The organism is Streptomyces sp. ID05-26A (assembly GCF_033794685.1).
Taxonomy (GTDB): domain Bacteria; phylum Actinomycetota; class Actinomycetes; order Mycobacteriales; family Pseudonocardiaceae; genus Lentzea.
In genome coordinates, this window is the sequence record NZ_JARAYZ010000001.1 from 2,344,680 (window position 1) to 2,573,756 (window position 229,077).

A 229,077-nucleotide genomic window follows, 5' to 3' on the forward strand; every position below is an offset into this window, starting at 1 on the left:
GCGTATGGCGGGCGCGGGTCGTCCGGGTCGAGTGCCACCTCTTGCTCCTCTTCTTGTGGGCGTTCCGTTTGAGGTATCGCCAAACAGAACGCCTTCAGAGTAGGGCAACTTGTCTAGCCCGCCTAGGAAGCTAGCTCACCTGCGAAAACGTCGGCGTGCTTGACCTGGCTAGACAACCTAGCTAGCTTGTAACTTGTCTAGGTCGTACAGACGGCCTAGCAGGGCTAGGGAGGTTGCAGTCATGGCAGTTCCATACGGCACTCGCTTCGAAGCGGCGTTTGACCAGGTCTTTCCGCAGGGCGCGCTGATGGTTGGCGTGGTCGCCCCGGACATGGAGTACATGAGCAACGAGGACAAGGCACGCGGTAAGCAGGCCAAGCAGAAGGTGGACGAGCGGTCCGGCAAGCGTCAGTGGAAGGTCGTCGTCACCGACCCGTCGGCTGAGAAGGAGCGGGACGCGTCGGTCACGATCACCGTGCTCGCGGACGTTCAGCCCGTCCCTCCTCAGGCCGTGCAGGTCATGCCCGGCGTCGAGGTTCGGCCGGTCGCGTTCGAGGGACTGACGGTCGAGCCGCGCGTCATGGGGGACCGGTTCAAGTACCAGGGCTTCACGATCCGGGCCACGGGTATCAGCGCTCCTCAGGTCGGGGCTCCGCCCAAGCGTGAGAACAAGCCTGCTGGTCAGCAGGGTCAGACCGATCAGAAGTCGGCGGCCTAACAGTGGCGCGGCCGTCGCGTGAGGCGGTCGCCCGGTGGAACACCGCGTATGCGGAGCAGACGGCGGCCCTGTTTGCGGCGTCCCGTACGGGCGACAAGCAGGCACTTCTTCGTCTGGCTCTGGGCTACTCCGCGGTGGCGGAGGCGTGGCGGATCTTGGCCGCTGATCTGGCGGTGCCGCTGTGGGCTCGTCACGCCTGCTCCATTGCCGCTGAGGAGTTCGAGCGTCGCGCGCGGCTTGAACAGTCCCGTTCTGGGGAGGAGTCGTGATGTTGAAGCTCATGATCTCGCCTGGTCCTGCGGCGTCGGCAGACATCGTTGCGTGGCCCGACTCGGCTGCTGCGGAACATTGCCTGCGGCTGAACCTCGACCCGGCGCAGATCGCTATCCACGTGCCGGACGGGCCTGATGGTCGGGAGCAGTTGGCGGCGTTCCTGCGGACGCTGTCGCAGCACGCCGGCCTGTTGGCTGCGGTGCTCGAACCGTCCAAGGGTGCTGGCTGGGTTGGCAACACGCCTGGGCCACTGACTGAGTGGGGTTAGCCATGCTCGACGAACTTCAGCTGTCTGACGCGGTGCTCGGTGAGTTCGCGGACGACGTGCAGGTTCAGCTGATGCTGGTGGCCCTGCTCGACGATCCGTGGAGCTTGTGGACCGTGCCGAAGCTTGCCGAGTTTCTTCGGCAACCGCTGTGGACCGTCTACCGGCGGATGGAGCGGTTGCGCCGCTGTGGATTGGTGCAACGGGTTCCGTTCTGGCCGGAGCAGGAACGGCCGTGGCGGTACTGGGTCTCGCCGGACGGGCTGCGGTCGTCGCGGTGGCTGATCCGGGCGAACTTCGAGGTGCTGCACGTGATGGCGGTGCCGCTCGGGTTGTCGGTGCGCAAGGCGTTGGGTTTCGGCCCGGTCCTCGACGCCTGCCGGTGTGACTGTGGCCGGTGCTGTTGCGGGCTTCCGCACATCTAGCCGCGTTAGGCGGTGGTGCCGGTGAGGCCTCGCCTGCTGGCTCGGTTGATGTACCGCATGAACCTGACCGCGAAGCACCCGGTGACCGGGCGGGTTCGGATGGAGTACCGGAACTGCTCGCGCTGTCTGGGTGGCGGGTGGTTCCGCAAGACGGAGAAACGGCCGCTCTGCTCCTGGTGCAGGGCGCTCGCGAAGAAGCTCGGTCAGAGCTGATCCACAACTGAACAAACAGCGTTGGTGTGTGTCGCGCGGAAACAGTCCAAAGTCTTGGCGGGCCTTGACTGTTCCCGGCGACGTACACCGACTCGAACGACCCTGAAATCGTTGGGACACAAGGAGATTCGAGTCATGCATAGGGTATCTGTGCGCACCTGGGGTGCGTCAAGTCGACAGGATCGGTTCGCCGCGATGGTGGAGCGTTTGCAGACCGTCGACACCTACACGGTGATGATTGATGGCGGTGGGCTGGTCAGCCTCGAACTCACTCAGGCTCAGGCTGAAGGGTTCGAGTGCCTGACGTGCAAGCGCCTGTGCGGCAACGGATTGAGCGCATTCAAGCCCGTGGGGTTCATCCCGAGTACCGGCATGGTGTTCCGCTGCGTCTCGTGCTTGGACGGTGCGGCATGAGCGGGACGAAGTGGGTCGATCCGGCTCCGTTCGAGGGTGCACGGCCGCGTTTCCCTTGGTGGATCTGGCTTCCTCGGTGGGCGAAGGTTGTTGCGGCACCGTTCGTGCTGGCGGGGTTCGCCGCGTGGCTCGGCGTCCGCCTGGTGCTCATCGTCGTGCGGTACCCGGTCGTGGCCGGCCTGGCCGTCGCCGGGCTCGCGACCTATCGGAAGTTCGGGCTCTCGCCGCTCGTGCTGGCGCTGCTTACGCTCGTCGCTGCGCTGCTGATCTGGTTCGGGCTTCATCGGCCGTCGTTTCTGCGGTACTGCTGGTACCGCACGGTCACTGAGTGGCGGCGGGCCACGGTCTATGTGCCGAAGTGGCGCACGGTCATGCGGCTGGCCGACCTCGCCAAGGAACACCGGCGCAAGGAGTACCTGCCTGAGCTGCGGCGAGTTCGGGCTGAGGGCTGGCGGGACAAGGTCCGGGTACGGATGATCCCCGCGCAGTCTCCAGAGCAGTGGGAAGCGCGTCGGGACAACTTGGCGCACTCGTTCAACGCTCGGTCCTGCCGCGTGCGGGTGCTGAAGCCTCGGTTGCTGGAACTCGATTTCATCCACGCTGATCCGCTGGCTCGGCCTGTGGCGGTTCCGCCGCTGGGGGATTCCGCGGAGGTCGACCTGAAGAAGCTGGTCGTTGGGAGGACGGAGACCGGTAAGCCGTGGCGGTTGAAGCTGCTCGGCTCTCAGATCCTCGTCGTCGGTGTCCCTGGCGCGGGTAAGGGCTCGGTGCTCTGGTCGATCGTCTGGCAGCTCGCCCCCGCGATTCGCGCCGGCCTGGTGAGGCTCGTGGGCATCGATCCCAAGGGCGGGATGGAACTCGGCCAGTGTCCGGATGCCTTTGACAAGGTCGTCTACGACAACGGGCCGGAAGCCGTTGAGCTGCTGGAAGAGATCGCTGAGGAGGTCAAGGCGCGCGCTTCGCGGTACCGGGGCGTTCGTCGGCTCTGGACTCGGAACGCTGGTGAACCGTTCACGGTCCTGGTGGTCGACGAGCTGGCGGACCTTGTTGCCTACCAGCAGGACAAGCAACTCCGGGAACGCGCTGGGCGTGCTGTCCAGACGATCAGCTCGCAGGGACGGGCTCCCGGTGTGGCCACGGTGGCGCTGGTGCAGGACCCGCGCAAGGAGGTCGTGAGCTTCCGGCACCTGTTCACCACTCGGGTGGCGCTGCGCCTGGACGAGCCGATTCAGGTGGACATGGTCCTGGGCGATGGCGTTCGGCAGCGTGGCGCGGCTGCTCATGAGATCAGCGAGAGCACGCCTGGTGTCGCCTGGCTCAAGGAAGACGGGCAGCGCGAACCGGAACGCGCGAGGGCCTTCCACGTCACGGACGCGGACCTGGTCGAACTGGGCGTCTATTTCGCCCCGGCCACCGTTCACGACTTCCCGGCAAGCAGCGAGCGGAGGGCAGCATGAGCACGAACGTCACCACGTTTCCCGGCGATGTTGCAGGCCAGTCCCGCGCGGAGCGGATGAGGCAGCCTGCCGCGCTTGACGTCACCAAGGCCGCTGCTGAGCAGCATGGCGTGTGCGTCCGGCCGTTCACGATGGAAGTCGAGGACCACGAGTCCTACGAGGTTCGGTACGTCGCGGTCCCGTGTGGCTCGACGATCGAGAGCGTCTGCAAGCCCTGCGCCAAGAAAGCCAAGGCGTTGCGGATGGCTCAGTGCCGCGAAGGCTGGCACATGGAGGTGGAGCCCGACTTCACGCCGGAACCGCCCACAAAGGACCAGACCGAGCTGTTGGAGTACCGCGCTGACCTCATGAAGGCCTTCAAGGAGGAAGGCAACTCGGCTGAGGCGGACGAGCTGCGGGAGGAGATTCACAGCGTCGACGACGAACTTCGGCAACTCGGCGTCCGTGGTCGCCTGCCTTCGCCGGACGATCCCGGCAAGCGGCCTGTGAAGCGCTCGACGAAGCGTCGGCAGGATGCGCCGGACCTGCCTCGGCGGCGTGTGGAGAAGCGAACGGTTGGACGGGAGTTCGCGGGAGCCTTCCGTCCCTCGATGTTCGTGACGCTCACCCTCGACACCTACGGCAAGGTGCGCGACGACGGCACGCCGGTCGATCCGGACAGCTACGACTACCGCCGTGCCGCAAGGGATGCCGTGCACTTCGCGTCACTCGTTGACCGGTGGTGGCAGAACCTTCGGCGGGTCGCAGGCTGGGACGTCCAGTACTTCGCCACGGTCGAGCCGCAGAAACGCGCTGCTCCGCACCTGCACGCGGCACTCCGCGGTTCGATCCCCCACGAGGTCATTCGCCTGGTCACGGCGGCTACCTACCACCAGGTGTGGTGGCCCAACCACGACGAACGCGTCTACGTGGACCAGCTGCCGGTCTGGGACTTCAACGCCAAGGCGTTCATTGATCCGGACACCAGAAAGGCCTTGACCACCTGGGAAGACGCGGAGGTCGAGGAACCGGCGCACGTCGCGAAGTTCGGTCGCCAGGTGCACTCCAAGGGCATCCTCGGCGGCTCTGAAGAAGCTGGGCGGCACATCGGCTACCTGACGAAATACCTCACGAAGTCCATTGGTGAGGTGGTCGAACAGGACACCGAACGGCAACGCCGGCATGCGGACCGCCTGGCCGACGAGTTGGCTGTCACGCCCTGCTCGGACCGGTGCGCGAACTGGCTCCTGTACGGCGTCCAGCCTCGCGGCGCGAACTCCCGCATAAGCCCAGGACGATGCAAGGGACGGGCTCACCGCAGGACCACGCTCGGACTGCCTGGGCGGCGGGTTCTGGTGTCCCGCAAGTGGTCGGGGAAGACGCTCGCGGACCACAAGGCCGACCGGAAGCGCTTCGTGCTCCAGGCGCTCAAGGCCGTGGGGATCGAGAAGCCGGAGAAGGACCCGACTCGGCTCGTCTGGCACAAGGTCCGGCCCGGTGATCCGAACGTGCCGCCACGGGCTCACCTGCTCATGCACGCCATTGCCCAACGCGTGACGTGGAAGGCCGAGTACGACCGCGCACTGCTCGCGGCTGGGCCTCCAGATCTTTCGGCAACTGCGGCCTGATCAACCAAGGGGGAAGACATGAACGACATCGCGTATCGCGTTGAGGAAGTCGCTCGGGCCCTTCGGGTGGGGCGGACGAAGGTGTTCGACTTGATCAGGGCCGGTGAGCTGGTGTCCGTCAAGATCGGCGGGAGTCGTCGGGTTCCGGCCTCGTCGGTGCAGGCGTACCTGTCTCGGCTGATCGCGGAGGCTGCGTGATGGCCGGGGGCAAGCGGTCCAACGGTGAGGGCTCGGTCTACCAGCGCAAGGACGGGCTGTGGGTCGGCGCGGCCTACGTGCTCACCACGACCGGGCACCGCAAGCGCGTCACTGTTTCGGCAACCACGGAGTCGGAGGCCTGGAAGAAGCTCAGGAAGAAGATCGCCGACTCCGACGCCGGCATCCCGGTAGCTGCGGAGACGTGGACGCTGGAGAGCTATCTCAAGTACTGGCTGTCCACTGTGGCCGCGACGAAGAGGCCTCGGACGGTCGAGGGGTACGGCGTGGTCGTGCGGCGGCACTTGGTGCCCAACCTCGGGACGAAGAAGCTCCATCGGTTGTCGGCGCAGGACGTCCGGACGTTCATCACGCGGCTCCGGAACGACTGCCGGTGCTGCGCGGAGAAGATCGACGCCAACCGGCCGAAGGATGCTCGGCGTTGCTGTGCCAAGGGGAAGTGCTGCAAGACGGTTCTTTCTGACCGGACCATTCAGCAGATCCACGCTGTTCTGAGGAATGCGCTGGCGCACGCAATGCGGGAGGAGGTCGTGCCGCGCAACGTCGCCAGGCTCGTTCAGGTCAGGTCGCCTCGGTACGACGTCAATCGGGGTCTCAACGCCGATCAGGCAAAGGCACTGCTCAAGGCGGCTGAGAACGATCGGTTGAAGGCGCTGTACGTCTTGGCGCTCTACCTCGGAATGCGGCGGGGTGAACTGCTCGGCCTGAGGTGGAAGGACATCGACTGGGACGGATGGGACGAGCCCTGCGCGGAACACGGGGACGACTTCTGTGAGGACTGCGCGGAGCAGTACGCACCCACGTTGCAGATCCGTCAGACGCTTCAGCGGGTTGGCACGAAGCTCGTGTTCGTTCCGCCGAAGACGGGCCGGTCAGAGCGGGTCATGCCACTGCCGCTGCTCGTTGCCTGGGCGCTCGTCGATCACTGGGACCTCCAGGACGACGAAGCGGAGGCTGCGGGGGACAGGTGGGAAGCGGCAGGGCTGATCTTCACGACAATCCTCGGCGGGCCGATCGATCCGACCTACCTCCGGTCGAGCTGGTACCCGATCCGGAAGCGCGCCGGCCTCGATGAGGTGCGCTTCCACGACATCAGGCACTCGTGCGTGACGCTGCTGCTCAGGCTCGGCGTGCCACCGCACATCGTTCGGGACATCGTTGGTCACTCGAACATCGAAGTGACGATGATGATCTACGCTGCCGTCTCCCTGGAGGACAAGCGAGAGGCCCTGCGGAGGCTGACGGAGACTTTGGAGTAGACCACTTCGTCCCGACTTGGTACCTTGGCGATAAGAGGACCAGGCCGATAACCGCGGCCTGGTCCTCTTATCGTTCAGAGCTGACGCAGATCAGCCCTTCGGCGGGTACGGGTCGTTCCCGTAGGTCCACTCGAATTCGATCGTGCCGTTCGCACGACGCACTTGGAGCTGGCTGGGCTGATTGGCGATCGCCACCGAGCGACCTGCCTGAACAGCTGGCTCCTTGGTGTAGTGAGTTGAGAGCACCGTTCCGGCGTGCGTCACCTGCCAGAACGTGCCATTGGGACTTACGACGTACAGATTCCGGCTCATCTTGATCACTTCTCCTTGCGGACGCCCTTGAACGGCGCCCCGTCTGACTTGCCATCCATGAACTGACCGTCCGGACCCCGCTTCACCCACGTACCGGTGCGGGGATTGAGCGTCTGAGATCGCTGTCGAACCGCACCGACCCGCGACCCATGACCCGTGTTCTTCGCCATGATCAACCTCCAGTGTCACCACCACCGACAGCCCCTGGTGGGATGTCAGTGGTGCTGACACTAGGCCGTTCGAGTGGCGGTGTCAACTGCCTCGGCAGAGTGACGCCTGAGCGAGGGTTTACAGGGCAAACGTTAGCCAGTAAAATTAAGTCAAAAACGGAGCCCCACGATGCAAAGTCAAAGCGAGCGCGAGGACGCCTTTTATGCGGACGTCGGAAAGATGATTAAGAAGTATCGGGTGCAAGCTGGATTTACTCAGGCCGAGTTGGCCTCAAGAATTGAAATGACACGGTCTTCTGTTGCCAATATTGAGGCCGGGCGCCAGAGGTTCCCACTGCATGTTCTAGCTCAGCTAAGTGAAATCCTTGAGTCGCAGCCTTCTGTGCTCATTCCTGCGAAGAGTTATTTCACGGCAGATTCAGCATTGAGTAGAGAGACCCATGCGGAGCTCGACGAGATCTCCAGCACGGCACGCCGGTTTGTAGAAAACGCCATCCTCGGTTCCCGCCGCACATAGCCTAAGTGATGGTTTCCGCCATGAACGCAGAAGACCAAGCCGCCGCTATCCTGGAGAAGTTCCAGGTAGAACAGCCTCCTGTACCTATTGATCTCCTGGCGGAGCAGCTAGGAGCGCAGATCTCTTATACTCCGTCAACCGGCCCAGAGTCCGGATTTGCGCTTAGGTCGGCAAGAAATGACGCATGGGTAATTGGCGTAAACAGCAACACGAGTAGACGTAGGCAGCGCTTTACAATCGCGCATGAGGTTGGACATCTACTCATGCACGAGGGGCGAGAGTTGATCGTCGACCAATCGGTTAGGGTGAACTGGAGAGATGATGTCTCTAGCATGGCAACGGACAGAGAAGAAATAGAAGCGAACCGCTTCGCTGCCGCAATATTGATGCCTCGCCGGATGGTCATCGAAGCCATCAAGGAGCGCCCTAAAGCGGGGAGCGAGTCGAGAGACGAACTCATTGCATCATTGGCGCGTGCGTTCGATGTCAGTACCGAGGCGATGGGGTACAGGTTGATCAACCTGGGGATCTTGTCGGCCTAACCTCAAGTTGGACAGTCAGAACGTCCGCCAAGCGGTTGCTACACCCGTTGCTACACCAGAGGGGGTGTGACCAGCCTGAACGGCCGGTCACACCCCCTCTGAACTGCGGAAGCGGAGGGATTTGAACCCCCGGACGGTTGCCCGTCTCCCGCTTTCAAGGCGGGTGCATTCGGCCGCTCTGCCACGCTTCCCAACCCCGAAGGGCGTCGACCCAAAGCCTAGCCGTTCGACTCCCGCAGGTGTGTCATGACCCGGTCGAACACCTTGGCCAGCACCTCACCCTCCTCGGGCGTCAGCAGGTCGACGATGTGCTCGCGCACGCCACGCAGGTGTGTCGGAGCGGCGGCGATCAGCTGTGTCATCCCGGCCGGAGTCAGCTCCGCCAGCACCCCGCGTCCGTCCTCTGTGCACTCCCGGCGGGACACGAGACCCGCCTTCTCCATGCGGGCGACCTGGTGCGAGACGCGTGACTTCGAGGAGGCGACGTCCTCGGCGAGTTGGGTCATGCGCATGCGCTGGTTCGGTTGTTCCGACAGGCGCACCAGGATCTCGTAGTCCGCCAGTGACACTCCGTGGGTGTCCTGGAGCTCTCGGTGCAGACGGTCCATGAGCATGGAGGAACCGTTCACGTAGGTGCGCCATGCGCGCATCTCGCCCTCGTCGAGCCAGTGCGGCTCCTGCTCACTTGGTGTCACGGGAACAAGACTAAGCCTGACCATGACGATCCTGTCGTACCTCTGGAAAACGCGGCCCCAAAAAGGCAGACTCCCGGGCCGTACACGCGCGTTAACCAAGCCTTGAAAGGCTCCATCCATGAGTTCGTTCAGACGGCTTTCCGTTCTGGCGATCACCGCCGCCGCGGCCACTGTCATCAGCGCTACCGGGCCTGCCCAGGCCGATGCCCAGTCACTGCGCGGTCGGGGCACGGTTGACGTGCGCCTGATCGGCATCAACGACCTGCACGGCAACATCGAGCCGCCCAGCGGGTCTTCCGGACGCGTCATCCTGCCGGACGGTACGACCGTCGACGCTGGTGGCGCCGCGTTCAACGCCACGCACATCAAGAACCTCCAGAAGGAGGTCAAGAACTCCGTCATCGTCGGGCAGGGTGACCTGATCGGCGCGTCGCCGATCGTGTCCGCGCTCTTCCACGACGAGCCGACGATCGAGGTGCTCAACAAGGTCGGCATGGATGCGACCGCTGCGGGCAACCACGAGTTCGACGAGGGGTACAAGGAGCTGCTGCGCATGCAGCACGGTGGCTGTCACCCCGTGGACGGGTGCCAGTTCAGCGAGAAGTACAAGGGCGCGAACTTCCCGATCCTCGGTGCCAACGTCACGCAGGCCAAGAACGGGCTGCCGGCTCTGCCGCCGTTCTGGGTCGAGATCCGGGACGGGATCCCGATCGGCTTCATCGGCATGCCGCTCAAGGACGTGCCGATCCTGGTCGACCCGAACGGCATCAAGGAGCTCAAGTTCGGTGACGAGGTGAAGGCGGCCAACAAGTACGCCAACCTCCTCGACGCCATCGGCATCAAGTCGATCGTGCTGCTCGTGCACCAGGGCGACCAGGTCACCTCGACCGGTGGAGGGCCCAACGCGTGCAACGTGGCTCCGCAGAACCCCGGCAGCTACATCGCGGCCAACGTGAGCCCGAAGATCGACGCGGTCTTCTCCGGCCACAGCCACCAGCACTACAACTGCGTGGTCAAGGACCCGGCCGGCAACCCGCGCCCGTTCATCGAGGGCCTGGCCTTCGGTCGTGAGCTCAGCGTCGTCGACCTGAAGATCGACCGCCGGACGCGCGACGTCATCCGCGGCGAGACCAAGGCCGACAACAAGATCGTCACCCGCACGGTCACTCCGGACCCGCAGATCCAGGCGATCATCGACCTCGCCAAGACGAAGTCGGCCCCGATCGCGAACGCTCCGATTGGCACGATCACCGCGGAAATCAACCGCGTGGCGACCGCGGCCGGCGAGACGCCGCTCGGCATCCTGATCGCCGACTCGCAGCTGGAGCAGACCAAGGGCGCCGGTGCCGTGCTCGCCCTGATGAACCCCGGCGGTGTGCGGGCGGACCTCACGTACGCCAACTCGCCCGCGAACGAGGGCGACGGTGTGGTCACCCGCGGTGAGGCGTTCAGCGTTCAGCCGTTCGGCAACATCCTGCAGACGGTGACGCTGACCGGAGCGAACATCAAGAACGCCCTGGAGCAGCAGTTCACCGTGGCCAAGAACACGATCCTGCAGCCCTCTGCCGGCTTCTCCTACAGCTGGTCGACGTCCGCGCCGATCGGCTCGAAGGTCTCCGACATCAGGATCAACGGAACCCCTGTCGACCCGAACGCGAGCTACCGCGTGACGATCAACAGCTTCCTGCAGGGCGGCGGTGACGGCTTCAGCGAGTTCACCAAGGGCACCGCCATCACCGGTGGTGGTATCGACCTGGACATGTTCGCCGCCTATCTGGCAGCGCACCCGAACCAGGCGCCGCCGTCGACCGACCGCATCAAGCTGCTGCCGTAGTCACATCACGCGGCTGAAGGCCGTCTCGGCGACGAAAGTCGCCGAGACGGCCTTTTTCGTGTGCCCCGTTGCTCCATTTGATCTAGGGTGAGGGCCGATGTCGTGGTTGCGTCGGTTCCTCCTGCTCGCCGGTCTGGTGACCGGTGCCTGGCTGCTGGGCGGCTCAGGCCAGGCGAACGCCGACATCCGGGTCGAGATCGACCAGCTCGCGATCGAGGTCGAGCTCCCCGTCGTCGACATCGCCGTCGAGGTCGAGACCGCGCCTCCGTCACGAGAGCAGCCGGTCCCGCCGAAGTCGGAACCGCGCGTCGAGGCACCCGAAGTCGTGCTCCCGGCCCCGCCGGCCCCTGAGGCGGAAGCACCCGCACGGGCCGAGGTGGCCCGCCAGCCGTACGTGCCTCCAGTTCCGGCACCGCTCACGGCCGAGCCTGCGAACCCCGTGCCTCAACAGCCGCAGTCGCAACCGCAGGCCGAGCAGCCGGTCCCCGGCACGCTCCCGCAGAGCGGCGCGGGGTCGAGCACGAGCACCCAGATCCCGGCGGGCACGCTGCCGCACGCGATGCGGCCGCCCACCACCACAGCGTCGGAAATCAGCACCGAGCGACAAGACGTGCCACGCGCCGTGCACGTGGAGGAGCCGACGTTCTCTCCCGACTGATCCACCAGTGCCGCACACAGCACAGGGGATCCGTCACTTTCCAGGGAGAACAGTCATGCGCAAGAACCTCAACCGCACCATGTCCGCCGCTCTGCTCACCGGTGGCCTGATGGTCGCCACCGCCGGCTGGGCACAGGCCGTCCCGGTGCCGCTCAACGTCGACGAGGAGGTCCGCGTCGGCAACCTCGTCAGCGTCCCGGTCAAGGTCTGCGGCAACGCGATCAACGTGCTGGGCAACAGCGACGCCACGTGCGAGGAGAAGCCCGCCGAGCGCGTCCAGGCCGACAAGGCACTCGTCTCCGCGCCCGTCACGGTCTGCGGCAACTCGGTCGGCGTCGCCGGCGGTGGCACCGGCAGCTGCGGCGAGACCAAGCCGGAGCAGCCCAACGGCACCGTCGAGGCCCCCGTGACCGTCTGCGGCACCGCCGCGGGCGTGCTCGGCACCGCGAGCGGCGACTGCGGCAAGACCGAGACCCCCGAGCAGCCGGGTGAGCAGCCGGAGCAGCCGGGCGAGAACCCGGAGCAGCCCGGTGAGAACCCGGAGCAGCCGGGCACCGAGAACCCCGGCAACGAGACCCCGGGCAACCAGAACCCCGGCAACGGCAACCCCGGAGGCGGCGACGACGGGGACGCCGACAACGGCGGTGGCACCACGGGCGACGACTCCGGCGCCGGCACCCCGAAGACCGGCGACAAGGCCTCGCAGCGCGCCTCGGCGGTCATCCCGAACCTCTCGCGGACCGGCGCCGACCCGCTCGAGTTCCTGCTGGTGGGCTTCGGCCTGATGACCGCGGGCGTGATGGCCCGACGCGGTGCACGTCGCGTCACGAAGGCCTGATCAACAAATCCTGATCATTTCTCACAATCGCCCGGCGAGAGATTCTCTCGCCGGGCGATTGCTGTCTGCAGTGTCGATCTCCGCAGGTCACCCGTCCGACTTCACCAATTCAGGTTTGGCGTGAGGTGTTGAGAAATGGGCTGATCAAGCGCATAGTCGATAACGAGCTGGCAACCGGAAGGTGAATGAACTAGACCACCGGAAGCCACGCCCAGAAGGGGTAGGTGGTGCTGTGCAGGTATCTCCTCGCTGTGGCGAAACGCGGTCTGTCGCATCCCCGCGAGCGGATCGGACGTGAACGGTCCGAGCGCGACTGTGTAGCGACGGACACGAGGTTTCGGGTGCCCAGGCGCCGTCAGGCGTCGCTCGGTGCACTTCGACGCTGTTGAGCTCGGCTTCGGTGTCGTCTCATGGCGTCACCGGCTGAGCGCCACGCCAACCTTCGTGGGCCGTAGTCGTCACTTCCAAATGGGAAAGCCTTGGTGCGGTGCCCCGACGTCGGGCTCCGCACCAAGGCATGTTTCGTGCTTTATCGTTTGCGGCACCCATGGGGTCCTTGGCAGGAGGATGCGGTGCAGTTCAACGAAGGCGCGGAACTCGACACTTCTCAGGTTTCGGACCAACGAGGCTCAGGCGGCAGGGTCGCGGGCGTCGGTGGTGGCCTCGGCGTGGTCGGCCTGATCATCTACTTCCTGTTCCAGCAGTTCACCGGCATCCAGCTGCCCGCGGGCGGTCTGGAGGGCCTGGGCACCAACACCCAGGTCGAGTCCGGCCAGCTGCTCGACAAGTGCAAGACGGGCGCCGACGCGAACCGTGACAGCGACTGCCGGGTCCTGGCCACGATCAACTCGATCCAGGGCTTCTGGACCGACCAGTTCGCCCGCTCGGGCAACACCTACCAGGTCACCAAGACCAACTTCTTCCGCAACAGCGTGAGCACCCGCTGCGGCAACGCCTCCTCCGCGGTCGGCCCGTTCTACTGCCCCGCGGACTCCCAGGTGTACATCGACCTGGACTTCTTCAACGAGCTGCGCACCAAGTTCGGCGCGACCGGCGGCCCGTTCGTCGAGGCCTACGTGCTCGCCCACGAGTACGGCCACCACGTGCAGAACCTGCTCGGCACGTCCGACCGAGTGGGTCAGGAGACCGGCCCCACCTCGGGTTCGGTGCGTCTCGAGCTCCAGGCCGACTGCTACGCGGGTGCCTGGAGCAAGGCCGCGACGACGGTTCCGTCTTCCAACGGTCAGCCCCTCATCTCGAACATCACCCAGGAGGACGTCGACGCGGCACTGGACGCGGCGAGTCGCATCGGTGACGACTTCATCCAGCGCGAACTGGGCGGCGGCCGGGTCGACACGACCAAGTTCAGCCACGGCAGCTCGGAGCAGCGCAAGAAGTGGTTCACGACCGGGTTGCAGACGGGCGACCCCGCCCGCTGCAACACGTTCGACACGAACAACCTGGGCTAACGCAGCGATGCCCGTTCCACGCGGGACGGGACGCCGTTCACCCCCTCGGTGGTGATGGCGTACGAGGCGATGACATGGGCCGCAGCGGAAACGTTGCGGCCCATTGCTTCGCGGTTGATGTTGCCGAGGTTGTCGCACGCGCGGTGGTAGCAGGGATCCATCTCCATCCCCGCCGTGCCGCCCCACTTCGCGGCCTGCGCCACGGTCTTGACCTCGCCGCCGCCGGAGATGATGCCGCCCGCCGGGATGCCGAGCGCGGTGAACGAGCCGTAGTCGCTGGCACCCCGCACGTTCAGGCCCTCGGGACCGAGGTTCCGGGCCGTGTAGAAGTCGCTGAACGCCTTCTCGATGTGCGTCGACCCGTACGGCAGGCCGGGGTCGTTGTAGACGAAGTAGCCGGGGTTGGGCGAGCCGACCATGTCGAAGTTCAGGTACAGCGCGATGTCGAGTTGCTGCTCGAACGACAGCCCCGACGCGTAGGCACGCGAGCCGATCAGCCCGGCCTCCTCCGCACCCCACCACGTGAAGCGCACGGCGTTGGGCAGCTTGGGCCGCGAGCCCATCTTCACCGCCACCTCCAGCAGCGCCGCGGATCCCGACCCGTTGTCGTTCAGGCCGGGACCGGTGTCGACGCTGTCGAGGTGCGCGCCGGCCATGACGACGTTGTCGGTACGTCCGGTGCGCGTCTGGGCGACGACGTTGCGGTCGAGGTGGACCTCGTCGTGGTGGCGCAGGTCGAGCGTCACGGTCTGGCCGGCCAGCGCGGCGAGCGCGGTGCCGTCGGCCTTCGAGGTGCTGCCGCCGGGGACCGTGCCGGGGATGCGCAGGTCCAGGTGGCCGTCGACGTTGTTGGAGATGATCACGGCCGCCGCGCCCGCGTTCACCGCGTTGGCGTACTTGGAGACGAACGTGCAGGTACCGCGCCGGATCAGCGCCACGGCACCCTTGAAGTCCTGCCCGGCGAAGTCACTCGCCTCGCAACCGGGCGTGCCGTCCTCCGGCACCGCCCGCAACGGCGCGACGAGACCGCCGTCCGGGGTGTTCGGGGTGTCGCCGAACGGCACGAGCGCGTGCGACGCCCCGCCCACGACGGCCAGGCCCGCGTCGTCGATCTTCCGCCGCACCTCGAACTCCGGTGTGGTCACGTCGAACCCGGCGTCGCGCAGCCGCCCGGCCACGTAGTCGACGCTGGCCGCGTAACCGCCGGTCGTCGCGGCGCGGTTGCCGCCGTGGGTGTCGGCGATGCGCTGGAACGCGATCAGGTGCCGGTGGGCACCTTCCGCACTCACCCGTGCGGCGAGGTCGCGGGCGGGGTCGGTGGCTGCGCTCGCTGTGGAGCCGAGCAGCACCAGGGACGAGGCCAGGGCTGTTACCGCGGTGATGGCACGCATGACCCCGACCTTGGCCCAGGTGGTCGTGAGAGCGCTACCACCCGGGCCAAGTGAGATCAGCGGCGTGCCACGGCGAGCAACCGGTGGCTGCCCACGCGGAAGGCGCTTCCGTCGACGTCGCCGTACAGCGCGACCGAGGAGAACCCGGCGTCGTTCAGCATCCGGGTCAGCTCAGCCGCCGTGTACACGTGCTGGACGCAGGCCGACCGCTGCGTCCGCTCCCCGTCCGAGAACGTGAAGTCGATCAGCAGCCGCCCCGAGGCGACGTCGTAGGTGTTGACGGCGACCATCTCGACGCCGCCCGCCGTCATGCGGATCTCGCCCGGCAGCGAGGGCAGCAAGGACTCAGCCGTGCAGCCGTAGTCGAGGACCAGCACCGGCGCGACCCCGGCCAGCTCCCGCAGGAACCGCTGCGAGCCGGCGTGGTCGAGGTAACCGAAGCTGTTGCCCAGGCACACGGCCAGGTCGGCCGTCACGCCGAACGAGCCCAGCGACGCGACGTCGCCCTGCCGCCAGTCGAGAGAGGGAGCCAGCGCACGGGCGTGCGCGATGGCCTCCTCCGAGATGTCGATGCCCGTGACCTCGTAGCCGCGACGGGCCAGCTCGATGCTGTGCCTGCCGCTGCCGCACGGCGCGTCCAGGACGCGCGGCCCGGTGTCGAGGCCGACGAGGAAGTCGACCTCGACCGAGGTCTGCGAGGGCTGGACCGCACCACGCCAGAAACCGTTGGCGAGATCGGTGAAGAAAGAGGTGTACCAACTCAAGGTGGAGCTCCTGGTGATCGCGAGGAACAGAACGCGAGAGTCACCGGGTACTGCGAAGGCACCCGGTGTGTCCGGGGCTGCCCATGGCATCGACCTTGTCTCTGAAGAACGCTTGGTGGCACCACTGAAGCACGTCGAAGCGAAGGCGCAAAACGGTTTTACGGCTGGGAACGCGGCGTCGAGAAGCGGATCATGTTGCCGGACGGGTCGCGGAACGCGCAGTCGCGCACGCCGTAGAACTGGTCGATCGGCTCCTGCAACACCTCGGCCCCGGCCGCGCGGACCTGCTCGAACTTCGCGTCGACGTCGCCGAGCTCGAAGATGACGCCCTGGAACGATCCCTTGGCCAGCAACGCGTGCAGCGCCTCGTGGTCGGTCGGCGGGATCGGCGGGCCGATGAGGGACAGGCCGATCTCGACGTCGGGCTGCTCGGCCGGACCGACGGTGAGCCAGCGATAACCGTCCTCGATGGTGACGTCCGTGCGCACTTCGAGGCCGACGACGTCGCGATAGAACTTCAGCGCGATGTCCTGGTCGTGGACGAAGAGGAACGTGTGCGAAAGCTTCATGGCCGAAACCCTAGGGACGCTGCGACCGCGTCGCTTCTCGAAACCTGCTCGGTCGCGTCAGCCCCATCAGATGGCATCCCGGCACCGCGGCCAGCGCGTCGTGGGCACGCGCCCGGTAGGCCGACGGCGTCTCGCCGACCAGTTCGGTGAACCGCGCGGAGAACGAGCCGAGCGAGGTGCAGCCGACCTCGACGCACACCTCCGTCACCGACAGCGTGCCCAGCCGCAGCAACGCCTTGGCGCGCTCGATCCGCCGGGTCATCAGGTAGCCGTACGGGGTCTCGCCGTAGGCCGCGCGGAACTGGCGGGCGAAGTGCGACGGCGACATCAGCGCGGCGCGGGCCATCGCGGGCACGTCCAGCGGCCGGGCGTACTCGCGGTCCATCAGGTCACGCGCCCGGCGCAGGTGCGCCAGGTCCTCCGGTGTCACGGAGAACAGCATGCCACCGACTCCAGCGCAGAGAAGTGCCCGCGTTGCTCACGCTTTCCGGGCGCTCTCGGTTGCCCGTTCCGGAGAAAAGATTCGTCCCTTTTTCGCCCTCCTCCCGGCCCTTTCGCGGTGTCTTCGAACTGCGGTACTTTCCGAACGTCCGACGGGTGTGCGCGGGGGCTCTGACATCGGCGGACGGCACCATCACTGCGGGCTCGGGGGGAGCCGTTGTCCGGTAGGAATGTCACTCGGGTGGCACTGAGGATCGGTGTTCTGACCACCGTCACCGCGCTGTTCTTCAGCACGGCGAGCGCCGGCGCTTTCGCGCAGGACGATCCGTCGAGTGCACCGCCGACGACGGCGGCGACCACGACGACGACCACGACACCACCGGCGTCCACGGCGCCACCGAGCAGCGAACCGCCACCACCGCCACCACCGCCGGTCGTGGCACCCGCGGCGGTCACCGGGCACATCGCCGGCGTCGTCTACGTCGACAGGAACGGCAACCGCAAGCAGGACCAGGACGAGGCCGCCTCCGACGTCGGTCTCATGATCACCGGCAACGGCGCCGAGCACCGGACGACCACCGACGCCGACGGCAAGTTCGGCTTCCGGGACCTCGCGCCCGGCGCCTACAAGGCGATGTACTTCCTTGAAGACCAGTGGACCGTGCACGTCGTCAACGTCGACGGTGACCCGATCAAGGTCGAGCCGAACAAGACGGCCCAGGTCGTCGCACGCGGGGAGCGGCCGTACACGGAGCAGTTCTCGGTGAGCGCGACCCTCGACCGCGACAGCTACCGCATGCCGGCGACCGCGACGGTCACCCTGGTCCTCACCAACCACACCGCCAACAAGATCAGCAACATCCGGGCCCGGTGTGACCACCAGAGTTCCCCGAAGGCGCTCGGCAACGGCAAGAACTGGAACGCGCTGACGACCAACGGCGTCTCGCTCGCACCCGGTGAGCGGCGGTCGATCACGGTGGACGAGGAGGTCCCGGAGGGCGCGGGCCGGGCGGGCATCGTCACGCTCGACTGCAAGTTCGCGCCGAACCCGGACCTGAACCTCGGCCCGTGGGCGCGAACCACGGCGAAGGTCACCAGCAGCACCAACTACGCGATGGTCGTCGGCGAGGACAAGAACGCCGACGACCTCATCGGCCCGGACGAGGTCGTCAGCGGCGTCAAGGTCGTGCTGCTGAACGAGCAGACCGGCCTCCGCGCCTCCGAGGGCACGAGCGGCGCGGACGGCAGGATCGAGTTCTTCAACGTCGTGGCGGGCACGTACCGCGCCGTCGTCCTCGGCCCGTGGGGGTTCCGCGACGCCGGCCAGGAACGGGTGGTGGTCACCGAACAGGGGGGCTTCGGCCAGGGCTTCCTGAAGCAGATGAGCCCGGCGGACGTTCGTGTCTCCATCAAGCTCGACAAGCAGCGGTACGAGGCGCACGAGACGGTCGGCGTGGAGCTGACGCTCACGAACGTGGGCGGCCGCGCAGCCGAGCAGGTCGGGTTGTCGAACATGCTCACCGAACTCGACGTTCCCGAAGAGCAGTGGGGCGACTTCGCGCGGCGAGCCGGCATCCGGCTCGCCGCCGGGCAGTCCCGCACGTTCACCGTCTCGGGCCGGATCGAGACCCTGGTGGACGGCAGGCTGGTCCTCGCCGGCAAGGTGAGCTACCTCGGCCGGCCGGACAACGACGACGGCAGTTTCCACGCCGAGGCCGAGGTGGTGGAGACCCGCGGTGACGTGGTCGGCGTGGTCTACACCGACAAGAACGGCAACGGGCAGCAGGACGACGGCGAGGCCGCGCCCGGTGTCCTGGTGGAAGCCAGCGGAGGCACGTCGCACGACTACTACACCGCCACGACGGACGCCAACGGCGGCTTCACCTTCGAGGACGTCTCGTCCGGCGCGTACTGGATCACCTACGAGCTGGCCGACGACTGGATCGTGCACGACGAGGTCAACCCGTCGGCGGTCTGGGTCGAACCGACGGCGCCGACCCGGTTGACGGTGCGCGCGGACCGCCCCTACAGCGAGCTGATCGAAGCGACGATGGTGTTCGGCAAGGACACCTACATGGTCGGCGAGACCGCCGAGGTCGTCATCACGTTGAAGAACGTCACGGCCCGCCGGTTCACCCGAGTCCAGGCGAGGTGCAACCCGCTCGGCCACCAGGACCAGCTCGGCGGCGGCTACCGCAGGGTCACGCCGGAGGGCTGGGGCGACCTCCGCCGGGAGGGTCCCGGTGTGACGCTGGAGCCGGGGGAGTCGAAGACGATCACCGTCACCGAGGCGGTGCCCGCCTACGCGCGCTTCAAGCAACAGGTGGCAGTGGGCTGTTCCTTCGCGCCGAACGCCTACAACGACGGTCCGTGGGCACTCGACATCGCCTCCGTTCTCGTCGGAGTCGGTGCGGTGCAGGGAAGGGTCGCGCACGACCGCAACAAGAACGGCGTCGTCGACCGCGGTGAGGCCCTCACCGGCGTCCGGGTACTGCTGCTCACCGACCGGGAGTACGGGCTGCAGGTCGCGGACACGGTCTCGGGCACCGACGGAACCGTGCGCTTCGACCGGATGCCGACCGGTGAGTTCTGGGCGGGAATCGACGGGGAGTGGAAGTTCGACGGCGAGTCCGGCCGCGTGGAGGTGAAGCTCGACGAGGTCGCGCAACGGGACTTCTTCGTCGTGCCGAACCCGCGTGCCAAGCCGCCGGGCACCGGGAGCACGGGCGGGGCGCTCGCGAAGACGGGTGTCAGCGTGCTCGGGCTCGGCGTGGTCGCCGCGCTCCTCGTGGCGTTCGGCTTCGGCGCTCGTGTCGCCGGCCGTCGCAGGACCTGACCTGCGACCGCGCTTCGGCCGGAACCGTCCAGAGTGGAATGTCAGCCTGAAGAAGTGCCCTTCCCGCACGGCATTTCTTCAGGTATCTTGCCGGGGTCTGCGAGGCGCGTGCGGGGGCTCTGACGCTTCGCGGACCATCACCTTCGGGTTCCTTGGGGGAGTCCTTTGGCGGCGGCATCGTCGTTGAACCGTCTCGGCGTGCTCCCGAACTCCCGACCCGTACCTGCAACTGGGGGATCGATGTCCGACAGACCTGTCAGAAGGGGCCTGCTCAGATTCGCGGCCCTCGGCACCGCCGCCCTGCTGGCGTTCGGCGGCGCCACCACCGGCGCACTCGCGCAGGAGGACCCGAGCACCACCCCGACGACGACGGAGACGGCGGCCCCGCCGACGTCCTCGGACGAGCCGGCGCCGCCCGTGTCGAGCGACCCGTCGGTCCCGCCGCCGGCCGGCGACCCGGCTTCGCCGTCGACCACGACGCCTCCCCAGGAGAACCCGGAGCAGGAGAAGCCGGCCCCGCAGGATCCGGCCCAGCAGGACCCGGACAAGTCGCCCGGCGACACCTCGGCCCCGAGCACGCCAGTGCCCCCGCCCAGCGAGTCCGTGAAGCAGGCCGAGCAGCAGCAGACCGCGCCGGACCTCAAGGTCTCGGTGAAGTTCGACCGCGCCGAGTACTTCCTGGGCGATCCGGTGAGCCTCACGGTGACCGTCCGCAACGAGGGTGACGTGGCGGCGAACCAGATCAGGTTCGCCACCGAGGCCTCTCAGCTGTACCTGACCACGGGCGTCGACGACCTCGTCTCCCGTCCGAGCCTCGCACCCGGCGAGCAGAGGGTGTTCAAGCTCGGCGGCGTGACCCAGTGGACCTTCGGGCGGGCGGCGCTCTCCGTCCGCGCCTGGGTCGAGGGTTCGGTCGACAAGACGCCGAACGACAACACCGCGCTGGCCGAGACGCAGATCGTCAACAACGGCGGCAGGATCAAGGGCGTCCTCTTCGACGACCGCGACGGCGACGGTGTCGCAGACCCCGGCGAGGGCGTCGACGGGTACTCGCTGAGGCTGGTCGGTGGTCCCGCTTCGTACCCCGGCACGTTCTCGGCCTACAACGGCGGCCAGTTCGAGCTGTACAACGTCCCGCCGGCCACCTACCAGGTCCGCTGGAACGCCTATGTCGGCGACCGGGAGCTGACGATCAAGCCGGGCCAGTCCATCACCGTGACGCCGGGCGGGACCACCGAGGTCGCGCTGCAGGTCGCGCCGCCGCTCTCGCGGACGTTGTCGATCACCGGCCACTCGTTCGACAAGACGAAGTACGCCAAGGGCGACCCGATCTCGGTCAGCGTCACGCTGCGCAACAACGGCACGGCGCCGATCACGAACCTCGTCGCCGTCTGCGACCCGGAGAACGACCCGGCGACGCTCGACGGCACCGGCGACGGCTGGGGCGACCTGCGGCCGGACCGCGGCGGCGTCACGATCGTCGCAGGTGAGACGAGGACGTTCACCGTCACCGACACCGTGCCCGACGCCGAGTTCCCGACCGGCAAGGTCTACTTCGCCTGCGCGTTCAGCGCCGACGGCCGCAACACCGACGCGCCCGGCGGCTACCCCGCCTCGAACCCCGGCCTCACCGTCGGCGCGGCCATCGGAGGCATCTACGGCAGCGTGTCCGGGCACCTCCGCGCGAGTGGCTCCGGCATCCCGTCGACCAAGATCGTCGCGTTCGATCCCGCGAACAACAGGATCGTCGGCCAGTCGGTGACCGACTGGACCGGAGCCTGGCGCATCGAGAACCTGCGGCAGGGCAAGGTGGCCTTCCAGGTCATCGGCGCCTACAGGCTGGAGGACGGCAGTGAGCGCCGCCTCGTCGACGTCGTCGCCGAGCAGAACGTCGTCGCCGACCTCACCGTGGTGCAGGGACCCGTCGTGAAGGACCCGACCGTCCACGCGCCGGACCTGAAGGTCGCCGTGTCGTTCGACAAGCCGAGCTACGACATCTCCGACCTGGTGCGGATGACCCTCAAGGTCGAGAACGTCGGCACCGGCGTGGGGCCGGCGCGGAGCTACTGGCACACCAAGTACAACGAGCTCGAGCCGTCCTTCCTCTACCCGGAGCTCCGCAAGTTCCTGGACCCCGAGATCGTGCTGTACCCCGGTGAGTCCAAGCAGATGACCATCAGCGGTCACCTCAAGGACGGTGGCAGCGATCCCGAGAAGCTGCGCAAGACGGTCTACGCGATCGAGGTCGGCTCCTCCGACGCGGACAACAGCAACAACAAGGCCGAGGCGCGGGCGGACGTCACCTGGGGCACCGGCTCGTTCTCGGTCGTCGTCTACGGCGACCGCAACCTGAACGGGCAGCGGGACGCGGGCGAGGAGCTCCCGAACCACAAGCTGTCGATCGGTGGCGGCAAGCCGCACGTGAACAAGACCGGCAGGACCGACGCCTCCGGTCACGCCCGCTTCACCGACCTGCCCGCGGGCACGTTCTGGGCCCAGCAGATCATCGTCGACCCCGAGTCCGATTGGCTCCAGGACGGTCCCCAGAGCGAGCGCACCGGCGTGGTGAACCCCGGTGACGAGGGCACCGCGCAAATGCGGATGGTTCGTCCGCTGTCGGACGAGCTGAAGGCGTCGCTCAAGTTCGACAAGCCGGAGTACCGGGTGGGCGAGCCCGTCGGCGTCTCCGTGTCGATCAAGAACGGCACCACGAAGGCGTTGCAGGTCAAGGCGGACTGCGGTAGCGGCGGCTCCGGCCCGTACCTCGGCAACAGCGGGCCCGAGTGGGGTCAGCTGGCCGCCGATGGTGCCGGCGTGCCGATCGCGGCCGGCCAGACCCTCGACGTCCACGTCACCACCGCGCTGCCCCAGGCGTCGCCGGACCACGGCTACGTCGTCCTCAGCTGCTCGATCGGACCGCAGGGTGGTCTCGGCAACCCGTGGGGGAGCATCAGGAGCAAGGTGCCCGGTGCGACGCACACGTTCACCGGCTTCGTGATGACCGGCGACTGGACGGGCCAGGGTCCGGCTCCGGAGCCGGTGGCGAACACGAAGCTCGTGCTGCTCGACACCGACACCGGCAAGCCCGTCGTCAGCACGGTCACGGACGCCAAGGGCGCGTGGACGTTCCCCGACCTGCCCGTGGGCACCTACGAGCCGCTCGTCGTGGGTCCGTGGAAGGTCGTCGAGTTCGGTGAGGGCCCGCCCTTCGGCAACGTCCGCGGCGAGGAGTGGCCGTCGTACGTCTGGGTCGTGCCCGGTCCTGACGTCGCCGACCCGACCGCCACGTCCGGTGGCGCGGGCGGTGCCGGCCCGTCGGGGATCCTGGCGGCCAAGAACACCGACGCGCTCGCCAACACCGGTGTGGGCGTGCTCGGCCTCGTGCTCTTCGGCGCGTTGCTCGTGATGACGGGTGTGGCGATGAGGCGCAAGGTCGCGTAACCCGAGATCGACGGACGGGCCCGGCACTCACTCCGAGTGCCGGGCCCGTTGTCATGAGCGCCACATCTCGTTGGTCCGAACGGAGTGTTAGCGTCGCGAACCATCGGGTACGGGGGTGACATGTCGGTCTGGGAAATGATCGCGGTGGTGATCGCGGGTGTGTTCGCAGGCGGCATCAACACCGTCGTGGGCAGCGGCACCCTCGTGACGTTCCCGGTGCTGCTCGCCGTCGGCTACCCGCCCGTGGTGGCGAACGTGTCGAACAGCCTCGGCCTCGTGCCCGGCTCGCTGTCCGGCGCATGGGGTTACCGCGAGGAGCTCAAGGGCCAGGCCGACCGGGTCAAGCGGTTGCTGCCCGCGTCCATCCTCGGCGGCATCATCGGTGCGATCCTGCTGGTCACGCTGCCGGACAAGGCGTTCACCGCGATCGTGCCGGTGCTGATCGTGATCGCCCTGGTCCTCGTGGTCATCCAGCCGTGGCTCAACCGCAAGCTCTCGCACCGCCGCAACGAGGACAACGACGGCGGCGTGCTGCTCTGGCTCGGCGTGTTCGGCGCGGGCATCTACGGCGGCTACTTCGGCGCGGCGCAGGGCGTGCTGGTCATGGGCATCATGGGCGTGCTCGTCAGCGAGCACCTGCAGCGGATGAACGCGCTGAAGAACGTGCTCACCGCGTTCGTGAACCTCGTCGCCGGCGTCCTGTTCATCTTCATCGCCGACGTGGCGTGGCTGGTCGTGCTGCTGCTGGCCGTGGGGTCCGTGGTCGGTGGCCAGATCGGCGCGAAGATCGGCCGCAAACTCCCACCCGCCGTCCTGCGCGGCGTCATCGTGGTGGTGGGAGTCGCGGCGATCGTCCAGCTGCTCACCAAGTAGTTCCTAGAGCGTGAAAGCCCTGGCCGCGGCCAGGAACGCGTCGTTCTCGTCCGGCTCGCCGATCGTCACGCGGGCACCCTCGCCCACGAACGCGCGCACCACGACCTTGTGCGCCAGGCAGTGCTCGTTGAACTCCGCCGTGCGCTCGCCCAGCGGCAGCCACACGAAGTTCGCCTGCGTCTCGGGCACGTCGTAGCCCATCGCGAGCAGTTCGCCGCGCACTCGGGTGCGTTCGCCGACGATCGCGCGGCAGCGGACCATCAGCTCGTCCTCGGCGTCCAGCGAGGCCATCGCGGCCACCTGTGCGAGCGCGTTCACCGAGAACGGCACGTAGACCTTGCGCAGCACCTCGGCGACGGCCGGCGGGGCGACCGCGTACCCGATGCGCAGACCCGCGAGGCCGTACGCCTTCGAGAACGTCCGCAGCACGGCGACGTTGTCGTTGCCCGCGGCCCACTGCAGCTTCGCGAGCTCGACGCCGTCCGGGACGTGTGCGTCTTCCACGAACTCCTTGTAGGCCTCGTCGAGCACCACGAGCACGTCGCGCGGCACCTTCGCGATGAACGCCTCGATCTCCTCGGTGCGCAGCGCGGTGCCGGTCGGGTTGTTCGGGTTGCAGACGAAGACCATCCGCGTGTTCGGCGTGATCGCCGCGAGCATCGCGTCCAGGTCGTGGGTGTGCTCCGAGTTCAACGGCACGCGGATCTGCTTCGCGCCCGCCACGTGCGTGACGATCGGGTAGGCCTCGAAGGACCTCCACGCGAACAGCACCTCGTCGTTCTCGCCGCAGGTGGCCTGGACGAGCTGCTGGCACAGGGTCACCGAGCCGCAGCCGATCGCCAGGTGGTCGGCCGGGACGCCGAGCTTGTCTGCCAGCCGTCCGGTGAGTTCGGCAGAGCCCGAGTCGGGGTACCTGTTGATGCCGGTGGCCGCGTCGGCGATCGCTTTGACGACGCTGGGCAGCGGTCCGGCGGACACCTCGTTGCTCGCGAGCTTGATGGCGCCGGGGATGGTCCTGCCGGGCACGTAGGACGGCAGGGACGCCAGGTCAGCACGGGTTCGCACGGTCATGTCACCGATCCTCGCATTGCTCCGTCCGATTGGTCACGTTGACTGGAGTTCACCCCCTCGTGGAAGGGTGGGAAACATGACCACAACCCGCACCGAGACGCTTTCCCTCACCGACGGCCGTGAGCTGCGGGTGACGATCGCCGAACCCGACTCCGCCGTGCGGGGCGGGCTCGTGGTGCTGCACGAGGCCCGGGGCATCACGACGGGCGTCCGCACGCTCGTGAGCAGCCTCGCCGACGAGGGCTGGCTCGCGATAGCGCCGCACCTCTACGACGAGGACCGGGTGCACGGTGCCGACATCAAGGACCAGGTCAGCAAGCTCAACGGCGACCGGCTGCTCGCGGACACGGACGTCGCGTTCGTCTGGCTCGGCCAGCAGGGCGTGAGCGCGGACCAGATGGGCGTCGTCGGGTTCGACATCGGCGGCACCGTCGCCATGGTGGTCGCCGCCAGCCGCTCGATCGGCGCGGCCGTCACCGTCCAGGCGCCCGGCATCCTCGAGCCGCTCTCGGAGGGTCTCCCCGCGCTGGTCGACGTCGCCGCCGACCTCAGCTGCCCGTGGCTCGGCATCTTCGGGGACGACGACTCGGAAGAAGTGAGCAAGCTTCGTGATGCTGTGATCAGCTCCGAAACGGCGTCCGATCTGGTTCGTTTCACCGTTTCGAGTGACGAAGCATGGGTTCGTGCGTTGAACTGGTTCGACGCTCACATGAGGTAAGGGTCTTTCCGGCGGATTGGAACCGAACCGTCCTCCAGGTACATCTAAGGAGTGCTTCGGACGGCTGACTGGGTGTAGCTGCGCGTAACACTCAGTGCTGCGGTGACGAGTTAGCAGTGCAGGGGGTTATGAGGGATGGCTGAAGGCACTGGGACAGGTACCCCGACGACGGGTGCGGCGACGACGGGCACCGTTCCGCCGGCGGAACCACCAGCGGTGACACCGGCGGACACGACGTCGCCCACCGTGACGCTCACGGCTGAGCAGCTGGCGGCGGCGAAACCCGCCCTCCAGCAGCAGATGCTGGTGGACAAGGCGGAGGCGAGCCACGCCGCGGCCAAGCTCGACGAGGCCGCGGACCGGGGCAAGCTGACGCTCGACGTCGAGTCCGCCGACGCGTTGATCAAGGCGGTCGAGACCGCGCGCGACCAGGTGATGGACCTGTGGAAGCGTGCGACCGACCAGCTGGCCACACCGCTGCAGCTGGGGGAGAACCCGGTCGCCAAGGCGATCAGCGCGAGGTTCTCCGACCTGGCCGTCGGCGAGGACTCGGGCGCCGCGAAGGCGTTGCTCGACCTCTTCAAGGTCCTCGACGACATCAGCAACGCACTGCGCCGCAACCGCGACACCATCCGCGACGCCGACGAAGAAGCCGAACAGTCGATGAAGAACGCCGGGGGGTCCTGGTGAGTCAGGGATCGCACGACAACAAGGGCAACGGCGACAAGGACAACAAGTCGTCGCACCACCACAACGACGACAAGTACGACCGCAACGACCTGCACGAGCCGGTCGACTGGATGACGTACAGCCACGAGCAGCTCTACAACATGGTGCACACGGGCGTGAACCTCGCCGGTGCCCAGACCGCCGCCACGAACTGGCAGAAGATCGGCGAGGACATCGCCGGCGTGCGCACGAGCCTGCTCAAGGCCGTCGAGGACTCCTCGGTGGGTTGGGACAGCGAGTCGGCCAGGCTCGCCCGCGGTGGCATCACCGAGGTCACCAACTGGGTCGACGACACCGCGAACTACGCGACGAAGGTCTCGGCCGCGATCACGACCGAGACGAACAACGTCGAGGCCGCACGTGACGCGATGCCGCCGCCTCCCAAGGCCCCCGCACCGCCGGTGCCCACGGACGCGGCACTGCCGCCCAGGCCGGTGCTGCAGGACCGTCTCGCGCAGATCGACCAGGTCGACGGGTTCGCCTCGGCGGGCCTGCGCGACCGCCTGATCGCGCAGAACGGCGGTGAGTTCGCGGGCTTCGAGACCATCGGCACCAGCCCCGTCGACACCCTCGCTGCCAACGACGCCTCGCACCGCCGCGCGGCGGACGTGATGGCGGCGTTCCAGCGCAACTCGGCCGCGGTCGACCAGACCGTGCCCTCGCAGTTCACGCCCCCGGTCAACCCGCTCAACCCCACCCCGACCGGTCCCGACCTCACCAGCCGTACGCCGGGCACGCCCGTGGACGGCACCGCCGGCGGTGGCGCGGGTGCTCCCGTCACGACCGGCACGCAGAACCAGAACCGCGGCACCACGAACGCGTCCTCGCGCTTCGGCGGCGGCGCGGGCGGTGGCCGTGGCGGCGCCGGCGGGTCCGGTGGCTTCGGCGGCGGCATGGCCCGTCCGTTCGGCCCCAACTCCGGCAACCAGGGCGGCGGTGGTGGCGGCGCCGGTGGTGCCCTCACCGGCGGTGGCTCGGCCGGTGTCAGCGAGGGATCACGTGGTGGCGGTGCCGGTGGCGCCGCGGCCGCTGCGTCTGCCGCGCCCGGCAACACGACCAAGGCGTTCCAGAACCCGCTCGCGATGGGTGGCGCGCCGATGGCCGGTGCCCCTGCGGCCGGCGGCGGCCAGAACGACTCCAAGGAACACAAGACGGCGAGCTACCTGGAAGAGGACGACAACGTCTTCGGCCTGGACCGCAAGGCGGCCCCGCCGGTGATCGGTCAGTGAACGAACGCCAGTTCACGGTGAGCTCGCAGGAGTTCTTCCTGCTGTGGCAAGCCGTGCACGGCGAGGACCGCGTCGTGCCGCTCGGCACGCCCCACGTCGGGGCCACCCGAGCGGCGCGGCAGCGTCTCGTCGAGGAGAGCTCGCGAACGTTGCAGGCTCGCCGGCTGGGCACGATCCAGCGGCCGGATCCCGATCTGCGGGCGCTGGTCAGCGGCCTCGGTGAGTTCGACCGCGCACTGGAGATCGCGTACTTCAAGGGCACCGAACTGGCCCGCGGCATCGCCTGCGCGGGCTGGGGCGGTGCCTTCGCCGCTCGGGTGAACGACGACGTGCACCTCTACCCGTTCCACCCGACGTCGCTGGCCTCGGCCACGGTGTCATCGTTGCCAGGCCTCGCGCCGGGCACCGGCCGTGCCGTGAACGTGCGCTGGGACGACTACGTCCGTGCAGGTCAGGCAGGTGAGCAGGAAGGCAAGCAGGCGTTCTTGGACGTGCTGCGCGACGTGGGCATCCGCGAGCCGGAGGCGCACAACCTGATGCGGATCGTCACCTCCCGCATCGGCGGCGGCGAGCTGGGTCTCACGGCCCGCAACCGCGACGGCGTGCCCCGCCCGACCGGACGTTCGGTGTCGTGGCTCGACACCCGCGAGGGCCGCTACCTCCTGCGCAGGCAGGACGGCTGGCTGGTGCTCGCCCCGGCCGACGCCTCCCGCCTGACCAGCGCCGTCGACGAGTTGATCGCGGCGGGATAGTTCCACACCGGCGGGCTACCGCAAGTCCGCCAATCACACATGGACGTGGGGTTGTGCCTCGGTTAGACATGGGGCATGACCGACACCGACGTCGAACTGCTGTGGCGCCCGGACCCCACAAGGGACAACGGGATGACCGCTTTCCGCTCGTGGCTGGCAGACCGCGGGCACGACCTCCCCGACTACGAGTCGCTGTGGGAGTGGTCAGTCTCGGACCTCGAGGGGTTCTGGGGCGCCATTGCTTCGTACTTCGACGTTCGGTTCCACACGCCCTATGAGCGCGTCCTGGGTTCGACGGAGATGCCCGGCGCCGAGTGGTTCCCGGGTTCTTCCCTGAACTACGCCGAGCACGCACTCCGCCGCGGTGACGACGACGACCTCGCCGTGATCTTCCATCGCGAAGACGGCGTCGCCTCTTCTTTGACCTTCGGTGCGCTGCGCACGCGCGTGGCCGCTTTCCGGGCCGCATTGGCCTCTCTGGGCGTCTCGCAGGGCGACCGGGTGGTGGCACTCGTCCCGAACGCCCCCGAGGCCCTCATCGCGTTCCTGGCGGCCGCCTCGCTGGGCGCCACGTGGTCGTCCTGCTCCCCGGACTTCGGCGCCCGCGCCGTGGCCGACCGCTTCACCCAGATCGAGCCCGCGGTGTTCGTCGCGGTCTCCGGCTACGTCTACAACGGACGGTCGTTCGACTGCCGCCCGGTCGTCGAGGAGATCCGCGCGCAACTGCCCGGCCTGCGCGCCACGGTCCTGATCGACTACCTGGACAACGGCTCCTCGCTGCCGGACACCCACTCGTTCGCGGAGTTGGTGAGTTCCTTCGAGGGCGCGGCCCTGGAGTTCACCCCGGTGCCGTTCGACCACCCGCTGTGGGTGCTCTACTCGTCCGGCACCACGGGCCTGCCCAAGGGCATCGTCCAGGGCCACGGCGGCATCGTCCTCGAACACCTCAAGATGCTCGGCCTGCACAGCGACCTCGGCCCGGGCGACCGCTTCTTCTGGTTCACCACCACCGGCTGGATGATGTGGAACTACCTGGTGGGCGCCCTCATGGTCGGCACCACCATCGTCCTGTACGACGGCAGCCCGGCGTACCCGTCGCTGAACACGTTGTGGCACTTGGCCGAACAGCACCGCGTGACCTACTTCGGCACCTCCGCCCCGTACGTCCAGTCGTGCCTCAAGGAAGGCCTCGACCCGTCGTCCCGCCACGACCTGACGGGCCTGCGCGTGGTCGGCTCGACCGGCGCACCCCTGAGCCCGGAAGGCTTCCGCTGGATCGCCTCCGCCGTGGGCAAGGACGTCCAGATCGCCTCGGTCTCCGGCGGCACCGACCTCTGCACCGCCTTCGTGGCAGCCTCCCCGGACCGCCCGGTCTGGCTCGGCGAACTCTCCTGCCGAGCCCTGGGCGCAGCGGTCCACGCTTACGACGAAGCCGGCAACGCTTTGGACGACGCGGTAGGCGAACTGGTCATCACCAAGCCCATGCCGTCCATGCCGGTCTTCTTCTGGGGCGACGAGGACGGCACGAAGCTCCGCGACGCGTACTTCGACACATATCCCGGAATCTGGCGCCACGGCGACTGGATCCGCATCACCCCGAGGGGCTCGGCGGTGATCTACGGCCGCTCCGACTCGACCCTGAACCGAGGCGGCGTCCGCATGGGCACCTCGGAGTTCTACCGCGTCGTCGAGTCCGTAGAGGGCGTCGTCGACTCCCTGGTGATCGACACTTCGGGCGCCACAGAGGGAGAACTCCTCTGCTTCGTGGTGCTCGAAGGGGTTGCTTTGGCCGACGTGGAACCGTTGCTGCGCCGCGAACTGCGAGCCTCACTGTCCCCCCGCCACGTCCCGAACCGCTTCGTCGCCGTCGCCGAGATCCCGCGCACCCTGAACGGCAAGAAGTGCGAGGTCCCGGTCAAGAAGATCCTGGCCGGCATGGACCCGGACCGAGCCGTCAGCAGGGGCGCACTCCGCAATCCCGAGTCCCTGCAACCGTTCCTGGAGATCGCCTCGGAATGATCTAGGTCACTCCGCTCGGCGCGACCAGGCGTTTAACGCCCCTCTCCGGTTGCTGGGACGTGCTCTGACCAGCGCGTTCTGGGGTTTGAGGGGGGCGTTTTGCAACTCGGTTGAGGACGTGTGTAACCTATGTCCCGTGGCCGAGGATGGTCCCGGGAGGCTTCGCCTAGTCTGGTCTATGGCGCCGCACTGCTAATGCGGTTTGGGGTAACCCCCCATCCCGGGTTCAAATCCCGGAGCCTCCGCAAGGCCGAGCCTCTAGGGGATCGGTTATAATTGAATAGCTCGCGCTCGTAGCTCAACGGATAGAGCATCTGACTACGGATCAGAAGGTTGCAGGTTCGAATCCTGCCGAGCGCACAAGCTCAGGGCCCCAGTGGACTTATCCACTGGGGCCCTGATCGCTTTCCGGGCGAGGATGTCCTCCTGGCTCCTTGCTTCGACGTTTACGTCCGGCTGCCGGTCCTGCGCCGCCACGACGCGGAGCACTTCCTCGAAAGCCACGTCGATTCCTGGCACGAGTCGGGCACGTGGCTCTACGCGTCCAAAGGACTTCACCCCGCGGACTGGAGTACGTGATGCTCGCCTTCCCGCGTGACGGCGGGGTCGTGCTGGGAGTGTCGATCGACCACGAGCAGGCCGACGCCATCTTGGAGGCCGAATGGCGGCGTGGAGCAGTGGAAGACCACCTAGCGGATGCTCAGCGCTGTTCGACCGCGTTGAGGCGCAGGAACCCGGCTTCGTGCAGCCGGCGGGTGGCGGCGTCGTCGATGCTGATCCTGCTGAGTGAGCCGACGGCCGCCCCGGCTGCGATGAAGGCGGCGATCAACAAGGGGAACAGCAGGGTGCGCACGATCATGGCCCAGCAGGCCGCGGCGCCGATCCGGCCGCCGTTGTCCACGCGAACGAGGCGGGTTCCCGTGAGCATCGCGCCCAGCGCTCGGCCGTTGCCGAAGAACAGGCCGTAGAAGACCGGCGCGCACGCCAGCAGGCCGAGCATCGTCAGGGTGGTCACGTTGTCGGAGGTCCCGCTGTCGCGGAACGCGAGCACGAACACGACGAAGCCGGTGAACGCGATGAGGAAGTAGGCGACGAAGTCCACGAGCCACGCCAGGAGCCGCTCCAGCACGCCGGCGGTGACGTACAGGGTCCCGTCGTCGAACGTGTCGAGCCGGCTCGCGATCCTCGAGCCGAAGGCGTGTCCCACGTGCTCCTTGGCGACCTCCAGCCGGGTCGGTCGGCTGAAGTCGGTGCCAGTCATGATCCAAAGGTAGCCGACCCGTGCCGTCGGCGATGTGGGTCGATCAACCCGTTGACGTCACCGGAAATCCTGTGCTCGGTGGTGTCGGAAGGTGACGCACGCGGCAGCAAAGGGCAGAGTGGCGGCGTGGAGCAGCGGGAGATCATGCAGCGGGCGCTCGGCGTCCTGACGCTCACCTACGATGGCGCCGGGTCCAACGACTACCTGCGGATGGCGCTCAAGTCGTTGCAGGAGGGCGTGTTCAGCTACGAGGTCAAGGTCGACGGCGAGCTCAACGAGGCTGGTCAGCAGGCCCTCAAGCAGGCCATGGACCAGGTGTTGTCGCAGTTCGGCTGGTTCACGGCGGGGTTGCTCTACGCCTTTCACGGCGTGGCGCAGGCCTACGAGAACGACTACGAGGAAGCCGACGTGCAGGAAGTCCTGCGGCAGCTCGCGATCAGGCTCGCCGACTGACCAGTTCGGCGCGGACGCCGTCGGAGAACGGCGTCCACGCCTCGACCGCCCACGGGCCGAAGCGCAGGTCCGTCAGGGCCACGCAGGCCGCGGAGATCTCCGGGTCGACCCAGAGGAACGTGCCGGACTGCCCGAAGTGACCGAACGTGCGCGCGGAATGGGAAAGGCCCGTCCAGTGCGGTGACTTCGAGTCGCGGATTTCGAAGCCGAGGCCCCAGTCGTTCGGCTTCTGCATTCCGTAACCGGGCAGCACGCCGTTCAAGCCCTCGAAGACGACCGACGTCGCCTCGTTCACCAGCGCGGCCGAGACCAGTCGGGGCGACAGCAGCTCGGCAGCGAAAAGAGCCAGGTCAGCGGCACTGGATTCGGCTCCGGCGCCAGCCGAGCCGGTCAAAGAAGAAGAATTCATCCCCAGAGGTGCGAAAACGGCCTCGTGCAGATAAGTCGCGAACGGCATCTCGCAGGCCTCGCCCACGAAAGCGGCCAGCACGTCGAAACCGGCGTTCGAATAGATCCGCCGCGTGCCGGGGGCGGCCTGCACCTCGGGCTTGTCGAACGCGTACCCGGCGGTGTGCGAGATCAGGTGCCGCACGGTCGAACCGGAAGGACCACAGGGCTGGTCCCACTCGACCGCGCCCTCCTCGACGGCCACCAGCACGGCGTACGAGGTCAGCAGCTTCGTGACGGACGCGAGCGGGAACACGCGCTGCTGATCGCCCAGCGAACCCACGACGGCACCGTCGGCGACTACGGCCACCGCCACGTTCTCGACAGGCCATGACGCCGCTACTTCCACGCTCCGCATAGGACGCACGTTAACGTCAGGGGGTGACAGTCCGGGAACTGATCGTCCTGGGAACGGCCAGCCAGGTCCCGACCCGCCAGCGCAACCACAACGGCTATCTGCTCAGGTGGGACGGCGAGGGCTTGCTGTTCGACCCCGGTGACGGCAGCCAGCGGCAGCTCCTGCGATCGGGTGCCGCTGCGAGCGACATCACCCGGATCTGCATCACCCACTTCCACGGCGACCACTGCCTGGGCGTCCCCGGCATCGTCCAGCGACTCAGCCTGGACCGGGTTCCGCACACCGTCCACGCGCACTACCCGAAGTCGGGCGCCCACTTCTTCGAACGCCTCCGGTACGCGAGCGCCTTCTACGACGCCGCGGACATCAAGGAGGTGCCGGTCACCGGTGACGGCGAGATCGCCAACGGGAAGTTCGGGCGGCTCGAAGCCTTCGAGCTCGACCACGGCATCGACAGCGTCGGCTACCGCCTGACCGAGCCCGACGGCCACCGCATGCTCCCGGAGAAGCTCAAGGAGCACGGCATCCAGGGGCCGCAGGTCCGCGTCCTGCAGACCGAGGGCGAGCTCAACGGCGTGAAGCTGGAGGACGTCAGCGAACCCCGCAAGGGGCAGCGGTTCGCGTTCGTCATGGACACGAGGCTCTGCGACAACGTCTTCGAGCTCGCCGACAACGCCGACATGCTCGTGATCGAGTCGACCTACCTCGCCCGCGACACCAAGCTCGCCGGCGACCACGGCCACCTCACCGCCCAGCAGGCCGCCCGCGTGGCGAAGGACTGCCGGGTCCGCAAGCTCGTGCTGACCCACTTCTCCCAGCGCTACGACGACCCGGCCGAGTTCATGGCCGAGGCCGCCGCCGAGTTCGACGGTGAGATCGTCATCGCGAAGGACCTGGACCGGGTGCCGGTGCCGAAGCGAGCCACTGGTCCCTGACGATCTCCTCCAGCGCCGACGAACGAGGCTCCCAGCCCAGCGCTCGCAGTCGTGAGGCGTCGGCCCGCAGTGATCGAATCTCCCCGGCGTGCGCGGGCTTCCACGTCACGTCGGCGGGCCGGCCGGTCACCTCGGCGACGGCGTCCAGCACGTCCCGGACCGAAGCCGCGGTCGCACCGACGTTGTAGACCGACGACGTGCCCACCTCGCAGGCCTCCAGAGCCACGACGAAGGCCGCGGCGACGTCGCGTACGTGCACGAAGTCGCGCACGGCCGATCCGTCGCCGTAGACCTCCATCCCGGGCACGGTTCCGGCGGCGCACGCCACGGCCCGCGTGATCACCCGACTGGTGTCCGTGTCACCACCTCCAGCGACGTTGAACAAACGGAGAGTGGTCGCCCCGATCCGTCCGGACCGCGCCGTCCACGCCACGAGGTCCTCCGCGGCGACCTTGGAGGCGGCGTAGGGGGAGGAGGGTTCCCGGGCCGACTCCTCGGTCAGCGGAGCGTCCGAAGGCCGGTAGACGGTCCCAGTCGAGGCGAACAGGAATCGTTGCCCCTTAAGAGCATTCAGCAGATTCAGCGTCCCGCCCACGTTGGTCTCGTAGTACGGAAGTGGATCAAGGAACGACTCGCGGACACGGGCCGCGGCGGCCAAGTGGATGACGGCGTCCACATCGGGCGGCTCGAACGGCTCGGAGAGGCGTTGACGGGAAAAAACAGGTTCATGACCATGAACTCGCAGCTCACGCACCACGGCACGGCCTACGTACCCAGTGGCACCGGTCACCATAACTCGCACGAGTTGACCCTAAAGGTCGACGCTCACCGCGCCGATAACACACGAGTGAGTTACCCCCATCGCGCTGTGCACACGAGCATCGCCGGACTTCTGCACGATCACGCCGTGCACGAGTTCAAGCGGCAGGAGTTCCTGCGCAACGTGGCTGAGATCGTGGGAGCCGCGCCCGCAGCCCAGCCCGCCGAGCTGACGGCACCGCTGCCGTCGATCAACCCGAAGCGAAGCTTCCTCAACCGCGTCGACCAGGTCCTCCGGGACGCGGCTCGCTCGCTCTGAGCAGCGAGATCATCGTCTGATCCACTCGCGACCGGGCTTGAGCCGACAGGCCCGTCGCAAGATTCATCCGGCCGTTGCCGGACCGTGCTTCGACACACATACCGGGTGGCTCTACGCTACGCGTCACCCGGCGATCGCCGGTCACGTCCTCCGCTTCTCTTAAGCGAGTTTTCGGCGATGAATCATGTCCTCTCAGCGCTCAACGAGCGCCTCGGCAAGTTGTTCGGTGACCGGCTCGTAGTTCTGGCCGGTGGTACCCGTCTGGCGAAGCGCGCGCATGAGCTCCATGCGCTCGGCGCTCGCCATACGCTCGTGCTCGATACCGACGATCACGCGCCGTTGCATGATTCCCAGATCGCCCGCTGGGTGTCGCTGGGCATCAAGGGCAGCCTCGTCGCCGTCGAGCAGCGCCGTCTCGGCAAGCTGCTGACCAAGCCGGGCGCCGAGGTCAAGGCGATCCTGGGCGAGTTCGACGCGGACCGCGAAGCCGTCGTGATCAGCACGCCCTACAACGAGATCCCCTCGTTCGAGGGCCGTCCGGTGATCAACGCGCGTGAGCACGACTGGGTCGCGCTGGAGAACAAGACCACCATCGACGCGCTCTGGGACGAGCTCAGCGCCCGCCGTGCGCCCGCGATGGTGTTCGACCTCGACTTCGAACGCCTCTGGGGCGCCTCGGAGATCCTGGACCGCGGCGCGGGCGTCGTCTGGTCCGGTGACGGCCCGGCGATCAACGGCGGTGCCAACTTCGTGCGCCGCGTGCGGTCGTACGAGGAGGCCAAGGAAGCGTTCGACGTGCTGGCGCCCAAGTGCGACCAGGTCCGCGTCATGCCGTTCCTCGAAGGCATCCCGGTCAGCGTGCACGGCATCGTCTTCCCGGACGGCACCGCGGTGCTCCGTCCGATCGAGATGGTCGTGCCGCGCCGCCAGGGCCAGGCCAAGTTCCTCTACGCGGGCTGCGCGTCGTTCTACGACCCGCCCGTGTGGATCCGCGACGAGATGCGCAACCTGGCCCGCCGCGTCGGCGAGCACCTGCGTGAGACCGTCGGCTACCGCGGCACGTTCACGCTCGACGGCATCGCGACCGAGGACGGCTTCCTGCCGACCGAGATCAACACCCGCTACGGCGGCGCGATGGTGTGCTTCGAGGACGCCGTCCCGACGCTGCCGCTCGCGCTGGTCCAGGTCGCCCTCGTGGCGGGCTGGGACCTGGACGTCTCCTCGATGGAGTTCGAGGAGCTCGTCCTGCAGGCGGCGGACAACCACCGCGCCGGTGCCGTGGGCGCCAACGTGCGGGCCGTGCAGCCGACCGAGGTCGACGAGCGCCGCGTGATCTTCACCGGCTGGGCCTGCCGCCTCGCGCACACCGACGAGGCCGCGCACGCCACGCTGAGGCTGAGCCCGTCGCCGATCGGCGGCCGGCTGGACCTCGACCTGCACCGCGAGAACATGCCCGTGGGCGCTCCGGTGGCCGCGCTGACGGTCGCCGCGTTCGCGCTGGCGGACCAGGAGTGGGGGACGGGCCTCGGTGCCCTCGAACCCGCCATCGCGGTCGAGGACGAGGTCCAGGTCGAGCAGGCCATCGAAGAGGCCGTGACCGCGTAGGAACGCTTACCAGGCGCCCTCATCGCCGTACGCGGAGATGAGGGCGAACCGGTAGCCCATCAGGGCGGCGGCGACCTCGCGCGGCTGGTGCACCGGCCGCACGAGCCCCTCGCCCAGCACCTTCGGCAGGTCCACGCCCAGTAACTCGGGTGAGTCCTTCAGCAGCGCCACCGCGATTTCGGCGGCGTCCGCGAGCATCTCCTCGCCCGGCAGTTCGATCATGTCGTTGATCAGCCCGCCGACGAACGACGGCAGCTTCTCCGGCACCGCGCAGGCCAGCGCGACCAGGCACGCGACCCGTTCGGACGCGAGCGCCTCGAAGATCTTCGGCGCACCCTGGGCGACGGCGTGCCGGGTCTGCGTCAGCCAGTCCGGAGCGGTCCGCGGCAGCTCCCGGCCGAGGGCGTTCCACCTGCGGTGCGTGCGCCGGCCCTCCTCGGTGAACCCCTTGCCCGCCAACGCCATGGCGGCCAGCAGGAAGATCACCCTGTCCCGCACGTCGCCCGCGACCTTGTAGGACGCTCCCAGTTCCACCAGGAACGGCACGACGCAGAACGAGGCCTCGGACACCGTGTCGTCGGTGAGGACCCGCTCAGCGAGCTGTGAGAGCGCGGCCTGCCGCACGTCCTCGCCGGGGTCCATCAGGGAGCGCAGCAGACGGGGCACGCGACCGGCGCCACCCCGGCCGTCGTAGACCTCGGTCCAGGAAATCCTGTCGAGTCCGCGCAACGGGTCAGGCCGTTGCCAGGCGCGCGGCAGCTCCATAGGCGGGAAAGGTACGGGATGTCAGGGAAAGGTCCTCGGCGCCTCGCCCGTACGATCTCGCCGTGTCCTTCTCGGTGGCCGACATCTTCTCGGGTGCGGGCGGCATGAGCTACGGCTTCCACGCCCACCGCGACTTCCGGGTCGTCGGTGCCGCCGACGCGCAGATCGGCAAGCCGAGCTCGAAGCTGGGTTCGTTGCGCTGCAACGACACCTACCGCGTGAACATCGGCGTCGACCCGCTGGAGGTCGACCTCGGCAAGGTCTCGCCGTCGGCGTTGCGCGAGGTCTGGGGCCTCAAGCGCGGCGAACTCGACGTCCTGCTCGCGTGCCCGCCGTGTTCGGGCTTCAGCCGCATCACCTCGCAGAACCACCTGCGCGACGACCCGCGGAACTCGCTGGTCGGCCGGATCGCGGTGTACGCGCAGGAGCTGCGGCCGAAGGTCGTGCTGATGGAGAACGCCCGCGAGCTCGTCAAGGGCAAGCAGCGCCACCACTTCGACAGCCTCGCCGAGGAACTCACCCGAATCGGGTACTCCGTCTGGGGTGGCACGCACATGCTGTCCCGGTTCGGCCTGCCGCAGCTGCGCGAACGGACGTTGATGGTGGCGGTCGACGGCGGGTTGCCGCTGCTCACGCTGGACGACCTGTGGGCGGGCCGGGTGATCCGCCCGTCCGCGATCACGGTCCGGCGCGCGATCGGCAAGCTGCCCGTCGTCGCGGCCGGCGTCTCGGACCTGGAAGACCCCATTCACGTCTCACCGACCTTTTCCCAGGACCGCAGTCTCGAAAGAATGCGTGCGATTCCCGCGAACGGCGGATCGTGGGCCGACCTGCTCCGGACACCGGAGACCGCCGAGTTGTTGAATCCGGCACAACGCAAGATCGTCGAAGAGCAGAACTGGGGTTCGCACCCCGACGTCTACGGCCGGATGTGGTGGGACGAACCGGCCCGGACGATCAAGCGCGAATGCGGCCACGTCGGCAACGGGCGTTATGCGCACCCCGTCCAGCACCGCCTGTGCACGGTCCGCGAGATGGCACTGCTGCAAGGGTTCCCGCGCCAGTTCCGCTTCGACGTCTCGATCCTCGGAAACGCGTACCGGCACGTGGGCGACGCCGTTCCGCCGCTGATCGCCTACCAGTTGGCCGGGCTGACCAGGTGGATTCTCACCGGTGACCGCCCGGAGGCCAGGGAGATGTGCCTGCGCGGCACCTCACTGCGTCCCGGCGACATTCGTCCGGCAGAAGTTACCGAAATGGTGGCCTAGGTCGCTGAACCGACCGCAGTGATCATCCGTAGCGAAACGTCGCGATTGATAACTGTTCGGCAACAGATTTAACGTCACCTGACGGAATGAATGCATCGCAGGCCTATCCACTGTGGACACCCTGAGTATGTTTCCGCTGCTCACGCACAGTGGGTGATGGGTTCCTTACCTCACTCATACGTGTGTCACCCCATCGGCTAACGTCCCGCTCGCTTCCTGTCGGTTCAGTGTCGATGACGACGTGCCGACCGTCCCGACGGATGACTGACTTTCCCGCCGCGTTCGGGCCTAACTTCAGTGAGCAAGAGGAGACCCATGGCTTCCCGGTTCAGGATCGGCACGGCGCTGCTCGGCGCCTCCGCCATCCTCGCGTTGTCGGCCCTTCCGGCCCACGCTGACATCAAGATCACTCCGGACCGCGGTGGCCAGGAGCAGGGCCACAACGTGTGGCTCAAGGACGGCGACAAGGCCCAGAAGCAGGACACCTGGGTCATCAAGCTCCGCATCGAGGACGACGAGAACCGCACCAACGTCCTCGCGTACTGCGTCGAGCTGCCGACCCCGCTCGAGGACGGCGACGTCCTCAAGGAGGTGCCGTGGGACAAGCACCCCAACCCGAACACCAAGTTCAAGGGTGAGAACCCCGGCAAGGTCCTCTGGATCCTGAACCGGTCCTACCCGAACAAGTCGGTCGACGAGATCAAGAAGACGTTCGGCATCGACAAGCTCGACAAGCAGGACGTCATCGCCGCCACGCAGGCCGCGCTCTGGCACTTCTCCGACGACGCCAAGCTCGACGTCGACAACAAGAAGAACGACGCCGAGGTCGTGGCGCTGTACAAGAAGTTCGTCGCCGAGGCCAAGGTCGAGGAGGCGCCGAAGCCGACGCTGACCATCGACCCGGAGTCGAAGTCGGGCAAGCCGGGCGAGAAGATCGGCCCGTTCAAGGTCACGACCACGGCCAACGAGATCAAGCTGACCGCGAACCTGCCCGAGGGTGTCACCATCGTCGACGCCCAGGGCAACCCGCTCGAGGTCAAGCAGAAGGCTGACGGCATCACCGTCAAGGGCGTCGAGAAGATCTCCGAGTTCTTCGTGAACGTCCCGGCGAACGCGAAGGACGGCCAGGCCGACTTCAAGCTCTCCGCCGAGGCCGAGATCGCGCTGGGCCGCCTGTTCGTCGCCCACAACAAGGACTCGAAGAACGTCGCGCAGTCCCTCGTGATCGCCCAGCCGCAGAAGGCCAAGGTCGAGAAGCTCGGCAAGGCCGACTGGAAGGTCGGCGTCGTGCCGACCACCACGACCACGACGACGACCACCACCACGACGACCACCACGGCGCCGGAGACCACTCCGTCGACCACCTCCTCCACCCCGGCCAACCCGGCTCCGGGTGGCGGCGAGGACGACCTGGCTTCGACCGGTGCGTCCATCCTGTGGCCGCTGCTCGGCGGTCTGGTCCTCGTCGGCGCCGGTGTCGGTGCGCTGTTCGTGGTCCGTCGCAAGAAGGCCGGCGCCTGATCTGAGGTAGCCAGCCCCCAGACGAACGCCCCCTGGTTCCGCGCCGGAGCAGGGGGCGTTTGCCATTTCCGAAGGGTTTACCGGCGGCTCAGACCAGCCACGTAGATGTCCCCGTCGGCGATCGCGACGTCCCGGTTGGACGAGGCACCGGAGAAGATCGCGCGGGCCGGGTCGCGGAAGTTGTCCACGATCTCGACGCGCTGCACCGGCTTGGCCGTCGGGATGACGGTCTCCGGCGACCAGAAACGACCCAGCCGCACCAGGTACGTGTTCACGTTCGGCTTGCCGTCCTCGGTGGCGTAGACGCGCCACGTGAACAGGTCGACCTTCTCGACCTCACGGGTGCGCAGGCCCCGTGCGACCTCCTTGGTCTCCCAGCTGCGACCGTTCCAGACGGACAGGAAGTTGTGCAGCGGGCCACCGGCCTCGTCGCCCATGAACCACAACAGGAACGGCTGCCCGAGGGTCGTGCCCACCTGCTGGATGTAGTCGGGCGACTTCACGTTGTTCGGCAGGGTCAGCGGGGTCTCCGCGACCTTCAGGTGCTTCTCCTGGTCGGCGTCGTCGATCTGGGTGCCCAGGTCCTTGCCGGCCGCCGAGTAGAAGTGCCGGTTCTGCGGGTCGAACCACGTGTAGTAGATGTTGCGGTGGTAGCGGTCGTGCTTGTTGCCCTCGGGACCACCGCCGGCGAGCGTGTAGACGATCCGCACGCGGCCGTTGTCCTCCTGGCGGAGCTGACCGATGTAGATCTCGTTCATGTTGTCCGCGCGGGCGGTCGAGCCGATCGCGAAGCGGTCCCCGGTCAGGTCCGTGGAGGTCTTCCACGTCTTGCCGTTGTCCTTGGACACCACGTAGAGCATCGGGCGCGTGTCCGTCGGCGTCGTGCCGTCGAGGTCACGCGTCGTCTCGCGGTAGAACACGTAGATCGTGCCGTCGCGCGTGACGAACGGCATCGGGTACGTGGCCGCGTTCTTCGAGATCAGCGTTTCTTCCCAGACGCCGTCGGCCGAGTTCGGCTTGGGCGAGCGGGACATGCGCAACTCGATGTTGTGCATGCCGCGGAAGATGAGCAGGTGCCCGTCCTTGGCCTGGACCATGGTCGGGTAGTTGTGCGCGTCCGACGCACCGTCCGCGATCCGGTTGGGTGCGGACCAAGTGGACTTGCGGTGGTCGTACGACTGGACGTAGCTGTCCTCGTACTGGCCGGCCCACGAGATGAACGTCTTGTTCACCTTCTTGTCGTAGACCCCTCCAGCGACCGGACGCCGATCGCTGCGGGCCGCGACGCTCGTGGCCGTGGTCGTCACCGTGAACTTCGCTTTCCCCTGAACGTCGGCCGTGGCGTTGGCCGAGGAGACCGCGACGAGCGGCAACAGCAGTACTGCGGACATAACTCCACGCAGGAGTCGTGTCATCGAGCATCCTCCTGGTTCTGACCGCGAAGGCGGCCGACCAGGCGGCGGTAGCGACATCCTCGTTTCACAGAGCCGACTTGTCCAGGCGCAGTTAGCGTGATCGCGGACTATCACCACGCGGGCCCTACTCGGGTACCCTGCGTCAGGGACGAAGGAGCATCACATGAACTTCGACGAGATCAAGAACAAGGCCCTGGACCTCGCTGAGCAGAACCACGAGAAGGTCGACCAGGGCGTGGACGCCGCGGCGGACTTCATCGCAGGCAAGTTCGGTCACGAACAGCAGGTCGACTCGGTCGCCGAGAAGATCAAGGACATCCTTCCAGGTGGATGAGTGAACTCCTTCAACGCCACTGACGCTGGGCGGGTCACCTCCTCCGGAGAGACCCGCTCTCCTTCTGCCCGCAGGCCGGACATGATCACCTGGCAGGGCATCCACGAGCCGCGGCTGGAGCAGGTCCGCCTGCTCCTGTCGAGCGACCAACGCCTCCGCGCGTCCGGCCGTCTCGTCGCCGCCGGCCCCGACGAGCAGTTCAACGCCTCCTTCGAGGTGTCCGTGGGCGAGAGCGGCCAGGTCAACCGGCTGCTGCTGCGCACGGCCACCGTCCTCGAAGAGCGCCAGTGCTCCCTGTCGAGGACCGAGGACGGCGCCTGGCTGGTGGACCACGGCCAGGGCAGCAAGCGCGAGACGTTCAACGACGCCCTCGACGTCGACGTCCAGTTCGCCGTGCTGTTCAACGCCATCCCGATCCGGCGGTTGGGTTTGCACCGTGAACCGGGCGAGCACGCGCTGCCCGTCGTCCGCGTGTCCCTGCCCGACCTGTCGGTCAAGGCCGTCACCCAGACCTACAAGACCGTCTCGGTCGGCGACGAGGTCTCGGTGGTGCGGTTCAAGAGCGGCGGGTTCGAGCAGAACATCAAGGTCGACCCCAACGGCCTCGTCGTCGAGTACCCGCTGATCTCGAAGCGGATTTAGAAGCGCTCCAAGAAGTACTTCCTTCGTGGCGAGTCGGGGCCGAACGATGGAAGAGCCGGGGCCGGTGGTTCTAGCTTCCGACCATGCCGAAACGATTTTCGAGCGTGGTCGGCCGCTCGTTCGGTGATGGCGTCCGCGACGTCATCCAGTCCACCGGGATGACGCAGCGGCGGATCGCCGAGTTGCTCGACTGGGAAGAGGCCAAGGTCTCCGACCTGGTCAAGGGCAAGGGCGGCGTCACAGAGGTCGAAGTGGCGATGCTCCTCGGCCTCTGCACGGTGAAGCCGGACGAAGCCCGCCGCCTGCTCGCGCTCTTCAGGGAGACCCGCGAGAAGGGATACCTGGAGTTCAACGACGGCGTGCCCAAGCAGCTGACCACGTTGATCGACCAGGAGCGGCTCGCCAACAAGGTCTTCGTGTGGGCGATGGACCTCATCCCAGGCCTCCTCCAACTCGAGCAGTACTGCGCCGAGGTCGTGCGCGCCGTTCCGAAGATCTCGGCCGAACAGGTTGCCGAGATCGTGGCCGCCAAGGCTGGGCGGAAGACGGTCTTCCACCGGAGCCGTGAGTTCGTCTTCTACATCCACGAACAGGCCTTGCGGCTGCAAGTCGGTAGCGCCGAGTTGATGGTCGAGCAGCTGAACGAACTCCTTCGCATGTCCATCCGGCCCTATGTCAGCGTGAGGGTCGTTCCGCTCGCGATCGGCGTACACGCCGGACTCGCAGGTTCGTTCACCAGGCTCGGTTACGAGAAGTTCGAGCCGGTGGTCTACCTGGAAAGCCACAACTCCAACCTGTTTCTCGAGGACAAGGGCTCGATCACCGCCTACGACGAGGTGTTGGAGGCGCTCGCCGCCCAGGCCTTGGATGAGGAACAATCGAGGGAGTTGATCACCAGCTTGCTTGCGTGAGGAGACGGGCACATGACGACCTGGCGGAAGAGCAGCTACAGCGGTACTTCGAGCGACTGCGTCGAGGTCGGTCGTGGTGTCGGCATCCGGGACAGCAAGGCGCCGACCACGCACCTGCCCGTGTCGGACAAGGCGTGGTCGGCGTTTCTGGCCGAGGTGAAAGCCGGCTAGAGCATCTCGCCCAGCACCTCGGGGTCGATCAGGATCGGCGCGGGCCGGTAGGCAGGCGGCTCGACCCCCATCAGCGCGCGCACCAGGAAGTCCCAGGCCTTCGTCCGCACGAACGCCATTCGGTCGAGGAACAGGTGCTCGGACCCCGGCACGATCACCAGCTCGAACTCCTTGCCGGCCGTGATCAACGCGTCCGCGAGCCGCAGCGAGTGGTCCGGGTGCACGGTGTCGTCCAACTCGCCGTGCACCAGCAACAGCTTGCCCTGCAACCGGTCCGCGAGCTCGACGTTCGAGGCGCGCTCCCAGGCTGACGGGTTGTCGGCGCCGTCGACGTTCTCGGCCCAGCCCAGTCCGATGCACCGGGCGTCGTGCGAGCCGGACAGCGCGACGCCTGCCCTGTAGGTCTCCGGGAAGGCGAGCATCGCCCGTCCGGCAGCGAATCCGCCGCCCGAGTGGCCCATGACGCCGACTCGGTCGAGGTCCATCCACGGCCGTGACTCGGCCAACTGGTGCAGTGCGGCAACGTGGTCTTCGAGGTTGCCCGCGTCCGCCAACCGGCCGTACGACGCGTCGAGGAAGGCCTTCGAACGGCCCGGCGTGCCGCGTCCGTCGATCGCCACCACCACGAAACCGAGTGCTGCCAACGGTTCCGCGTCGAGGCCCATGCCGCCGGGGTCGAAGCACGGGTCGACCCTCGTGACCTGCGGTCCGGGGTACACGCTGTCCACCACGGCATAGCTGCCGGACGGGTCGAAGTCGCGCGGCTTGTAGAGCACGCCGTAGATGTCCGTGGTGCCGTCGGCCGCCTTGACGCAAAAGCGTTCCGGAGCGGTCCAGCCCGTGGCGAGCAGGCGGCTGATGTCGGCGGTCTCCAGCGACACCAGCACTTCGCCGTCCCACGAACGCACGGTCGTCACCGGCGGCATGTCCACAGTGGACGCGGAGTCGACGAAGTACGTCCCGTCGGGGGAGGCCGTGACGTCGTGGTCCAGCGAGTCGTCCGTGACGACCTCGAACCCGCTGCCGTCCAGGCCGACCCGGCACACCGTGCGTCGATACGGGTCGTCCGCGACCAGTCCGCTGGCCGTGAACGAGACGAGACGTCTCGTCTCGTCGACGTGCAGCACCTCGCGGACCAGCCAGGAGCCCGAGGTGACCTGGCCGAGCAGTGCGCCGGTGTGCAGGTCGTAGCGGTAGAGGTGGCCCCAGCCGTCGCGCTGTGAGAACCACAGGACCTCGTCGGCGAGCACCCGGACGAGGGGCGTGCCGTACATGAACTGGTTGGGGCCGACGCGGGTGGAGTCCGTCTCGCTCACCACGACGCGGACCTCGCCGGATGAGACGTCCATTCGGTTCAGCACAAGGGTGTGCTGGTCGCGGGGGCGGGACAGGAAGTAGACGGCCGTGCTGTCGTCGGACCACCACGCCCAGCCCGCCGTGATCGGCGAGAACTCCGGCATGAGCAGGGGATCGCAGGCAGCGAACACCGTCGTGCCCGCCTCCACGTCGAACACGACCAGTTCGGCCAGGGGCATGTCCGCGTCGCCGGGGTAGGCGTAGTGCTGGGTGTGCGTGACCGGGGCGCCGCCACCGGCCGGGCGTGACTCGATCAGGTGCGTCCTGCGGACGTTGCGCTGGTCGGTGCGGTGGGCGAGGAGCTTGGACGAGTCCGGGGACCACGCCAGGGCCGGTGGCATGTGCGGGAGGCCGAACTTGCGCATCAGCGTGCCGTAGCTCATGGCGTCCGGGCCGTAGCCGTAACCGTGGCCCTCGACGCCGTCGGACGTGAGCGCCCATTCCTCCTCGCCCGAGCGGGCCCACAGGTCGTGGCCTCGGCGGGACGCGGCGATCTTGCCGTCCGGCGAAGGCACTTCCAGCGGGTTGCCGGGGGTCGGCAGGAACGGCGTCGGGTCGAAGTCCGGGGTGCGGGTGCCCGCGGCCGGGTCGACGACTACGAACTGGCGTTCCGCGCCGTCGCGGATCTGGTACCAGAAGCGGCGGCCGTCCTCGATCCACTGTGGACGGACTTTGTCACCGACGACGAGTTCGCCGGGGGCCGCCGGGCGGCGGAGGAGTTGTTCTGCGGCTTGGTAGTTGGCGTCGGTGATCACGAAAGCTCCCCGGTGAGTGAGTGTGCGGTCAGAGGCTGCGGGCGGTGATGTCGCCGTACGACGTGGTGGCGCGGATGGTGATCGCGGTCGTGCCGTCGTTGCGCAGCGAGTTGGTGACGCGGCCGTGTGCGGTGCCGGCGTCGAGGGCGGCCGAGAGGCCGGAGGCGACGGTGATGTCGCCCTTCTGCGTGGTGATCTCGGCGGAACCGTTGAGGCGGCCGATGGTGACGTCGCCGGCCTGCGTCGAGACGTGGACGTTCGCGGCTTCGTCGATCTTGACGTCGCTCTGCGCGGCCTCGAAGGCGATGTCGCCGAGCCGGCCGACGCCGCGGAACTCGGCGCTGGCGGCCTTCGCCTCGACGCGGGAACCGGCGGGCAACTGGACGGTGATCTCGACCGACCCGGAGGAGCCGAGGATCTTGTTGCCGGTCTCGGTCGTGACGCGCAGGACGCCGTCGGCGAAGGCGACCCGGATCTTCTCGGCGGCCTTCACGTCGCGGCTCTGCGAGGCGTTGGCCGGCAGGACCTCGACGGCGGTGTCGGCGCGGTCGGCGGCGATGAACTGGACTCGGCCGGCGGGGATGTCGAGGACGGCGGCGATGGGGGCGGGGGTGGCGAAGGTCTGCATCTCGGGCTCCTGTGGCTCGTTGTTTCTGATGTGCGAAAAGCTACGTTGCGTTTCCGGATCTCGCCAACAACTTCGTTGCGACGAGAACGCTTTAAAGCAGCTCAGAAGCCCAAGATCGTTGCAACCGGATGTAGAGCTAATGCAACGCGCGTTGCAATGAGATGTCGATGAACGCTATGGTGGGACGCATGCCAGGAGGTCGACTCACCCAGCAGGAACGCCGCCAGATCGCCCTCGGCCTCGCCGACGGCCTCGCGTACGCGGAGATCGCGAGGAGCCTCGACCGGCCGACCTCGACGATCACGCGCGAGGTGCTGCGCAACGGAGGTCCGGCCGGTTACAAGGCCGACATCGCCCAGCTCACCACCGAACGCCGCGCCCAGCGCCGCAAGCAGGCCGCGCCGCGCAGGCAGGTCCCGGAACGGGCCGACGGACGCGACCCGGAGGCGGTGCGGGAGTTCGAGGAGGTGTTCTCGGGGATCTTCATCGGCCAGGGGCTGCCGAAGATGACGGCGAGGGCGCTCGCGAGCCTCTACGCCACCGACTCCGGCAGCCTGACCGCGTCAGAACTGGTGGGACATCTGCAGGTCAGTCCGGCATCGGTCTCGAAAGCCATGGCCTACCTGGAAAGTCAGGGTCTCATCGGCCGCGAGCGCGACGAACGCCGCCGCGAGCGCTACGTCGTCGACGACGGGGACATCTGGTACCAGTCGATGATCGCGAGCGCCGCCGGCACGACGACGCTCGCCGAGGCCGCGCGCCAGGGCGTCAGCAGCCTCGGCCCCGGCACCCCCGCGGCCGTCCGGCTGGAGAACATCGCGCGGTTCCTCGACTTCGTCAGCGAGAGCATCGTGCGCGCGGCCGAGCAGGCGCGCGACATCCTGCACTCCAAGCGTTAGACGCGCACCGCCACGGCCACACCCTGGCCCACACCGACGCACGCCGCCGCGATGCCGACGCCGCCACCCCGAGCCCGCAGGTGGCGGCACAGGTCGACGATCACGCGCGGCATCGAGGCGCCGAGCGGGTGTCCGTAGGCGATCGCGCCGCCGTGGACGTTGACCTTCTCCTTGTCGATGTCGGGAAGGTGGTGCACGACGGACAACGCCATCGCGGCGAAGGCCTCGTTGATCTCCCACAGGTCGACCTGATCGGCCTCGAGGTGCAGGCGCTTCAACAACTTCCGGATCGCCGACACGGGCGCGATCGTGAACCGGTGCGGTTCTTCGCCGGTGGTCGCCGATCCCAGCACCTCACCCAGCGGCTCGACGCCCAACTCCGACGCGATCGCTTCCGTGCCGAGCAACGCGGCGAGAGCGCCGTCGTTCAACGGTGACGCGTTGCCGGCCGTCACCGAGCCGTTCTCCGAGAACGCGGGCTTCAGCTTGGACAGCTTCTCGACGCTGGTGTCCGCGCGGACGTTCTCGTCGCGCCGGATCGCGGTGCCGTCCGGCAGTTGCACGGGGAACGCGAACCCCTCGTGCACGCCCGCGTCCCAGGCCGCCGCGGCCCGCCGGTGCGAGCGCAGCGCGAAGTTGTCCATCTGCTCGCGGGTGATTCCCAGCTCCACGGCCACGTTCTCGGCGGCCAGCCCCAACGGAGTCGTGTAGTGCTTGGGCATGCGCGGGTTCACGAGCCGCCAGCCCAGTGCCGTCGACACGGTCTCCAGGCGGTCCGGGAAGGCCTTGTCCGGACGGGCCGTCACGAACGGCGCCCGCGACATCCCCTCGACACCACCGGCGATGATCAGGTCGGCATCCCCGGTGATCAACGCACGGGCACCCTGGATGATCGACTCGCCGCCGGACGCGCACAGCCGGTTCAGCGTCACGCCCGGCACGGAGACCGGCAGTCCCGCCAGCAACGCGGCCATGCGGGCGACGTTGCGGTTGTCCTCGCCGGCGCCGTTCGCGTCACCCAGCAGCACGTCGTCGATGCGCGCCAGGTCGAGCGACGGGTAGCGGCGCAGCAGGTCGACGATGGGCAGCGCCGCGAGGTCGTCCACCCGGATGCCGGAAAGACCTCCCCGGTACTTCCCGAACGGCGTGCGGGCGGCGTCGATGATCAGTGCGCGGGCCATGAGACCCATCTTGGAGCAATCACGGCTTGAGCAAAAAGGGAACGTAACCCGTTTCGGGATGCACCTCTGAATCGGTGCTGAAGGCCTTCACCTCGACGGCGTGCGGTCCGGCGGTCAGCGCGGCGGTGTTGAGTGAAATCCGCCACCGGCCTGCCGCGGCGGGTCCGTCGGCCGTGGTGGGGACGGTCGCGACGTGGTTGCCGTCGAGCCTGATCTCGAACCCCGCGAGGCCCGCCACGGACGCGTCGAGGGCGTTGATCCGCACCTCCAGGACCACGCGGCCCCGGTTGAAGGCGGCGCCGTTCTCGATGGGCTGGCCACCGGCGTCGAGGACCTCGGGGATCGGGTCGGCGAGGGCCGGCTTCGCGTCCACCAGCGGGTCGGCGGTCTCGCGCTGGGTGATGCTCTTGGGGCCGGTCAGCTCGACGTCGGTGTGGGTGACCTGGACGCGTTCCAGGGTGACCAGCTGGACGTTCAGGTTGTCGGTGAAGGCCTCCCGCGGCAGGTCGGCGACGGCCGGGTACTCCGCACCGGGCTTCCACGGCTCACCCTCGACGGCAGGCCTGAGGGGCACCTGGATGCCGTTGACCTTCACGGCGGTGATGGGTTCGCTCTCGCGCGAGGGGATCATCGCGATGCGCAGCTGACCTGCGGTGACGTCCGCGAGGGGGTGGGCGCTGGTGCTGGCCGGGCCGTCCACGCGCACCTGCGGCGTCGGGCCGGTGCTCGGGGCGTCGGCCTTGGCCGTGCGGTAGCCGATCAGGTCGACGCCGGCGCGGATCCGGTCACCCGCCAGGGCCGCGACGCCCACCAGCGCCGTCGCCTCGCGCCACTGCGGTACGAACGGCGAGGTCGCGAGGACGTCGCCGTCGCGCACGACCTGGACTCCGGCGGCGGTCAGCACGACCTCCCAGCGCACCGTCACGCCCGGCACCGCGGCGGGGACGGGTTTGACCGCGGTGCCGTTCGGGACGAGCTCGAGGATCGAGTTGCCGGCGTTGTCGGTGGAGACCGTGGCGCGGATCGTGTTCGGCGGCACCGGTTCGCCCTGCACGCTGACCGGGCCCGGCACGAGGTCGAGCAGCAGCTTGCCGCCGGTGCTCGGGGCGTCGGTCTCGACCACGAGCCGACTCTCGTCGTCGCCGCGGACGAACGGTGTGCGCGACCTCAGCGTCACCGCGCGCGTGCCGCAGCTGCTGCTGATGATCAGGCGGTCGTGGTCGTCCTCGTCGCCCGAGGTGGCGCGGGCGCAGTCGGTGCGCTTGGAGAGCCTCCACCGCTGCAGGTCGGGCTCGGCGGGGGCGTCGAAGCGGTCGACGAACGTGTACGGCGCGTTGTCGGCGCGTGGGGTCGCCTTGGTCGTGACGGGCTGCGAGCGCTGGCCGAACGAGTCGACGGCGCGGATGTCGATCTGCTGCTCGCGCTCGTTCTCCAGGCCGTTGAGCTGGGTGCCGGGACGCGTGACGAGCCGGACCTTCGCGCCCCAGCGCACCTCGTACGCGGGTGCGTCGCCCGACCAGTTGAGCTGGATCTTGTGGTGGCCGGCGCGCGCGACGATGCCGGTGGGCTTCGCCGGTCGACTCGTCGGGCCCGGCACCAGGAGCTGTTCCGCCGTGTACGCCTTGAGCTTCGTCGGTGGCGGGGGAGCCGTGGGCAGGTCGCTCCCGCCGGTGTCGCGCAGCACGATCACGCCCGCCACCAGCGCGAGTCCCGCGACTACGAGGACGACCCGCTTCATAGCGGTCACGCTAGGGCGTTCACCCCAGCTCGAACACGGTTTCCGCGATAACGGGTTCGCCACCGTCCGCCGGAAGGACGCTGAGCTTGAGCCGAGCGTCCGACCCCGGGGTCAGGTCGCCGGTGTCGAGCCAGAACTCGTGCCTGCCGGGGACGCCGGGCCCCTGCTCGTTGGTGGGCAGCGCGACGATCCGCCTGCCGTCGAGTTCGAGCTCGATGCCGCGGTGGCCGATGTCGTTGAGCTCGGCCGTGACGAGGACGCGTCCCTTGGCGGGCAACGGCTGCGGAGGCTTCGCGCCGTCCTCGTGCATGACGTGCAGCCGGGGGCCGCCGGTCTTGATGCCGCCGGGCCGGTCCGCGAGCCGGGGGAGCGCGCCGGGGCGGCTCTCGGGCTTGCGGACGACCACCAGCCGTGCCTCCTGGGCACGGATCTTCCCGGCGCTGAGCGGCACGTCGGTGATGGTGACCTGGTTGCCCTGTCCGGGTTTGACGAGCTTCACGGCGACGACGTCCTGCGGCAGGTCGACGTCCTGGTCGAGCGGGATGACCTCGGTGGGCACGACGCGTTCCGGCACGCCCCCGACGCCGAACGCGTCCAGGAACCCACCGCCGTCGATGCGGATCCGCGGATGCACCACGCGTTCCCTGATCTCGACGGGCTCGTAGGCGACCACGACGCCGTCCCGCAGCGCGACCACGGCGTCCGGCAGCACCCGCATCTCCCACCGGTGCCGCACACCCGCGACGAGTCCGGTCATGGGCGCGTCGCCGAGGGCGATTTGCTTGCCGGTGCGGGGGAGTTCGGGGTCCGCGATGATCCGCGTGCCCTGCGTCGTGATGTCGAGGCTGACCGCGCCCCTGGGCTGCGCGTCGGTCTCCTTCAGGTACTGCCACGGGTCGGGCAGCAACGTCAGCCGCACGTGACTCGACTCGACCGCGCCCGCGACGCTGATGATCGCCCGGCCGGTCGCGCCGTCGTTCGCGGGCACCCCGAAGCGGATGGGCGTGTTCGACTGGAAGGAGGCCATCGGGCAGTCGACGTCGACGCGCTTGCCCGGTCCGAACGGCCGGAGACCGAGGCAGTCCGCTTCGGCCTCCACCCGCCACTTGCGCGGGTCGAGGGACTCGGGGCCGTCGAACTTGTCCGGCTGGCCGACGAGCTGGTCGTCCCACTTGCCGTTGTAGAGGTCCTTGGGCGTGGCGGCGAGCTTGAGCGGCTCACTGCGCTTGCCGGTGGCGCTGACCGCCCGGATCTCGACCTGCGTCTCCTCGTCGGGGTTCAGCCCCGGCAGTTCGACCTCGGGCGTGGGCACGAGCTGCTCGTTGCCGTTCCAGCGCACCTCGTAGGCGGACGCCGAGCCGTTCCACGCGATCTGCAGCGCGTCCACGTCGAGCGCCTGGGCCCTGGGGTTGGCCGGCTTCGTCGGCTCCTGGAGCGCCACGACCTCGACGCCGTCCGCGATCTCCTTCTTGAGGGTGTCCGGCGCGTCACCGCTGCGGAGCGCCACGACGGCGGCAACGACGAGCGCAAGACCACCGAGCCCACCGGCGAGCGTCCGTCGATCCACCCGGCGACCCTACGACGTTTCCGCCTGGGCGGTGCTGCCGTTCAGCCCAACCACGCGTCCGCCGCGCGACCCCAGGTTGCGCAGCGCGGCGAGTGCTCCCGGCTTGGTCAGGTCGATCGTGACCGCGGTGCGGCCAGGCTGGTTGACCAGCGCGTTCCTGCCCTCGTGACCGGCCTCGATGGTCTTGGCGAGACCTCCGGTGGACGCCAGCGAGCCCCGTGCCGCGCCGAGCCTGCCGAGTGCGTCGTCGACGGCCGTCAGCAGCGCGTCCCGGTTCCCCTCGCACATGGCCCGCACGAGCTCCGGCCGGCTGCCCGCGACCCGCGTCCCGTCACCGAAACTGCCCGCCGCGAGTGCCATGGCCAGCGGGCCGCCGTCGGCACCGACCGCCGCGAGGATCGCCGCCATGATGTGCGGCAGGTGGCTGATCCGCGCCACGGCCTCGTCGTGCTCCTCGGGCGTCGTCGGCACCACGTGCGCGCCGAGGTCGAGCGCGAGTCGCATGACGTCGTTGAGGTGGTCGTCGGCCTCCTCGGGCGTGACGACCCAGGCGGCGTTCTCGAAGAGGGTCGCCGTGCCCGCGTCCCAGCCGCTCCTGCTAGTGCCGGCCATCGGGTGCCCGCCGACGAACCGCACGTGCGGCGCGTACCTGTGCACCGCGTCGTGCACGGGCCCCTTGACGCTCGTGACGTCCGTGAGTCTCGTGCCCGCGGGGATCTTGCGCAGCAGGTCAGGCAGCGCGGGCATGGGCACGGCGAGGACGACCAGTGCCTCGGGGCTCCGGCTGAGGGCTTCCTCCACGGACGTGATGTCGAAGCCCTCAGCGCGTGCCTTGTCCGCGTCCTCTTTGCTCGCCGTCGCACCCCACACCGTGCGACCGGCAGCCTTGGCGGCTCGCAGCACGGAGCCGCCGATCAGTCCCAGTCCGATCACGCACACGTCTCGCACGGCGCCCATCATTCCGTGTGACGCGTACCTGCAACTACCGGAGGGCGTCCAGCGCGAACGCCGCGTACATCGCGACCCCGTGCTCCATGGCGGCCTCGTCGAACAGCACCCGGTTCGAGTGGTTCGGCGCGGCCTCCTCCAGATCGACCCCGCGAGGGCAGGCTCCGAGGAACGCCAGCGCGCCGGGAACCCGTTGCAGCACGTACGAGAAGTCCTCCGCGCCCATCAGCGGGTCCTGCATGGGCTCGCTCCACGAGGCGCCCATCGCCGTCGCGGCCAGGTCCACCACGTGCTGCCCGACGACGTCGTCGTTCACCGTCACCGGGTAGCCCGGCACGATGCTGACCTCGGCATGGCACCCGTAGGCGGCGGCCGTGTGCTTCACGGCCTGCTTGAGCTCCTTGTGCACGAGCGCGCGCGTCTCCTCGGACAACGTCCGGATCGTCCCGTCGAGCGTGGCCACCTCGGGGATGATGTTCGTCGTCGTACCGGCGTTGATCTGCGCGACGGTGACCACCGCGGGCTGGTGCACGCTGATCCGCCGCCCGAGCATCGTCTGGATGGCCCCCACCATCGCCGCGGCCGCCGGCACCGGGTCCAGCGCGTTGTGCGGCATCGCGCCGTGCCCGCCGCGGCCCTTCACGTGCACGTGGAACGTGTCCGCGGACGCCATCATCGCGCCCGGCCGGCACGTCACCACGCCGGACTTCATCGTCGACGTGATGTGCAGCGCGAACGCCTTCTCCACGCCGTCGTCGAGCAGCCCCTCCTCGATCATGTACCGGGCGCCGTGGTGGCCCTCCTCGCCCGGCTGGAACATGAACAGCACGCGACCCTTGAGCGAGTCGCGCCGGTCGGCCAGCAGACGGGCGGACGAGGCGAGCATCGCCACGTGCGTGTCGTGACCGCAGGCGTGCATGTTGCCGTCCACTTCGGACGCGAACGGCAGGCCTGTCTCCTCCTGGAGCGGCAGGCCGTCCATGTCGCCGCGCAACAGCACCGTCGGCCCCGGCTGGTCGCCCTCGAGCACCGCCACGACCGACGTCGTCGACTCACCCTTCGTGACCTTGACCGGCAACCCCTCCAACGCGTGCAGGATCGCCGCCTGAGTCCTGGGGTTCTGAAGCCCCTGCTCAGGGTGTTTGTGGATCTGACGGCGCAGCGCCACCGTGCGGGGCTGCAGTGAGCGCGCCCCTTCGAGCAGTCCGGCGAGACGGGGGTCCGGCGTAGTTGTGCTCATCTACCGATGGTGCCACCACCTCGGCTACCGGGAAGGTCGTCTGGGCCCTACGGTGTGCACATGACACAGCAGGAGCCGGTCAACGGCTTCGCGGTCGCGGTAGTCCGGGAGGACGGCCGCTGGCGGTGCAACAGGATGGACAGCTCCGCGCTGTCGGAGCTGGACGCGGCGATCACGGAGCTGCGCCAACTGAGGTCGACCGGAGCCGTCTTCGGGCTTCTCGCCGTCGACGACGAGTTCTTCATCGTTCTCCGCCCCGTGCCAGGCGGAGTCGCGCTGCTGCTGTCGGACGCGGCCGCCGCCCTCGACTACGACATCGCGGCCGACGTGCTGGACCTCCTGCGAGTCGACCCTCCGGACGAGGAGGACAACGAACTCTGGCCCGAGGGCGACCTGGGCGTCCTGTCCGACCTCGGCATGCCCTCGCACGAACTCCAGATCATCGTCGACGAGGTCGACCTCTACCCGGACGAGCAGCTCCAGATGATCGCCCAGCGCATCGGCTTCATCGACGAGCTCACGAAGCTGCTCGACACGATCCAAGCGTGATCTCCTCGGAGGACATGGTCCGAGCCGCTCTCGTCGCGGCCGCGGACGCGGGCACGGACGTCCCGATCGGCGCCGTCGTCTTCGCCCCGGACGGTTCCGTGCTCGCGTCAGCCTGCAACGCCCGCGAGGCGTTGGGCGACCCGACAGCGCACGCCGAGATCCTGGCGCTGCGTGCTGCTGCCGCTCGGTACGGCGACGGCTGGCGGCTCGACGGCTGCACCCTCGCGGTGACGCTGGAACCGTGCACGATGTGTGCCGGCGCTCTTGTGCTCGCCCGTGTCTCACGCCTCGTCTTCGGTGCCTGGGAGCCCAAGACCGGTGCGGTGGCCTCGTTGTGGGACGTCGTGCGCGACCGGCGGCTCAACCATCGGCCCGAGGTGCAGGGCGGTGTGCTGGAGGCGGAGTGCGCTGAGCTGCTGGAACGGTTCTTCCGGACCCAGCGTTAAAGCGGCTGCGGCGGCTGTGTATTGTTCTTATCGGTGGCGTGTCCGAGCGGCCGAAGGAGCACGCCTCGAAAGCGTGTGAGGTGAAAGCCTCCGTGGGTTCAAATCCCACCGCCACCGCTGTTGAAGGGCCCCGGAGTGATCCGGGGCCCTTCTTGCGTTCCCGGAACTCCTCTCAAATGTTGATCCTTCAACTTCCTTCGGGTACTGGTTGAGGTGGGCGCAGATCTACCTACCTCGAAGGAGCGAAGGATGCGCAACGCGTTGACCCGCACCGCGATCGGTCTCGTCTCGGCCGCGGCGCTCGCCGGAGCGATGGCCGGCCCCGCAACGGCCGCCCCCGCGGACCCTGAGACCGGGCTCTCGTTCTACGCCCACAAGGAGTTCAAGCTCATCAAGAACTTCCCCCAGCCGGACGGCGGGTGCCACCTGGTGCCGGCCGGTGCTGACCTCCTGGTCGGCTGGAGCGGCCTGACGAACGTCCTCGCCTACTCCACGCCGGACTGCACGGGTCAGGCGACGTCGCTGGGCACTCTGCGCAGTGTCGACTCCGGCGACGTGTCCTTCCGCACCGAGTAAGCGGTTCAGGGGCCCCGGTTGCCGATCATGGCAACCGGGGCTCTGGCTTTTGGTATCAATCGCACCCATGCAGACACAGGTGTGGGTCGCGGTCCTCTCCCTGACCGGCGTGCTGCTCGGTGGCGGCCTGTCCTCCCTGGTGCAGAGCAGCGTGGCGCGGCGGGTGGAACGCAACGACGTGCGCCGCCAGACCGCCGAACGTGCCGCCGCTCGCCGCTCCGAACAGCTCGACCTGCTGCGGGAGTTCATCCGGGTCGCCCAACGCGCGGAACGCGTTGCGGAAGACCGCGACGGCACGCCTGTCTGGAAGACGTCGGCCCTGGACGTGGTCGACGAGATCTGGGTGTGCGAACGGATGATCCACGTGCTGTTCGCCGCGCGCCTGCACGAACTGGCTCGCGCCTACGTGACGGCCCTCGACCACGTCGTCTGGCAGGAGCCCGCCGAGGGCACGTTGTGGGAGCACCTCCGCGGGCCGAAGGTCGCGTTCCTCGACGCGGCGCGTGACGAGCTGAGCCGTTAGTTGACCGCGTAGAGGAACTCGCGCAGCAGCGCCTTGTCGCCGGTCACCTCGCTGCGAGCGGGCACGCGTCGCCCGTTGAGCGTCAGCACCAGGTCGGCGACCGGCGCACGGACGTAGACGGTGCACCTCTCCTTGGCGTCGCGTTTGACCACGGGTGTCGACCCCGTCAGGTCGACGGTCCACCGGTTCGACGCCGTGTCGTAGTCGCTGGCGAAGAACCGCAGCTTGTGGCCGTGCCCGAGCAGTTCGGTGACGGCGGGCCGCTCTGCGTGGAGCGGGAAGGACGAGTTCATCCACTCCCACAGCCCGTCCCACGCCACGTCCGGTTCGACGGCGAACGGGAGCCCGAGCGCCTCGAACGCGGTGAAGCGGTGCATCCACGTCTCGTGCGCCATCCGTCGTGACCAGAAAGCGGGTCCCAGCGGCTCGTCCAGCGGCGCCTCGCGCAAGGTCTTGCCGAAGAGCGCGGCACCCTCCGTCAGCCACGGCGCCAGTTGTGCGGGCGTCTCGCCCGCGTAGCCCTCGACGGCGTGCGCCGCGCCGATCGACCTGTGTGCGAAGCCGAGGTGCCGCAACAGCTGGTTCAGCGTCCAGCCGGGACGAGAGCGCACCGCGACGCTCAGGTCAGCGCCGTCCAGCGCTGAAACCAGAAGCGATGTCTCGGTGACGACGGTTGCGAGTCGTCGGCCGTAGCTCAGCATCCCCATGGTCAAAAACGAACGCGCTCCAGCATCAGCTCCAGCAGCGCGCGGTCCCCGAACACCTCCAGCCCTTCCAGCGACCGCCGCCGGTACACGGCCAGCACCAGATCGACGACAGGCCCGCGCAACGCCACGGAAGCCTTCGCGTGCCCCTCCGAGACCACCGGCCGCGGCCCCGTGAGATCGATCACGAACTCCGCCTCGGTGTCCGTCGCGTGCATGTGCACGGTCCCGGACCCGGCGAGCGGTGCGGTCTCCTCAGGCCACCGCGAGAACGCGTACGGCAGCGCGAGATCGGTCCACTCGCGCAGTGTGTCCTGAGCGATCTCGGGGTCCAGCGAGAACGGCACGCCCAGGGCGTCGCACGCGTCCCACCTGTGGATCACCGTCTCGTGCGTCATCCGGCGCGACCACACGCGCGGGCCCGGATGGCCGTCCATCGGCGCGATCATCTCGTTCGGGTCGACCTCCCGCAGGACCTCCGCGAGAGAGGCGGCACCCTCGCGCAGCCACGGGATGAGCACGGACGACGACTCACCCACATACGACGACAGGAGTTGCGCGCCGTTGCGGGAGAAGTCGATCTCCGGGAGTCTGTCGCGGAGCATCGAGTCGGCCCAGCGGTGAGCGTGGCCGACGTGGCGCAGCAGTTGGTTGAGAGTCCAGTCTGGCGTCGACGGCACCTGAATGCCCAGGTCAGCGTCGTCCAGGGCGGTGACCAGCAGTTCGGTCTGGTTGATGATCTCGGCGCAGCGGCGCTCGTAGCTCGGTATCCCCACGAGCCAAATGTAGGGACGCCGGCCGGTGCCTGGGAGGGGCCCACTGGCCGGCGTTCCGAAACTGAGCCTACACCATGATCGAACACTTGTTCGAGTGATCATTGATGGGCCAACCGGTTAACCGTTAGTAACAACGGCTACCAAAGCTCACCCGATCGAGGAAAGATGCGGCGATCCGCCGCATCCCCTGGAGGAAGTTTTGAGACCCACCCTGCCCGTCGTCGGGACAGCGGTGGCGGCACTCGTGCTCGCCGCCGTTCCCGCCGTCGCCGCACCCAGCACAGACGCGCTGATCTCCGAGGTCTACGGGGGCGGCGGCAACTCCGGCGCCACGCTGACCCAGGACTTCGTCGAGCTCGCCAACAAGAGCGCTGCGGCCGTCGCACTCGACGGTTTCAGCGTCCAGTACATCTCCGCGAGCCCCGGCGCGAGCACGCAGTGGGGCGTCACCCCGCTCGCCGGGTCGATCGCTCCCGGCAAGACGTACCTCGTCGCCGAGGCCAAGGGCACCGGTGGCACCGTCGAGCTGCCTGCTCCGGACGCCACCGGCACCATCGCCATGAGCGCCACCAACGGCACCATCGCGCTGGTCAGCGGCACCGCGCCGCTCACCTGCAAGACGGCCGCGGACTGCGCCGCCGACACGCGGGTCAAGGACCTCGTCGGCTACGGCTCCGCCGTCGTGCGCGAGGGCACCGCGACGGCCGCCCTGAGCAACACCACCTCGGTCGCGCGCCCCACCGGTCTCGCGGACACCGACAACAACTCCGCCGACTTCGCGGCCGGCGACCCCACCCCGACCAACTCCAAGGGCGAGACCCCGGGCGGCGGCGACCCGGATCCCGACCCCGACCCCGATCCCACCCCCGGCGACAAGCGCATCCACGACATCCAGGGCGTCACGCGCATCTCGCCGCTCAACGGCCAGAAGGTCACCAACGTCCCCGGTGTCGTCACCGGCACGCGCGCCTCGGGTGACCGCGGCTTCTGGATCCAGGACACGACGAGCCCGGACAGCGACCCGCGCACCAGCGAGGGCGTCTTCGTCTACACCGCGGGCAGCGCGCCGACCGTCGCGGTGGGCGACAGCGTGCTGGTCAGCGGCACGATCGCGGAGTACCGGCCGGGCGGTGAGACGGGTTCCAACCAGACCCTCACCGAGATCACCGCGCCCACCACGATCACGGTCTCCAAGGGCAACCCCGTCCCGGCGCCGGTCGTCGTGAAGAACGTCCCGGCCGGCTACCTGCCCGCGCCCGGCGGCAGCATCGAGCAGCTCCCGCTGGAGCCCGCGAAGTACGGCCTCGACTACTTCGAGTCGCTCGAAGGCACGCTCGTGCAGGTCGACGACGCCCGCGTCGTGGGTCCGAGCAACACGTTCGGCGAGGTCTGGGTGACGGTCAACCCCGAGCAGAACAAGAACCTGCGCGGCGGCACCACGTACCCGAGCTACGACCAGCAGAACAGCGGCCGCCTGAAGATCAAGACCACCGGTACGCTGCCCGCCGCCAACGTCGGTGACGTCTTCTCCGGCGCGACCGTGGGTGCCATCGAGTACACGAACTTCGGCGGCTACACGCTGGCGGCGCTCGCGCTCGGCACGCACACGTCGTCCAACCTGCAGCGCGAGATCACGGCGCAGCAGAAGGAGTCCGAGCTCTCGGTCGCGACCTACAACGTCGAGAACCTCGACCCGTCCGACCCGCAGGACAAGTTCGACCGGCTCGCCGACGGTGTCACGACCAACCTGCGCAGCCCTGATGTCGTTGTGCTGGAGGAGATCCAGGACAACAACGGCGCGACCAACGACGGTGTCGTCGCGGCGGACCAGACGCTGCAGAAGTTCTCCGACGCGATCGTCGCCAAGGGCGGCCCGCGCTACCAGTGGCGTCAGATCGACCCGGAGAACCTCAAGGACGGCGGCGAGCCCGGCGGCAACATCCGCGTCGGCTTCTTCTTCAACCCGCAGCGGGTGTCCTTCGTGGACCGTCCGGGCGGCGACTTCAAGACGCCCGTCCAGGTCGTGAAGAAGAACGGCCGTGCGGCGCTTTCCGTGTCACCGGGCCGGATCGACCCGCTCAACGACGCGTGGGCCAGCAGCCGCAAGCCGCTCGCCGGTGAGTTCAAGTTCCGCGGCCGCACGGTCTTCGTCGTCGCGAACCACTTCAACTCCAAGGGCGGCGACGAGGCCATCCACGGCCGCAACCAGCCGCCGAACCGCACGTCCGAGGTGCAGCGCGGCAAGCAGGCCGCGTCGCTGAAGGCGTTCACGGAGCAGCTCCGCGCGGTCGACAAGGGCGCCAACGTGGTGCTCGCGGGCGACCTGAACGACTACCAGTTCTCGCCCGCGCTCAAGACGCTGACCGGTGACGGCAACCTCAAGGCGCTGATCGAGTCGCTGCCCGTCAACGAGCGGTACAGCTACGTCTTCGAGGGCAACTCGCAGACGCTCGACCACCTCGTGCTGAGCAAGAACATCACGCGCTTCAGCTACGACGTCGTCCACATCAACGCCGAGTTCGCCGACCAGGCGAGCGACCACGACCCGCAGATCGTCCGCGCCCGCCCGTCCACGGGTGACGCGAACGTCGACCGGATCGTGTTCGCGCTCGAGGATCTCATCGACTGCCTGAAGAAGTAACCGCTCCACCCGCAGCCGTCGCCGTGTCAGCTTGACGCGGCGGCGGCAGCGGCGGCTGTGGCGGCGGCCACCCCGGCCTGGATCGCCTCGAGGGCCCTGCGCACGGCGTCGCCCGCCCAGTTGCCGGCCGCGATGTCCTTGGCCCGCTGGGTCATGGCGCGCTTGTCGCCGTCGAACACCTTGTGCACGGCCTTCACCGCGTGCAGCAGCGTGATCAACGACCCCGTGCGCGCGTCGGCGCCCCGGTACCCGAACGCGACCTCACCGACGGTCTTCCGCACCTCGTCGGCCACGGATTCCTTCGTGATCACGTAGCTCTTCGCGGGGAAGATTCCGAGCACCTTCCGCGATTCCACGCGCACGATTCCACGGGCTTCGAGCTGTGCGGCGACGTTGTCGCGCACGTTCTTCCGCAGGCGTTCCACGGCTCGTTGCGGCTTCATCGGCTTGTCGAACCTGCCGATCGCCTCCTGCAGGACCGGGTCCCTCAACGGCGTCGGGTCGACGATCTGGAGCTTCTTGCCGTTGGGTTCGAACGCGATGCGGCCCGAGTTGACCAGCTCGATGAGCACGGCGCCGGCCAGCGCGTTCTCCGCCGACGAACCGTCGACGCGCAGCTTGTTGTTGTCCTGGTTGATGAGCAGCACCATCAGGTCTTCGGGCAGCATCATGCAACCGTAACGCCAGAAGGGCGCCGAACGGTGAAGTTCGGCGCCCTTCTGGACAAGAGAGCGGAGGATACGGGATTTGAACCCGTGAGGGGGTGAACCCAACACGATTTCCAGTCGTGCGCACTAGGCCGCTATGCGAATCCTCCGTGGAGAACCTTACCGGACGGGTGTTCCGGGGCCCAAAACGGGGGTCGCCCATGTGGCCGCTGACCGCGTCCGAGGAACAGGCCTAGCCTGATGGGACCACGTGGAGGGGAGTACTCCCGAAGCAGCGGTGTCGTCAATACGAAGTCCAGTGTGGGGCTTCCGGCGCCGTTGGCCGATGAGATCGTTCATCGGCGGAGGAGACCTCAGGGTTTAGCTGCTGTGCGCTAAAACCGGAGGCTCCAAGTGCTCGCCGTCATCGACGTTCTCAACGACGTCGCGGGAATCCTCAGCGCTCTCGTCGCCGTCCCCGCCGCGATCGTCACCCTCGTCCACGCCCGGCGTGCCCGGCGGGCCCTCCCGCCTGCGCCAGAGCCCGGCTCCGACGCGACGCCGGAAAAATCTTGAAGCGCCGTGTCGATCTGGCGGGGGCCCGCTCGTCGTGATCCCGTAGGACCGGACCGAGGAGGACGAACGTGAAGTACATGCTGTTGATCTACGCGGCCTCTGACCAGCAGGCGAGCTGCACCGTCGAGGACTGGATCGCGTACGAGAAGGAGATGAAGGACGCGGGCGTGCTGGTTTCCGGGCACTCGCTGGCCGACCTCGTCACCGCGACCACCGTCCAGGTCGGACAGGACGGCAGGCGCACCGTCACCGACGGGCCGTTCGCCGAGACCCGGGAGGTGCTGGGCGGGTACGACATCATCGACGTGCCCGACCTCGACGCGGCGCTGGAGTGGGCCGCGAAGTGTCCCGGCTCGCGCGACGGTGGTGCCGTCGTCGTCAGGCCGATCGCCGAGTTCTGAGCCGATGAACGTCGAGCAGGTGTTCCGGGAGGAGCGCGGCAGGCTGCTCGCGACGCTGGTCAAGCGCTTCGGCGACCTCGACCTGGCCGAGGAGGTCACCTCCGACGCGATCGAGGCGGCGCTGAAGCACTGGCCGGTGGACGGGGTGCCGGACCGGCCCGGCGCGTGGTTGCTCACGACCGCGCGCCGCAAGGCCGTCGACCGGCTGCGTCGCGACCAGGTCCACGCGGCCCGGCTGGCGGTGCTGCAGGTGGAGGTCGACCGGGCGGATCCGCCGGCCGCGGACGGGTTGCCGGACGAGCGGCTGGAGCTGTTCTTCACGTGCGCGCACCCGGCGCTGGCCGAGGAGGACCGGGGTGCGCTGACGTTGCGCTGCCTGGCCGGGTTCACGACGCCCGAGGTCGCGCGGGCCTACCTGGTGCCGGTCACGACCATGCAGCAGCGGATCGTGCGCGCGAAGAAGAAGATCAAGGAAGCGCGCATCCCGTTCCGCGTCCCCGACGTCCACGAGCTCCCGGAACGCCTGCCCGGCGTGTTGCAGGCCGTCTACTCGATCTTCACCGAGGGCTATGCGGCCCAGCGCACCGAACTGGCCGACGAGGCCGTCCGGCTGGCGCGGATCCTGCGGAACCTGTTGCCCGACCGCGAGGTCACCGGGCTGCTGGCGTTGATGCTGCTGATCCACGCCCGCCGTGACGCCCGCGCCGAACTGCTGGAGGACCAGGACCGCACGCTCTGGGACCGCGACATGATCGACGAGGGCAGCGCTCTGGCCGAGCGCGCGCTCACGGGTGGATACGGCCCGTACGGCGTGCAGGCGGCCATCAACGCGTTGCACGACGAGGCGCCGGACTTCGACAGCACCGACTGGCCGCAGATCGTGGCGCTCTACGACGTGCTGACCAAGCTCACGCCGTCGCCCGTCGTCGCACTGAACAGGGCCGCCGCGGTTGCCATGCGCGACGGAGCCGCGGCAGGCCTGGAGTTGCTCGACGCGCTGGCCGGCGAACCCCGGCTGCGCGACTACCACCCGTACCGGGCGGCCCGCGCGGACCTGCTGCACCGCCTGGGGCGCGACGCCGAGGCCGCCCAGGCCTACCGCGAGGCCATCGCGCTCGCGGGCACCGAATCCGAACAGGACTTCCTGCGCCGCAGGCTGACCGCCATCGACGGGCAATCATGATCATGAAGTGGCTGGAGGCCGAACGCCTGGGCGTCGCCGACCTTCTCGAAGACCTCACCGACGACGAGTGGCAGCGCGACACGCTCTGCGCCGGCTGGACCATGCAGACGATGGCCGCCCACCTGACCACGTCGACGCGCACGGGCTGGCGTGACGTGTTGACCGGCGTCGTGAGGGCGCGCTTCGACTGGGAGCGCATGGAGGACGAGAAAGCCCGCACGATCGCGGCGAGGTTCACCCGGTCGGAGTTGATCGCGCAGATCCGCGAGACCGCTGCCTCCCCGAAGCGCGCGCCGATGGCCGCCCCGATCGACCCGCTGGTCGACTTCCTCGTCCACGGCCAGGACATCGCCCGCCCGCTGGGCCGCGTCCGCGAGATGCCGCTCGAACCGGCCGAGGCGGCCCTCGCACATGTGATGAAGAGCCCGTTCTGGGGCGCTCGCAAGCGTTTCCGGGACACCGGAATTCCCGATCTTCCTGCCCCTGACCTGCTGATGCTCGCCACGGGCCGGAAGTTGTCCACACCTGGGGACAACTCTGTGGGCAACTCGAACACACGTTCGATCTAGATCGTTCGCTACACTTGCGTCGGACCTCGTGCGGCACACATCTCGCGAACCTCCCCAGGGCCGGAAGGCAGCAAGGATAAGCGGGCTCTGGTGGGTGCACGGGGTCCCCTTTTTGTGTCGGGGTCCACCGGTACTGTCTGCGGCGTGGCGCTCGCTCTGTATCGCAAGTACCGTCCGGCCACGTTCTCCGAGGTCGTTGGCCAGGAGCACGTGACCGATCCGCTGCGCGTCGCTTTGTCGGCAGGCCGGGTGAACCACGCCTATCTGTTCAGCGGCCCGCGCGGCTGCGGCAAGACGTCGTCGGCTCGCATCCTGGCCCGCTCGCTGAACTGCGCGAAGGGCCCGACGCCCGACCCGTGCGGCGAGTGCAACAGCTGCATCGGCCTGGCTCCCAACGGCACCGGCAGCGTCGACGTCGTCGAACTCGACGCGGCCTCGCACGGTGGTGTCGAAGACGCCCGCGAACTCCGCGACAAGGCTTTCTACGCTCCGGCCGAGGCGAAGTACCGCGTCTTCATCATCGACGAGGCGCACATGGTCACCACGCAGGGCTTCAACGCCCTGCTGAAGATCGTCGAAGAGCCGCCGGACCACCTGATCTTCATCTTCGCCACCACCGAGCCGGACAAGGTCCTCCCGACCATCCGCTCCCGCACGCACCACTACCCGTTCCGCCTGATCCCGCCCGGCCAGATGCGCGCCCTGCTGGAACGCAACTGCGCGGCGGAGGGCGTGGCGGTGGAGCCGGCGGTCTTCCCGCTGGTCATCCGGGCGGGCGGTGGCTCGGCCCGCGACACCCAGTCCGTCATGGACCAGCTCCTGTCCGGCGCGGGCCCGGACGGCGTGAAGTACGAGCGGGCCATCACGCTCCTGGGCGTCACCGACTCGGCCCTGATCAACGACGTGGTGGACGGCCTCTCCACGGGTGACGGCGCGGCCGTCTACAGCACCATCGACCGCCTGGTGGACGCGGGCCACGACCCCCGCCGCTTCGCCTCGGACCTGCTGGACCGCCTCCGCGACCTGGTGCTGCTCTGCGCGGTGCCGGACGCGGCGGACCGCAACCTGGTCAACGTCCCGGAAGACGAACTGGCCACCATGGCAGCCCAGGCGGAACGCATCGGCCCGGCCGCCCTCACCCGCTACGCCGAGATCGTCCACCAGGGCCTGGTCGACATGCGGGGAGCCACCGCGGCCCGCCTGCTGCTGGAACTGCTCGTCTCCCGGATGCTGCTCCCGTCGGCGAGCCAGTCGGAAGCGGCGCTGCTCCAACGCCTGGAACGGCTGGAACGCCGCCCTCCGGCCGCCGTCGCACCCGCGTCGGGCGACCAGCCGGCGGCTCCACAGGCCGCCGGCGGACCGGTCTTCACCAGGAGGTCCCAGCAGCCGGCGGAACCCGCGGCGGTCACACCGGAACCGCCCCGCGCGGCACCGGTCGCGGCCCCGGTGGCGGCAGCCCCACAGCCCGTCGCCACTCCGGCACCGACCCCGGCACCGGTCCAGCCGGAGCCGGTGGCACCGGCGGTCGCCCCGCCCGCCGCAACGCCCCAGCCCGCTCCGGCCCCGGTGGCGGCCTCGGGTGCGATGGACGCGACGGCGGTCCGGCGGATCTGGTCGGAACTGCTGGCAGCGGTCCGGGCGACGAGCCGCAGCACCGAGGCGATGCTGACCAACGCCACGGTCGGCGAGGTGGACGGCAACGTGGTGACGATCACCCACACCTCGGCCCCGCTGGCCCGCCGCCTGGCCGAGTCCCGCAACACCGAGGCCATCGCCACCGCGCTGGCCGCGGTCCTGGGCGGCACGTGGCAGGTCCGCTGCACCCACGGCACGCCTGGCGCCACCGCGCAGGCGTCCACTCCGGCCAAGGCGGCCCGCCCGGCTCCGACGCGCCCGAGCCAGGCCACGAGCGCCCGCCAGCCGGAACCCCAGCAACGTCCGGCCCCACGGCCACCGGTGGACGACGTCCCACCCCCGCCGGAACCGCCCGAGCCCGACGACCCCCTGCCGCCGGAGCCGGACGACGAGGAGACGATGCTGGCCGAGGCCGCCCGCCCGGCAGACCAGGACAGCACCCTCGCGGCGCGAGACCCGGAAACGGTGATCCTGAAACTGCTGGCGGACGAGCTGGGTGCCCGTCCGCTGAAGAAAGCCTGACGCGGCAAAGCCGGTTGCGTGACCGCATGGACACGCACTGTTCTGTTTGGGCTGAACGAGATCACGAATGTGTTGCACCGATCGTGGATCGGGATGGCTTTTCGCGGTCGGGCCAGCCGGTTCGAATCTTCGTGGCTGACCGGAAATGCGAGATCCAGGCCGTGCGGGACGCCTGCTGAAGGCCTGGGAGAACGTGATCGGTGTCGCACGCGAGAGGTTTGCTTAATTAGGTTAGCCTTGCTTGACTTGGCGCGCTCTTGACCGCGTCACCGAAAGGGTGTTGCCATGTCCAGCAGGGTTCGTTCGTCCGGCAGAGTTCTGGGGGGCCTCCTCCTCGCAGCGGTACTGGGCGTTGGTGTGGCCGCGTGCGGCCAGGTGCAGGACACGTCCACCCAGTCGTCGAGCCCCGCGAGCTCTGACCCGTCGGCGTTCCCGGTGAAGATCACGCACAAGTTCGGCACCGCGGAGATCACCAAGGCGCCGTCGCGCGTGGTCGTGGTCGGCACCGCCACCGACGACCTCGACGCCGCGCTGGCGTTGGGCGTGACCCCCGTCGCGTTCTTCAACAAGTCCGGCTCGGACGCCGTGCCCAGCTGGCTCAAGGGCAAGCTCGACCCCGCCAAGACGAAGATCGTCAACGCTGCCGCGGGTGTGAACGCGGAGGACGTCGGTGCGCTCACGCCCGACCTGATCCTCGCCACGTCCAGCTACGGACTCGAGCAGGAGTACCCGAACCTCGCCAAGATCGCGCCCACCGTCGGCTACGCCAGCGACTGGGGCAAGCAGACCTGGCAGGAGCACGTCCAGGTCGTCGCGCAGGCGCTCGGCAAGACCGCTGACGCGAAGAAGGTCATCGAGACCACCGAGTCCGCGATCACCAAGTTCAAGAGCGACAACCCGAAGGCCGCCGGCAAGACCTTCACCGCCTCGGTCGGCAACACCGCGGGCAAGATGTTCTCGCTGGTGTCCAAGGAGGACTTCGCGGTCAAGCTGATCGAGCAGGCCGGCCTCACGCTCAGCCCCACCGTCGCCGACGCGACCAAGAACGAGTCCGGCAGCCCGACCGGCACGCTCACCCCCGAGCAGTACGACAAGCTCAAGGCCGACCTGGTGGTCGTCGCGTTCACGACGCCGGACCTGCAGGCCGCGTTCGAGGCCAACCAGCTCGCCGCCGGCCTCAAGAGCGGCAACTACCTGCTCGTCGACATGGAGACCATCTCGGCGCTGCGCTACCCGACGGCGCTCGACATCCCGTGGGTGCTCGAGAAGCTGAAGCCGGGCGTGTCCAAGCTCGCCTGACACACCAACGAAAAAGGGCGTGCATCCCGCGGGATGCACGCCCTTTTCGGTGTTACAGCGCCAGTTCTTCCTCGGTCATCGCGTCGATCTCCAGGTAGATCTCCGCGACCTGACCCAACCGGCCGGGCACCGGCTCGTCGGCCTGCATCCTGGCCGCCATCGCGCCCACGGTCAGCGTCGCGAACAGCGTCCGCACCGTCACCTCCGACGTGTCGAGCGCCTCCCGCAGGCGGCCGACGATCATCGTCGCCAGCACCGAGTCGCCGCCCAGTGCGAAGAACGCGTCGTCGAGACCGACCCGTTCGACGCCGAGCACCTCGGCCCAGATCTTCGCCAGCACCTGCTCCAGCGCGGAGACCGGCGCGACGTAGGTGTCCGCCTCGCTCGCCCAGTGCGCGGCGACGGCCTTGCGGTCGACCTTTCCGTTGGCGGTCAACGGCATCGCGTCCAGCACGACCACCCGCGTCGGGACCATGTGCGGTGGCAGCAGGGTGCGCACGAACTCGCGGACCTCCTCGCCGTCCACCTCACCGGCCACGGCGGAGACGAGCTGCGTGCCCGCCACGCCCGCCACTCCGCGCCGGACGCCGGAGAACTCGGCCAGTGCGGCCTCGACCTCACCCAGTTCGATGCGCATGCCACGCACCTTCACCTGGTGGTCGCGGCGGCCCAGGAACTCCAGCGTGCCGTCTGGCCAGTACCGCGCCAGGTCGCCCGTGCGGTACCAGCGACGGTCCTCGTGCGTGACGAACCTGTCCGCGGTGCGCTCCGGATCAGCGCGGTAGCCGTGGGCCACGCCGTCGCCGCCGATCCACAGTTCGCCGGTGACCCAGTCCGGGCAGTCGCGGCCGCGCACGTCCACCACCCGGCACGCGACGTTGCGCAGCGGCGTGCCGTAGGGCACCGAACGCCACGACGGCTCCACCTCCCGCACCTCGCACACGGTCGAGTGGATCGCCGTCTCGGTGGTGCCGCCGAGGCCCGCGAACCGGCAGGACGGCGCCTGCTCGAACACCCGGCCGGGCAGGTCCGTGCCCACCCAGTCGCCGCCCAGCAGCACGGTGCGCAGACCGGAGAGTTCACCGGGCCGGGCGGTCACGAGCAGCATGTCGAGCAGCGCCGGCACGCAGTTCACCAGCGTCACGCCACGGGTGGCGGCCAGCTCGACCCACTGGCGGGCGTCCTTGCGGTCGTCTTCCTCGACCAGAACGACCGCGCCACCGGCGGAAAGCAGACCGAACACGTCGTAGACGGAGAGGTCGAACTCCAGTGCCGACACGGCGAGGCAGCGGTCGGACGGGCCGATGCCGAAGCGTTCGTTCAGGTCGTCGATGGTGTTCATCGCGGCCCGGTGCGGGACCTCGACACCCTTCGGCTCACCGGTGGAGCCGGAGGTGAACAGCACGTACGCGATGTTCTCCTCGGGCACGCTCACGGGCGAAGCCAGCGGTTCGGCCGAGGTCTCCCACGACGTCAGCACGTGCTCGACACCCGCGATGCGCCGGATCCGCTCGGCTCGTGCGGCAGGCTGGTCGACGCCGATCGGCACGTACCCGGCACCCGCGGCCAGCACGCCGATGGCGCTCGCGACCTGCTCGGGACCCTTGCGCTGGCTCACGCCGACGAGGTCGCCCGGCTGAACCCCTTGAGCCACCAGCGATCCCGCGATGCGCAGGGCCTTGTCGGCCAGTTCGCCGTAGGTCAGCACGCCGTCACGGCCCCACAGCAACGCCGGCGCGTCCGGCGTCTCCCGAGCCAAGGCGAAGAACCCGTCGTGCAGCAACGAACCACTGCGTGGGCCCTCGGTCGCGTTGGCGGCGGTACGGACCTCCGACTGGGACGACGGCAGCGCGCCCCCGGCCGGACGCTCCCACACGTCGTCGCGCTGACCCAGACTCGTGACGAGGTCGCGGAACGCCGCGAACATCGCGTCGATCACGCCCTCGGGGAACGCGTGCTCGCGCACGTCCCAGTTGATCAGCAGACCTTCGTTGACCTCGGTGATCTGCGCGTCCAGCAGCACCTGCGGGCCCTGCGAGACGATCCACACCGCCTCGCCGAAGCACCGGCGGACGCGGGCGTCGAACAGTTCGCCGAGGTTCAGCGCGCTGGTGAACACGATCGGCGCCAGCACCTGTTCGCCGTGGTGCCGCGAAAGGTCGCGCAGCACCTCGACACCCGAGTAGGCCGCGTGCGACGCGTCCTCGTGCATCCGCGCCTGCAACGCCCGTGCGTGCGTCACGAACGGCGCTTCCTCGCTCAGGTCGACCTCCAGCAGCACGGAGCTGGTGAAGTCGCCGACGAGCTTGTCCACGTCGGGGTGGTCGCTCTGGCGGTCGAACATCGGCAGGTTCATGAGGAACCGCGGCTGCGCGCTCCACGCCGACAGCGTCTCGGCGAACGCGGCCGCCACGACCATCGCCGGGGTGAGGCCGTGCTCGTGGGCGCGGGCGGCGAGGCGCTTGCGGTCCTCCGGCGCGAGCCAGTGGTGGCGCCGGGTCACACGAGAGGCGTCCGCGCGTTCGGACTCGGGCACCAGCGGCAGGTCCGGCGCGGTCGGCAGCTCGGAAACCCGGTGCTGCCACCAGTCCCGCGCGGCCTCCTGCTCGGCCTTGCGGCTCAGCTCGCGCTCGGCGAGGTAGCGCGGGTAGCTGTAGTCGATCGGCGCGGGCACGTGGTCCGGCTCGTCGTAGAACCGCGCCAGGTCGGCGAGCAGCACGCGGTAGCTCAGCGCGTCCGCGGCCAGCATGTCGACGTCGACGTGCAGCCGCGCCTTGCCGCCGGGCAGCCGGCTCAGCGCCACGTGGAAGACCTCGCCGTGCGCCACGTCCAGGCGTGCGTGCGAAGAGGCGTCCCGCAGTTCCTCGAGCCGTTGCGCCACCGCGGCTTCGTCCAGAGAACGAAGGTCGTGGACGATCAACGGGTCCTGGCGCCGGTCGGGCAGGATCCGCTGCTTGCCGTTGTCACCGAACTCCGCGCGCAGCATGCCGTGCCGGGCGACGAGCTTGCGCACCGCCGTCGTGAGCCGCGTCGGGTCCAGGTCGGGCCCGTCGAACTCGACGTAGAGGTGCGCGGCGACCGAGCCGAGCGTGGCCTCCTCGTCGCGGCCGATCCAGTACGCGTGCTGCATCAACGCGAGCGGGAACGGCGCGCTCTCGTCGACCTGGACCCGCACCTCGGGCTCGGGCGCCACCCCGGCGGCGTCGGCGAGGATCTGCCGCCAGCCCGCGAGCGTCGGGTTCTTGGCCAGCAACGCGAACGGCACCTTCACGCCGCCCCGCCGCCACTTGTTCGCGACCTGCATGAGCTGGATGGAGTCGAGGCCCCACTCGATCAGGCTGTCGTCCTCCGACAGCCCGGCCGCCTCCGGCCCCAACAGGTCGGTGACCTCGCGCAGGAGTTCCCCCGCTGTCGGCTGCTGACTCACCACGTGCCCAGCTCCACTTCGAACTCGTCGATGTCTTCCGCTGAAACGTCCACGAAGGACGTGTCGATCGTCGTCGGCGCGCTGCCCGCCAGTTCCGTGCGGAACTTCCCGACCAGCCCCGGCTCGTCCGGGCCCGTCACCTCGACGCGCAGCGTGTTGCCGACGGCGACGGCGTTCACCTCCAACGCCCAATGAGGTGTCTTCGGCGGTACCCGCAACACGGGTGCCTCCGGCGCCACGGTCCACGGCGCGCCGGATCCCTCTCGCAGCCGGCCGTGGTAGTTGACGACGATCGTGGGTTCGCGCAGCCCCGCGAACGGCCGGACCAGGCCGTAGCCGAGCCCGTGGTCGGGGAGCGCGTCCAGCTGCTCGGTGATGTCGCGCAACCGGATGCCCGGCCGCAACCGCACCGGGTGGATCGTCGTGAACCAGCCGACCGTGGCGGACAGGTCGGCGCCGGGAGCGATCTGCTCCTCCCGGCCGTGGCCCTCGACCGCCACCACGACGTCGCCACTGCGGCCGCGCCACGTCTCCAACGCCCGGGCCAGCGCGGCCAGCAGCAGTTCCCGCACACCGCCCGTGTCGGGCAACGGCACCGTGAACTCGGTGAGGAGCTGCTCTCCTCCCAGCGGCAGCACGGTGTCCGCGCCGTCGAGCACGTCACGCCACATGCCGGTCTCGCCGCCGCGCTGCTGGTCGGCGAGCAGCTGCGACCAGCGTCGGAACGACGTGCCGGTGCGGGTGAGCTCGCGTCCCGCCCACGCCTCGGCGAGGTCGTCCATCAGGATCCGCCACGACACACCGTCGACGACCAGGTGGTCGGCGACGATCATCACGCGGTCGTCGAACCACACGACCTGGACCATCCGGTCGGCGGTGAGACGTGCGCGGGCCGCGGCCAGTTCGGTGTCCAGGTCGCCTTCGGCTCGGCGGACGACCTCGGCCGCGTCGAACGACTTCGCCGGCACGTCGAGAGTCGTTCCGTCCCAACGGGAACGCAACACGTCGTGCCGGTCCAGCACGGCCTGCACGGTCCGCACCAGCGCGTCGTGCGTCAGGCCTTCCGGCGCGACCAGCAGCATCGCCTGCGCGAGACCGCCGCGGGTCCAGCGCATGATCGGTGTCGGCTCGACCAGGCCCACCGGCTCGTCGTCGACCGTGAGCGCGGGTGCGGAGATCACCGTGGCCAGCGCGGCCGGGGTGCGCTGCTCGAACACCTGCCTCGGCGTGATCACGACACCTGCCTTGCGGGCGCGGCTGACCAGCTGGACGGACAGGATGCTGTCGCCGCCGAGCGTGAAGAAGCTGTCCTGCGCGCCGACCTCCGGCAGTCCGAGCACCTCGGCGAACAGCCCGCAGAGCACGGCCTCCCGCTCGTCGGCGGGCTTGGCGTCCCCGGTGAGCGCGGCGAAGTCCGGCGCGGGCAACGCGTTGCGGTCGAGCTTGCCGCTCGGCGTGAGCGGCAGCTCGGTCAGCGGCACCAGCGCGGCCGGGACCATGTGGTCGGGCAGCTCACGGGCCAGTTCGGTGCGGATCGCGTCCGGTGCCGCGTCGCCGACGACGTAGCCGACGAGCCGGTCGTCCCGCACCACCACGGCGGCCTGCCGCACACCGGCGACCTTCGCGACCGCCACCTCGATCTCGCCGAGCTCGACGCGGAAGCCGCGGATCTTGACCTGGTCGTCGGTGCGGCCCAGGTACTCCAGCGCGTCTCCGGTCCACTTCACCAGGTCGCCGGTGCGGTAGAGGCGTCCCGCGCCGAACGGGCTGGCGACGAACCGCGAGGCGGTCAGCGCGGGCCGGTTCAGGTAGCCCTCGGCGAGCTGCACGCCCGCGAGGTAGAGCTCTCCGGGGACGCCGGGCGGAACGAGGCGCAGGTGCTGGTCGAGCACGTACACCTGCGTGTTCCAGACGGGCCTGCCGATGAGCACGGTGCCGTCGCCGACGCCTTCCGTCGTGTCCCAGGAGGTGACGTCGACGGCTGCTTCCGTTGGGCCGTAGAGGTTGTGCACGTGCGGCAGCGCGCGTCCGAGGTCGGACGGCAGTGCTTCGCCGCTGCAGATCACGCGCTTCAGCGACTCCGGCCGTGCGCCCGATTCGACGAACGCGCGGAGCATCGACGGTACGAAGTGGACGGTGGTGATGCTCTCGCGGTCGATGAGTTCCGCGAGGTAGGCGGGGTCCTTGTGGCCGTCGGGCTTGGCGACCACCAGGGTGGCGCCGGTGATGAGTGGCCAGAAGAACTCCCACACCGAGACGTCGAACGATGACGGCGTTTTCTGTAGAACGCGGTCGTCAGCGGTCAGGCCGTACTCGTCCTGCATCCACAGCAGCCGGTTGACGATCGCCCGGTGGGACACGACGACGCCCTTGGGACGACCGGTGGATCCGGACGTGTAGATCACGTACGCCGCGTCGCCCGGCGCAGGTGCCACGACATCGGCAGTGGGACCGTCGAGCAGGCCTGGTTCGAGCACCACGACGGGCTGGGCGTCCTCGATCATCATCGCGAGGCGGTCAGCGGGGTAGGACGGGTCGAGCGGCAGATAGGCCGCGCCGGCACGTTGGATCGCGTACAGCGCGACGATCAGGTCGAGCGAGCGGTCCAGGTGCACGCCGACGATCGAGCCGGGCCGAACTCCCAGCGCCGCCAAGCGTCCGGCCAGCTCGGAAACCCGGGCATCCAGCTCGGCATAGGTCAGCGAAGAATCCTCGAACACCACCGCGGTTGCGTCTGGCGTCCGGGAAGCCTGCTGCGAGAACAGCTCCACCAGCGTCGTGTCCGGCACGTCGTGGTCGGTGGTGCGGCCGAGCAACGCCTCGCGCTCACCGGACGTGAGCACGGACGCCCTCGACAGCGGCCGGTCCGGGTTCGCGACGAGGTGGTCGACCAGTTGCACGAACCGCGCCACCAGGACGTCCGCGGTGGACCGGTCGAACCTGTCCTCGCTGTAGACCAGCCAGCCGTCGAGCCCACCGTCGCCGGAGCGCTCGAACAGGTGGAACGACAGGTCGAGCCGCGCGGTGTAGAAGTCGACGTGCTCCTCGCGCAGGGAGGCCGCGCCGAACGGCACGGGTCCGCCGGATGCGCGCTGGAACGCGAGCATCACCTGGAACAGCGGGTGCCTGCCGAACTGCCGTGCCGGGTTGAGCGCCTCCACGATCCGTTCGAACGGCAGGTCCTGGTGCGCGTACGCCTCCAGGTCCGTGCGCCGCACCCGGTCCAGCACCTGCCGGAACGTCGGGTCGCCGCTGAGGTCCGTGCGCAGCACCAGGTTGTTCACGAAGAACCCGGCGAGACCGTCGAGTGCGCTGTCCGTCCGGCCTGCCACGGGCACGCCGAGCGGGATGTCGTCTCCGGCGCCGACCAGGCCGAGCAGTGCCGCGACGGCCGCCTGCACGGCCATGAACACCGTGCCGCCGGAGTGCTTGACGAGGTTCGCCAGTGCGCGATGGGTCTCCGGGTCGATGCGGAACGCGACCGCGTCACCCGCGTACGTCGCCTCGACCGGACGGGGCCGGTCCGCAGGAAGGCTGATCTCCTCCGGCAGTTCGGCGAGCTGCTTCGTCCAGTAGGCGAGCTGTTCGGTCGCGAGGGTGCCGAGCAGATCCCGTTGCCACAGCGCGTAGTCCGCGTACTGCACGGGCAGCGGTGCCCACGTGGGCGTGCGGCCGCGCGACCGTTCGTGGTAGGCCGTGGTCAGGTCCGCGACCAGACGCTCGGACGACCAGCCGTCACTCGCGATGTGGTGCGTCAGCAGGGAAAGCACGTGGGCGTTGTCGCCCACCCGGTGCAGCGTGGCCTCGAACGGCGGTTCGCGGTCGAGTTCGAACGCCCTGGCGGCCGCGTCGCGAGGCGCGCCCTCGCCGTGCTTCAGCGACGGCAGGACGTCGAGCACCTGCTGGTAAGGCTTGCCCTCGAACTCGGGGTAGATGGTGCGCAGCACCTCGTGCCGCCGCACCACGTCCGCGAGTGCGAGGTTCAGCGCGTCGGTGTCCAGCGGGCCGTCGATGCGCACCGCGAACGGCACGTTGTATGTCGCGCTCGGCCCCTCCAGCCGGTACAGGAACCACAACCGTTGCTGCGCCGACGACAGCGGGATCCGCCGCGGCCTCGGCATCGGGGTGAGCACGGGGCGCCTGCGGCCGGTGGAGTCCAGCAGGCCGGCGAGTCCCGCGACCGTCGGGGCCTCGAAGACCTCACCGATCGTGATCTCCGCGCCCAGGCCGGCACGCACCCGGCCGACGAGCCGGGTGGCGAGCAGCGAATGCCCGCCGAGTGCGAAGAAGTCGTCGAGCCGGCCGACCCGTTCGACACCGAGCAGTTCGGCGAAGAGCGCGGCGACGGCTTGTTCCCGTGGCGTGGCGGGCTCTTCGGACAGGACGGTGAGCTCGGGTTCCGGCAGTGCCCGGCGGTCGAGCTTGCCGCTGGGCGACAACGGAAGCTCGTCGATCTCGACGATCACCGACGGCACCAGGTGCTCGGGCATCCCGGCGGCGAGCTTCTGCCGGATCTCGGACACGTCCGCGCCGTCGCGCAGCACGACGTAGCCGACGAGCTGCTGGCGGTCGGTCCGTGCCACCACACCCGCGCTCACGACCTCGGGCAACGCCGTCAGCGCCGCCTCGATCTCGCCGAGTTCGACGCGGAAGCCGCGGATCTTGACCTGGTCGTCGGTGCGGCCCAGGTACTCCAGCGCGTGCCCGGTCCACCTGACCAGGTCGCCGGTGCGGTAGAGGCGACCCGCACCGAACGGGTTCGCGACGAACCGCGAGGCGGTGAGGCCGGGCCGGTTCAGGTAGCCCTCGGCCAGCTGCACGCCGCCGAGGTAGAGCTCGCCCGCGACACCGGGCGCGACCGGCTTGAGGAACCGGTCGAGCACGTAGGTCTGCGTGTTCCAGACCGGGAGGCCGATCGGCACTGTGCCGGTGCCGACACCGGCGGCCGCAGGCCAGTACGTGACGTCGACGGCTGCTTCGGTGGGGCCGTAGAGGTTGTGGACGTGGGGGAGCGCGTGGCCGAGGTCGGAGGGCAGTGCCTCGCCGCTGCAGATGACCCGCTTCAGGGACTTCGGCCGGGCACCGGACTCGACGAACGCGCGGAGCATCGACGGTACGAAGTGGACGGTCGTGACGTTCTCGCGGTCGACGAGCTCCGCGAGGTAGGCGGGGTCCTTGTGGCCTTCCGGCTTGGCGACCACCAGAGTCGCGCCGGTGATGAGCGGCCAGAAGAACTCCCACACCGAGACGTCGAACGACGAGGGTGTCTTCTGCAGCACGCGGTCTTCTGCGGTGAGCTGGTACTCGTCCTGCATCCACAGCAGCCGGTTGACGATCGCCCGGTGGGACACGACGACGCCCTTGGGGCGGCCGGTGGACCCGGACGTGTAGATCACGTACGCCGCGTCGCCCGGCGCAGGCGCCACGACATCGGCAGTGGGACCGCCGAGCAGACCGGGCTCCAGCACCACGACGGGCTGGGCGTCCTCGATCATCATCGCCAGCCGGTCGGCCGGGTAGGACGGGTCGAGCGGCAGGTAGGCGCCACCCGCGCGCTGGATCGCGTACAGCGCGACGATCAGCTCCAGCGACCGGTCCAGGTGCACACCGACGATCGAGCCGGGACGAACTCCCTGCGCGGCAAGACGTCCGGCCAGTTCAGCGACCCGTGCGTCCAACTCGGCATAGGTCAGCGACGAGCCCTCGAACACCACGGCGGTGGCGTCCGGCGTCCGGGAAACCTGCTGGGAGAACAGCTCCACCAGCGTCGTGTCCGGTACCGAGACCTCGGCGCCGAGCAGCTGCGAGCGTTCGTCCGCAGCGAGGAAGTCCAGGGCGCTCAGGCGGGCCGACGGGTCGGCGAGTGCCGCGGTGAGCAGGTTCTCCAGGTGCGCGAGGAACCTGTCGATCGTCGCGTGGGCGAACAGCTCGGTGGAGAACGTGGCCTCGACGCGCATCTGCCCGCCGGTGACGAACGCCTCCAGCGCGAGGTCGAACTGGGTCGTGTCGTTGTGCACGGTCTCCCAGCTGGCTTGCACACCAGGCAGGTCGAAGCCCTGCAAGCCCTGCGCCAAGAACAGCAGCATCACGTCGAACAGCACCGAACGGCCGGGCACACGCGGCGGCCGGAGGCGTTCGACGAGCAGGTCGAACGGCAGGTCCTGGTGCGCGTACCCCTCGGTGCACACCTTCTGCACGCGCTGCACCAGCTCGGCGAACGTCGGGTCGCCGGTCAGGTCGGCGCGCAGCACCAGGGTGTTGCCGAAGTTGCCGATCAGCTTCTCGACCTCGCCCGCGTCCCGGTTCATCGACGCCGAGCCGATCGGTACGTCGGTCGCGCCGGTGTACCGGCCGAGCAGGCTCGCGTAGGCCGCGAACACCACCATGAACGGCGTGACGCCACGGGTCTGCGCGAACTCGCCGACCAGTTCGGTGACGCGCGGAGCGAACGTGCGGAACCGCCGGTCACCGCGGTCGGACCGTGCCGCGGGCCGCGGCAGGTCCGTGGGCAGCGGCAGGTTCTCCGGCATCGGGTCCAGCGCGCGCCGCCAGTGCTCCACCTCGCGGGTGATCTTCGCGTCGTCCAGCGTCCTGCGCTGCCACACCGCGAAGTCCGCGTACTGGACGGGCAACGGGTCGAGCGCGGCCGGACGGCCCGTCGTGTCCTCCCGGTACAGCGCCGAGAGGTCGCGGGAGAGCGTGTTGAACGTGAAGCCGTCCCAGGCGATGTGGTGCACGGTCAGCACGAGCACGTTGTCGTTCTCGCCGCGCCGCAGCAGCCGCAGCCGCAACGGGTGGTCGCGGCGCAGGTCGAAGACGTACCCGGACTCCTCGCGGGCGATCCGCGCGACCGCGCCGTCCCGCTCCGGGGCGTCCAGCCCGCGCAGGTCGGACTCCGGCATGGTCACCACGGCGAACTTGTCCACCACCTGGCGAGGAGCGCCGTCGGTGCCCTCGGTGTAGCGGGTGCGCAGGATCTCGTGCCGTTCCACCAGTCGCTGGAACGACCGGTGCAGCGCCGCCGTGTCGAGCGGGCCGCGCAGGTCGATCGCGAGGCACACGTTGTAGGCGGGGCTGTTCGGGGCGATCTGCTGCAGGAACCACATGCGCGACTGCGCGTACGACAACGGCAGGTCGTCGTCGCTGTCCCGCTTGGGGATCTGCGCCGTGTTCGCGAGACCGGCCTCAGCCAGCCTGCGGCGCAGCAGCTCACGCTTGCGGGCGGCCAGGTCACTCACCGGGGGTCTCCTCAGCGATCAGCGTCAACGCGGCGAACCACTCACGCGACAGCTCACGGATGCGGTCTTCGGTGAACAGGGCGGCGGGCCACTGCCAGTCGGCCTCCAGGACCGACCCGCGCACCAGCACGTTGAGCACCAGGCAGTACGGGGCGGGTGCGGCGTCGTCGACCCCGCCACCCATCGCGCCCACCTCGGGGGCGCCGGTCCACGACTCGCCGTCGCGTTCGCCGATGGTCAACCGGCCGAGGTAGTTGAACTCGAGCTGCGGCTCGGGCAGTCGCGCCAGCTCGGCCGCGGTGTCCGGGTTGAGGTAGCGCAACAGGCCGTGGCCGATGCCCTTGTCCGGCACCGCGAGCTGCTCGTTGACCCGGCGCAGTCCCTTGGGGACGTCCGCGGCGAGGTCGCCGGGATCGACGCGGACCGGGTAGACGCTGGTGAACCAGCCGACCGTGCCGGACAGGTCGGCGCCGGGCACGACCTGTTCCTCACGCCCGTGGCCTTCCAGCGCCAGCAGCAGCGAGGTGTCGGACGCGTCGCGCCAGCGGGAGACCGCGTGCGCCAGACCGGACAGCAGCACGTCGTCGACCGTGACGCCGTGCCGTGCGGGCACACGCGTCAGCAACGCCTCGGTGGTCTCCTCGTCGAGCGACGTGCGGGTGGCGCGCATCGTCGCGCGGGTGTCCACCGCCGGGTCGAGCCGGCGAGTGCCGAGCAACGGGTCCGGGCCTGCGAGGACTTCCCGCCACAACGGCAGTTCCGGCGCCTTCGCCCGTGCGGCTTCCTGGAGACCGGTGGCCCACTCGCGGAACGACGTGCCGACCGGTGGCAGCTCCCGGCCGTCCCACAGGTCCGCCAGTTCCGGCACCAGCACGCCCCACGAAGCGCCGTCGACGACGAGGTGGTGCAGCAGCACGAGCAGCCGACCTTGACGGTCGCCGGTGTCGAACCACACGAACCGCGTCATGTCACCGGACGCGGGCCGCAGTTCGGCCAGCTCCTCTTCCATCACCGACGGCAGCAGTTCCGTGATGTCCTGGTAGGACAAGGCGGTCGCGTCGATCCGGCGCACGGCAGGGGCCACGGTGCCTTGTGGCGGCACGGTGAAGGTGCCGTCGAACCGCGCCCGCAGCACGTCGTGCCGGTCGAGCAACGCCCGCACCAGGTCCACCAGCCGTTGCTCGGTCAGCTCGGCCGGAGTGCAGAGCAGACGGGCCTGGCTGAGCCGGTCGTACGGCGCGTTGTCGTTCAGCCAGTGCAACATCGGGGTGAGCGGAACCTCGCCGACGCCGTCTGACGGTCCGGACTGGACGGCGGAACGGACGACGGCGGCCAGCGCGGCCACGGTCCGCTGCTCGAACACGTCTCGCGGGCTGAACGAGAGCCCGGCACCCCTTGCCTTGCTCACCAGCCGCATCGACACGATGGAATCGCCGCCGAGCGCGAAGAAGCTGTCGTCGGCCCCGACCGCGGGCAGGCCCAGCACCTCGGCGAAGAGCTCCGCGATCTGCTTCTCCCGCACGGTGGCGGGCGGCCGGGACGAGGTCGCCGTCCAGTCCGGCGCGGGCAGCGCCTTCACGTCGAGCTTGTCGTTGCGGGTCAACGGGAACGAGTCGACGCGCACGATCGCCGCCGGCACCATGTGCTCGGGCAGCGCCGCGGCGCAGTGGTCGCGCAGGCCCTCCGTGCCGCTCGCCACGACGTACGCCACGAGCCGCTTCACCCCCGGCACGTCCTCGCGGGCGATGACCACCGCGCGCCGGACGCGTTCGTCGCGCAGCAGCACGGCCTCGATCTCACCGGGCTCGATGCGGAACCCGCGGATCTTCACCTGGTCGTCGACGCGACCCAGCAGTTCGATCAGGCCCTCGGCGTTCCAGCGCGCCACGTCACCGGTGCGGTACATGCGGGTGCCGGGTGCGCCGAACGGGTTCGCGACGAACCGTTCGGCGGTGGTGCCGGGACGGTCGAGGTAGCCGCGGGCGAGGCCCGCGCCCGCGATGTACAGCTCGCCCTCGACCCCTTGCGGGCACGGTCGCAGGCTCCGGTCGAGCACGTAGGCGTGCGCGTTGCCGACCGGTGATCCGATGCACGGGTTCTCGGTGCGGTCGAAGTCGCAGGCCGCCGAGTCGACGGTGCATTCCGTTGGGCCGTAGAGGTTGTAGATCGCGAGGTCAGGTTCCGCGCGCAGCGAGCGCCACAACGGCAGCGGCACCGCCTCACCGCCGACGCCGAGCACCTTCAGCGCACCGCGCCAGCCCGGTTCGGACGCGACCTGCGCGAGCAGCGACGGCGACAGTTCGACGAACTCGATCTCGTTGTCGGCGAGGAACTTCCGCAGCAGGTCGGCGTCGCGCCGGGTGTCGGCGGGCACCAGGTGCAGCTCGTGTCCGGCGAACATCCACAGCATCGGTTGCCAGGAGGCGTCGAACGCCATCGGCCACGCGTGCGCCACCCGCAGCGGCCGCCCGACTCGCTCCTGAGCGGGGTCGAACAGGTCGGTGCGGTGGCTGACCAGCAGGTTGGCGATCGCCCGGTGCGGCACCACGACCGCCTTGGGCGTGCCGGTGGACCCAGACGTGTAGATCACGTACGCGGGGTGCTCCGGCCGGGCGACCGGCTCCAGGTCGTCCGCCGCCACGCCGGTGACGTCGGGCAGGCTGGTCAGCACGATCGCGGGGTCGGCGTCGCGGAGCATGAAGTCGATGCGCTCGGCCGGCCACTCCGGGTCGAGCGGCAGGTAGGCCGCGCCCGCCTTGAACGCCGCCGCGAGCGCCACCAGCACGTCCGGGCCGGGCGGCAGGAGCAGTGCGACGATCTTCTCCGGTCCGGCTCCGGCCTCGACCAGCCTGCGGGCGACCTGGTTCGCGCGCTCGTTCCACTGGCGGAACGTCAGCCTGCGCTCGCCCGCCACGATCGCCGTCGCGTCCGGTGTGCGGCGGGCCTGCTCCGCCAGCACCCGGTCGAGAGTGCCCTCGGTGCCGAGCACCTTGCCGGTGCCCCACTCGCGGAGTGCGGCGATCTCGTTGCCGCTCAACAACTCCACGTGCCGCACGTCGATGCCGGGCTCGTCGGCGAACACCTCGGCGGCACGCCGGAACCGGTCGGCGAGCGTGTGCGCCCACACCTCGTCGAAGACGCCCGGCCGGTATTCGAAGACGACGGTGAGCCGTTCCTCGGCGCCGACGGCGAGGGTGAGCGGGTAGTGGGTGGAGTCGTCCACCTCGACCTGGCTGATCGTGATGCCCGCGGCCCGTTCCCGTTCGGCGACGGCGTCGGTGTCGACGGGGTAGCTCTCGAACACCACGAGCGTGTCGAACAGGTCGCCCTGCCCGACGGCCCGCTGCACCTCGGTCAGGCCGATGTGCTGGTGCTCCATCAGCGCGCCCTGCTCGTTCTGCACGGACTTCAGCACGTCGAGCACGGTGCCGCGGACGCGCACGCGAACCGGCACGGTGTTGATGAACAGGCCGATCATGCCGTCGACACCGGGCAGTCCGGCGGGTCGGCCGGACACCGTCGCGCCGAACAGGACGTCCTCGCGGTTGGCCGCCCCTGCGAGCAGCAGTCCCCACAGGCCCTGGACGACGGTGTTGACGGTGAGGCCGTGCTCGCGGGCGCGGGCGTAGATCCGCGCGGTCAGCTCCTCGGTCAGTTCCAGCCGCACCTTGCCCGGCCGGACGGGAACCTTCGGTGCCGCCGGCGCGAGCAGCGTCGGGCCGTCGACGTCACCGATCGCGTCGAGCCACGCGGCGACGGAGGCGTCGAGGTCCTGCGCCGCGAGCCACGCCAGGTAGTCGCGGTACGGCCGCGGCGCGGGCGGGGTGACACCTCGGTACAGCTCCAGCAGATCCCGCACCAGCAGCGGCAGCGACCAGCCGTCGAGCAGCACGTGGTGGTTGCTGATCACCAGCCGGAAGTCCCGCTCGCCCAGTTCCACCAGCGTCATCCGCAGCAGCGGTGGCTCGTCGAGGACGAACCTGGTGGTCCGGTCGCGCTCCAGGAACTCGGCGAACTCGGCGGCCGTGAACTCGTGCTGCGCCCACGGCAGTTCGACGTCGCGCAGGACGACCTGGACGGGCTCGTCCACGTCCTCGTGCACGAGCGCGACCCGCAGGTTGGCGTGCCGGTCGAGCAACGCCTGCGCCGCCCGGTGCAACCGGCCGGCGTCGACGTCACCGCTGAGGCCGAGCACGAACTGCGCGGTGTAGACGTCGTCGGCCGACTCGTCGTACAGGGCGTGGAACAGCATGCCCTGCTGCAACGGCGACAGCGGCAGCACGTCCTCGATCGGGTCGGTCACTTCTTCCGCCATTTCGCTGCGATCTTGTCCAGCTGCTTCTGCTGCAACGACACCAGTGGCACGTCCGACGGCGTCAGCGCGGACACCTCGCCGCCGCGCGCCTGCGCGACGAGCGCCTCCAGCACCGTCCGCCACGTCCGGGCGATTCCGTCCACTTCGGATCGGGTGTGTGCACCGGTCCACGACCAGACGGCCCGCAGGACCGGTCCGTCCGCCCGGTCCTCGGTGACGACCGTCAGCTCGAGCGGCCGGTGCTGCTCGCGGGGTTCCGGCAGCCGTTCGGCCGCGGGCACCCAGTACCCGTCCGGGATGTCGAAGCGGCCGAGGTAGTTGAAGCCGATCGCGGGGTCCGTCTCGCCCCGCAGTAGTCCGTAGCCGATGCCGCTGTCCGGCACCGCCCGCAGCTTCTCCTTGACCTGCTTGAGGGTGTCGCCCGGGGTTGCGGCCGGTGCCAGCGCGACGGGGTAGACCGTGGTGAACCAGCCGACCGTGCGGGAGAGGTCGGCGCCGGGCACGAGGTGTTCCTCGCGGCCGTGGCCTTCCAGCGCGACGGTTTCCGGCTTGCCCAACGCGGTCGCGAGTGCGGCCAGCAGCACGTCCTGCACACCCGCGCGGAACGCACCAGGCACCTCGCGGAGGAGCGCGCTCGCCAGGTCGCCGCTGATCTCGTCGGTGCGGGAGCCGGCGATCGGGCCGGGACGCACCGGCGTGGTGGCGGGGAAGGCCTGCTGCCGCCACCACCGCTGCTCGGAGTCGGAGGGAGTGGGCAGGTTCCCCGCCCACCAGCGGAACGAGGTCGGCACCGGGTCGAGCTTGACCGGGTTGCCCTCCGTGCGAGCCGTGAAGGCCTGCTCCAGGTCGCCCGCCAGCACCCGCCACGACACGCTGTCCACCGCGAGGTGGTGGACCACCAGCAGCAAGCGGCCCGGTGTCGCGGGCCCGAGGTCGAACCACACCGCCCGCACGAGCGCACCCGCCGCCGGATCCAGCTCGGCTGACACGCGCTCGAACTCCTGGCGCACCACCGGTTCCAGTTCGCCGTCCACCCGCACGTGAGTGAACACACCGTCCGGCGCGGCGGCCGGCACGGTGAGCACGCCGTCCGCGAACCGTGCGCGCAGCATGTCGTGGTGTTCCAGCAACGCGTTCACGGCCTCGGCGAACGGCTCCGGACCGTCGGCGGGAGGCACGCGCAGCAACGCGGACTGGGCCATCTTCGCGTCACCGGACGCCGCCCACCACCGGATGATCGGGGTCAGCGGCACCTCGCCCGTGCCGCGCGCGCGTTCCTCGTCCTGAGGGGCTGGCGGTTCGCCGACGACACGAGCCAGCGCGGTGGCGTTCTGGAACTCGAAGACCTGGCGAGGCGAGATCCGCAGACCTGCCGCGCGCGCCCGGCCCACGAACTGGATGGACAGGATGCTGTCGCCGCCGAGCGAGAAGAAGTTGTCGTCCGGGCTGACCCGCTCGACCTTCAGCACCTCGGCCATGATCCCGCACAGCAGCTTCTCGGCGGCCGTCTCCGCGTCCCGGCCCGTGCTCTCCTCGGCGGGAGGTTCCGGCAGCGCCTTGCGGTTCACCTTGCCCGACGGCATCAGCGGGAACTCGTCGAGGAACAGGAACCGCTGCGGCACCATGTGGTCGGGCAGACGGGTCCGCAGCCAGTCGCCCAGACCGTCCACTTCGGACCCGACGTGGTAGCCCACGAGACGCTTGTCGCGCAGCAGCACCACGGCGCGGCGCACTGCCGGGTGCTGTTCGAGAACGGCCTCGATCTCCTCCAGCTCGACCCGCATGCCGCGGATCTTGATCTGGTTGTCGGCGCGGCCGAGGAACTCCAGCGTGCCGTCCGGGCACCACCGCGCCAGGTCACCGGTGCGGTACAGGCGGGATCCGGGCGGTCCGAACGGATCGGCGACGAACGCGGCGGCCGTGCGGCGCGGGTCGTTGATGTACCCGCGGCCCAGGTACACGCCACCGGCGTACAGCTCACCGGGCACGCCGACGGGCACTCGCCGCAGGTTCTGGTCGAGCACGTGCAGCTGCGTGTTGCCGTTCGGGCGGCCGATCGACACCGCGCCGCGCATGGCACTCGGCTCGCGGTACACGACGTGGCTGACGCCGATCGTCGCCTCGGCCGGGCCGTAGCCGTGGTACATCACGGCGTCGCTGACCGCGCGGAACCTCGCGAACAGCTCCGGTGTGAGCACCTCGCCGCCGCACCAGACGTGCTTGAGCGACTGCCCGCGCCGCTGGAAGTCCGGCAGGGCGATCAGCAGGTCGAGGATCGACGACGGCAGGTAGGTGTAGGTGACGCGGTGCCGCTCGACGATCCCGAGCATGTAGTCGATGTCGCGCTCACCGCCGGGTTCGGCGATGACGAGCTTGGCGCCGGTGGTCAGCGGCAGGAACACCTCGTTGATCGAGATGTCGAACCCGAGCGGGGCCTTGAACAACCCGCCGTCACCCGGCCCGAAGCCGAGCAGTTCCCGCTGCCACAGCAGCCGGTGCGTGATGGCCCGGTGCCGGATCATCGCGCCCTTGGGCGTGCCGGTCGACCCGGAGGTGTAGATCACGTACGCGAGGTTCTCCGGCTCGACCTCCACGTCGAGGTTCACCGGGTCCTCGGCGTCGAGGTCGACGTGCAGGACCGGAACGTTCAGACCTCGTACGGGTTTGTCGTGTGACGGCCCGCTCAGCACGGCGGTGAGCCCGGCGCTGTCCGCGACCTCGGCGATCCGCTGCGCCGGCCACGAGGGTTCGAGCGGCACGAACGCGCCACCGGCCTTCTCGGTGGCGAGCAGCGCGACGACGAGTTCGAGCGAGCGTTCCCAGTGCATGCCGACCGTGCGCTCCGGCCCGACACCCGCCTCCTGGAGCCGGCGGGCCAGGTGGTTGGCCCTGGCGTTGAGCTCGGCGTAGGTCAGCGACCGCTCGTGGAACTCGACTGCGACGGCCTGCGGGGTGCGGGCCACCTGCTCCTCGACCAGCGCGGTGAGGGTGGTCGCCCGCCGTTCCTCCGCGGTGTCGTTGAACCCGTCGAGCACCGCGCGTTCGGTGTCGTCGAGCAGGTCGACGGTGCTGATCCGCTGTTCCGGCTTCGTGACGAGCGTCGTCAGCACCCGGACGAGTCGCTGCGCCAGTGAGTCCACAGTGGACTTGTCGAAGCGTTCGGCCGAGTAGGTGATCAGGCAGTCGTCGTCGCCGAAGTGGAAAGCCAGGTCGAACTTCGCCCCGGTGACGTCGGTGGAGATCGGCTCGGCGGTGAGATCCGCCAGCGCGAGTTCGGTCGCGCCGTCGTCCCGGCGCGACACCATGACCTGGAACAACGGGTGCCTGCCCGGCGAACGCGGCGGGGTGAGCGCGTCGACGACCTGCTCGAACGGCAGGTCCTGGTGCGAGAACGCGTCGAGGTCGGCGTCGCGCACCCGTGCCAGCAGCTCGCGGAACGCCGGGTTGCCGGACACGTCGGTCCGCAGCACGAGCGTGTTGACGAAGTACCCGACGAGGTCGTCCAGCGCGGCATCGGTGCGACCGGCGACCGGCGTGCCCAGCGGCACGTCCTCGCCCGCACCCATCGCGGACAGCAGGACGGCGGTGACCGCCTGGCCGATCATCAGCTCGGTGACGCCGAGCTTGCGGCCCAGCGCGCGCATCCGTCCGGCGAGGCCCCGGGGGAACTCGACGGTGACGCTGCCCGCCTCACGGGTCGCCTCCCGAGGGCGCGGGCGGTCGGCGGGGAGTGCGATCTCCTCGGGGAGGCCTTCGAGCTTCTTCGTCCAGTACGCGCGTTCGCCGTCCGTGGCGAGATCTTGCTGCCACAGCGCGAAGTCCGCGTACTGGACCGGTAGCGGTGACCACTGCGGGGCTTCGCCTGCGCGTCGCGACGCGTAGGCGGTGGCCAGGTCGCGGAACAGCGGGCGGGCCGACCACTCGTCCGCCGCGGAGTGGTGCACGACGAGAGAGAGGACGTGTTCCTCGGGACTGCTGGTCAGGAGTTCGGCGCGGAACGGGATCTCCTGGTCGAGCAGGAACGGCCGGTTCGTGGCGGCCGTGACGAACTCGGTTTCGGACAGGCCGGAATGCCGAACCGCCTTGACGACAGGTGCGTCCTGCACGTGCTGGCCTTCGTCGGACAACAGCGTCCGGAGTGACTCGTGCCGCGCCACCACGTCCGTGAGCGCGGCGTCCAGGGCATCGGCGTCGAGCGGACCGGTCAGCCGGGCCGCGAACGGCACGTTGTACGTGGCGGCCGGCCCCTCCAGCCGGTACAGGAACCACAGACTCCGCTGCGCCGCGGACATCGGCACGGCCGCGGGTCGTTGCCGCGCCACCAGCTCCGGGCGTTCGGAACCGCCGTCCAGCAGGCGGGCCAGCCGGGCGACCGTGGGCGCGTCGAACACCGCGCGGATCCGCAGGTCGGCGTTCAGCGTGCGGCGGATCCGGCTGACCAGCTTCGTCGCGAGGAGCGAATGCCCGCCCAGCGCGAAGAAGTCGTCGTCCCGGCCGACCCGCTCGACGCCGAGCACGTCGGCGAAGAGCCCTGCCAGCACCTGCTCGCGCGGGTCACGGGCCGCCTCCCCGGCGGACTTCGCCACCTCGGGCGACGGCAGCGCCTTGCGGTCGAGCTTGCCGTTGGGCGTCAGCGGCAGCTCGTCCAGCACGACGATCGCCGACGGCACCAGCTGCTCCGGCAGCACCTCCTGCAGCGCACGCCGGACGTCGCCGAAACCTTCGCCGACGACGTACCCGACGAGCTGCTGGCGTTCGGCGAACACGAGGGCCGCCGCCGCACGCACCCCTGGCAACGCCATCAGGGCGGCCTCGACCTCACCGAGTTCGACCCGGAAGCCCCGGATCTTGACCTGGTCGTCCGACCGGCCGAGGTACTCCAGCGCCGCTCCGTTCCAGCGCACGACGTCGCCGGTGCGGTAGAGGCGACCCGTGCCGAACGGGTTCGCGACGAACCGCGAGGCGGTGAGGCCGGGCCGGTTCAGGTAGCCCTCGGCCAGCTGCACGCCGCCGAGGTAGAGCTCGCCCGCGACACCGGGCCCGACCGGCCTGAGGAACCGGTCGAGCACGTGGACCTGGGTGTTCCACACCGGCCTGCCGATCGGCACGGTGCCGTCGCCTACGCCCTCAGCGGCGTTCCAGTAGGTGACGTCGACGGCTGCTTCTGTTGGGCCGTAGAGGTTGTGGACGTGCGGCAGTGCGTGGCCGAGGTCGGACGGCAGTGCTTCGCCGCTGCAGATGACTCGCTTCAACGACGTGGGCCGTGCGCCCGATTCGACGAACGCCCGGAGCATCGAGGGCACGAAGTGGACGGTCGTGACGCCGGAACGGTCGATGAGATCGGCGAGGTAGGCGGGGTCCTTGTGTCCGTCGGGCCTGGCCACGACCAGGGTGGCGCCGGTGAGGAGTGGCCAGAAGAACTCCCACACCGAGACGTCGAACGACGACGGCGTCTTCTGCAAAACGCGGTCTTCCGCAGTGAGGCCGTACTCGTCCTGCATCCACAGCAACCGGTTCACGATCGCGCGATGTGACACCACGACGCCCTTGGGGCGGCCGGTGGACCCGGATGTGTAGATCACGTACGCCGCGTCGCCCGGAGCCGGTCGAGTCACCTCCGCTGCCGGACCGTCGAGCAGACCGGGTTCGAGCACCACGACGGGCTGGGCGTCCTCGATCATCATCGAGAGGCGGTCGGCCGGGTAGGACGGGTCGAGCGGCAGGTAGGCGGCGCCGGCGCGCTGGATCGCGTGCAGCGCGACGATCAGCTCCAGCGACCGATCCAGGCGCACGCCGACGATCGAGCCGGGACGAACCCCCTGCGCGGCAAGACGTCCGGCCAGCTCAGAGACCTGGGCGTCCAACTCGGCATAGGTCAGCGACGAGCCCTCGAACACCACCGCGGTCGCGTCCGGCGTCCGGGAAACCTGGTGGGAGAACAGCTCCACCAGCGTCGTGTCCGGCACGGGATGCGCGGTCGAGTTCGGCAGCTCGGCGGGGGACAGCGGTTCCAGGCGGGCGACGAGCAGGTCCGGGGTGGCGGCGAACCGCTCCAGCACGTCCCGCAGGCGTGCGGCGACGCGGTCGACGGCGGTGAAGCGGGCCGGGTCGTGGGCGAAGCGCAACGTCAGCGACTCGCCGGGGACGACCATCAGGGTCAGCGGGTAGTGCGTGGCGTCCCGCGACTCGATCGAGGTCAGCAGCGAATCCTCGAAGTCGGTGCCGGGGTAGCTCTCGAAGACCAGGAGCGTGTCGAACAGCGTCGACTGGCCGGCGGCCTTCTGGACGTCGGCGAGACCGAGGTGCTGGTGGTCGAGCAGGGCGGCCTGGTCGGCCTGCACGCGCGTGGCCAGGTCGGCGAGCGTTTCGCCGGGGGACAGGCGAACGCGGGCCGGGACGGTGTTGATCAGCATGCCGACGATCGACTCGACGCCGGCCACGTCGGGGTGGCGGCCGGAGACCGTGGCGCCGAAGACGACGTCCTCGCGGCCGGTCTGCTCTCCCAGCACGAGAGCCCACGCCGCCTGCACGACGGAGTTCACGGTGAGACCGCGGTCGCGGGCGGTGCGGGTCAAAGCGGCCGTGGTCGCGGCGGGCAGCTCGGTGTCGACGAACGAGGGCAACCCGGTGGGTGCCGCGTCGGAGGCGACGAGCGTGGGGCCGTCCAGCCCGGCGAGCGCTTCGGCCCACGCACGGGAGGCGGCTTCGGTGTCCTGTTTGGACAGCCAGCTCAGGTGGTCGCGGAACGGCCGGACGGGCGGCAGCTCCCCGCCCGAGTACAGCGTCAGCAACTCGCGCACGAGAACTGGGGCGGACCAGCCGTCCCACAGCAGGTGGTGCGCCGAGATGACCAGCACGGGACCGGTCGCGGTGCGCGCCAGCGTGAAGCGGACCAGCGGTGGCCGGCCGAGGTCGAACGGTGCCGTGCGGTCCGCTTCCAGCAGACGCCGCAACGCTTCGGGATCCGCGCAGTCGGCCTCACGCCACGGGAGGTCCGCGGAACGGAACACGACCTGCACGAACTGGCCGGAGGACTGCGTGCGGAACGAGGCGCGCAGCACCGCGTGGCGCCGCGTCAACTGCTCGGCGGCGGTGCGCAACCGGTCCGCGTCCACGTCGGCGGAAAGGTGCAGCACGGTTTGCACGGTGTAGACGTCGACACCCTCGCCGAGCAGGGCGTGGAACACCATGCCCTGCTGGAGCGGGGTCAGCGCGAGGACGTCTTCGACGTTCGACGTCACGCCTCAGCGCTCGCCGCGGACGAGGCTGAGCGGACGCATGTCCGTCCAGCTCGACTCGACGTGCGCCAGGCAGGCTTCGCGGGTGTCCTCGCCGAACACGATGCGCCAGCCCTGGGGCACCTCGGCGAACGTGGGCCACAGCGAGAACTGGCCCTCGTCGTTGACCAGCGCGTAGAAACGCCCGTTGTCGTCGTCGAAGGGGTTCGTCACTGCAGCCTCCAGTCAAACGGGTTAACTGAGGCTTACCTTAGTTAGGGTGTCTAACGGTGTCCAGCGGCGAAGAACTCCAGAACTGCGGCGTTGACCACGTCCGGACGCTCCAGGTAGCCGTAATGGCCGCAGTGCTCCAGTTCCACGTACCGGGCACCGGGAATCGCCTCGGCCACCTCCCATGACAGGTGCGGCGGAAGGCGGAGATCGTCCGCGAAACCGATCACCAGACAGGGCACCTGGACGTCCGCGTAAGCGGCCAGCCGGCTCGATTCGAGCGGGATGTCGAGGTCGAGCTGCGCGCGCAGCCCCGGCGTCCACAGGACCGGTGACATCTCGAAGACGTCGAGCCAGTCGGAGACCGCCGCGTCGTCGTTCAGCGTGTGCGGCGACAGGTTGCGCAGCGCGCGGTCGACGGCTTCCTGGCGCGGCGGGATCACGACGCCGGAGTCGACCACCTCCTTCTCCGCCCGCCCCATCGCCGCGCGCAGCACGTCCGGCCGCCCGCGGGTGGCCATCAGCACGGCCTGGGAGACGAGGTCCGGGCGGGACAACGCCAGTTCCGTCACGACCTGGGCGCCCATCGAGGTGCCCACGAGCCGGCACGGGCCGAGCCCCAGGTGCTCGATGAGCCCCGCCGTGTCGGAGACCAGGTCATCGACGGTGAATCCGGGCTCGGCGGGGGAGATTCCCCTGTTGTCGAACGTGATCACGCGGTAGCCGGCCTCGACGAGGGCGGGCACCTGGTGCAGGTGCCACACCCTGCCGGTCGCACCCGCGCCCATCACGAGCACGACGGGTGGGCCGGAACCCGTGTCGTCGTAGGAGAGCGTCACGCCGGGGAGGTCTGCGAACACGCGTCTCCCCGCAGGTTCGCGCGGCGCAGACCGGGCATGGTCAGCGCGACCAGCACGACACCCGCGACGCAGATGACACCGCCCGCCGCGATGCCCAGCCCCGGGCCGAGCAGGCGCGCGGCCAGGCCGGCCTCCGCGCCTCCGACCGCGGGTCCGCTGGTCGCCTGCGCGAGCCACAGGCTGCTCACCCTGCCCTGCAGGCGATCCGGCGTGTGGTGCTGCAACAACGCACGCCGCAGGATCTCGGACGTGGTGTCGGCCGCGCCCGCGACCACCAGGAACGCGAGGCCCAGCCACAGGTGCCCGGACAGGCCGAACGCGGTGATCGCGAGGCCCCACAGCAGCACGGCCCCGATCAGCGCGCGGCCGCTGTGCCGGAAGGTGTTGACCCAGCCGCTGAACAGGCCGCCGATGAACGCGCCCACTGCGGGCGCGGTGTGCAGCAGTCCCACCGCCTCCGGGCCGCCGCCGAACACCTCGGTCGCCATCTGCGGGAACAGCACGTACGGCATCGCGAAGACCATCGCCCACAGATCGATGATCAGCAGCCCGCGCACGATCGCGTTGGTGCGCAGGAACTTCCAGCCCTCGGCGATGGACCGCAGGGGGTGTTCCTTCACCTCGTCGACACCCTCCGGCCGCAGCGCCGGCAGCTTCCAGAGCAGCGCGACACCCACCAGGTAGCCGACCGCGTCGATCGCGAAGCAGGCCGCCACGCCGGGTCCGGCCGCGATCAGACCGGCGACCGACGGGCCGATCATCGCGCCGAACTGGCTCGCCAGCGTCAGCAGCGCGCCCGCGGCCGCGAGGTGCACGGGCCTGACCGTGGACGGGATGGCGGCCATCAGCGCCGATCCGCCGACGCCCGCGACCGAGCCCGCGATGACCGCGGCGACGTAGACGAACCACAGCGACGGCGACGGGAGCGACGCGTTGACCGCGAGAGCGCCGAGCACGACCGCGACGACGACCCTCGAACCGAGGATGAGCTTGCGCCGTTCGTTCCGGTCGGCGAGCACACCGCCGGTCAGCAGGCCGACCAGCAGGGCGGCGCCGAACGCCAGGCCCACCAGGCCGACCTGCACGGACGAGCCGGTGATTTGGTACACGTGCAGGTTGATCGCGACGTTCGTCAGTGCTGTGGTCAGCACGGTCACCGTCTGTGCAGCGAAAACGAGGCGGTATGCCGGGTCCTCGCGCAGTGGTGTGACATCGACGATGAGTTCACCGAGGCGCACGGCACCATCCCTCCAGTATGTCGGCTAGCCTAGCCTAACTTTCTTGCCGTGATCTCAGGGAGTCGACGATGCTGGACGGCTGCGTGCCTTGGCCTGCTGAACTGGCGGAGAGGTACCGGGCGGAGGGGTACTGGGCCGAGCAGACGCTCGACGTGCTGCTGCGTGATGGCGCGCGACAGCACGCGGACCGGACCGCGCTCGTCGCCGCCGACGGCACCCGCTTCACGTGGGCTGAGCTCGACGCGTGGGCCGACCGGATCGCCGCAGGCCTCGTCGCCACGGGTCTGGAGCCCCAGGACCGCGTGCTGGTGCAGCTGCCGAACGTGCCGGAGTTCGTCGCGCTGTTCTTCGGCCTGCTGCGCGCCAGGGTGCTGCCCGTGCTCGCCCTGCCCGCGCACCGCGAGAGCGAGATCGTCCCGCTCTGCGAGCTGAGTGGCGCGGTCGCGTACTTCGTCGCCGAGGACGACGGCGCGGGCTACGACTACCGCGACCTGGCCAGGACCGTGACCAAGGCGGTGCCCTCGGTCCGTCAGGTGTTCGTGGTCGGCGACCCGGCCGAGTTCGCCGCGCTGCCCGAGGCCGACCCGATCGAGCTGCCCGCCGCGGACCCGTTCGAGCCCGCGCTGTTCCTGCTCTCCGGCGGCACGACGGGCACGCCGAAGCTCATTCCCCGCACGCACACCGACTACCTCTACAACGTGCGCGCGAGTGCCGAGGTCTCCGGCTTCACCTCGGACACCGTGTACCTGGTGGCGTTGCCCGCCGCGCACAACTTCGCGCTCGCCTCGCCCGGTCTGCTGGGCGCGATGTCCACCGGCGGCACCGTCGTGCTGGCGCCGGATCCCGCCGCGGACACCGCGTTCGAGCTGATCGAACGCGACGGGGTGACGGTGACCGCAGTCGTGCCGCCGATCGCGTTGCTGTGGATGGACGTCGTCGACTTCATGGACGCCGATCTGTCCACTTTGGAGCTTCTCCAGGTCGGTGGTGCGAAGTTCAACCCCGAGCCCGCCGCGCGTGTGCGTGACGCGTTGGGCTGCGACCTCCAGCAGGTGTTCGGCATGGCGGAGGGCCTGCTGAACTTCACGCGGCTCGACGACACCGACGAACTCAAGACCACCACCCAGGGCGCCCCGCTGTGCCCGGCAGACGAGCTGCTGATCGTCGACGAGGAGGGTGAACCGGTCGCGCCTGGTGAGAGCGGCGAGCTGCTCACCCGCGGCCCGTACACGTTGCGCGGCTACTACCGCGCTGCCGAGCACAACGCGCGCGCGTTCACCGCCGACGGTTTCTACCGGTCCGGTGACGTGGTGCGGCAGCTGCCGTCCGGGCACCTGATCGTCGAGGGCAGGCGCAAGGACCAGATCAACCGCGGCGGCGAGAAGATCCCCGCGGAGGAGCTGGAGAACCACCTGCTCGCGCATCCCGCCGTGCACGACGCCGCCGTCGTCGGCATGCCGGACGAGGTGATGGGCGAACGCACGTGCGCGTTCATCGTCGTCAAGGGAGAGCAGGCACCCACTCTTCGGGAGGTCACGGCGTTCCTGCGGGAACGCGGTGTGGCCGCGTACAAGCTGCCGGACCGGCTCGAGGTGCTGGAGGAGTTCCCGCAGACGAAGGTCGGCAAGGTCTCCAAGGTCGCGCTGGTGCGTCTGCTCACCGGTGAGACCGGGTGAGCGTCCGGACACCTGTGCTGTCCCGTGCCACGGGACTGGTGCTCGGCCTGGTGGCACTCGGGTTCGTGGCGCTGCTGTCGCTCGCGGTGGGCTCGCGGTCGATCCCGCTGTCGACGGTGATCGACGTGCTCGCCTCCCGGGACGGCTCCGATTCGGCGTTCGTCGTGTGGGAGCTGCGGATTCCGCGCACGTTGATCGGTATCGCGGTCGGCGCGGCGCTCGGGGTGGCCGGCGCGCTGATGCAGGCGCTCACCCGCAACCCGCTGGCCGACCCCGGCCTGCTCGGCATCAACGCGGGCGCTTCGGCCGCGGCCGTGCTGGCGATCGGCGTGCTCGGGCTGACGGACCTGCGGGCGTTCGTCTGGTTCGCGTTCGCGGGGGCAGCCGTGGCGGGCACGGTGCTGTACGTGATCGCGGGCAGGACGGGCGCGTCACCGGTGCGGCTCGCGCTGGCGGGTGCGGCGGTGTCGGCCGCCCTGACCGGGTTCACGCAGGCGGTGATCCTGGTCGACCACAACGCGCTCGACCAGATGAGGTTCTGGACCGTGGGCGCGCTGTCACGTGCGGACATGGCGACGCTGACGGACGTCGCGCCGTTCCTGGCGGTGGGGCTGGCACTGGCGGTCCTGCTGGCGCGGCCGTTGAACGCGCTGTCGCTCGGCGACGACGTGGGACGGTCGCTCGGTGCCAATCCGGGCCGGACCCAGCTGCTGACGCTGATCGCGGTGACGCTGCTGGCCGGCGGGGCGACAGCGGCCGTGGGGCCGCTGGTGTTCGTCGGCCTCGTCGCGCCGCACATGGTCCGGGTGATCACCGGGCCCGACGAGCGGTGGGTGGTGGCGTACTGCGCGGTGCTCTCACCGGCGTTGCTGCTGCTGGCCGACGTGCTCGGGCGGGTGATGGCGCGAGAGGAGATCGACGTGGGTGTGGTGACCGCGTTGCTGGGCGGCCCGGTGTTCCTGTTCCTGTTGCGGCGCAACAAGGCGGTCCGCGCATGACGCTGCTGGATCCGGCTCCCGTCGTCGAGCTGGAGCACCCCCGTTCGCAGGCCCGGCGGCGTTCTCTCGTCGTCTCCGCGGTCCTCGTCGCCGCGATCGTGGTCGTCGGCGTGATCGCACTCGGCACCGGGGCGATCTACGTGGCACCTCTCGACGTGGCGCGCACGTTGCTGGGCAACGGCAGTCGCATCACCGACTACGCGGTGCTCGACCTGCGCCTGCCCCGCGTGCTGATCGCGATCGCGGTCGGTGCGGCGCTCGGCATGAGCGGTGTGGTGTTCCAGAGCCTGTCGCGCAACCCGTTGGGCAGCCCGGACATCATCGGCTTCAACTACGGTGCCGCGACCGGCGGTCTGCTCGTCATCCTGGTCTTCGGGGGCAGCCCCGCTGTGGTGTCGTCGGGCGCGCTGGTGGGTGGCCTCGTGACGGCGCTGCTCGTGTACGTGCTCGCGTGGCAGCGCGGTGTGCTCGGGATGCGGCTGGTGCTGACCGGGATCGGTGTCAGCGCGATCCTGCAGGCGGTCAACTTCTACCTGATCGTCAACGCCGGGGTCGCCGACGTGGCGCGCGCGACGGTGTGGCTCACCGGCAGCCTGAACAACCTCGGCTGGCCCCAGTTGTGGCCGGTCCTGATCGCGCTCGTCTTGCTGGTGCCCGCGCTGCTGTTCGGCGTGCGGTGGCTGGAGATGCTGGAGATGGGCGACGAGGTGGCGCAGGGTCTCGGCGTCCCGGTCGAACGTGCACGCGTTTACCTGATCGTCGTCGGCACGGCGGCGTGCGCGGTCGCGACGGCGGCGGCCGGCCCGATCGCGTTCGTGGCCCTGGTCGCACCGCAACTGGCGAAGAGGTTGGTCCGGTCGCACGGTGCGGGGTTGTTGCCCGCGGCCTGGATGGGCGCACTCCTCACGCTGGCAGCGGACTTCGCCGCGCAACGGATCGCCGGCGGCCTGCCCGTCGGTGTGGCGACCGGTGCGCTGGGCGGCGTCTACCTCGCCTGGCTGCTCTGGCGAAAGCCCTGACGCACGGCGACGCCCCCACCGTGAACGGAGGGGGCGTCGCCGTGTGCAAAAGGTTCAGGGTGCGAACGGTCAGGCGGGCACCACGAACGGCGCGACCGAACCCAGCTTCTCGCAGGTCTCCTCGAACTCGCGGTCCGGCGTCGAGTCGACCACGATGCCCGCTCCCGCGCGCAGCCAAGCCTGGTCGCCCTCCTGGTACACCGCGCGCAGCACGAGAGCGGCGTCCAGCGAACCGTCGGCGTCGATCGCGACGACCGCGCCCGAGTAGAGACCGCGGCTGCCGTCCATGCGGGCGATCGCGTCCAGCGACTCGCGCTTCGGGATGCCCGACGCGGTCACCGCGGGGAACACCGCCTCCAGCGCGTCCCACGCCGACCGGTCCTCGGCCAGATCACCGTTGACGAGCGAGGCGAGGTGCTGCACCGAACCCCGCTCCTTGATCCCCATGAAGTCGCCCACGTGCACGGACTCCGGCTTGCAGATCCGGCGCAGTTCCTCCTGCGCGGTCCGCACGGAGACGGCGTGCTCGAAGACCTCCTTCGGGTCGTTCTCCAGCTCTTGGCGTGCCGCCGCGTCCAGCGCGGTGCCCCGGCCGAAAGCACGCGTACCCGCCAGCGGCTGCGTGACGACGTGGCCCTCGCCGTCGACCGACACGACGATCTCGGGGCTGAAGCCCGCGGCCTCGGCGCCGTCCAGGCGCAGCACGAACGACCTCGCCGGGGTGTTGCCGCGGCGGCCGAGTTCGTAGGTGGACACGATGTCGACGGGGAACGGGATGTGCACCGATCGCGACAGGATGACCTTCTGGTACTGGCCCTGACGGATCTCCTTGACCGCCTGCGCGACCCGCTCGCGGTAGTTGGCGTTGTCCGCCGTGATGTCGACCGCGGAGGCCTGCCCGGCGTCCAGTTCGACGTCGGCGGTCAGCAGGTCGCGCACCCGCACGCGATCCGCGGCGTCGACACCGCGGATGACGGCCGCGCCTTCGTCCAGCGTCACCTCGACCCGCGGCACGATCAGCCTGACGACCTCGCCGTCGGGCACGGCGGCACCGCGCAGGGCCAGTCCCGGCACCAGCGAGGCGAAGCCGAAGTTGACCCGGCCGTACGCGCGCCAGCCGGTGACCGGCAGTCCCGCGAGCGCCTCGCGCAGCGCCTGGCCCGGCGAGCCCGACCACGGCCGTTCGGTCACCTCGCCGTCCGCCTCGACCCGGACCCGCCCGGCGTCGAGCGTCACCGTTGCGAGCGCACCACCGGCGAACGTCCAGGTGCCCGCGCGCTCGTACACGACGTAGTCGTCGAATCCGGACCGAGCCAGCCGAGCTACCAGGTCCAGCGGATCCGCCGACCCCGTCGCGATCTCTTCACGGTCGTACTCGGTCACACCTACTCCTCGTCCTTGGGCGCCGGGTCTCGGCGTTGGCCGGCCGGGCAGGCCATAACCAAGGCGATCCTAACCTAAGTAAGGAGACCCTCTACAGGTCCGAATGACCGGACAGAGCCAGATAGATCACATCCCCGCGGGCGTCCCGACCTGCTCGGAGGGTCCGACAAGATCGGAAACCAAGCCCGTAGGCTGGACCCCACCCACGAAACCCCGTGAACACCCACCCGAGAGGACCAGCGGTGCAACCCGGTCAGTTCGACATGCAGGCCCTGCTCCAGCAGGCCCAGTCCATGCAGCAGCAGATGGCAGAAGCCCAGCAGCAGCTGGCCGAAACGCAGATCACCGGCAACGCGGGCAACGGCCTGGTCACCGCCACGGTCACCGGCGGCGGCGAACTGGTGAACCTGGTCATCGACCCGAAGATCGTGGACCCGGAGGACGTGGACACCCTCCAGGACCTGGTCATCGCGGCGATCAAGGACGCGAACACCAAGGCGCAGGAACTCGTGGAGCAGAAGCTCGGCCCGCTGGCCCAGGGCGGCCTCGGCGGCCTGCTGGGCTGAGTGGTCCGCAACAGCCAAGAGATCGGTTGACCAGATGTACGAGGGCCCGGTACAGGACCTGATCGACGAGCTGGGCAGACTTCCGGGCGTTGGCCCGAAAAGCGCGCAGCGGATCGCCTTCCACCTCCTGGCGACGGAGTCGGCCGACATCGAGCGGCTCCAGCACGCACTCCAGAAGGTCAAGGAGGGCGTCGTCTTCTGCGACGTCTGCGGCAACGTCTCGGCCGAGACCACCTGCCGGATCTGCCGGGACCCGAAGCGGGACCTGGCACTGGTCTGCGTGGTCGAGGAACCCAAGGACGTCCAGGCGATCGAGCGCACCAGGGAGTTCAAGGGCCGCTACCACGTCCTGGGTGGCGCGCTCGACCCGTTGAGCGGCGTCGGCCCGGACCAGCTCCGGATCCGGCAGTTGCTCAACCGGATCGGCACGGCCACCAACGGTGTCGACATCTCCGAGGTCATCATCGCCACGGACCCGAACACCGAGGGCGAGGCCACGGCCACCTACCTCGTCAGGATGCTCAGGGACTTCCCGGGCCTCTCCGTCACGCGACTGGCCAGCGGCCTGCCGATGGGCGGCGACCTGGAGTTCGCGGACGAACTGACGCTGGGGCGTGCGCTATCTGGTCGCCGCAGCATGTAGCGACGGCCCCACCGCGGCTGGGCGGCACCCGCCTGGTCGCGGTGGACGGCCCGTCGGGCGCGGGCAAGTCGACGTTCGCGAGGAACCTCGCCGCCGAACTCGACGCCCAGCTCATCAGCACCGACCACTTCGCCACGTGGGACGACCCCACGACGAAGTGGTGGCCACGGCTGCACCAAGCCCTGACGCAAGTGGCCCGTGGCGACACCGCGAGCTACCGGAAAACCGACTGGTCCCCAGGGTTTCCGTGCATCGGAGAAGGCGACGAGGTCGTCCTGACTCCACAAAGGACCATCATCCTGGAAGGCTTCTCCTCGGCCAGGAAAGCGAACACCCGCCTGAGCCTGGCCGTCTTCGTGGACCACGAGGACGAGCGAGAACGCCTGGAGCGCGCGGTCGCGCGAGACGGCGAACACCAACGCGAACACTTCATCCGCTGGCAGCAGTACGAACGAGGCTGGTTCGCGGTCGACGAGACCAGGGCCAGAGCTGACTACGTTGTCACGTCAAGCAGTTGAGCCTGCACCACCGAAGCCTCCGGCGTCCCGATCGCGCTGAACACCTCGAGTGACGTGGACCAGTAGGACCGCGCGGAGGCAGCGTCGCCCAACACGAACGACGCGTCACCGGCCAACTGCAGGGACCGCCCGAACACCCACCGATGCCCGGAGTCCGAGCCGACCGAGGCCGCCCGCAGAGCGCACTCCAACGCGCCGGCGGCATCCGAGGTGTCGAGGTGGGTGCGCCCCAGCACGAGCAACGCCTCCATCTCGGCCAGCCGGAACTGCGACTTCCCGGCCTCGACCAACGCCGCGGTGGCCGTGGCCAGAGCCTCCTCGTACCGGCCGACCGCGCGGTAGGACGAGGCCAACCCGCGACGGGCCGAGCAGATGCCCCACGAATACCCGGTCTCCACCCCGATCGCCAGCGCGGACGAGAACTGCTCCAGCGCCTCCTCGTACCGGCCGCCCCCTTCGAGGGCACGGCCGAGCAGGTTCTGCGCGTCGCAGACGCTCTTGACGTTCTCCAGGTCCTGCGCGATCTGCATGGCGGCGGCAGCTTCGACAGCGGCCTCCTCGTACCGGCCGCGCATGATCAGCGTGATGGCCATGCCCTCGTGCATGGTGTGGCCGAAGTTGCGGGCGGCCGCACGTTCGTACAGCTCGCGTGCGCGCACGAAGTAGTCCTCGCCGAGGTCCGGCTTGCCGCGCCACGCCTGCACCTCGCCCAACGCGCGCATCGAGTTCGCTTGCAGGATCCACGAGTCGAGGCGCTTGCCGTCCTTCAGCGCCTCCTCGAACGTCGACGCGGCCTGGTCGAGCTGGCCGAGCTGCATGTAGACGCCGCCGAGGTTGAACAACGCGTTCGCCAGCAGCTGGGGCGCACCCGCCCGGCGGGCGATCACCAGGGCGCGTTCCAGGTGGTCGGCCGCGTGTTCGAGTTCGCCGAGGTCGATGTAGACGCTGCCCGCGTTGGACAGCGTGGCGGCCTCGGCGGCGGGCAGGTCGATGTGCTCCTGCAGGACGATGGCCTGCTGGTAGTAGCCGAGCGCGTTGCGGTGCTGCCCGGTCACCCAGTACAGCGTGCCCAGGGAGGACAGCATCGCGAGCTGGCCCAGTTCGTCCCGTGGCGCGCGGGCCCCCAGCAACCCGGCCTTGGACGTCTCACGCCACTCCGCCGTCAACGACTGCGTGTAGAAGTAGCCGCGCAGGGCGTCGGCCAGCTGCCACGGCGAGTTCTCCGGATCGCGCTCCACGGTGTGCGCCACCAGCGCGACGAGGTTCGCTCGTTCGACGTCGAGCCAGGTCAGAGCCTCGGTGGAGGTGCTGAACGTCCGGGGCACCACGCCGTCCAACGGTGCCGGGCGCGGGAAGCGGAACAGTGTCGACTTCATCGCCGAGGTGGCGTTGTCGACCGAGCGCACCGCCCAGTCCAGCAGCCGCCGCAACGCGAGCCGCGAGTCCGCGCGGCCCTCCTCGAACGCCAGGCGCTCGGCCGCGTAGTCGCGCAGCAGGTCGTGGAACTGGTAGCGGGACGGCGCGTGGTTCGAGATCAGGTTCGCGGTGGCCAGGCGGTCCAGCCGCCGGCGAGCGTCCTGAGTGGTCAGCCCGGACAGCGCCGCGGCCATCTCGGGGGTGAAGTCCGTGCCGGGAACCAGCGACAGCAACCGGAACATCTGCGCGAGCTCGGGCTTGAGCGCCGTGTAGGACAGGTCGAACGCCGCGTGCACCGCGACCCGTTCGTCGCCCTCGACGGCCAGCGCGGCGAGCCGGTTGCCCGCCCGCAACTCCTCCACGTAGTCCGCGATGGACAGCTCCGGACGCGACACGAGGTTCGCGGCTGCGATACGCAAAGCCAATGGCAGATGCGCGCAGAGGGCCGCCAGCTCCAGCGCCGCGTCCTCCTGGGACGCCACCTCGTCCGCACCCAGGATGCCTGCGAGGAGTGACTTCGTCTCGTGCCAGTCGAGCACGTCGAGCCGCACGTTGGACGCCGCGTGCGAGACGGCCAGGCCGCGCAACGTGTCGCGCGAGGTCACCAGCACCGCGCACCCCGGCGAACCGGGCAGCAGCGGGCGGATCTGCTCGGCGGAGGAGGCGTTGTCCAGGAGCAGCAGAACGCGCTGACCGGTCAACGTGGACCGGAACATCGCCTCCTGCTCGTCCTGGTCCAGCGGCACCTGGTCGGGTTCGGTGCTCAGCGCGCGCAGGAACCGCGGCAGCACGTCGACGGCGCTCAACGGCGGGCCGGGGGCGTATCCGCGCAGGTTGACGTACAGCTGACCGTCCGCGAAGTCCGCTCGCATCCGGTGCGCCGCGTGCACGGCCAGCGCCGTCTTGCCCACGCCCGGCGGCCCGGCCAGCGTCACGACCGGCACGCCCTGCGCGGTCCGCAGCAGGGCCACGATCAGCGACACGGCCTCGTCCCGGCCGACGAAGTCGGGGATGTCCGCGGGCAGTTGCGACGGCACGACCCGCTCGGGCTTCGAGGCCACCGCCGGTGCGCCGGTCGACGCCGTCACCACGTCGATCGACCCGGACAGCACCTGGCCGTGCACGCGCCGCAGCTCGTCGCCGGGGTCGATGCCCAGCTCGTCACCCAGCAACCGGGAAACGCGCTGGTAGGCGGCGAGCGCCTCGCTCTGCCGGCCGGAGCGGTACAGCGCCACCATCAGCTGCGCCCAGAACCGCTCGCGCAACGGGTGTTCGCTGGTCAGGCGCGACAGCTCCGCGACGAGCTCGCCGTGCCGGCCCAGTTCGAGGTCGATCTCGACCCGGCGTTCCAGCACGTGGAGGCGGCGTTCGTCGAGTCGCGGCACCTCGTCGCGGTGCAGGATCTCCGACGGCACGTCGACCAGGGCCGGACCCCGCCACAGGCCGAGCGCGGCGGCGAACGCGGCCGAGGCGGCCTGGAGGTTCCCGGCGGCGCGCTCCTGCTCACCCTGGTCGATCAGGGGTTCGAAGCGCATCAGGTCGATGGTCTTCTCGTCGACGTCGATCAGGTATCCGTCGGGCACGGTCCGGATCGGCACGGACGGTCCGAGCAGCTGTCTGAGACGCATCACATATGTCTGAAGTGTCGCGCGTGCCCGAGCGGGTGGATCTTCACCCCACACGTTGCCGGCGAGTTCGTCCACGGACACCGACGTGCCCGCGCGCAGCAGCAACGACACCAGCAGCGCGCGCTGCCTACCCGCCCTGACCAGCAGAGGTTCGGAGTCGAGGAGGACCTGGAGAGGGCCGAGCACGCGGAACTCGACCAGTCTGCTCATGGGACCTCCTCCGCGTGTCGTTGTTGTTTCTACAGCCTAGGAGAGCGTCCGACGCATCTGCCGTGCTCACGTTGGGTCAGCGGCCGTGCGCCGGACGTATCAGAATGCCTGGTCTAGTGGCCGGATCGTGACCTGAGTAGCCCCGGAGGGGGTATGTACAACGGTTATCGTCGGCGACCACACCGTGAGACGTGCGGATTTCTGCAAGGGGTGTTTGATGGTCCACTCAGTAACGGCTCGCCGCCGTTGGGTCGCCGCGATCGGCTTCCTCAGCGTCAGCGCGCTCGCCCTGTCCGGTTGCGCGCAATCCCAGCGCGACTCAGGCGGCGGCGGCAAGGAAGGCGGGACGCTGACCTTCGGTGCCGCCGGCGCGCCGAAGCTCTTCGACCCGTTCTACGCGACTGACGGCGAGACCTTCCGGGTCTCACGCCAGATGTTCGAGGGCCTGGTCGGCTTCAAGCCGGGTACCGCCGAGGTCGAGCCCGCGCTCGCCACGAAGTACGAGCCCTCCGCGGACGGCAAGACGTGGACGTTCACCCTCAAGGAGGGCGTGAAGTTCCACGACGACACGGCCTTCAACGCCGAGGCCGTCTGCTTCAACTTCAACCGCTGGTACAACCAGAAGGGCGCCGGCACGAGTGACGCCGTCTCCCAGTACTGGCTGGACAACTTCGGCGGCTTCGCGAGCACGCCGGACAAGCCCTCCCTGTTCAAGTCCTGCACGGCCAAGGACGCCAAGACCGCAGTGGTCGAGCTGAACGAGGTCACCTCGCAGTTCCCGTCGGTCCTCGGCTTCACGTCGTTCTCCATCTCCAGCCCCGACGCGCTGAAGAAGTACGACGCGGACAACGTCCAGGCCGCCGGTGACGCGTTCACCTACCCGGCCTACGCGAACGAGCACCCGACCGGCACGGGCCCGTTCAAGTTCAGCAAGTACGACAAGGCCAACAACACCGTGGAGCTCGTGAAGAACGACGCCTACCACGGCACGAAGGCCAAGCTGGACAAGGTCATCTTCAAGATCATCCCGGACGAGACCGCCCGCAAGCAGGCGCTCAAGGCCGGCGACATCGACGGCTACGACCTGCCGAACGCGGCGGACTGGGCCGGTCTGAAGACCGACGGCTTCAACGTCGCGATCCGTCCGGCGTTCAACGTGTTCTACCTGGGCATCAACCAGAAGAACAACCCGAAGCTCGCCGACCTGAAGGTCCGTCAGGCCCTGCAGTACGCGATCAACCGCGAGCAGCTGGTCAAGTCGCAGCTGCCCGAGGGTGCCAAGGTCGCGACGCAGTTCATGCCGGACACCGTCAACGGCTACAACAAGGACCTCAAGGCCGTCCCGTACGACGCCGCCAAGGCGAAGTCGCTGCTGGCCGAGGCCGGTGCGTCCGACCTGACGCTGAAGTTCTACTGGCCGTCCGAGGTCACGCGTCCGTACATGCCGTCCCCGAAGGACCTGTTCGGCGCGATCTCCACGGACCTCCAGGCCGCCGGCATCAAGATCGATGTCGTCACCAAGCCGTGGAACGGTGGCTACCTCACCGACGTCGACAACAGCATCCCGGACCTGTTCCTCCTGGGCTGGACCGGCGACAACGGCACCGCGCACAACTGGGTCGGCACGTTCTTCGGCCGCACCGACAACCGCTTCAACACGGGTGTCTCCCCGTGGGGCGCCACCCTCGCGGCGGACCTGGCCAAGGCCAACTCCGAGCCGAACGAGGCCAACCGCACGAAGCTGTACGAAGAGATCAACAAGAAGATCATGGAAGAGGACCTTCCCGCGATCCCGATCTCGCACTCCCCGCCCGCGCTGGTGTTCAAGTCGGACGTCAAGGGTCTCGTCCCGAGCCCGCTGACCGACGAGAAGTTCGGCCCAGTCTCCAAGGGCTGAGCTGACTAGCTCCCACCACAAGAGAACAACGGGGTAGCTCAAGTGCTCCGCTACACCATTCGACGGCTGGTTCAGCTGGTCGGCGTGGTGCTGGTGCTCTCGCTGCTGCTCTTCGCGTGGATGCGATCTCTCCCAGGAGGGCCGGTTTCGGCCCTCCTGGGAGAGCGCGCTACGCCGGAGTCGCGTGAAGCCCTCACCAAGCAGCTAGGCCTCGATCAGCCGATCTTCGTCCAGTACTTCAAGTTCCTCGGGCGCGCGGCGTCCGGTGACTTCGGCGTCTCCACCGGTGTCCAGCCCGGTGACTCGGCGCTCGACATCTTCGTCCAGCGGTTCCCCGCGACGATCGAACTCAGCTTCTTCGCGATCCTGATCGCGATCGTGGTCGGCGTCCCGCTCGGCTACCTCGCGGCGAAGCGTCGCGGTGGCCTGTTCGACAACTTCAGCGTCATCGGTTCGCTCATCGGTGTCGCCGTGCCGGTGTTCTTCCTGGCCTACGTGCTCAAGGACGTGGCTTCCGAGGCTCTCGGCCTGCCGTCCTTCGGACGCCAGGGTGACATCGACGCCACCCGCGTCACCGGCTTCTTCACCCTCGACGGCCTGCTCACCGGTGAGTTCGACGCGACGCTCGACGCGTTGGAGCACCTGATCCTGCCGGCGATCGCGCTCGCCACGATCCCGTTCGCGGTGATCTTCCGGATCACCAGGGCGGCCGTGCTCGACGTGCTCGACGAGGACTTCGTGCGCACCGCCGAGTCGAAGGGCCTCACCGCATCGGTGATCCGTCGCCGGCACGTGCTGCGGAACTCGATGCTGCCGGTCGTCACGACGATCGGTCTGCAGACCGGTGCGCTACTCTCCGGCGCGGTGCTCACGGAGAAGGTGTTCGTGATCCCCGGTGTCGGCCAGGCGCTCGCCATCGGGTTCGAACGGCGTGACTACCCGGTGCTGCTGCTCCTGATCATCATGGCGACCATCGTCTACGTCGTGGTCAACCTGCTGGTCGACCTCTCGTACGCGCTCATCGACCCGCGCATCAGGACGAGGTGAGCGCAGTGGCACTCGGAGTCTCCAAGAAGGAAAAGATCGACGGCCTCGCCGACACCGCGGGCGTCTCGCTCGCGGCCAGCGCGTGGAAGCGGCTCAAGCGCAGCCCGGTGTTCCTCATCGGCGCGACGATCATCGGCATCTTCGTCGTGCTGTCGGTGCTCGCACCGTGGCTCGCTCCGCACGACCCCGCCGACAAGATGCTGATCGAGCAGGTCGTCAAGGCGCGCAACGAGATCCCGCCCGCTCAGCCCGGCCACCTCCTCGGTGGTGACCTGCAGGGCCGTGACTTCTTCTCGCGCCTGCTGGTCGGCTCGCAGCAGACGTTGATCGTCGGTGTCGGCGCGACCCTGATCGGTCTCACCGGCGGCCTGATCCTGGGCACGCTCGCGGGCGCGATCGGTGGCTGGGTCGACTCGATCGTCATGCGGCTCGTCGACGTCATGCTGTCGCTGCCGTCGCTGCTGCTGGCGTTCTCGATCGCGGCGATGTTCGCTCGTCCCAGCCAGTTCACGGTGATCCTCGCGGTCGCGATCGTGCAGATCCCCGTGTTCGCGCGCCTGCTCAGAGGCTCGATGCTCGCGCAACGGCACAGCGACCACGTGCTGGCGGCAACGGCTCTCGGCGTGAAGAAGGGCTCGATCGTGTTCCGGCACATGCTGCCGAACTCGCTCAGCCCGGTGATCGTGCAGTCGACGCTCGTGCTGGCCACCGCGATCATCGAGGCGGCCGCGCTGTCGTTCCTCGGTCTCGGCAACCCGGACGACCGGATCCCGGAGTGGGGGCAGATGCTCGGCGACGTGCAGAACGTCTTCGACACGCATCCGCACCTCGCCGCGTGGCCCGCGGTCTGCATCATCATCGTCGCGCTCGGCTTCACGCTCATGGGCGAGACCCTGCGCGAAGCCCTCGACCCGAAGAACAGGCGGTGAGTCGTCGTGGCACTGCTCGAAGTACGTGACCTCACCGTCGTGTTCCAGCGCAAGGGCGAGGAACCGTTCCGCGCGGTCGACGGCGTCAGCTTCGACGTCGAGCCCGGCCAGACCGTCGGTCTGGTGGGCGAGTCGGGCTGCGGCAAGTCGGTGACATCGTTGGCGATCATGGGGCTGCTGCCCAAGCGCGGCGCCACGGTCACCGGCACCGTGACGTACGACGGCACGGACCTGCTGAAGCTGTCGGACAAGCAGATGCGCGACAAGCGCGGCAGCGAGCTCGGCATGGTCTTCCAGGACCCGCTGTCGTCGCTCAACCCCGTCGTCCCGATCGGCCTGCAGGTCACCGAGGTGCTCGAACGGCACCGCGGCATGCCCCGCAAGGAAGCGATGGTCGAGGCGAAGAACCTGCTCGACAAGGTCGGCATCCCGGACCCGAACCGCCGGCTCAAGGAGTACCCGCACCAGCTCTCCGGCGGCATGCGGCAGCGCGCGCTCATCGCGATCGCGCTGGCGTGCCGGCCGAAGCTGCTGATCGCGGACGAGCCGACGACGGCGCTGGACGTGACCATCCAGGCCCAGATCCTGTCGCTGATGAAGGAACTGGTGCAGGACCTCGGCACCGCGCTCGTGATGATCACCCACGACCTGGGTGTCGTCGCGGGCCTGTGCGACGAGGTCAACGTGCTGTACGGCGGCAAGGTGGTCGAGAAGGCCATGCGGCACAAGCTCTTCGCCGAGCCGCGCCACCCGTACACGCACGGCCTGCTCGCGTCCATCCCGCGCCTCGACGCGGCACCCGGCGAGAAGCTCACGCCGATCAGGGGGTCCGTCGCGGACAACATCCCGTGGACGAGCGCCTGCGCGTTCGCCCCGAGGTGCCCGAACGCGCTGGACGTGTGCCGCGCGGAGACGCCCGCCGAGGAAGACCAGCTGGGTCGCCTGCTCCGCTGTCACAACCCGGTCGTGCCGGGAACTCCCGCCGCCGAGGAGGTGCCGGTATGAGCGAGACCCTGGTTTCCGTCCAGGACATGAAGGTGCACTTCCCGATCAAGCGGGGCGTGTTCATGGACCGCACCGTCGGCTACGTCTACGCGGTCGACGGCGTCGACCTCGAGATCAAGCGCGGCGAGACGTACGGCCTCGTCGGCGAGTCGGGTTGCGGCAAGTCCACCCTCGGGCGGGCGATGCTGCGGCTCAACGAGCCGACCGCGGGCAGGATGGTGTTCGACGGGCAGGACTTCTCCGCGCTCAAGGGCGAGGAACTGCGCAAGATGCGGCGCCGGATCCAGATGGTGTTCCAGGACCCGCTGTCCTCGCTCGACCCGCGCCAGTCCGTCGAGTCGATCCTGGTCGAGGGCCTGCGGGCGCACGACCTGGACGAGGGCAAGGAGTCCACGGCGAAGCGGCTGCGCGAGCTGCTGTCCGCCGTCGGTCTGCCGTCCACGGCGCTGCGCAAGTACCCGCACGAGTTCTCGGGCGGTCAGCGCCAGCGCATCGGCATCGCGAGGGCCCTCGCGCTCAACCCGGACCTGATCGTCGCCGACGAGCCGGTGTCCGCGCTGGACGTGTCGGTGCAGGCCCAGGTCGTGAACCTGCTGGAGGAGCTCCAGGAGCAGTTCGGCCTGACCTACCTGGTGATCGCGCACGACCTCGCCGTCGTGAAGCACATCTCCGACCGCGTCGGCGTGATGTACCTGGGCGGCCTGGTCGAGGAGGCCACCGCCGAGGACCTCTACGCCGAGCCGCTGCACCCGTACACGCGGGCGCTGCTGTCGGCGATCCCGGTGCCGGACCCCGTCATCGAGGACCGGCGTGAGCGGATCCTGCTCGCGGGCGACCTCCCGTCGCCGGCGAACCCGCCCAGCGGCTGCCGGTTCCACACCCGGTGCCCGTGGCGGCAGGAGACTCGCTGCGACACCGAGCGTCCGGTGCTCCGGGAGCTCAAGCCGGGGCACAAGGTGGCGTGCCACTTCGCCGAGCGGATCCAGTCCGGCGAGATCCAGCCGCACGAGGTGAAGCCGATCCTGGTGGAGGAGGGCGACGGCCTGTCGCCCGACGTGCCGCTGGTCGGACCGGCTTCGGTGACCGAAGCGCTGAGCTGACGGTATTTCGTTGGGAACGGGGCCACCTTTCGAGGTGGCCCCGTTCGTTTCTCCAGGGCGTTGCGCTGTTCTCGTGTGATGGACAGTCGTGGCTCGATCCTCCTTCGTGCGGCGGAGATCGCCTCGGTCGACGGCCTCGAGGGCGTCACGATCGGGCGGCTCGCGATCGAGCTCGGCATGAGCAAGAGCGGGGTGTTCTCGCACTTCGGCGCCAAGGAAGAACTGCAGATCTCGGCTGTGCACGCCGCGGCGGAGATCTTCGCGCGCGAGGTCGTGATGCCCGGCGGTTCGGTGCTGGACCTGACCGACCGCTGGCTCGACTACTCGAAGCGCCGGGTGTTCCCCGGCGGCTGCTTCTTCGTCGTCACGCGCTCGGAGTTCGCCGCCAGGCCGGGCCGGGTGCGCGACGCGTTGATGCTCTTCAACCTGCGCTGGATCTCACTCCTGGAACGGCTCTGCGGCGACGCCCAGATGGCGTTCGAGGTGGACGCACTGCTGGCGGCCGCAGACCGGTTCGCGGTGCTCTACGACGACGCCTCGGCGTACGAGAGAGTGCGGTTGGCGTTGCGCGCACGGATGGCCATGCCGACCGGGATGGAGAGGAGCGTGGCGACGCCGAACGACAACAGCATCGCGAGCCACGCCTCGTCGACGAGCTGACCGCCGATGTACCCGACGGTGGCGGGGTAGAGGCTCCACAGCGCCGACCCGACCGCCGCGACCGGCACGAACCGCCGCAGCGGCCACTTCAGGGCTCCCGTCAGCAACGCCCCGACGATGCCGCCCGCCGGCAGGAACCGCGCCGCGATGAGGATCGTCTCGCCCTTGTTCGCGAGCTGGTCCGCCGTCCACACGACCATCGCCCGCGCCTTCGCGTTCTTGTTGACCTTGTCGAGGGCGCGCATCCCCATCCGGCGTCCTGCGGTAAAGTTGATCAAGTCGCTGACCAGGCAACCGACTGCGGCGACGAGCACCACCAGGTACAGAGGCACCTCACCGGTCGCGGCCAGGACGCCGGCGCCGATGAGCACGGCCTCCGTCGGTGCCAACGGCACGACGGCGACCAGGAACAGCACGACGAGGCTGGCGGCGGTGCTCATGATCGGTGAACGTACGTGACCCAGGTGAACAATCCCGACCTGGGTGTTTCTTCAGCGCGCCCACAGGAAGCCGCACGGGGCTGGGCCGAACGGTCCTGGTCGCTGTCCGAAAGGGCATGACTGACCGGTCCGCGCCGCGAGCCGCCGGTACCGGATCCGGGCCCTCATCGGAGCTGTGGTGGTCGTGGGCGCCGTGTGGCCGGGCGGGTCGGATCAGCCTCTGTGGCCGAGTCCGACGCCTCCCACTAGGTGTGATCCAGGGCATATGCGTTTCGGTGGCCGTCGCCGCCGTGCTGTGGCACGCCGTCCTGGCACGTCGTGACTACCGATGACAGCCCGGCATTTCCACTAGACCTCCGATCTGTCTCGTGTTCTTCCTGGGCTTCTTCCGTTGACCTGCGTGATCGGCCGCCGTTAACGTCCGAACTCAATTGGAAAGCTTGTTTACCAATCCTTCGAGCCGCCGCCCTTTTGCCCAGGAGGACGAAGTGATCAGAAAACGCACCAGAGCCGGTGTCGCTGTGGCCCTGCTCGCGCTCGTGGTCCCCCAGATCGCGGCGTCGGGCACGGCCAACGCGGCTGACTCCCTGCTGTCCGCCAACAAACCCACCACCGTCTCGTCCGTCGAGGCCGAGACCTTCGGCGGCGCCAACGCCGTCGACGGGGACTCGACCACGCGCTGGGCGAGCCTCGAGGGCGTCGATCCGCAGTGGATCGCCGTCGACCTCGGTGGCACCGCCAGCATCACCAAGGTCAAGATCAACTGGGAGGCGGCCTACGCCTCCGAGTACAAGATCCAGACGTCGGCCGACGGTTCGTCGTGGAGCACCAAGAAGACCCTCACCGGTCAGAACGGTGGCATCGACGAGACGAGCGTGACCGCGTCGGGCCGCTACGTGCGGATCTACGGCACCAAGCGCGGCACGGCCTACGGGTACTCGCTCTTCGACCTGGAGGTCTGGGGCAGCGGCTCGGGCGTCGACCCGACGCCGCCGACCGCGCCCGCCGGCCTGACCGCGACCGGCACCACGTCGAGCTCGGTCAGCCTGCAGTGGACCGCCGCGACCGACAACGTCGGTGTGACCGGCTACGACGTCCTGCGCAACGGCAGCGTCGTGGGCACCCCGACGGGCACCACGTTCACCGACACGGGCCTCGCGTCCGGCACGGCGTTCACCTACACCGTCAAGGCCCGTGACGCGGCCGGCAACCTCGGCCCGGCGAGCAACTCGGTGCAGGCGACCACCCTGCCCGCCGCTCCCGGCGACACCATCACCGTCGTCGCCGCCGGTGACATCGCGTCGCTGACGAACACCGAGCACTACGAGACGGCGAGGCTGATCGACCAGATCAAGCCGAACCACGTGCTCACGGTCGGCGACAACCAGTACGACAGCGGCACGCTCGCCGAGTTCAAGGCCCACTACGACAAGTCGTGGGGCAAGTTCAAGAACATCACCCACCCCGCGACCGGCAACCACGAGTGGGAGGACAACCTCAACGGGTACAAGTCCTACTTCGGGGCCCAGGCCTACCCGCAGGGCAAGCCGTACTACAGCTGGGACGCCGGCGACTTCCACTTCGTCTCGTTCGACTCCCAGAAGATGTACGACACGGGTGCCGACTCGACGCAGATGACCTGGCTGAAGGCCGACCTCGCCGCGAACACCAAGGCGTGCGTCGTCGGTTACTGGCACCACCCGCGCTTCAACTCGGGTGAGTACGGCGACAAGTCCAAGATGACGACGGTGTGGAACGCGTTCGCGGACGCCAAGGCCGACCTGGTGCTCAGCGGCCACGACCACCACTACGAGCGTCTCCAGCCGCTCAACAAGAGCGGTTCGGTCGACGTGGCCAACGGCCTGCGCTCGGCGATCATCGGCATCGGCGGCGACTACCTCTACTCCAACGTCAAGCCTCGTGCGGGCGTGGAGAAGTGGTTCGCGGACTCGCACGGCGTCGTGAAGTTCACCCTGTCCGGTCGCTCCTACTCGTGGGAGGTCATCGACACCGCGGGCAAGGTGCGCGACAAGGCCGGTCCTTACAACTGTCGCTAGTCAGTCTGGCTGTTGATCGGAGGCCGTCGTGTACATCGCAACCGCCAGACAAGCTCCGGCTTCGGGTGGCACCGGCAGGATCGCGGGGAACGTTCTCGCACTGGGCGCGGTGTCCCTGCTCACGGACGTCTCGTCCGAGATGGTCACCGCCATCCTGCCGTTGTACCTGGTGCTGGGGCTGGGGTTCTCCCCGCTGCAGTTCGGTGTGCTCGACGGCATCTACACCGGTGTGACAGCACTCGTCCGCGTTGTCGGCGGTCACGCTGCGGACCGCTGGCAACGGCGCAAGTTCGTCGCCGGACTCGGATACGGGATCTCGGCGCTGGGCAAGCTCGGCCTGCTCGCCGCCGGGACCTCGGCCACCGCGATGGGGCTCGTGCTGGCCGGGGACCGGACCGGCAAGGGCTTGCGCACCGCGCCGAGGGACGCGCTGATCACGTTGAGCAGCGAACCCTCGGCGCTCGGACGGGCCTTCGGTGTCCACCGCGCCATGGACACCGTCGGCGCGTTCCTCGGCCCACTGCTGGCGTTCTGTCTGTTGTGGACGCTGCCGGCCCGCTACGACGTGGTGTTCGTGGTGAGCTTCTGCTTCGCGGCAGTGGGTTTTCTCGTTCTGGTGCTGTTCGTGCGTGATCACCGGGACGTGCTGCCACGCGTCGCGGTGTCGCTGCGATCGGCGTTCGGGTTGTTGCGGTCCAGGCCGTTCCGGCGGGTCTGCCTGGTCGCGTGCGGCCTCGGGTTCCTGACGCTCGGCGACGGGTTCATCTACCTGTTGCTGCAGAAGAAGCTCAACGTCGAGGTCGCCTACATCGCACTGCTGCCCCTCGGCACGGCCGGCGTGTACCTGCTCGCCGCCGTGCCGCTGGGGTCACTGGCCGATCGCGTGGGCCGGTGGAAGATCTTCCTGGTCGGGCATCTCGCGTTGCTCGGCGCGTACGTGCTGCTGGCCGGTGTCTCCGGGATCTCCTTGCTGATCGGGGTCCTGGTGCTGCACGGGCTGTTCTACGCGTGCACCGACGGCGTGCTGATGGCCGTTGCCGGGCCGATGATCCCCGACGAACTGCGCACGTCCGGCCTGGCCCTGCTGCAGACCGGGCAGGTGCTGGCCCGTGCGACTTCTTCCGTGCTCTTCGGTGCCCTTTGGACGTGGTTCGCTTGGTGAGGATCCTGATCGTCATCGTCGCCGTGATCGCGCTGGGCGCGGGTGCCACCGCCTACGCCCTGCGCGCTCCAGAGGCGGTTTCGGTCGCGGTGGAGGCCGGGACGGTCGAGCTGTCGTCCGGGCGGCTGATGTTCGTGGACGAGGTGAGCGGTCGCGTCGCCTCGGTGCCGTTGACCGATCCGTCCGGGCCGCGGCGGGTGAGTTCGCTGTCCTGCAAGCGCTTCTTCACGTCCGGCGGGCAGGGGTTGTGCCTCGCGGACGCCTCCGGCCCGTTGCCTGGGGCGACGGCGGTGTTCGTCGACCGCGGGATGACCGAACGCCGGCGCGTCGAGGTCGACGGCGTGCCCAACCGCGCCAAGCTGTCGGCGGACGGGCGGATGGCGTCGTGGACGACGTTCGTCACCGGCGACTCGTACGCGCAGGCCGGCACGTTCTCCACCCGCACCGCGATCTTCGACCAGCAGACCGAGGCCTACGCCAGCAACATCGAGGGCACGTCGGTCGCCGGCATGAAGACGTCCAACGACATGAACTGGTGGGGCGTTACGTTCGCCCCGGACGACCGCACGTACTACGCGACTCTCAGCACCGGCGGGAAGACGTACCTCGTCCAGGGCGACGCGGTGGACGAGTCGGCGAAGACGTTGCGGGAGAACGCCGAGTGCCCGTCCCTGTCACCGGATGGCAAGCGCGTGGCGTTCAAGAAGCGCGTGCCCGGCGACGGCGCCCGGCCGTGGCGGCAGCACGTGCTGGACCTGACCACGATGGTGGAGACACCGCTGGCGGAGACCCGTGGGATCGACGACCAGGTCGTGTGGCTCGACAACGACACCATCGCCTACGGCCTGCCGGGTGAGGGCATCTGGGCCGTGCAAGCGAACGGGGAGGGCGCGCCGCGGCAACTGGTGCCGCACGCGTCCTCCCCGTCCGTCGTCCTCGGTTAACGGTTGGCGCGGTTGATGGCGCTCACGATCGCGCGGAAGCTCGCGGCGACCGTGGACGAGTCGATGCCCACACCCCACAGCACGCGGTCGCCCACGGCGCATTCGACGTAGGCGGCCGCGCGGGCGTCGTCACCGGCGGACAGCGCGTGCTCGGCGTAGTCCAGCACCCGCACGTCGTAGCCCACCGAGGCGAGCGCGTCGACGAACGCGGCGATCGGGCCGTTGCCCGAGCCCGTAATCTCCTGCTGGTCGCCGTCGATCATCAGCGTCGCGGTGATCTCCTCGCGGCCGCTGCCGTCCGAGCTCGCGCGGTGCTTCAGCAGGTACAGCGGCACCCGGCCGTGCAGGTACTCCTCGGCGAAGGCGTCCCACATCTCCTTCGGGTTGATCTCGCCGCCCTGCGAGTCGGTGACCTCCTGGATCACCTTCGAGAACTCGATCTGCAGGCGCCGCGGCAGGTCCAGGTGGTGCTCCTGCTTCATCAGGTACGCCACGCCGCCCTTTCCGGACTGCGAGTTGACCCGGATGACGGCCTCGTAGTTGCGGCCGACGTCCTTCGGGTCGATCGGCAGGTACGGGACCTCCCACTCGAAGTCGTCGACGTGCTGGCCCGCCTCCTTGGCGTCGGCCTCCAGAGCCTCGAAGCCCTTCTTGATCGCGTCCTGGTGGGACCCGGAGAACGCGGTGAAGACCAGGTCGCCGCCGTACGGGTGGCGCTCGGGGACCGGCAGCTGGTTGCAGTACTCGACCGTGCGGCGGACCTCGTCGATGTCGCTGAAGTCGATCTGCGGGTCGATGCCCTGGCTGAACATGTTCATCGCCAGCGTGACCAGGCAGACGTTGCCGGTGCGCTCACCGTTGCCGAACAGACAGCCCTCGATGCGGTCCGCGCCGGCCAGGTAGCCCAGTTCCGCGGCCGCCACACCGGTGCCGCGGTCGTTGTGCGGGTGCAGGCTCAGGATGATGGCCTCGCGGTTGGCGAGGTTCCTGGACATCCACTCGATGCTGTCCGCGTAGACGTTCGGGGTGGCCATCTCCACCGTCGCCGGCAGGTTGATGATCAGCGGCTTTTCGGGCGTGGGTGCGATGACCTCCTGGACCGCGTTGCAGACTTCCAGTGCGTAGCTCAGCTCGGTGCCCGTGTAGGACTCCGGCGAGTACTCGTAGCGGAAGTCGGTCTCCGGGTAGTCCTGCTCCTGCTGCTTGGCGAACTTCGCCGCCTCCACCGCGATCTTCTTGATGCCGTCGCGGTCGCTGCGGAACACCACGCGGCGCTGCAGGATCGACGTCGAGTTGTAGAAGTGGACGATCGCCTTGTTCGCTCCGCGGAGGGACTCGAAGGTCCTCGCGATCAGTTCCTCGCGGCACTGGGTCAGGACCTGGATCGTGACGTCGTCCGGGACCGCGCCGTCCTCGATGATCTCGCGGACGAAGTCGAAGTCGGTCTGGCTCGCGGCCGGGAAACCTACCTCGATCTCCTTGAAGCCCATGCGGACCAGCAGGTCGAACATCTTGCGCTTGCGGGCCGGGGACATCGGGTCGATCAGGGCCTGGTTGCCGTCTCGCAGGTCGACTGCGCACCACAGGGGGGCGGTGGTGGTCTTCTTCGTCGGCCAGGTGCGGTCCGGGACGTCGACTACCTCCACCAGCTCGTGGAACGGGCGGTAGCGGTGGAACGGCATGCTGCTGCCCAGTTGGCGGTTCCAGGACTGCTGGGATTCCGGGGCCGGGCGACTCGGCTTGCGGATTCGGCTGGTGCCTGAGGAGTAGGCGTCTGCGGAGTCCGGGCTGGTGGTGGTGAATGCCTCGTTGGAGGTCATGTCGGGGGTGCTCCTGCGGGTCGTTTTACGGGAACGACCGGCGGCAACGCTGAAGCCCGCGACGGGGGGCCGGTCTGATCAGACCCCGTCACGGCAGCGAAGCAGGAGGGAACGCCACACGTCGGACAGAGTAGTCACATGTCGGGGTGGGATGGAACTTGACGACCGGATCGTGGGATATCTGCGGGTCTGGTGGGGGGCGCCTTGCGGTCTGGTGGCCTGGCGGGTGGTCACCTTTGCGGTCCGCGACCTGGCGGGTGGTCACCTTGCGATCCGCGACCTTGTGGGTGGTCGCCTTGCGAGTGGCGGGTCACTGCTGCGTGCTTCCCCTGGGGGCGCTGCCCCCAGACCCCCGGCAATCTGATCAGGGGGCCCACGCCACGAGCAGGTTGATGGCACGCCTGTTGCGTTGGGCGGCTGCGCGTTGCTTAGTTTGGTTGCGTTGGCGGTGGGGTCCCATCACGAGTCACACCAAGAGCGGGCCACATGCCTGGAGGGGTGTCAAGCAGGCGAAAAGCGTGCCTGCTTGACACCCCTCCAGGCATGCAGCAAGTGCTATGGCGCGACTCGTGATGGGACCCCACCGCCTGGACCGCCTGCTGAGGACGGCTTGCCTTCGGCTTCGCGTGTGGTCTGACGTGCTCGTTTGCCCATGGGTTTGGGAAGCAGGTCATCTTGCAAGTTTTGGCCTGCTCGGATCTGGGAAAAGTTCACGTATGGCCAGATTACGTACCTCCAGTGGCCGCGGCACGGCTTCGCGCGTGATCAGCGGCATCGGTGTTGTCTTCGCCCTCATCGAGGTGCTCTTCATCTTGATGAACGTGTTGGGCGCGAACGCAGCGAACGCGTTCTACAAGTTCATCCAGTCCCTAGCCGAGCCCCTGGCGCTGTTCTTCCCCGGTCTGTTCAACACGGGGAACTTCAATCTCGACGTGTTCCTCAACTACGGTCTCGCCGCCGTGTTCTGGCTGGTCGTGACTGGTTTGATCGCGCGTGCGGTGTCGCGCTACTGAGTAGTAGATTCCGGCGGTATGCGGACGCGTGTTGTTGGTCTTGCCGCCGGGATCGTCAGTTGGGTCGGCCTTGCGCTGGCGGTGGTGCTCGTCGTTCACGTCGTGCTCACCGTCGGCGGGGCCAACCCCGGCAACGTCATCACCAGTACGGTCGCCGCTGTGGCCGAGCCGGTGGCGTTGGCGTTCAAGGACCTGTTCAGTCCGTCTGACGCCAAGCTGCGGGTGATCGTCAACTTCGGGTTGGCCGCGTTGTTCTGGCTTGGCGTTCGAGCGATCGTCCTTAAGCTTGTTAGGCGCCTCAACTAGGTTCGTCATCATGGCGCGCGACGACTTTTGCAACAGCTGTGGCACTCAGTACGCCGAGACGGCTGCGTACCCGCGTAGGTGCGGTAGCTGTGGGCACATGGTGTGGGCGAATCCCTCGCCTGTCGTCGTGTTGCTGGTGCCGGTGAAGGACGGGCCCCGGACCGGGTTGCTGACGGTTCGCCGGGCCATTCCTCCTGTGGGGGAGCTGGCGTTCGTCAGCGGGTTCATGGATCGCGGGGAGTCCTGGCAGCAGAGTGCTGTGCGGGAGCTTGAAGAAGAAGCGAACGTGCGGCTTGCGCCGGAGGACCTGCGGCCGTTGCACTTCGTGTCCACGCCCGACGGCGGGACTGTGTTGATGTTCGCCACTGCGCCCGCGATCAACGCTGAGGACATGCCTCCGTTCGTTCCCAACGACGAGGCGTCCGAGCGCGCGATCATCTTCGACTGCGTGCCGTTGGCGTTTCCGCTGCACAACGAGGTCGCTACCAAGTACTTCTCAACTGAACTGTGACTCGCCCCAGGTGCCGGTGAAGACGGTGTCGCTGAGGGGGAGGCGTTTGCGTTCTCGCTGCTCGCGGGCCTGAAGGTCTTCGGGGAGGTCGGAGAGCGCGCCTTGTCGTCCCAGTGCCATGGCCACCAGTGGGCGGGCGTTGCCGGGCATCGAGAACGTCTTGTGGGCGGCTTCCTTGTCGAAGCCGCCCATCATGTGTGCGATCAGGCCGAGGTCGACGGCCTGGAGGGCGATGTTCTCCATCGCGAGGCCCAGGCCGAACTCCACGTTCGGGATGTCGCCCCGGTCGTCCGTGGTGACGACGCAGCCGATGAGCAGGACCGAGGCGCGGAACGCCCAGGTCTTGTTGCCGCGCGTGAGCGTTTCGAAGATCGCGTCGAACGTCGTCGAGCCGCGGTGGCCCGCGATGAAGCGGGCCGGTTGGGTGTTGCCGTGGGACGGGGCCCAGCGGGCCGCCTCCAGCAGCGTGCGGAGTTCGTCGTCGGACACCGTTGCGTCAGCGTCGAAGGCTCGCGGGCTGCGGCGCTGGGAGATGAGTTCGTTCATCAGATCGCATACTGCCAAACGGCCAGGGAGTAGGCGCCGAACCACGCGCTGAACAGCGTCGCCATGCCGAGGATCGTGAAGACGGTGGACGGGCGGCGGCGGGCCAGGACCAGGGCCAGGGGGAGCAGCAGGGTGAAGGCCGGGAGCAGCAGGCGGGCCTTCGAGTTCATCAGGCCGTTCGAGCCTACGTCCATCACCAGGACGCCGATGCCGTAGACGATCAGCGGCCACTCCAGGCGGCGCTGGAAGGCGTAGAAGACCAGGACGATCGCGAACGCCAGGAGCCAGACGGTGCCGGTTTCGAGGACCGAGCGCGGGTTGCCGAGGTGGCCCCAGGCGAACTCCCAGGTGGCAGCGCCGCCGTCGAACTTCGAACCCCAGCCGCGCTGCTGCACGCCGAACCAGCCCATGAGGTCACCGGTGCGGACGGCCACCCAGCCGAGGTAACCGAGCAGGCCGAGCGGGGCGAGCGCGCCGCCGACCCACGCCCGCCAGTCCTTCCTGTCGGCGAGCACCGCGACCAGGGCGGCCAGACCCACGGCGACGATCAGGGCTGCCGCGGTCGGACGGACCAGGCCCGCGGCGGCGCAGCAGACGCCGGCCAGGATCCAGCGCTTCTTCACCACGCCGACCAGGGCCCAGACGGCGAACGCGCAGAACGTGGCCTCGGAGTAGGTCATCGACAGCACGACGGCCATCGGGGACGCGGCGAACAGCGTCACGAAGATCAGGCCCGCGCGGGTCGAGCCGTCGCGGACCACGCGGCCCAGGACGAACAGTCCGTACGCGCAGAAGATGCCGCTGATCAGGCTGACCGCGAAGGCCGCGCCGACCACGTCCACGCCCGGCAGACCGTCGACCCAGCGGACGAACGCGGGGTAGCCGGGGAAGAACGCGAGCGGGGTCTCGGCGGTGCGGCGGCCGAACGCGTCGTACGGGGGCGCCGGGACGCCGTTGTAACCGCCCGACGCGATGCCGAGGAACCAGTCGCCGTCCCACGACTTCAGGTTGTCGATCGAGGTGTCGGCCTTGCCGGTGAGCCTGTTCTGGTACTCGACGACGAGCTGCAGCACGAACAGACCGACCTGGCGGACGATCAGGTAGATGAGCGCCGGAGCGGTCCACAACGCCGCCGGATGTCTGAGCGCTTCGGCCATCCGCGAGCGCGCACTGCTCTCATGCACGGCTGCTGGGGCCTCCACGACATCGGCACTCGACGACACCCGGACAGAGTAGTCACGCGCATCACGGCTCCAGAGTCTCACCAGGTGGTCCGGGTAGGCTGCCTTCGACGTGGGGTTTTAGTCGCGCGAAGGAGGTCAGGTCGGTGGCGCTCGTCGTCCAGAAGTACGGCGGTTCATCGGTTGGGAGTGCCGAGCGGATCAAACGCGTGGCCGAGCGCATCGTCGCGACCAAAAAAGCGGGTAACGACGTCGTGGTCGTCGTGTCCGCCATGGGTGACACGACTGATGAGCTGCTCGACCTCGCCCGCCAGGTCTCGCCGGTGCCGCCCGCACGTGAGCTCGACATGCTGCTCACCTCGGGTGAGCGGATCTCGATGTCGCTGCTCGCGATGGCGATCAACTCGCTCGGTGCCGAAGCGCGCTCGTACACGGGCTCGCAGGCCGGCGTGATCACGACCTCGGCGCACGGCAAAGCCCGGATCATCGACGTGACTCCCAGCCGGATCCAGGACGCGATGTCCGAGGGGGCCATCGTGATCGTCGCGGGCTTCCAGGGCGTCTCCCAGGACTCCAAGGAGATCACCACGCTCGGCCGCGGCGGCAGCGACACCACCGCGGTGGCGCTCGCGGCGGCGACCAAGGCCGACGTGTGCGAGATCTACACCGACGTGGACGGCGTCTACACGGCCGACCCGCGCATCGTGCCGAACGCGAAGAAGCTCGACACGATCACCTACGAGGAAATGCTCGAGATGGCCGCGTGTGGCGCCAAGGTGCTGATGCTCCGCTGTGTGGAGTACGCCCGCCGCTACAACGTGCCCGTGCATGTCCGCTCTTCGTTCAGCAACAAGACCGGAACCATCGTGTCCGGTTCAGTGGAGGACCTTCCCGTGGAACAGGCGATGATCACCGGCGTCGCGCACGACCGGTCTGAAGCCAAAATCACCGTGACCGCAGTTCCCGACCACCCCGGTATCGCGGCCAAGATCTTCCGCGTCATCGCGCAGGCGGAGCTCGACATCGACATGGTCGTGCAGAACGTCTCGCAGGCCGCGTCGGGTCGCACGGACATCACGTTCACGCTGTCCAAGGACGACGGCCCCCGTGCCGTCGCGGCGCTCGAGAAGGCCCGCGGCGAGATCGGGTTCGACCAGGTCCTCTACGACGAGCACGTCGGCAAGGTGTCGCTGATCGGCGCGGGCATGCGCTCGCACCCCGGCGTCACGGCGACGTTCTGCGAGGCGCTGGCCACGGCCGGCGTCAACATCGACATCATCTCCACCTCGGAGATCCGCATCTCGGTCATCTGCCGCGACACCCAGCTCGACGACGCCGTCCGTGCCCTGCACGACGCGTTCGAGCTGGGCACCGACGAAGAGGCCGTCGTTTACGCAGGGACTGGACGATGACTGGGCCTGTACTCGCGCTGGTGGGCGCGACCGGTGCCGTCGGCACCGTGATGATCGACATCATGAACACCCGCTCCTCCGTGCCGTGGGGCGAGATCCGGTTGATCGCGTCCCCGCGCTCGGCCGGCAAGAAGATCAACGTGCGCGGCCAGGACGTCACGGTCATCGCCTTGTCGCCCGAGGCGTTCGACGGCGTCGACATCGCGATGTTCGACGTTCCCGACGAGGTCAGCGCCGAGTGGGCGCCGATCGCCGTCGAGCGCGGTGCCGTCGCGATCGACAACTCCGGCGCGTTCCGGATGGACGCCGACGTGCCGCTGGTCGTGCCCGAGGTGAACGCGGACCAGATCAACGAGCGTCCGCGCGGGATCATCTCGAACCCGAACTGCACGACGCTGTCGATGATGGCGTCGCTCGGCGCACTGCACCGCGAGTTCGAGCTCAAGGAACTCGTCGTGGCCTCCTACCAGGCCGCTTCCGGTGCCGGCCAGTCCGGCATCGACCGCCTGTACGCCGAGATCGCGGCGCTGGCGGGCAAGGAAGCGGGGGTGTCCGCGGGTGACGTGGCCGAAGCGCTCGCCGCCGCCGGTCTGTCCGCCGAGGACTCGCCCTTCCCCGCCCCGCTGGTGCTCAACGTGGTGCCGTGGGCCGGTTCGCTCAAGGACGGCGGCTGGTCGTCCGAGGAGCTGAAGGTCCGCAACGAGGCCCGCAAGATCCTCGGCATCCCGGACCTGAAGGTCTCCGCGACCTGCGTCCGCGTGCCCGTCGTCACGACCCACTCGCTGTCCGTCCACGCGACGTTCGCCCGCGAGATCACGGTCGAGGCCGCGCACAAGATCTTCGAGTCGCAGCCGACGATCGTGCTGGTCGACGACCCGGCGGCGCAGAAGTTCCCGACGCCCGCGGACACCGTGGGCGAGGACCCGACGTACGTGGGCCGCGTGCGCCAGGCGCTGGACTTCCCGAACACGCTGGACTTCTTCGTGTGCGGTGACAACCTGCGCAAGGGTGCCGCGCTCAACACCTACGAGGTCGCGGAAGAGCTCGCGAAGCGCCTCTAGATGATCGACTCTCCTGTCGCCGCCGGGCCCGGTAGGGTTCGGCGGCGATGGGGGACATTGAGTGGGTGAGGCCGCCTCGGCTCGTAGAAGTCGTGGCCGCCTATCAGGGTTTCGCTTTCGGCGCGGGTGTCCGAACAGGACTCGTCGACCAGCTGGTCGCGTGTTCCGCGGAGGACCCGGCCGCCGCACTGGCCTCGTGGGCGTCCGAGCCCGGTGTGCAGGCCGATCTGGTGTCGCGGCAGGGTGCCAGGAGCTCGTCGCGCGGCAAGGTGAGGTCGCAGGGGCCCGGCGCGTTGATCTGGGCGCTGCCCGCCGCCGTCCAACGGCTCGACGAGGATCGGATCCGTGAACTCGTCGCGCTCACCCACGGGCCCGGCTCACCCGCGTGCGACGCCGTGATCATGCTGGCCAAGAACCTCTTCACCCCTTCCGAGCTGGACCCGCCCGAGGCTGACCCGTTCACCGCCGCGGGGGCGTTGGCGCAGGCCGTCCGCGGTGAGGGCCGCGGGGTGGCGCGGGCCGTCGCCGGTGCGCTGGAGGGCGGACCCGAGCACGACGTCCGGCTCGTGGCCGAAGAGCTGTACCGGAGGTCGTGGTGAGCCCGTTGACGCCGGTGGAACAGCTCCTGCACGACCACGAAGGCGACGCGGAGGGCTTCGGGCACCACGCCGCGCACGGTGAGCTGCTCATCCCCGGTGAAGCCCTGATGACCGACGCCGATGTTCTCGTCGCCTACACCGACGAGTCACGGCTGCCCGCGGGCGTAGAACAGTGGATCCGCGTCCCGTTGCACACGATCCTGAGCAGGCTGGTCTCGACGAAGCCGCGGCTGCACGTCAACCCCGGCCTGCCGTTCGAGGCAGAGTTCGACTTCGCGCAGCTGGCCGGCGCCGCCGCGGAGCACATGCGGACCTGCGGGTGCGGCGAGCGGCCCTCCGCCACGCGTGAAGCGAGCCGGTGGGTCGACGCCCGCGGCCACCGGTTCTTCCTCGTACCGCACGAGGACTCACGGCTGCGCGGGTGCCTGATCGGCGGTGCGATCGGCGACGCGCTCGGGGCGAACACCGAGAACCTCCCGATGGAGGTCGTGTACGAACGCCACGGCCCGGACGGCATCACCGACCTGCCCGAGAAGCCGGACATCACCGACGACACCCAGATGACGCTGTTCACGTTCGAGGCGGTCATCCGGTCGCACGTGCGGCAACGGATCACCGGCGAACGCGAGCTCACCACCGTCACGCAGAACGCATACCAGCGTTGGCTCCACACGCAGAAAACGCCGTGGGACAAGGCACGCGGCATCCACTCCACTGTGGACGAACCGGACGGCTGGCTCGTGTCGCACCGCGATCTCTTCCGGATGCGGGCGCCCGGCCTCACGTGCACGAGCGCGTTGCAGGAGTACGCCCGCACCGGCGAGCAGGCCACGATCACCAAGCCCGTCAACAACTCCAAGGGCTGCGGCGGCGCCATGCGGGTAGCGCCGGTCGCCCTGGCCGACGACGATCCGGCCGTCGTGTTCGCGCTGGCGGCGGACAACGCGGCGCTGACACACGGCCACCCGAGCGGCTACCTGTCCGCGGGCGTGTTCGCGGTGCTGGTGCACCAGCTGTTGCGCGGCAAGGACTTGCTCAAGGCCCTGGACGTCGCCGTCGACTCGTTGGTCCAGCGCGAAGGCCACGAGGAGGTCGTCGCGGGCATCGAGCACGCCCTCGAACTCGCCGCGCTGGGCAACCCCGGCGTCGCGAAGGTCGAGGAACTGGGCCGCGGGGGTGTCGGCGACACGGCACTGGCGATCGCGTTGTACTCGGTGCTGGCCACCGACGACCCGAACGAGGCGTTGCTGCTCTCGGTCAACCACGGCGGCGACAACGACTCGACGGCGTCCATGGCCGGCAACCTCGCCGGAGCGTTGCACGGCGTCGGGAAGATCCGCCCGGCCTGGGTCGAACGAGTCCAGTTCCGGCCGGTCATCGACCGGATGGTGGCGGACTGGGACCTGGAGAGGAGTGCGGCCGCGCCGGTGGGACAGGAGTGGTTCGTCCGGTATCCGCCGTCCTAGTGGCTCTAGGGTGAATCGCATGGCGGAGAGCGACGATCAGTACGACGCGTTGGGCGCGATCTACGAGCGTGCCAAACACATCCCGACCGGCCTGGCCGAGCGCGCGACGCTCCTGTCCGCGGTCGGTGACCTGCTGGGCCGTTCGGTGCTCGACGTGGCCTGCGGCACCGGGTTCTACGCCCGGCTCTTCCACGACCTGGGCGCGACCCGCGTGGTCGGCGTCGACTCGGCGGGGGAGATGATCGGCTACGCGCGGCACGTCGAGCGGCGCGAACAGCGCGGCATCACCTACGAGCAGCACGACGCGACGGCGTTGCCCGTGCTCGGCGAGTTCGACGTGGTGACGGCCGTCTGGCTGCTCGGTTACGCGGACGACGAGCCCGCGCTCGACGCCATGATCGCCAACCTCAAGGCCAACGTCGCTCCGGGCGGCCGGCTCGTCGTGCTGGTGCCGAACCCGGACGCCGACTGGGACCTGCTCGCGCAGTACGGCCGCTACGGCTACGAGGTCACCCGCACGGGCCCGATGAACGTGAAGCAGCCGGTCACGGTGCAGGTGCTGGGCGACCCGCCGTTCGACTTCGACTCCTTCTACTGGGAGCGCGGCGTGTTCGACGCGGCGCTGACCCGGGCCGGCCTGGTGGACGTCACCCGCCAACCCGCCGTGACGCCGGACGACGAACGCGGCGAGGAGTTCTGGGGCCCGCTGCGGCAGTCCCCGAGCTTCGGCGTCTTCACCGCCGTGCGGGGTGCCGCATGATCGTTCTCGCGGTGGACCTCGGCACCACGGCTACCAAGGTCGTCGCGGTCGACGCGCAGGCCCGTGTCGTCGCCTCGACCGAACGCACCTATCCCATGCACACCAGCGGTCTCGAAGCCACGCACGACCCGCGGCAGGTGCTCGACGCCGCGTTCGACGCGCTGCGCGAACTGGCCTCCGACGACGTACGAGCGATCTCGTTGACCGGTGCCATGCACTCGATCATGGGTCTCGACAGAGATCTGTCTCCGGTCACAGATGCTCTGAGCTGGGCCGACAACCGCGCGGTCGAGCAGACCGAACGCCTGCGGGGCACCGCCGAGGGCCGTGAGCTGCACCAGCAGACCGGCGCGCCGATCCACTCGTTCACGCCGCTGATGAAGCTCGCGTGGTTCCACGAGAACGGCGTCCGTGCCGCGAAGTGGTGCGAGATCAAGGACTTCGTGCACCTGCACCTGACCGGCGTGCTGATCAACGAGCACTCGTCCGGCTCCGGCACGGGCCTGATGAACATCCACACCCTGCAGTGGCACGAGCCGTCGCTGGAGTTCGCCGGCGTCACCGCGGACCAGCTCCCGCCGTTGGTCGAGCCCACGCACTCGACGCCTCTCACCGCCCTGATCCCCGGTCTGCGCCCCGGCATCCCCGTGATCGTCGGCGGCGGCGACGGACCGCTGGGCAACCTCGGCGTCGGCGCGGCCACCCCCGGCGCCGGCGCGGTCTCGCTCGGCACCTCGGGCGCGCTCCGCGTGGCTCAGCAGGGTCCCGGTGTCGACGCCGAAGGCCGTACGTTCAGCTACGCCATCGGCGAAGGCCTGTGGGTGCGCGGCGGTGCGATCAGCAACGGTGGTGTGGTCGCGCAGTGGGCCGCGGAGACGTTCGGCGTCCCGGTCGGTGAGCTGCTGACGCAGGCCGCCGACGTCGACTCCGACGGGCTCGTCGCGCTGCCGTACCTGCTGGGCGAACGGGCACCGTGGTGGGACCCGACAGCGCACGCCGCGTTGCTCGGCCTCAGGCGCGAACACACCCCTCAGCAGATCACGAAGGCGCTGGTCGAGGGTGTGTGCCAGCAGTTGGCGCTCGTGCTGGACGCGGTGCCGAACGTCGACTCGTTGAGGATCACCGGCGGTGCGTTCCGCGCCCCGATCTGGGCCCAGACGCTGGCGAACACGCTCGGGATGCCGTTGCACCTCACCGAGGACAGCGGTGGTTCGGCCGTGGGAGCCGCGCTGCTGGCGTGGCGGGCGCTGGGGGAGATCGAGTCGCTGACCGTCGACCTCGTGCAGCCGACCCAGACGATCACACCGGACGAGAAGCTGGTCGAGAGGTACGCGAACGCACGGCCGTTCGTCGTGAAGGCCTACAAGGCGCTGGAAGACCTGTACGACGAATCACATCGTTAGCAAAGAAAACCTTTTGCCATCCGGGCGAGGATGACGAGGTGGACCTCGCCCCCTTCAAACACGTTCTCCTGCTGCCCAGAGTGCGGCCCCTGGCGCTGTTGATGTTCTTCGCGAGGATGCCTCCGGCAGCGACCGGCGTGATCCTGACGCTGCACGTCGCGGTCACGCTGGACAGGGGTTACGGCGCGGCGGGGCTGGTCGGGGCGGCGGGCACCATCGGCATGGGGCTCGGCGCCCCGTTGATGGGGAAGCTGATCGACGCGCGCGGTCTGCGGTCGATGCTGGCCGTGAGCGTGACGGCCTCGGCGGCGTTCTGGCTCGCGGCCCCGCTGATGGGCTACTGGACGTTGCTGGTGACGTCGTTCCTCGTCGGGCTGCTGGGCGTGCCGATGATGTCGATCGGACGGCAGGTCATCACCGCGCTCGTGCCCGAAAGCCGGCGGCGGGTCGCGCTGTCGGTCGACTCGATCTCGGTCGAGCTGTCGTTCATGGGCGGTCCGGCACTTGGCGTGCTCGTCGCGACGAAGTTCTCCACCAACGCCGCGCTGGTGTTCATCGGCGTCTCGATCCTGGTCGCCGGGGTGCTGCTGTACTGGGCGAACCCGCCGATGGTGCACGAGGACGAGGTCGTCGACGGGCCGCAGCCCCGGCTGTTCGAGTGGATGCGCGGACGGATCGTCGGCGTGCTGGTCGTGTGCGTCGGCGCGACGGTGTGCCTCGCGGGCATGGAGGTCTCGGCGATCGCGTCGCTGGAACACATCGGCAAGCAGAGCTGGCTCGGCGCGGTGTTCTTCGCGATGTGCGCCGCGTCGATCGTGGGCGGCCTGGTCTACGGCGGCGTGAAGCGCGTGCCGAGCGTGCTGGTGTTGCTGGTCCTCATGGCCGCGCTGGAGATCCCGGTCGGTCTGGGTGATGGCAACGTGCTGCTGCTGTGCCTGCTCCTCGTGCCGATGAACCTCATGTGCGCGCCGTTGATCGCGGCCTCCGGTGAGCACATCAGCAAGCTCGCGCCGCCCACCGCCCGTGGCCTGGCGCTCGGCCTGCAGGGGTCGGCGTTCACCGTCGGCAGTGCGATCGGCGCTCCCGTCGCGGGCGTCGCGATCGACAGCGGCGGTGCCCCGTTCGGCTTCGCGATCGTCGGCGTGATCGGGCTGCTGGTGGCGGGCGTCGCCTGGCTGCTGGCCCGGCAGAGCAAACCTGTTGCCACCAGGGTGACGATGTCCTCGTGAACCTCGCTCCGTTCAAGTCGGTCCTGGCGCTGCCGGGGGTCCGTCCCCTGATGCTGCTGATGCTCTTCGCCAGGATCCCTCCGACGGCCGCGGGCGTCACGGTGACGCTGCACGTCGTCACCACGCTCGACAAGGGCTACGCGGCGGCCGGCACGGTGGGCTTCGCGACCATGGTCGGCCTCGGTCTCGGGTCGCCGTTGATGGGCAAGCTCGTCGACAGCAAGGGCCTGCGGTTCGTGCTCGCGCTGAGCCTGCTCGAAGGCGCGTTCTGGGTGACGGCACCGTTGATGGACTACTACGTGCTGCTCGTGCTCGCGTTCGCCAACGGGCTCGTCGCGGTGCCGGTGATGTCGATCGGACGGCAGGCGCTCACCGCGATCGTGCCCGAACCCCAGCGCAGGCCCGCGTTCTCGCTCGACTCGATCTCGGTCGAGCTGTCGTTCATGGTCGGGCCCGCGGCGGGTGTGCTGATCGCGACGAAGTTCTCGACCGGGACTGCCCTGGTCGTGATCGGCGTGGCGATCCTGACCGCGAGCGCGGTGCTGTTCCTCGTGAACCCGGTGCTGCTGCACGAGGACGACGTGGTCGACGGGCCGCCGCCCCGGTTGAGGGAGTGGCTGCGCGGGCCGATGATCGCCGCGTTGATCATCCCGTTCGGCGCCACGATGGTGTTGTCGGGCATGGAGATCTCGGCGATCGCCTCACTGGAGCGCACCGGTCAGCAGAGCTGGCTCGGGCTGATCTTCTTCGTGATGTGCGCGGCCTCGGCCCTGGGCGGGCTCTTCTACGGGAGTCTCAAACGCGTGCCGACCGGGGTGTTCCTGTTGGCGTGCATGGCGTTGCTGGAGATACCGGTCGGCCTCGGCGACGGCAACGTGTGGTTGCTGGCCCTCGCGTTGATCCCGATGAACCTCGCCTGCGCGCCGACGATCACGGCGTCGTCCGAGCTGATCGCCAAGAGCGCGCCACCCACCGCGCGCGGGCTGGCACTGGGACTGCAGGGTTCCGCGTTCACGTTCGGCGTCGCCGCGGGTCAGCCGCTGGCGGGAGTCGCTGTGGACCACAGCGGACCCCCGCTCGGCTTCGTCGTCGCCGGTGTCGCCGGACTGCTCGTCGCCGGCGTCGGCTGGGTGCTGTCGCGGCAGCGTCAGGCGGTCTCGGTGACGTCCTGAGCGGAGTTGGCCAGCGCGAACCCGGTCCGCAGCGCGCCGACGGCCTCGGACACGGCCTCGCGGAAGATCCCGCCGACGCCGAGCACGTTCGCGAAGCCGTGGAACAGGCCCTCGTGCCTGCGCAGCACGACCGGCACGCCCTCGGCGGCCAGCCGTTCGGCGAAGGCCTCGCCCTCGTCGCGCAACGGGTCGTAACCCGCCGTCGCGATGTAGGTCGGCGGCAGGTTCGAGAGGTCCTCGGCGAGCATGATCGACAGACGTGGGTCGTGCCGGTCCTTGCCGCCCTCGGTGTACTGGTCGAGGAACCAGTCCATCTTCTCGTCGGTCAGGAAGAACCCGTTGGCGAAGATCTCCCGCGACCGGCGGCGCACCGACGCGTCCACACCGGGGTAGAAGAGCAGCAGGAACGCGAGGTCGACCTCGGCGGAGTGCGCGGTCACCGCGGCCAGGTTGCCGCCCGCGCTGTCCCCGCCGAGCGCGATCCGCTTCGGGTCGATGCCCAGGTCCTCGGCCTTCGCGACCGCGTACCGCAGCACCTCGGCGGCGTCGTCGGCCGCGGCGGGGAACCGCGCCTCCGGGGCGAGCCGGTAGTCGGCCGCCAGCACCCGCACGCCCGCCTCCTTGGCGAGGAACCGGCACAGGTTGTCGTGGCTGTCGAGACTTCCGGTCACCCAGCCGCCACCGTGGTAGAAGATCAACAACGGCGAGCCGGTCGGCAGCAGTCGCGGTATGTAGAGCCGGCCCGCGAACTCGCCGATCGTGAGGTCCCGTGCACCCACTCCGGTGATCTTCGGGCCGGAGACGAGCTTCGAACTCAACTCCAGGTCTAGCCGACTCTCGGAAGCTGACTTCGTGCGCCAGTCCGTACCCGACAGCTGCTGGAGCTTGAGCAGCAGCTGGGCCTCCGGGTGCAGGTACTGACCGTCCAGGTAGATCGGCGCACCGGCGATGAGTCGGCGCACCGGCCCAGGGAGACCGAACGCGAAGCGCAGTGCGCCGGCCAGTACGCCGGCCTGGAAGTTCGACATGTGTCTCAGGTTACTAGCGAGTAGCCCTGGATCTCCAGTTATCTGGAGGTGGAAGGATCGACGTCATGACGGTGACGGTGGTGGGCATCGGGGGCTCGATCAGGTCCGACTCGCAGTCCGAAAGGGCGTTGCGGGTCGCACTGGAGGGTGCTCGCGAGCTCGGTGCGGAGACGATCCAGTACAGCGGCCCCGACCTGGTGCTCCCGTTCTACGACCCGTCGGTGCCCGACCGCACGGACGTCGCCCTCCGCATGGTCGAGGACCTGCGCCGGTGCGACGGCGTGATCGTCGTGTCACCCGGCTACCACGGCACCGTGTCCGGCCTGGTCAAGAACGCCCTCGACTACATCGAGGACCTGCGCGACGACGAACGCCCGTACCTCGACGGCCGCGCCGTCGGCACCATCACCGCCGCCTACGGCTGGCAGGCCGCGGTCAACACGCTCTCGGCCGTCCGCTCGATCGTGCACGCCCTGCGCGGCTGGCCGACCCCGCTCGGTGCCGCGATCAACTCCGCCCAGGTCAAGTTCGACGGCGACGGCGCCTGCTCGGACGCCGACGTCGACCGCAACCTGCGGGTCATCGGCCGTCAGGTCGCCGAGTTCGCGCTCCGCCGCCCCCTCTCCGACGTGAACTGAGTCACGGTCGGGCATTTAAGTCGTGCGCGATGCGTTCTCCCTCAGTGAAAGGCTTTAAGCCCACTGACTCAAGGGAGAGCGGAATGGAAGCGCTGTACACGGCTGAGGCGACTGCTTACGGCGAAGGCCGCAACGGCGAGGTTCGTTCATCCGATGGTGTGATCGACGAGGTCCTGTCGATCCCCAAGGAGATGGGCGGCCCCGGTGGCGACGCGACCAACCCGGAGCAGCTGTTCGCAGCCGGGTACTCGGCCTGCTTCAACTCCGCCATCGCAGCAGTCGCGCGCGCCGGGAAGATTCAGGTCGCTTCTTCTGAGGTAACCGCCAAGGTGGGCATCGGATCCAACGGCGCCGGCGGCTTCCAGCTCGCCGTCGAACTCGCGGTGAAGATCCCCGGACTCGACCAGGCGGTCGCGGAGAAGCTCGTCGAGCAGGCCCACCAGGTCTGCCCGTACTCCAACGCGACGCGCGGCAACATCGAGGTGGCGCTCACCGTCACCGTCTAGGAGGCGCGTTTCACATGGCCAAGAACCCGATCACCAGCCCCCTGGCAGACGCCGACCGCGATGCCGTCGGCGCCATCCTCCAGGCGACCCTCGTCGACCTCGTCGACCTTTCCCTGATCGGGAAGCAGGCGCACTGGAACGTGATCGGCAAGAACTTCCGCAGCGTCCACCTCCAGCTGGACGAACTGGTCGTGCTGGCCCGCAACGCAGCCGACCAGGTCGCCGAACGCGCAAGCGCTCTCGGCGTCACGCCGAACGGCACGGCGAAGACCATCGCCGCGTCGTCCGGCGTGCAGGAGATCGAGACCGGCTGGCTGAAGGAGGAGCAGGTGGTCACGTCGATCACGTCTTCCCTGGGGTCGTTGATCGCCCGCATGCGCACGCGCATCGAGGAGACCGACAAGCACGACCTCGTCAGCCAGGACCTGCTGATCGGCATCACGCAGGAACTGGAGCAGGCGCACTGGATGTGGCAGGCCCAGGCGGCCTAGCCCGTCAGTCCTGCAAGTTCGTCAGGTGAGAGACGCGGGTGCCTCGCCCACCGCTGTCACCCAACGAGCCTCACAGGCCAGCGTCTAGCTCGTCAGTTCGACATCAGCCGGCGGATGGCCCGTTCCTCGACGGAACGGGCCTCGTCGACTTTCCGGGCCAGTTCGTCGTAGTCGCCGCCCAGCGCGATCTCCGACCACAGCGCGCCCGACTCCCGGAACTCCGGCGCACCGGGCAGTCCGGCCTCGTCGAGGAACTCGGCGTAAAGCGGCCGAGTCGCACCTTTCGCGGTGTACTCGACCTCCAGGCAGTCGTGCAGCCTCTTCTGGACGAACGCGGGGTCGTAGGCCCAGCGCTGAGCCCAGCCCTTCTTCCCCTTGTCGCGCAACTGCTCCGCGAGCTTGCGCATGCCGGAGAACCCGAAGTTCACGTCGAAGTTGTTGCCCAGCACGGGCCCGGTCAGGTGCTCGCACGTCATCCGCACGGCACCCGCGACGTCCGGCTCACCCCGGCGCTCACCGATGCGGATCATCTCGTGCTTGCCCAGGCCCCAGCTCTTCAGGAACTCGCCGAGCGGCTGAGCGTGCGTGAACTCGCCGAGCGGCTGAACGTGCGTGCCCTGGTCGTGCACGGTGACGACGTCCCCGTCCACACCGAGCACCCCGACCGGGTGCTTCTCCTTGCCCACCAGGCAGATCACCGGCCCGTCAGCCGCCCTCAACTGCTGCTCGGCCTTGCGCGCGGACGTCGTGGACGTGACCTCGTGCTCGATACCGGCGTGCACGAGCGCGGTGGGGATGAACGGCGCGGGGTGGTGCCGCGCGACGATCGTCATCGTGGGCGTGTGGCCCTTGTACTCGAACACGAAGTACATGAACCCGATGCCGCCGGCGAGTCCGGCGAGCATCGCCTCGGACCACTCGTCGTCGAGCATCTCCCGCAACAGCGACGAGTCGTGCATCTGCCCGGCAGGCCTGTCGCTTCGCGACTCCTTCATGCCGTGTTCATCGGGGCTGCCGTGCGCTGCGTTTCCGGGGCGGCCTCGGCGCCGCACGACTGACATGTCACCGCACGGCCGACATGTCACCGCACGGCCGACATGTCGCCGGACGACCGACATGTCACGGTGGCCACGCGCCGTGCCCACCGCTCCCCGCGCGATTCCTCCTGACGCAACGCGCGGGTCCCGGTTTTGGTTCCCGCTCTGTCCACAGGCTGCCGAGCCCGAGGTAGCCGCAGGTCAACGCGCCGGAAGCCTGTGGACAACTCGCGATCATGCTCTGGCTGCCGGGGCACCCGGCAGCCAGAGCGCGGGGTTACTTCGCCAGGTGCCGCCTGGCGAAGTCCACCTCGGCCGCCGTCTGCCGGAGCGTCTCGGCGACCACCAGCGACCCGTGACCGGCGTCGTAGCGGTACATCTCATAGGCGTGCCCACGCCCAGCGAGCGCGTCGAGGTAGTTGTCGATCTGCCGGATCGGGCAGCGCGGGTCGTTCTCGCCCGCGAGGATCAGCACCGGCGCCGTGACCTGGTCGACGTACGTGAGCGGCGAGCACTCCCTGTACAGCTCCGGCAGGTCCTCGGGGGAGCCGCCGAACAGCGCGCGGTCGAAGGCGCGCAGCGGTTCCATCTCGTCCTCGTAGGCGGCGAGGTAGTCCGCGACCGGCACGCCCGCGACGCCGACGGCCCAGCGTTCGGGCTGCATGCCCAGGCCGAGCAGGGTCAGGTAGCCGCCCCACGAGGCGCCGTTCAGCACCGAGCGCGCGGGGTCGGTCAGGCCCGACTCGACCGCCCAGTCGTGCACTGCGGCGATGTCCTCGAGTTCGGTGATGCCCGGCCTGCCCTCGATGGCGTCACGCCACTTCGAGCCGTAGCCGCTGGAACCGCGGTAGTTCACGTGCACGGTCGCGAAACCGGCGTCGAGCCACACCGCGCGGTAGGCGGAGAAGCGGTCCTCGTCGGAGGAGTGCGGGCCGCCGTGGATCAGGAACACCGTCGGGAACGGGCCTTCGCCGTCGGGCTTCGAGACCAGGGCGTGCACGTCGCCGACGAACACGTCCTCCAGCCTGAACGACGTCGCGGGCTTGGCGCCGGCGGGCTCGACCAGCACGCGCTCGGTGCCGTCGGTGGCCAGTGCGCGGATCACCGTCGAGCGCTCGGCGGACGACCAGGAGTACTCGACCGTGCCGTCCGGGCGCACGCCCGCGGAGCCGACGACGCCGGGTGCGGTGTCCAGAGTGGACAGTTCGCCGGTCGTGAGGTCGTAGCGGTGCACGGTGTTGCGGGCGTGGTGGGTGTGCACGACCAGCAGGGCGGACGCGTCCGGGTACCAGTCGGCGGCGACCTCACCCGGCAGGTCGAGGACGATCTCGTGCTCGGTGTCGGCGGCGACGTCCCAGATCAGCAGTTCCTCGCGGCCGCGGCGCTCGTGCAGCACCAGCAGTCGCTGGTCGCCGCGAACCGGGCTGAACGAGATGGCGTCGAGGCCCTTGCCCTTGCCGTCCCACTTCTCGGCGACGGTCTCGCCGGTCTCCGCGTTCAACGCGCGCAGCGCCATGTGGCGGTTGTCGCCGTGCTCGGAGTGCGCGATCACGACGAGCGACTCGTCCTTGGCCAGCGCGGTGACACCGGCGTCGTTGACGTGCTGGTAGATCACCTCGCTCCGACCGCCCCGCGTCAACCAGACCGTGGTGCCGTCGTCGGTCGACGCGGCCACGGCCGTGACGGTGCGACCGATCTCCAGACCCGCCGGGTAGCCGGGCGTCACGTCGGCGACCGCGGGTTCTGCCTTGCTGCCGTCGGCCTTGAACGGCTCGCGCACCCAGACGCCGAACTCGTCACCGTCGTGGTCGTCGAACCACCAGATCTCGTTGCCGTCCGGGTCGAGCGTGGCGTGCGACGTGCCGTTCGGGCGATCGGTGACCTTGCGGTGTTCGTCCGTCGCGCGGTCCCAGGAGTAGACCTCCCACACGCCACTGGCGTTGGAGACGTACAGGGTGCGGTCCGGTGCGTCGTCGGCCCAGGCGGGCAGGCTCATGCGGGGAGCGGTGAACCGCTCACGCCACCGGGTCTCGGCGGCCGGGTCCTCGAAGAGCTGGTCCGGAATGACGGGAGAAGGGTGCGTGGTCACGGTTCAACACTAGAGTCAGAGGCTGCTTCTAGGGGGGTCGCAGATGACACAACCACCACAGTGGGGTGCGCCACCGCACCAGCCACCACCGGGCCACGGGCACCAGGTACCGCCCGGCTACGGACACCAGGTACCGCCCGGTCACGGACACCAGCCGCCGCAGCAGCAGTGGCCCCAGCAAGGTCCGGCGCCGCAACAGCACTGGCCGCAGCAACCGCCGCCCCAGCAGCAGTGGAACCAGCAGCAGTGGAACCAGCCGCCCGGCGGGCTGCCGCCGAAGCCCTCGCAGCTCACCCTTCTCGCGGTCCTGAACTGGATCCTGGCCGTCGCCATGCTGGCGTTCGCGGCCTTCGTGATCGTGAGCTTCCTGATGTCCGGCGGCACGTTGTTCGTCGGCATCCTGCTGGCCGTGATCGTCGCGGGCTTCGGCCTGCTGAACGCCCTGGGCGCGATGTCGGTCAACCACCCGCACTTCCCGAACACGGCCGCCTCGCAGATGGCGGGCGGCTTCACCGCGCTCGTGCTGCTGGTGGCACTGGTCCGCTCGGCACGCCGTGGCGTCGCCGAACTCGTGCCCTCGCTGGGGTCGGCCGCACTGCTGGCGGTGTGCGTGCTCAGCCTCGTGCTGGCGACGCGCCCGGCCGTGAAGCGGTGGATTGTTGCAAAGCATCAGCAATCTTTGTCGCAAGGCCACCGGCCGAGGACCAGACGCTGATTAGTTGAATCGAGTCAGAAAATCTAGGTGTGCGGTCCGGCGAGAGTTAACGTGGAGGCATGACCGACACGATGGAGCGCCTCGCCGGGGCCGCGACGTTGGAGGAGGTCCAACGGATCGTCCGCACGGCGGCCAGGTCTTCGCTGGTCGCGCACGGTGCGACGTTGGTGCTCCTCGACGGCGACCTCTGCTATTACGCGGACGAGGACTCGATGAGCCCGCTGTGGAAGGGCCAGCGCTTCCCGGCCGTGAACTGCATCAGCGGGTGGGCGATGATTAATCGTCAGACCGTGGCGATCAGGGACATCCGCTTCGATTCGAGGATTCCTCAAGAAGCGTATCGGCCGACTTTCGTGCGAAGCCTGCTGATGGCTCCGATCCTGCGCCCGGCACCGCTCGGCGCCATCGGCTGCTACTGGGCCGTGCCGCACACCGCGACCCCGGACGAGACCGAGACGCTGGAGTCACTGGCTCGCGTGGCCGGCGATGCCCTGGAACGTTTCCCGGAGGGCCTGCCCGCGCGGGGCTTCATCAACTGACTTGCCGGAAGTGCCGCAGCGCCAACGGCTGCCGCAGGTACTCGTCCTCGTCGGGGAACGTCACCGGATCGGTGCGCCACCCCGGACCCGCGTAGTTCTCGAGCGCCTGCTCGTCCCGCCACCGGCTCACGTACCGCACGCATGACGGGTCATCGAGGTCGACGAGCACCTCGTGCCCTTCGAGTCCGTCGTAGATCTCGGGGAACCCCGCGACGAGGTCCCGCACCCGTGCGACGAACTCCTGCTCTCGCCCCGGCTTCACCAGGGCCTCGGACACCCGCGTCAGCATGGACGCGAGCCTATTGCCGGCCGAGTTCCTCCTCGAAGATCTGGTCGACCTTCCGCGACGCCCGGGACAGGGCCCTGACCGCGAAGAAGACCACAGCGAAACCGACGGCGACCGCGACCGTCACCCAAGCCGATGTGAGCATGTAAACGATCCCCAGGGACTGCAACACCACAATTGCCTTGGCCGCTACGACGATCCAAGACCTATGAGCAGGATTGGCGGCGGAGGCGGAGTCCATCACAGACATCTCCCGAAATATTCAATGAGGGGCTGAACCACTGCCTTCGTCGTTTGGATCAAGACAGCCGTTACGCAACGTGAGTTGAACCGTCAACCTTCACTCTTAAGGGTTAACGCTACGTGGTCGTTTCGTAAAGTTTGGTGCAGAACGATGGCCCTGTGTCATGCAAACACGGTCCCGTCTACGGCCGCGCGTGTCGAGCTGCATCACACGATCGGGTGGCTTATCGGGAACCTTGATGTCCTTTCGCGTGACCAGAAAGGACCTTCGACTCTGGGGTGGCGGGCCTTCCCGGGCAATGTCGGCAAACAAAAGCTGAGACGAATTCACGACTGAAACAACCCTCTCGTTTCGTGTCGTGGGCTGCATCACACGCCTGCGCGGAGGAGATGATCTGACGCATGAACTGGTCCCGAGCAGGCGTGCGGCTCCGCTCCCTCGCGCCCGAGTTGCACGCCAAGTTCCTACCTCCGGCCACCGCGGCAGACCTGGCCGCGGCCGAGGAGGTGATCGGCACGCCGCTGCCGGCGGACCTCGCGAAGTGGTGGGCGGCGTGCGGCGGCCTGGAGAACGTGGACTACGCCCCCGTCATCCCGAAGTACTACAGCCCGCTCGGCGTCGGTCAGGCGCTGGAAGTCCGCGAGATGATGATGGAGGTCCGGCGGCAGGTCGCGGACGATCTGGGCGTCGAGGACGTCGACGGCCACGAGGCACGCGCACTGGGTGAACCCGCCGGGACCCTCATCGGCGACCTGTGGCTACCGCTCTTCGTCCCGGTCGCGGTCAGCGCGTCCGGCAGCTACCTCTTCGCCGACCTCCGCGAGGGTGCACGGCGTGGTTGCGTGACGTTGTTCGACAACGTCGAGGGCGCGGACGAGGAACCGTGCTGGGAGAGCGTCGCCGCGATGCTCGACGCGACGGCGGAGTGGCTGGAAGGCGACTTCGCCGTCGAGTGGCGGGTGTGAGTGGGAAAGCCGGAAAAACAAATCAGCTCCCATCCGCATTTCTGCGAACAGGAGCTGCTTTGTTTTATTCAGTCGGGGTGACAGGATTTGAACCTGCGACCTCTTCGTCCCGAACGAAGCGCGCTACCAAGCTGCGCCACACCCCGGCTGGGAACATGTAGAACTCTACATCATGTCCGCGCCAGCTCCGAATCGGACCCCCTCATTCCGCCCCTGACCAGGCGTAACGGGCCGCGGAACCAGGGTCAGCAGGGAAGCCTCCGGAGGGCAGCAGAAGCGCACCGGCGCGTACGGCGAAGTGCCCATCCCGGCAGAGACGTTCATCCACATGTGCGAACCCCAGCGGGAAACACCGCGGGCCCGGCCCCGGTCCAATTCGCAGTTCGTCACGACGGCGCCGTAGAACGGGATGCGGAGTTGGCCGCCGTGCGTGTGGCCGGCCATCACGAAGTCGTAGCCGTCGGCCGCGAACGGGTCGAGGACGCGCGGTTCGGGGGAGTGCGTGACGCCCAGCCGCAGTGCCGCGGAGGGGTCCGGCGTGCCCGCGATGTCGGCGTAGCGGTCGCGCTTCAGGTGCGGGTCGTCGAGGCCCGCGCAGAAGATGGCCTGGCCGTTGACCATGATGGTCTTGCGCAGGTGCGTGAGGTCTTCCCAGCCGCGCTCGATCATGCCGGCGCGCAGGTCGCGCCACGGGAGCGTCGTGCCGTGGATGCGCTTGGTCTTGGAGGACGGCAGCAGGTAGCGCACCGGGTTCTTGAGCCTGGGCGCGTAGTAGTCGTTGCTGCCGAAGACGAAGACGCCCGGCTTGTCGAGCAACGGGCCGAGCGCGCGCAACGTGCCGGGGACGGCGTCCTTGTGCGCGAGGTTGTCGCCCGTGTTGACCACGAAGTCCGGGTTCAGGTCGGCCAGGGCGGCCACCCAGCGCTGCTTCGACACCTGGTTCGGCGTCATGTGCAGGTCTGAGATGTGCAGCACCCGGATCGGCTTGGCTCCGGGGGACAGGACCGGCACCGTCGCGGTGCGCAGGGTCCAGTGCCTTCTCTCGATTCCCGCCGCGTACGCGACGGTCGCGGCGCCGAGAGCGGTCGTGGCGAGGAGGGCGCGGCCCAGCTTGTTCACGCGTCAAGGGTACGGAAGGGCGTTAACTCGATCGGCGCGGCATCCGGCGGGCGGTACCGTTCTGCGCCATGGCGGACTTGAAGACGCGACTGAAGAACGACCTGACTGTCGCGATGAAGGCACGGGAGACCGTCACGGCCGGTGCGCTGCGGATGGCGCTCACGGCCGTCACGAACGAGGAGGTCTCGGGCAAGCAGGCCCGTGAGCTCAGTGACGACGAGGTCGTGAAGGTCCTCGCGCGTGAGGCGAAGAAGCGCAAGGAGGCCGCGGAGGCCTTCGACGGTGCCGGGCGGGCCGAGAAGGCCGACCTGGAGCGCCAGGAGCTCGCCGTGCTGGAGATCTACCTGCCCAAGCAGCTCGACGACGCGGAGCTGACGTCCATTGTGGACAAGGCGTTCGACGCCGTCGCCGCGCAGCTCGGCGAGGCGCCGGGGCAGAAGCAGATGGGCCAGGTCATGAAGGCCGTCAACGCCGAGGTCGCCGGACGCGCCGAGGGTGGCCGCGTCGCCGCCGCGGTGAAGGCCAAGCTGACCAGCTGACACGTCGTGCCGCAGCGGCCGTCGAAGCCGCTGCGGCACCCCAGCTCAGAACGCCTTGTCGACCGCGTCCGCGAACTCGCCCATCGACCCGAACTCCAGGTCGTAGCTGAAGTCACCGGACGGTTCGGGCGTCGCGCCCCAGCCCGGCCGGTCGTGCCGCCGGTTGATCCACGCGGACCGCAGGCCCTCGCGCTTGGCCGGCACGTGGTCGTGGAACAGGCTCTGCGCCACGTGCAGCAGTTCCGAGCGCTCGATCCCCAGCGAGTCCAGCTCACGATCCAGCGCGCGGAAGTGGTTCTCGGCGGGCTTGTACGCCCCGACGTCCTGCGCGGTGACGATCGCCGCGAAGTCCCCGCGCAGCCGCAGGTTGCTGCCCGCGAACCCGTCGCGGTGCACGTTGGACAGGATGATCAGCCGGTAGTGGGCGGCCAGGCGCGCCAACGCGTCCGCCGAGTCCGGGAACGCCGGCCAGTCCGGCACGGACGCACCCAGCCGCCCGGCCCATTCCTCGCTCACCTCACGGCCCAGGCCCTCACCCGTGCGCCGGAACGCCTCCGCGAGCACCTCCGGGTACAGCCTGAACGGCGTCTCCGCCGCCACGACCGCCTCTTCCCTGCCGTACGCGAGCAGCAGCTCCTCGTCGGACAGGGAGAGTCCCGCGGAACGTGCCCACGGCGACAGCACCGCCGCGATCCCGGTCTCCCAGTCGATGAGCGTGCCGTAGCAGTCGAAGCTGAGCGCCTTGAACGTCGTCAGATCCATGACTCAAACTGTAGTACAGTTCAACTGTAGGGCAACTGGTTAAACTGGCCACATGTCAGCCCTCGACGGCCTCGAAGTGCGCCGCACCACCACGGCTCAGCAGCTCGCCGACGGCCTGTCCGAACGGATCATGGCGGGCGCCTTCGGCCCTGGTGACAGGCTCAGGGAGAGTGCGATCGCGGCAGAGTTGGGTGTCGCGCGCAACACCATCCGCGAGGCCGTCCGCATCCTCGAGCTGACCGGCTTGGTGCGCTACGAGGTCAACCGGGGCGCCGTCGTCATCGCGCCCACGCGGGAGAAGATCGAGGCGCTCTACACCGCCCGCGAACGCCTGGAGACCGCCGCGCTCGCCCGCACCCCGCGTCCGGAACAACTCCAGGCGATCACCGACGCGTTCGACGCGCTCGTCGAGGCGGCGGAGAACGGCTCACCGGAGATCGTCGACCGCGACCTCGCGTTCCACCAGGCGATCGTCGCGCTGCTCGACAGCACCAGGCTGGACGAGTTCTTCGCCGCGCTGACCAAGGAACTGCGCTTCTACCTCACGGTGCTCTCGAAGCAGGAGACACCGGCCGAGGTCGTCGCCGAGCACCGCGCCATCCTCGACGCCGTCCGCCTCGGCGACCGCGACAGGGCGGTCGCCGAGATCCGCGCTCACGTCGACGTGAGCGTCGAGCGCCTCAACGCGATGCTGGCCCAGGGCTAGCGGTTCGGCTCGGTCGGCAGCGTGACCGGTGGCGGCTGGTTGCCGGGACTGCCGGGGGGAGGCGGCTGGGCCGGGGGCTCGGTCGCCACCGGCGGCGGCACGTACCCCGAGCTCACCGACAGCGTGATCACCGTGCCGCGCAACGCGTTGCCGCGCGGCGACTGGCTGACGACCGTCCCCTTCGGCTGCTCCGAGTTCACCGACTGCTGGCTCACCTTGTAGCCGGCCTGATCCAGGATCCGGGTGGCGTCGTTGATCTGCTTGCCCACCACGTCCGGCACCTGGATCTCGCGGCCGCCCTTGAGGTAGCGCTGCTCCACCTGCGGCAGCGGGGACACCGCCATCCCGCCGTGCATCTTCGTCATCGTCTCGAACCACGTCTTGGCCGGGATCGTGCCACCGAAGATGTTGCCGTTGCCGCACAGCCGGGGCTGGGCGCCGAGGCAGATCGGACGGGGCGAGGTGCCGTCGTTGAACGTCTGCACGGCGCCCGCGAAGTCCGGGGTCGCGCCGATGAACGCGGCCGACTTGTACTCCTCGGTGGTGCCCGTCTTCGCGATCATCGGGCGGGTCCACTTGGCGTTGCGGGCGGCGGCCGCGGCGGTGCCGTTGCCGACGTCGTCCTTGCTCATGCCGACCGCGAGGCCGTTCGCGAGGCCCTCGGCGACGACCTGCTCGCACGGCGCCTCGTTGACGGGGACGCCCTTGCCGTTGCGGTCCAGCACCTTCGCGATCGGCGTGGGCGGGCACCACTTGCCGCCGCTCACGATGGTCGCGGCGACGTTCGCGAGTTCCAGGGTGGACACCGGCGCCGGGGAGAGCGTGAACGACGCGTTGCCGCCGTTCTGCTTGTAGAACTCCGTCTGCGAGATGCGGTTCTGCTTGTCCTTGGCCTTCGGGTCGGGCCTGGTGCCCTGCAGGTTCGTCGCCATCGTCTCGCGCATGCCGAGCCGCGAGGCCATGTCCACGACCGCGTCCATGCCGGTCTGCTCCTCGAGGATCACGAAGCCGGTGTTCGGCGACGTGGCGAGGGCCTGCTGCAGCGTCATCGACGACGGGTAGCTCGAGTCGAAGTTCGACAGGCAGTACCAGCGCGTGCCGGGCTCACCGGTGCTCGGGCAGCGCTGGGCGCCACCCTTGAAGACCCGCGACGTGTGCGAGGTCGGCGTCGGGATGACGTTCTCGATGCCGAGCCCCTTCTCCAGCGCCGCCGCGGCCGTGAAGACCTTGTAGATCGAGCCCGCGCCGAACTTGTTCTCCACGCCGCTGGGCAGGTCGTACGTCGTCTGGCGCAGGTCGGACTTCAGGCCGTAGTCGCGGTTCGCGACCAGCGCCAGCACGTCGTGGCGCTCCTTGCCGGGCTTCACGATCGCCATCGTGTTCGCGATGCCGTCGACGCCCTTGCCGACGCCCGCCTCGGCCGCCTGCTTCGCCTGCTGGGTGGCTGCTCTGTCCAAAGTGGTCTGAATGGTGTAGCCGCCGGTGCGCAGCTGTTCCTCGCTGAAACCCGCGCGCTGCAAGTAGTTCACGACGTAGGAGCAGAAGAAGCCGTTTTCCGGTCCGGCACCGACACAACCGTTCGGCGGGGTGCGAACCGGGGCCGCGAGACCCAGCCCTTCCTTCTTCGCCGCCTCACCCGCGTCGCGCGACAGCTTGTCGTTCTCGACCATCCTGTCGATCACTTTGTTGCGCCGGTCCAACGCTTTGTCCGGATACGCTTCGGGGTCGAGCGCTGACGGACTGTTCACCATTCCCGCGAGCATCGCCGACTGGGGAACCGTCAACTTGTCCGGAGTGGTGTTGAAGTAAGCCTGCGCCGCCGCCGCGATGCCGTAAATGGTCGAACCGAAAGGAACGACGTTCAGGTAGCGGGCGAGGATCTCCTCCTTGCCGAGCTTGCGCTCCAACTGCAACGAGATCCGCGCCTCGCGCATCTTGCGCGCGATCGTCTGCTCCTGGGCCTTGGCCTGCTCCAGCTTGTTGTTCCGGGCGACCACGTGGACCAGGTAGTTCTTGACGTACTGCTGGGTCAGCGTCGACGCGCCCTGCGACACCGAGCCGCTGACCTGGTTCGTCAGACCGGCACGGATCGTGCCCTTCCAGTCGACGCCCTGGTGCTCGTAGAACCGGCGGTCCTCGACCGAGATCAGCGCCGCCTTCATGGTCGGCGAGATCTTCTCGGGAGGTGTCAGCACTCTGTACTGGTCGAACAGGTAGGCGATCGGGGCGCCTTCCTTGTCCGTGACCGTGGTGATCAACGGAGGATCCGTCGTCACCAGGTCGGCCGAGATGCTGTCCACCGTGTCGCTGGCTCTGTTCGAGACGAGGCCTGTCGCACCCACGACTGGGAACAGCATGCCGGCGAGGAGAACCCCAGCCAGCAGGCACAGGCCGAGCATCTTGAGCACGCCATTCCTGACTCGCACGCGGGTCAGCGTACGCCGTACACGAACGGGTGAAGGTGATCAGTAAGTGTCGTTACTCAGCATGAGTAGTCATACGCACGACAGGTAACAGTCGGGTGACCCAGGCTTGGACAGGGAACCGAACGGCACTACAGTCCGTCAACGTCCAAGGAATGCAGCCGTAGCTCGAACGCTACGGCATCCGTGGCAGGGGTGTGGCGGATTTCCACATTTGGACAGCACTGAGGAGTGGGGGATATGAACCAGGGGGATTGGCGTATCAACGCTTCGTGCCGTGACGAAGAGCCGGATCAGCTCTTCGTCCGAGGTGCGGAGCAGCGCAAGGCGAAGCTCGTGTGCCTGGGTTGCCCGGTGCGCATGGAATGCCTGGCCGAAGCGCTCGACAACAAGATCGAGTTCGGGGTCTGGGGAGGCATGACCGAGCGCGAACGCCGTGCTCTGCTGCGCCGCCGTCCGGACGTCGACTCGTGGCTCGAACTTCTCGACAACGCCCGTCAGGACCACGTCGAGGACACACGGGTCGGTTAGTCAGTCACCGGCGAGGCGACGGCCTATCTCTCGTAGGCCGTCCAGGTCGTGCACGTCAGCAGGCAGGGCGGGCACGCCGACCAGCGGAACGCCGGGGTGGGCACGCGTGAACCGGGCCAGCAGCCGCTTCTCTCGATCGGCGACTGCGACCCGGTCCGCGTGCAGCCGGAGCACTGCCGCGGCGAGCGGCGCGTCACCGGAGCGGTCGAGGTCGTCCGCTGCGGCGAGCGCCTTCGCCGCGGGCAGGTCCGCCGCCAGCACGGGGTGCGTCCTGTTCGCGACGAGCCCGCACAACGGCATCTTCTCGGCGCTGAGCCGCTCCACGAAATAGCTCGCCTCGCGCAATGCGTCGGGTTCCGCCGCGGCCACCACCACGAAACCGGTTCCGGGCGAGCGGAGCAGTTCGTACGTGCGCTGGGCGCGCTCGCGGAATCCGCCGAACATGCTGTCGAAGGCCTGAACAAAAGTCGACGCGTCCTGCAACAGCTGGCCACCGACGATCGTCGACACGGCCCGCGTGAAAAGACTGAAGCCAGTTCCTACAATTTTCAACAACCCGCGGCCCGAAGCGCGCGCGGGAGCCGACAGCATCCGGATGAACCTGCCGTCGAGCACCGTCGAGAGCCGCTGCGGTGCGTCCAGGAAGTCGAGCGCCGACCGCGACGGCGGGGTGTCGACGATGATCAGGTCCCACTCGTCCTGTGCCACCAGCTGGCCCAGCTTCTCCATCGCCATGTACTCCTGCGTGCCGGAGAACGACGAGGAAATGGTCTGGTAGAAGGGGTTCGACAGGATCTGGTCGGCCCGGTCACGACCCGCGTGGGTCAGCACCATGTCGTCGAACGTGCGACGCATGTCGAGCATCATCGCGAACAGCTCGCCCTTGGGCTCGAAGCCGTCCACGACGACCTCGCGCGGGTGGTTGTCCAGTTCCCGCAGACCCAGCGACTGGGCGAGGCGCCGCGCCGGGTCGATCGTCAGCACGACCACGCGCCTGCCGCGTTCGGCCGCGCGCAACGCCAGCGCCGCCGCGGTCGTCGTCTTGCCCACGCCGCCGGAGCCGCAGCACACGAGGACGCGCGTCTCCAGGTCGTCGAGCAACGGGTCGAACTCGAGCTTGTTCATCGGACCCCCGCCGCGACCAGCACCTCGGCCAGCTCGTACAGCGCGGCCACGTCCACCCCGTCCGTCAGGTCGGGCAGCTCCAGCGTCGGCAGGTCCGACTCGCCGAGCAGTTCCTTGGCCTCTTGTTGTGACTGCACCCGGATGGCGTGCTCCACCGTCTCGTCGACCAAACCCTCGAGCGTGAACTCGTCGAGGTCGAGTCCGGCGGTCTTGAGCCCCGCGCGCACCCGCGACTCGTCGAGCCTGCCCTCGGCGGCGACCGGCAGCGACCGGGCGGGCAGCCGCGCCGGCTGGACCCGGTTCACCAGCACCGCGCCCGGACGCAGGTCGGCGCCGTCCAGGTCGACGACGGCGTCCAGGGTCTCGCGCACCGGCATCTCCTCCAGCAGCGCGACCAGGTGCACCGCCGTGTCGCCGGAGTGCAGCAGCCGCACGACGCCCTCGCTCTGCCCCTTGATCGGCCCGACCTTGGCGAGGTCGGCCATGGCCTTGGTGACGTCGAGGAACTTGACCACGCGCCCGGTGGGCGGCGCGTCCAGCACGACGGCGTCGTAGAGGTGGCGGCCGTCGGGTCCGGTGCGGTTCACGCACTCCTTGACCTTGCCGGTCAGCAGCACGTCGCGCAGGCCCGGCGCGAGCGTGGTCGCGAACTCGATCGCGCCCATCTTGCGCAGCGTCCGGCCCGCGAAGCCGAGGTTGTAGAACATCGCCAGGTACTCGAGGAGCGCGGCCTCCGCGTCGACCGCGAGCGCGTGCACCTCACCGCCGCCCGGCGCGGACGCGATCCGTTCCTCCGAGTAGGGCAGCGGGGCCCGGTCGAAGAGCTGGGCGATGCCCTGCCTGCCCTCGACCTCCACCAGCAGCACGCGGCGCCCGCCGGTGGCCAGCGCGAGCGCCAACGCGGCCGCGACCGTCGTCTTGCCCGTGCCGCCCTTGCCGGAGACCACGTGCAGACGGGCTCGGGTCAGCTCCTCGGTCCACGACGTCACACGTCCAGACTATGTGTGAAATCGGTCGAAGGTGGATCGGTCGGTCAATCCACCATGGTGAGGAAGAGAACGGCCATGGCGGTGGCGGCGACCAGCGCCCAGGCCACGACCGACGGCAGCCACAGCGCGATGCTGCCCGTGAGGATCACCACGACCACGAGTCCGATGAGCCCGGCCTGCCAGACCTGGGTGCGCTGACTGTGCTTGCGGTCACGCACCTGCGCCATGGCGACGAGCACCATCACCAGCCCACCCGCCGCGAACAGGGCGGTGGCGATGATCCGCCAGGTCTCCATGTGATCAAGGTAGCTCCCAGTGGCGGAACCGCGCAGGCGCCGCACGGGTGGCAAGTTAGGCTCCGCGCATGACGAAGTGGGAGTACGCGACCGTGCCGTTGTTGATCCACGCCACGAAGCAGATCCTCGACCAGTGGGGCGAGGACGGCTGGGAGCTGGTCACGGTGCTGACGAACCCGACCGGTGAGCAGCACGTCGCGTACCTGAAGCGAGTGAAGGCATGACCACCTGGAGCAACCGCCTGAAGGAGCTCGGCATCGAGCTTCCCGGCGTCGCCGCCCCGCTCGCCGCCTACGTGCCCGCCACGCAGAGCGGTCCGTGGGTGTTCACGTCCGGCCAGCTGCCGTTCGTGGAGGGCAAGCTGCCCGCCACCGGCAAGGTCGGCGCCGACGTCTCCCCGGAGGAGGCGAAGCAGTACGCCGCGACGTGCATCCTCAACGCTCTCGCGGCCGTGCATGCGCTTGTGGGGATTGACTCGATCAAGCGAGTCGTGAAAGTTGTCGGGTTCGTGGCCTCCGCCGAGGGCTTCACCGGTCAGCCGGGTGTCATCAACGGTGCCTCGGAGCTGCTCGGCGAGATCTTCGGTGACGAGGGCAAGCACGCCCGGTCCGCCGTGGGCGTGGCCGAGCTGCCGATCGGCGCTCCGGTGGAGATCGAACTGATCGTCGAGGTCTGAGTTCCGGGCTCTGGCTTTTGCTGAAGGGTGTGACATGTCGGACACGTGCCACGAACTGCTGCTGCGGCTCGCCGGACGCCTTCCGGACGACCTGCTGTGGCGGTACCGGGACTGGGCCGCCTCGGACGCGTACGCGGTGCTCGCGCGCTCGTTGCCGCGCACCCTTCTGCACGGACGCATCCCTCTGACGGATCACGAACTGCGCCTTTTGCAGGACGCGCTCGTGCCCTACGGGGCGGAACCGGGATACCTCAGTTCGGTCAAAGGACTGGACGAACTGCCTGCCACCGACTACACCTTTTCCCCGGAATCACCTGATCGGGTGCCGATGGGGGATTCCGCGACCGTCGTCCTCGGTGCCACGCTGCGAGGCCGGCACGGGGTCGGTGAAGTTCGCTCCTGCTGGCGCATCGGTCCCGAAGGGATCAACCGCGTCCTGCTGGTGGCGGCCAGCACCGGCCACGCCCGGCTGACTGGCGAGCTGCAGCGCGTTCTGCGGGCGTTGGGCGAGCACGACCCGTGCGTCGAGGTCGTGTCGTCCGGCATGGACCTGCCGCCCTACCACCGGGCGGCGCTGGCGGCATCGGAGCTGGTGTGCGCCGGCGCCGAGTCCGATCAGCACCTGGTGCTGAGCTAAGGAGAACTGACGTGACGAACGACGGTGTCGGCCTGCCGGTCCGTCTCCACGATCTCCTGTTGTCGATGGCCGGGCGCGTGGACGACGCCGCTCTGTCGCAGGCCCGCGAGTTCCTCGCGGTCGGAGAACTGGACCGCTCGATCGAGCTGCTCGTCGGCACGCTCCTCGCGGGCAGCATCCCGGTGCTGCCGGACGAGCGCGCCGCCATCACGTGGATCCTCCACGAGGTCCGCTCGGACGGGGCGCTGACCGACCGCCTGCCGGTGGTCGAGATGCTGCCGTTCGTCCGGCACCGCTTCACCTCCGAGACCGACCCGGCCTCGGACATCGCCGCCGACCTGACCCGTGCGGTGTCGGTGCTGCCGGACATCCGCTCGGTGCGGTGCGTCTGGCGTTCGTCGCCGACGGGCTCCACGCCGGGTCCGTTGCCGCAACGAGTGGTGCTGGTGGACATCGGTCCGCAGGGCTTCGCGCCCGCGACCGCCTACCGGGTCGACGCGGTGCTGCGCAAGGCGGGCGTCCGTGCCGCCGTCGAGGTCCTGACGACCGGCGTGCAGCTCAGCGACTACCACGCCTCCGCGGTGACGGCGTCGCGCGCGGTGCCGATCTCCGGTGCCCCGTCCCCGTCCCCGATGGCCGACCACGTCGCCCAGCAGCAGGCCTGGTTCGACCAGCCGGCCGAGGAGCTTCCCGCTCCGGCGCCGGTGGCCGAGCCGACACCGGCGCCGGAGCAACTGGAAGAGACCGGCTCACGACGCACACGTTCCACACCGACGGCGCTGGAGGGCTCGCAGCCCTTCCCTCCCAAGCCCGTCAAGCGCCTCCCGATGGTCGCGCCGGAGCCCGAGCACGAGGTGCTGCCCGAGCCCGTGCCGATCAACCGCGCCGAGATCACCACCGAGCTCAAGCCCGACGAGCTGGCGGCCCTGCAGGCCGCTCTCGCCGAGCCGGTCGGTGAACCGTCCTCCGTGGACGCGAACCTCAGCGAACGCGAGCGGGCCCTGCTGCAGCAGCTGCACGAGGAGCTGGCGCAGCGGGAGCAGACCGGGTCACCGGGGTCGGACAGCGGCCGCTGGCAGATCGACCGCTCGTCGTCGCGTCAGTCGGCGTTCGGGGCCTCGAACAACGGCCACCAGCCTCAGTAACCGGTCCGCAGGTACTCCAGCTGGGCCCGCACCGACCACTCGGCGGCGGGCCACAGCACCCTGTCGACGTCCGCGTAGACGACCTCGACGACCTGCCGTGGCGTCGGTGCGCCGCCGAGCTGTTCGACGGCCTTGCGGACCTGCTCCAGGCGTTGCGTGCGGTGGGCCAGGTACCTGCGCGCGGCTTCCCCGGCGTCGGTGAGCTCGGGGCCGTGACCGGGCAGCACCGCGGTGCCCTCCGGCAGTTCGGCCAGCAGCTTCAGCGACTCGAAGTAGTCGCCGAGCTTCCCGTCCGGGTGGGCGACGATCGTCGTGCCGCGGCCCAGGACGGTGTCGCCGGTCAGCACGGCCTCGCCGTCGATCACGAAGCACAGCGAGTCGCTGGTGTGGCCGGGCGTGCCCAGGACGCGGAGCTCCAGCCCGGAACTGGTGATCACGGCGCCGTCCGTGAGGCCCTCTGAGCCGTACGTGAACGTCGGGTCGAGCGCGCGCACCGGTGCCTTCACGAGCTCCGCGAACTCCCTGGCGCCCTCCGAGTGGTCGGGATGGCCGTGGGTCAGCAGGACTTCCGAGATCGGGCCGACGGCCGCGACGCGCTTCAGGTGGGCCTCGTCGAGCGGGCCCGGGTCGACGACGACGTACGACGTGGCGTCCGGGGCCTTGAGCAACCACGTGTTGGTGCCGTCGAGCGTCATCGGGGACGGGTTGTCCGCGAGCAGCACGGCCGCATGGGGCGTGACCTGGCGGAGTTCGCCGTAACGCGGGTGCTCCGCGCGGGCGCCGATCAGCGGGGAACCGCTCACTGGAACACCACCCGGATGACGTCGCCGTCGCGGATCAGCTTGGGGATGATCTTCTCGACGCTGCGCTCCTCGGCCATGACCTTCTCGACGGTGCCCAGGGCGCCCACCTCGTCGAGGGTGCGCCAGGTGGGCGGCATGAGCATGCGGCGGCCCTCCTGAGCGTCCTGGATGGCATCGGCGGGCGTCTGCCACGAAGCGTCGGACGCCTCGGTCGTCTCGCCGTCCGCGTTCTGGCCCTGCGGCAGTGCGGCGACGAAGAAGCGGGTGTCGTAGCGGCGGGGCTCCTCGTACGGCGTCACCCAGTTCGCCCACGGCCGCAGGAGATCCGCGCGCAGGACGAGGTCGTTGGCCGTGAGGAACTGGGCCAGGGAGATGTCGCGGTCGACGAGCTGCTGCCGGGCTTCCGAGTACTTCGCCGTGTCCGCGACGACCGACGTGGCGTCGGGGCCCGCGAGCAGCACGCCGGACTCCTCGAACATCTCGCGCACGGCGGCGCACACGAACGCACGCGCCGTTCCCGCGTCGACGTCGAAGATCTCGGCCCACCACTCCGGCGGCGGACCGGTCCACGCGACGGACGTGTCGGCGTCGCGTCGATCCACGCCCCCACCGGGGAAGACGCTCATGCCGCCGGCGAACGCCATGCCCTTCACCCGGCGCAGCAGGAAGGCTTCGAGGCCCTCGGCGCCGTCGCGGAGCAGGACCACCGTGACGGCGTCCTTGGGTTCGACGGGTTGGGAGACCGGCTTCGCGGGTACCAGGTTTCCCGGCAAGGTCATGTCGTCGGGCATCCTCCGAGCGTACGACCGCGCTGACTCGAGGATGGTGTGATGGCGACGAACGTCTCCGGCTGCATGGTGAAGATCCTGTTGTTCCTGCTCGGTGCCGTCATGGGCACAGGCCTCACCGCGGTGGCGGGCGTGGTGATGTTCCTGCCCGACACCACGACGGTGAGCAGCGTCGATCCGACCACCGAGGCGCCGGGCGTCTACGTGAAGAAGGTCGACCGGCTCGTGGGCGGCACCCACTACGAGGTCTGGCTCGGTCCGTCGGCGGACCGCGGCTTCGTCGTGACGGTGCCCGGCGGGTGGGGCCACGAGCCGCAGCGGGAGACCTCCGACGCGGGCGTGCGCCTGAAGTTCGACAAGGGCGGCGAGATCTTCGTGCCCAAGGCCAGTTACTCCTGAGGCAGGATGGGCGAGTGGACGAACAGCTGCGCGTAGGACTAGTCGGTGCCGGCCCGTGGGCGCAGATGATCCACGCCCCCGGAATCGCGAACCACCCCGGCACCAGGCTGACCGGCGTGTGGGCGCGCCGCCCCGAAGCGGCCGCCGAGCTCGCCGGTTCCCTCGGCGCGGAACCGTTCGAGGACTACACCGCGATGCTGTCCACTGTGGACGCCGTGGCGTTCTGCGTGCCGCCGGGCGTGCAGGGCCCGATGGCGATCGAGGCGGCCCGCGCGGGCAAGCACCTCGTGCTGGAGAAGCCGATCGCGGAGTCCGTCGAGGTGGCGGCGGAACTGGCCGATGCCGTCGCGGAGGCCGGCGTCGCGTCCCTGGTCGTGCTGACCCGCCGCTACGCCCCGGAGACCAAGGAGATGCTGGCCCAGCTGCACCGCACGGGCGGCTGGACCGGCGCGGACAGCCGCTGGATCTCCGGCGCGCTGCTGGACGGCCCGTTCTCGAACTCCCCGTGGCGCCACGACAAGGGCGCGCTGGACGACGTGGGCCCGCACGCGTTCGACCTGCTCGACGCCGCCCTGGGCGAGGTCACCGACGTGCTGGCCGCGAACGTGTCGGACACCGGGCTGTGGCAGCTGATCCTGCAGCACTCCGGCGGCGCCACGAGCACCGTCTCGCTGTGCCTGTCGTTGCCGCTGCAGCCGCCGTTCGCGGACCTCACGGTGTTCGGGGTGAACGGCCATCGCACCCTGACCAACCGGGACACCCCCGCGCTGGAGTGCTTCACGAACCTGCTCGACGACTTCGTGGCGATGGTGCACAGCGGCACCACCACGCACGAGTGCGATGTGCGGCGAGGGCTGCACCTGCAGCGGATCATCGACCTGGCGCGCAGCAAGGCCGGTGCGTGAGGTTCACGATCGACCCCGAGACGCTGCGTGAGGTCCCGGACGCGCACGAGGCATGGACGCAGATCGGAGTGGCCGCGCGCATGCTCGGTCAGCTCGACCTGGCCGAGCAGGCACTCACCACGGCGTTCGAGCTGCGCCCCTCGACCGCCTCGCTGCTGAGGCTGGCGCACGTGCACCAGTGGCAGGGCAGGTTCGCCGAGGCGCACGCGGAGTTCGCCCGGTGCGCGGACAGCGGCGAGATCGCCGACTTCGTGCACCAGCACTGGGGAAAGTGCTACTTCGACGAGGGCCGGTTCGACGAGGCCCGCGCCCACTTCCAGCGGGCGTTGGACCTGCGTGAGGGCGGCGACCCGGCGTTGGCCGAGTCGGCGCGGGTCGCGCTCAGGGCGGCGGAGGCACGCAGCACGCGCTGACCCGTCCAAAATTGTCAGGGGTGCCCGCTAGCGTCCAGAACATGGACCTCACCGCCACGACCGCCGAGCTCGCCGGTGCCGCCGCCGAGGTGGCGCGGCTGCTGCCGACCAGGGTGCTCGACCCGGTGCTGGCGGGCGTCAGGCTCCGCGCGGGCACGGACGTCGAGATCGCGGGCAGCGACCAGGAGCACGGCGTGCGCCTGAGCATCACCGCGACGGTGCACACCGAGGGCGAGGTGCTCGTGCCGGCGAAGCCGCTGGCCGCGACCCTCCAGGCACTCGACGAACCGCAGGTGCGGCTCAAGGTCGAGGGCCAGCGGCTCGCGATCCGCACGCCGAGTTCGAGGTTCGCGATCCCGTTGCTCGACCTGGACCACCACCCCGGCGTCCCGGAGCTGCCGCGGCTGCAGGGGCACGTCGACGCCGCGAAGCTCAAGCTGATCGCGGCGGTGGCGGGGGCGGCGAGCAAGGACGACGCGCTGCCCATCTTCACCGGCATCCGGATCCAGTCGGACGAGCAGAAGCTGCACGTCATGGCCACGGACCGCTATCGCATGGCCTACGCCACACTGCCGTGGGAACAACAAGGTCAACTGGACCTGTTGGTACCTGCGAAGGCGCTCGTCGAAGCAGCCCGGCAGGCCGACGGCCGTGTCGCCCTGCACGCGAACGAGGACCGCATCGGCCTCGCCTGGGGCCACAACTCGATCTCCACCGCACTGCTGGCCGCTCCGTTCCCGGACGACCGGGCGCGCCGACTCCTGGAGGCAGTCATCGACAGCACGGTGCTCGTGGACGCGGACGCGTTGGCACGCGCCGTCCGCAGAGCCACGCCCTACGGCGGCCCGCACCAGGCCGTGACCATCCAGGTCGAGGACTCGGAGGTCAGGGTCAAGGGCAGCGACCCGCAACAGGGCGAGTCGGAGGAGTTCGTCAAGGCCACGGTCGAGGGCGACCGGCTGACCAAGACGTTCCAGGCCCGCTACCTCGCGGATGCGCTGAAGGCGTTCGCGGGCAGGCGGATCGAGCTGAAGATCCAGGACGGCCTGCGCTCGACGGTGCTGACGTCGCCGCCGCTCGAGGACGGCGTCGAGCTCACCTACCTCGTGGTGCCGATGCGTTCGGTGGCCTGAGAAGCGCGGAAGGCCGGCCCGCGCCGGACCGGCCTTCCGTTTCGTTCGTTCCCGGCGCGAGGCACCGCACCAAGCACGGAGAACGCGAAAGGCCGGCCCACTCCAGGCCGGCCTCCCACGTCACGTTTCTCAGCGCGAGGCGAGCTCCATCTCGGACCGCGCCGGCACCTCGGCGGGCACGCCACGCTGCACGGTCCCGCGCAGCAGCCAGACCGCCAGCGCGATCAGCAACCCGGCAACGCCCGACGCGATGAACGCGGGCCGCGTGCCGAAGTGCTCGATCAGCTGGCCGGACAGGCCCTGCCCGATGGCGAGGCCGACGGTCACCGAGGTGATCACCCAGCCGAACGCCTCCGCAGCCATGCCGTTCGGCGTGACCTGCTCGATCGCCGCCGAGTGCGCGGTCGACTGCGGCGTGATCAGCGTGCCGACGAGGAACAGCGCCACCGCGAGACCGACCAGCGTGGCCGGGATCGCGAGCAGGAACGCCAGCAGCGCGAAGCCGCCCAGCAGCACCGGCAGGCGCAGGTGCATCGGGCGCGGCCACGGGCGCATGCCGTAGAGCACACCGAAGATCACTGAGCTGATCGACCACAGCGACAGCATCAGGCCACCCATCGAGGCGTGGCCCGCGGCCTTCGCGAACGCCGGCACGGCCACCTCGACGAAGCCGATCGTCACACCGAAGCCGAGCGCGGCCAGTGCCACGGTGCGCATGCCGGGGTAGGCGAACGCACCGAGCAACGGGCGCGGCGCCTGCTTGACGGGACCCCAGGCGCGCACGACGGGGTTGAACGCGAACCACAGCGCGCCGACGACCATCAGCACGGAGCCGACGACCACGCCGGTGCCCGCCCACGGCGCGGCCAGCAGCACACCGGCGAGACCCGGTCCGAGGATGAAGAAGACCTCCATGCTGATCGCCTCGTAGGCGTAGCCCGCCATCCGCGTCGGGCCGGCCGGGACCATCCGCTCCCACAGCGCACGCGACGCCGAGCCCACCATCGGCTCGGTCGCGCCGACGCCGAGGGCCAGCGGGACCAGCACGAACACCGACGCCCCCGCCTCGACGGAGAGCACGGAGACGGTGACGAAGAAGGCGAACAGCCCGATCACCCAGAGCAGGGGACGGGTGGGACCGAAGCGGTCCATCAGCCGGCCCTGGACGACGGACCCGAGTGCCACGCCCACCAGTGCCGCCGCCGAGACCATGCCGGCGACCGCGAACGACCCCGTCGCGCGCTCGACGTAGAGCAGCAGCGAGAGCCCGACCATCGCGATGGGCAGGCGGGCGAGCAGAGACGCAACCACGGGGCCGCGCATGCCGGGAGTCGTCAGGGCAGCACGGTAGTCGGACAGGCGAGCGGAGTGGGACATGTGTACCAGTATGCCAAAGCTGGTACGGATGTACCAGATCGGGTGCGCAGGGTCACGACGATAACGATCGAGTCACAGGAATGGGATGACCGGGTGAAAGATGCAACGAATCAGCCACACCCGAGGTCCTTGAGGGTGAAAGGGCTTGAGCAGTCGGGGTGCTGACGTGCGAAAGTTGACTCGTCGCTCGAAAGACCAACCTCTGGCCTGAGGGTCGGGGCCTGCGCGCCAGAGGAAGGGAAGCACGGTTCGTCGGGGGATGGGCCGTGCAAGCACAAAGGACCGGTGCGCCACGTCGGGGGTGGCGCCCGGTCCTTTGTGTTTCGAAGAGCGGTGTTCGCCGGCCGACCGCCCGACGCAGAGGGGGGCGGAAGACCGGCGGGCTACCGGCTAGCGGGCGCGGCGCGCGAGGCGCTCCGGGTCCAGGATCAGCACGCTCTTGCCTTCGAGCCTCAGCCAGCCGCGGTGCGCGAAGTCGGCGAGAGCCTTGTTCACGGTCTCGCGGGACGCGCCGACGAACTGGGCGATCTCCTCCTGCGTCAGGTCGTGCGTGACGCGGAGCAGACCGGCCTCCTGCGAGCCGAAGCGCTGCGCGAGCTGCAGCAACGCCTTGGCGACGCGGCCGGGCACGTCCGTGAAGATCAGGTCGGCCAGCATGGAGTTCGTCCGGCGCAGCCTGCGGGCCAGGGCCCTCAGCAGCTGCTCGGCGATCTCCGGCCGGTTGGTGATCCACTGTCGGAGCGCGGGGCGGTCCATGGACACCGCGCGCACCTCGGTCACCGTCGTCGCGGTCGACGTGCGGGGGCCGGGATCGAAAATGGACAGTTCGCCGAACATGTCGGAAGGTCCGAAGATCCCCAACAGGTTCTCGCGGCCGTCCGGCGACTTGCGGCCGATCTTCACCTTGCCGGACTGGATGATGTACAGGCGATCGCCCGGCTCACCCTCCGCGAAGATGACATGGCCACGCGGGAACTCCACCGTCTCAAGGGTCGTCGCCAGCGCCTCTGCAGCTGCTGGGTCCACCCCTTGGAAGATGCCCGCTCGCGCCAGGGTCTCGTCCACCTCGTCCCTCCTAATCGACGCGACGGCACGCCTACCACCATCTTTGGTGGAGTCAGCGCCGTGCCGCCGATCACTGCGTTGCAGTCTAAGGGCTCTCTTGTGGATCGCCGCTCGGCTCGCCGTCTTACTAGGAACAACCCGACTGGCTCGATCCAGAGCCCAACGAGCCAGCCTACGCCATTTGGGTGTCGGTCAGCACCAGGGCCATCAGCGGACGCGCTTGCGCGCACCACCGCGGCCGCGGCGACGGAGGCGGAACATGTCGAGTGCGCGACCGATGCCGTGTCCGTAGAGCGCCTTGACCTCTTCGGGCCTGGCGGACTCCAGGAACTCCTCGACCTCGTTCTCCTGCACGGCAACGTGCCGGAGCTTCGCTTCGACGCGCTCCATGAAGAGCGCGAAGAACATGATCACGATCGGAACGACGATCACAAGCCAGGCAGTCATGATGCTCCGAAGTGTGGCGCATGAGGGATTCGAGTGCGGATCTAGGGGTGGGTTCCGGCGTGTTGACTACTCTGGATCAGTGCCCGCAACCAAGAAACCGGAAACCAAGCTCGGCCTGACCCGAAGGGCCCGCCGGATGGTCCGCGTGCTGGCCGAGGGATACCCCGACGCGCACTGCGAGCTGGACTTCACCACTCCGCTCGAGCTCGTCGTGGCGGTCATCCTGTCCGCGCAGTGCACCGACAAGAAGGTCAACGAGGTCACCCCCGCGCTCTTCGCGAAGTACCCGACGGCCGCCGACTACGCCGGCGCCGACCGGACGGAACTCGAAGAGATGCTCCGCCCCACCGGTTTCTTCCGGAACAAGGCAACGTCCCTGCTGGGTCTCGGTGCCGCTCTCGTGGAGCAGCACGACGGGGTGGTGCCGGGCAACATGGAGGAGCTGGTCAAGCTCCCTGGTGTAGGACGCAAGACGGCCAACGTGGTTCTCGGCAACGCGTTCGATGTGCCCGGGCTCACAGTCGACACCCACTTCGGCCGGCTCGTGCGCCGCTGGGGCTGGACGGACCTCGACGACGCCGTCAAGGTCGAGCACGCCATCGGCGAGCTGATCGAGAAGCACGACTGGACCATGGCCTCGCACTGGATCGTCTTCCACGGCCGTCGCGTCTGCCACGCCAAAACCCCAGCTTGCGGCGCCTGCCTGCTGATGAAGGACTGCCCGTCCTACGGCCTCGGCCCGGAGGATCCGGACAAGGCGGCCAAGCTCGTGAAGGGCGACGAGAAGCCCCACCTGATCGAGCTCGCCGAGCGGGTTCGGGCCGGTGACAAACTGGTCGGGTGAACAACCGCACGCGCTGGCTCGCCGTCGTGCTCGTCCTCGGCGTGGCGGGTGTCGTGGCGCTGTGGCCCCGTGACGAATCGCCGGGGCCGCCACCCACGTCCACCCGCCCGACGCAGGACATGGCCGCGTTGCGCGCGCAGGCCCAGCTCCGGCCGTGCGTGCCAGGAGCGCAAGACGGCATCGGGGTGACGTGCCTCGGCGACGGCACCCGGACGGCCGTCGCGCTGAAGGGCCCACTCCTGATCAACTTCTGGGCGACCTGGTGCCAGCCGTGCCAGGAGGAGCTGCCCGTGCTGGATTCCTACGCGAAGCAACCAGGTGCCGTGCCGGTCGTCCCAGTTCTCGTGGAGAGCAGGGAGGCGGACGGCCTGGAGTTGCTCGCCCGGCTCGGCGTGCGACTGCCGTCCGTCCACGACGGCGCCGACGAGCTGCGCAAGACGGTCAAGGCGCCGATGACGCTTCCCGCTACGTATTACGTAACAGCGGACGGTCAAGTCCGGCAGATCACCGATCCGCCGTACTTCACCGCGCCGGAACAGGTGGAGAAGGCGGTTCGATGACGGAGGCGGTGGAGCCACCCGACTGGATGCAGCGCCTGGCGAAGGCCACCGAGGAGATCGACGGGCGAACGTTCATGCGGGACCCGCGGACTCCGACGAGGGCCTACCGCAAGGCGGCCGTGCTCATGCTGTTCGGCGAGTCCGAGGAGGACGGGCCGGACATCTTGCTGTTGCGCCGATCGGACACGCTGGGCTCGCATCCGGGCCAGGTCGCGTTCCCCGGCGGGGCGCAGGACGACACGGACGACGGGCCGGTGGGCACGGCATTACGCGAGGCTTACGAGGAGACCGGTGTACTTGAGTCAGGAGTGAGACCGCTTGCGACGCTGCCGGAGCTCTACGTGCCGGTGTCGGGGTTCGTGGTCACGCCCGTGCTCGCCTACTGGGAACAGCCGAGCCCCGTCGCACCTGTCGACCTGGCGGAGACCGCCGCGGTCGCCCGGGTGCCGGTCGCGCACCTCGCCGATCCTGCCAACAGGTTCCGGGTGCGTCACCCCGCGGGCTACGTCGGAGCGGCCTTCTCCGCGCCGGGCATGCTGGTGTGGGGCTTCACCGCGGGGTTGATCAACGGCCTGATCGCACTCGGCGGCTGGGAACAGCCGTGGGATGCGACCGATGTGCGTGACCTTGAACTAGCGTTGCGCGCTACACAGTGAGGCGGAGGTTTCGGGTTGAACTGGGTTGACCTGCTGGTGCTGGGCCTTGCCGCGATCGCCGCGGTCTCCGGGGCCAGGCAAGGCATGGTCGTCGCGCTGCCCGCGTTCGTCGGCGTGCTCGTCGGCCTGGTGCTGGGCACGCAGATCGCACCGCTGCTCGTCTCCCAGTTCGAGAACGTCGTCACCAAGGTCGTGTTCGCGGTCGGCATCGTCGTGCTGCTCGTGGCACTGGGCGAGACGATCGGCGTCTACATCGGCCGGACGATCAAGGCCCGCGTCAACGCGTCGCCGCTCAAGGGCGCGGACAACGCCCTGGGCGCGATCGTGCAGGGCATGGTCGTCTTCATCGTGGCGTGGATGATCGCGCTGCCGCTGACCTCGGTCGTCGGCCTGCCGAACCTCACGTCGTCGCTCAACCAGTCGGTCATCCTCGGCAAGGTCAACGACACCATGCCGCAGGCCGCCAGGGTGCTGTCGAACGACCTGCAGAAGCTCTTCGACGTCTCCGGCTTCCCGCAGGCGATGGACCCGTTCAACCGCACGCCGCTCAAGGACGTCGAGCCGCCGAACAACCAGCTCGCGGAATCCCCGGTCGCGAAGCGGCTGCAGGCGTCGGTGCTGAAGGTCCGCGGCCGGGCGCCGTCGTGCTCGCGCGCCCTGGAGGGCACCGGTTTCGTCATCGCGCCGGAGCGGGTCATGACCAACGCGCACGTCGTCGCCGGCACGAACGAGGTCACGGTCGAGGTCGGCCGCGGCCAGTTCGACGCGACGGTCGTCTCCTACGACCCGCGCACGGACATCGCCGTGCTCGCGGTGCCGGACCTGGAGGCCACGCCGCTGCAGTTCCGCTCGGACGAGGTGCAGCCGGGCGAGGACGGCATCGTGCTCGGCTACCCGCTCGACGGCCCGTACAAGGCCTCGCCGGCCCGCGTCCGCGAGCGCATCCCGCTGCTGCGCGGCCCGGACATCTACGACGCACAGACGGTCACGCGCGACGTCTACACGGTGCGCGCCGAGGTCCGCTCCGGCAACTCGGGCGGCCCGCTGGTCGACCCGAACGGCCGGGTGATGGGCGTGGTCTTCGGTGCCGCGGTCGACGACCCGGAGACGGGCTTCGTGCTCACGGCCCAGCAGGTGCAGGCGATGGTGCAGAAGGCGCCGACGCTGACCCGCCGGGCCTCGACCCAGGGCTGCGCCAGCTAGAGCCGATGACGGGCCGCGACGCCGTCGAGGACGTAGTCGAGGCCCGTCTCGAACCTCACCGCCGGATCGCGGTCGCTGGACTCGTGCATGACCCTGGCCAGCGTCGGGAACCTGCCGGTCGCGAGCATCCGCTGCATGTACGGGCCGGACGCCCGCTGCCACTGCTCCTCGGTCATGCCCGACGACCGCTCCGCGCGCAGTTCGGTGATCTCGCCGCGGACGGCCCCGAAGACGTACGCCATCACCGCGCCGACCACGTCGAGGACGTGGTCGATGTCTTCGAACCGGACCGCGGCGAGCGTGGTCTCCATGTGCGTCAGGGCGTGCGGACCCTGGTGCGGCCGGTTGCTCAGCAGGTCGATGAACCACTCGTGCCGCCTCGCCGCGTCCCGGATGCCGTGCGCGACGTGCCGCAGTCCCTCGCGCCAGTCCGCTGACTTCCCCGGTGGTGTGATCTCGCCGTAGACCTCGTCGACCATGAGGTCGAGCAGTTCGTCCTTGGTCTCGACGTAGCCGTAGAGGCGCATCGGGCCGGCGTTCAGGGCGGCGGCGACCTTGCGGAACGACACCTCGTCGAGCCCGCCCTCGTCGGCGAGCCTGATCGCGGCACCCACGATCAGGTCCCTGCTCAGCGGGGTCGGGGACGGCTTGCTGGGCGGCTCTGGGCGGTCCCACACGGCTTCGTTCGACATCGGGCTGGACAATACAGCGTCTCATCGCGATACAGTGTATTGAGCGATACGGCGTATTGGGAGGATGAGATGAAGACTTCGGTGTTGGTGGTCGGGGGAGGGCTGGCGGGGACGTCGGCCGCGTTGTTCCTGGCGTGGCGCGGAGTGGACGTGGTGCTGGTGGAGAAGCATCCGGGCAGCTCACCGCACCCGCGAGCGGTCGGTTTCACGGCACGGACCGGTGAGATGCTGCGTGCCGCCGGGCTGGAGGACGAGCTGCCGGCGAGCAGGATGGCGAAGGGGTTCGGCATCCGGCGGGTCCGGGTGGCGAGCCTCGTGGGGGAACGGTTCGAGGAGACGTTCTGGACGCCTCCGAGCGAGCTCTCGACCGTGGAGTACTCGCCGTCGACCGGCGTCGGCGTCGCGCAGGACAGGATGGAGCCACTCCTGCGCGACAAGGCCCGTGAGCTCGGCGCGGACATCCGCATGAGCACCCGGCTGCTGGAGTTCACGCAGGACGACGACGGCGTCACGGCGCTCGTGCAGGGTGACGGCGAGCCATACGAGATCCGCGCCGACTACCTGGTCGCGGCCGACGGCCACCGCAGCCCGGTCCGGGAACAGCTCGGCATCACCCGCAGCGGTCGCGGATACATGCACACCTCCCGCAGCGTGCTGTTCCGTGCGCCGCTGGACGAGTACCTCAAGGACGGCATCGGCCAGTTCATCGTCGACGGCGTCGGTTTCCTGACCACCTACGGCGACGGCCGCTGGGTCCTGATGCTCGACGACCGCGAGTACAGCGAGCCCGAACTGCGGGAGAAGATCGTCCAGGCGATCGGCCGCGACGACCTGGAGATCGAGATCGTCACGACGGGCCGCTGGACGATCAGCGCCGCCGTCGCCGACCGGTTCTCGCAGGGCCGGATCTTCCTGGCCGGGGACGCCGCGCACACGTTGCCGCCGAGCCGTGGCGGGTTCGGGGCGAACGTCGGCATCGAGGACGCGCACAACCTCGCGTGGAAACTGGCGGCCGTGCTGGGCGGCGAGTCACGACCGTCCCTCCTGGACACCTACGACGCCGAACGGCGCCCGGTCGCCCTGCTCTGCCACCAGCAGATCTTCGCCCGCAACGACGGCCACAACCGCGACGGCGAACCGGAGGACGTGCCGTTGATCGACAACAACGCGATGCACTACGGCGTCCTCTACCGCTCGGACGCGGTGCTCGGCGCGGGCCCGGAACTGCCGCCCGCGCAGCTCCCCGAGCAGTGGAACGGCCAGCCGGGCACGCGCGCCCCGCACGCGTGGATCGAGCCGGGCAAGTCCACTTTGGACCTGTTCCAGCGCGGCTGGGTGCTCGTCGCCGACCACCCGCAGTGGGAGGAGGCCGCCTCGGGACTCGTCCACTACGAACGCGTCGAGCAGCTGGAGATCTTCGGGCTGTCCGCCAAGGGCGCGTCGCTGGTCAGGCCGGACGGCTACGTCGCCTGGCGCTCGACGGAGCTGCCGGACGACCCCGCGGCCGAACTCGCGGCGGCGTTCAGCTCAGCTTCTGCAGGAACTCGGTGATCAGCCTGCTCGTGGTGTGCGGCGCTTCCTGGTTCGGGAAGTGCCCCACCTCGGGCAGGTAGCGGAACTCCGACTCGGGCCCGAGCCACGGCAGCGAGTCGCGCGCGGCGGACTCCCGGACGATCGGGTCGAGCGAACCGTGGATCTGCAGCACCGGTACCTGCATCGGCTTGTCGACGGCCTCGGCGAATCGGCGGCCGTCGCTGCGCAGTTGTGAGCGCACCGCCCAGCGGTAGTACTCCAGCGCGCTGTGGGCCACGCCCGGCACCGTCATCGCCTGCCGGCAGCGGCGGATGACCTCGTCGAACTCGGGCGCCGAGCGCCACTTCGGCCCGGACCACGCCGACAGCAGCTTGGCGACCTGCAGGCCGTTCTCGGCGGTCAGCCAGCGTTCCGGGTGGATCGGCAGCTGGAAGCGCAGCACGTGCGAGTTCGTGCGCGGATGCCTGCGGAACGTCCGGCGCGTCACCAGAGGGTGCGGTGCGGACAGCACGGAGATCGACGAGACCACGCGCGGATGCATGGCACCGACCGTCCACGCCGTGGCGCCGCCCCACGCGTGACCCACGAGGTGCGCGCGCTGGGCGCCAAGTGCCTTGATCAGGCCCGCGACATCACCCGCGAGGGTGAAGCCGTCGTAGCCGCGGGGAGGCTTGTCCGAATCGCCGTAGCCGCGCAGGTCGACGGCCACGGCGCGATAGCCGGCCTCGGCCAGTGCGGTCAGCTGGTGCCGCCACGACCACCAGAACTCGGGGAACCCGTGAAGCAGCAGCACGAGCGGGCCTTCGCCCAGCTCGGCGACGTGCAGGCGGATGCCGTTGGCCGAGACGTCGCGGTGCGTCCAGGGGCCCGCGACCCGCACGACGGACGGGTCGGGTTTGCGGCTCAGTTGTCGTCGCCCCTGCGCGTGAGGGCCGCGACGGTGTCCTTCGCGGCCGCGATCGACTTCTCGGGTGCCCTGATCTTCTTGACCTTGCGGTAACCGAGGAAGGCGAACAGCACGGCGCTGAGCAGCATCACGGCGAACACGAGCCCGAAGCCCGCCCAGTAGCCCCAGCCGAACCACTCGGCGAAACCGAAGCCGAGCGCCATGAACAGGAAGAACAGGCTGAAGCACAGGATCGTCAGCGCGACGATGAAGAAGACGCTGCCCTTCACGCCCTTCTTGATCTCGGCGGTGATCTCGCCCTTGGCGAGCTCGACCTCTGCTCTGACCAAGGTCGACACCTGCGCGGTCGCGTCGCGGACGAGGCCGCCGATCGAGGCCTCGGCGGTGGGGTCGTCAGCGGTCAGCGGAATCGACGCGATGTGCTCCCTGGTGGTCACCCGGACATGGTGCCATGCGCCCGGCTGCGACGAATGAGCAACACCGCGGCGAGCAGCGACGCGATCATCGAAGCGAGCAGAACGGCCGCCTTCGCGGTCTCGGCCTCGGCGAGGGAGAGGTCCGCGATCAGCAGGCTGACGGTGAACCCGACCCCGCCCAGCGTCGCCACCGCCACGATGTCGCGCGGCCCCGCCCCGGACGGCCAGACCGCCGCCTTGAACCACACCGCGAGCGCCGAGGCCCCGACGATCCCGATCACCTTGCCGATGATCAGCCCCGCCATCACCCCGAGCGCGATCTTGTCCGAGAACAACTTCCCCAATGCCTCCGAGCCCACCGGCACACCCGCCGCGAACAGCGCGAACACCGGCACCGCCACTCCTGCCGACCACGGCTGCAGCCGGTGTTCCAGCCGTACCGCCGGGGCTTCCTGCTCGTACGGGTCGCGCCTGACCCGCGTCAGCAAGGCCAGCGCGACGCCCGCGATCGTGGCGTGGATGCCCGACTCGTGCATGAACCACCAGGTCGCGAGAGCGATCGGCACGTAGATCCAGGCGCTGGTGATCCTCCTGCGCTGAAGGAACCAGTACAGCGCCAGCAGCAGCACGACCGCGCCCGCCGCGAGCAGGTTGAACTGGGCCGTGAACAGGATCGCGATCAAGATGATGGCGCCCAGGTCGTCGACCACGGCCAACGACAGCAGGAACACCCGCAGGCTCGACGGCAGTCCGGACGCGGTCAGGGCCAGCACTCCGAGCGCGAACGCGATGTCCGTCGCGACCGGAATCGCCCACGCCTTCTCGATCCCCGGCTGCCCCCAGCCGATCGACAGCGCGACCAGCGCGGGCACGATCATCCCGCCGGCGGCCGCGATGATCGGCAGGATCGCCGCCTTGAAGTTCGACAGCTCACCGACGACGAGTTCGCGCTTCAGTTCGAGCCCGGCGACGAAGAAGAAGACGGCCAGCAGCCCGTCCTTGGCCCAGTCGCCGACGCTCAACGGTCCCAGGTGAAGGTCCCGCAGCGCGAAGTAGGCGGGGGAGAACGGCGAGTTGGCCCACAGCAGCGCGATGGCCGTGGCGCCGAGCAAGACGGTTCCGCCCACGGTCTCGGTGCGCAGGTAACGGGCGAAGTCAGCGATCTTGCTGGACACAGGGCTCCCAGGGCGGTCGACAGGTACACGAATACTCGTGCCGACCAGACTTCCCGGCTCACCTGGATGGAATCCTAACGCGAACGGGCGCCCTCAGGTGAGGACGCCCGTCACGTTTGAACGAGATCAGTCTTCGGACTTGCCCGACTGCAGACCGGCCGAGATCAGGTCCATGACCGACGAGTCGGCCAGCGTCGTCACGTCGCCGACCGTGCGGTTCTCGGCGACGTCGCGCAGCAGGCGACGCATGATCTTGCCCGAGCGCGTCTTCGGCAGCTCCGGCACGACCATGATCTGCCGCGGCTTCGCGATCGGGCCGATCTCCTTGGCCACGTGGTCGCGCAGCGCCTTGATCGCGTCGGCGCCACCGGCGTCGGCACCCGCGCCACCGCGCAGGATCACGAACGCCACGATGCCCTGGCCGGTCGTGTCGTCGGACGCGCCGACGACGGCGGCCTCGGCCACGGTCGGGTGCGACACGAGCGCCGACTCGACCTCGGTGGTCGAGATGCGGTGACCGGACACGTTCATCACGTCGTCGACGCGGCCGAGCAGCCAGATGTCGCCGTCCGCGTCGTACTTCGCACCGTCACCGGCGAAGTAGAAGCCCTGGTCGGAGAAACGCGACCAGTACGTGTCGCGGTAGCGCTCCTCGTCGCCCCAGATGCCGCGCAGCATCGACGGCCACGGCTCGTCCAGCACCAGGTAGCCACCGCCACCGTGCGGGACCTCGACGCCCTCGTCGTTGACGACCTTCGCGCCGATGCCGGGCAGCGGCTGCTGCGCCGAACCGGGCTTGGTCGAGATGACGCCGGGCAGCGGCGAGATCATGATCGCGCCGGTCTCGGTCTGCCACCACGTGTCGACGATCGGGGCCTTGCCGCCACCGATGTTCTCGCGGTACCAGATCCACGCCTCGGGGTTGATCGGCTCGCCGACCGAACCCAGCACGCGGAGGCTGCTCAGGTCGTACTTGGCCGGGATGTCCGCGCCCCACTTCATGAAGGTGCGGATCAGCGTCGGCGCCGTGTAGTAGATCGAGACGCCGTACTTCTGCACGATGTCCCAGTGCCGGCCCTCGTTCGGGGTGTTCGGCGTGCCTTCGTAGACGACCTGCGTCACGCGGTTCGACAGCGGGCCGTAGACGATGTAGCTGTGGCCGGTGACCCAGCCGATGTCCGCGGTGCACCAGTACACGTCGGTGTCCGGCTTGAGGTCGAACACGTAGTTGTGCGTGTACGACGCCTGCGTGAGGTAGCCACCGGACGTGTGCAGGATGCCCTTCGGCTTACCCGTGGTGCCCGAGGTGTAGAGGATGAAGAGCGGGTGCTCCGAGTCGAACGCCTCGGGGGTGTGCTGGTCGGACTGCGAGTCCACCAGCTCGTGCCACCACACGTCCTTGTCCGTCCACGCGACCTCGGTGTCGGTGCGCTTGACGACGATGACCTTCTCCACCGACGGCGCGCCGGCGACGGCCTCGTCCACGGCCGGCTTGAGCGGAGCCGGGTTGCCGCGGCGGTACTGGCCGTCGGTCGTGATCACGAGGCGGCACGAGGAGTCCTCGATGCGGGTGCGCAGCGCCTCGGCGGAGAAGCCGCCGAACACGACGCTGTGCATCGCGCCGACGCGGGCGCAGGCGAGCATCGCGAAGATCGCCTCGGGGACCATCGGCATGTAGATCGCGACGCGGTCCTCGGCGCCGATCCCCAGCGACGTCAACGCGTTCGCGGCCTTGGAGACCTCGCGCTGCAGCTCGGCGTAGGTGATGGCGCGGCTGTCGCCGGGCTCGCCCTCCCAGTGGATGGCGACCTGGTCGCCGTGGCCGGACTCGACATGGCGGTCGACGCAGTTGTAGGCCACGTTGAGCTTGCCGCCGACGAACCACTTGGCGAACGGCGCGCCGGACCAGTCGAGGACCTGGTCCCACTTGGTTTCCCAGTGCAGCCGTTCCGCCTGCTTCGCCCAGAACGCCTCGCGGTCGGCCTTCGCCTCCTCGTACAGCGCGGGCTGTGCGTTCGCCTGTGCCGCGAACTCGTCGGAAGGCGGGAACGTCCTGCTCTCCGTGAGCAGGTTGTCCAGAGCGTTGCCCTGGCCTGGCGACTGCGTCATGGTGCGAGACCTCCTGGAATGTCCAGACCGGTTGGGGATGCGGGTACTGACCGTAGTGCGAGCCAGTTCACTTCCAACAGGTTCCTCCCCAAAAAGGTTCAGACCAATCTGGGGAGGTCGGTTACACGGCTGTCATTGTGTAACCCGTTTTGTCTGGTCCGGGCACGTGTGGCGCGTTGAACGGGCGCAGTTGCGCGCTCAACGGTCTGCGCAGTGAGCTGGGTCACCGGTTTCACCTGGTCAGGTACTCTGCGCGACCGTGACCGATCCTCTCGCTCCGCTGCTTTCCTTGCCTGGCGTGGCTGACGCCGCGAACGCCGCCAAGGACGCCGTCTTCCAGGTGCACCGCCATCGGGTGAACCTGCGCGGCTGGGCCACGACGGCGGCGGAGGCGTCCGTCCGCGCGGCCCGTGCGTCGGCGGCCCTGGAGGGCGGTCCGACCGAGATTCCCGAGTCCGGCGAGGTCTCGGATCCCGTGCTGGCCGGGTCGTTGCGGGTCGCGGAAGCGCTGGGCGGACTCGTCGCCACGTGGCAGCGCGCGCCGTTGCAGGCCCTCGCGCGGTTGCACGTTCTCGCCTCCGCGGACCTCACGACCGACGTCGGACGACCGCGCGTCTCCGAGGACGTGTCTCAGCGGCTCGACATGCTCGGCTCGTTGGTCACCGGCGGGACGTCCGTGCCGGCGCCCGTCGTCGTCGCGGTGGTGCACGGCGAACTGCTCGGGCTCGCGCCGTTCGACGTCGCCAACGGCGTGGTCGCGCGGGCGGCCGCGCGGATGACGTCGATCTCCTCGGGCCTCGACCCCAAGGGCCTCGGTGTGCCCGAGGTGGCGTGCCTGCGGCGTTCGGCCGAGTACGAGGCCGCGTCCGTGGCGTTCGCGTCGGGGACCCTCGAAGGCCTGGCCGAGTGGATCCTGTTCGTGTGCTCCTCGTTGGAGGCAGGCGCCCGCGAAGCTCGCAGCATCGCGGACGCCGCACTCACCGGGTGATCTCCGCGAGGACCTCGGCGGCCCTGATCGCGTCCTCGTCGGTCACGTAGAGCGGGGCGAACCCGAACCGCAGGACGTCCGGCGGCCGGTGGTCGCCGATGACGCCGCGCGCGATCAGTTCGTCCATGACGGCCTTGGCGTCCTGGCAGCGCACCGAGATCTGGTTGCCGCGTTGTTCGGGAGTGATCACCTCGAGGTTCGTGAGCTTCTCGACGTGCTCGCGGAACAATGCGGTCAGCCTGAGCCCGCGCTCGCGCAGTTCGGCCAGGTCGACGCCGTCCCAGACGTCCAGGGCGGCGTCGAGTGCCAGCATCGACAGGATGTCCGGCGTGCCGACGCGTGCGCGCACGATGCCGGGGTCCGGTTCGTAGGAGGGCTTCATGCCGAACGGCTCGCGGTGGCCGTTCCAGCCCGACAGCGGGTTCTCGAACGTCGCCTGCTTGTGCTTCGGCACATAGATGTACGCCGGCGAGCCCGGTCCGCCGTTGAGGAACTTGTAGGTGCAGCCGATCGCGTAGTCGACTTGGAGCGCGTCCAATTCGATGGGCAGCACGCCCGCGCTGTGGCAGAGGTCCCAGACCACCTGTGCGCCAACGGCATGCGCCTGCTCGGTGAGCGCCTTCATGTCGTGCAGCTCGCCGGTCCGGTAGTCGACCTGGTTGAGCAGCGCCACGGCGGTGTCCTCGGTCAGGTCCAAAGAGGACGGATGCGCGGCCCGGATCTCCAGCCCTGTCAGCGAAGCCACCGACTGTGCGATGTAGCCGTCGGTCGGGAACGTCGACTCGTCGCACACGATCTCGGTGCGGCTGGTGCCCTTCACCGCGCCCATCAACGCCTTGAAGACGTTGACCGACGTCGAGTCGCCGACCACGACCTGGCCTTCGGCGGCACCGATCAGCCGGCCGACGCGGTCGCCGATCCGTTGCGGCGCCTCCCACCAGCCCTCGCTCCAGGAGCGGATGAGCCGCGTGCCCCACTGGTTCCTGACGACGTCCTGCATGCGGTCGGCGACGTGTTTCGGTGCTGCGCCGAGGGAGTTGCCGTCGAGGTAGATGACACCTTCGGGGATGTCGAACAGCTCACGCCTCACACGTAACTCCTCGCGGTCCACAGCTCGGGGAACACCGCTCGTTGGGTGCGCTTCTCCAGCCATGCAACACCAGCGGACCCACCCGTGCCGACCTTCGAGCCCATCGACCGGCGGGTCGCCAGCAGGTGGTCGTAACGCCAGCGCGCGAACTCCTCGGCGATGTCGGTCAGCGCCTCGCCCAGTTCCAGCAGGTCGCGGTCGCTGCCGCGGTAGATCGCCGCCCACACCTGCTCGACCTCGGCCGACGGTTCGTAGGCCTTGGTCAGGTCGCGGTCCAGGACAGTCTGCGGGATGTCGAAACCCTTGCGCTGCAACGCGGCCAGCACGTCGTCGTAGAGCGACGGCAGCGCCAGCGACTTCTCCAGCTGGTCGTGCATCGCGGGCACGGCCCGGTGCGGCACGAGCATCGACGCGGACTTCTCGCCGAGCAGGAACTCCATCTCGCGGTACATGCCCGACTGGAAGCCGGACCCCTCGCCGAGCGCGTCGCGGAACGAGTTGAACTCGGTCGGCGTCATCCGCGCGATCGGCCGCCATGCCGCGGACAGCGCCTGCAGGTGCAGGTCGGAACGCCGCAGCGTCTGCACGGCCGCGCGGAGGTCGTTGGCCCGCAGTTCGGTCTGGGCCTGGCGCCACTCGAAGCACAGCAGGCCGAAGTACAGCTCCATCACCTGCGTGATGACCAGGAACGACATCTCACGGGGATCTTTGGACCACTGCTGTTGAAGGGTGTGCAACACCGACGCGTGCACGTAGTCCTCGTACGGCGTGGTGCCGCCGAAATCCAGCTTGGGGGACACGGGGCAGCTCATGGGTTCAATCGTCCTGCCTGGGCCTCGTCACCTGAATGGGCGACGAAAGGCGTTCGCGTCAAACTTCTTCTGAACGCAAAACAGATCCCCAAGTACCTTTGCATTCATGTTGGACGAGGTGGACAAGGCCCTGTTGGAGGCGCTCCAAGAGGATGCGCGCCTGTCGTACAACGAACTCGCACGCCGAGTCCACGTCTCCCCGCCGACGGTCGCCCAACGGGTCCGCCGGCTGGAGAACATGGGAGCCATCACCGGCTATCGCGCCGTGGTCGACCCCACCGTCGTCGGACGTCCGGTCGTCGCGTTGGTGCGCATGAAGTGCTACGGCCCTCGTTGCATCACGGTCCACCCCGAGCTGCTCGACGACCTCCCCGAAGTGGTCGAGGTCGTGCGGCTCACCGGGGACATCTGCTCGGTTGTGAAGGTCGTCACCACGAGCATCGTCGAGTTGGAACGGCTGCTGGTCCGGCTGGCCGCTCACGGGGAGACGTCCAGCGCAATGGTGCTGTCGACGCCGATCCCGTGGCGTCCGGTGTTGCCCGGATAACATGCATCTCAGATTCCAATTAAGCTAGCCTCGATCTTGTGAGGCTGACCAAGAGCACCGACATCGCGCTGCGGATCGTGATGCGTCTGGCCGTTGCCGAGACGGACCGTCTCGTCTCGTCGAACCCGACCACGCGCGAAGTCGCCGAGGTCATGGGCGTGCAGTACACCCACGCCGCGAAAGTCGTCGCTCAACTCCAGCACCTGGGGATCGTCGTAGCCCGACGCGGCCGAGGTGGCGGCCTGGCCCTCGCCGAGACGAGACGTCTCGTCTCGGTGGGGTGGCTCGTCCGCCAGTTGGAAGGCGAGGGCGACGTCGTCGACTGCGAGGGCGACGTGCCGTGCCCGCTGGCCGCGGCCTGCCGTCTTCGGCGCGCGCTGCGCCAGGCCCAGGAAGCTTTCTACGCCTCGCTCGATCCGCTGAGCGTCGAGGACCTCGTCGCTGATCCCACCGGTCCTGTGCTGCTCACCCTGCAGCTGAAGTGAGGAAATCGATGTTGTCCTCGAAGTCGGCCGACCTGGTCGAGGCCACCCTGCCCGCCGTCGGCGCCGCCATCGGTGAGATCAGCGCGTTGTTCTACGAGCGCATGTTCGAAGAACACCCGATGCTGCTGCGCGACATGTTCAACCGCGGCAACCAGGCCAACGGCACGCAGGCGCAGGCGCTGGCGGGGTCGATCGCCACGTTCGCCTCGGGGCTGCTCGCCGGGCAGACGCCGGACGGGATGCTGCGCCGCATCGCCCACAAGCACGTGTCGGTCGGCGTGACGCCCGGCCAGTACGCGGTCGTCCACAAGCACCTGCTCGGGGCCGTCGCCGAGGTCCTCGACGTGAGCGACGAGGTGGGCCAGGCCTGGAGCGAGGTCTACTGGCTGATGGCCGACACGTTGATCGGCCTCGAGCGGTTCCTCCCGCAGGGGCAGCGGGAACACCGGGTGATCGCCCGGTTCCAGGAGACCGAGGACGTCGTGACGTTCGTGGTCAGGCCGCTCGACGGGCAGGTGCGCGCGGGCGAGCCTGGGCAGTACGTGTCGGTGCAGGTCCCGCTCGCCGACGGCGCCCGGCAGATCCGCCAGTACAGCCTGTCCGGACGGTCTGACGACGCACTGCAGTTCTCGGTGAAGCGCGACGGCGAGGTGTCCAGCCACCTGCACGACAACGTGCCGGTCGGCAGCACCGTGCTGGTCAGCCATCCTGCCGGGGACCTGACGCTGGTGCCCGGTGAAGGCCCCGTGCTGCTGGCGTCGGCGGGCATCGGCTGCACGCCGATGATCTCCATGCTCGCCGAGCTGGCCGCCACCGACTCACCCCGGCGGGTCGTCGCGATCCACGGCGACCGCGACCAGCTCACGCACCCGTTCCGCGCGGAGCTCGCCCAGCTCGTCGCGAAGCTGGAGAGCGCGCAGGCGCACGTCTTCTACGAGCGGCCGATCGGACAGTGGCCCGCCGAACGGACCGGGCTGGTCGACCTCGGCGCGGTCGAGTTCCCGCAGGACACCACCGCCTACCTGTGCGGACCGGTGCCGTTCCTGCGCGCGATGCGGGCGCAGTTGCTCGAAGCGGGTGTCACCGACATCCACTACGAGGTGTTCGGACCGGACCTAGCCGGCTAGCCGGTCCAGGGCGTTGCGGACGTGGCCCTTCGTGTCCTCCAGGGCAGCGGCCGCACGTTCGGTCGGTTCGCCCGACAGCAGGTGCACGAGTGCCACCTTGAGGTCACCGGACGCGTCCGCCAGCGCCTGTTCGCAGGCGGTCTCGGGCTGGCCGGTGGCCTCGTGCAGGATCCGGATCGTCCGCCCGCGCAGCTTCGCGTTCGTCGCGCGCATGCTGACCATCAGGTTCGAGTAGGTGCGGCCGAGCTTGATCATCACGGCCGTGGAGAACGACGTCAGGACCAGCTTCTGGGCCGATCCCGCCTTCATCCGCGTGGAGCCGGCGATGGCCTCGGGGCCGGTGTTCAGCGCGACCAGGACGTCCGGTGTGAACGGCACCGACGCGTTGTTCGAGACCAGCACGGTGTGGGCGCCAAGCGCTTGCGCCTCTTCCAGCGCACCGATCACGAACGGCGTGCGTCCGGACGCTGCGATGCCCACCACCAGGTCTTTCGCGGTGGCGTGACGGCGGATCTGGGCGGCGCCGGAGTGGTCCTCCACCTCTTCGACGGCACGGACGAGGGCTTCCGGACCGCCGGCGTGGTGGGCGACGAACCAGTCCGCCGGGGCGTTGAACGTGGGCACGAGCTCGGCGGCGTCCAGCGTGGCCAGCCGCCCGGACGTGCCGGCGCCGACGTAGTGCACCCGGCCGCCGGACATGATCGCCTCGACGCCGAGGTCGACGGCGCGGGCCAGTTCCGGCAGCGCCTCCGCGACCGCCGCCGGGACCGTGCGGTCCTCTTCGTTGATCATGCGCAGCACGTCGATCGTGGGTACCCGGTCGATGTCGGCGGTGCGGGGGTTCCGTTGCTCGGTCGGAGATTCCACGCGCACCACCACACCGTCCCGGGGGGAGATCATTTAGACGTCTCCCGCGGCCGTCGGCGGCCATCCGGCCGGGCACCGAGCCGGTGCCCCGACACCGCTTCGTAGGTCGCCTCCAGCGCCGTCTTCGCCGTGTCGACGTGGTGCTGGGCGACCCCGATGAACAGGCAGTCGATCACCGTGAGCTGGGCGATGCGACTTGCCATCGCGCCGGAGCGGAACGTGGTCTCGCGCGCGGCCGTGGTCAGCACGTGGTCGGCGACCTCGGTGATGGGCGAGCGCGGGAAGTTCGTCAGTGCGACCGTGGTGGCGCCGGTCTCGCGGGCGACGCGCAGGGCCTCGACGGTCTCCGCGGTCGAGCCGGTGTGCGAGATGCCCACGGCGACGTCCGCCTCGGTCAGCACGGCGGCCGACGTCAGCGCGATGTGCGTGTCGTTCCACGCGAAGCAGGTGAGCCCTATGCGGTGCAGCTTCTGCTGCAGGTCGAACGCCACGAACGCCGAGGCGCCGAAACCGTAGACGTCCACACGACGGGCGCCCGCGACCGCTTGGACGACCTTGTCGAGCGACTCGACGTCGAGCTGCTCGGCGGTCTCCTCGACGGCGCGGGCGTCGGCGAACGCGACCTTGCCGACGACCTGCTTGAGGTCGTCGCCCGGTCCGATGTCGCCACCCATGTCGTGGTTGGCCCTGGCCTGGCTGCGGGCCGTGTCGGCGGCGAGCGCGATGCGCAGCTCCGGGTACCCACCGACGCCGATCGCCTTGCAGAACCGCGTCACCGTCGTCTCACTGGTGCCCGCCTGCTCGGCGACCTCGGTGATGCTGCGGTGCGCGACAGTTCCGGGGTTCTCCAGCACCACCTTCGCGACGCGCTGCTCGGCGCGCGCGAGGCCCGGCAGCAACGACCGGATCTTCACCAGTGGACTGGACTCGGCACTGCTTTCAGTGGACACGTGGGAAACTTACTAACCGCCACACCGACGGTCAACGGAGTGTGTCCGAAAGTCACTCTCTCGGCAGGTCCTAGTGGACGGCGGGCACCTTCCGGGTGGAGACCGCGATCCGGTTCCACGAGTTGATGGTGAAGATCAGCGCGATGAGCTGGGCCAGTTCCTCCTCCTCGAAGTGCTTCGCGGCGCGCTCGTAGACCTCGTCGCTGACGTACTCGTGGCTGCTCATGACCGTGATGGCCTCGGTCAGCAGCAGTGCGGCCTTCTCCTTCTCGGTGTAGAGGTCGCCTGCCTCCTCCCATGCGTTGAGCAGGTAGATGCGGGCCTCGGTCTCGCCACCCTTGCGGGCGTCGACCGTGTGCATGTTGAGGCAGTAGGCGCAGTGGTTGAGCTGGGACGCGCGGATGCGGACGAGCTCGGCGAGCTGCTCCTCGAGGCCTTCGCGAGCGGCGGCGTCGAGGGCGATCATGGCGCGGTAGACCTTCGGGGCCTTCTTGGCGAGGTCGATGCGGTTCGTCATGGGAAGAAATCTATGACCCCGATTGGCCCTGGGCATGGTGCAATCTTCACGTGGAATCGTGGGCCAATCTCGACTTCCACCTGGACCTGTCCGGTCCGGGTGGCCTGCGGCACAGGTTGACGGCGTCGCTGCGTGAGGCGGTCCGGTCGGCCCGGCTGCCTCCGGGGACCCGGCTGCCCGCCTCGCGGTCGCTCGCCACCGACCTGGGGATCGCGCGGAACACCGTCGCCGAGGCGTACGCCGAGCTGGTGGCGGAGGGGTGGCTGACCGCGCGTCAGGGCTCGGGGACCGTTGTCGCCCAACGGGTCTCGCCTCCGCAGCCGGTGACGCGCCCGGTGGCCGGAGCGGACGTGCGGTTCGACCTGCGGGTGAGCACGCCGGACGTCACCGAGTTCCCCCGCGCCGAGTGGATCCGGTCGACGCGGAGGGCGTTGACGGCGGCGCCCTCGGAAGCGTTCGGGCCGGGGGATCCACAGGGGCGGATCGAGCTGCGGACGGCGCTGGCCGAGTACCTGGCGCGGGCTCGGGGCGTGCGGGCCGATCCCGAACGGATCGTGGTGTGCTCGGGCTTCGGCGGCGCTGTCCAGATGTTCGACAAGCTGCTGAAACCGCCCGTGGTCGTCGAGGAGTACGGGCTCGACTTCCACCGGTCGCTGTGGACGTCGACGGTGCCGTTGGCGGTGGACGACCACGGTGCGAACACCGAACAACTACCTGACGACCTGCGTGCCTGCGTGATGACGCCCGCGCACCAGTTCCCGTTGGGCGGTCCCTTGCACCCTCGTCGGCGCGCATCGGCCGTGGAGTGGGCACGGCGTGTGGGCGGCCTTGTGCTGGAAGACGACTACGACGGTGAGTTCCGCTACGACCGGCAGCCCGTCGGTGCCGTGCAGGGGCTGGACCCGGAGCACGTCGCCTATCTCGGCACGTCCAGCAAGGCGTTGTCACCGGCGTTGCGGATCGCGTGGATGGTGCTGCCGGACCGGTTCGTGGATCCGATCCTGGCGCTGAAGACCGATCGTGAACAGCACATCAGCATGCTCGACCAGTTGACGTTGGCCGACTTTCTGGAGGCCGGGTCCTACGACAGCCATGTGCGGCGGATGCGGCTCAAGTACCAACGGCGGCGTGACCGGCTCGTGGAGGCTGTTTCGCCGTACGCGTCGGTGTCCGGCATCGCGGCCGGGATGCATGCAGTGCTTGACACGCCTCACGAAACCGCGATCGTCGAGACCGCGCGCGAACGTGGGATCGAGGTCAGCCCTCTCTCGTCGTTCCGGCACGAGCTGAGCGACGACGACCGCACAGGGATCGTGGTGAGCTTCGGAGCGCCCGCGTTTCCACGGGCGCTCGACAGCTTTGCCGAAGTGCTAGCGGCGTGCCACTGACCAGCCTTCGGCCGTGACGTCGCCGCGTGCGTGCACGTAGACGCCGCGGCCGTTGTACTGGCCGGCCTTGGTGTAGACGAACCTGCTCTTCACGGACTCCGTTGGCACCCAACGACGTTCGGTCGTGGTGATGGTGCGCGCGTCCTGCCAGTCCGTGCCGTTCCAGTGCTGGATCGTGAGCTTGTCGCCCTTGTCGACGTCGACGAAGACCTCGACCGGACGTTCCGCGGTGAGGGTGCCGCCGGAAGTCGTTGCCCGCCACTGCTTTCCGTGTGACTTCACGGCGAGTGCGTTCGCCAGGCCGTCGGCCGCGGCGCGACGGGCCGGGTTGACGCTGCCCCAGTCACGGCTCGGGTGCACGCGGTTGGTCAGCAGGACCACGATCGAGCGCGAGGCCTTGTCGATCACGAACGACGTGCCGGTGTAGCCCGTGTGCCCCGCGGTTCCCGGGCCGCTCAACGCTCCCATGTACCAGCGCTGGTTCAGCTCGAAGCCGAGGCCGTGGGCGTTGTCCGGGAACTGCTGGTTGAAATTCGTGAGCATCAGCTCGACGGAGTGCTCGGTCAGGATGCGTCGGCCCGCGTACGTGCCGCCGTTGAGGATCGTCTGGCCGAGGATGGCGAGGTCCTTCGCCGTGCCGAAGACACCGGCGTGGCCTGCTACTCCTCCGAGGGACCACGCGTTCTCGTCGTGCACCTCGCCACGGACCATGCCGCGCGGTGGTGCCGTCTGGAACTCCGTTGCGGCCGTGCGGTTCTTGGCCGTCGGGTTGTAGCCGGTGTCCTTCATGTTGAGCGGCTTGGTGATGCCGTCCCTGACTGCCTGGTTGAGCTTCTTGCCGCTGACCTTGAAGACCAGCTCGCCGAGCGTGATCAGGTTCAGATCCGAGTAGACGTATGTGGTGCCGGGCGTGGACTTCGGCTTCACGTCCATTACGGCCTTGATGCGTGACGGAGCGTCCGGGTACTTCTGCCACAATGGGATGAACGGTTCGAGGCCGCTCGTGTGTGTGAGCAGTTGCTTGACGGTGATGTTCTCCTTGCCGTTCACGCCGAACTCGGGCAGGTAGGTGGCGACGCGTTCGTCGATGCTCACCCGGCCCTGCTCGACCTGCTGGATCACCGCGATCGACGTGAAGAGCTTGGAGATGGAGGCGAAGTCGAAGATCGTGTCCTTCTGCATCGGGACGCGTTGTTCTTCAGGCAGTTGTGTCTGCTGGTCTTCATAGAGGACCGCGTAGCCCGTGCGGTCGTGCGTGACGATCTTGCCGTCGTGCACGTACATCGTGACCGCGCCGGCGTACAGCGGCTTGCCGTTGGCCTGGGGTTTCGTGAACTCGCGGAGCTGACGCAGGGCCGTGTTGACCGGCTCCGGGTCGAGGCCAGCCCAGAACGGGTTCGACCGGCGCAGCGTCGTCCACTGCTGTGCGAAGCCGTCCTGGGGCTGGTCGAAGTGGCCGGGGACCGCCGTCGTCACGAGTGCGACGGCCAGGGCAGGGATGAGCATGTCGTCCTCACCGGTAGCGCAGGTAGGGCAGGCGGGTGCGGCGGAACTGCTGGAGCTCCTGCTGCCACGCGCCGACGACCTCGTCCAGGGGTGCCTGGGCGTCGATCATCTTCCGCAGCCGGTCGGAGCCGCTGAGCTTGTCGATCCAGTTGTCGGGACGCCACGCGAACACGGCGGGGTACAACGACTTCGCGGTGATCAGCATGGCCACGGCGGCCCTGATGGCGTCGAACCTCCGCGGGTCGGTGACGTGCAGGGTCACCCCGCCGCAGGTCTTGCCCTGGAACTTGTTGAACGTCGGCGAGAAGTAGGTCTCGCGGAACCGGACGCCCTGCAGGTCCAGGGCGTTCAGCGCCTCGGCCCAGCGCCAGTCGATGCCCGGCGCGCCCACCGTTTCGAACGGGCGGGTGGTGCCGCGACCCTCGGACAGGACCGTGCCCTCGAACAGGCACGTGCCGGGGTAGACCAGCGCGGTGTCCTGGGTCGGCATGTTCGGGCTCGGCGGGACCCACGGCAGGCCCGTGTCGAGCTGATTGCGCCGCCAGTTCCGGACGTTCACCACGTCGAGTTTGGTCTTGAGGCCGAACTCGCCCACGAAGAAGCGAGCCAGTTCGCCGACCGTCATGCCGTGTTGCTGCACGATCGGCTTCAGCCCGACGAAGGTCGCGTAGGCCGGGTCGAGCTGCGGGCCGTTGGCGGTGCCACCGATGGGGTTCGGGCGGTCGAGGACCATGAAGTCCAGGCCCTCGGCCGCTTCCATCGCCTGGTACAGCGACCAGATGTAGGTGTAGAAACGCGCGCCCACGTCCGCGATGTCGAACACGATCGTGTCGACGCCCGCCTTCGTGAACATCTGCTTGATCTTCGCGGGACTGGCTTGGTACGTGTCGTACACCGGGATACCGGTGCGTGGGTCCGCGTAGTCGCCTTCGGAGCCGCCTGCTTGTGCCGTGCCGCGGAAGCCGTGTTCTGGGCCGAACACGGCGGTCGGCTTGGCGTCGTGGGCGACCATCGAGTCGACGACGTGGGTCTGGTCCTTGAGGATGCCAGTCGGGTTCGTGAGCACGCCGACCTTGCGGCCCTTGAGCTTGCGCCAGCCGTCTTGCGCGAGTTGTTCGGCGGCGGTGGCGAGCTTCGGGGCCGCGGTGGCCGTGCCGGCGCTGACGAGGGGGACGGACAGGGCGCCTGCCGCGAGGAAGCTCCGCCTTCTCACCAGGTCACCCCATGTCCGAACGGGTAGGGGGTCGGGCCCGGCACGTCGACCGGCAGCTTGCCCTGCGGCTTCACCTCGCCGAGCAGGACCCTGGCCAGTGCCTCCATCGAGACCGTGGTCGTCGAGTAGGTGGCGAGCCACGTCTTGGCGTTGCTGTGGGCGACGTCGTACGGGTTGCCGGTGGCGGCCGCGACGACGGGCTTGCCGGTGGCGGCGAGCTGGTTGATCAGGTCGATCTGGGCGGCCCTGGTGCTCGCGTTGTTCGTCAGCACGACGATCTTGTCCGCGTTCGCCGCCGCTGCCACGGCCTGCTGGATCTGGCCGGCCGTGGGGCTGGTCGAGGTGACGAACTTGGTGCCCTTGAGCCTGGTGGCGAGGGCGCTCGTGGTCGCGTCGCTGGTGCCGACGACCAGGGGAGCGGTGGCGTTCAGGGGAAGCGCCTGGCCGTCGTTGCGGACGACCGTGATGGTGCGGTCGGCGATCTTCTGCGCTGCCTCGGTGTTGGAGCCGACGACCTGGTCGACCTTGTTCTCGTCGACGTCGGCGGTGAGCATGACGCCGCGCAGGAGCTTCATCTTGAGGATGCGCAGGACGCTCTGGTCGATGCGCTGCTCGGTGAGCTCACCGCTGCGGACCGCCTTGACGACGCTGTCGATCGCGACGCCGAGGTTCGGAGGCATCAGCAGCTGGTCGACGCCCGCCTTGATGGCCAGCACCGGGATCTCCGCGTCGGAGTGCAGCTTGCGCACGCCCGCCATCTCCAGCGAGTCGGTGACGACCACACCGTCGTACTTCAGCTCGTCGCGCAGCAGGCCCGTGATGATCTTCGGGCTGAGCGTGGCCGGGTTGCCCGACGGGTCGATCTGCGGCACCTGGATGTGCGCGGTCATGATCGAGTCGATCTTGGCGGCGATGGCGGCCTTGAACGGCGGCGCGTCGATCTGGCGCCACTGGTCGAGGCTGCGGTTCGAGACCGGCAGGGCGGTGTGGCTGTCCTCGGACGTGTCGCCGTGGCCGGGGAAGTGCTTGGCGGTCGAGGTCACCGAGGTCATGTCGAACCAGCGGCGGCCCTCGTAGCCCTGGACCTGGGCGGCGACCATGTCGGCCGCGAGCAACGGGTCACTGCTGAAGCTGCGCACGCCGATGATCGGGTTCGCCGGGTTGGAGTTGACGTCGGCGTCCGGCGCGAAGTTCTGGTTGATGCCCATCGCGCGCAGTTCCTGGCCGGTGATGCGGGCCGCCTCTTCGGCGTCCTTGGTGCTCCTGCCCGCGCCGAGGGCCATGTTGCCCGGCAACTGGGTGGCCGGCGGGCCGATCCGCGTGACGACGCCCATCTCCTGGTCGATCGAGATGAGCAGCGGGACCTTGCTGGCCTTCTGCAGGCCGTTGGAGAGCTGCGCGATCTGTCTGGGGGTGTCGATGTTGTCGCGGCTCGAGTTGTTGAAGTAGATGACGCCGCCGGGCTGGTACTTGCGCACCATGTCCGCGGCCGTCGCCACTCCGAAGTCGGGCTGGTTCTTGGGGTGCGGGACGTCGGCGGCCTGGCCGTTGACGTACGTGACGAAGAGCTGGCCGACCTTCTGTTCCAGCGACATCCCGCGGAGCGTGGTCACCGAGGCGTCCGCTCTCGCCACCGGCGTGAGGGCGACCATGGCTGTGACCAGCGTCAACGCGGCGATTTTCCGCACTTGGAAGTGCCTCCCGGTGATGTTCCCACAGATAACTGGCGTATTTCGCAAGTTACCCACGACCGTGGGGTGGGTCAACGGGTGGCCATTGTGCCGTTCGGAGGGTTTTCCCCGAAACAAGCAGACGGGGCACCCTCGAAAGGGTGCCCCGTCTTCAGCGCGGGCTTGCGAGTTACCAAGCGTGCAACTCCAGTCGTACAACCCTGGCCTCGGCGTCCGGCGTCCCGGTACGCAGGCCCTAGACGACAAGCCTCCCGCGGCGTGCTGCGCGTGGGTACTCGAAGTCCGCGCACGGAGCTTGGCCGGGGTGGATCCTGACTTCTCTTCGTCTGGTCCCTGGCCGACCCGAGGTCCGCACCACCCATTTAAGTGCGTGGGCCCGGTCACAGCAAGGGCTCGGACGGGTGCACCGTTCAAGCCACGTTCAGTAGTGAAAGTCTTGGCGTTTCTGGATTTGTGAGGCCGTGTTCGCGTTCGGGTACCGCCGTGCGGGCGGTGCCGTGCACTCACCGGGGCACCACGTGCGCGGGGCGTTGCCGCTACTCGCCGGTACCCCTCACTTCTCGGTGCTTCGTGCCCGCGGGGGCTTGACTTCAGCCGCTGTTCCGCTTGCGGCGCAGGCCGTACCAGGCCGCTCCGGCCGCCGCGACGGCACCGAGGCTGATGGCCGTGACCGCGACCGCCCTGCCCGAGGGCGTGGGGATGCGGCCGCGCAGGCTCACCGGGTCGACGAACTGCTGGATCGGCCAGTCCTTCTCGACGGCGACGCGGCGCAGGCCCCGGTCCGGGTTCACGACCGTCGGGTGGCCGACCACCTCGAGCATCGGCAGGTCCGTGACGCTGTCCGAATAGGCATAGCTCTTCGTGAGGTCGTAGCCGTGCTCCGCGGCGAGCTGCTTGATCATGACCGCCTTGTTGTCGCCGGCGCAGTAGAAGTCGACGTCGCCGGTGTAGCGGCCGTCCTGGATCACCATCTTCGTGCCGACGCTGTAGTCCGCCCCGATCATCTGGGCGATGGGGGCGACCAGTTCCTCGCCGGACGCGCTGACGATGACGACGTCGTGGCCCTCCGCCTTGTGGTCGGCGATCAACTGCGTCGCTTCTTTGTAAACGAGCGGGTCGACGATGTCGTGCAGCGTCTCGTTGACGATGCTGCGGATCTGCTCGACGTCCCAGCCGGCGGCCAGCGCCGTGATGTGCGCGCGCATGCGGTCCATCTGATCCGCGTCCGCGCCCGCGAGCATGAACACGAACTGCGCATATGCGCTCTTCAGGACCGCGCGCCGGTTGATCAGCCCCTCCTGGAAGAAGGGTCGGCTGAACGCCAGCGTGCTCGACTTCGCGATCACGGTCTTGTCGAGGTCGAAGAAGGCGGCGATCCGGCTCATGTACGTCAGCTTAGGTGTACTCGTCAGTAGGCCGTTCGGGCGGCATTTCGTTCGTGTACGAAACCCTTGTGCGCCACGGTTACGGAAACTTGGCCCTCAGCTGTTGCGGAAGTTGCGCGCGGCACTGGCGCTTGGGGATACAGTAGGAGAGTCCGGTTCGACGGACGGGTTCAGTCCGACCCCCCGGGACTGAACCATTGACGACCCCCGTCCCTCCCCCCTGACGGGGGTCGTCCCATATCCGGACCCCGTTTCCACGCGGTCGTGACTGGACCTCTCCTGCTCTTCTTCGCCTTGGTCTTCGTGGCGTGCGCCCAACCCTCCAGCGTCGCACACGGGTCCGACACTTCCGGTCTCCCAAGGCTTTCAAGATCGCGACTTGTCCACAGTCGCTGATTTGTCCACATGTAGATCTTCACCCCGTTGTGTCGTTCATCACGACCGACCACCGTCGATCCCATGACCCACCCCATCGCCCTGCTCACGGACCAGGACCTCCTCGACGAGGTCCTCCGAGTGGCCGCCGCAGCCGACTGCCCGCTCTCCTGCGCACCCGACGTCACCTCGCTGCGCTCGCAGTGGCACACGGCCCCCTTGGTCCTCCTGGACCCGGCAGCGGTCTCGGCCTGCCTGGACGCGGGCTTCCCCCGCCGCACGGGCGTCCTGGTGGTCCACGGAGGCGACCCGCCTTGGGCTCCGGCCGTGGCCCTGGGAGCAGACGGCGTCCTGGAACTCCCGGTGGAGGGCCGCTCCCTGGTGACGGCCCTGACCGACCTGGGCGAGGGCCCACCGTCGGACCGCGGCAGGGTCGTGTCGTTCATCGGCGGCAGGGGAGGCGCGGGAGCCTCGACCCTCGCCATAGCCTGCGGCCGCGAGGCAGTGGCCCTGGGCGGCGAAGCGATGCTCGTCGACTGCGACCCGCTGGGCGGCGGCATAGACCTGGCCCTGGGCACCGAGTCGGACCAGGGCGCCCGCTGGCCGGGAGTGCACGCCACCGGCGGCAGGGTCCCGATGTCGGCGCTGCGCTCAGCCCTCCCCACCTCGGGCAACCTGAGCGTCCTGGCCTGCGACCGCTCAGCCCCCGACCCGGAACCGGCAGCCGTGGCAGCAGTCCTCGACGCGGGCCGCCGAGCAGGCTGCACGGTGATCTGCGACCTCCCGCGCTTCCCGACGGCCTCAGCCTCCGCGGCCCTGGACCGCACAGACCTGACAGTCCTGGTGGTGCCGGCCGAGGTGAGAGCCACAGCGGCAGCCAGCCGAGTGGCCACCCACCTCCTGACGAACGGCCGCACCCTCCGCCTCGTCGTCCGGGGCCCGTCCCCGGGCAACCTCCAGCCGTCCGAGATGGCCGACGTGATCGGCGTCCCCCTGCTCACCTCGATGCGCCCCGAACCGGGCCTCGCCGAAGTGCTGGAACGGGGCCGCTTCCCCCGCAACCCGAAGGGCCCGCTGGCGACCGCGGCCCGAGCGGTGCTGAAGGAGCTCCGCCCATGACGGCCGCGCCGGTCGTGCTCGACGAGGCCGACTACCTGGCGCCTTCCCCAGCAGACACCGACCCCGAGCCGGACTGCACCGGGTGCGGTTGCGTGCCTGTGTTCGGCGCGGGAGAGGTTCCGCAGCCCCGTCCAGCGGCCGACGTCGGATCTTCTTGCTCCTGAAGGGTTCCGGGCTCGTCTCGTCCGGCGCCCAGCTTGGACTTCGCCACGAGATCCCTTCGCACGGAAGGAACTCAGCCGTGATCCTCCTCCGCATCCTCGGCCGGATGCTGCGCAACCTCGTCGTCTACGGCCGCCTCTACCCACCCCGCTACGTCTTCAAGAAGGAGGAGCCGAAGTGAACCGCTTCCTCATCTGGTGCCAGGAAACCTGGCTCCGCCTGACGGGCCGCGAGATCACCTACGGCCGCCACGCCCGCCGCCCGGAGGCAGCGACCTGACCTCCGCGACCCTCTCCTGCGGCAGCGATCAAAGCTCCCACTGCGACATCACGCGCGCCCTCTGGCGTGACGACGCCCCAAGCCCCTCACCGCGTCGCCACCCAGCCCGCTCGCGTCGCCACCCAGCCCGCTCGCATCGCCACCCAGCCCCTCACCGCGTCGCCACCCAGCCTGCTCGTGCTCTGCCTCCGCTCACTCGCGCCGTCACCCACCCCACTCACACCACGCCTCAGCCCACAAGTGCCGTGCCCAGGAGGAACACACCGTGCCCACCCCACATCCCGCACCTCACCGCACCGAGTCGGCGAGGTGCGTGACATGACCTCCGCCCTAATCGACCGGGTCCGCCACCGCCTGGCCGGCACCGACATGGAGATGACAGCGGCCGTAGTGGCCCACGCGGTCCGCTCCGAAGCAGGCGGCGTCCTCGCCGACTCCGACGTCCTCGAAGCACTCCAGGTGCTCCGCCAGGAGTTCAGCGGTGCCGGCCCCCTCGACCCGCTGCTCGACGACCCCGGCACCACCGACGTCCTCGTCACCGCGCCGGACCAGGTGTGGGTCGACGGCACGACGGGCCTGCGCCGCACCGGCATCACCTTTCCCGACGAGGACGCGGTCCGGCGCCTCGCGCAGCGGCTGGCGGTGGCGGCGGGGCGGCGGCTCGACGGCGCCTCTCCCTGCGTCGACGGGTGGTTGCCAGGGAGCGGGGTGCGGCTGCACGCGGTGTTGCCGCCCATCGCGGACCGCACCTGCCTGTCGCTGCGCGTCCTCAGGCCGGCGACGCACGATCTCGAGGCGCTGCGGGAACTCGGCACGTTCGATGCCGAGATCGCCGCCGCGTTGCGGGCGATCGTCGAGCAGCGGCTGGCGTTTCTGGTGATCGGCGGGACCGGGTCGGGCAAGACGTCGTTGTTGTCGGCGTTGCTGGGGTGTGTGCCGCCGACGGAACGCATCGTGTGCGTCGAGGACGCCAGTGAGCTGAACCCCGACCATCCGCAGTTCGTGCGGCTCACCGCGCGGCCGGCGAACGTCGAGGGGGCCGGCGAGGTCACCACCCGGCAGTTGGTGCGGGAGGCCTTGCGGATGCGGCCCGACCGGATCGTGGTCGGCGAGGTGCGCGGGGCTGAGGTGCGGGAGTTGCTCACCTCGTTGAACACCGGGCACGAAGGTGGCGCCGGGACGTTGCACGCCAACTCGCCGGCGGAGGTGCCCGCACGGCTCGAGGCGTTGGGGGCGCTGGGCGGGCTTTCGCCGCAGGCGTTGCGCAGTCAGGTCTCGGCGGCGGTGCGGGTCGTGCTGCACATGCGCCGGGACGTGAACACCAGATATCTCAACGAGATCGGGGTGTTCGGGCCAGAGCTGGAGGTTCGTCCTGTCTGGACGAGGGACCGCGGGTGGCTGGCGAAGGAGTTGCTGTGGTGAGCCTTCTGTTGCTGGCGACGGCATTGCTCGTCTGGCCACGACTCGAGCCGATCCGAAGACTGAGACCACTAACCAAGCGCGAAATCGTTGTGCCGCAGTACGTCTGGCTCGCAGCGGCGGCGGCCATCACCTACCTCGTGGCAGGTGCTGGTGGACTGATCGCCGGAGCGGTGCTGACGGCGACCGGGTGGAGAATCCTCAAGCGGCACAAGCGAAGCAAAGCGATCAGCCAGGCGACGGAAGCGTTGAGCAGCGGGCTCGGTGGTGTGATCGACGAACTCCGAGCGGGCGCGCACCCGGCCCAGGCGGCGGAAGGCGCGGCGGAGGACACCCCGGCGCCGGCGAAGGAAGTGTTGAGAGCGGCGGCGGCCGCGTCGAGGCTGGGTGGTGACGTGGAGCGGACGTTGCGGGAGATGAAGCCGCCGTTGCTCGGCAGTGCCACCGATCAGCTGGCCAGGGCGTGGCACGTGTCGGCGAAGCACGGTGTGGCGTTGGCGGACGTTCTGGACGCCACCAAGCGCGATCTCGATCAGCGGGCCGCGTTCGGGCGGCAGGTGCACGCGCGGATGGCCGGGCCGCGGGCCAGCGCGATGGTGCTGGCGGTGCTGCCGGTCCTCGGTGTCCTGTTGGGCGAGTTCAGCGGTGCCAGGCCGTTCCACGTCCTCACGAGCACCGGGGCGGGGCAGTTCCTCCTTGCACTGGGTGCGGTGCTCGCGGCAGCCGGAGTGTGGTGGACGCAGCGGATCACGGAGGTCTCGCCGTGACGTTCCTCCTGCTCGCGCTGGCAGTGCTCGTCGCGCCGGCGCCACGACGATCGAGTGATCGTTTCAAGCCCAGAGCCCATGCCCCGCCGCGAACGACGGCGCAGCCGGACGGTCCGTTCGAACGGGCGGCGGCCTGGGACCTGCTCGCCGCCTGCCTGAAAGCCGGGTTGCCGGTGCCCACCGCGATCCAGGCGGTCGGGATGAAGGAACTCGGCCAGGTCGCGGAGTTGCTCAAGCTCGGTGCCGACCCGGTCACGGCGTGGGCGTCCGCACTCGACAGTCCGGAGACGGCGCCGCTGGCCAGGGCCGCGCGGCGGACGGCGCGGTCCGGTGCGGCGCTGGCCCGGCAGACCGCCGAACTCGCCGAACGGACCAGGGCCGCCGCGGGTGACGCCGCCGAGGCCAGGGCGCAGAAGGCCGCGGTCGCGGTCGCGGCGCCGCTCGCACTGTGTTTTCTGCCCGCCTTCCTGTGCCTCGGCGTCGCGCCGGTGGTGCTCGGGCTGGCCGGTCAATTCCTCGGATAGGAGAAGCAGATGGAACTGCTGCAGGACGACAGCGGGATGAGCACGGTGGAGTACGCGATCGGGACGTTGGCTGCGGCCGCGCTGGGCGGTCTGCTGTACGTGCTCGTCACCAGCGACTTCATGGAGAACCTGATGGAAGAGCTGATACAGCGTGCGCTGTCGTCGGTCTGACGATCGGGGCATGGTCACGGTCGAGGCGGCGATCGCCGTGTCCGCGTTGCTGGTGGTCCTGTGGCTGGGGGCGAACGGGCTGACGGCGGTCACCGAGCAGATGCGGTGCGCAGACGCGGCGAGAGAGGCAGCGCGGCTCACGGCACGCGGGGAACGGCAGCGCGGGGAAGAGGCCGCCGGACGAATCGTGGGTGCTGCCAACGTTGTGATCAACGAACAAGGTGCCGCCGTCGAGGTCGTGGTCAGCAAACGCGGACCGTTGGGCTTACCGCTCAGCGCGCGGGCGTTCGCCGTGCCGGAGCCACGATGAACGGCGAACGGTCCGGTTGCGACCGGGGTTCGGCTGCGGTGAGCGGCGTGGCGGTGATGTTGTCGCTGATCATCGTCGTGGTGGCCGGTGCGCGCGTCGGTTCGGCGGTCGTCGCGCGGCACCGGGTGACCGGTGCCGCCGATCTGGCGGCGCTGGCCGCGGCCGCTCGCCTCGTCGACGGCGCCGAAAGTGCTTGTGAACAGGCAGAACTCGTGGCATCGGAAAACCGGGCGGAGCTGACGAGTTGCGCGGTGAGCGGATGGGAGGTGGTTGTGGAGGTGTCGGTGATTACGCCGTTCGGCCCGGTGAACGCACGCGCCAGGGCAGGTCCGGCCGAAGATCGTGCCGTTTGGAGCACGACGAGCGGTCGACTCACAGCGGTGAGCGGGCTCACACACCCGCCGGGACATGCTGAACGGTGATCGAACCAAACGCGCGGAGTTCAGTTGCTCGGTCTGGCAAAGGACGTTCGCCGTTCCGTAGCTACCAGTTGTCGAGCGGGGGTTACGGAGGCCGGTGCCGGTGTCGTTAGTTGTAGTGGCGGCACCGACGCGGTGTCCCTACGAACACCGGCACCACGTTGATGTCGAGTCAGAGCCTGGGAAGAAGGCGACGGAAGATGGATTGGTCGGATAGCTGGCGCGGGGCCTTCCGCATCGAACTGCGGGCCGAGGCCGTGAGCCTCGCGTACCGCGGTTGGCCCGTGCTGCCCGGCACCTATCCGGCCGGTTCGGAGAACGGCGTCACGCAGTGGGCGGGCCGCAGCGGTCTCGAGCTCCACGGCCCGATCCCCGTGCACCGCGACTGGGTGGACCGCATCGGGACCCGTCCCGACCAGGTCGCCACGTGGTGGGCGGGCCGCTCGTACAGCCTTCTCGTCGCCACCGGCCACGTCGTCGACGCGATCGAGGTCGGCGCCGGCCTCGGTCACCGTGCGGCCGTGGCACTGCGGCAGATCGGCGTTCCCGTGCCGATCGCCGCGACCCCGTCCGGCCGCTGGATGTTCCTCGTCAAGTCCGGCTCGACGCTCACCGCCGAGCTGGCCAACAACGCGGACGTGCACCTCTACGGCAAGGGCGAGTACATCCCGCTGCCCCCCACCACCATGGCGCACGGTGTTGTGCACTGGCGGGTCAAGCCGCAGGTCTGCGGCTGGAACCTGCCGGACGCGCACGTCGTGCAGGACGCACTCGTCGCGGCCGTGCACGCCCCAGCGAGCTACCAGCTCGAAACCGTCTGACACAACTAAAAGCCCGGCCGTGTTGGGTGTCGTCGTGGACTCTCCCCGACAACCCCGAAGGCGATGCCCTGCACGGCCGTTCCACCAAGCCCGGTCCGATGATCGGCCTCCGCACCCCGCACGTCGGGGGCCGGCAGAGGAACGGGCGAAAAGCCGAACACGCACCCCGAAGGACAGCCTCCCGCACCAGTGACCGGACCGAGGGACGTTAGTGGCAGAGCACCCGCTCTGCCGCGGTCGGTGAAGCCGGCTCCTCCCCGGAGTTCGTCAGCAGACAGTCGACACCGTCGCCTCCCGCGTGTCCTGTCGAGACGAACGAACCAGATTCCACCGATGTTCCAAGGGATCCGGTCACGAAGCGGTAGCAGGCGGGAACACAGTGTTCGGCACGTGGAGAGCGCGGCGGGGGTACCCGTGAGCCCCCGCCGCGCCCACGAAAACTAGAACCGGAGACCCTCCGCGTAAGCGGAGAAAGCCAGGGTCTCCTCCATGGATCCGGGCCGTGGAACCGCATCGGCGTCCCAGCCGAGGTCCCGGTCCTGCAAGACCTGCTCGATCAGCGGGTGCCACCGCTGATCGAGCATTTTCTTCGCCCACACCAGGGCGCCGCGCTTGGACTCCACCTCTCCCGTGTGGATGGTGTAGAGCGTGCGGCAGTAGGCCGAGACGATGTAGCGCTGCGACCACGCGTTGCCCATCGGCGCCCACTCCCGGATGCCGTCGAGCACGTGCGGCAGTTCGGCCAGCATCGACGAGCGCAGCACGGACGCCGGCACCTCGTCCACGAGGGACGTGATCGGTGGGCCGTCCAGCACGATGCCGTGGTGGCGCAGGATCCAGCGGGCGTGCGGGCTGTTGCAGTGCAGATCCCACACCAGGGTTCGCGTGCCGTGGTCGTTGAACAGCCATGGAACCCCGAGTCCCGCCACCGAACGCAGCGACTCCACGTCCGCGTACGAGCCCTCGATCTCGGTCGACCAGCGGCCGGGACGGGTCGGGATCTCGTCGTGCAACCGCCGCAACCCGGCCTCGCGATCACCGGACGGCAACTCGGTGCAGGCGACGATGAAGTCGCAGTCGCTGTGGACGTCACCCGCACCCAGGGCGAACGAACCCTGGAGGTACGCGCCGACGTAGGTGGGGCCGAGGATCTCGCGCACGGACGAGACGAGGTCGGCGAGCAGTGCGTCGAGGTCGGAAAAGGGTGTGAACAAGGCAGACTCCAATGAACCCGTGGCCGATGAGGGGACGGGCGCGGCGGAGTGCTCGGACCAGCCGCGCGCAAGGGCACGACAGGCTTGCGGCCCGGTCGCACGATGCACCGACGGGCGCAGGTCCAGCCGCGCAAGGGCGCGACGGCAGGGCCAGCAGGTCCAGCCGCGCAAAGGCGCGACGGGCGCGGGCCGGTCGTGCAAGGGCACGACGGGGTCCGGCTCAGCCACGCCTAGGCGCGACGGGTCCGATCGGTGGCGTTGCAGCAGCAGGCGTTCACCCCGCCACCGTAACCACAAGCAGGCCGGGCAGTCAGGCGATTTTGCCCAGCACCACGTCCAGCACCAGCACGGCACCGGCCTTGTCCAGCGGGTCGTTGCCGTTGCCGCACTTGGGCGACTGCACGCACGACGGGCAGCCCATCGGGCACGCGCAGGCACTGATCGCCGCCCGCGTCGCCGACAGCCACGCCCGCAACGCCGAATGGCCCCGGTCGGCGAAGCCCGCGCCGCCGGGGTGGCCGTCGTGCACGAAGACCGTCGGCATCCCCGTGTCCGGGTGCGCGGCCGTCGACACCCCGCCGATGTCCCATCTGTCGCACGTCGCGAACAGCGGTAATAGGCCGATCGCCGCGTGTTCGGCGGCGTGCAGGGCTCCGGGGACCCGTTTGGCCTCCACACCTGCAGCGAGCAGCAGGGACTCGTCGACCGAGTACCAGACCGCTCGGGTCCGCAGGGTCTGCTCGGGCAGGTCCAGCGGGATCTGGTCGAGCACCACGCCGGAGGGCAGGCGGCGCAGGTAGCCGACGACCTGGGTCGTCACCTCCACCTCGCCGAGCGACACGGACACGCCGTCGAAGTCGGTGCGTTCGACCTCGCGGACCACGGTGATGTCGACGCAGTCACGCGGTTGCGTCGTCCACTCCGGGTCTTCGCGGTGCACCATCGCGAGGCCGCTCTCCAGGTCGAGGTCGTCGACGACGTAAGAACGACCTTGGTGCAGGTACACGGCGCCGGGATGCACCTGCCAACTCGCGGATCCGGGGTCGACCGTGCCGAGCATGCGGCCCGAGTCCGCCTCCACGACGGCCACCTGCTCGCCGCCGGAGCCGCGGATGTCCACACCCGCGTGCGGCCGTTCGTGCGATGCCCAGTACCAGCCGGCAGGCCGTTTGCGCAGCAGTTTCTCCGCCACGAGCTCGGCGAGGACGGCCTCCGCGAGGGGGCCGCCGAAGTCGTCCAGGCAGGCCGGTGTCAACGGCATCTCGGACGCCGCGCACGCGAGCTGAGGGCCCAGCACGTACGGGTTCAGCGGGTCGAGCACCGTCGCCTCGACCGGGCGGTCCAGCACCGCGGCCGGGTTGTGCACCAGGTACGTGTCCAACGGGTCGTCGCGGGCCACGAAGACGACCAGCGCGCTGTCGCCGGACCTGCCCGCACGGCCCGCCTGCTGCCAGAACGACGCCAGAGTGCCGGGGAAGCCGGCCACCACCACCGCGTCCAGGCCGGCGATGTCTACGCCGAGCTCCAGCGCGTTCGTGGTCGCGACGCCGAGCAGGTCGCCCGTGGACAGCGCCTTTTCGAGGGCCCGCCGCTCCTCCGGCAGGAACCCGCCCCGGTACGCGGCCACCCTGGGCGGCAGCTCACTGTCCACTTCGGACAGAATCCGCTGGGTGGCCAGCGCCGTCAGCTCGGCACCGCGGCGCGAGCGCACGAAGGCCAGTGACCGGGCACCCTCGACGACCAGGTCGGCCAGGATCCGCGACGTCTCCGCGCCCGCCGAGCGTCGGACCGGCGCCCCGTTCTCACCCTCCAGAGAGGTCAGTGGGGGTTCCCACAACGCGACCGTGCGCGACGCACGCGGCGAAAAGTCGTCCACGACAGCGGAAACGGGGACGCCGAGCAATCGTTGAGCGGATCCAGAAGGATCAGCCACAGTGGCCGATGCCAAAACGAAGATCGGATTCGCACCGTATTTCCGCGCGACCCTCCGCAACCGTCGCATCAACAACGCCACGTGCGAACCGAAAACGCCGCGATAGGAATGGCACTCGTCGATCACCACGTACTTCAGCCGCCGGAAGAACCGCAGCCATTTCGGGTGCTGCGGAAGGATTCCGCGGTGCAGCATGTCCGGATTGGTGAAGACCCAGTTCGCGTGGGCCTTGACCCAGTCGCGTTCGGCCATCGGGGTGTCGCCGTCGTAGGCCGACGCGCGCACGCCCTTGATCCCCAGTTCCTCGAGCGACCGGAGCTGGTCCGCCCCAAGGGCTTTGGTCGGCGACAGGTAGAGCGCGGTGGCCTTCGTGTCCGCCAAAAGAGTGGAAAGCACGGGCAACTGGTAGGCAAGTGACTTGCCCGACGCCGTGCCGGTCGCGAGGACCACGTGCTGTCCGGACCACGCCAGCGACGCGGCCTCGACCTGGTGCCGCCACGGCTCGCGCACGCCGATCTCGACGAACGCCTCGACGACCGCGGGCGCGGTCCACGCAGGCCAGTCCACGTGATCTGCCTGCCGCAACGGCAGATCACGTGCGTGCGTGAGGGGTGACTCCCCGGCGGGCACACCCGCCAGCACGCGGTCCAGCAGCCGCCGTCCCTGATCCACCACGGGTCCGAGCTTCGCATACACCACCGACAGTCCCGGCTGGGCCATGCTCGACTTCCTGCGCAGATAACGGTGTGTGCACGGATCGGGACGTTTCGTTGCCTCGTTGCAACCAACCCCTAGACTCCCCGCTCATCGCATCCAATGAGGGATGCGTCACGTCGCGCTGGGCGGCTGGTCTGCCTTGGCGCTGCACATGGCAACTCACCAGGAGGACGGATGTCCCGGCATTTCCTCGCGGAGGGCCTCGAGCTCTCCGGGGGTGATCGCGGCGTCGTAGCCGTGGTCGCCGTGGTCGCCCTGGCTGCTCTCGCCGTCGGGTACGTGCTGCTCAAGGAGGTGCTGGCCGCGGGCCAGGGCACCCCCAAGATGCAGGACATCGCCAAGGCGGTTCAGGAGGGCGCAGCGGCCTACCTCAACCGGCAGTTCCGGACGCTCGGCATTTTTGTCGTGATCGTGTTCGTGCTGCTGTTCGCGCTACCGGCAGATGATTTGGCCGAACGAATCGGCCGATCTTTGTTCTTCATCGTCGGTGCCGTGTTCTCGGCGACCATCGGCTACCTGGGCATGTGGTTGTCCACGCGCGCCAACGTGCGTGTCGCCGCCGCAGCGAACGAAGAAGGCGGTCGCGAAAAGGCGACGCGCATCGCGTTCCGCACCGGCGGCGTGGTCGGCATGATGACGGTCGGTCTCGGCCTCTTCGGCGCGGCGCTCGTCGTGCTCGTCTACGCCGGTCAGGCCCCGAAGGTCCTGGAGGGCTTCGGTTTCGGTGCCGCGCTGCTCGCGATGTTCATGCGTGTCGGTGGCGGCATCTTCACCAAGGCCGCCGACGTCGGCGCCGACCTCGTCGGCAAGGTCGAGCAGGGCATCCCCGAGGACGACCCGCGCAACGCCGCGACCATCGCGGACAACGTGGGCGACAACGTCGGTGACTGCGCCGGCATGGCCGCGGACCTCTTCGAGTCCTACGCCGTGACGCTCGTCGCGTCGCTGATCCTCGGTACCGCGGCGTTCGGCGTGCAGGGGCTGCTCTTCCCTCTGATCGTTCCCGCGATCGGCGTGCTGACCGCGGTCATCGGCGTCTACACGACCAAGGCGAAGGCGGGCGAGAACGGCCTCGCGGCCATCAACCGCGCCTTCTACATCTCCGCGGTCATCTCCGCGGTGCTGTGCACCATCGCGGCGTTCCTGTACCTGCCGAGCTCCTTCGCGGACCTCAACGGCATCAGCGACTCGGTCAAGGCGGACACCGGCAACCCGGCGCTCATCGCGTCCGTCGCGGTGATCATCGGCATCGTGCTGGCCGGCATCATCCTCTGGCTGACCGGCTACTACACCGGCACCGACCACAAGCCGGTCAAGGAGGTCGGCGAGACCTCGCGGACCGGTGCGGCCACGGTCATCCTGTCCGGCATCTCGGTCGGTTTCGAGTCGGCCGTCTACACCGCGCTGGTCATCGGTGCCGCCGTCTACGGCGCGTTCCTGCTGTCCGGTTCGGTCGTCGTCTCCCTGTTCGCGATCGCGTTGGCCGGTTGTGGTCTTCTCACGACCGTCGGCGTCATCGTCGCGATGGACACCTTCGGCCCGGTCTCGGACAACGCGCAGGGCATCGCCGAGATGTCCGGTGACGTGCACGGCGAGGGCGCGCAGATCCTCACGGAGCTCGACGCGGTCGGCAACACCACCAAGGCCATCACCAAGGGCATCGCGATCGCGACGGCGGTTCTCGCCGCGACCGCGCTGTTCGGCTCCTACCAGGACGCCATCTCCCAGGCGCTGTCGAAGGCCGGGCAGACCGCCCTGGACTTCACGGACTTCGTCGTGTTCTCGCCGAACGTCCTGGTCGGCATCGTCATCGGTGCGGCCGTCGTCTTCATGTTCTCGGGTCTCGCGATCAACGCCGTGACGCGCGCGGCCGGTGCCATCGTGTTCGAGGTGCGCCGCCAGTTCCGCGAGAACCCCGGCATCATGGACTACTCGGTGAAGCCGGAGTACGGCCGCGTCGTCGACATCTGCACCAGGGACTCGTTGCGCGAGCTCGCGACCCCCGGTCTGATGGCCGTGCTCGCCCCGGTCGCCGTCGGCTTCGGCCTCGGCGTCGGCCCGCTGGCCGGGTACCTCGCCGGCGCGATCGCGACCGGCACGCTCATGGCGGTCTTCCTGGCCAACTCCGGTGGTGCCTGGGACAACGCCAAGAAGCTGGTCGAGGACGGCCACCACGGCGGCAAGGGCTCCGACGCCCACGCCGCCACGGTCATCGGCGACACCGTCGGCGACCCGTTCAAGGACACGGCCGGCCCGGCCATCAACCCGCTGATCAAGGTGATGAACCTGGTCTCGGTGCTGATCGCGCCCGCCATCGTCACCTTCTCCATCGGTGACAGCGCGTCCGACCCGATCCGGATCGCGATCGCGGTGGTCGCGACCCTGATCATCGTCGGTGCGGTGGTCGTGTCCAAGCGCCGTGGCACCTCGATCACGGACACCCCCGCGGAGTCCATGAGCAACGGCGCCGCGTAGTTCGACAGCCTCCGGTCGGGGTACGTTCGGGTCTTCCCCCGACGTACCCCGACCGAGGAGTTCCGACATGAGGCGCAGCCTCGTCGCCACCGCCGCTGTAGCCGCCCTCGCGCTGGCCGGGTGCACCAACGGCGGCAACTCCGGCACCTCACCGACGCCCACCAGCGGTTCGGCCGACGCCGCCGCCGTCGCCTACATGGACAAGGTGTGCGGCGCCGCCTCCGAGTTCGCCAAGGTCGAGAAGACCGCCCCCAAGGTCGACCCCGGCGACCCCGGCAAGCTCAAGGCCGAGATGGCCGCGTACATGGGTCAGCTCGCCGACGCGTTCGCGAAGTCGGCCGAGAGCCTGAAGAACGTCGGCCCGTCGCCCGTCGCGGGCGGTGAGCAGGCCGTCACCAAGCTGGGAGAGACGTTCACGTCGCTCAGCACCTTGTTCGCCGACGCCAAGGTCAAGGTCGAGCAGGCGGACGCCAACAACGCCACCGGAGGCCTCCAGGCCGCCGGGGAGGCCATCGCCAAGCTCTCCGAGCTCGCGGACCCGCTGCGCGACCTCAAGGACGTCCCGGAGCTGCAGACGGCCACGCAGTCCGCGCCGAAGTGCCAGGAGATGCAGCGCCTCAACGTCACGCCGACGAGCTGAGCAAGACCGTTCGGAGTAGCTTCCGGCTCATGCGCCGCTCTCTCATCGCAGTCATGACGAGCTGTCTGCTCGCGGTCACCGCGTGCAGCAGCGGAGGTTCACCCGCACCCGCCGCCAGCGAGGCGGACGTGGTGGCGTGGATGGACAAGGTCTGCGGCGCCGTCGACGGCACCGTGAAGGCCATGTCGGACGAGCCGCCGATCGACATGACGGACCCGTCGAAGCTCAAGACGGGTCTGTCGGACTGGCTCGGTTCGAAGGTCACCGCGGTCGACAGGTCGATCGCGGACCTCAAGGGGCTCGAGGACGGCCCCCACCCGAAGTCGAAGGAACTGGCCACCGCCGCCCAGGACGGCATGGGTCAGATCAGGACCCTGCTCGCGGACACCAAGTCGAAGCTGGACTCGTCCACCGACTCGACCCAGGTCGTCACCGCCTTCACCGAGATGATCGGGAAGGCGGGCGAACTGGAGAAGGCGGGCGCCGACGTGCAGAAGAAGTTCGACGAGACGGGCCTCGCGGGAGCGGCGCAGAAGGCGTCGAACTGCAAGGGCCTGCAGGCGTCACCTCCCAGCTCCTGACCAGCGGTAATAGGCAGGCCGGGTCACTCGAACGGGTGCTGTTCGGTGACCCGGCCTTCCGCGCGACGAGGTGTGCTCGGAACGGCGGGTGCCGGCCCGAGCAAGATGGACCCGGTGAGGACACGTCTGCTCGCCGCCCTGCTGACCGGTTCCGTCGTGCTGACCGCCTGCGGAACGGACGCGGACAAGCCGATCACCGACGCCCAGACCCAGTGGGTGGACGCGTTCTGCGGCGGTGTCGCTCCGGGTGCTGAAGCGGGCCTGGAGCTGCGCAAACAGGATGCGGCGAACCCCGGCGCGGTCAAGGAGGCGTACGTCCGGCTCGTCACCTCCAACGCCACGGCGTTCACGGCCGCCGAGAAGAAGCTGAAGGAGCTCGGCGCGCCCGAGGCCGATCTCGAGGACGTGCACGACCGGCTGGTCGCGTTCGTCACGCAGTCCGCGAAGTCGTACAGCGACGCGCAGGCGCCGGTGCGGGCGCTGGAGGCGAACGCGCAGTTCTGGGACAACGCCGAGAAGGTGCTGGCCGACACCAACGTCGTGACCAGCCCGGAGGATCTCCGCGCGACTTTCCAGGAGCTGCAGAAACGACCGAAGTACGCCGGCGCGCTGGGCAAGTCCCGATCTTGTGACGCGCTCAGGGGCGCGAACCTGTAACAACAGCACCACTGGCCACAGTCGAACGTGTGTTCTACCCTGTTGGCCGTGGTTGGGCAGCTGTCCTTCTTCTCGGCCGAGGCGCGCAGCCCGGCCAAGGCGGACCTCGCCGGCTTCCTCTGCGGGCCGGGTCAGGCCGTCAGCTTCGCGCGCGGTACAGCCGCCCGCGTGTACACCGAGCTGCGCGACGACTGGCGGCTGCGTCCCCTCAAGCAGGCGTGCGCCGAGCGCGGCGTCACCACCGAGCTGTGCGTCAACGAGGCGGGCACGCACTTCGTCCGCACGCCGTTCCGCACGGATCTCACCCCTCTGGCCGCCCGCTGGCTGGACGGATCCGTCAAAACGGTGCCCGCGGACTTCGAGCTGAACGGAGCAGTGCTGCGCGTCTGGGCGCTCGCCGCGGGCAGCTGGATGGAGTCCGCCTACCTGCTCGGTTTGGACCCCAACGCACCGCAGACACACCTGCCGTTGCAAAATGCCCTGCTCGCATCCGGACTTCCGTGCACCCTGGTAGGGGCACCGGCGTTGCGGGTGACCGGCCGGCGACGGCTGGCGCGGCTCGCTGAGCTGGTCGGAAGCCCACCGCAGGGAGTGGCGATGAGCACCTGGCCGGCAGCCTGAGCGGGCGGTCCGGCAAGGTTGTGTCACTCTGTCTCGTCGTACAGGCGTCGCAGACACACGACGGATGGTGTGCTTTTCGGCCGACGCTGGGCAACACTGGCGGGCCTGGGAACCGGGTTTGGAAGAGAGCGGGACGGCGAGTGGCTGGATCGACACGGGCGAAGAAGAGCAGCGGAGGCGGGGGCAGCACCCGACGACTGGTGATCGTCGAGTCGCCCACGAAGGCGCGCAAGATCGCCTCATACCTCGGCGCCAACTTCGTCGTGGAGTCCTCCAGGGGACACATCCGGGACCTGCCGCGCGGTGCCGCCGACGTCCCCGCGAAGTTCAAGGGCCAGGCCTGGGCCAGGCTCGGCGTCGACGTCGACCACGACTTCGAGCCCCTCTACGTGGTCTCCGCCGACAAGAAGTCGCTGGTCACGGAGCTCAAGGAAGCCCTCAAGGACGTCGACGAGCTCTACCTCGCGACAGACGGTGACCGCGAGGGTGAGGCCATCGCCTGGCACCTCCTCGAGACGCTGAAGCCCAAGGTCCCGGTCCGCCGGATGGTGTTCCACGAGATCACCGAGTCCGCGATCCAGGCCGCCGCGGCCAACCCCCGCGACCTCGACCAGGACCTGGTCGACGCGCAGGAGACCCGCCGCATCCTCGACCGCCTCTACGGCTACGAGGTCAGCCCGGTCCTGTGGAAGAAGGTCATGCCGAAGCTCTCGGCGGGCCGCGTGCAGTCCGTGGCGACCCGTCTGGTCGTGGAGCGCGAACGCGAGCGGATGAAGTTCGTCTCCGCGAGCTACTGGGACATCTCCGCGCAGATGGACGCCGGTGCCGACGCCACGCCGCGTCAGTTCGGCGCGCGTCTCGTGGCCGTCGACGGCACGAGGCTCGCGACGGGCCGTGACTTCGGCTCGGACGGCAAGCTGACCGGCAAGTCCGACGTCACCGTGCTGGACGAGACGCAGGCCCGCGCCATCGCCGCCGGGCTGCAGAACGCGCCGGTCAAGGTCTCCTCGGTCGAGGAGAAGCCGTACACGCGCAAGCCGTACCCGCCGTTCATGACCTCGACGCTGCAGCAGGAGGCGGGCCGCAAGCTGCGGTTCTCCGCCGACCGCACGATGCGCACGGCGCAGAAGCTGTACGAGAACGGCTACATCACCTACATGCGTACCGACAGCACGACGCTGTCGGAGACCGCGATCAACGCGGCGCGTGCCCAGGCGACGGACCTGTACGGCGCCCAGTACGTCTCGGACAAGCCCCGCCAGTACACGCGCAAGGTCAAGAACGCGCAGGAGGCCCACGAGGCGATCAGGCCGGCCGGAGAGGTCTTCCGCACGCCTGGTCAGGTGGCCGCCGAGCTCGACTCGGACGAGTTCAAGCTCTACGAGATGGTCTGGCAGCGCACGATCGCGTCCCAGATGGCCGACGCGCGGGGCAACACGACCAGCATCCGCATCCAGGGCCGTGCCGCCACGGGCCAGGAGGTCACGTTCGCCGCGTCCGGCCGCACGATCACGTTCGCCGGCTTCCTCAAGGCCTACGTCGAGACCGTCGACGCCGAGGCCGGTGGCGAGTCGGATGACGCGGAGTCGCGCCTGCCGCTGCTGGTCAAGGACCAGGACCTGACGATCGCGGAGCTGTCCGCGGACGGTCACTCCACCTCGCCGCCCTCGCGCTACACCGAGCCGTCGCTGATCAAGACGATGGAGGAGCTCGGCATCGGCCGTCCCTCCACCTACTCGTCGATCATCAGCACCGTGCAGGACCGCGGCTACGTGTGGAAGAAGGGCGCGGCCCTTGTGCCGTCGTGGGTCGCGTTCGCCGTGGTCGGGCTGCTGGAGCAGCACTTCGGCCGCCTGGTCGACTACGACTTCACCGCGGCTCTCGAAGACGAGCTCGACGGCATCGCCGCCGGTCGTCAGGGCCGCACGAACTGGCTGTCCGGGTTCTACTTCGGCGGCAGCATCGGCCCGGACGGCTCGATCGGCCGGTCCGGCGGGCTGAAGAAGCTGGTCGGCACGGGTGTCGAGGACATCGACCCGCGCGAGGTCAACTCGATCCCGCTGTTCAGCGACGCCGAGGGCCGCACGGTCGTCGTGCGCGTCGGCCGCTTCGGCCCGTACCTCGAGCGCGAGGTCGACGGCGCCGCGCAGCGCGCGAACGTGCAGGACGACCTGGCGCCGGACGAGCTGTCCGCGGAGATCGCCGAGAAGCTCTTCTCGACGCCGCAGGAAGGCCGATCCCTGGGCACCGACCCGGTCTCGGGCAACGAGATCGTGGCCAAGGAGGGCCGCTTCGGCCCGTACGTGACCGAGGTCCTGCCGGAGCCGGCCGAGAACGGCTCGACGTCCAAGGCGAAGGCCCCGAAGCCGCGCACCGGCTCGCTGTTCAAGTCGATGGCGCTGGACACGATCACGATCGACGACGCGCTGAAGCTGCTCTCGCTGCCGCGCGTGGTCGGCAAGGACCCGGAGACGGGCGCCGAGATCACCGCGCAGAACGGCCGCTACGGCCCGTACCTGAAGAAGGGCACGGACTCGCGGTCGCTGGTCGACGAGGCCCAGATCTTCACGGTCACGCTGGAAGAGGCCCTGAAGATCTACTCGGAGCCGAAGAAGCGCGGCCGTGCCGCCGCCGCACCGCCGTTGCGCGAGATGGGCAACGACCCGGTGTCCGGCAAGCCGATGGTGATCAAGGAGGGCCGCTTCGGCCCGTACGTCACCGACGGTGAGGCGAACGCGTCGCTGCGCAAGACCGACAGCGTCGAGTCGATCACCGACGAGCGCGCGGCCGAACTGCTGGCCGAGAAGCGCGCCAAGGGGCCGGTCAAGAAGAAGGCTCCGGCCAAGAAGCCGGCGGCGGCGAAGAAGCCCGCGGCCAAGAAGGCTCCGGCCAAGTCCAAGAGCTGAACCCGAGGGGGTGGCGGTGCCGATCAACGAGTTCGGACCCGACGGGACTCAGGCCCCGCCGCCTCCCCGGCTGTTCCCCGACTCCGTCGCGGGGTTGGTGACGGCCGACAGCTTCGTCTCTCCTCAATGGACGTCGGTCAGGTCACGTGTGGTGGTGCCTACACCTCCCACGCCGACCGAGGAGATGCGTCAGGCGATCCACACGCAGATGCGGCGGGAGCAGCGGCGGCCGCGTGCCCAGGCGCCGCAGGCCCCTCACCAGTACGCTCCGCAGCAGTTCGCTCCGACGTACCAAATGTCTGCGCCCCAACAACAACAGCAACAGCAGCAACCCGCGCGGCAGACGAGTGGCGTGGCCGCGTTCCTCGGCTGCCTGCTCGTCATCGGGTTCTTCGTGCTGGTCCTCGTCGGCATTCTCGGAGCGATCTTCAGCTAGCCGTGCCCTGAGTCCGCCAACCTGACTCACCACATCCGGTTACGCTGACCGCACGGGAGTGGCGACTTAGGGGTGACTGAAATTCAGGACGCGGACACACCGGCGACCGAGGCAGGCCAGGCAGGGCAGGCCCAGTCCAGCGTGTCCACGGTTCACCGGCTTCGATCGGTACTCGCCATCCGCCCGTTCCGGCGGCTCTGGCTCGTCACCTACCTGTGCAGCGTTGGTGACTGGCTGTCACTGCTCGCGTTGACCGGTCTGGTCTCCACGATGATGAAGAGCTACGAGTGGCAGTCGTTCGCGCTGCCGCTGGTCGTGCTCACCCAGCTGTTGCCGGGCATCCTCTTCGCGCCGATCGGCGGCGTGCTCGCGGACAAGTTCGACCGCCGCAAGGTCATGGTCGTCTGCGACGTCCTGCGCGGCTCGTTGTTCATCTCGATCGCGCTGGTCGGCTCCCCGATCTGGCTCTTCGTCGCGAACTTCCTGGTCGGCTGCTGCGCGATGCTGTGGATCCCGGCCAAGGAGTCGGCGGTCCCGAACCTGCTGCGCCGCCCGGACCAGGTGGAGTCGGCGAACCAGCTCGGCCTCGTGATGACCTACGGCATCTCCACGATCAGCGGCTTCGGCCTCTACTCGCTGATCTCGGGCATCCCCGCGTACCTGAACCTGCAGGGCGGGAACCTGGAGTTCACCATCGCGACGATCGCGGTGGTGATCAACGGACTGCTGTACTTCACCTCGGCGATCCTGGTGGCGACCCGCCTGCCGGAACTCTCCGGCCGCGTCTCCTCGACCCGCAAGAAGGACGACGAGGACAAGCTCGGGTTCGTCGCGATGTTCCGCGACGGCCTGAGGTTCGCCGGCAAGACGCCGCTGGTCCGCGGCCTGCTCATCGGCATGATCGGCGCGTTCGCCGCGGCCGGTGTCGTGATCGGGACGGCCAAGCTCTACGCGTTGTCGCTGCTGGGCGGGGCCTCGACGTTCGGCCTGCTGTTCGTGGCCGTGTTCCTCGGGCTCGCGGTGGGCATGGCGACGGCACCGCGGCTGGCTCAGCGCCTCGCCTACAACCGTCTGTTCGGCGTCACGATCGTGCTCGCCGGTATCTCTCTCGCGCTGGTCGCGTTCGCTCCACACTTGTGGATCGCGCTGCTGACGGTGGCACTGGTCGGTGCGTGCGCGGGCGTGGCGTTCCTGACGGGCCTCACGATCGTGGGCTCGCAGGTCGAGGACGACATGCGCGGCCGCACGGTCGCGCTGATCCAGACGTTGCTGAAGGTCGTGCTGTTCGGTGCCTCGGCCGGCGCGCCGCTGCTGCTCACGTTGCTGCAGAAGCGGCAGGTCAGCGTGTTCGGTCACCCGATGGAGGTCGACGCGAGCCGTCCGGTGATGGTCGGCGGTGCCGTGATCGCGATCGTGCTGGGCCTCGTCGCGTACCGGCAGATGGACGACCGGCGCGAGGAACCTGTGTTGTCGTCGCTGTTCGCGGCGATCCGCGGCCGTCGGCACACCAAGGGCATGCTGATCGCCGTCGAGGGCGACACCCGCGAGGACACCTCGGTGCAGGCCCGCCGCCTGGCCGCCGCGTTGCGCGCGGAGGGCCTCGACGTGCTGCTGGCCGCCGACCCCGAACACGACGAACGTCGTCTGCGCACGATGCTGTCGTCCGCCGAGTTGGCAGGCGTGCGCGCGCAGGCTCTCGTAGCCGCCGCCGTACGCGCCGATGTCGTCGAACGGCAGGTGCGTCCCGCGCTCGAAGGCGGCTCCATCGTGGTGATGGAGCGCTACGTCGACTCGCCGCTCGCACACTTCACCGCGACGAGCTCGCTGGAACACCAGGAACTCGAAGGCCTGGTCGACTGGGCCACCGGCCGGCTGCGCCCGGATCTGACGATCCTGCTGGACCGCCCGGCGGTGGACGGCAAGGGCATCGGCCCGGAACACCACTGGCGCGTCCAGCGGCTGCTGAGCGAGATGGCCGCCGCCGCACCGGACCGCTACGTCGTGGTCGAGGCCGTCGGCGACACCGACGAGGTGGCCGACCGGGTCCGCTCGGCCGTGGTCCCGTTGCTGGCCAGGCGCAGGCGCGCGGTCCCGCAAGCCGTCGTCTGACCGCCCGCTGGAAGACTGCACCCATGAGCGTGTGGGACGAGGTGGTCGGCCAGCCCGACGCGGTGGCGACCCTGTCGGCGTCCGCGGAGGCCGCGGCCACGATCGTCGCGGGCGGCACCCCCGCTCCCGGCGTGATGACCCACGCCTGGCTGTTCACCGGCCCGCCCGGCTCAGGCCGTTCGTCCACCGCCCGCGCCTTCGCCGGCGCGCTGCAGTGCGTCGTGACGGACGACCGTCCCGGCTGCGGAGAGTGCAGCGGATGCCGCACGACGTTGCACGGCACGCACGCCGACGTGCGCGTGGTGGCGCCCGAAGGCCTGTCGATCTCCGTCGCCGAGATGCGCTCGCTGGTCCAGATCTCCGCCCGCCGCCCCACCTCGGGCCGCTGGCAGGTCGTGATCATCGAGGACGCGGACCGCCTCACCGAGGGCGCGGCCAACGCACTGCTGAAGGCCGTCGAGGAACCGCCGGCGCGCACGGTCTTCCTGTTGTGCGCGCCTTCCGACCACCCCGACGACGTGTCGGTGACCATCCGCTCCCGGTGCCGGCTCGTGTCGCTGGGCTCGCCCCGGCCCGCCGCCATCGCCTCGGCCCTGGAGGCCGTCGACGGGGTGTCGCCGGAGATGGCTTCGTGGGCCGCTTCGGTGTGCGGTGGCCACGTGGGCCGTGCCCGCCGGCTGGCCGCGGACGAGCAGTCACGTTCCCGGCGCGAGTCCGTGCTGCGGATCCCGCTGGCGCTGCGCAAGCCCGCCGACGTCTTCACCTGCGCGGACGAGCTGATCAAAGCCGCCGAGGAGGACGCCTCCACCGCCAACGAGTCGCGCAACGAGGCCGAGCGCGAGGCCCTGGAGACCGCGATGGGCGCCGGTGGCACCGGCAAGGGCACCGCCGCCGCCACCCGTGGCGCCAAGGGCGCGTTGAAGGACCTGGAGAAGCGGCAGAAGTCCCGCGCGACCCGGACGCAGCGCGACTCGCTGGACACGGCGCTGGTCGACCTGGCCGGTTTCTACCGGGACGCGCTGGTGACCAAGACCGGGTCGGAGGCCGCGCTGATGCACCCGGACCGGTCCCAGGACTCCCGCACTGCCGCGGCGCAGTGGTCGTCCGAGTCGATCCTGCGGCGGATCGAGGCCGTGCTGGCGTGCCGGGAGGCGATCGGGGTCAACGTGAAGCCGCGGATCGCCATCGAGGCGATGGTGACGACGCTGCACCGGGGCTGACCGCGCTCAGAGCCACCCCAGCGCGGCGGACACCTCGTCCGCCGCCCGCAGCACCCGCGGCCCGAGCGCGATCAACTCGGGCAGCGAGTGCTCCATCGCCAGGGAGGACGCCGACAGCCCGCCGATCACCGCGCCCGAGTGGTCCCGGATCGCGGAGCCGACGCAGCGGACACCCACCTCGTTCTCCTCGTCGTCGAGTGCGAACCGCGACCGCCGCACCCGCCTGAGCTGCGAGATCAGGCGGGCGGGCGAGGTGATCGTGCGCGGGGTGCGGCCCGGCAAGCCGGTGCGGGCGACGTAGGCGTCCAGTTCGGACGTGGAGAACGAGGCCAGCACGGCCTTGCCGATGGCGGTGCCGTGGGCCGGCAGTGACATGCCCAGGCGGGACGCCATCCGGTACGGCTTGTCGGCCTCGATCTTGTCCACGTAGACCAGTTCGTCGCCGAAGAGCACGGCCAGGTGCACTGTGCAGTCCGTCGACTGCTGCAGTGCGCGCAGGGCCGGCCGCGCTCGCTCCACCGTGTCCAGCGGCCGCAGGACCTTGCCTGCCAGGGCCAGCACGCGCGGGCCCGTCAGGTAGCCGTCCGGCCCCGGGGTCGCGAAGCCGCGGTCCACCATCGCCTGCAGGAGGCGGTGGACCGTCGACTTCGGCAGGCCGGTCACCCGCGCGATGTCCGTGATGCGCGTGTGGTCGGCGAGCGCCTCCAGCACGGCGAGCGTTTTTTCGACGGCGGTGTCGGTCATCTCGCCAGCCAGCCTCCATCCACGACCAGAACGTGTCCGGTCACATAATCGGACGCGGCGGACGAAAGGAAGACAGCCGGGCCCACGAGATCTTCCGGCGTGCCCCAGCGACCCGCCGGGATCCGGGTGCGGATCGCCTGCTCGCGGTCGGGGTCGGCCTTCAGCGGAGCCGTGTTGTTCGTTTCGACGTAGCCAGGGGCGATGGCGTTCACCTGCACGTTCGACCCCGCCCACTCGTTCGCGAGCAGCTTGGTCATGCCGACCAGGGCGTGCTTCGAGGCGGTGTAGGCCGAGACGAGGATGCCGCCCTGGAACGACAACAGGGACGCGATGTTCACGACCTTGCCGCCGCCGTTGGCGATCATCTGACGGCCGCAGAGCTTCGAGATCTCGAACGCCGAGTCGAGGTTCACCGCCATGATCCGCTGCCAGTCGGACAGCGGGACGTCGACGGCGGCGCCCCGGTGGATGGTGCCGGCGTTGTTGACCAGGACGTCGACGCGGTGCTCGGCCAGGACCGGTGCGAGCGCGGGCTCGACGGACGCCGGGTCCGCCAGGTCCACCGAGACCGTGGCCACGGCGGGTGCCACGTCCGACAGGTCACCGCGGCCGACGAGGACCAACCGCGCGCCCGCGTCGTGCAGGCCGCGGGCGATGGCGCGGCCGATGCCCGTGCGGGCGCCGGTCACGAGAGCCGTCTTGCCTTCGAGGGAGAAGTTCATCGGAGCTCCGTCACGGCGACCTGGTCCATGTCGTCGTAGGCCTGGTTCTCGCCGCCCATGGCCCAGACGAACGTGTACGAGTGCGTTCCCGCTCCACTGTGGACGGACCACGACGGGGAGATGACCGCTTCCTCGTTGCGCACCAAGATGTTCCGCGTGTTCTGCGGTTCGCCGCACAGGTGGATCACGCGGTGCTCCTCCGGCAGGTCGAAGTAGAGGTAGCACTCGGTGCGGCGGTCGTGGGTGTGCGGCGGCATGGTGTTCCAGACGCTGCCCGGCGCCAGCGACGTCACGCCGAGCACCAGTTGCGACGAGCGGATGCCGTCCGCGTGCACGAACTTGCGGATCTCGCGGACGTTCGCCGTGCTCTGGTCGCCCATGTTCACCACGTCGACCTCGTCGTAGCGGGCGACGGAGGTCGGGTGCGAGGCGTGCGAGGGCGTCGAGAAGAGGTAGAAGCGGGTGTCCTCGCCGGCGGCGTGGAACTCGACGTCCGTCGAGCCCTGGCCGACGTAGAGGCAGTCGCGCGTACCGAGTTCGAACTCGGTTCCCGCCACGGTAATCGTCCCGGTCCCGCGGATGACGACCACGGCGAGTTCGCGTCGTTCGAGGAAGTGCTGCGAGCGCAACGGGGAAGCGCTTTCCAGTTTGAGCGGTTCGCCCGGTTTCGGGGTCGCTCCGCCCAGGACGATGCGGTCCTCGTGCGTGTAGACGGTCCGGATCTCACCCGGTACGAAGAGGTCGTCGACGAGGTAGTGCTGCCGCAGCCCGTCCGTGTCGAAGCCCGGCAACTGCGCCGGGTTGGTCGAGTGCCTGATCTGCATCTGGGGCGTGCCTTCCGATCGGGGCGGCGGAGTGACACCATGTCCGCCGACCATGGAACTACGTTCCGTGGAACGGAACAAGCCCGCAGTCTCCCCGCCGCCGGAGACGTGTTCAGGTGTGTGAAAGGCGGCCTTGGTGTACCAGCAGAACCCGAACCCGACAGGGTCACTGTTCCTGTCGGCACTTCTCGCGTTGATACCGCTCGTCGCCGTGCTCGTGCTGCTCGGCGGTCTCAAGTGGAAAGCTCACTGGGCGGGGCTGACCGCCCTCGTGCTCGCGATCGGCGTCGCGCTGTTCGGCTACTCGATGCCGCTCGGCCAGGCGCTCAACTCGGCGGCGTTCGGCGCGGCGACCAGCGTGCTCGTGGTCCTGTGGATCACGTTCAACGCCATCTGGATCTACAACCTGACCATCCACAGCGGACACTTCAACGTGCTGCGGCGGTCGTTCAGCTCGATCTCCGACGACCAGCGCGTGCAGGCGATCGTCATCGCGTTCTCGTTCGGCGCGTTGCTCGAAGCCCTCGCGGGAGGCGGAGGTCCGGTCGCGATCTGCTCGGTCATGCTGATCGCGCTCGGTGTCGACCCGATGAAGGCGGTGGCGCTGGCGTTGATCGCGGACACCGCGCCGGTGGCGTTCGGCGGTATGGGCAACCCGATCACGGTGCTGAACACGGTCACCGGGCTGCCGGCGGACACGTTCGGCGCGATGACCGGCCGTCAGGTGCCGATCCTCGCGTTGCTGGTGCCGTTCGTGCTGATCTTCGTGGTGGACGGCAGGCGAGGCGTCAAGCAGGCCTGGCCGGCCGCGCTGGTGGCGGGCGGCTCGTTCGCGATCACGCAGTACCTGGTCTCGAACTTCTGGTCCTACAAGCTGTGCGACATCATCGCGGCCGTCGTCTCGGTGCTCGCGTTGATCGCGCTGGTGCGGGTCTGGCAGCCGGAACGCTCGATCCCGCCGGTCATCGCCGGTGGGTCTGTCGCCGACTCACGGCGGGACGTGGTCATGGCCTTCAGTCCGTACGCGATCATCGTGGCGATCTTCTCGGTGGCGCAGATCGTGCCGGTGAAGAAGTTCCTCGACTCGCTGACGTACAAGTTCGCGTGGCCCGGCATGCACCTCGTCGCGCCGAACGGCAAGCCGATCAAGGTCGAGTACGCGCTGAACTGGGCGTCCGCGACGGGCACGTTGCTGTTCGTGTCGGGCCTGATCACGTTGGTGCTGCTGGGGATCAACGCGCGCAAGGGCTTGGAGATCTACGGCCGCACGATCAGGCAGTTCAGCTGGGCGATCGTGGCGATCCTCGCGGTGTTCTCGCTGTCGTACGTCATGAACTACTCGGGCCAGATCACGACTCTGGGCCTCTGGCTCGCGGGGACCGGCGCGTTCTTCGCGTTCCTGTCACCGGTCGTGGGCTGGTTCGGCGTCGCGATCACCGGCACGGACGCGGGCTCCAACGCGTTGTTCGGCGGTCTGCAAGTCACTGCGGCACAACAACTCGGCGCGTCACCGTTCCTGTTCGGCGCCTCGAACAGCTCCGGTGGCGTGATGGCGAAGATGATCTCGCCGCAGAACCTCGCCATCGGCACGGCCGCCGCCGGTCTGGTCGGCCGTGAGGGAGACCTGTTCCGCAAGGTCTTCGGCTGGAGTCTCCTGCTGTTGCTGGCGATGTGCGTCATCGCCTACCTGCAGTCGACCCCGGTGCTCGGCTGGATGGTGCCCTAGGACTTCTCACGCCTCGCGGGCAGCGCCGCGAAGATCACCACACCCGCGAGCAGCAACGCCGTGCCGGTCCAGAACAACGGGATCGAGTTGTACGCGGCGTTCGTGTAGGCCAGCGGCGGCGCCCCCTTGGGTGGCGCCGCCGGTGCACCGGGCTGCGCGGGCACGGTCGTCGGTGGCTGGGAGGTCCCGCAGATCACGCCACCCTGCGGCGCCGCGGCCCGGACGATCTGCTCGCCGAGCGAGATCTGCGCGAGCGCCGACGGCAGGTTCGGCAGCTTCAGCTTGTCGGTCGGCAGCACCTGCACGTCGAGCATCCGGGCCGTGGCCCCGAGCTGGAACCCGCTGAACCCGTTGCCGGTGAACGCGGCCTTCTTCTCGTTGAGCCCCGCGATCTGCAGCTTGATCACGACCAGGTCCAGCAACAACGGGATGTCGAGCGTCGGGTGCGCGGCGTCGAGCGTGCCGAGCTCCTTGCCGTTCTGGCTCACTTTGAGCACCGGCGCGGTGTACGTGATCTTCGACGTCGCCTCGTCCCCGGTCGCGGTGACGGTGAGCGTCGGAGGGGTGGCGACGTCGATCTTGACGCCACCCGCGAGCTCGACGCTGACCGCCCGCATCGTCGACGTCGACTCGACCGCCTTGTTCTTGCTGCCAGGCAGGTCGACGAGCTTGACGACCGAGCTGGCCTCGAACGCGTCCGGGATGCTGATCAGGCTGGTCTTCACCGGCAACGGCACCTCGGCCGGCAGCGCGCTGAGCACCTCCAGTCCCGCCAACGAGGTCTTCGCCGTGGCCAGCGGACTGACGCAGGGCCCGACCTTCTCGTCCCACCGGGCGTGCACGCTGCCGTTGAGCACCTTGAGCCTCGCGAGCGGCGTCTCCGGAATCGGCAGCCCACCGTTCGTCGGCTGAGGGTTGTCCGGAATCGCCGTCTGCACCAGCGTCCGCGGCGACTGCGGCGACCGCCCCGCCACCGCGAACCCGAACGGGTTGGCCTGCGTGACCACCCGCTCGGTGCTCAGGAACGCCTCGGTGTTGACCTGCGCACTGGCGAGCCCCAGCCCGAACTCGGTCACCGACTGCTTGGGCAACTGCTCGCCGAACCCGGGCAGGATCGTGTTCGTGGGCACCCCCTGCGGCCCGAGCCGGACCACGCTCAACCCGGTCCCGGCATCACCGACGGCGTGCGCGAGAGGCTGAGGCCCGTTCGGCGCCGACGCCGGCGGCTGGTTCGGATCGCGCGGCCCCGGCACCGGAGTGGTCGGAGGCTGCGCGAGCGCGGGAGCCGCGACGAGCGCGAGCAGCAACCCGGCCAGCGGCACGGACAACGAACGGCGCATGAACCTCTCCCTGGCGGTTAGGAGGTGGTGACGTCGGTCACGGTCCGTACAACGATGCCGACCCCCGTGAGTAACGCGGTTGCGGGTCGGTTATAGTTATCGCGTCTCGCCGCCTTAGCTCAGTCGGCCAGAGCAGCTCACTCGTAATGAGCAGGTCATCGGTTCGATTCCGATAGGCGGCTCGGTGAGACGGAAGGGCCAGGTCACTCGCTGACCTGGCCCTTCCGCATTGTCTAGGCTCCGCCCATGGCTGTGATGCACATCAGGAACGGCTCTTCGAGATGGCTCGTCGTCTGGCTCGAGCCTTGGGGTCAGGACCGCTGGCTCGAACGCGACGAGATGTTGTGCATTCGCACGGACAACAACGGCGAGAAGCTCGCATTCGACGTCGAGTACCACGCGAACGACAAGGAGCGTGCCGCCGGGATCGAGAACGTGACCATCTACGTCGAGAACTGTTCGTACGACGTGGACGTCACCGACGAAGAGGGCAACTTCGTCGAGTGCGGGCACAAGCGTCCTGAGGAGATCGACCGGGAGTGGACGGCTCGGCGGGTCGCGGCGGAGGAAGAACTCAGCCGCACGTCGTGAGCGCCCGGTCGAGCGCCGCGCGTTCCGCCGGTGCCACCGAAAGCCCGTAGGCGGCCTTCACCGTCACGTAGATCCGCCCGTACGAGCACGCGTAACCGGCGTTGGGCGGCATCCACTCGTCGGGCGTCTTGTCGCTCTTCGACTGGTTGACCTTCCCGGACACCGCGACGAGGTTGCGCAGGTCGTTGGCCGCGGCCAGGCGCTGCTCGGGCGCCCACGAAGCCGCGCCGCTGCGCCACATCTCGGCCAACGGCACCACGTGGTCGATCTGAATCTTCGACACACCGGTCACGCTCGTGCCCGTGTAGGGGTCGTCGAGCGTGCCGGCCTGGACGCCGCAGCGGCCCGGTTTGCGTTCCACGCCGGTCAGATCGCGGGCCAGGACCTGGCTGCGTTGGTCGCAGCCGTCGCCGTCGGTGTCGAACCACGGCTGGCCGAAGACGCACGCCTTGCCCTTGGAGCAGTCGCGGACGTAGCCGTCGAGGCGTCCCGGCGTGTTGACTGGCAGGGCCGCGAGCGACGTGCGCGCGGTGACGGCGTCGAGGGTGCCCTGCGGTACCCGGTCCACCTGTGGTCCCGCGGAGGACAGGGGGATCGCGGAACAGCCGGTCAGCAGGACGATCAGCAGCAACCAGCGCATGGAGAAGGCTTACCCGCCGCACCTGGGGGTCATGGCCGCCCAACGGCGTAACTCGTGCCTCACGCTGGTGAGACACTTGGTGGAGCAGGCTGTTCCGCTCGACACTCGTTCTACCCGAAGAGGTTTGTCGACACGTGGATCTCCGTACCCTGATGAAACCCGTTGCGGCCGTTGCCGTTCTGCTCCTGCTCGTCACGTCGTGCTCGAGCGAGCCGGACATGCCGCCGCGCGAGTTGCCGCCCGCCGGAGGGCAGCTCGACTACCAGCTCGGCGGCGCCTACCAGCCGGACGTGCCGGTCAAGATCGTGGTGCGCGACCGCAGCAAGATCATCGACGGCCGGCGGTACAACATCTGCTACCTCAACGCGTTGCAGACGCAGCCGGGCACGATGGACGGCGGGCTCGACTGGTGGCGCAAGAACCACGACGACCTGCTGGTCAAGAAGTCGAACGGTGAGGTCGCGATCGATCCGGAGTGGGCCGAGGGCATCCTCGACATCTCCACGGGCGACAAGCGGAACAGGATCCTGGAGATCCAGAAGAAGTGGATCAAGGACTGCAAGACGTCGTTCTTCAAGGGCGTGGAGCCGGACAACCTCGACTCCTACACGAGGGCCGAGGGGGCGTTCGACCTCAACGCCACCAAGGAGTTCATGAAGTCGTTCGTCCAGTACGCGCACGAACAGGGTCTGGCCGTCGCGCAGAAGAACACCGCCGAACTGGGCCAGGCGGGCAAGAAGGAGATCGGCTTCGACTTCGCCATCGCCGAGGACTGCCAGGCGAATGACGAGTGCCGGTCCTACCAGGACGCGTTCGGCAACGACTTCTTCCAGATCGAGTACACCGACGAGGGTTTCCGGAAGTCCTGCACCGATCGCGGCGGACGGGTCTCCGTCATCCGCCGCGACCGGAACGTGGTGCCGTACGGGCACGAGGACTACGTCTACGAGGTCTGCCCGCCGACGGTCTGATTCAGGAACGCCTGCCACTTCTCGCTTTGCCCGGTCGTGTCACCGAAGAGGTGGTGGCCGACGGCGTTGGTGCCGTGGAACCGGTAGATGCCCTCCGGCCCGCGCACGCCGAGGAAGTTGTGCAGGTCGTTCTCGACCAGGTAGTCGACGACACCGTTGACGCCGAACGGTTCCAGCACGACCTCGTCGCCGACCTGAGCGCCTTCGGGCACGCCGAGCGCCCTGAGCAGCACCGGCCAGTTGTTCGCGCCCTCCGGCTGCTCCGGCCACTGGGCGAACACGTACGTGCCGGGCCTGCCCGTGAAGTGCTTCACGTACTGGGCCATCGTGAACAGGTACATGTCCCAGCCCTTCGACTGCTGGTCGACGAACTCGTCGCCCCAGCCGTCGGCGAGGATGCCGGTGTGCACGAACCGCAGCACCGTGCTGCCCTGGTCACGGCCCTCGATCAGGTACTCCATGGCGTGGAACGTGCCGTCCTCGCCCTTCTCTGTGGCGTAGGCGAAGTGCTTGCCCGGCTCCCAGGCCGTGATCGTCGAGGACTCCTGGAAGAAGCCGAGGTCGAGCGACATGCGGCCGCCCACGCGGCCGTCGACGGTGTGCGGTCCCATGAACCACGAGTCGATGCCCGGTCCGGTCGCGATGGCGTCCCAGACCTGCTCCGGGGTTCCGTCGACCTCGACTTCCTTGCTGATCTCGAACTCGTGGGTCACGACTCGTCCTCCTTGGACGCGTTGGCGTTCACGCTCGGATGCAGGGCGACGACGACGCGGTGCGGACGCCCTCCTTCTGCCTGTTCGTCGTGGTACTTGGCGACCAGCTGCGTCATGAACCCGGCGAGCTCCTCCGCGAACGCCGCGCGGTCCGCCGCCGTGGCGAACCGGACCTCACCGTCCAGCGCGAAGGTCGCGAGCCGCTTCTTCGCCCTGGTCGCGCCCGTGATCAACGTGCCGACGTCGCGCACCAGCCTGGCCGAGACCGCCAGCAACCACCGGGCGGACAACCGATCGGGCGAACGCGCCGGGTCGGGCTGCACGGCCGCGAGCGCGGTCGGCGAGATGACGTAGGACGCGGCGGTCGCCTGGAGCAGGCGTTCGTTCACGTTGCCCTTGCGCCGTTCCTCGACGAGCTCCACCAGGCCGTGCTGCTCCAGCGTGCGCAGGTGGTAGTTCACCTTCTGCCGGGGCAGCCCGACCTTCGCGGCGAGCATCGTCGCCGATCCGGGCTCCACCAGCTCCGCGAGCAGACGTGCCCGCACCGGGTCCAGCGACACCTCGGCCGCGGACGGGTCTTCGATCACCGCCACTTCGAACATGGACCCAAGGTCGCACCGAAAACAAAATTAGTCAAGAACTGACTTGCTGTCGGTGACTTTGCTCCACCTGGGTGGCGTTCGAGCCGGTACCGTAAGCGACGTCTCGATTGGTCGTTGCTTGTTCGCAACCCCTGAGGAGACAAGATGATCATGATGTTGGTGCTGACCCTGTTGGCGCTACCGTTCGCCCTGACCGCGGCCAACGTCGGCAGACGCCGATGGATCCGCAAGCAGGGCGTCGCGAGGGTGCGCGCCGAACTCCGCGGGTTCCACGCGGAGCTGGCACGACAGGGTCTGAGTCACTTCTCCGGGCGCTGAACGGCGCTCGTCGACGGAGAGATCCTGGTGACGACATCGCCGTAACGGTCCAGAAGCGCGGTCGTGACGGTCTCCGGGGTGCCGAGGACGCAGAACTCGGCCAGCACCTCGTCCGTGATCAACTCGCTCATCTCCGCCCACTGCTGCCGCCGTGACATGCGGTGCAGCTCCTCGTGCAGCTCGCCCCACCCGTGCAGGTCCAGCACCGGCCGGTACGCGGGGGTCGACCCGTAGAACGCGATCTGCCGCTTGACGTCCGCGACCTCCTGGTCGTTCGTCGCGGCGAACACCGGGCCGCTGATCTCGAAGCCCTCCAGCGTCTTCCCGGCCTTCTCCCGCCCCCGCGCCAGCGCCGGCAGCGTCACCTCGCGCAGATACCGCTCGGTCGTGAAGTTGTGGCACAGGAAGCCGTCCGCGACCTCACCCGCCACCTCGGTCATCAGCCCGCCGACACCCGCGAGGTAGATCGGCGCGGTCCCGTGCGGGTTCGGGCCCGGGTCGAAGAACGGCGTCATCAGCGTGTGCTTGTAGAACTCACCGCGGAACGCCAGCCGCTCGCCGGTCTCCCAGGCGTGCCAGATCGCACGGATCGCCAGCACGAACTCGCGCATGCGCGCGGCGGGTTTGCTCCACGGCATCGAGAAGCGCTTGGTGATGTGGGCCTCGACCTGCGAGCCCAGCCCGAGGTTGAAGCGGCCCCCCGACAGCAGCCGGAGGTCGTTCGCCGTGGTCGCGACGGTCATCGGGTTGCGCGCGAACGCCACCGCGATCGCCGTGCCGAGCTCGATCCGCTCGGTCGCCGCGGCGGCACCGGCCAGCGCGAGGAACGGGTCGTGCTTGGTCTCGGCGAGCCAGAACCCGTCGTAGCCCCGGTCCTCCGCCTGCTTCGCGATGGCCCCGGCGTCACCGGGGGTGTAGTCGACGGCACTGCTGTCCAGCTTCATGCCGCTGAGGTTATTGCGCGCCGGTCAGCGGTAGCGGGATTCGCAGGCGACGCCGTTGCGGTTCTCGTCGAGTTCGATGCGGTAGCCCGGCTGACCCCAGTAGAGCGGCGCCGCGCCTGCCCTGCGCGCGTCGTCGCAGGTCGCGTAGAAGACGGGCTTCGGCTTGGGCGGTGCGGGCGGCTTCGTCGTGGTGGTCGGGGCCGGAGGTGGTGGCGGCGGAGGCGGGGGAGTGGAGGTCTCCAGGGCGTCCTTGCCGCCGCACGGTGCTCCCCACAGCCCCATCGGGACGCGCTGCGCGGCCCCTTCGGCCTCCCGCTGGCCCGGCGTCGGGGTGCCGGTGACGCGGCCGGCGCCGTTGCCGATCGCGAGCAACGCGTAGTCGGTGCCGTCGGTGAGGCTGAGCGCGCCGGTCGCGCGGTCGTAGCGGACCTGCTGGCCCTGCAGCATGGCCTTGGCGAATCCGGCGGCGGCGTCAGCCCAGCACGGTCCTGGCTGAGCCAGGCCGCTGACCTCGGCCTTCGAGCCGTCGGAGAGCATCACGGAGCGGCCGTCGACGATCGACGCCACGCTGATGCCGAGCTGGGCCGGCGGCACGGTGGCCGACGTCGACGACGCGGTCACCGGTGTGTCCTCCACCGGCTTCTCGACGGCGACAGGCCTCGACTGCTGCACCTGCGCGGCACATCCTGCGGTGAGCAGGACCAGCACGACTCCGCCCACACTTCTCCACCCCGACATAGCCCCGCATACTGCCTGCTCGCAGGGGTGTGGCCAAGGTTACGTATTTCGATCGGATCGGTTCACTTCGATTCCGAACCGAAATACGGAGACGCCCAGTTCAGCGGGCGGGCTTCAGCGTCCAGACGACGGTCATCTCACCGGTGGTCACGCCCTCGGCGTTGGTGATCGTGATCGTCACGGGGAACTCGGGCCGCGTGCCGGACTCCAGCTCGGCCAGGACCTCGTCCGCGGAGCGTCCCAGCACGGCCTCCGCGCGCATCGGGCCCATCGCGATCTTCTTGTAGGCGATGTCCGCGCGGACGGCGAGTGGCGTGGCCTTGCCGAGGTGCGCGGCGAACGCGGCCATCACGACGGCGCCGGACGCGGACTCGCCGAGGCCGAACATCATGGCGGCGTGCGGCCCGCCGATGTGGTTGTGCAGCTCCGGGGTGTCCGGCAGCGAGGCGACGACGCGGCCGGCCGAGACCTCCTCGAACTCGATGCCCGTGGTCTTCACGTAGGGCACGGCCTGCTTCATGGCATCGGCGACGAACGACACGTCTTGGCTCATGAGAGGGATGCTACCGGCGAGTAACCCGTGAGGCTACTCATCGGTAACCACTACGGCCCGCGTCCATACCACTCCTCTGTGGAGTGAGACTCGGAACTCACTTGCAATTCGATGGACCGGGATGGATGCTTGTACCGAGCAACTAGTTGGGTGATACAAGCAACGAGGTGTCAGATGGTCGATCCGGGCAGGTGCACAGGCTTCGCCGTCGACGTCGGCCCCGAGCACGAGCTCGCGGACCGGGTCGGCATGGCGATGGTGCGGCTGAACAAGATGCACGCCCAGGTCGCGCACCAGATGGCCAAGCAGGGCATGGACAAGTCCGCCTTCGTGCTCCTCGCGACGCTCTCCGGTCTCGGGGAATGTCGTTCGAGCGCGCTCGCGGAGGCGGTGCTCTCCGACCCGTCCACGGTCAGCAGGCAGGTGGCCGCGCTGGTCAAGGACGGGCTCGTGGAGAGGCACGCTGATCCGGCCGACGGCCGAGCCAGCGTTCTCGCGGTGACAGAGGCGGGACGCACGCTCATCAAGAACCGGCGCCGGCAGCGCAACGAGGCCATCGAGCGGATGTTCGCCGAGTGGCCGGACGAGGACTACAAGCTTTTCGCGGAACTGTTCGAGCGCTTCGTGCAGGACTACGAGCGCACGGTTCCGGCGTTCATGACCGACCGCGGGACGGGGACCCGCGCAGGAGGGGAAGACTAGAAATGTCATCAACAACCGATGCGACACCCACGCCAGGGGTCTCCCTGACGCATCGCCAGATCATGACGATCCTGTCCGGCTTGCTGCTGGGCATGTTCCTCGCGGCGCTGGACCAGATGATCGTCGCCAGCGCCATGAAGACCATCGCCGACCAGCTGCACGGACAGACGCTGCAGGCGTGGGCGACCACCGCCTACCTGATCACCGCGACCATCACGACCCCGTTGTACGGCAAGCTGTCGGACATCTACGGGCGCAAGCCGATGTACCTCGCGGCGATCTCGCTGTTCCTGGTCGGCTCGCTGCTCTCGGGCATCGCGACGTCGATGTACGAGCTGGCCGCGTTCCGCGCGGTGCAGGGCCTGGGCGCCGGCGGTCTGATGTCGCTGGCCTTCGCGATCATGGCGGACATCATCTCGCCGCGTGAGCGCAGCAAGTACTCCGCCTACTTCATGGCCGTGTTCGGGTCGGCCAGCGTGCTCGGCCCGGTCATCGGTGGCGTGTTCGCCGGTCTCAGCTCGTTCCTCGGCGTCACCGGCTGGCGCTGGGTGTTCCTCGTGAACGTCCCGATCGCGCTGCTCGCGCTGTTCGTCGTGGCCCGCGTGCTGAACATCCCGCACCAGCGGGTGAACCACCGCATCGACTTCGGCGGCGCCATCGCGCTGACCGTCGGCCTGGTGCCGCTGCTGATCGTGGCCGAACAGGGCCGCGAGTGGGGCTGGGCCTCGGGCCTGTCGATCGCCATGTACGTGATCGGCGTGCTGGGCCTGGTGGCGTTCGTGTGGGTCGAGAACCGCATGGGCGACGAGGCGATGCTGCCGATGCGGATGTTCCGCAACCACACGTTCTCGCTCGGCAACACGATCAACTTCGTGCTCGGCATCGGCATGTTCGGCGGCATGGTCTCCATCCCGCTGTACCTGCAGATCGTCAAGGGCGTCACGCCGACCACGGCAGGTCTGATGCTGCTGCCGATGACGTTCGGGATCATGTCGGCCACCGCGATCGCCGGCAAGGTCACGTCGTCGACCGGGCGCTACAAGATCTTCCCGATCATCGGCGCCGGGCTGATGGCGGCCGCGTTGTTCCTGCTCAGCACCATCGGCACGGACACGCCGAGCTGGCTCGTGATGGTCTTCATGTTCATCATGGGCGCGGGTCTCGGTCAGTGCATGCAGACGCTGCTGCTGGCGATCCAGAACGACGCCGAGCCGCGGGACATGGGCGTGGCGACCGCCTCGGCGACGTTCTTCCGCCAGATCGGTGGCACCGTCGGCACCGCGGTGTTCCTGTCGATCCTGTTCAGCACGGTCGGTGACAAGATCGCCGAGGGCCTGAAGGCCGCGGCGCAGACCGACGCGTTCCGGGCGGCCCTGGCGCAGAACCCGGAGTTCGCGAAGACGCTGCAGAGCGGGTCCGGTGTGGACATCAACAACACCGAGTTCCTCAACCACCTCGACCCGGTCCTGGCGAAGCCGTTCCTCGACGGGTTCTCCAGCGCGATCGACACGGTCTTCCTGACCGGCGGCATCGTGATGATCGCGGCGTTCGTCCTCGTGTGGTTCCTGCGCGAGAAGCCGCTCTCGACCAGGTCGGGTCTGGAGCGCGTGGCGGACGCGGAGGCCCTCGCGGTCTGAGGTTTCGAAGGCACGAAAAAGAGGGAGCTGCTCCGAGCAGCTCCCTCTCCTTCGTTCGTGCCTAGTGGAAGGTCTCGCCCCGTGCTTCGGCGTCCTTCAGGCGCTGGTAGGAGCGCTTGATCTCGGCCTCGGCCTCGGTGCGGCCCACCCAGGACGCGCCCTCGACGCTCTTACCGGGCTCCAGGTCCTTGTAGACCTCGAAGAAGTGCTGGATCTCCAGGCGGTCGAACTCCGCCAGGTGGTGGATGTCCCGCAGGTGCTCGTGGCGCGGGTCGTGGGCCGGGACGCACAGAACCTTGTCGTCGCCGCCCTTCTCGTCCGTCATGCGGAACATGCCGATCGCACGAGCGGCGATCAGGCAGCCGGGGAACGTCGGTTCCTGGACGAGGACGAGGGCGTCCAGCGGGTCGCCGTCCTCACCCAGGGTGTTCTCGATGAACCCGTAGTCGGCCGGGTACTGCGTCGACGTGAACAACGTGCGGTCGAGGCGGATGCGGCCACTCTTGTGGTCCACCTCGTACTTGTTGCGCACGCCCTTGGGGATCTCGATCAGGACGTCGAATTCCACTGGTCCTCGCTCATGTAGCCCATTCGTGATGCCCACTAGTGTGGACCACGACGCCTTGTCAACCCTCATCGGAGCGGCGGTTGGGGGGTGTGAGATTGCCCGTACCGAGCTGACGGAGGCCCACTTGCCGGACGAGCCCCAGTGGCCGACCGAGGACGACGACGCCGGGTCGGTCGCCGCCGCAAAAGAGCCAACGGTGCAGGTCAGCCGCCCGTCCGTCGACCAGCCGACCATGCGTTTCCCGCTCGCCGCCGTGCTCTCCGCACCGTCCACTCAGGAGCCGCTGCGCTCCTCGCCGGTCCGTTCCGCCCCGAACGCCTCGGGCTCCGTTCATGCCACGCCGGGTGTGCCGGCGGCCGGTTCCGGTGTCTCCGGCGGGGCTTCCGGTGAAGCCGCCGGTGGGAAGTCTCACGGGGTGATTGGTCCAGAAGTCGGCCAACCTCGGGCCGTCCCGGTGCGCGTCGAGCCGAGGGGCGACCAGACCCGTGTCGTGCCGCGGCCGGAGCAGCGGACCACGGAGCTCTCGGTCCCGCCCGCGAAGACGGCGCGCGTGGACCAGCTCCCGCACCTCGAACAGTCCTGGTTCGACCAGACGGTCAGGCCCGACCCGCAGCCCGCGCCGCCTCCCCAGGCCCGCCCCGAGCCGCCGCGTCCCGAGCAGACCAAGCGCGTGGACCAGCTCCAGGCCCAGGCGCCGCCACGCCAGGAGCCGCAGCGCCCCGAGCAGACCCGTCCGGTACCGCCTCCCCGCCAGGAGCCCCGCGACCTCCCCGTCACCGGGTACGAGGAGGAGCCGGAGGACCGCCTCGCCGACGAGCCGAAGAAGAGCCGCAAGCCACTCCTCGTGGTCCTGAGCCTGCTGGTCGTCGCGGCCCTCGCGGGCGCGACCGTCTACGCGGTCGAGGAGTTCGGCGGCACCCAGGCGATCGAGACCAGGCCGCCGGCCGCGCCCGCGAACGTCCAGACCCTGGTCAAGGCCGTCACCGCGGGTGCCCCGGCACCGACCCCGGCCGGTGTGAAACAGGCGTTGACCGGTCCTGCGGGCAACAGCGCGCTCGGCACGCTCACGGGCAGCGTCATCGACCCCGCCAGCGGCACCCCGCTGTGGCAGCAGGGCGACACCACGCCCGCGACACCCGCGTCGAGCCTCAAGATCCTCACGGCCGCGGCGGCGTTGCTCAGCCTCGAGAAGACCGACCAGCTGTCCACCAAGGTCGTCCAGGGCGCGGAGCCCGGCACCGTGGTGATCGTCGGCGGCGGCGACCCGACCATCTCCGGCGCGCCCGGCAAGTCGGTCTACCCCGGTGCCGCGACGCTCGACGACCTGGTCGGCCAGGTCAAGGCCAAGGGCCCGGTCACCAAGGTCCAGTTCGACCTCAGCCGGTACACCGGCGAGGCGCTCGGGCCGCAGTGGGAGAGCGTGGACATCGCGGGCGGCTCGGTCGCGCCGATCGTGCCGTTCATGCTCGACGGCGGCCGGATCGACCAGACCAACGTCAACGGTGCCCGCACCGGCAGCCCTGGCCAGGCGGCGGCGGACGCGTTCGCTCAGCGCGTCGGAGCCCCCGGTGCCACGGCGGGCACGGCCCCGGCGGGTGGGCAGGTGCTCGGCGAGATCAAGTCGGCGCCGATCGAGCAGCTCGTCGACAACATGATGCAGATCTCGGACAACGTGCTCACCGAGGCCGTCGCGCGGGAGATCGCGATCAAGACCGGCAACGAGCCGTCGTTCGCGGGCGGCGTGAAGGCCGTGCGGGACGTGCTGACCAAGAACGGCTTCGACCTCACCGCCGCGAACTTCGTGGACGGCAGCGGGCTGTCCGCCACGAACAAGATCCCGCCGAAGCTGCTCACCGACGTGCTCACCGCCGCCGCCAAGCCCACGCTGGACGACGCGCGCACCGCGAAGTTGCGGCCGTTGCTGACGGCGCTGCCGGTCGCGGGCGGCAGCGGCACGCTGGCCGGTCGCTACGGCGGCAGCGCGGCGCCGGGCAAGGGCTGGGTGCGGGCCAAGACCGGCACGCTCACCGGCGTCAACGCGCTCGCCGGCATGGTCGTCGACGTGGACGGACGGGTGCTGGTGTTCTCGTTCATGTCCGCGAGCAACCGCAGCGCCGAGGCCGAGGTCCGGCCCGCCCTGGACGTGATGGCCGCTGCGTTGCGGGGTTGTGGCTGTTCGTAGCGGGCCGTGCGCAGGTAGCGTCGGAAGCGTGAACGGCGCGACGGAGGCAGAGCTCGGCCCGGTGGACTGGGAGCTGGCGGTTACGACCGCCACGCGACTCGTCCGGCCGGGCCCCGTGATCGGCAAGGACGAGGCCGACCACGTCGTAGGCAGACTTCGCGAACTCGCGCCGCAGGCGGAGGTGCACGTCCGCGAGCTGACCACGCTCGGCCAGGGCCTGCCGCTGCTGCCGGGCGAGGTCGTGGACAGGCCGGCGTGGGTCGCGGCCGCCGCTCAGGGCCTGGCCGCGCTGACCGGGCCCGCGATGCCGCGCCAGACAGGTCCGATGGCGGGCATCCTCGCCGGTACGGCCGGGGTGCAGGCCGGCGTGGTGCTGGCGTTCCTGTCCTCGCGGGTGCTCGGCCAGTACGACCCGTTCAGCCCGAACGACCAGCTCGCCGGACGCCTGCTGCTGGTCGCACCGAACATCGTTGGCGCGCAACAGGCTCTCGACGTGCCGGACGACGACTTCCGCATGTGGGTGTGCCTGCACGAGTGCACGCACCGCCTGCAGTTCACCGGCGTGCCGTGGCTGCGCAGGTACTTCTCCGACCAGGTCACCGCGCTGCTGTCCTCAATGGACGAAGAGCGCGCGCCGCTGACGGACGTGATCCGCGACTTCCGCACCAAGCTCCGCGAGGGCGACGGTCCGATGAGCCTGATCGACCTCATCCAGTCGCCGCAGCAGAAGGCACTGCTGGACCGGCTGATCGCACTGTCCACTTTGCTCGAAGGCCACGCCGACCACGTGATGGACGCGGTCGGCCCCTCCGTCGTGCCGTCCGTGTCGACCATCCGCAGCCGCTTCAGCGCACGCCGCAAGGGCGGCGGCCTGCTCGACCGGATCCTGCGCACCGTCCTCGGCGTCGAGGCGAAGGTGCGCCAGTACGAGGAGGGCGCCGAGTTCACCTCGTACGTCGTCGAGCGCGTCGGGATGGACGGCTTCAACACGATCTGGACGTCCGCCGAGACGTTGCCGACGCGCGCCGAGATCACCGAGCCGATGAGCTGGCTGCGTCGCGTGTCGCCGTGAACGGCCCGGTCGCCGAGATCCGGACGGCCCTCCGCCGGTTCCTCGATCTCGTGCAGCCGGAGGCCGTGACCGTCGCGGTCTCCGGTGGGGCCGACTCGCTGGCGTTGGCTGCCTGCGTCGGAAGGCTGGTGCCCGGCGCGTCGGCCGTCGTCGTCGATCACCAACTGCAGCCGGGTTCGGCCGAGGTGGCGTTGCGCGCTGCCGGACAGTGCGCCGACTTCGGGCTCGTGGCGCGCGTGGAGCCGGTCGTGGTGTCGGGTCCCGGTGGACCCGAGGCCGCGGCCCGTGCGGCCCGCTACGCGGCTCTGAGGCCGTCGTCCGGGGTAGTGCTGCTCGGACACACGCTGGACGACCAGGCGGAGACCGTGCTGCTGGGGTTGGGCCGCGGCTCCGGACCCCGGTCGATCGCCGGCATGCGCGCGTTCGACGCGCCGTGGGGCCGGCCGCTGCTCGGCGTGTCCCGGGCGGTGACGCGCGCCGCCTGTCTCGAGCAGGGGATCGAGGTGTGGGAGGACCCGCACAACCTCGACCCGTCGTTCACCCGCGTGCGGCTGCGGTCCGAGGTCCTGCCGTTGCTGGAGGCGGTGCTGCAGGGCGGCGTCGCGTCGTCGTTGGCGCGCACGGCCGCCCAGTTGCGGGAGGACTGTGACGCACTCGACTCTCTCGCGGAAGCTTTCGCCGGCGACTGCTGTGCTGTTGATGACATCGCTGAGTTGCCGGTCGCGCTTCGACGGAGAGTGGTCAGATCGTGGCTGATCGACGAGGGCGTGCCTGAACTGTCCGATTCGCACCTGCGCCGCGTTGACGCACTGGTGAGTGAATGGCGCGGTCAGGGCGGTGTCTGGCTACCTGGCGGCTTTGTCGTGCGGCGTGCGCATGGCAGGCTCGTTGTGGAACCACAGTCTTAAGCAGAGGGGACCTGTCCGTGTACGACGGCGACATCGCATCCGTGCTCATCACCGAGCAGGAGATCAGCGACAAGGTCACCGAACTCGCCAAGCAGGTCGCGGCTGATCACCCAGAAGGTGACTCCGACCTCGTGCTGATCACTGTGCTCAAGGGCGCTGTGATGTTCATGGCCGACCTCGCCCGCGCGCTGCCCGTTCCGGTGCAGCTCGAATTCATGGCCGTTTCGTCCTACGGGTCGTCCACGTCGTCCTCCGGCGTGGTGCGGATCCTGAAGGACCTGGATCGGGACATCGCCGACCGGAACGTGGTGATCGTCGAAGACATCATCGATTCCGGGCTCACGTTGTCCTGGCTGTTGAAGAACCTCCAGTCCCGCAAGCCGCGGTCGCTCCAGGTGTGCACCTTGTTGCGCAAGCCGGATGCGGTCAAGGTGGAGGTGCCGGTGAAGTACGTCGGGTTCGACATCCCCAACGAGTTCGTCGTGGGATACGGGCTGGACTACGCGGAGCGGTACCGGGATCTGCCCTACATCGGGACGCTGGACCCGAAGGTCTACTCCAGCTGAGTTCGCTTGGGCGGGGGCGTTGCCGGTGTGCCGGTGGCGCCCCCGTTTTTGTTGCCCGGGTTGGCATTGCGTTGGCCGGTCCTGTTCACAGCAAAAAGAACGCCGGGCCCCCTCTGCGAGGAAGCCCGGCGTCGTTCGTGGACGGAAATCAGCAGTTCGGACGGCACCGCCGCTGCGACACCGCGTCCAGCAGCACGCTCCGGATGTCCTCCGGATTCGTCGCCTGGTACGCCTTGCCGCCGGTGGCCGCCGAGATGGCGCGCAGAGCGTCCATGTCCACCGCGTCGCCCAGGCCGACCATGATGACCGGGACGGGCTTGGCGGGGTCGGACTCCCGCTTCAGGGTCTCGATCAGGGCGGCCGTGTCGATCGACGAGATGTCGTCGTTGCGGCCGTCGGTCATCAGGACCACCGAGTTGACCTTCGACGCGTCGTAGCCCTGCAGGACGTGCCGGTAGGCGGCCAGCGTCGTGTCGTTCAGGGCCGTGCCGCCGCCCACCAGGCCCGGTAGCTGGGAGGCACCGGCTTCCAGGCGCTTGCGGCGGGTCACGCCGGCCAGGGGTTCGCCCAGCGGGCCGATCGGGACCAGTTCGATCCAGTCGTTCGGCGGCTTCTTGTCGGTCGAGAACGCCCAGAGGCCGATGGCCGTGGTGTCCGGGAGCATCGAGAGGGCGGTCATGGAGGCCTCGGTGGCGGCTTCCACTCGAGTCTTGCCGTTGCCGCTCTTCTCGATCATCGAGCCGGAGACGTCGATGACGGTCAGCATGCGCATGTCGAGGCTGATGGCGCCCCAGGTGCGCAGGAGTTCGGAGACCTGGTCCGCGCCCGGGGTCTCGATCAGCTTCACGTCGCCCGCCTGGACGCCCTCGACCTCGGTGGACCACTTCGCGGGGGCGGCGCCGTTCACCGTGCGGAAGCCCGCCTCGCCGAAGCGCTTCGCGGTGTCGCCGGAGCGCAGGACCTTCTCGAACTCCGCCGCCGCCTCGCCGATGCCCTCCTGCTCGTTCGGGCGGGAGACCCGGACCAGGGGGTAGTCGAACGAGAGCGTGCCCTCCTTGGGCGGGGCGCCCAGGACGGCGTTGTCCTTCATCGAGCGGTTGTTCGCGACCACGGACTGTTCGGTGGCGGCGAAGAGCGGCGCCTTCTCGGCGTCCGTGGTGACCTTGCCGAACGCGTCACGAACCGACGGGACGGCGCTGCGACCCACGCGCAGAAGGGTGCCGACCAGTTCTGGTTTGGGAGTTCCGTCCGCATTGCCCAGCAATGTACGAATCACGAACAGCGAGGCGAGGCCCTCCGACGTCATCGTCGGGTCGCTCATCGAGATCTGCACCCGCGGGTCCACGACCTTGGCCCACGAGACGGGCGTGACCGGGAAGCCGATCTTGGACATCGCCTGCTCGGAGCCCGCCATCACCAGCGGGCTGGACGCCAGCGAGGGCTTGATGTCCAGCTTCGGTGCCTCCGGGCCGGTCTCGGCGGCCTGACGCTGGGCTTCGGCGGCCCACATCGAGGAGTCCGGGATCCAGAGGGAGTGGGGGTTGATCTGCGCGGTCGGGAGCTCGTTGGCCACGTCGGCCGCGTTGCGCGACTCGACCTGGACCTGGACGCACCGGCCGCGCACGACCGGTTGTGACCGCTGGTAGTCCTGGGCAGCCGCGTTCACCACGTCCAGCGCGGCTGGGGTGACGGCGACCTTCAACGGCAGCGCGCCGGAGCAGTCGGCGCCGCTGGTGACACGAAGTGCCACGACCGTGACGCCCGCCGCCGCGACCACTCCGAGCAGGGCGCCCAGGGGAACGGCTACCCGCCGGAACAAGCCGGGGGATGTATGACGTGCTGACATACAGTTACTTACCTTCGGTCACGTGTTCACTCTTTCGAGTGGCGGGGGAACACTCGGGGGATGAATGAGGATGACATGTGACCGCCAAACGTACTGAGACGGCGTGACCTGCGTCACTCGGCTGGGCGGAGGTATTTGTTCCGGATGAACCAAACAGCGTGAACATGCGTGGTGGGGGTCACCCGCGGGAACCCCGCGACGCCCCCGCCCGTTGGGTGCTCAGTACCCGGCCAGCGAGCGGTAGGCTGGTCGGACGCGGTATGTGGGTCTTCCACTGCCCGACGCGCAAGTCAGGGAGGGTCGAGGCCGCCCCCGGCCGTAAGTGCATGGACCGCAAGCGCCTGCTTCGCAACCCGCTGCTGTGGATCGCTGCGGTGTTGCTGCTCTACTTCGTCTTCACCGTGCTCTTCGACGACGCGCGGGGCTACCACCCCGTGAAAACGTCTCAAGCGCTCCAACAGGTGCGGGACGGCAAGGTCAAGGAAGCCACGATCGAGGACAAGGAGCAGCGTCTCCGACTGACCCTCACCGACGGCACGACCTTCGAAGGTAGCAACCGCCTGATCACGCAGTTCCCGGCCAGCTCGACGGACGAGATCTTCACCGTCATCGACCAGGCCAGCAACAAGCCGACCCTCGAGACCAAGGTCAGCCAGGAGTCCATCCTGATGCAGATCTTGATCTACCTGGTGCCGCTCGGCCTGTTGTTGCTGCTGCTCATGTGGATGATGAACAACGCCCAGGGCGGCGGAAACCGCGTCATGAACTTCGGCAAGTCCAAGGCCAAGCAGTTGTCCAAGGACATGCCCAAGACGACGTTCTCCGACGTCGCCGGTGCCGAAGAGGCCGTCGAGGAACTGGAAGAGATCAAGGACTTCCTCCAGAACCCCGGCCGCTACCAGGCGCTCGGCGCGAAGATCCCCAAGGGCGTGCTGCTCTACGGCCCGCCGGGAACCGGCAAGACGCTGCTCGCCAGGGCCGTCGCCGGTGAGGCGGGCGTGCCGTTCTACTCGATCTCCGGTTCGGACTTCGTCGAGATGTTCGTCGGTGTCGGCGCCTCGCGTGTGCGTGACCTGTTCGAGCAGGCCAAGCAGAACGCGCCGTGCATCATCTTCGTCGACGAGATCGACGCGGTGGGCCGTCACCGCGGTGCCGGTCTCGGCGGCGGTCACGACGAGCGCGAGCAGACCCTCAACCAGCTGCTCGTCGAGATGGACGGCTTCGACTCGCGCGGCGGGATCATCCTGATCGCGGCGACGAACCGTCCCGACATCCTCGACCCGGCCCTGCTGCGCCCCGGCCGCTTCGACCGCCAGATCCCGGTGTCCGCACCGGACCTGAAGGGCCGCAAGCAGATCCTGCGCGTGCACTCGAAGGGCAAGCCGCTGGCTGCGGACGCCGACCTCGACGGCCTCGCGAAGCGCACCGTCGGGTTCTCCGGCGCCGACCTCGCGAACGTCATCAACGAGGCCGCGCTGCTCACGGCCCGCCAGAACGGCCACACGATCGACGGTGCCGCTCTGGAGGAGTCGGTCGACCGCGTGATCGGCGGTCCGGCCCGCAAGAGCCGGATCATCTCCGAGAAGGAGAAGAAGATCACCGCGTACCACGAGGCAGGGCACGCCCTGGCCGCGTGGGCGATGCCGGACATCGACCCGGTCTACAAGGTCACGATCCTCGCCCGCGGCCGCACGGGTGGTCACACCCTGTCGGTGCCGGAAGAGGACAAGGACCTGATGACCAGGTCCGAGATGATCGCGCGACTGGTGTTCGCACTGGGTGGCCGTTCCGCCGAGGAGCTCGTCTTCCACGAGCCCACGACGGGTGCGTCCAACGACATCGAGCAGGCGACGAAGATCGCCCGCGCGATGGTCACCGAGTACGGCATGAGCGCGAAGCTCGGCGCCGTGAAGTACGGGCAGGAGCAGGGCGAGCCGTTCCTCGGTCGCTCGGCCGGCCGCCAGGCGGACTACTCGCTGGAGGTCGCGCACGAGATCGACGAGGAGGTGCGCAAGCTCATCGAGGCCGCGCACACCGAGGCGTACGAGGTGCTCACCACGTACCGCGACGTCCTCGACGACCTCACGCTCGAGCTGATCGACAAGGAGACCCTGCACCAGAAGGACCTGGAGCGGATCTTCGCCCGCGTCGAGAAGCGGCCGCGCATCACCCAGTTCAACGACTTCGGTGACCGCACGCCGTCCGACATCCCGCCGGTCAAGACCCCCGGCGAGCTCGCCAAGGAGCGCGGCGAGCCGTGGCCTCCCATCGTGGAGGACACGATCGAGGAGGAGCTGAAGCAGGAGGGCGAGTCCGCCGTCGCGGAACCGGTCACCGAGCAGCTGCCCTCCCCGAACGGCTCGAACGGCGTGCACCAGCCCGGTCAGCCGTCCAACCAGGCGGGTCCGCCGAACTACGGCGCCCCTCCCGGATGGACCCCGGCGACGGTGCCCGGCGGCAAACCGCACAACGTCTGGGAGCCGAAGAAGCCGCAGCCCGACCAGGACGAGCGGCAGTGACCGAGCACCACCAGCTCGACGGAGACGCCGGCCTCACCCGCAACGGGGAGGCCGGCGTCTCCGCGCGGCGGGTCTTCGACCACGCACGAGCGGAGACTGCGGTCCGTGAGTTGCTCCTCGCGTGCGGTGAAGATCCCGACCGGGAAGGGCTGCGCGAGACACCCGCACGGGTGGCGCGTGCTTACGAGGAGTTGTTCGCCGGTCTCTACACCGAGCCGGACAGCGTGCTGGAGAAGACGTTCGACGAGAGCCACGAGGAGCTCGTCCTCGTCACGGACATCCCGATGTTCAGCTTCTGCGAGCACCACCTGCTGCCGTTCCACGGCGTCGCGCACGTCGGGTACATCCCGAACGAGCAGGGCCGCGTGACGGGGCTGTCGAAGCTCGCGCGGCTCGTCGACCTCTACTCGAAGCGGCCGCAGGTGCAGGAGCGGCTGACGTCGCAGGTCGCGGACGCGTTGGTGCGCAAGCTCGAACCGCGCGGCGTGATCGTCGTGATGGAGGCCGAGCACCTGTGCATGGGCATGCGCGGTGTGCGCAAGCCCGGTTCGCGCACCACGACGTCAGCGGTGCGGGGGTTGTTGCGCACCAACGCGTCCTCGCGGGCGGAGGCGATCGAACTGATCAGGGGCCGGACCCGGTGAGCTCTCTCCCGAAGCCAGGCCGCTGTGTCGTGATGGGCGTGCTGAACGTGACGCCCGATTCGTTCTCCGACGGCGGTCGCTACATCGACCGCCGGGACGCGGTGGCGCACGGCGTCGAGATGTATCGGCGCGGTGCGGACGTGATCGACGTCGGCGGCGAGTCGACCCGGCCCGGTGCCGAGCGCGTCGAGCCGGCCGAGGAGATCGCACGCATCGTGCCGGTGATCCGGGCACTGGTCGGCGAGGACGTGCCGGTCAGCGTCGACACCATGCGCGCTTCCGTTGCCGCGGCGGCGTTGGAGGCGGGCGCGTCGATCGTGAACGATGTGTCCGGTGGCCTCGCCGATGCCGAGATGGCCGCGGTCGTCGCGGCCGCTGGTGTTCCGTACGTGCTGATGCACTGGCGCGGGCACAGCACGGAGATGGACGCGTTGGCGACGTACGACGACGTGGTGACGGACGTTCGTTCCGAGTTGCTGGAGCGCGTCGAGGCCGCTCTGGCCGCCGGAGTCGCGGAGTCGTCGATCGTGCTCGACCCGGGGCTGGGGTTCGCGAAGCTGGGCGACCACAACTGGGAGCTGTTGCAGCGCCTGGACGAACTGGTCGAGCTCGGGTTCCCGGTGCTGGTGGGGGCGTCGCGCAAACGCTTCCTCGGCACGTTGCTCGGCAACCGTCCACCGGACGGCAGGGAGGACGCGACTGCGGCGGTGTCCGCTCTGGCCGCGTTCAACGGGGCGTGGGGAGTGCGGGTGCACGACGTCGACCGGACGCTGGACGCGGTCGCCGTCGCCGGTGCGTGGAGGCGGGGACGTGGCTGATCGGATCGCGTTGACGGGCCTGCGGGTCCGGGGTTACCACGGGGTGTTCGAGCACGAGAAGCGCGACGGGCAGGAGTTCGTCGTCGACATCACGCTGTGGCTGGACCTTTCGGCAGCGTCGCGCACGGACGACCTGAAGGAGACCTACCACTACGGCGAGCTGGCCGAGATGGCCGCGGCGATCATCGGTGGCGAGTCGTACGACCTGATCGAGACGGTGGCGGGCAAGATCGCCGACGCCGCGATGGCGGACTCCCGGCTGCACGCCGTCGAGGTGACGCTGCACAAGCCGTCCGCGCCGATCCCGCTGACGTTCGACGACGTGTCGGTGACGATCCGCCGTTCGCGCCGGCTCGCGGCGCCGGTGAAGGAAACCCGTTGAGCCGCGCGGTTCTCTCGATCGGCTCGAACCTCGGTGACCGGTTCGCCTTCCTGCAGTCCGTGGTGGACGGGTTGCGCCCCTTCGTGATCGCCGTTTCGCCGGTGTACGAGACGGCGGCGTGGGGCGTCGAGGACCAGCCGGACTTCTTGAACGCCATCGTGATCGTCGCCGCGGACGACGTGGACGAGTGGGGCTGGCTGCGCCGCGGTCAGGCGCTGGAGAACGCCGCCGGACGCGTGCGGGAGAAGCGCTGGGGACCGCGCACGCTGGACGTGGACGTGGTTTCGGTGGACGGGGTGACTTCGGACCACCCCGAACTGCTCCTGCCGCATCCTGGGGCGTTTGAGCGCGCGACAGTTCTCGTGCCGTGGCTCGACGTCGAGCCGGACGCGGTGCTCGCGGGCCACGGACCCGTTGCGGGCCTGGAGTTCTCGGCCGACGGCGTGCACCGACGCGACGATCTCGTGCTTTCGGGTTGGATGGACGAGTGAAGTTCACGCGTCCCCGCGACCTGGCCGCCGTTGCGATCGTCGGCGGTCTGCTGGCTCATCTGCTGCTGCGGCTCTCCTACGACTCGTTGCCGCCACTGCCCGTGATGGCCGGGTCGACGTTGTTCGTCATCGCTGTCGTCGAGGTCGTGTTCGCGTTCTCGTTGCGGGTCAGGATCCAGCGCCGCAAGGGTGCGCGCCCGGTGCAGCCGCTGACGGCCGCCCGAGCGGTCGCGCTGGCGAAGGCTTCGTCCGTTCTGGGCGCTTTGATGTTCGGTGCCTGGACCGGGTTGCTGATCTTCGTGATCCCCGTCCGCGACTCGTTCGCGGCGGCCTCGAACGACCTGGTGGCGGCCGTTGTGGGGATGATCGCGGCGGTCGCGCTGACGGCTGCGGCGCTGTGGCTGGAGCACTGCTGCAAGACGCCGAAAGAGAGTTCCGGGAACGAATAGATACCCGGCCGTAGGTCTCAGTCACATAACTACGCGGTACCGTAGTGCGCATGACCGGGCGAGGCGCGTCGAACGACGACGAGCAGAATGATCACGGTCGTGGCTCAGGGCGATTGCTGTTAGTAGCGGCATTGGCGCTCGCCCTCGTGGCCGCGGCGGTGCTCGTGCTGAGTGACAGTGCCCGGATGCTGCGTCTGGCCGTGGTGGCCGCGTTGTGGGCGGCTCTGGTGGGTGCCTTCCTCGCCGCCAAGTACCGCAAACAGGTCACTGAACGTGACGACGAGGTGGCCGACCTCCAGTCCGTCTACGAGCTCGAACTCGAGCGCGAGGTGGCCGCCCGCCGCGAGTACGAGCTCGAGATCGAGTCGGAGACCCGCAAGCGCATCGAGGAAGAATCGCGCGCTGACATCGAGGCCCTGCGCGCCGACCTCCACGCGCTGCGCGACAACCTCCAGGGGCTGCTGGGCGGTGACGTCCTCGTCGAACGCGTCGCGTTGCGCGCCGAGTCGACCCGCCTGCGTTCGCTCGGCTCGGAAGCGGCCCGCCTGGCCGCCGCCCCGGAGCAGCGCGTCATCAACGCCAAGCCGGTGATCACCGCGACGTCGTCCATCTCCGCGGAGAAGCCGTCCGAGCGCACCGAACTGATCGAGCGCGTCGCCCTCGACGCCAAGCTGCAGGCCCCGCGCCGCGAGCCGGCCCGCCCCGAGCCGGTGCGCCCGGATCCGGCCAGGAACTCGCCGCGCCCGCAGCCCGCCGTGGTCCGCCGCGAGCCCGTGAAGGCCGCGAAGCAGGAACCGGCACGCCCCCAGCCCCGTCCCGGCGCCGCGGCCGCGTCCGTGTCGGCCCGCCTGGGCAACGTGGCCGCCCCCCAGGTGGCGCAGAAGCCCCAGCCGCCCAAGGTGGCGCCGCCGCCGACCGTGAAGGCACAGCCGGTACAGGCTCAGGTCCACCGCACCGAGCGCGTGCAGAGGCAGCCGCAACCCCAACCGCAGCCTCCGGCCCGCACCGCGGCGCTCTCCCGCCCGGAGCAGCCCCCGAAGGCCCCTGCGGCCGTGGCGAAGCCCGTCGAGGCCCGCAAGCCCGAACCACGTTCCCGCGTGGCCGAACGCACCGAGATGATCGACCCGAAGGCACTGGCAGCCGGCGGAGGCCGCCGCCGGGCGGACGACCGCTCGGCCCCGACCCCGGTCCAGGACAGCGGCTCGTGGGAAACCCTGAAGCCCGACGCCCCGGCCCCCAGCCCGAGCCGCCGCCGCTCCGACGAGCAGCCGGCCCGCCGCACCGCCTCCGAGGACTCCCTGGTGTCGCTGCCCCCGGTGAGCCGCCGCCCGGCGTCCGAGCAGTCGTCGGCCAGGCTCCCGGCGGTCACCCCCCGCCGCTCCCCGGCCGAAGAGCCCCCGGTCTCCGGCCGCAGGGTCGCCGAGGACTCCTCGACACGCCTGCCCGCGGTCTCGACGGGCCGCCGTGCCGCGCCCGAGGACCCGTCGGGTGCGCACGCGGACGGCAAGTCGGTGAGCGAACTGCTGGCATCGCTGGGCGGGGGAGACGCGCCTCGGCGGCGGCGTCGCCGCGACGACTAGAGCCTTTCAGCCGGTGCCGCGAGCGGTTCGCGATGCGGCAGTGGCCGCCGGAGCACGCGTTCGATGTCGTGGAGGTGCGTTCGCGTCTCGTAGCTGGTGCCGTTGGAAATGCCGACGCGCGTCGTCGCCGGGCTCGGCTACTTGTCGATGTCGCCGACGATCACGGCGAACGAGCTCAGCACGGCCGGCAGGTCGTCCACCTTCGTGCCGGGCAACAACGCCGACAGGGCCTGCACGTTGTTGAACGACGGTGTGCGGAGCTTGAGGCGCCACGGTGTCTTCTCGCCGCGTGACGACAGGTGCACGCCCGAGGTGCCCAGCGGCGCCTCGACTCGTGTGTACACCGAACCCTCGGGAGCCTTGATCGCCTTGGGCAGCCGGAGGTTCACCGGTC

At 69.1% G+C, this 229,077-nt stretch carries 212 protein-coding genes, 7 tRNA genes, 1 other RNA gene and 1 pseudogene (1 of these 221 cut by a window edge); 137 read left to right on the forward strand and 84 right to left on the reverse strand.

Annotated elements, in window-relative coordinates; genetic code table 11:
- Positions 1-241: 241 nt before the first annotated feature.
- The 9 genes from PV646_RS11640 (at position 242) to PV646_RS11680 (ending at position 6,847) form a co-directional block, all read left to right on the forward strand.
- Entirely contained in the window at positions 242-718 is a 477-nt protein-coding gene (locus tag PV646_RS11640; protein ID WP_258946797.1) for a hypothetical protein, read from the forward strand.
- Positions 719-986: 268 nt separating this feature from the next.
- The gene (locus tag PV646_RS11645) at positions 987-1,259 is read left to right on the forward strand and encodes a hypothetical protein (RefSeq protein WP_258946798.1); all 273 of its coding nucleotides are present in this window, start codon (positions 987-989) and stop codon (positions 1,257-1,259) included.
- 2 nt (positions 1,260-1,261) lie between these two features.
- Positions 1,262-1,681: a hypothetical protein gene (locus tag PV646_RS11650; RefSeq protein ID WP_090074559.1), complete on the forward strand. Its 420-nt coding sequence runs from the start codon at positions 1,262-1,264 to the stop codon at positions 1,679-1,681.
- Between the two features lie 21 nt (positions 1,682-1,702).
- Positions 1,703-1,894, forward strand: coding sequence for a hypothetical protein (locus PV646_RS11655; RefSeq protein ID WP_500341429.1), 192 nt, complete (start codon positions 1,703-1,705; stop codon positions 1,892-1,894).
- A gap of 195 nt (positions 1,895-2,089) precedes the next feature.
- Positions 2,090-2,308 (forward strand): hypothetical protein, encoded by a 219-nt coding sequence (locus PV646_RS11660; RefSeq protein WP_500341430.1) that lies wholly within the window; start codon positions 2,090-2,092, stop codon positions 2,306-2,308.
- Positions 2,309-2,478: 170 nt separating this feature from the next.
- Entirely contained in the window at positions 2,479-3,765 is a 1,287-nt protein-coding gene (locus tag PV646_RS11665; RefSeq protein WP_500341431.1) for an FtsK/SpoIIIE domain-containing protein, read from the forward strand.
- Positions 3,762-5,372: a replication initiator gene (locus PV646_RS11670; protein WP_500341432.1), complete on the forward strand. Its 1,611-nt coding sequence runs from the start codon at positions 3,762-3,764 to the stop codon at positions 5,370-5,372. Before PV646_RS11665 ends, PV646_RS11670 begins: the two co-directional genes overlap by 4 nt.
- Positions 5,373-5,390: 18 nt before the next feature.
- Positions 5,391-5,570 (forward strand): helix-turn-helix domain-containing protein, encoded by a 180-nt coding sequence (locus PV646_RS11675; RefSeq protein ID WP_090074583.1) that lies wholly within the window; start codon positions 5,391-5,393, stop codon positions 5,568-5,570.
- A gap of 77 nt (positions 5,571-5,647) precedes the next feature.
- A complete protein-coding gene (locus PV646_RS11680; RefSeq protein WP_500341433.1) occupies positions 5,648-6,847 on the forward strand; it encodes a tyrosine-type recombinase/integrase in 1,200 nt (399 codons plus the stop codon).
- Positions 6,848-6,937: 90 nt separating this feature from the next.
- On the opposite strand, the gene PV646_RS11685 is transcribed toward PV646_RS11680, so the two are convergent.
- Complete coding sequence (locus tag PV646_RS11685) at positions 6,938-7,159, reverse strand: DUF2188 domain-containing protein (protein ID WP_500342363.1); 222 nt, start codon at positions 7,157-7,159, stop codon at positions 6,938-6,940.
- A gap of 339 nt (positions 7,160-7,498) precedes the next feature.
- Here PV646_RS11685 and PV646_RS11690 point away from each other — a divergent pair, with 339 nt between their 5' ends.
- Positions 7,499-7,846: a helix-turn-helix transcriptional regulator gene (locus PV646_RS11690; RefSeq protein WP_500341434.1), complete on the forward strand. Its 348-nt coding sequence runs from the start codon at positions 7,499-7,501 to the stop codon at positions 7,844-7,846.
- Between the two features lie 20 nt (positions 7,847-7,866).
- Positions 7,867-8,388, forward strand: coding sequence for an ImmA/IrrE family metallo-endopeptidase (locus tag PV646_RS11695; RefSeq protein ID WP_500341435.1), 522 nt, complete (start codon positions 7,867-7,869; stop codon positions 8,386-8,388).
- A 106-nt stretch (positions 8,389-8,494) separates the two neighbouring features.
- Here the strand turns inward: PV646_RS11695 and PV646_RS11700 are convergent.
- Together PV646_RS11700 and PV646_RS11705 are read right to left on the reverse strand one after the other, a co-directional pair.
- A tRNA-Ser gene (locus PV646_RS11700) sits at positions 8,495-8,579 on the reverse strand.
- A 27-nt stretch (positions 8,580-8,606) separates the two neighbouring features.
- Positions 8,607-9,083 (reverse strand): MarR family winged helix-turn-helix transcriptional regulator, encoded by a 477-nt coding sequence (locus PV646_RS11705; protein WP_500341436.1) that lies wholly within the window; start codon positions 9,081-9,083, stop codon positions 8,607-8,609.
- A gap of 118 nt (positions 9,084-9,201) precedes the next feature.
- Here PV646_RS11705 and PV646_RS11710 point away from each other — a divergent pair, with 118 nt between their 5' ends.
- From PV646_RS11710 to ypfJ, 4 genes are all read left to right on the forward strand, one after another.
- A complete protein-coding gene (locus PV646_RS11710; protein ID WP_500341437.1) occupies positions 9,202-10,917 on the forward strand; it encodes a bifunctional metallophosphatase/5'-nucleotidase in 1,716 nt (571 codons plus the stop codon).
- Positions 10,918-11,014: 97 nt separating this feature from the next.
- On the forward strand, positions 11,015-11,575 hold the full coding sequence (locus PV646_RS11715; protein ID WP_500341438.1) for a hypothetical protein: 561 nt from the start codon (positions 11,015-11,017) through the stop codon (positions 11,573-11,575).
- A gap of 55 nt (positions 11,576-11,630) precedes the next feature.
- Positions 11,631-12,413, forward strand: coding sequence for a hypothetical protein (locus PV646_RS11720; RefSeq protein ID WP_500341439.1), 783 nt, complete (start codon positions 11,631-11,633; stop codon positions 12,411-12,413).
- Between the two features lie 572 nt (positions 12,414-12,985).
- Positions 12,986-13,882, forward strand: coding sequence for a KPN_02809 family neutral zinc metallopeptidase (ypfJ, locus tag PV646_RS11725; protein WP_500341440.1), 897 nt, complete (start codon positions 12,986-12,988; stop codon positions 13,880-13,882).
- Here the strand turns inward: ypfJ and PV646_RS11730 are convergent.
- The 4 genes from PV646_RS11730 to PV646_RS11745 form a co-directional block, all read right to left on the reverse strand.
- On the reverse strand, positions 13,879-15,273 hold the full coding sequence (locus PV646_RS11730) for a M28 family peptidase (protein WP_500341441.1): 1,395 nt from the start codon (positions 15,271-15,273) through the stop codon (positions 13,879-13,881). The genes ypfJ and PV646_RS11730 overlap by 4 nt on opposite strands.
- A 56-nt stretch (positions 15,274-15,329) precedes the next feature.
- Positions 15,330-16,037: a class I SAM-dependent methyltransferase gene (locus PV646_RS11735; protein ID WP_500341442.1), complete on the reverse strand. Its 708-nt coding sequence runs from the start codon at positions 16,035-16,037 to the stop codon at positions 15,330-15,332.
- A gap of 158 nt (positions 16,038-16,195) precedes the next feature.
- Positions 16,196-16,606: a VOC family protein gene (locus PV646_RS11740; RefSeq protein ID WP_500341443.1), complete on the reverse strand. Its 411-nt coding sequence runs from the start codon at positions 16,604-16,606 to the stop codon at positions 16,196-16,198.
- A 10-nt stretch (positions 16,607-16,616) separates the two neighbouring features.
- On the reverse strand, positions 16,617-17,036 hold the full coding sequence (locus PV646_RS11745; protein ID WP_500342365.1) for a helix-turn-helix transcriptional regulator: 420 nt from the start codon (positions 17,034-17,036) through the stop codon (positions 16,617-16,619).
- 252 nt (positions 17,037-17,288) lie between these two features.
- On the opposite strand from PV646_RS11745, the gene PV646_RS11750 reads away from it, so the two are divergent.
- From PV646_RS11750 to PV646_RS11760, 3 genes are all read left to right on the forward strand, one after another.
- Positions 17,289-19,883 carry an SdrD B-like domain-containing protein gene (locus PV646_RS11750; protein WP_500341444.1) on the forward strand — a complete coding sequence of 865 codons (2,595 nt, stop codon included), beginning with the start codon at positions 17,289-17,291 and terminating at the stop codon, positions 19,881-19,883.
- 240 nt (positions 19,884-20,123) lie between these two features.
- Positions 20,124-23,324, forward strand: a complete 3,201-nt coding sequence (locus PV646_RS11755) for a hypothetical protein (protein WP_500341445.1) — start codon at positions 20,124-20,126, stop codon at positions 23,322-23,324.
- 120 nt (positions 23,325-23,444) lie between these two features.
- Positions 23,445-24,197 (forward strand): sulfite exporter TauE/SafE family protein, encoded by a 753-nt coding sequence (locus PV646_RS11760; RefSeq protein WP_500341446.1) that lies wholly within the window; start codon positions 23,445-23,447, stop codon positions 24,195-24,197.
- A gap of 3 nt (positions 24,198-24,200) precedes the next feature.
- Here the strand turns inward: PV646_RS11760 and hisC are convergent, their stop codons facing one another.
- The gene (hisC, locus tag PV646_RS11765) at positions 24,201-25,277 is read right to left on the reverse strand and encodes a histidinol-phosphate transaminase (protein ID WP_500342366.1); all 1,077 of its coding nucleotides are present in this window, start codon (positions 25,275-25,277) and stop codon (positions 24,201-24,203) included.
- A gap of 67 nt (positions 25,278-25,344) precedes the next feature.
- Between hisC and PV646_RS11770 the strand changes: the two genes are divergently transcribed.
- From PV646_RS11770 to PV646_RS11800, 7 genes are all read left to right on the forward strand, one after another.
- Complete coding sequence (locus PV646_RS11770; RefSeq protein WP_500341447.1) at positions 25,345-25,986, forward strand: dienelactone hydrolase family protein; 642 nt, start codon at positions 25,345-25,347, stop codon at positions 25,984-25,986.
- Between the two features lie 135 nt (positions 25,987-26,121).
- Positions 26,122-26,676 (forward strand): hypothetical protein, encoded by a 555-nt coding sequence (locus PV646_RS11775; protein ID WP_500341448.1) that lies wholly within the window; start codon positions 26,122-26,124, stop codon positions 26,674-26,676.
- Positions 26,673-27,944 carry a PPE domain-containing protein gene (locus PV646_RS11780; protein WP_500341449.1) on the forward strand — a complete coding sequence of 424 codons (1,272 nt, stop codon included), beginning with the start codon at positions 26,673-26,675 and terminating at the stop codon, positions 27,942-27,944. The genes PV646_RS11775 and PV646_RS11780 overlap by 4 nt, the downstream gene beginning before the upstream one ends.
- Positions 27,941-28,696 (forward strand): ESX secretion-associated protein EspG, encoded by a 756-nt coding sequence (locus PV646_RS11785; RefSeq protein WP_500341450.1) that lies wholly within the window; start codon positions 27,941-27,943, stop codon positions 28,694-28,696. Before PV646_RS11780 ends, PV646_RS11785 begins: the two co-directional genes overlap by 4 nt.
- 75 nt (positions 28,697-28,771) lie before the next feature.
- A complete protein-coding gene (locus tag PV646_RS11790) occupies positions 28,772-30,715 on the forward strand; it encodes an acetoacetate--CoA ligase (RefSeq protein WP_500341451.1) in 1,944 nt (647 codons plus the stop codon).
- 155 nt (positions 30,716-30,870) lie between these two features.
- A tRNA-Ser gene (locus tag PV646_RS11795) sits at positions 30,871-30,960 on the forward strand.
- A 42-nt stretch (positions 30,961-31,002) separates the two neighbouring features.
- A tRNA-Arg gene (locus PV646_RS11800) sits at positions 31,003-31,075 on the forward strand.
- A gap of 340 nt (positions 31,076-31,415) precedes the next feature.
- Here PV646_RS11800 and PV646_RS11805 read toward each other — a convergent pair.
- Complete coding sequence (locus PV646_RS11805; RefSeq protein ID WP_500341452.1) at positions 31,416-31,976, reverse strand: RDD family protein; 561 nt, start codon at positions 31,974-31,976, stop codon at positions 31,416-31,418.
- A 126-nt stretch (positions 31,977-32,102) separates the two neighbouring features.
- Here PV646_RS11805 and PV646_RS11810 point away from each other — a divergent pair, with 126 nt between their 5' ends.
- Positions 32,103-32,429, forward strand: a complete 327-nt coding sequence (locus tag PV646_RS11810) for a hypothetical protein (RefSeq protein WP_143027745.1) — start codon at positions 32,103-32,105, stop codon at positions 32,427-32,429.
- Here the strand turns inward: PV646_RS11810 and PV646_RS11815 are convergent.
- On the reverse strand, positions 32,413-33,234 hold the full coding sequence (locus PV646_RS11815) for a serine hydrolase domain-containing protein (protein ID WP_500341453.1): 822 nt from the start codon (positions 33,232-33,234) through the stop codon (positions 32,413-32,415). The two genes, PV646_RS11810 and PV646_RS11815, sit on opposite strands and share 17 nt — an antisense overlap.
- 23 nt (positions 33,235-33,257) lie before the next feature.
- On the opposite strand from PV646_RS11815, the gene PV646_RS11820 reads away from it, so the two are divergent.
- On the forward strand, positions 33,258-34,169 hold the full coding sequence (locus tag PV646_RS11820) for a ribonuclease Z (RefSeq protein ID WP_500341454.1): 912 nt from the start codon (positions 33,258-33,260) through the stop codon (positions 34,167-34,169).
- On the opposite strand, the gene PV646_RS11825 is transcribed toward PV646_RS11820, so the two are convergent.
- Positions 34,114-34,962, reverse strand: coding sequence for an NAD-dependent epimerase/dehydratase family protein (locus PV646_RS11825; protein ID WP_500342367.1), 849 nt, complete (start codon positions 34,960-34,962; stop codon positions 34,114-34,116). The genes PV646_RS11820 and PV646_RS11825 overlap by 56 nt on opposite strands.
- Before the next feature lie 75 nt (positions 34,963-35,037).
- Here PV646_RS11825 and PV646_RS11830 point away from each other — a divergent pair, with 75 nt between their 5' ends.
- On the forward strand, positions 35,038-35,247 hold the full coding sequence (locus PV646_RS11830) for a hypothetical protein (protein WP_500341455.1): 210 nt from the start codon (positions 35,038-35,040) through the stop codon (positions 35,245-35,247).
- 192 nt (positions 35,248-35,439) lie between these two features.
- Here PV646_RS11830 and PV646_RS11835 read toward each other — a convergent pair whose 3' ends face one another.
- On the reverse strand, positions 35,440-35,580 hold the full coding sequence (locus PV646_RS11835) for a hypothetical protein (protein WP_500341456.1): 141 nt from the start codon (positions 35,578-35,580) through the stop codon (positions 35,440-35,442).
- A 6-nt stretch (positions 35,581-35,586) separates the two neighbouring features.
- On the opposite strand from PV646_RS11835, the gene PV646_RS11840 reads away from it, so the two are divergent.
- Complete coding sequence (locus tag PV646_RS11840; RefSeq protein WP_500341457.1) at positions 35,587-36,852, forward strand: hypothetical protein; 1,266 nt, start codon at positions 35,587-35,589, stop codon at positions 36,850-36,852.
- Between the two features lie 6 nt (positions 36,853-36,858).
- Here the strand turns inward: PV646_RS11840 and PV646_RS11845 are convergent, their stop codons facing one another.
- Positions 36,859-37,617 carry a hypothetical protein gene (locus PV646_RS11845; protein ID WP_500341458.1) on the reverse strand — a complete coding sequence of 253 codons (759 nt, stop codon included), beginning with the start codon at positions 37,615-37,617 and terminating at the stop codon, positions 36,859-36,861.
- 62 nt (positions 37,618-37,679) lie between these two features.
- Between PV646_RS11845 and PV646_RS11850 the strand changes: the two genes are divergently transcribed.
- Together PV646_RS11850 and PV646_RS11855 are read left to right on the forward strand one after the other, a co-directional pair.
- Positions 37,680-38,885, forward strand: coding sequence for a DNA cytosine methyltransferase (locus tag PV646_RS11850; protein ID WP_500341459.1), 1,206 nt, complete (start codon positions 37,680-37,682; stop codon positions 38,883-38,885).
- A gap of 315 nt (positions 38,886-39,200) precedes the next feature.
- A complete protein-coding gene (locus PV646_RS11855; protein ID WP_500341460.1) occupies positions 39,201-40,406 on the forward strand; it encodes a thioester domain-containing protein in 1,206 nt (401 codons plus the stop codon).
- 77 nt (positions 40,407-40,483) lie between these two features.
- Here PV646_RS11855 and PV646_RS11860 read toward each other — a convergent pair whose 3' ends face one another.
- Positions 40,484-41,797, reverse strand: coding sequence for a BNR-4 repeat-containing protein (locus PV646_RS11860; protein WP_500341461.1), 1,314 nt, complete (start codon positions 41,795-41,797; stop codon positions 40,484-40,486).
- 187 nt (positions 41,798-41,984) lie between these two features.
- Between PV646_RS11860 and PV646_RS11865 the strand changes: the two genes are divergently transcribed.
- The 4 genes from PV646_RS11865 to PV646_RS11880 all read left to right on the forward strand — a co-directional run bounded on the left by PV646_RS11865 (position 41,985) and on the right by PV646_RS11880 (position 43,879).
- Positions 41,985-42,155 (forward strand): antitoxin, encoded by a 171-nt coding sequence (locus PV646_RS11865; RefSeq protein WP_189156458.1) that lies wholly within the window; start codon positions 41,985-41,987, stop codon positions 42,153-42,155.
- An 81-nt stretch (positions 42,156-42,236) separates the two neighbouring features.
- A complete protein-coding gene (locus PV646_RS11870; RefSeq protein WP_500341462.1) occupies positions 42,237-42,797 on the forward strand; it encodes a putative glycolipid-binding domain-containing protein in 561 nt (186 codons plus the stop codon).
- 83 nt (positions 42,798-42,880) lie between these two features.
- Entirely contained in the window at positions 42,881-43,708 is an 828-nt protein-coding gene (locus tag PV646_RS11875) for a DUF5753 domain-containing protein (protein WP_500341463.1), read from the forward strand.
- A 12-nt stretch (positions 43,709-43,720) separates the two neighbouring features.
- The gene (locus PV646_RS11880) at positions 43,721-43,879 is read left to right on the forward strand and encodes a DUF397 domain-containing protein (protein ID WP_500341464.1); all 159 of its coding nucleotides are present in this window, start codon (positions 43,721-43,723) and stop codon (positions 43,877-43,879) included.
- Here the strand turns inward: PV646_RS11880 and PV646_RS11885 are convergent.
- Positions 43,876-45,990, reverse strand: coding sequence for a S9 family peptidase (locus PV646_RS11885; RefSeq protein ID WP_500341465.1), 2,115 nt, complete (start codon positions 45,988-45,990; stop codon positions 43,876-43,878). The genes PV646_RS11880 and PV646_RS11885 overlap by 4 nt on opposite strands.
- 28 nt (positions 45,991-46,018) lie before the next feature.
- Positions 46,019-46,618, reverse strand: a complete 600-nt coding sequence (locus PV646_RS11890) for a DUF4097 family beta strand repeat-containing protein (RefSeq protein ID WP_500341466.1) — start codon at positions 46,616-46,618, stop codon at positions 46,019-46,021.
- Between the two features lie 188 nt (positions 46,619-46,806).
- On the opposite strand from PV646_RS11890, the gene PV646_RS11895 reads away from it, so the two are divergent.
- Positions 46,807-47,517 (forward strand): helix-turn-helix domain-containing protein, encoded by a 711-nt coding sequence (locus PV646_RS11895; RefSeq protein WP_500341467.1) that lies wholly within the window; start codon positions 46,807-46,809, stop codon positions 47,515-47,517.
- Here PV646_RS11895 and PV646_RS11900 read toward each other — a convergent pair.
- The 5 genes from PV646_RS11900 to PV646_RS11920 are packed head-to-tail and all read right to left on the reverse strand — an operon-like array spanning position 47,514 to position 54,191.
- A complete protein-coding gene (locus tag PV646_RS11900; protein ID WP_500341468.1) occupies positions 47,514-48,698 on the reverse strand; it encodes a thiolase family protein in 1,185 nt (394 codons plus the stop codon). The genes PV646_RS11895 and PV646_RS11900 overlap by 4 nt on opposite strands.
- Positions 48,699-48,717: 19 nt before the next feature.
- Positions 48,718-50,436, reverse strand: coding sequence for a hypothetical protein (locus PV646_RS11905; RefSeq protein WP_500341469.1), 1,719 nt, complete (start codon positions 50,434-50,436; stop codon positions 48,718-48,720).
- A gap of 19 nt (positions 50,437-50,455) precedes the next feature.
- Positions 50,456-52,003 (reverse strand): fibronectin type III domain-containing protein, encoded by a 1,548-nt coding sequence (locus tag PV646_RS11910; RefSeq protein WP_500341470.1) that lies wholly within the window; start codon positions 52,001-52,003, stop codon positions 50,456-50,458.
- A 9-nt stretch (positions 52,004-52,012) separates the two neighbouring features.
- A complete protein-coding gene (locus PV646_RS11915; protein ID WP_500341471.1) occupies positions 52,013-52,951 on the reverse strand; it encodes a prephenate dehydrogenase in 939 nt (312 codons plus the stop codon).
- Between the two features lie 34 nt (positions 52,952-52,985).
- The gene (locus PV646_RS11920; RefSeq protein ID WP_500341472.1) at positions 52,986-54,191 is read right to left on the reverse strand and encodes a M20 metallopeptidase family protein; all 1,206 of its coding nucleotides are present in this window, start codon (positions 54,189-54,191) and stop codon (positions 52,986-52,988) included.
- A gap of 60 nt (positions 54,192-54,251) precedes the next feature.
- Between PV646_RS11920 and PV646_RS11925 the strand changes: the two genes are divergently transcribed.
- From PV646_RS11925 to PV646_RS11945, 5 genes are all read left to right on the forward strand, one after another.
- Positions 54,252-54,740 (forward strand): tRNA adenosine deaminase-associated protein, encoded by a 489-nt coding sequence (locus PV646_RS11925; RefSeq protein WP_500341473.1) that lies wholly within the window; start codon positions 54,252-54,254, stop codon positions 54,738-54,740.
- Between the two features lie 14 nt (positions 54,741-54,754).
- Positions 54,755-55,186 carry a nucleoside deaminase gene (locus PV646_RS11930; RefSeq protein WP_500342368.1) on the forward strand — a complete coding sequence of 144 codons (432 nt, stop codon included), beginning with the start codon at positions 54,755-54,757 and terminating at the stop codon, positions 55,184-55,186.
- Positions 55,187-55,218: 32 nt separating this feature from the next.
- A tRNA-Ser gene (locus tag PV646_RS11935) sits at positions 55,219-55,303 on the forward strand.
- A gap of 132 nt (positions 55,304-55,435) precedes the next feature.
- Positions 55,436-55,762 carry a hypothetical protein gene (locus PV646_RS11940; protein ID WP_500341474.1) on the forward strand — a complete coding sequence of 109 codons (327 nt, stop codon included), beginning with the start codon at positions 55,436-55,438 and terminating at the stop codon, positions 55,760-55,762.
- A 67-nt stretch (positions 55,763-55,829) separates the two neighbouring features.
- A complete protein-coding gene (locus PV646_RS11945) occupies positions 55,830-56,285 on the forward strand; it encodes a hypothetical protein (RefSeq protein WP_500341475.1) in 456 nt (151 codons plus the stop codon).
- On the opposite strand, the gene PV646_RS11950 is transcribed toward PV646_RS11945, so the two are convergent.
- Both PV646_RS11950 and PV646_RS11955 read right to left on the reverse strand, forming a co-directional pair.
- Positions 56,282-56,992, reverse strand: a complete 711-nt coding sequence (locus tag PV646_RS11950; protein WP_500341476.1) for a maleylpyruvate isomerase family mycothiol-dependent enzyme — start codon at positions 56,990-56,992, stop codon at positions 56,282-56,284. The two genes, PV646_RS11945 and PV646_RS11950, sit on opposite strands and share 4 nt — an antisense overlap.
- 2 nt (positions 56,993-56,994) lie before the next feature.
- On the reverse strand, positions 56,995-57,765 hold the full coding sequence (locus PV646_RS11955; protein WP_500341477.1) for a maleylpyruvate isomerase family mycothiol-dependent enzyme: 771 nt from the start codon (positions 57,763-57,765) through the stop codon (positions 56,995-56,997).
- A 199-nt stretch (positions 57,766-57,964) separates the two neighbouring features.
- Here PV646_RS11955 and PV646_RS11960 point away from each other — a divergent pair, with 199 nt between their 5' ends.
- Entirely contained in the window at positions 57,965-60,406 is a 2,442-nt protein-coding gene (locus PV646_RS11960) for a DUF8508 domain-containing protein (protein WP_500341478.1), read from the forward strand.
- A gap of 26 nt (positions 60,407-60,432) precedes the next feature.
- Here PV646_RS11960 and PV646_RS11965 read toward each other — a convergent pair whose 3' ends face one another.
- A complete protein-coding gene (locus PV646_RS11965; RefSeq protein WP_500341479.1) occupies positions 60,433-61,074 on the reverse strand; it encodes a GOLPH3/VPS74 family protein in 642 nt (213 codons plus the stop codon).
- 64 nt (positions 61,075-61,138) lie between these two features.
- Positions 61,139-61,223, reverse strand: a tRNA-Ser gene (locus tag PV646_RS11970).
- Between the two features lie 474 nt (positions 61,224-61,697).
- On the opposite strand from PV646_RS11970, the gene PV646_RS11975 reads away from it, so the two are divergent.
- The 6 genes from PV646_RS11975 to PV646_RS12000 all read left to right on the forward strand — a co-directional run bounded on the left by PV646_RS11975 (position 61,698) and on the right by PV646_RS12000 (position 67,238).
- A complete protein-coding gene (locus PV646_RS11975) occupies positions 61,698-62,030 on the forward strand; it encodes a YciI family protein (protein ID WP_500341480.1) in 333 nt (110 codons plus the stop codon).
- Between the two features lie 4 nt (positions 62,031-62,034).
- On the forward strand, positions 62,035-63,213 hold the full coding sequence (locus PV646_RS11980; RefSeq protein ID WP_500341481.1) for an RNA polymerase sigma factor: 1,179 nt from the start codon (positions 62,035-62,037) through the stop codon (positions 63,211-63,213).
- Positions 63,210-63,782: a maleylpyruvate isomerase family mycothiol-dependent enzyme gene (locus PV646_RS11985; RefSeq protein ID WP_500341482.1), complete on the forward strand. Its 573-nt coding sequence runs from the start codon at positions 63,210-63,212 to the stop codon at positions 63,780-63,782. The genes PV646_RS11980 and PV646_RS11985 overlap by 4 nt, the downstream gene beginning before the upstream one ends.
- Positions 63,783-63,799: 17 nt before the next feature.
- Positions 63,800-63,896: signal recognition particle sRNA small type (gene ffs / locus PV646_RS11990), an RNA gene on the forward strand.
- A 30-nt stretch (positions 63,897-63,926) separates the two neighbouring features.
- On the forward strand, positions 63,927-65,939 hold the full coding sequence (locus PV646_RS11995; protein ID WP_500341483.1) for a DNA polymerase III subunit gamma and tau: 2,013 nt from the start codon (positions 63,927-63,929) through the stop codon (positions 65,937-65,939).
- A gap of 285 nt (positions 65,940-66,224) precedes the next feature.
- Complete coding sequence (locus tag PV646_RS12000) at positions 66,225-67,238, forward strand: ABC transporter substrate-binding protein (RefSeq protein WP_500341484.1); 1,014 nt, start codon at positions 66,225-66,227, stop codon at positions 67,236-67,238.
- A 52-nt stretch (positions 67,239-67,290) separates the two neighbouring features.
- Here the strand turns inward: PV646_RS12000 and PV646_RS12005 are convergent, their stop codons facing one another.
- Genes PV646_RS12005 through entS form a run of 7 tightly spaced genes read right to left on the reverse strand, consistent with a single transcriptional unit; the run spans position 67,291 to position 91,764 of the window.
- Positions 67,291-70,665 carry a non-ribosomal peptide synthetase gene (locus PV646_RS12005; protein ID WP_500341485.1) on the reverse strand — a complete coding sequence of 1,125 codons (3,375 nt, stop codon included), beginning with the start codon at positions 70,663-70,665 and terminating at the stop codon, positions 67,291-67,293.
- Positions 70,662-77,903, reverse strand: a complete 7,242-nt coding sequence (locus tag PV646_RS12010; protein WP_500341486.1) for an amino acid adenylation domain-containing protein — start codon at positions 77,901-77,903, stop codon at positions 70,662-70,664. Before PV646_RS12010 ends, PV646_RS12005 begins: the two co-directional genes overlap by 4 nt.
- A complete protein-coding gene (locus PV646_RS12015) occupies positions 77,896-82,218 on the reverse strand; it encodes an amino acid adenylation domain-containing protein (RefSeq protein ID WP_500341487.1) in 4,323 nt (1,440 codons plus the stop codon). Before PV646_RS12015 ends, PV646_RS12010 begins: the two co-directional genes overlap by 8 nt.
- On the reverse strand, positions 82,203-89,459 hold the full coding sequence (locus PV646_RS12020; RefSeq protein WP_500341488.1) for an amino acid adenylation domain-containing protein: 7,257 nt from the start codon (positions 89,457-89,459) through the stop codon (positions 82,203-82,205). Before PV646_RS12020 ends, PV646_RS12015 begins: the two co-directional genes overlap by 16 nt.
- 3 nt (positions 89,460-89,462) lie before the next feature.
- A complete protein-coding gene (locus tag PV646_RS12025) occupies positions 89,463-89,669 on the reverse strand; it encodes an MbtH family protein (protein ID WP_500341489.1) in 207 nt (68 codons plus the stop codon).
- A gap of 50 nt (positions 89,670-89,719) precedes the next feature.
- A complete protein-coding gene (locus tag PV646_RS12030) occupies positions 89,720-90,526 on the reverse strand; it encodes an alpha/beta fold hydrolase (RefSeq protein ID WP_500341490.1) in 807 nt (268 codons plus the stop codon).
- Positions 90,502-91,764: an enterobactin transporter EntS gene (entS, locus tag PV646_RS12035; protein WP_500341491.1), complete on the reverse strand. Its 1,263-nt coding sequence runs from the start codon at positions 91,762-91,764 to the stop codon at positions 90,502-90,504. The genes PV646_RS12030 and entS overlap by 25 nt, the downstream gene beginning before the upstream one ends.
- A gap of 83 nt (positions 91,765-91,847) precedes the next feature.
- Here entS and PV646_RS12040 point away from each other — a divergent pair, with 83 nt between their 5' ends.
- The 3 genes from PV646_RS12040 to PV646_RS12050 are packed head-to-tail and all read left to right on the forward strand — an operon-like array spanning position 91,848 to position 95,457.
- A complete protein-coding gene (locus PV646_RS12040; RefSeq protein WP_500341492.1) occupies positions 91,848-93,440 on the forward strand; it encodes a (2,3-dihydroxybenzoyl)adenylate synthase in 1,593 nt (530 codons plus the stop codon).
- Positions 93,437-94,438, forward strand: coding sequence for a FecCD family ABC transporter permease (locus tag PV646_RS12045; RefSeq protein WP_500341493.1), 1,002 nt, complete (start codon positions 93,437-93,439; stop codon positions 94,436-94,438). Before PV646_RS12040 ends, PV646_RS12045 begins: the two co-directional genes overlap by 4 nt.
- A complete protein-coding gene (locus tag PV646_RS12050) occupies positions 94,435-95,457 on the forward strand; it encodes a FecCD family ABC transporter permease (protein WP_500341494.1) in 1,023 nt (340 codons plus the stop codon). The genes PV646_RS12045 and PV646_RS12050 overlap by 4 nt, the downstream gene beginning before the upstream one ends.
- A 69-nt stretch (positions 95,458-95,526) precedes the next feature.
- On the opposite strand, the gene PV646_RS12055 is transcribed toward PV646_RS12050, so the two are convergent.
- Positions 95,527-96,840 carry a salicylate synthase gene (locus PV646_RS12055; protein WP_500341495.1) on the reverse strand — a complete coding sequence of 438 codons (1,314 nt, stop codon included), beginning with the start codon at positions 96,838-96,840 and terminating at the stop codon, positions 95,527-95,529.
- Between the two features lie 263 nt (positions 96,841-97,103).
- On the opposite strand from PV646_RS12055, the gene PV646_RS12060 reads away from it, so the two are divergent.
- The 3 genes from PV646_RS12060 to PV646_RS12070 are packed head-to-tail and all read left to right on the forward strand — an operon-like array spanning position 97,104 to position 98,567.
- On the forward strand, positions 97,104-97,406 hold the full coding sequence (locus PV646_RS12060; RefSeq protein WP_500342369.1) for a YbaB/EbfC family nucleoid-associated protein: 303 nt from the start codon (positions 97,104-97,106) through the stop codon (positions 97,404-97,406).
- Positions 97,407-97,440: 34 nt separating this feature from the next.
- Positions 97,441-98,049, forward strand: a complete 609-nt coding sequence (gene recR / locus PV646_RS12065; protein WP_452255321.1) for a recombination mediator RecR — start codon at positions 97,441-97,443, stop codon at positions 98,047-98,049.
- 41 nt (positions 98,050-98,090) lie between these two features.
- A complete protein-coding gene (locus tag PV646_RS12070) occupies positions 98,091-98,567 on the forward strand; it encodes a uridine kinase family protein (RefSeq protein WP_500341496.1) in 477 nt (158 codons plus the stop codon).
- On the opposite strand, the gene PV646_RS12075 is transcribed toward PV646_RS12070, so the two are convergent.
- A complete protein-coding gene (locus PV646_RS12075) occupies positions 98,543-101,821 on the reverse strand; it encodes an AfsR/SARP family transcriptional regulator (RefSeq protein ID WP_500341497.1) in 3,279 nt (1,092 codons plus the stop codon). The genes PV646_RS12070 and PV646_RS12075 overlap by 25 nt on opposite strands.
- 217 nt (positions 101,822-102,038) lie before the next feature.
- Here PV646_RS12075 and PV646_RS12080 point away from each other — a divergent pair, with 217 nt between their 5' ends.
- From PV646_RS12080 to PV646_RS12105, 6 genes are all read left to right on the forward strand, one after another.
- Complete coding sequence (locus PV646_RS12080; RefSeq protein WP_500341498.1) at positions 102,039-103,718, forward strand: ABC transporter substrate-binding protein; 1,680 nt, start codon at positions 102,039-102,041, stop codon at positions 103,716-103,718.
- 42 nt (positions 103,719-103,760) lie between these two features.
- Positions 103,761-104,765 carry an ABC transporter permease gene (locus tag PV646_RS12085; protein WP_500341499.1) on the forward strand — a complete coding sequence of 335 codons (1,005 nt, stop codon included), beginning with the start codon at positions 103,761-103,763 and terminating at the stop codon, positions 104,763-104,765.
- A 5-nt stretch (positions 104,766-104,770) separates the two neighbouring features.
- Positions 104,771-105,694, forward strand: coding sequence for an ABC transporter permease (locus tag PV646_RS12090; RefSeq protein WP_500341500.1), 924 nt, complete (start codon positions 104,771-104,773; stop codon positions 105,692-105,694).
- Between the two features lie 6 nt (positions 105,695-105,700).
- Positions 105,701-106,699, forward strand: coding sequence for an ABC transporter ATP-binding protein (locus PV646_RS12095; RefSeq protein ID WP_500341501.1), 999 nt, complete (start codon positions 105,701-105,703; stop codon positions 106,697-106,699).
- Positions 106,696-107,799 carry an ABC transporter ATP-binding protein gene (locus PV646_RS12100; protein ID WP_500341502.1) on the forward strand — a complete coding sequence of 368 codons (1,104 nt, stop codon included), beginning with the start codon at positions 106,696-106,698 and terminating at the stop codon, positions 107,797-107,799. The genes PV646_RS12095 and PV646_RS12100 overlap by 4 nt, the downstream gene beginning before the upstream one ends.
- A gap of 78 nt (positions 107,800-107,877) precedes the next feature.
- Complete coding sequence (locus PV646_RS12105; RefSeq protein WP_500341503.1) at positions 107,878-108,459, forward strand: TetR/AcrR family transcriptional regulator; 582 nt, start codon at positions 107,878-107,880, stop codon at positions 108,457-108,459.
- A gap of 20 nt (positions 108,460-108,479) precedes the next feature.
- Here the strand turns inward: PV646_RS12105 and PV646_RS12110 are convergent.
- A pseudogene (locus tag PV646_RS12110) lies at positions 108,480-108,899 on the reverse strand (DedA family protein); the annotation flags it as partial.
- Positions 108,900-109,387: 488 nt separating this feature from the next.
- Between PV646_RS12110 and PV646_RS12115 the strand changes: the two are divergent.
- Genes PV646_RS12115 through PV646_RS12125 form a run of 3 tightly spaced genes read left to right on the forward strand, consistent with a single transcriptional unit; the run spans position 109,388 to position 113,062 of the window.
- Positions 109,388-110,956, forward strand: coding sequence for a discoidin domain-containing protein (locus tag PV646_RS12115; RefSeq protein ID WP_500341504.1), 1,569 nt, complete (start codon positions 109,388-109,390; stop codon positions 110,954-110,956).
- A gap of 28 nt (positions 110,957-110,984) precedes the next feature.
- Positions 110,985-112,118, forward strand: a complete 1,134-nt coding sequence (locus tag PV646_RS12120) for an MFS transporter (RefSeq protein WP_500341505.1) — start codon at positions 110,985-110,987, stop codon at positions 112,116-112,118.
- Complete coding sequence (locus PV646_RS12125) at positions 112,115-113,062, forward strand: TolB-like translocation protein (RefSeq protein ID WP_500341506.1); 948 nt, start codon at positions 112,115-112,117, stop codon at positions 113,060-113,062. Before PV646_RS12120 ends, PV646_RS12125 begins: the two co-directional genes overlap by 4 nt.
- Here PV646_RS12125 and leuA read toward each other — a convergent pair.
- Positions 113,059-114,744 carry a 2-isopropylmalate synthase gene (gene leuA, locus PV646_RS12130; RefSeq protein ID WP_500342371.1) on the reverse strand — a complete coding sequence of 562 codons (1,686 nt, stop codon included), beginning with the start codon at positions 114,742-114,744 and terminating at the stop codon, positions 113,059-113,061. The genes PV646_RS12125 and leuA overlap by 4 nt on opposite strands.
- A gap of 899 nt (positions 114,745-115,643) precedes the next feature.
- Between leuA and PV646_RS12135 the strand changes: the two genes are divergently transcribed.
- From PV646_RS12135 to PV646_RS12145, 3 genes are all read left to right on the forward strand, one after another.
- Positions 115,644-115,895 carry a hypothetical protein gene (locus tag PV646_RS12135; RefSeq protein WP_500341507.1) on the forward strand — a complete coding sequence of 84 codons (252 nt, stop codon included), beginning with the start codon at positions 115,644-115,646 and terminating at the stop codon, positions 115,893-115,895.
- 18 nt (positions 115,896-115,913) lie between these two features.
- Positions 115,914-116,201, forward strand: coding sequence for a hypothetical protein (locus PV646_RS12140; protein WP_500341508.1), 288 nt, complete (start codon positions 115,914-115,916; stop codon positions 116,199-116,201).
- A gap of 97 nt (positions 116,202-116,298) precedes the next feature.
- Positions 116,299-116,712 carry an NUDIX domain-containing protein gene (locus PV646_RS12145; RefSeq protein ID WP_500341509.1) on the forward strand — a complete coding sequence of 138 codons (414 nt, stop codon included), beginning with the start codon at positions 116,299-116,301 and terminating at the stop codon, positions 116,710-116,712.
- Here PV646_RS12145 and PV646_RS12150 read toward each other — a convergent pair.
- Both PV646_RS12150 and PV646_RS12155 read right to left on the reverse strand, forming a co-directional pair.
- Positions 116,698-117,258: a nitroreductase family protein gene (locus PV646_RS12150; RefSeq protein WP_500341510.1), complete on the reverse strand. Its 561-nt coding sequence runs from the start codon at positions 117,256-117,258 to the stop codon at positions 116,698-116,700. The two genes, PV646_RS12145 and PV646_RS12150, sit on opposite strands and share 15 nt — an antisense overlap.
- Entirely contained in the window at positions 117,258-118,481 is a 1,224-nt protein-coding gene (locus PV646_RS12155) for a hypothetical protein (RefSeq protein WP_500341511.1), read from the reverse strand. Before PV646_RS12155 ends, PV646_RS12150 begins: the two co-directional genes overlap by 1 nt.
- 104 nt (positions 118,482-118,585) lie before the next feature.
- Here PV646_RS12155 and PV646_RS12160 point away from each other — a divergent pair, with 104 nt between their 5' ends.
- From PV646_RS12160 to PV646_RS12195, 8 genes are read left to right on the forward strand one after another with little or no spacing between them, the layout of a single operon-like run.
- Positions 118,586-119,851 (forward strand): aspartate kinase, encoded by a 1,266-nt coding sequence (locus PV646_RS12160; RefSeq protein ID WP_500341512.1) that lies wholly within the window; start codon positions 118,586-118,588, stop codon positions 119,849-119,851.
- Complete coding sequence (locus PV646_RS12165; RefSeq protein WP_500341513.1) at positions 119,848-120,912, forward strand: aspartate-semialdehyde dehydrogenase; 1,065 nt, start codon at positions 119,848-119,850, stop codon at positions 120,910-120,912. The genes PV646_RS12160 and PV646_RS12165 overlap by 4 nt, the downstream gene beginning before the upstream one ends.
- A gap of 47 nt (positions 120,913-120,959) precedes the next feature.
- Complete coding sequence (locus PV646_RS12170; protein WP_500341514.1) at positions 120,960-121,511, forward strand: hypothetical protein; 552 nt, start codon at positions 120,960-120,962, stop codon at positions 121,509-121,511.
- Positions 121,508-122,977, forward strand: a complete 1,470-nt coding sequence (locus PV646_RS12175) for an ADP-ribosylglycohydrolase family protein (protein ID WP_500341515.1) — start codon at positions 121,508-121,510, stop codon at positions 122,975-122,977. The genes PV646_RS12170 and PV646_RS12175 overlap by 4 nt, the downstream gene beginning before the upstream one ends.
- Before the next feature lie 19 nt (positions 122,978-122,996).
- Positions 122,997-123,737, forward strand: a complete 741-nt coding sequence (locus PV646_RS12180) for a class I SAM-dependent methyltransferase (protein ID WP_500341516.1) — start codon at positions 122,997-122,999, stop codon at positions 123,735-123,737.
- Positions 123,734-125,140: a gluconokinase gene (locus tag PV646_RS12185; RefSeq protein ID WP_500341517.1), complete on the forward strand. Its 1,407-nt coding sequence runs from the start codon at positions 123,734-123,736 to the stop codon at positions 125,138-125,140. Before PV646_RS12180 ends, PV646_RS12185 begins: the two co-directional genes overlap by 4 nt.
- A gap of 38 nt (positions 125,141-125,178) precedes the next feature.
- Positions 125,179-126,369 (forward strand): MFS transporter, encoded by a 1,191-nt coding sequence (locus tag PV646_RS12190; RefSeq protein WP_500341518.1) that lies wholly within the window; start codon positions 125,179-125,181, stop codon positions 126,367-126,369.
- Complete coding sequence (locus PV646_RS12195; protein ID WP_500341519.1) at positions 126,366-127,541, forward strand: MFS transporter; 1,176 nt, start codon at positions 126,366-126,368, stop codon at positions 127,539-127,541. The genes PV646_RS12190 and PV646_RS12195 overlap by 4 nt, the downstream gene beginning before the upstream one ends.
- Here the strand turns inward: PV646_RS12195 and PV646_RS12200 are convergent.
- Positions 127,517-128,569, reverse strand: a complete 1,053-nt coding sequence (locus tag PV646_RS12200; RefSeq protein ID WP_500341520.1) for an alpha/beta hydrolase — start codon at positions 128,567-128,569, stop codon at positions 127,517-127,519. The two genes, PV646_RS12195 and PV646_RS12200, sit on opposite strands and share 25 nt — an antisense overlap.
- A 65-nt stretch (positions 128,570-128,634) precedes the next feature.
- Here PV646_RS12200 and PV646_RS12205 point away from each other — a divergent pair, with 65 nt between their 5' ends.
- The 3 genes from PV646_RS12205 to PV646_RS12215 all read left to right on the forward strand — a co-directional run bounded on the left by PV646_RS12205 (position 128,635) and on the right by PV646_RS12215 (position 130,204).
- Positions 128,635-129,207 carry an NADPH-dependent FMN reductase gene (locus PV646_RS12205; RefSeq protein ID WP_452255348.1) on the forward strand — a complete coding sequence of 191 codons (573 nt, stop codon included), beginning with the start codon at positions 128,635-128,637 and terminating at the stop codon, positions 129,205-129,207.
- Between the two features lie 83 nt (positions 129,208-129,290).
- A complete protein-coding gene (locus PV646_RS12210) occupies positions 129,291-129,713 on the forward strand; it encodes an organic hydroperoxide resistance protein (RefSeq protein WP_500341521.1) in 423 nt (140 codons plus the stop codon).
- A 14-nt stretch (positions 129,714-129,727) separates the two neighbouring features.
- Positions 129,728-130,204, forward strand: coding sequence for a Dps family protein (locus tag PV646_RS12215; RefSeq protein WP_500341522.1), 477 nt, complete (start codon positions 129,728-129,730; stop codon positions 130,202-130,204).
- Between the two features lie 92 nt (positions 130,205-130,296).
- On the opposite strand, the gene PV646_RS12220 is transcribed toward PV646_RS12215, so the two are convergent.
- Together PV646_RS12220 and PV646_RS12225 are read right to left on the reverse strand one after the other, a co-directional pair.
- The gene (locus PV646_RS12220; protein ID WP_500341523.1) at positions 130,297-131,199 is read right to left on the reverse strand and encodes a BtrH N-terminal domain-containing protein; all 903 of its coding nucleotides are present in this window, start codon (positions 131,197-131,199) and stop codon (positions 130,297-130,299) included.
- A 319-nt stretch (positions 131,200-131,518) separates the two neighbouring features.
- Positions 131,519-133,330, reverse strand: a complete 1,812-nt coding sequence (locus PV646_RS12225) for a S9 family peptidase (protein WP_500341524.1) — start codon at positions 133,328-133,330, stop codon at positions 131,519-131,521.
- A 43-nt stretch (positions 133,331-133,373) separates the two neighbouring features.
- Here PV646_RS12225 and PV646_RS12230 point away from each other — a divergent pair, with 43 nt between their 5' ends.
- Both PV646_RS12230 and PV646_RS12235 read left to right on the forward strand, forming a co-directional pair.
- Positions 133,374-134,045: a hypothetical protein gene (locus tag PV646_RS12230; RefSeq protein ID WP_500341525.1), complete on the forward strand. Its 672-nt coding sequence runs from the start codon at positions 133,374-133,376 to the stop codon at positions 134,043-134,045.
- 59 nt (positions 134,046-134,104) lie between these two features.
- Complete coding sequence (locus PV646_RS12235) at positions 134,105-134,584, forward strand: GAF domain-containing protein (RefSeq protein WP_500341526.1); 480 nt, start codon at positions 134,105-134,107, stop codon at positions 134,582-134,584.
- Here PV646_RS12235 and PV646_RS12240 read toward each other — a convergent pair.
- Together PV646_RS12240 and PV646_RS12245 are read right to left on the reverse strand one after the other, a co-directional pair.
- Complete coding sequence (locus PV646_RS12240) at positions 134,577-134,873, reverse strand: antibiotic biosynthesis monooxygenase family protein (RefSeq protein WP_500341527.1); 297 nt, start codon at positions 134,871-134,873, stop codon at positions 134,577-134,579. The two genes, PV646_RS12235 and PV646_RS12240, sit on opposite strands and share 8 nt — an antisense overlap.
- 10 nt (positions 134,874-134,883) lie before the next feature.
- Positions 134,884-135,015 (reverse strand): hypothetical protein, encoded by a 132-nt coding sequence (locus PV646_RS12245; protein WP_500341528.1) that lies wholly within the window; start codon positions 135,013-135,015, stop codon positions 134,884-134,886.
- A 500-nt stretch (positions 135,016-135,515) separates the two neighbouring features.
- On the opposite strand from PV646_RS12245, the gene PV646_RS12250 reads away from it, so the two are divergent.
- Positions 135,516-136,079: an SMI1/KNR4 family protein gene (locus PV646_RS12250; protein ID WP_500341529.1), complete on the forward strand. Its 564-nt coding sequence runs from the start codon at positions 135,516-135,518 to the stop codon at positions 136,077-136,079.
- A gap of 72 nt (positions 136,080-136,151) precedes the next feature.
- Here the strand turns inward: PV646_RS12250 and PV646_RS12255 are convergent.
- Both PV646_RS12255 and PV646_RS12260 read right to left on the reverse strand, forming a co-directional pair.
- A tRNA-Pro gene (locus PV646_RS12255) sits at positions 136,152-136,225 on the reverse strand.
- A 19-nt stretch (positions 136,226-136,244) separates the two neighbouring features.
- Positions 136,245-137,198, reverse strand: a complete 954-nt coding sequence (locus PV646_RS12260) for a metallophosphoesterase (RefSeq protein WP_500341530.1) — start codon at positions 137,196-137,198, stop codon at positions 136,245-136,247.
- A 68-nt stretch (positions 137,199-137,266) separates the two neighbouring features.
- Between PV646_RS12260 and PV646_RS12265 the strand changes: the two genes are divergently transcribed.
- Positions 137,267-137,737: a GatB/YqeY domain-containing protein gene (locus tag PV646_RS12265; RefSeq protein ID WP_500341531.1), complete on the forward strand. Its 471-nt coding sequence runs from the start codon at positions 137,267-137,269 to the stop codon at positions 137,735-137,737.
- A gap of 45 nt (positions 137,738-137,782) precedes the next feature.
- On the opposite strand, the gene PV646_RS12270 is transcribed toward PV646_RS12265, so the two are convergent.
- Entirely contained in the window at positions 137,783-138,499 is a 717-nt protein-coding gene (locus PV646_RS12270) for a haloacid dehalogenase type II (RefSeq protein ID WP_500341532.1), read from the reverse strand.
- Positions 138,500-138,551: 52 nt separating this feature from the next.
- Between PV646_RS12270 and PV646_RS12275 the strand changes: the two genes are divergently transcribed.
- Entirely contained in the window at positions 138,552-139,205 is a 654-nt protein-coding gene (locus tag PV646_RS12275; RefSeq protein WP_500341533.1) for a GntR family transcriptional regulator, read from the forward strand.
- Here the strand turns inward: PV646_RS12275 and PV646_RS12280 are convergent.
- Positions 139,202-141,631 (reverse strand): transglycosylase domain-containing protein, encoded by a 2,430-nt coding sequence (locus PV646_RS12280; RefSeq protein ID WP_500341534.1) that lies wholly within the window; start codon positions 141,629-141,631, stop codon positions 139,202-139,204. The two genes, PV646_RS12275 and PV646_RS12280, sit on opposite strands and share 4 nt — an antisense overlap.
- 237 nt (positions 141,632-141,868) lie before the next feature.
- Here PV646_RS12280 and PV646_RS12285 point away from each other — a divergent pair, with 237 nt between their 5' ends.
- A complete protein-coding gene (locus PV646_RS12285) occupies positions 141,869-142,159 on the forward strand; it encodes a WhiB family transcriptional regulator (RefSeq protein ID WP_189156389.1) in 291 nt (96 codons plus the stop codon).
- On the opposite strand, the gene bagB is transcribed toward PV646_RS12285, so the two are convergent.
- From bagB to PV646_RS12300, 3 genes are read right to left on the reverse strand one after another with little or no spacing between them, the layout of a single operon-like run.
- A complete protein-coding gene (bagB, locus tag PV646_RS12290) occupies positions 142,160-143,284 on the reverse strand; it encodes an ATPase BagB (protein ID WP_500341535.1) in 1,125 nt (374 codons plus the stop codon).
- The gene (bagA, locus tag PV646_RS12295) at positions 143,281-144,273 is read right to left on the reverse strand and encodes an ATPase BagA (RefSeq protein WP_500341536.1); all 993 of its coding nucleotides are present in this window, start codon (positions 144,271-144,273) and stop codon (positions 143,281-143,283) included. The genes bagB and bagA overlap by 4 nt, the downstream gene beginning before the upstream one ends.
- A 44-nt stretch (positions 144,274-144,317) precedes the next feature.
- Positions 144,318-144,569, reverse strand: coding sequence for a hypothetical protein (locus PV646_RS12300; RefSeq protein WP_500341537.1), 252 nt, complete (start codon positions 144,567-144,569; stop codon positions 144,318-144,320).
- A gap of 68 nt (positions 144,570-144,637) precedes the next feature.
- Between PV646_RS12300 and sp36 the strand changes: the two genes are divergently transcribed.
- The 4 genes from sp36 to PV646_RS12320 are packed head-to-tail and all read left to right on the forward strand — an operon-like array spanning position 144,638 to position 147,027.
- Positions 144,638-144,793 (forward strand): Sp36 family protein, encoded by a 156-nt coding sequence (gene sp36 / locus PV646_RS12305; protein WP_086668176.1) that lies wholly within the window; start codon positions 144,638-144,640, stop codon positions 144,791-144,793.
- On the forward strand, positions 144,790-145,245 hold the full coding sequence (locus tag PV646_RS12310) for a RidA family protein (RefSeq protein ID WP_500341538.1): 456 nt from the start codon (positions 144,790-144,792) through the stop codon (positions 145,243-145,245). Before sp36 ends, PV646_RS12310 begins: the two co-directional genes overlap by 4 nt.
- A gap of 34 nt (positions 145,246-145,279) precedes the next feature.
- On the forward strand, positions 145,280-145,882 hold the full coding sequence (locus tag PV646_RS12315; RefSeq protein ID WP_500341539.1) for a hypothetical protein: 603 nt from the start codon (positions 145,280-145,282) through the stop codon (positions 145,880-145,882).
- An 11-nt stretch (positions 145,883-145,893) separates the two neighbouring features.
- Positions 145,894-147,027: a hypothetical protein gene (locus tag PV646_RS12320; RefSeq protein ID WP_500341540.1), complete on the forward strand. Its 1,134-nt coding sequence runs from the start codon at positions 145,894-145,896 to the stop codon at positions 147,025-147,027.
- On the opposite strand, the gene PV646_RS12325 is transcribed toward PV646_RS12320, so the two are convergent.
- On the reverse strand, positions 147,021-147,830 hold the full coding sequence (locus PV646_RS12325) for an MBL fold metallo-hydrolase (RefSeq protein ID WP_500341541.1): 810 nt from the start codon (positions 147,828-147,830) through the stop codon (positions 147,021-147,023). The two genes, PV646_RS12320 and PV646_RS12325, sit on opposite strands and share 7 nt — an antisense overlap.
- A complete protein-coding gene (locus PV646_RS12330) occupies positions 147,827-148,621 on the reverse strand; it encodes an NUDIX hydrolase (protein WP_500341542.1) in 795 nt (264 codons plus the stop codon). Before PV646_RS12330 ends, PV646_RS12325 begins: the two co-directional genes overlap by 4 nt.
- 39 nt (positions 148,622-148,660) lie before the next feature.
- Here PV646_RS12330 and PV646_RS12335 point away from each other — a divergent pair, with 39 nt between their 5' ends.
- The 4 genes from PV646_RS12335 to dnaN are packed head-to-tail and all read left to right on the forward strand — an operon-like array spanning position 148,661 to position 151,468.
- Entirely contained in the window at positions 148,661-149,017 is a 357-nt protein-coding gene (locus tag PV646_RS12335) for a hypothetical protein (RefSeq protein ID WP_500341543.1), read from the forward strand.
- 14 nt (positions 149,018-149,031) lie between these two features.
- Complete coding sequence (locus PV646_RS12340; protein ID WP_500341544.1) at positions 149,032-149,922, forward strand: Gfo/Idh/MocA family protein; 891 nt, start codon at positions 149,032-149,034, stop codon at positions 149,920-149,922.
- The gene (locus tag PV646_RS12345) at positions 149,919-150,335 is read left to right on the forward strand and encodes a tetratricopeptide repeat protein (RefSeq protein ID WP_500341545.1); all 417 of its coding nucleotides are present in this window, start codon (positions 149,919-149,921) and stop codon (positions 150,333-150,335) included. Before PV646_RS12340 ends, PV646_RS12345 begins: the two co-directional genes overlap by 4 nt.
- 41 nt (positions 150,336-150,376) lie before the next feature.
- Entirely contained in the window at positions 150,377-151,468 is a 1,092-nt protein-coding gene (gene dnaN / locus PV646_RS12350) for a DNA polymerase III subunit beta (RefSeq protein WP_500341546.1), read from the forward strand.
- 129 nt (positions 151,469-151,597) lie between these two features.
- On the opposite strand, the gene PV646_RS12355 is transcribed toward dnaN, so the two are convergent.
- The 3 genes from PV646_RS12355 to PV646_RS12365 form a co-directional block, all read right to left on the reverse strand.
- Positions 151,598-152,845 (reverse strand): MFS transporter, encoded by a 1,248-nt coding sequence (locus PV646_RS12355; protein WP_500341547.1) that lies wholly within the window; start codon positions 152,843-152,845, stop codon positions 151,598-151,600.
- 390 nt (positions 152,846-153,235) lie between these two features.
- Positions 153,236-153,910, reverse strand: a complete 675-nt coding sequence (locus tag PV646_RS12360; RefSeq protein ID WP_030477589.1) for a Crp/Fnr family transcriptional regulator — start codon at positions 153,908-153,910, stop codon at positions 153,236-153,238.
- A gap of 207 nt (positions 153,911-154,117) precedes the next feature.
- Complete coding sequence (locus tag PV646_RS12365; protein WP_030477588.1) at positions 154,118-154,357, reverse strand: hypothetical protein; 240 nt, start codon at positions 154,355-154,357, stop codon at positions 154,118-154,120.
- Positions 154,358-154,493: 136 nt separating this feature from the next.
- On the opposite strand from PV646_RS12365, the gene nth reads away from it, so the two are divergent.
- Genes nth through PV646_RS12385 form a run of 4 tightly spaced genes read left to right on the forward strand, consistent with a single transcriptional unit; the run spans position 154,494 to position 157,620 of the window.
- Positions 154,494-155,201: an endonuclease III gene (gene nth, locus PV646_RS12370; protein ID WP_500342373.1), complete on the forward strand. Its 708-nt coding sequence runs from the start codon at positions 154,494-154,496 to the stop codon at positions 155,199-155,201.
- Positions 155,198-155,761: a TlpA family protein disulfide reductase gene (locus tag PV646_RS12375; protein WP_500341548.1), complete on the forward strand. Its 564-nt coding sequence runs from the start codon at positions 155,198-155,200 to the stop codon at positions 155,759-155,761. The genes nth and PV646_RS12375 overlap by 4 nt, the downstream gene beginning before the upstream one ends.
- Positions 155,758-156,417, forward strand: coding sequence for an NUDIX hydrolase (locus PV646_RS12380; protein WP_500341549.1), 660 nt, complete (start codon positions 155,758-155,760; stop codon positions 156,415-156,417). Before PV646_RS12375 ends, PV646_RS12380 begins: the two co-directional genes overlap by 4 nt.
- 15 nt (positions 156,418-156,432) lie before the next feature.
- Positions 156,433-157,620 carry a MarP family serine protease gene (locus PV646_RS12385; RefSeq protein WP_189156373.1) on the forward strand — a complete coding sequence of 396 codons (1,188 nt, stop codon included), beginning with the start codon at positions 156,433-156,435 and terminating at the stop codon, positions 157,618-157,620.
- Here PV646_RS12385 and PV646_RS12390 read toward each other — a convergent pair.
- Positions 157,617-158,312 carry a TetR/AcrR family transcriptional regulator gene (locus PV646_RS12390; protein ID WP_500341550.1) on the reverse strand — a complete coding sequence of 232 codons (696 nt, stop codon included), beginning with the start codon at positions 158,310-158,312 and terminating at the stop codon, positions 157,617-157,619. The genes PV646_RS12385 and PV646_RS12390 overlap by 4 nt on opposite strands.
- Positions 158,313-158,381: 69 nt before the next feature.
- On the opposite strand from PV646_RS12390, the gene PV646_RS12395 reads away from it, so the two are divergent.
- The gene (locus PV646_RS12395) at positions 158,382-159,863 is read left to right on the forward strand and encodes an FAD-dependent oxidoreductase (RefSeq protein ID WP_500341551.1); all 1,482 of its coding nucleotides are present in this window, start codon (positions 158,382-158,384) and stop codon (positions 159,861-159,863) included.
- Here PV646_RS12395 and PV646_RS12400 read toward each other — a convergent pair.
- The 4 genes from PV646_RS12400 to acs all read right to left on the reverse strand — a co-directional run bounded on the left by PV646_RS12400 (position 159,835) and on the right by acs (position 164,452).
- Complete coding sequence (locus tag PV646_RS12400) at positions 159,835-160,725, reverse strand: alpha/beta fold hydrolase (RefSeq protein ID WP_500341552.1); 891 nt, start codon at positions 160,723-160,725, stop codon at positions 159,835-159,837. The genes PV646_RS12395 and PV646_RS12400 overlap by 29 nt on opposite strands.
- 23 nt (positions 160,726-160,748) lie before the next feature.
- Positions 160,749-161,189: a phage holin family protein gene (locus PV646_RS12405; protein WP_500341553.1), complete on the reverse strand. Its 441-nt coding sequence runs from the start codon at positions 161,187-161,189 to the stop codon at positions 160,749-160,751.
- Positions 161,186-162,343, reverse strand: coding sequence for a Na+/H+ antiporter NhaA (nhaA, locus tag PV646_RS12410; protein ID WP_500341554.1), 1,158 nt, complete (start codon positions 162,341-162,343; stop codon positions 161,186-161,188). Before nhaA ends, PV646_RS12405 begins: the two co-directional genes overlap by 4 nt.
- A 126-nt stretch (positions 162,344-162,469) precedes the next feature.
- A complete protein-coding gene (gene acs, locus PV646_RS12415; protein WP_500341555.1) occupies positions 162,470-164,452 on the reverse strand; it encodes an acetate--CoA ligase in 1,983 nt (660 codons plus the stop codon).
- A gap of 298 nt (positions 164,453-164,750) precedes the next feature.
- Between acs and PV646_RS12420 the strand changes: the two genes are divergently transcribed.
- On the forward strand, positions 164,751-165,440 hold the full coding sequence (locus PV646_RS12420) for an oxidoreductase (protein WP_500341556.1): 690 nt from the start codon (positions 164,751-164,753) through the stop codon (positions 165,438-165,440).
- Here the strand turns inward: PV646_RS12420 and kynU are convergent.
- Positions 165,430-166,593, reverse strand: coding sequence for a kynureninase (kynU, locus tag PV646_RS12425; protein WP_500341557.1), 1,164 nt, complete (start codon positions 166,591-166,593; stop codon positions 165,430-165,432). The two genes, PV646_RS12420 and kynU, sit on opposite strands and share 11 nt — an antisense overlap.
- The gene (locus PV646_RS12430) at positions 166,527-167,342 is read right to left on the reverse strand and encodes a tryptophan 2,3-dioxygenase (RefSeq protein ID WP_500341558.1); all 816 of its coding nucleotides are present in this window, start codon (positions 167,340-167,342) and stop codon (positions 166,527-166,529) included. Before PV646_RS12430 ends, kynU begins: the two co-directional genes overlap by 67 nt.
- A 106-nt stretch (positions 167,343-167,448) precedes the next feature.
- Here PV646_RS12430 and PV646_RS12435 point away from each other — a divergent pair, with 106 nt between their 5' ends.
- Genes PV646_RS12435 through PV646_RS12445 form a run of 3 tightly spaced genes read left to right on the forward strand, consistent with a single transcriptional unit; the run spans position 167,449 to position 169,501 of the window.
- Positions 167,449-167,889, forward strand: a complete 441-nt coding sequence (locus tag PV646_RS12435) for an Lrp/AsnC family transcriptional regulator (protein ID WP_211257779.1) — start codon at positions 167,449-167,451, stop codon at positions 167,887-167,889.
- Positions 167,890-167,927: 38 nt separating this feature from the next.
- Positions 167,928-168,374 carry an RrF2 family transcriptional regulator gene (locus PV646_RS12440; protein WP_500341559.1) on the forward strand — a complete coding sequence of 149 codons (447 nt, stop codon included), beginning with the start codon at positions 167,928-167,930 and terminating at the stop codon, positions 168,372-168,374.
- An 8-nt stretch (positions 168,375-168,382) separates the two neighbouring features.
- Positions 168,383-169,501 carry a globin domain-containing protein gene (locus tag PV646_RS12445; RefSeq protein ID WP_500341560.1) on the forward strand — a complete coding sequence of 373 codons (1,119 nt, stop codon included), beginning with the start codon at positions 168,383-168,385 and terminating at the stop codon, positions 169,499-169,501.
- Here the strand turns inward: PV646_RS12445 and PV646_RS12450 are convergent.
- The 3 genes from PV646_RS12450 to PV646_RS12460 all read right to left on the reverse strand — a co-directional run bounded on the left by PV646_RS12450 (position 169,490) and on the right by PV646_RS12460 (position 171,871).
- Positions 169,490-170,368: an N-acetylmuramic acid 6-phosphate etherase gene (locus PV646_RS12450; protein WP_500341561.1), complete on the reverse strand. Its 879-nt coding sequence runs from the start codon at positions 170,366-170,368 to the stop codon at positions 169,490-169,492. The two genes, PV646_RS12445 and PV646_RS12450, sit on opposite strands and share 12 nt — an antisense overlap.
- Before the next feature lie 29 nt (positions 170,369-170,397).
- Positions 170,398-171,318: a MurR/RpiR family transcriptional regulator gene (locus PV646_RS12455; protein ID WP_500341562.1), complete on the reverse strand. Its 921-nt coding sequence runs from the start codon at positions 171,316-171,318 to the stop codon at positions 170,398-170,400.
- A 70-nt stretch (positions 171,319-171,388) separates the two neighbouring features.
- Complete coding sequence (locus PV646_RS12460; protein ID WP_500341563.1) at positions 171,389-171,871, reverse strand: carboxymuconolactone decarboxylase family protein; 483 nt, start codon at positions 171,869-171,871, stop codon at positions 171,389-171,391.
- 14 nt (positions 171,872-171,885) lie between these two features.
- Here PV646_RS12460 and pdxR point away from each other — a divergent pair, with 14 nt between their 5' ends.
- Positions 171,886-173,223 carry a MocR-like pyridoxine biosynthesis transcription factor PdxR gene (gene pdxR / locus PV646_RS12465; protein ID WP_500341564.1) on the forward strand — a complete coding sequence of 446 codons (1,338 nt, stop codon included), beginning with the start codon at positions 171,886-171,888 and terminating at the stop codon, positions 173,221-173,223.
- On the opposite strand, the gene PV646_RS12470 is transcribed toward pdxR, so the two are convergent.
- The 4 genes from PV646_RS12470 to PV646_RS12485 all read right to left on the reverse strand — a co-directional run bounded on the left by PV646_RS12470 (position 173,206) and on the right by PV646_RS12485 (position 179,018).
- Positions 173,206-174,729: a serine hydrolase domain-containing protein gene (locus tag PV646_RS12470; RefSeq protein WP_500341565.1), complete on the reverse strand. Its 1,524-nt coding sequence runs from the start codon at positions 174,727-174,729 to the stop codon at positions 173,206-173,208. The two genes, pdxR and PV646_RS12470, sit on opposite strands and share 18 nt — an antisense overlap.
- 7 nt (positions 174,730-174,736) lie before the next feature.
- Complete coding sequence (locus PV646_RS12475; protein WP_500341566.1) at positions 174,737-175,942, reverse strand: exo-beta-N-acetylmuramidase NamZ family protein; 1,206 nt, start codon at positions 175,940-175,942, stop codon at positions 174,737-174,739.
- Positions 175,939-177,612, reverse strand: coding sequence for a glycoside hydrolase family 3 protein (locus PV646_RS12480; protein WP_500341567.1), 1,674 nt, complete (start codon positions 177,610-177,612; stop codon positions 175,939-175,941). The genes PV646_RS12475 and PV646_RS12480 overlap by 4 nt, the downstream gene beginning before the upstream one ends.
- A gap of 611 nt (positions 177,613-178,223) precedes the next feature.
- Entirely contained in the window at positions 178,224-179,018 is a 795-nt protein-coding gene (locus PV646_RS12485; protein WP_500341568.1) for an HAD-IB family hydrolase, read from the reverse strand.
- A 459-nt stretch (positions 179,019-179,477) separates the two neighbouring features.
- On the opposite strand from PV646_RS12485, the gene ssd reads away from it, so the two are divergent.
- From ssd to PV646_RS12530, 9 genes are all read left to right on the forward strand, one after another.
- Positions 179,478-180,512, forward strand: coding sequence for a septum site-determining protein Ssd (gene ssd / locus PV646_RS12490; RefSeq protein ID WP_500341569.1), 1,035 nt, complete (start codon positions 179,478-179,480; stop codon positions 180,510-180,512).
- On the forward strand, positions 180,509-180,676 hold the full coding sequence (locus PV646_RS12495) for a hypothetical protein (protein ID WP_500341570.1): 168 nt from the start codon (positions 180,509-180,511) through the stop codon (positions 180,674-180,676). The genes ssd and PV646_RS12495 overlap by 4 nt, the downstream gene beginning before the upstream one ends.
- 595 nt (positions 180,677-181,271) lie before the next feature.
- Positions 181,272-182,375, forward strand: a complete 1,104-nt coding sequence (locus PV646_RS12500) for a TadA family conjugal transfer-associated ATPase (RefSeq protein WP_500341571.1) — start codon at positions 181,272-181,274, stop codon at positions 182,373-182,375.
- Positions 182,372-183,139, forward strand: coding sequence for a type II secretion system F family protein (locus tag PV646_RS12505; RefSeq protein ID WP_500341572.1), 768 nt, complete (start codon positions 182,372-182,374; stop codon positions 183,137-183,139). Before PV646_RS12500 ends, PV646_RS12505 begins: the two co-directional genes overlap by 4 nt.
- Positions 183,136-183,663, forward strand: a complete 528-nt coding sequence (locus tag PV646_RS12510; protein WP_500341573.1) for a type II secretion system F family protein — start codon at positions 183,136-183,138, stop codon at positions 183,661-183,663. Before PV646_RS12505 ends, PV646_RS12510 begins: the two co-directional genes overlap by 4 nt.
- A 9-nt stretch (positions 183,664-183,672) precedes the next feature.
- On the forward strand, positions 183,673-183,834 hold the full coding sequence (locus PV646_RS12515; protein WP_500341574.1) for a DUF4244 domain-containing protein: 162 nt from the start codon (positions 183,673-183,675) through the stop codon (positions 183,832-183,834).
- Positions 183,835-183,844: 10 nt separating this feature from the next.
- Positions 183,845-184,144, forward strand: a complete 300-nt coding sequence (locus PV646_RS12520; RefSeq protein ID WP_500341575.1) for a TadE family type IV pilus minor pilin — start codon at positions 183,845-183,847, stop codon at positions 184,142-184,144.
- Positions 184,141-184,566: an Rv3654c family TadE-like protein gene (locus tag PV646_RS12525; RefSeq protein WP_500341576.1), complete on the forward strand. Its 426-nt coding sequence runs from the start codon at positions 184,141-184,143 to the stop codon at positions 184,564-184,566. Before PV646_RS12520 ends, PV646_RS12525 begins: the two co-directional genes overlap by 4 nt.
- A gap of 197 nt (positions 184,567-184,763) precedes the next feature.
- On the forward strand, positions 184,764-185,384 hold the full coding sequence (locus tag PV646_RS12530) for a bifunctional DNA primase/polymerase (protein ID WP_500341577.1): 621 nt from the start codon (positions 184,764-184,766) through the stop codon (positions 185,382-185,384).
- Between the two features lie 440 nt (positions 185,385-185,824).
- Here PV646_RS12530 and PV646_RS12535 read toward each other — a convergent pair whose 3' ends face one another.
- A complete protein-coding gene (locus tag PV646_RS12535) occupies positions 185,825-186,598 on the reverse strand; it encodes an aminoglycoside adenylyltransferase domain-containing protein (protein ID WP_500341578.1) in 774 nt (257 codons plus the stop codon).
- 310 nt (positions 186,599-186,908) lie between these two features.
- Positions 186,909-189,251 carry a DEAD/DEAH box helicase gene (locus PV646_RS12540; protein ID WP_500341579.1) on the reverse strand — a complete coding sequence of 781 codons (2,343 nt, stop codon included), beginning with the start codon at positions 189,249-189,251 and terminating at the stop codon, positions 186,909-186,911.
- A gap of 171 nt (positions 189,252-189,422) precedes the next feature.
- Between PV646_RS12540 and PV646_RS12545 the strand changes: the two genes are divergently transcribed.
- The 9 genes from PV646_RS12545 to PV646_RS12585 all read left to right on the forward strand — a co-directional run bounded on the left by PV646_RS12545 (position 189,423) and on the right by PV646_RS12585 (position 200,893).
- On the forward strand, positions 189,423-191,723 hold the full coding sequence (locus PV646_RS12545) for a sodium-translocating pyrophosphatase (RefSeq protein ID WP_500341580.1): 2,301 nt from the start codon (positions 189,423-189,425) through the stop codon (positions 191,721-191,723).
- Positions 191,724-191,790: 67 nt separating this feature from the next.
- Positions 191,791-192,363, forward strand: a complete 573-nt coding sequence (locus tag PV646_RS12550) for a hypothetical protein (protein ID WP_500341581.1) — start codon at positions 191,791-191,793, stop codon at positions 192,361-192,363.
- 29 nt (positions 192,364-192,392) lie between these two features.
- Positions 192,393-192,944, forward strand: coding sequence for a hypothetical protein (locus PV646_RS12555; RefSeq protein WP_500341582.1), 552 nt, complete (start codon positions 192,393-192,395; stop codon positions 192,942-192,944).
- 114 nt (positions 192,945-193,058) lie between these two features.
- Positions 193,059-193,601 carry a hypothetical protein gene (locus PV646_RS12560; protein ID WP_500341583.1) on the forward strand — a complete coding sequence of 181 codons (543 nt, stop codon included), beginning with the start codon at positions 193,059-193,061 and terminating at the stop codon, positions 193,599-193,601.
- A 48-nt stretch (positions 193,602-193,649) separates the two neighbouring features.
- Complete coding sequence (locus PV646_RS12565) at positions 193,650-194,222, forward strand: hypothetical protein (RefSeq protein WP_500341584.1); 573 nt, start codon at positions 193,650-193,652, stop codon at positions 194,220-194,222.
- Between the two features lie 140 nt (positions 194,223-194,362).
- Entirely contained in the window at positions 194,363-197,128 is a 2,766-nt protein-coding gene (gene topA, locus PV646_RS12570; RefSeq protein WP_500341585.1) for a type I DNA topoisomerase, read from the forward strand.
- A gap of 16 nt (positions 197,129-197,144) precedes the next feature.
- Entirely contained in the window at positions 197,145-197,564 is a 420-nt protein-coding gene (locus PV646_RS12575; RefSeq protein WP_500341586.1) for a hypothetical protein, read from the forward strand.
- A gap of 72 nt (positions 197,565-197,636) precedes the next feature.
- Complete coding sequence (locus PV646_RS12580; RefSeq protein WP_500341587.1) at positions 197,637-199,673, forward strand: bifunctional MFS transporter/dTMP kinase; 2,037 nt, start codon at positions 197,637-197,639, stop codon at positions 199,671-199,673.
- 23 nt (positions 199,674-199,696) lie between these two features.
- Positions 199,697-200,893: a DNA polymerase III subunit delta' gene (locus PV646_RS12585; RefSeq protein WP_500341588.1), complete on the forward strand. Its 1,197-nt coding sequence runs from the start codon at positions 199,697-199,699 to the stop codon at positions 200,891-200,893.
- Between the two features lie 6 nt (positions 200,894-200,899).
- Here the strand turns inward: PV646_RS12585 and PV646_RS12590 are convergent, their stop codons facing one another.
- Genes PV646_RS12590 through kduI form a run of 3 tightly spaced genes read right to left on the reverse strand, consistent with a single transcriptional unit; the run spans position 200,900 to position 203,183 of the window.
- Entirely contained in the window at positions 200,900-201,637 is a 738-nt protein-coding gene (locus PV646_RS12590; RefSeq protein ID WP_500341589.1) for an IclR family transcriptional regulator, read from the reverse strand.
- Complete coding sequence (locus PV646_RS12595) at positions 201,634-202,359, reverse strand: SDR family oxidoreductase (protein ID WP_500341590.1); 726 nt, start codon at positions 202,357-202,359, stop codon at positions 201,634-201,636. Before PV646_RS12595 ends, PV646_RS12590 begins: the two co-directional genes overlap by 4 nt.
- Entirely contained in the window at positions 202,356-203,183 is an 828-nt protein-coding gene (kduI, locus tag PV646_RS12600; protein ID WP_500341591.1) for a 5-dehydro-4-deoxy-D-glucuronate isomerase, read from the reverse strand. Before kduI ends, PV646_RS12595 begins: the two co-directional genes overlap by 4 nt.
- 136 nt (positions 203,184-203,319) lie before the next feature.
- Here kduI and PV646_RS12605 point away from each other — a divergent pair, with 136 nt between their 5' ends.
- Positions 203,320-204,909, forward strand: coding sequence for an L-lactate permease (locus tag PV646_RS12605; protein WP_500341592.1), 1,590 nt, complete (start codon positions 203,320-203,322; stop codon positions 204,907-204,909).
- Here the strand turns inward: PV646_RS12605 and PV646_RS12610 are convergent.
- Positions 204,906-206,249 carry a hypothetical protein gene (locus PV646_RS12610; RefSeq protein WP_500341593.1) on the reverse strand — a complete coding sequence of 448 codons (1,344 nt, stop codon included), beginning with the start codon at positions 206,247-206,249 and terminating at the stop codon, positions 204,906-204,908. The two genes, PV646_RS12605 and PV646_RS12610, sit on opposite strands and share 4 nt — an antisense overlap.
- A 108-nt stretch (positions 206,250-206,357) precedes the next feature.
- On the opposite strand from PV646_RS12610, the gene PV646_RS12615 reads away from it, so the two are divergent.
- Both PV646_RS12615 and PV646_RS12620 read left to right on the forward strand, forming a co-directional pair.
- A tRNA-Thr gene (locus tag PV646_RS12615) sits at positions 206,358-206,431 on the forward strand.
- A gap of 64 nt (positions 206,432-206,495) precedes the next feature.
- Positions 206,496-206,840: a hypothetical protein gene (locus PV646_RS12620; protein ID WP_500341594.1), complete on the forward strand. Its 345-nt coding sequence runs from the start codon at positions 206,496-206,498 to the stop codon at positions 206,838-206,840.
- Here the strand turns inward: PV646_RS12620 and PV646_RS12625 are convergent.
- Entirely contained in the window at positions 206,824-207,480 is a 657-nt protein-coding gene (locus PV646_RS12625; RefSeq protein WP_500341595.1) for an HNH endonuclease family protein, read from the reverse strand. The genes PV646_RS12620 and PV646_RS12625 overlap by 17 nt on opposite strands.
- A 152-nt stretch (positions 207,481-207,632) precedes the next feature.
- On the opposite strand from PV646_RS12625, the gene PV646_RS12630 reads away from it, so the two are divergent.
- Positions 207,633-208,451 (forward strand): endo alpha-1,4 polygalactosaminidase, encoded by an 819-nt coding sequence (locus tag PV646_RS12630; protein WP_500341596.1) that lies wholly within the window; start codon positions 207,633-207,635, stop codon positions 208,449-208,451.
- Here the strand turns inward: PV646_RS12630 and PV646_RS12635 are convergent.
- Entirely contained in the window at positions 208,424-209,164 is a 741-nt protein-coding gene (locus PV646_RS12635) for an SRPBCC family protein (protein ID WP_500341597.1), read from the reverse strand. The genes PV646_RS12630 and PV646_RS12635 overlap by 28 nt on opposite strands.
- Positions 209,161-209,766 (reverse strand): ArsR/SmtB family transcription factor, encoded by a 606-nt coding sequence (locus PV646_RS12640; protein WP_189156329.1) that lies wholly within the window; start codon positions 209,764-209,766, stop codon positions 209,161-209,163. Before PV646_RS12640 ends, PV646_RS12635 begins: the two co-directional genes overlap by 4 nt.
- 144 nt (positions 209,767-209,910) lie before the next feature.
- On the opposite strand from PV646_RS12640, the gene PV646_RS12645 reads away from it, so the two are divergent.
- Complete coding sequence (locus PV646_RS12645; RefSeq protein WP_500341598.1) at positions 209,911-210,084, forward strand: hypothetical protein; 174 nt, start codon at positions 209,911-209,913, stop codon at positions 210,082-210,084.
- On the opposite strand, the gene PV646_RS12650 is transcribed toward PV646_RS12645, so the two are convergent.
- The 3 genes from PV646_RS12650 to PV646_RS12660 form a co-directional block, all read right to left on the reverse strand.
- A complete protein-coding gene (locus tag PV646_RS12650) occupies positions 210,066-211,028 on the reverse strand; it encodes a TIGR03617 family F420-dependent LLM class oxidoreductase (protein ID WP_500341599.1) in 963 nt (320 codons plus the stop codon). The genes PV646_RS12645 and PV646_RS12650 overlap by 19 nt on opposite strands.
- 24 nt (positions 211,029-211,052) lie before the next feature.
- Positions 211,053-211,748 carry an excalibur calcium-binding domain-containing protein gene (locus PV646_RS12655; protein ID WP_500341600.1) on the reverse strand — a complete coding sequence of 232 codons (696 nt, stop codon included), beginning with the start codon at positions 211,746-211,748 and terminating at the stop codon, positions 211,053-211,055.
- Between the two features lie 118 nt (positions 211,749-211,866).
- A complete protein-coding gene (locus PV646_RS12660; RefSeq protein ID WP_500341601.1) occupies positions 211,867-212,319 on the reverse strand; it encodes a DUF4442 domain-containing protein in 453 nt (150 codons plus the stop codon).
- 174 nt (positions 212,320-212,493) lie between these two features.
- Between PV646_RS12660 and PV646_RS12665 the strand changes: the two genes are divergently transcribed.
- Both PV646_RS12665 and PV646_RS12670 read left to right on the forward strand, forming a co-directional pair.
- Positions 212,494-213,021, forward strand: a complete 528-nt coding sequence (locus PV646_RS12665; protein WP_500341602.1) for a MarR family winged helix-turn-helix transcriptional regulator — start codon at positions 212,494-212,496, stop codon at positions 213,019-213,021.
- Positions 213,022-213,083: 62 nt separating this feature from the next.
- Positions 213,084-214,658 carry an MDR family MFS transporter gene (locus tag PV646_RS12670; protein ID WP_500341603.1) on the forward strand — a complete coding sequence of 525 codons (1,575 nt, stop codon included), beginning with the start codon at positions 213,084-213,086 and terminating at the stop codon, positions 214,656-214,658.
- 61 nt (positions 214,659-214,719) lie between these two features.
- On the opposite strand, the gene PV646_RS12675 is transcribed toward PV646_RS12670, so the two are convergent.
- Positions 214,720-215,226, reverse strand: a complete 507-nt coding sequence (locus PV646_RS12675) for an inorganic diphosphatase (RefSeq protein ID WP_189156322.1) — start codon at positions 215,224-215,226, stop codon at positions 214,720-214,722.
- Between the two features lie 124 nt (positions 215,227-215,350).
- On the opposite strand from PV646_RS12675, the gene dacB reads away from it, so the two are divergent.
- The 4 genes from dacB to hpt are packed head-to-tail and all read left to right on the forward strand — an operon-like array spanning position 215,351 to position 219,954.
- Complete coding sequence (gene dacB / locus PV646_RS12680) at positions 215,351-217,408, forward strand: D-alanyl-D-alanine carboxypeptidase/D-alanyl-D-alanine endopeptidase (protein WP_500341604.1); 2,058 nt, start codon at positions 215,351-215,353, stop codon at positions 217,406-217,408.
- A 28-nt stretch (positions 217,409-217,436) separates the two neighbouring features.
- Positions 217,437-218,480: a zinc-dependent metalloprotease gene (locus tag PV646_RS12685; RefSeq protein ID WP_500341605.1), complete on the forward strand. Its 1,044-nt coding sequence runs from the start codon at positions 217,437-217,439 to the stop codon at positions 218,478-218,480.
- Complete coding sequence (gene tilS, locus PV646_RS12690) at positions 218,477-219,388, forward strand: tRNA lysidine(34) synthetase TilS (protein WP_500341606.1); 912 nt, start codon at positions 218,477-218,479, stop codon at positions 219,386-219,388. Before PV646_RS12685 ends, tilS begins: the two co-directional genes overlap by 4 nt.
- Positions 219,389-219,405: 17 nt before the next feature.
- Entirely contained in the window at positions 219,406-219,954 is a 549-nt protein-coding gene (gene hpt / locus PV646_RS12695) for a hypoxanthine phosphoribosyltransferase (protein WP_030477529.1), read from the forward strand.
- 148 nt (positions 219,955-220,102) lie between these two features.
- Here hpt and PV646_RS12700 read toward each other — a convergent pair whose 3' ends face one another.
- A complete protein-coding gene (locus tag PV646_RS12700) occupies positions 220,103-221,773 on the reverse strand; it encodes a substrate-binding domain-containing protein (protein WP_500341607.1) in 1,671 nt (556 codons plus the stop codon).
- A gap of 353 nt (positions 221,774-222,126) precedes the next feature.
- On the opposite strand from PV646_RS12700, the gene ftsH reads away from it, so the two are divergent.
- Genes ftsH through PV646_RS12735 form a run of 7 tightly spaced genes read left to right on the forward strand, consistent with a single transcriptional unit; the run spans position 222,127 to position 228,683 of the window.
- The gene (ftsH, locus tag PV646_RS12705; protein WP_500341608.1) at positions 222,127-224,319 is read left to right on the forward strand and encodes an ATP-dependent zinc metalloprotease FtsH; all 2,193 of its coding nucleotides are present in this window, start codon (positions 222,127-222,129) and stop codon (positions 224,317-224,319) included.
- Positions 224,316-224,963 carry a GTP cyclohydrolase I FolE gene (gene folE, locus PV646_RS12710; protein ID WP_500341609.1) on the forward strand — a complete coding sequence of 216 codons (648 nt, stop codon included), beginning with the start codon at positions 224,316-224,318 and terminating at the stop codon, positions 224,961-224,963. Before ftsH ends, folE begins: the two co-directional genes overlap by 4 nt.
- A 32-nt stretch (positions 224,964-224,995) precedes the next feature.
- Entirely contained in the window at positions 224,996-225,781 is a 786-nt protein-coding gene (gene folP / locus PV646_RS12715) for a dihydropteroate synthase (RefSeq protein WP_500342377.1), read from the forward strand.
- The gene (gene folB, locus PV646_RS12720; protein ID WP_500341610.1) at positions 225,774-226,163 is read left to right on the forward strand and encodes a dihydroneopterin aldolase; all 390 of its coding nucleotides are present in this window, start codon (positions 225,774-225,776) and stop codon (positions 226,161-226,163) included. Before folP ends, folB begins: the two co-directional genes overlap by 8 nt.
- Positions 226,160-226,654: a 2-amino-4-hydroxy-6-hydroxymethyldihydropteridine diphosphokinase gene (gene folK / locus PV646_RS12725; protein WP_500341611.1), complete on the forward strand. Its 495-nt coding sequence runs from the start codon at positions 226,160-226,162 to the stop codon at positions 226,652-226,654. The genes folB and folK overlap by 4 nt, the downstream gene beginning before the upstream one ends.
- Positions 226,651-227,103: a DUF3180 domain-containing protein gene (locus PV646_RS12730; RefSeq protein ID WP_500341612.1), complete on the forward strand. Its 453-nt coding sequence runs from the start codon at positions 226,651-226,653 to the stop codon at positions 227,101-227,103. Before folK ends, PV646_RS12730 begins: the two co-directional genes overlap by 4 nt.
- A gap of 50 nt (positions 227,104-227,153) precedes the next feature.
- On the forward strand, positions 227,154-228,683 hold the full coding sequence (locus PV646_RS12735) for a DUF6779 domain-containing protein (RefSeq protein ID WP_500341613.1): 1,530 nt from the start codon (positions 227,154-227,156) through the stop codon (positions 228,681-228,683).
- Positions 228,684-228,820: 137 nt separating this feature from the next.
- On the opposite strand, the gene PV646_RS12740 is transcribed toward PV646_RS12735, so the two are convergent.
- On the reverse strand, positions 228,821-229,077 hold the end of the coding sequence (locus tag PV646_RS12740) for an NADH-quinone oxidoreductase subunit D (protein WP_500341614.1). Its footprint extends 829 nt past the window's final position; 257 of the gene's 1,086 nt are visible here — the last part of the coding sequence; its start codon lies off the right edge, out of view — the gene reads right to left on this strand; the stop codon is at positions 228,821-228,823.

What these genes read in the sequence shown, in the direction of transcription:
- PV646_RS12330 (WP_500341542.1), bottom strand. Translation starts at nt 148,621, where the DNA reads ATGCCCGACGACATGACCTTGCCGGGAAACCTGGTACCCGCGAAGCCG.
- PV646_RS12200 (WP_500341520.1), bottom strand. Translation starts at nt 128,569, where the DNA reads ATGTCGAACTTCCAGGCCGGCGTACTGGCCGGCGCACTGCGCTTCGCG.
- PV646_RS11940 (WP_500341474.1), top strand. Translation starts at nt 55,436, where the DNA reads ATGCGCAACGCGTTGACCCGCACCGCGATCGGTCTCGTCTCGGCCGCG.
- PV646_RS12145 (WP_500341509.1), top strand. Translation starts at nt 116,299, where the DNA reads ATGGTGTGGGCGAATCCCTCGCCTGTCGTCGTGTTGCTGGTGCCGGTG.
- PV646_RS12245 (WP_500341528.1), bottom strand. Translation starts at nt 135,015, where the DNA reads ATGCTCACATCGGCTTGGGTGACGGTCGCGGTCGCCGTCGGTTTCGCT.
- PV646_RS11845 (WP_500341458.1), bottom strand. Translation starts at nt 37,617, where the DNA reads ATGGAGCTGCCGCGCGCCTGGCAACGGCCTGACCCGTTGCGCGGACTC.
- PV646_RS12335 (WP_500341543.1), top strand. Translation starts at nt 148,661, where the DNA reads ATGGCGACGAACGTCTCCGGCTGCATGGTGAAGATCCTGTTGTTCCTG.
- PV646_RS12590 (WP_500341589.1), bottom strand. Translation starts at nt 201,637, where the DNA reads ATGACCGACACCGCCGTCGAAAAAACGCTCGCCGTGCTGGAGGCGCTC.
- PV646_RS12650 (WP_500341599.1), bottom strand. Translation starts at nt 211,028, where the DNA reads ATGAAGCTGGACAGCAGTGCCGTCGACTACACCCCCGGTGACGCCGGG.
- PV646_RS11985 (WP_500341482.1), top strand. Translation starts at nt 63,210, where the DNA reads ATGATCATGAAGTGGCTGGAGGCCGAACGCCTGGGCGTCGCCGACCTT.
- PV646_RS11740 (WP_500341443.1), bottom strand. Translation starts at nt 16,606, where the DNA reads ATGAAGCTTTCGCACACGTTCCTCTTCGTCCACGACCAGGACATCGCG.
- PV646_RS12170 (WP_500341514.1), top strand. Translation starts at nt 120,960, where the DNA reads ATGGGGGACATTGAGTGGGTGAGGCCGCCTCGGCTCGTAGAAGTCGTG.
- PV646_RS12235 (WP_500341526.1), top strand. Translation starts at nt 134,105, where the DNA reads ATGACCGACACGATGGAGCGCCTCGCCGGGGCCGCGACGTTGGAGGAG.
- PV646_RS12240 (WP_500341527.1), bottom strand. Translation starts at nt 134,873, where the DNA reads ATGCTGACGCGGGTGTCCGAGGCCCTGGTGAAGCCGGGGCGAGAGCAG.
- PV646_RS11760 (WP_500341446.1), top strand. Translation starts at nt 23,445, where the DNA reads ATGTCGGTCTGGGAAATGATCGCGGTGGTGATCGCGGGTGTGTTCGCA.
- PV646_RS11815 (WP_500341453.1), bottom strand. Translation starts at nt 33,234, where the DNA reads ATGCGGAGCGTGGAAGTAGCGGCGTCATGGCCTGTCGAGAACGTGGCG.
- PV646_RS11890 (WP_500341466.1), bottom strand. Translation starts at nt 46,618, where the DNA reads ATGCAGACCTTCGCCACCCCCGCCCCCATCGCCGCCGTCCTCGACATC.
- PV646_RS12100 (WP_500341502.1), top strand. Translation starts at nt 106,696, where the DNA reads ATGAGCGAGACCCTGGTTTCCGTCCAGGACATGAAGGTGCACTTCCCG.
- PV646_RS11660 (WP_500341430.1), top strand. Translation starts at nt 2,090, where the DNA reads ATGGTGGAGCGTTTGCAGACCGTCGACACCTACACGGTGATGATTGAT.
- PV646_RS12000 (WP_500341484.1), top strand. Translation starts at nt 66,225, where the DNA reads ATGTCCAGCAGGGTTCGTTCGTCCGGCAGAGTTCTGGGGGGCCTCCTC.
- PV646_RS12595 (WP_500341590.1), bottom strand. Translation starts at nt 202,359, where the DNA reads ATGAACTTCTCCCTCGAAGGCAAGACGGCTCTCGTGACCGGCGCCCGC.
- PV646_RS12645 (WP_500341598.1), top strand. Translation starts at nt 209,911, where the DNA reads ATGATCATGATGTTGGTGCTGACCCTGTTGGCGCTACCGTTCGCCCTG.
- PV646_RS11775 (WP_500341448.1), top strand. Translation starts at nt 26,122, where the DNA reads ATGGCTGAAGGCACTGGGACAGGTACCCCGACGACGGGTGCGGCGACG.
- PV646_RS12430 (WP_500341558.1), bottom strand. Translation starts at nt 167,342, where the DNA reads ATGAGCTGCCCCGTGTCCCCCAAGCTGGATTTCGGCGGCACCACGCCG.
- PV646_RS12435 (WP_211257779.1), top strand. Translation starts at nt 167,449, where the DNA reads ATGTTGGACGAGGTGGACAAGGCCCTGTTGGAGGCGCTCCAAGAGGAT.
- PV646_RS11650 (WP_090074559.1), top strand. Translation starts at nt 1,262, where the DNA reads ATGCTCGACGAACTTCAGCTGTCTGACGCGGTGCTCGGTGAGTTCGCG.
- PV646_RS12165 (WP_500341513.1), top strand. Translation starts at nt 119,848, where the DNA reads ATGACTGGGCCTGTACTCGCGCTGGTGGGCGCGACCGGTGCCGTCGGC.
- PV646_RS12300 (WP_500341537.1), bottom strand. Translation starts at nt 144,569, where the DNA reads ATGGAGACCTGGCGGATCATCGCCACCGCCCTGTTCGCGGCGGGTGGG.
- PV646_RS11690 (WP_500341434.1), top strand. Translation starts at nt 7,499, where the DNA reads ATGCAAAGTCAAAGCGAGCGCGAGGACGCCTTTTATGCGGACGTCGGA.
- PV646_RS11900 (WP_500341468.1), bottom strand. Translation starts at nt 48,698, where the DNA reads ATGGCCCGCGCACTGATCATCGACGCCGCCCGCACGCCGTTCGGGAAG.
- PV646_RS12520 (WP_500341575.1), top strand. Translation starts at nt 183,845, where the DNA reads ATGGTCACGGTCGAGGCGGCGATCGCCGTGTCCGCGTTGCTGGTGGTC.
- PV646_RS11695 (WP_500341435.1), top strand. Translation starts at nt 7,867, where the DNA reads ATGAACGCAGAAGACCAAGCCGCCGCTATCCTGGAGAAGTTCCAGGTA.
- PV646_RS12640 (WP_189156329.1), bottom strand. Translation starts at nt 209,766, where the DNA reads ATGTTCGAAGTGGCGGTGATCGAAGACCCGTCCGCGGCCGAGGTGTCG.
- PV646_RS11685 (WP_500342363.1), bottom strand. Translation starts at nt 7,159, where the DNA reads ATGAGCCGGAATCTGTACGTCGTAAGTCCCAATGGCACGTTCTGGCAG.
- PV646_RS11950 (WP_500341476.1), bottom strand. Translation starts at nt 56,992, where the DNA reads ATGGGGATGCTGAGCTACGGCCGACGACTCGCAACCGTCGTCACCGAG.
- PV646_RS11875 (WP_500341463.1), top strand. Translation starts at nt 42,881, where the DNA reads ATGCCGAAACGATTTTCGAGCGTGGTCGGCCGCTCGTTCGGTGATGGC.
- PV646_RS12310 (WP_500341538.1), top strand. Translation starts at nt 144,790, where the DNA reads ATGACCACCTGGAGCAACCGCCTGAAGGAGCTCGGCATCGAGCTTCCC.
- PV646_RS11930 (WP_500342368.1), top strand. Translation starts at nt 54,755, where the DNA reads ATGGTCCGAGCCGCTCTCGTCGCGGCCGCGGACGCGGGCACGGACGTC.
- PV646_RS12555 (WP_500341582.1), top strand. Translation starts at nt 192,393, where the DNA reads ATGCGCCGCTCTCTCATCGCAGTCATGACGAGCTGTCTGCTCGCGGTC.
- PV646_RS11715 (WP_500341438.1), top strand. Translation starts at nt 11,015, where the DNA reads ATGTCGTGGTTGCGTCGGTTCCTCCTGCTCGCCGGTCTGGTGACCGGT.
- PV646_RS12670 (WP_500341603.1), top strand. Translation starts at nt 213,084, where the DNA reads ATGACGATCCTGTCCGGCTTGCTGCTGGGCATGTTCCTCGCGGCGCTG.
- PV646_RS12140 (WP_500341508.1), top strand. Translation starts at nt 115,914, where the DNA reads ATGCGGACGCGTGTTGTTGGTCTTGCCGCCGGGATCGTCAGTTGGGTC.
- PV646_RS11925 (WP_500341473.1), top strand. Translation starts at nt 54,252, where the DNA reads ATGACACAGCAGGAGCCGGTCAACGGCTTCGCGGTCGCGGTAGTCCGG.
- PV646_RS12075 (WP_500341497.1), bottom strand. Translation starts at nt 101,821, where the DNA reads ATGAGCAGACTGGTCGAGTTCCGCGTGCTCGGCCCTCTCCAGGTCCTC.
- nth (WP_500342373.1), top strand. Translation starts at nt 154,494, where the DNA reads ATGGTCCGCGTGCTGGCCGAGGGATACCCCGACGCGCACTGCGAGCTG.
- PV646_RS12470 (WP_500341565.1), bottom strand. Translation starts at nt 174,729, where the DNA reads ATGCTCATCCCTGCCCTGGCCGTCGCACTCGTGACGACGGCGGTCCCC.
- PV646_RS12180 (WP_500341516.1), top strand. Translation starts at nt 122,997, where the DNA reads ATGGCGGAGAGCGACGATCAGTACGACGCGTTGGGCGCGATCTACGAG.
- leuA (WP_500342371.1), bottom strand. Translation starts at nt 114,744, where the DNA reads ATGCCGTTCCACCGCTACCGCCCGTTCCACGAGCTGGTGGAGGTAGTC.
- PV646_RS11730 (WP_500341441.1), bottom strand. Translation starts at nt 15,273, where the DNA reads ATGCGTGCCATCACCGCGGTAACAGCCCTGGCCTCGTCCCTGGTGCTG.
- PV646_RS12625 (WP_500341595.1), bottom strand. Translation starts at nt 207,480, where the DNA reads ATGCGCTGGTTGCTGCTGATCGTCCTGCTGACCGGCTGTTCCGCGATC.
- PV646_RS12380 (WP_500341549.1), top strand. Translation starts at nt 155,758, where the DNA reads ATGACGGAGGCGGTGGAGCCACCCGACTGGATGCAGCGCCTGGCGAAG.
- PV646_RS11675 (WP_090074583.1), top strand. Translation starts at nt 5,391, where the DNA reads ATGAACGACATCGCGTATCGCGTTGAGGAAGTCGCTCGGGCCCTTCGG.
- PV646_RS12585 (WP_500341588.1), top strand. Translation starts at nt 199,697, where the DNA reads ATGAGCGTGTGGGACGAGGTGGTCGGCCAGCCCGACGCGGTGGCGACC.
- acs (WP_500341555.1), bottom strand. Translation starts at nt 164,452, where the DNA reads ATGACGCAGTCGCCAGGCCAGGGCAACGCTCTGGACAACCTGCTCACG.
- PV646_RS12315 (WP_500341539.1), top strand. Translation starts at nt 145,280, where the DNA reads ATGTCGGACACGTGCCACGAACTGCTGCTGCGGCTCGCCGGACGCCTT.
- PV646_RS12660 (WP_500341601.1), bottom strand. Translation starts at nt 212,319, where the DNA reads ATGAGCCAAGACGTGTCGTTCGTCGCCGATGCCATGAAGCAGGCCGTG.
- PV646_RS12275 (WP_500341533.1), top strand. Translation starts at nt 138,552, where the DNA reads ATGTCAGCCCTCGACGGCCTCGAAGTGCGCCGCACCACCACGGCTCAG.
- PV646_RS12495 (WP_500341570.1), top strand. Translation starts at nt 180,509, where the DNA reads ATGACGGCCGCGCCGGTCGTGCTCGACGAGGCCGACTACCTGGCGCCT.
- PV646_RS11790 (WP_500341451.1), top strand. Translation starts at nt 28,772, where the DNA reads ATGACCGACACCGACGTCGAACTGCTGTGGCGCCCGGACCCCACAAGG.
- PV646_RS12050 (WP_500341494.1), top strand. Translation starts at nt 94,435, where the DNA reads ATGACGCTGCTGGATCCGGCTCCCGTCGTCGAGCTGGAGCACCCCCGT.
- PV646_RS12230 (WP_500341525.1), top strand. Translation starts at nt 133,374, where the DNA reads ATGACACAACCACCACAGTGGGGTGCGCCACCGCACCAGCCACCACCG.
- PV646_RS11945 (WP_500341475.1), top strand. Translation starts at nt 55,830, where the DNA reads ATGCAGACACAGGTGTGGGTCGCGGTCCTCTCCCTGACCGGCGTGCTG.
- bagB (WP_500341535.1), bottom strand. Translation starts at nt 143,284, where the DNA reads ATGAACAAGCTCGAGTTCGACCCGTTGCTCGACGACCTGGAGACGCGC.
- PV646_RS12665 (WP_500341602.1), top strand. Translation starts at nt 212,494, where the DNA reads ATGGTCGATCCGGGCAGGTGCACAGGCTTCGCCGTCGACGTCGGCCCC.
- folP (WP_500342377.1), top strand. Translation starts at nt 224,996, where the DNA reads ATGGGCGTGCTGAACGTGACGCCCGATTCGTTCTCCGACGGCGGTCGC.
- PV646_RS12150 (WP_500341510.1), bottom strand. Translation starts at nt 117,258, where the DNA reads ATGAACGAACTCATCTCCCAGCGCCGCAGCCCGCGAGCCTTCGACGCT.
- PV646_RS12500 (WP_500341571.1), top strand. Translation starts at nt 181,272, where the DNA reads ATGACCTCCGCCCTAATCGACCGGGTCCGCCACCGCCTGGCCGGCACC.
- PV646_RS12185 (WP_500341517.1), top strand. Translation starts at nt 123,734, where the DNA reads ATGATCGTTCTCGCGGTGGACCTCGGCACCACGGCTACCAAGGTCGTC.
- PV646_RS12105 (WP_500341503.1), top strand. Translation starts at nt 107,878, where the DNA reads ATGGACAGTCGTGGCTCGATCCTCCTTCGTGCGGCGGAGATCGCCTCG.
- PV646_RS12285 (WP_189156389.1), top strand. Translation starts at nt 141,869, where the DNA reads ATGAACCAGGGGGATTGGCGTATCAACGCTTCGTGCCGTGACGAAGAG.
- PV646_RS12735 (WP_500341613.1), top strand. Translation starts at nt 227,154, where the DNA reads ATGACCGGGCGAGGCGCGTCGAACGACGACGAGCAGAATGATCACGGT.
- ssd (WP_500341569.1), top strand. Translation starts at nt 179,478, where the DNA reads ATGACCCACCCCATCGCCCTGCTCACGGACCAGGACCTCCTCGACGAG.
- recR (WP_452255321.1), top strand. Translation starts at nt 97,441, where the DNA reads ATGTACGAGGGCCCGGTACAGGACCTGATCGACGAGCTGGGCAGACTT.
- PV646_RS12460 (WP_500341563.1), bottom strand. Translation starts at nt 171,871, where the DNA reads ATGCCCAGGGCCAATCGGGGTCATAGATTTCTTCCCATGACGAACCGC.
- PV646_RS12485 (WP_500341568.1), bottom strand. Translation starts at nt 179,018, where the DNA reads ATGAGCCGGATCGCCGCCTTCTTCGACCTCGACAAGACCGTGATCGCG.
- PV646_RS12545 (WP_500341580.1), top strand. Translation starts at nt 189,423, where the DNA reads ATGTCCCGGCATTTCCTCGCGGAGGGCCTCGAGCTCTCCGGGGGTGAT.
- PV646_RS11855 (WP_500341460.1), top strand. Translation starts at nt 39,201, where the DNA reads ATGGCTTCCCGGTTCAGGATCGGCACGGCGCTGCTCGGCGCCTCCGCC.
- PV646_RS11895 (WP_500341467.1), top strand. Translation starts at nt 46,807, where the DNA reads ATGCCAGGAGGTCGACTCACCCAGCAGGAACGCCGCCAGATCGCCCTC.
- PV646_RS11870 (WP_500341462.1), top strand. Translation starts at nt 42,237, where the DNA reads ATGATCACCTGGCAGGGCATCCACGAGCCGCGGCTGGAGCAGGTCCGC.
- PV646_RS11860 (WP_500341461.1), bottom strand. Translation starts at nt 41,797, where the DNA reads ATGTCCGCAGTACTGCTGTTGCCGCTCGTCGCGGTCTCCTCGGCCAAC.
- PV646_RS12355 (WP_500341547.1), bottom strand. Translation starts at nt 152,845, where the DNA reads ATGTCCCACTCCGCTCGCCTGTCCGACTACCGTGCTGCCCTGACGACT.
- PV646_RS12620 (WP_500341594.1), top strand. Translation starts at nt 206,496, where the DNA reads ATGGCTGTGATGCACATCAGGAACGGCTCTTCGAGATGGCTCGTCGTC.
- PV646_RS11720 (WP_500341439.1), top strand. Translation starts at nt 11,631, where the DNA reads ATGCGCAAGAACCTCAACCGCACCATGTCCGCCGCTCTGCTCACCGGT.
- PV646_RS12610 (WP_500341593.1), bottom strand. Translation starts at nt 206,249, where the DNA reads ATGCGCCGTTCGTTGTCCGTGCCGCTGGCCGGGTTGCTGCTCGCGCTC.
- PV646_RS11880 (WP_500341464.1), top strand. Translation starts at nt 43,721, where the DNA reads ATGACGACCTGGCGGAAGAGCAGCTACAGCGGTACTTCGAGCGACTGC.
- PV646_RS12210 (WP_500341521.1), top strand. Translation starts at nt 129,291, where the DNA reads ATGGAAGCGCTGTACACGGCTGAGGCGACTGCTTACGGCGAAGGCCGC.
- PV646_RS11670 (WP_500341432.1), top strand. Translation starts at nt 3,762, where the DNA reads ATGAGCACGAACGTCACCACGTTTCCCGGCGATGTTGCAGGCCAGTCC.
- dnaN (WP_500341546.1), top strand. Translation starts at nt 150,377, where the DNA reads ATGGACCTCACCGCCACGACCGCCGAGCTCGCCGGTGCCGCCGCCGAG.
- PV646_RS12515 (WP_500341574.1), top strand. Translation starts at nt 183,673, where the DNA reads ATGGAACTGCTGCAGGACGACAGCGGGATGAGCACGGTGGAGTACGCG.
- PV646_RS11905 (WP_500341469.1), bottom strand. Translation starts at nt 50,436, where the DNA reads ATGAAGCGGGTCGTCCTCGTAGTCGCGGGACTCGCGCTGGTGGCGGGC.
- PV646_RS12390 (WP_500341550.1), bottom strand. Translation starts at nt 158,312, where the DNA reads ATGTCGAACGAAGCCGTGTGGGACCGCCCAGAGCCGCCCAGCAAGCCG.
- PV646_RS12630 (WP_500341596.1), top strand. Translation starts at nt 207,633, where the DNA reads ATGAAACCCGTTGCGGCCGTTGCCGTTCTGCTCCTGCTCGTCACGTCG.
- PV646_RS11770 (WP_500341447.1), top strand. Translation starts at nt 25,345, where the DNA reads ATGACCACAACCCGCACCGAGACGCTTTCCCTCACCGACGGCCGTGAG.
- kduI (WP_500341591.1), bottom strand. Translation starts at nt 203,183, where the DNA reads ATGCAGATCAGGCACTCGACCAACCCGGCGCAGTTGCCGGGCTTCGAC.
- PV646_RS12445 (WP_500341560.1), top strand. Translation starts at nt 168,383, where the DNA reads ATGTTGTCCTCGAAGTCGGCCGACCTGGTCGAGGCCACCCTGCCCGCC.
- kynU (WP_500341557.1), bottom strand. Translation starts at nt 166,593, where the DNA reads ATGGCTGGAGAAGCGCACCCAACGAGCGGTGTTCCCCGAGCTGTGGAC.
- PV646_RS11710 (WP_500341437.1), top strand. Translation starts at nt 9,202, where the DNA reads ATGAGTTCGTTCAGACGGCTTTCCGTTCTGGCGATCACCGCCGCCGCG.
- PV646_RS12540 (WP_500341579.1), bottom strand. Translation starts at nt 189,251, where the DNA reads ATGGCCCAGCCGGGACTGTCGGTGGTGTATGCGAAGCTCGGACCCGTG.
- PV646_RS12080 (WP_500341498.1), top strand. Translation starts at nt 102,039, where the DNA reads ATGGTCCACTCAGTAACGGCTCGCCGCCGTTGGGTCGCCGCGATCGGC.
- PV646_RS12060 (WP_500342369.1), top strand. Translation starts at nt 97,104, where the DNA reads ATGCAGGCCCTGCTCCAGCAGGCCCAGTCCATGCAGCAGCAGATGGCA.
- PV646_RS11825 (WP_500342367.1), bottom strand. Translation starts at nt 34,962, where the DNA reads ATGGTGACCGGTGCCACTGGGTACGTAGGCCGTGCCGTGGTGCGTGAG.
- PV646_RS11980 (WP_500341481.1), top strand. Translation starts at nt 62,035, where the DNA reads ATGAACGTCGAGCAGGTGTTCCGGGAGGAGCGCGGCAGGCTGCTCGCG.
- PV646_RS12365 (WP_030477588.1), bottom strand. Translation starts at nt 154,357, where the DNA reads ATGACTGCCTGGCTTGTGATCGTCGTTCCGATCGTGATCATGTTCTTC.
- PV646_RS12250 (WP_500341529.1), top strand. Translation starts at nt 135,516, where the DNA reads ATGAACTGGTCCCGAGCAGGCGTGCGGCTCCGCTCCCTCGCGCCCGAG.
- PV646_RS12530 (WP_500341577.1), top strand. Translation starts at nt 184,764, where the DNA reads ATGGATTGGTCGGATAGCTGGCGCGGGGCCTTCCGCATCGAACTGCGG.
- PV646_RS12015 (WP_500341487.1), bottom strand. Translation starts at nt 82,218, where the DNA reads ATGGCGGAAGAAGTGACCGACCCGATCGAGGACGTGCTGCCGCTGTCG.
- PV646_RS11965 (WP_500341479.1), bottom strand. Translation starts at nt 61,074, where the DNA reads ATGCTGCCCGAAGACCTGATGGTGCTGCTCATCAACCAGGACAACAAC.
- ftsH (WP_500341608.1), top strand. Translation starts at nt 222,127, where the DNA reads ATGGACCGCAAGCGCCTGCTTCGCAACCCGCTGCTGTGGATCGCTGCG.
- PV646_RS12550 (WP_500341581.1), top strand. Translation starts at nt 191,791, where the DNA reads ATGAGGCGCAGCCTCGTCGCCACCGCCGCTGTAGCCGCCCTCGCGCTG.
- sp36 (WP_086668176.1), top strand. Translation starts at nt 144,638, where the DNA reads ATGACGAAGTGGGAGTACGCGACCGTGCCGTTGTTGATCCACGCCACG.
- PV646_RS12395 (WP_500341551.1), top strand. Translation starts at nt 158,382, where the DNA reads ATGAAGACTTCGGTGTTGGTGGTCGGGGGAGGGCTGGCGGGGACGTCG.
- PV646_RS12525 (WP_500341576.1), top strand. Translation starts at nt 184,141, where the DNA reads ATGAACGGCGAACGGTCCGGTTGCGACCGGGGTTCGGCTGCGGTGAGC.
- PV646_RS11755 (WP_500341445.1), top strand. Translation starts at nt 20,124, where the DNA reads ATGTCCGACAGACCTGTCAGAAGGGGCCTGCTCAGATTCGCGGCCCTC.
- PV646_RS12265 (WP_500341531.1), top strand. Translation starts at nt 137,267, where the DNA reads ATGGCGGACTTGAAGACGCGACTGAAGAACGACCTGACTGTCGCGATG.
- PV646_RS11645 (WP_258946798.1), top strand. Translation starts at nt 987, where the DNA reads ATGTTGAAGCTCATGATCTCGCCTGGTCCTGCGGCGTCGGCAGACATC.
- PV646_RS12270 (WP_500341532.1), bottom strand. Translation starts at nt 138,499, where the DNA reads ATGGATCTGACGACGTTCAAGGCGCTCAGCTTCGACTGCTACGGCACG.
- PV646_RS12220 (WP_500341523.1), bottom strand. Translation starts at nt 131,199, where the DNA reads ATGAAGGAGTCGCGAAGCGACAGGCCTGCCGGGCAGATGCACGACTCG.
- PV646_RS12215 (WP_500341522.1), top strand. Translation starts at nt 129,728, where the DNA reads ATGGCCAAGAACCCGATCACCAGCCCCCTGGCAGACGCCGACCGCGAT.
- PV646_RS11865 (WP_189156458.1), top strand. Translation starts at nt 41,985, where the DNA reads ATGAACTTCGACGAGATCAAGAACAAGGCCCTGGACCTCGCTGAGCAG.
- PV646_RS11640 (WP_258946797.1), top strand. Translation starts at nt 242, where the DNA reads ATGGCAGTTCCATACGGCACTCGCTTCGAAGCGGCGTTTGACCAGGTC.
- PV646_RS11920 (WP_500341472.1), bottom strand. Translation starts at nt 54,191, where the DNA reads ATGAGCACAACTACGCCGGACCCCCGTCTCGCCGGACTGCTCGAAGGG.
- PV646_RS12205 (WP_452255348.1), top strand. Translation starts at nt 128,635, where the DNA reads ATGACGGTGACGGTGGTGGGCATCGGGGGCTCGATCAGGTCCGACTCG.
- PV646_RS11805 (WP_500341452.1), bottom strand. Translation starts at nt 31,976, where the DNA reads ATGACTGGCACCGACTTCAGCCGACCGACCCGGCTGGAGGTCGCCAAG.